Annotated in this window: 196 protein-coding genes, 4 tRNA genes, 3 rRNA genes and 1 riboswitch (2 of these 204 running past the window's edge); of the genes, 70 read left to right on the top strand and 133 right to left on the bottom strand. The window is 62.1% G+C overall.

Features of this window, described 5'->3' with window-relative positions; translation table 11 throughout:
* Nucleotides 1–1,016, top strand: partial view of a phytanoyl-CoA dioxygenase family protein gene (locus ACYU03_RS07395; protein ID WP_461889346.1) — the 3' portion only. It extends 28 nt beyond the left edge of the window; 1,016 of the gene's 1,044 nt are visible here — the last part of the coding sequence; the start codon falls outside the window, past its left edge; its stop codon occupies nt 1,014–1,016.
* A gap of 107 nt (nt 1,017–1,123) precedes the next feature.
* On the opposite strand, the gene ACYU03_RS07390 is transcribed toward ACYU03_RS07395, so the two are convergent.
* The 3 genes from ACYU03_RS07390 to pyrF form a co-directional block, all read right to left on the bottom strand.
* Nucleotides 1,124–2,476, bottom strand: coding sequence for an aminotransferase class I/II-fold pyridoxal phosphate-dependent enzyme (locus ACYU03_RS07390; protein ID WP_461889344.1), 1,353 nt, complete (start codon nt 2,474–2,476; stop codon nt 1,124–1,126).
* A gap of 6 nt (nt 2,477–2,482) precedes the next feature.
* Entirely contained in the window at nt 2,483–10,006 is a 7,524-nt protein-coding gene (locus ACYU03_RS07385) for an SDR family NAD(P)-dependent oxidoreductase (protein WP_461889342.1), read from the bottom strand.
* A gap of 395 nt (nt 10,007–10,401) precedes the next feature.
* Complete coding sequence (pyrF, locus tag ACYU03_RS07380) at nt 10,402–11,103, bottom strand: orotidine-5'-phosphate decarboxylase (RefSeq protein WP_461889340.1); 702 nt, start codon at nt 11,101–11,103, stop codon at nt 10,402–10,404.
* A gap of 180 nt (nt 11,104–11,283) precedes the next feature.
* Between pyrF and ACYU03_RS07375 the strand changes: the two genes are divergently transcribed.
* Nucleotides 11,284–11,451, top strand: a complete 168-nt coding sequence (locus ACYU03_RS07375) for a DUF2897 family protein (protein WP_461889338.1) — start codon at nt 11,284–11,286, stop codon at nt 11,449–11,451.
* Nucleotides 11,452–11,515: 64 nt separating this feature from the next.
* Here ACYU03_RS07375 and ACYU03_RS07370 read toward each other — a convergent pair whose 3' ends face one another.
* From ACYU03_RS07370 to ACYU03_RS07300, 15 genes are all read right to left on the bottom strand, one after another.
* Entirely contained in the window at nt 11,516–11,854 is a 339-nt protein-coding gene (locus ACYU03_RS07370; protein WP_461889336.1) for a ComEA family DNA-binding protein, read from the bottom strand.
* Between the two features lie 182 nt (nt 11,855–12,036).
* A complete protein-coding gene (locus ACYU03_RS07365; protein WP_461889334.1) occupies nt 12,037–13,050 on the bottom strand; it encodes an MraY family glycosyltransferase in 1,014 nt (337 codons plus the stop codon).
* A 26-nt stretch (nt 13,051–13,076) separates the two neighbouring features.
* Complete coding sequence (locus ACYU03_RS07360) at nt 13,077–14,024, bottom strand: SDR family NAD(P)-dependent oxidoreductase (protein ID WP_461889332.1); 948 nt, start codon at nt 14,022–14,024, stop codon at nt 13,077–13,079.
* Between the two features lie 4 nt (nt 14,025–14,028).
* Nucleotides 14,029–15,363 (bottom strand): UDP-glucose dehydrogenase family protein, encoded by a 1,335-nt coding sequence (locus tag ACYU03_RS07355; protein WP_461889330.1) that lies wholly within the window; start codon nt 15,361–15,363, stop codon nt 14,029–14,031.
* Nucleotides 15,364–15,371: 8 nt separating this feature from the next.
* A complete protein-coding gene (locus ACYU03_RS07350) occupies nt 15,372–16,325 on the bottom strand; it encodes a UDP-glucuronic acid decarboxylase family protein (RefSeq protein WP_461889328.1) in 954 nt (317 codons plus the stop codon).
* On the bottom strand, nt 16,322–17,107 hold the full coding sequence (locus ACYU03_RS07345) for a glycosyltransferase family 2 protein (protein WP_461889326.1): 786 nt from the start codon (nt 17,105–17,107) through the stop codon (nt 16,322–16,324). The genes ACYU03_RS07350 and ACYU03_RS07345 overlap by 4 nt, the downstream gene beginning before the upstream one ends.
* A gap of 5 nt (nt 17,108–17,112) precedes the next feature.
* Nucleotides 17,113–18,669: a capsule biosynthesis protein gene (locus tag ACYU03_RS07340; protein ID WP_461889324.1), complete on the bottom strand. Its 1,557-nt coding sequence runs from the start codon at nt 18,667–18,669 to the stop codon at nt 17,113–17,115.
* Complete coding sequence (locus ACYU03_RS07335; RefSeq protein ID WP_461889323.1) at nt 18,666–19,976, bottom strand: hypothetical protein; 1,311 nt, start codon at nt 19,974–19,976, stop codon at nt 18,666–18,668. Before ACYU03_RS07335 ends, ACYU03_RS07340 begins: the two co-directional genes overlap by 4 nt.
* Nucleotides 19,977–19,981: 5 nt before the next feature.
* Nucleotides 19,982–21,046 (bottom strand): pseudaminic acid synthase, encoded by a 1,065-nt coding sequence (gene pseI, locus ACYU03_RS07330; protein ID WP_461889321.1) that lies wholly within the window; start codon nt 21,044–21,046, stop codon nt 19,982–19,984.
* A gap of 2 nt (nt 21,047–21,048) precedes the next feature.
* Nucleotides 21,049–21,558: a UDP-4-amino-4,6-dideoxy-N-acetyl-beta-L-altrosamine N-acetyltransferase gene (gene pseH, locus ACYU03_RS07325; protein WP_461889319.1), complete on the bottom strand. Its 510-nt coding sequence runs from the start codon at nt 21,556–21,558 to the stop codon at nt 21,049–21,051.
* The gene (gene pseG, locus ACYU03_RS07320) at nt 21,555–22,634 is read right to left on the bottom strand and encodes a UDP-2,4-diacetamido-2,4,6-trideoxy-beta-L-altropyranose hydrolase (RefSeq protein WP_461889317.1); all 1,080 of its coding nucleotides are present in this window, start codon (nt 22,632–22,634) and stop codon (nt 21,555–21,557) included. Before pseG ends, pseH begins: the two co-directional genes overlap by 4 nt.
* Entirely contained in the window at nt 22,631–23,335 is a 705-nt protein-coding gene (gene pseF / locus ACYU03_RS07315) for a pseudaminic acid cytidylyltransferase (protein ID WP_461889315.1), read from the bottom strand. The genes pseG and pseF overlap by 4 nt, the downstream gene beginning before the upstream one ends.
* Nucleotides 23,332–24,492 (bottom strand): UDP-4-amino-4,6-dideoxy-N-acetyl-beta-L-altrosamine transaminase, encoded by a 1,161-nt coding sequence (pseC, locus tag ACYU03_RS07310; RefSeq protein WP_461889310.1) that lies wholly within the window; start codon nt 24,490–24,492, stop codon nt 23,332–23,334. Before pseC ends, pseF begins: the two co-directional genes overlap by 4 nt.
* A gap of 3 nt (nt 24,493–24,495) precedes the next feature.
* A complete protein-coding gene (gene pseB, locus ACYU03_RS07305) occupies nt 24,496–25,494 on the bottom strand; it encodes a UDP-N-acetylglucosamine 4,6-dehydratase (inverting) (RefSeq protein ID WP_461889308.1) in 999 nt (332 codons plus the stop codon).
* A gap of 12 nt (nt 25,495–25,506) precedes the next feature.
* Nucleotides 25,507–26,784, bottom strand: a complete 1,278-nt coding sequence (locus ACYU03_RS07300; RefSeq protein WP_461889306.1) for a lipopolysaccharide biosynthesis protein — start codon at nt 26,782–26,784, stop codon at nt 25,507–25,509.
* Nucleotides 26,785–27,714: 930 nt separating this feature from the next.
* On the opposite strand from ACYU03_RS07300, the gene ACYU03_RS07295 reads away from it, so the two are divergent.
* Nucleotides 27,715–29,715: a polysaccharide biosynthesis protein gene (locus tag ACYU03_RS07295; protein WP_461889304.1), complete on the top strand. Its 2,001-nt coding sequence runs from the start codon at nt 27,715–27,717 to the stop codon at nt 29,713–29,715.
* A 129-nt stretch (nt 29,716–29,844) separates the two neighbouring features.
* On the opposite strand, the gene ACYU03_RS07290 is transcribed toward ACYU03_RS07295, so the two are convergent.
* From ACYU03_RS07290 to gyrA, 10 genes are all read right to left on the bottom strand, one after another.
* The gene (locus ACYU03_RS07290) at nt 29,845–30,900 is read right to left on the bottom strand and encodes an LPS O-antigen chain length determinant protein WzzB (protein WP_461889302.1); all 1,056 of its coding nucleotides are present in this window, start codon (nt 30,898–30,900) and stop codon (nt 29,845–29,847) included.
* A gap of 244 nt (nt 30,901–31,144) precedes the next feature.
* The gene (locus tag ACYU03_RS07285; protein ID WP_461889300.1) at nt 31,145–32,590 is read right to left on the bottom strand and encodes an MBL fold metallo-hydrolase RNA specificity domain-containing protein; all 1,446 of its coding nucleotides are present in this window, start codon (nt 32,588–32,590) and stop codon (nt 31,145–31,147) included.
* Between the two features lie 123 nt (nt 32,591–32,713).
* The gene (locus tag ACYU03_RS07280) at nt 32,714–32,953 is read right to left on the bottom strand and encodes a lipopolysaccharide assembly protein LapA domain-containing protein (protein ID WP_461889299.1); all 240 of its coding nucleotides are present in this window, start codon (nt 32,951–32,953) and stop codon (nt 32,714–32,716) included.
* A 17-nt stretch (nt 32,954–32,970) separates the two neighbouring features.
* The gene (gene ihfB, locus ACYU03_RS07275; protein ID WP_461889297.1) at nt 32,971–33,270 is read right to left on the bottom strand and encodes an integration host factor subunit beta; all 300 of its coding nucleotides are present in this window, start codon (nt 33,268–33,270) and stop codon (nt 32,971–32,973) included.
* A 367-nt stretch (nt 33,271–33,637) separates the two neighbouring features.
* On the bottom strand, nt 33,638–35,314 hold the full coding sequence (gene rpsA / locus ACYU03_RS07270) for a 30S ribosomal protein S1 (protein ID WP_461889295.1): 1,677 nt from the start codon (nt 35,312–35,314) through the stop codon (nt 33,638–33,640).
* 124 nt (nt 35,315–35,438) lie between these two features.
* On the bottom strand, nt 35,439–36,125 hold the full coding sequence (gene cmk, locus ACYU03_RS07265) for a (d)CMP kinase (protein WP_461889293.1): 687 nt from the start codon (nt 36,123–36,125) through the stop codon (nt 35,439–35,441).
* Nucleotides 36,122–38,362: a bifunctional prephenate dehydrogenase/3-phosphoshikimate 1-carboxyvinyltransferase gene (locus ACYU03_RS07260; RefSeq protein ID WP_461889291.1), complete on the bottom strand. Its 2,241-nt coding sequence runs from the start codon at nt 38,360–38,362 to the stop codon at nt 36,122–36,124. Before ACYU03_RS07260 ends, cmk begins: the two co-directional genes overlap by 4 nt.
* Before the next feature lie 53 nt (nt 38,363–38,415).
* Nucleotides 38,416–39,510 (bottom strand): prephenate dehydratase, encoded by a 1,095-nt coding sequence (gene pheA / locus ACYU03_RS07255; protein WP_461889289.1) that lies wholly within the window; start codon nt 39,508–39,510, stop codon nt 38,416–38,418.
* Nucleotides 39,510–40,595, bottom strand: a complete 1,086-nt coding sequence (gene serC, locus ACYU03_RS07250) for a 3-phosphoserine/phosphohydroxythreonine transaminase (protein WP_461889287.1) — start codon at nt 40,593–40,595, stop codon at nt 39,510–39,512. The genes pheA and serC overlap by 1 nt, the downstream gene beginning before the upstream one ends.
* A 69-nt stretch (nt 40,596–40,664) precedes the next feature.
* Complete coding sequence (gene gyrA, locus ACYU03_RS07245) at nt 40,665–43,436, bottom strand: DNA gyrase subunit A (RefSeq protein WP_461889285.1); 2,772 nt, start codon at nt 43,434–43,436, stop codon at nt 40,665–40,667.
* A 538-nt stretch (nt 43,437–43,974) separates the two neighbouring features.
* On the opposite strand from gyrA, the gene ACYU03_RS07240 reads away from it, so the two are divergent.
* On the top strand, nt 43,975–44,430 hold the full coding sequence (locus ACYU03_RS07240) for an REP-associated tyrosine transposase (RefSeq protein ID WP_461889283.1): 456 nt from the start codon (nt 43,975–43,977) through the stop codon (nt 44,428–44,430).
* An 84-nt stretch (nt 44,431–44,514) separates the two neighbouring features.
* Here the strand turns inward: ACYU03_RS07240 and mtnA are convergent, their stop codons facing one another.
* Nucleotides 44,515–45,591: an S-methyl-5-thioribose-1-phosphate isomerase gene (gene mtnA, locus ACYU03_RS07235; RefSeq protein ID WP_461889281.1), complete on the bottom strand. Its 1,077-nt coding sequence runs from the start codon at nt 45,589–45,591 to the stop codon at nt 44,515–44,517.
* 109 nt (nt 45,592–45,700) lie between these two features.
* Here mtnA and ACYU03_RS07230 point away from each other — a divergent pair, with 109 nt between their 5' ends.
* The 4 genes from ACYU03_RS07230 (at nt 45,701) to ACYU03_RS07215 (ending at nt 49,399) form a co-directional block, all read left to right on the top strand.
* Nucleotides 45,701–47,026, top strand: a complete 1,326-nt coding sequence (locus ACYU03_RS07230) for a TRZ/ATZ family hydrolase (protein ID WP_461889280.1) — start codon at nt 45,701–45,703, stop codon at nt 47,024–47,026.
* 62 nt (nt 47,027–47,088) lie between these two features.
* Nucleotides 47,089–47,787 (top strand): bifunctional 2-polyprenyl-6-hydroxyphenol methylase/3-demethylubiquinol 3-O-methyltransferase UbiG, encoded by a 699-nt coding sequence (gene ubiG, locus ACYU03_RS07225; protein WP_461889278.1) that lies wholly within the window; start codon nt 47,089–47,091, stop codon nt 47,785–47,787.
* Nucleotides 47,788–47,789: 2 nt separating this feature from the next.
* A complete protein-coding gene (gene mupP / locus ACYU03_RS07220; RefSeq protein WP_461889276.1) occupies nt 47,790–48,461 on the top strand; it encodes an N-acetylmuramic acid 6-phosphate phosphatase MupP in 672 nt (223 codons plus the stop codon).
* A 197-nt stretch (nt 48,462–48,658) separates the two neighbouring features.
* Entirely contained in the window at nt 48,659–49,399 is a 741-nt protein-coding gene (locus tag ACYU03_RS07215) for a YciK family oxidoreductase (protein ID WP_461889275.1), read from the top strand.
* On the opposite strand, the gene ACYU03_RS07210 is transcribed toward ACYU03_RS07215, so the two are convergent.
* The 7 genes from ACYU03_RS07210 to ACYU03_RS07180 all read right to left on the bottom strand — a co-directional run bounded on the left by ACYU03_RS07210 (nt 49,386) and on the right by ACYU03_RS07180 (nt 57,274).
* A complete protein-coding gene (locus ACYU03_RS07210) occupies nt 49,386–50,189 on the bottom strand; it encodes a TenA family transcriptional regulator (RefSeq protein ID WP_461889273.1) in 804 nt (267 codons plus the stop codon). The two genes, ACYU03_RS07215 and ACYU03_RS07210, sit on opposite strands and share 14 nt — an antisense overlap.
* Before the next feature lie 38 nt (nt 50,190–50,227).
* On the bottom strand, nt 50,228–52,684 hold the full coding sequence (locus tag ACYU03_RS07205; RefSeq protein WP_461889269.1) for an EAL domain-containing protein: 2,457 nt from the start codon (nt 52,682–52,684) through the stop codon (nt 50,228–50,230).
* A 245-nt stretch (nt 52,685–52,929) separates the two neighbouring features.
* Entirely contained in the window at nt 52,930–54,762 is a 1,833-nt protein-coding gene (locus ACYU03_RS07200; RefSeq protein WP_461889267.1) for an ABC transporter ATP-binding protein, read from the bottom strand.
* Nucleotides 54,755–55,387 (bottom strand): DsbA family protein, encoded by a 633-nt coding sequence (locus ACYU03_RS07195; RefSeq protein WP_461889265.1) that lies wholly within the window; start codon nt 55,385–55,387, stop codon nt 54,755–54,757. Before ACYU03_RS07195 ends, ACYU03_RS07200 begins: the two co-directional genes overlap by 8 nt.
* 3 nt (nt 55,388–55,390) lie before the next feature.
* Nucleotides 55,391–56,326 (bottom strand): oxygen-dependent tRNA uridine(34) hydroxylase TrhO, encoded by a 936-nt coding sequence (gene trhO / locus ACYU03_RS07190; RefSeq protein ID WP_461889263.1) that lies wholly within the window; start codon nt 56,324–56,326, stop codon nt 55,391–55,393.
* Nucleotides 56,327–56,433: 107 nt separating this feature from the next.
* Complete coding sequence (locus tag ACYU03_RS07185) at nt 56,434–56,733, bottom strand: BolA family protein (protein ID WP_461889261.1); 300 nt, start codon at nt 56,731–56,733, stop codon at nt 56,434–56,436.
* Between the two features lie 16 nt (nt 56,734–56,749).
* Complete coding sequence (locus ACYU03_RS07180; protein WP_461889259.1) at nt 56,750–57,274, bottom strand: DUF2059 domain-containing protein; 525 nt, start codon at nt 57,272–57,274, stop codon at nt 56,750–56,752.
* A gap of 156 nt (nt 57,275–57,430) precedes the next feature.
* Between ACYU03_RS07180 and ACYU03_RS07175 the strand changes: the two genes are divergently transcribed.
* Complete coding sequence (locus tag ACYU03_RS07175; RefSeq protein WP_461889257.1) at nt 57,431–58,825, top strand: class II fumarate hydratase; 1,395 nt, start codon at nt 57,431–57,433, stop codon at nt 58,823–58,825.
* Between the two features lie 12 nt (nt 58,826–58,837).
* Here the strand turns inward: ACYU03_RS07175 and ACYU03_RS07170 are convergent, their stop codons facing one another.
* Together ACYU03_RS07170 and pap are read right to left on the bottom strand one after the other, a co-directional pair.
* Nucleotides 58,838–59,794 (bottom strand): DMT family transporter, encoded by a 957-nt coding sequence (locus tag ACYU03_RS07170; protein ID WP_461889255.1) that lies wholly within the window; start codon nt 59,792–59,794, stop codon nt 58,838–58,840.
* Between the two features lie 245 nt (nt 59,795–60,039).
* Nucleotides 60,040–61,533, bottom strand: a complete 1,494-nt coding sequence (pap, locus tag ACYU03_RS07165; protein WP_461889253.1) for a polyphosphate:AMP phosphotransferase — start codon at nt 61,531–61,533, stop codon at nt 60,040–60,042.
* A 100-nt stretch (nt 61,534–61,633) separates the two neighbouring features.
* On the opposite strand from pap, the gene mnmC reads away from it, so the two are divergent.
* The 5 genes from mnmC to ACYU03_RS07140 all read left to right on the top strand — a co-directional run bounded on the left by mnmC (nt 61,634) and on the right by ACYU03_RS07140 (nt 68,822).
* Nucleotides 61,634–63,625, top strand: a complete 1,992-nt coding sequence (mnmC, locus tag ACYU03_RS07160; protein WP_461889251.1) for a bifunctional tRNA (5-methylaminomethyl-2-thiouridine)(34)-methyltransferase MnmC2/FAD-dependent 5-carboxymethylaminomethyl-2-thiouridine(34) oxidoreductase MnmC1 — start codon at nt 61,634–61,636, stop codon at nt 63,623–63,625.
* Nucleotides 63,626–63,793: 168 nt separating this feature from the next.
* Nucleotides 63,794–65,581 carry an N-acetylglutaminylglutamine amidotransferase gene (locus ACYU03_RS07155; protein ID WP_461889249.1) on the top strand — a complete coding sequence of 596 codons (1,788 nt, stop codon included), beginning with the start codon at nt 63,794–63,796 and terminating at the stop codon, nt 65,579–65,581.
* A gap of 3 nt (nt 65,582–65,584) precedes the next feature.
* Nucleotides 65,585–67,327 (top strand): N-acetylglutaminylglutamine synthetase, encoded by a 1,743-nt coding sequence (gene ngg, locus ACYU03_RS07150; protein WP_461889247.1) that lies wholly within the window; start codon nt 65,585–65,587, stop codon nt 67,325–67,327.
* A 14-nt stretch (nt 67,328–67,341) separates the two neighbouring features.
* Nucleotides 67,342–68,526, top strand: coding sequence for an osmoprotectant NAGGN system M42 family peptidase (locus tag ACYU03_RS07145; RefSeq protein ID WP_461889245.1), 1,185 nt, complete (start codon nt 67,342–67,344; stop codon nt 68,524–68,526).
* A 68-nt stretch (nt 68,527–68,594) separates the two neighbouring features.
* Nucleotides 68,595–68,822 carry a YheU family protein gene (locus tag ACYU03_RS07140; RefSeq protein ID WP_461889243.1) on the top strand — a complete coding sequence of 76 codons (228 nt, stop codon included), beginning with the start codon at nt 68,595–68,597 and terminating at the stop codon, nt 68,820–68,822.
* A gap of 507 nt (nt 68,823–69,329) precedes the next feature.
* On the opposite strand, the gene csrA is transcribed toward ACYU03_RS07140, so the two are convergent.
* Together csrA and ACYU03_RS07130 are read right to left on the bottom strand one after the other, a co-directional pair.
* A complete protein-coding gene (csrA, locus tag ACYU03_RS07135) occupies nt 69,330–69,518 on the bottom strand; it encodes a carbon storage regulator CsrA (protein ID WP_461889241.1) in 189 nt (62 codons plus the stop codon).
* 134 nt (nt 69,519–69,652) lie between these two features.
* Nucleotides 69,653–70,465: an SDR family oxidoreductase gene (locus ACYU03_RS07130; RefSeq protein ID WP_461889239.1), complete on the bottom strand. Its 813-nt coding sequence runs from the start codon at nt 70,463–70,465 to the stop codon at nt 69,653–69,655.
* A 237-nt stretch (nt 70,466–70,702) separates the two neighbouring features.
* Between ACYU03_RS07130 and ACYU03_RS07125 the strand changes: the two genes are divergently transcribed.
* Nucleotides 70,703–70,855 (top strand): DUF3309 family protein, encoded by a 153-nt coding sequence (locus ACYU03_RS07125; RefSeq protein WP_461889238.1) that lies wholly within the window; start codon nt 70,703–70,705, stop codon nt 70,853–70,855.
* Nucleotides 70,856–70,882: 27 nt separating this feature from the next.
* On the opposite strand, the gene ACYU03_RS07120 is transcribed toward ACYU03_RS07125, so the two are convergent.
* The 9 genes from ACYU03_RS07120 to ACYU03_RS07080 all read right to left on the bottom strand — a co-directional run bounded on the left by ACYU03_RS07120 (nt 70,883) and on the right by ACYU03_RS07080 (nt 81,844).
* The gene (locus tag ACYU03_RS07120) at nt 70,883–72,781 is read right to left on the bottom strand and encodes an ATP-binding protein (protein WP_461889236.1); all 1,899 of its coding nucleotides are present in this window, start codon (nt 72,779–72,781) and stop codon (nt 70,883–70,885) included.
* Between the two features lie 24 nt (nt 72,782–72,805).
* Complete coding sequence (locus ACYU03_RS07115) at nt 72,806–73,432, bottom strand: response regulator (RefSeq protein WP_461889234.1); 627 nt, start codon at nt 73,430–73,432, stop codon at nt 72,806–72,808.
* Nucleotides 73,433–73,471: 39 nt separating this feature from the next.
* On the bottom strand, nt 73,472–74,452 hold the full coding sequence (locus ACYU03_RS07110) for a hypothetical protein (protein ID WP_461889232.1): 981 nt from the start codon (nt 74,450–74,452) through the stop codon (nt 73,472–73,474).
* A 206-nt stretch (nt 74,453–74,658) separates the two neighbouring features.
* A complete protein-coding gene (locus tag ACYU03_RS07105) occupies nt 74,659–75,393 on the bottom strand; it encodes a fimbrial biogenesis chaperone (protein ID WP_461889230.1) in 735 nt (244 codons plus the stop codon).
* 142 nt (nt 75,394–75,535) lie between these two features.
* Complete coding sequence (locus tag ACYU03_RS07100) at nt 75,536–78,034, bottom strand: TcfC E-set like domain-containing protein (protein ID WP_461889228.1); 2,499 nt, start codon at nt 78,032–78,034, stop codon at nt 75,536–75,538.
* Nucleotides 78,035–78,129: 95 nt separating this feature from the next.
* A complete protein-coding gene (locus ACYU03_RS07095) occupies nt 78,130–78,609 on the bottom strand; it encodes a CS1 type fimbrial major subunit (RefSeq protein WP_461889226.1) in 480 nt (159 codons plus the stop codon).
* Nucleotides 78,610–78,807: 198 nt separating this feature from the next.
* Nucleotides 78,808–80,466 carry a cation acetate symporter gene (locus ACYU03_RS07090; RefSeq protein WP_461889224.1) on the bottom strand — a complete coding sequence of 553 codons (1,659 nt, stop codon included), beginning with the start codon at nt 80,464–80,466 and terminating at the stop codon, nt 78,808–78,810.
* Nucleotides 80,463–80,774 carry a DUF485 domain-containing protein gene (locus ACYU03_RS07085; protein WP_461889222.1) on the bottom strand — a complete coding sequence of 104 codons (312 nt, stop codon included), beginning with the start codon at nt 80,772–80,774 and terminating at the stop codon, nt 80,463–80,465. The genes ACYU03_RS07090 and ACYU03_RS07085 overlap by 4 nt, the downstream gene beginning before the upstream one ends.
* 221 nt (nt 80,775–80,995) lie before the next feature.
* Complete coding sequence (locus ACYU03_RS07080; RefSeq protein ID WP_461889220.1) at nt 80,996–81,844, bottom strand: glycine betaine ABC transporter substrate-binding protein; 849 nt, start codon at nt 81,842–81,844, stop codon at nt 80,996–80,998.
* Nucleotides 81,845–82,257: 413 nt separating this feature from the next.
* Between ACYU03_RS07080 and ACYU03_RS07075 the strand changes: the two genes are divergently transcribed.
* Both ACYU03_RS07075 and ACYU03_RS07070 read left to right on the top strand, forming a co-directional pair.
* Nucleotides 82,258–83,556 (top strand): serine/threonine protein kinase, encoded by a 1,299-nt coding sequence (locus tag ACYU03_RS07075; RefSeq protein WP_461889218.1) that lies wholly within the window; start codon nt 82,258–82,260, stop codon nt 83,554–83,556.
* A 73-nt stretch (nt 83,557–83,629) separates the two neighbouring features.
* The gene (locus tag ACYU03_RS07070; protein ID WP_461891412.1) at nt 83,630–84,364 is read left to right on the top strand and encodes an MlaA family lipoprotein; all 735 of its coding nucleotides are present in this window, start codon (nt 83,630–83,632) and stop codon (nt 84,362–84,364) included.
* 9 nt (nt 84,365–84,373) lie between these two features.
* On the opposite strand, the gene ACYU03_RS07065 is transcribed toward ACYU03_RS07070, so the two are convergent.
* Together ACYU03_RS07065 and ACYU03_RS07060 are read right to left on the bottom strand one after the other, a co-directional pair.
* Entirely contained in the window at nt 84,374–85,534 is a 1,161-nt protein-coding gene (locus ACYU03_RS07065) for a patatin-like phospholipase family protein (RefSeq protein WP_461889216.1), read from the bottom strand.
* Nucleotides 85,535–85,664: 130 nt separating this feature from the next.
* Nucleotides 85,665–86,600, bottom strand: coding sequence for a lipid A biosynthesis lauroyl acyltransferase (locus ACYU03_RS07060; RefSeq protein ID WP_461889214.1), 936 nt, complete (start codon nt 86,598–86,600; stop codon nt 85,665–85,667).
* Between the two features lie 111 nt (nt 86,601–86,711).
* Here ACYU03_RS07060 and minC point away from each other — a divergent pair, with 111 nt between their 5' ends.
* The 7 genes from minC to ACYU03_RS07025 all read left to right on the top strand — a co-directional run bounded on the left by minC (nt 86,712) and on the right by ACYU03_RS07025 (nt 93,311).
* On the top strand, nt 86,712–87,470 hold the full coding sequence (minC, locus tag ACYU03_RS07055; RefSeq protein WP_461889212.1) for a septum site-determining protein MinC: 759 nt from the start codon (nt 86,712–86,714) through the stop codon (nt 87,468–87,470).
* A 94-nt stretch (nt 87,471–87,564) separates the two neighbouring features.
* Nucleotides 87,565–88,377 (top strand): septum site-determining protein MinD, encoded by an 813-nt coding sequence (gene minD, locus ACYU03_RS07050; RefSeq protein ID WP_045195453.1) that lies wholly within the window; start codon nt 87,565–87,567, stop codon nt 88,375–88,377.
* Nucleotides 88,378–88,380: 3 nt separating this feature from the next.
* The gene (minE, locus tag ACYU03_RS07045) at nt 88,381–88,635 is read left to right on the top strand and encodes a cell division topological specificity factor MinE (protein WP_461889209.1); all 255 of its coding nucleotides are present in this window, start codon (nt 88,381–88,383) and stop codon (nt 88,633–88,635) included.
* A gap of 105 nt (nt 88,636–88,740) precedes the next feature.
* Entirely contained in the window at nt 88,741–89,376 is a 636-nt protein-coding gene (locus ACYU03_RS07040) for an RluA family pseudouridine synthase (RefSeq protein ID WP_461889207.1), read from the top strand.
* 127 nt (nt 89,377–89,503) lie between these two features.
* Nucleotides 89,504–90,793, top strand: coding sequence for a M18 family aminopeptidase (locus ACYU03_RS07035; protein ID WP_461889206.1), 1,290 nt, complete (start codon nt 89,504–89,506; stop codon nt 90,791–90,793).
* Nucleotides 90,794–90,944: 151 nt separating this feature from the next.
* Nucleotides 90,945–91,109 carry a hypothetical protein gene (locus tag ACYU03_RS07030; RefSeq protein WP_461889204.1) on the top strand — a complete coding sequence of 55 codons (165 nt, stop codon included), beginning with the start codon at nt 90,945–90,947 and terminating at the stop codon, nt 91,107–91,109.
* A 48-nt stretch (nt 91,110–91,157) separates the two neighbouring features.
* Nucleotides 91,158–93,311, top strand: a complete 2,154-nt coding sequence (locus ACYU03_RS07025; RefSeq protein WP_461889202.1) for a mechanosensitive ion channel family protein — start codon at nt 91,158–91,160, stop codon at nt 93,309–93,311.
* A gap of 25 nt (nt 93,312–93,336) precedes the next feature.
* On the opposite strand, the gene ACYU03_RS07020 is transcribed toward ACYU03_RS07025, so the two are convergent.
* The gene (locus ACYU03_RS07020) at nt 93,337–94,050 is read right to left on the bottom strand and encodes a UTRA domain-containing protein (RefSeq protein WP_461889200.1); all 714 of its coding nucleotides are present in this window, start codon (nt 94,048–94,050) and stop codon (nt 93,337–93,339) included.
* Nucleotides 94,051–94,399: 349 nt separating this feature from the next.
* On the opposite strand from ACYU03_RS07020, the gene ACYU03_RS07015 reads away from it, so the two are divergent.
* The 6 genes from ACYU03_RS07015 to ACYU03_RS06990 all read left to right on the top strand — a co-directional run bounded on the left by ACYU03_RS07015 (nt 94,400) and on the right by ACYU03_RS06990 (nt 99,676).
* Nucleotides 94,400–95,464, top strand: coding sequence for an ABC transporter substrate-binding protein (locus ACYU03_RS07015; RefSeq protein ID WP_461889198.1), 1,065 nt, complete (start codon nt 94,400–94,402; stop codon nt 95,462–95,464).
* A gap of 108 nt (nt 95,465–95,572) precedes the next feature.
* A complete protein-coding gene (locus tag ACYU03_RS07010) occupies nt 95,573–96,379 on the top strand; it encodes an alkaline phosphatase family protein (RefSeq protein ID WP_461889196.1) in 807 nt (268 codons plus the stop codon).
* 5 nt (nt 96,380–96,384) lie between these two features.
* Nucleotides 96,385–97,215, top strand: a complete 831-nt coding sequence (locus ACYU03_RS07005; RefSeq protein WP_461891411.1) for an ABC transporter permease — start codon at nt 96,385–96,387, stop codon at nt 97,213–97,215.
* Nucleotides 97,205–97,999, top strand: coding sequence for an ABC transporter permease (locus ACYU03_RS07000; RefSeq protein ID WP_461889194.1), 795 nt, complete (start codon nt 97,205–97,207; stop codon nt 97,997–97,999). The genes ACYU03_RS07005 and ACYU03_RS07000 overlap by 11 nt, the downstream gene beginning before the upstream one ends.
* 1 nt (nt 98,000) lies before the next feature.
* The gene (locus ACYU03_RS06995) at nt 98,001–98,999 is read left to right on the top strand and encodes an ABC transporter ATP-binding protein (protein WP_461889192.1); all 999 of its coding nucleotides are present in this window, start codon (nt 98,001–98,003) and stop codon (nt 98,997–98,999) included.
* 23 nt (nt 99,000–99,022) lie between these two features.
* Complete coding sequence (locus ACYU03_RS06990; protein WP_461889191.1) at nt 99,023–99,676, top strand: HAD family hydrolase; 654 nt, start codon at nt 99,023–99,025, stop codon at nt 99,674–99,676.
* Between the two features lie 181 nt (nt 99,677–99,857).
* Here ACYU03_RS06990 and ACYU03_RS06985 read toward each other — a convergent pair whose 3' ends face one another.
* Complete coding sequence (locus tag ACYU03_RS06985; protein WP_461889189.1) at nt 99,858–100,820, bottom strand: NAD(P)H-quinone oxidoreductase; 963 nt, start codon at nt 100,818–100,820, stop codon at nt 99,858–99,860.
* 141 nt (nt 100,821–100,961) lie between these two features.
* On the opposite strand from ACYU03_RS06985, the gene ACYU03_RS06980 reads away from it, so the two are divergent.
* Nucleotides 100,962–103,046 (top strand): carboxy terminal-processing peptidase, encoded by a 2,085-nt coding sequence (locus ACYU03_RS06980; RefSeq protein ID WP_461889187.1) that lies wholly within the window; start codon nt 100,962–100,964, stop codon nt 103,044–103,046.
* A gap of 35 nt (nt 103,047–103,081) precedes the next feature.
* On the opposite strand, the gene ACYU03_RS06975 is transcribed toward ACYU03_RS06980, so the two are convergent.
* The 5 genes from ACYU03_RS06975 to pcaQ all read right to left on the bottom strand — a co-directional run bounded on the left by ACYU03_RS06975 (nt 103,082) and on the right by pcaQ (nt 106,548).
* Complete coding sequence (locus ACYU03_RS06975; protein WP_461889185.1) at nt 103,082–103,450, bottom strand: hypothetical protein; 369 nt, start codon at nt 103,448–103,450, stop codon at nt 103,082–103,084.
* On the bottom strand, nt 103,447–103,806 hold the full coding sequence (locus ACYU03_RS06970; RefSeq protein WP_461889183.1) for a helix-turn-helix domain-containing protein: 360 nt from the start codon (nt 103,804–103,806) through the stop codon (nt 103,447–103,449). The genes ACYU03_RS06975 and ACYU03_RS06970 overlap by 4 nt, the downstream gene beginning before the upstream one ends.
* 103 nt (nt 103,807–103,909) lie before the next feature.
* Entirely contained in the window at nt 103,910–104,347 is a 438-nt protein-coding gene (locus ACYU03_RS06965; protein WP_461889181.1) for a YkvA family protein, read from the bottom strand.
* 284 nt (nt 104,348–104,631) lie between these two features.
* Entirely contained in the window at nt 104,632–105,384 is a 753-nt protein-coding gene (locus tag ACYU03_RS06960) for an FKBP-type peptidyl-prolyl cis-trans isomerase (protein WP_461889179.1), read from the bottom strand.
* Between the two features lie 231 nt (nt 105,385–105,615).
* Nucleotides 105,616–106,548: a pca operon transcription factor PcaQ gene (pcaQ, locus tag ACYU03_RS06955; RefSeq protein WP_461891410.1), complete on the bottom strand. Its 933-nt coding sequence runs from the start codon at nt 106,546–106,548 to the stop codon at nt 105,616–105,618.
* Nucleotides 106,549–106,962: 414 nt separating this feature from the next.
* Here pcaQ and ACYU03_RS06950 point away from each other — a divergent pair, with 414 nt between their 5' ends.
* From ACYU03_RS06950 to ACYU03_RS06940, 3 genes are all read left to right on the top strand, one after another.
* The gene (locus tag ACYU03_RS06950) at nt 106,963–108,843 is read left to right on the top strand and encodes a PAAR/RHS domain-containing protein (protein WP_461889177.1); all 1,881 of its coding nucleotides are present in this window, start codon (nt 106,963–106,965) and stop codon (nt 108,841–108,843) included.
* Nucleotides 108,843–109,112 (top strand): MafI family immunity protein, encoded by a 270-nt coding sequence (locus tag ACYU03_RS06945; RefSeq protein WP_461889176.1) that lies wholly within the window; start codon nt 108,843–108,845, stop codon nt 109,110–109,112. Before ACYU03_RS06950 ends, ACYU03_RS06945 begins: the two co-directional genes overlap by 1 nt.
* Nucleotides 109,113–109,340: 228 nt before the next feature.
* A complete protein-coding gene (locus tag ACYU03_RS06940) occupies nt 109,341–109,766 on the top strand; it encodes a DcrB-related protein (protein WP_461889174.1) in 426 nt (141 codons plus the stop codon).
* A gap of 15 nt (nt 109,767–109,781) precedes the next feature.
* Here ACYU03_RS06940 and nirD read toward each other — a convergent pair whose 3' ends face one another.
* From nirD to ACYU03_RS06925, 3 genes are all read right to left on the bottom strand, one after another.
* The gene (nirD, locus tag ACYU03_RS06935; protein ID WP_461889173.1) at nt 109,782–110,141 is read right to left on the bottom strand and encodes a nitrite reductase small subunit NirD; all 360 of its coding nucleotides are present in this window, start codon (nt 110,139–110,141) and stop codon (nt 109,782–109,784) included.
* Nucleotides 110,141–112,699, bottom strand: a complete 2,559-nt coding sequence (nirB, locus tag ACYU03_RS06930; RefSeq protein ID WP_461889171.1) for a nitrite reductase large subunit NirB — start codon at nt 112,697–112,699, stop codon at nt 110,141–110,143. The genes nirD and nirB overlap by 1 nt, the downstream gene beginning before the upstream one ends.
* Before the next feature lie 300 nt (nt 112,700–112,999).
* Nucleotides 113,000–117,052: a molybdopterin-dependent oxidoreductase gene (locus ACYU03_RS06925; RefSeq protein WP_461889169.1), complete on the bottom strand. Its 4,053-nt coding sequence runs from the start codon at nt 117,050–117,052 to the stop codon at nt 113,000–113,002.
* Between the two features lie 447 nt (nt 117,053–117,499).
* Here ACYU03_RS06925 and ACYU03_RS06920 point away from each other — a divergent pair, with 447 nt between their 5' ends.
* The 4 genes from ACYU03_RS06920 (at nt 117,500) to ACYU03_RS06905 (ending at nt 121,920) form a co-directional block, all read left to right on the top strand.
* On the top strand, nt 117,500–117,703 hold the full coding sequence (locus ACYU03_RS06920) for a ParD-like family protein (protein WP_461889168.1): 204 nt from the start codon (nt 117,500–117,502) through the stop codon (nt 117,701–117,703).
* On the top strand, nt 117,700–118,488 hold the full coding sequence (gene map / locus ACYU03_RS06915) for a type I methionyl aminopeptidase (protein WP_461889166.1): 789 nt from the start codon (nt 117,700–117,702) through the stop codon (nt 118,486–118,488). The genes ACYU03_RS06920 and map overlap by 4 nt, the downstream gene beginning before the upstream one ends.
* 88 nt (nt 118,489–118,576) lie before the next feature.
* Nucleotides 118,577–119,269 carry a DUF1266 domain-containing protein gene (locus ACYU03_RS06910; protein ID WP_461889164.1) on the top strand — a complete coding sequence of 231 codons (693 nt, stop codon included), beginning with the start codon at nt 118,577–118,579 and terminating at the stop codon, nt 119,267–119,269.
* On the top strand, nt 119,266–121,920 hold the full coding sequence (locus ACYU03_RS06905) for a molecular chaperone DnaJ (protein ID WP_461889162.1): 2,655 nt from the start codon (nt 119,266–119,268) through the stop codon (nt 121,918–121,920). The genes ACYU03_RS06910 and ACYU03_RS06905 overlap by 4 nt, the downstream gene beginning before the upstream one ends.
* Here the strand turns inward: ACYU03_RS06905 and ACYU03_RS06900 are convergent.
* The 5 genes from ACYU03_RS06900 to ACYU03_RS06880 all read right to left on the bottom strand — a co-directional run bounded on the left by ACYU03_RS06900 (nt 121,914) and on the right by ACYU03_RS06880 (nt 126,210).
* Nucleotides 121,914–123,620 (bottom strand): Hsp70 family protein, encoded by a 1,707-nt coding sequence (locus ACYU03_RS06900; RefSeq protein WP_461889160.1) that lies wholly within the window; start codon nt 123,618–123,620, stop codon nt 121,914–121,916. The genes ACYU03_RS06905 and ACYU03_RS06900 overlap by 7 nt on opposite strands.
* Before the next feature lie 147 nt (nt 123,621–123,767).
* A complete protein-coding gene (locus ACYU03_RS06895) occupies nt 123,768–123,899 on the bottom strand; it encodes a putative transporter small subunit (protein WP_461889158.1) in 132 nt (43 codons plus the stop codon).
* A complete protein-coding gene (locus ACYU03_RS06890) occupies nt 123,881–125,551 on the bottom strand; it encodes a sodium:solute symporter family transporter (RefSeq protein WP_461889156.1) in 1,671 nt (556 codons plus the stop codon). The genes ACYU03_RS06895 and ACYU03_RS06890 overlap by 19 nt, the downstream gene beginning before the upstream one ends.
* 490 nt (nt 125,552–126,041) lie before the next feature.
* Nucleotides 126,042–126,118 (bottom strand) — tRNA-Asp (locus tag ACYU03_RS06885).
* Nucleotides 126,119–126,134: 16 nt separating this feature from the next.
* Nucleotides 126,135–126,210: transfer RNA gene (locus ACYU03_RS06880), tRNA-Val, on the bottom strand.
* Between the two features lie 159 nt (nt 126,211–126,369).
* Here ACYU03_RS06880 and rdgC point away from each other — a divergent pair.
* The 3 genes from rdgC (at nt 126,370) to sugE (ending at nt 128,792) form a co-directional block, all read left to right on the top strand.
* Nucleotides 126,370–127,290 carry a recombination-associated protein RdgC gene (rdgC, locus tag ACYU03_RS06875; RefSeq protein ID WP_461889154.1) on the top strand — a complete coding sequence of 307 codons (921 nt, stop codon included), beginning with the start codon at nt 126,370–126,372 and terminating at the stop codon, nt 127,288–127,290.
* A 97-nt stretch (nt 127,291–127,387) separates the two neighbouring features.
* Nucleotides 127,388–128,353 carry a bile acid:sodium symporter family protein gene (locus ACYU03_RS06870; RefSeq protein ID WP_461889152.1) on the top strand — a complete coding sequence of 322 codons (966 nt, stop codon included), beginning with the start codon at nt 127,388–127,390 and terminating at the stop codon, nt 128,351–128,353.
* A gap of 121 nt (nt 128,354–128,474) precedes the next feature.
* Nucleotides 128,475–128,792 (top strand): quaternary ammonium compound efflux SMR transporter SugE, encoded by a 318-nt coding sequence (gene sugE / locus ACYU03_RS06865; RefSeq protein ID WP_461889150.1) that lies wholly within the window; start codon nt 128,475–128,477, stop codon nt 128,790–128,792.
* 39 nt (nt 128,793–128,831) lie between these two features.
* Here the strand turns inward: sugE and ACYU03_RS06860 are convergent, their stop codons facing one another.
* Together ACYU03_RS06860 and ACYU03_RS06855 are read right to left on the bottom strand one after the other, a co-directional pair.
* Entirely contained in the window at nt 128,832–130,706 is a 1,875-nt protein-coding gene (locus tag ACYU03_RS06860) for an MFS transporter (protein WP_461889148.1), read from the bottom strand.
* A 113-nt stretch (nt 130,707–130,819) separates the two neighbouring features.
* Nucleotides 130,820–131,974, bottom strand: coding sequence for a TDT family transporter (locus tag ACYU03_RS06855; protein WP_461889146.1), 1,155 nt, complete (start codon nt 131,972–131,974; stop codon nt 130,820–130,822).
* Between the two features lie 364 nt (nt 131,975–132,338).
* On the opposite strand from ACYU03_RS06855, the gene ACYU03_RS06850 reads away from it, so the two are divergent.
* The gene (locus ACYU03_RS06850) at nt 132,339–135,815 is read left to right on the top strand and encodes a hybrid sensor histidine kinase/response regulator (protein WP_461889144.1); all 3,477 of its coding nucleotides are present in this window, start codon (nt 132,339–132,341) and stop codon (nt 135,813–135,815) included.
* Here ACYU03_RS06850 and ACYU03_RS06845 read toward each other — a convergent pair.
* Together ACYU03_RS06845 and ACYU03_RS06840 are read right to left on the bottom strand one after the other, a co-directional pair.
* On the bottom strand, nt 135,787–137,157 hold the full coding sequence (locus ACYU03_RS06845) for a DNA recombination protein RmuC (RefSeq protein ID WP_461891409.1): 1,371 nt from the start codon (nt 137,155–137,157) through the stop codon (nt 135,787–135,789). The genes ACYU03_RS06850 and ACYU03_RS06845 overlap by 29 nt on opposite strands.
* 177 nt (nt 137,158–137,334) lie before the next feature.
* Nucleotides 137,335–137,763: a tetratricopeptide repeat protein gene (locus ACYU03_RS06840; protein ID WP_461889142.1), complete on the bottom strand. Its 429-nt coding sequence runs from the start codon at nt 137,761–137,763 to the stop codon at nt 137,335–137,337.
* A gap of 958 nt (nt 137,764–138,721) precedes the next feature.
* Between ACYU03_RS06840 and ACYU03_RS06835 the strand changes: the two genes are divergently transcribed.
* The 3 genes from ACYU03_RS06835 to ACYU03_RS06825 all read left to right on the top strand — a co-directional run bounded on the left by ACYU03_RS06835 (nt 138,722) and on the right by ACYU03_RS06825 (nt 141,163).
* Nucleotides 138,722–138,946 carry a hypothetical protein gene (locus ACYU03_RS06835; RefSeq protein WP_461889141.1) on the top strand — a complete coding sequence of 75 codons (225 nt, stop codon included), beginning with the start codon at nt 138,722–138,724 and terminating at the stop codon, nt 138,944–138,946.
* A 326-nt stretch (nt 138,947–139,272) separates the two neighbouring features.
* On the top strand, nt 139,273–139,755 hold the full coding sequence (locus tag ACYU03_RS06830; protein WP_461889139.1) for a hypothetical protein: 483 nt from the start codon (nt 139,273–139,275) through the stop codon (nt 139,753–139,755).
* 145 nt (nt 139,756–139,900) lie between these two features.
* Nucleotides 139,901–141,163 carry an OmpP1/FadL family transporter gene (locus ACYU03_RS06825; RefSeq protein WP_461889137.1) on the top strand — a complete coding sequence of 421 codons (1,263 nt, stop codon included), beginning with the start codon at nt 139,901–139,903 and terminating at the stop codon, nt 141,161–141,163.
* 69 nt (nt 141,164–141,232) lie between these two features.
* Here ACYU03_RS06825 and ACYU03_RS06820 read toward each other — a convergent pair whose 3' ends face one another.
* Nucleotides 141,233–142,012 carry an SDR family oxidoreductase gene (locus tag ACYU03_RS06820; protein WP_461889135.1) on the bottom strand — a complete coding sequence of 260 codons (780 nt, stop codon included), beginning with the start codon at nt 142,010–142,012 and terminating at the stop codon, nt 141,233–141,235.
* Entirely contained in the window at nt 142,012–142,338 is a 327-nt protein-coding gene (locus ACYU03_RS06815) for a nuclear transport factor 2 family protein (protein WP_461889133.1), read from the bottom strand. The genes ACYU03_RS06820 and ACYU03_RS06815 overlap by 1 nt, the downstream gene beginning before the upstream one ends.
* 91 nt (nt 142,339–142,429) lie before the next feature.
* On the opposite strand from ACYU03_RS06815, the gene ACYU03_RS06810 reads away from it, so the two are divergent.
* A complete protein-coding gene (locus ACYU03_RS06810) occupies nt 142,430–142,783 on the top strand; it encodes a winged helix-turn-helix transcriptional regulator (protein ID WP_461889131.1) in 354 nt (117 codons plus the stop codon).
* Between the two features lie 84 nt (nt 142,784–142,867).
* Here ACYU03_RS06810 and ACYU03_RS06805 read toward each other — a convergent pair whose 3' ends face one another.
* The 15 genes from ACYU03_RS06805 to cobO all read right to left on the bottom strand — a co-directional run bounded on the left by ACYU03_RS06805 (nt 142,868) and on the right by cobO (nt 155,360).
* Nucleotides 142,868–143,419, bottom strand: a complete 552-nt coding sequence (locus ACYU03_RS06805; RefSeq protein WP_461889129.1) for a glutathione peroxidase — start codon at nt 143,417–143,419, stop codon at nt 142,868–142,870.
* Nucleotides 143,420–143,462: 43 nt separating this feature from the next.
* Nucleotides 143,463–143,585 carry a hypothetical protein gene (locus tag ACYU03_RS06800; RefSeq protein WP_461889127.1) on the bottom strand — a complete coding sequence of 41 codons (123 nt, stop codon included), beginning with the start codon at nt 143,583–143,585 and terminating at the stop codon, nt 143,463–143,465.
* Nucleotides 143,582–144,787 (bottom strand): MFS transporter, encoded by a 1,206-nt coding sequence (locus ACYU03_RS06795; RefSeq protein ID WP_461889125.1) that lies wholly within the window; start codon nt 144,785–144,787, stop codon nt 143,582–143,584. The genes ACYU03_RS06800 and ACYU03_RS06795 overlap by 4 nt, the downstream gene beginning before the upstream one ends.
* A gap of 61 nt (nt 144,788–144,848) precedes the next feature.
* Nucleotides 144,849–145,253, bottom strand: coding sequence for a MarR family winged helix-turn-helix transcriptional regulator (locus tag ACYU03_RS06790; protein WP_461889123.1), 405 nt, complete (start codon nt 145,251–145,253; stop codon nt 144,849–144,851).
* 71 nt (nt 145,254–145,324) lie between these two features.
* Entirely contained in the window at nt 145,325–146,509 is a 1,185-nt protein-coding gene (locus tag ACYU03_RS06785) for a glycoside hydrolase family 5 protein (RefSeq protein WP_461889122.1), read from the bottom strand.
* 87 nt (nt 146,510–146,596) lie between these two features.
* Nucleotides 146,597–147,325: an adenosylcobinamide-GDP ribazoletransferase gene (locus tag ACYU03_RS06780; RefSeq protein WP_461889120.1), complete on the bottom strand. Its 729-nt coding sequence runs from the start codon at nt 147,323–147,325 to the stop codon at nt 146,597–146,599.
* A gap of 2 nt (nt 147,326–147,327) precedes the next feature.
* On the bottom strand, nt 147,328–147,897 hold the full coding sequence (gene cobC, locus ACYU03_RS06775) for an alpha-ribazole phosphatase family protein (protein WP_461889118.1): 570 nt from the start codon (nt 147,895–147,897) through the stop codon (nt 147,328–147,330).
* A complete protein-coding gene (cobT, locus tag ACYU03_RS06770; protein ID WP_461889116.1) occupies nt 147,894–148,949 on the bottom strand; it encodes a nicotinate-nucleotide--dimethylbenzimidazole phosphoribosyltransferase in 1,056 nt (351 codons plus the stop codon). Before cobT ends, cobC begins: the two co-directional genes overlap by 4 nt.
* The gene (gene cobU / locus ACYU03_RS06765; protein WP_461889114.1) at nt 148,946–149,467 is read right to left on the bottom strand and encodes a bifunctional adenosylcobinamide kinase/adenosylcobinamide-phosphate guanylyltransferase; all 522 of its coding nucleotides are present in this window, start codon (nt 149,465–149,467) and stop codon (nt 148,946–148,948) included. The genes cobT and cobU overlap by 4 nt, the downstream gene beginning before the upstream one ends.
* Nucleotides 149,460–150,923, bottom strand: a complete 1,464-nt coding sequence (locus tag ACYU03_RS06760) for a cobyric acid synthase (protein ID WP_461889113.1) — start codon at nt 150,921–150,923, stop codon at nt 149,460–149,462. The genes cobU and ACYU03_RS06760 overlap by 8 nt, the downstream gene beginning before the upstream one ends.
* Complete coding sequence (cobD, locus tag ACYU03_RS06755; RefSeq protein ID WP_461889111.1) at nt 150,920–151,912, bottom strand: threonine-phosphate decarboxylase CobD; 993 nt, start codon at nt 151,910–151,912, stop codon at nt 150,920–150,922. The genes ACYU03_RS06760 and cobD overlap by 4 nt, the downstream gene beginning before the upstream one ends.
* A complete protein-coding gene (gene cbiB / locus ACYU03_RS06750; RefSeq protein WP_461889109.1) occupies nt 151,905–152,813 on the bottom strand; it encodes an adenosylcobinamide-phosphate synthase CbiB in 909 nt (302 codons plus the stop codon). The genes cobD and cbiB overlap by 8 nt, the downstream gene beginning before the upstream one ends.
* Nucleotides 152,810–153,460: a 5,6-dimethylbenzimidazole synthase gene (bluB, locus tag ACYU03_RS06745; RefSeq protein WP_461889107.1), complete on the bottom strand. Its 651-nt coding sequence runs from the start codon at nt 153,458–153,460 to the stop codon at nt 152,810–152,812. Before bluB ends, cbiB begins: the two co-directional genes overlap by 4 nt.
* Complete coding sequence (locus ACYU03_RS06740) at nt 153,457–154,752, bottom strand: cobyrinate a,c-diamide synthase (RefSeq protein ID WP_461889105.1); 1,296 nt, start codon at nt 154,750–154,752, stop codon at nt 153,457–153,459. The genes bluB and ACYU03_RS06740 overlap by 4 nt, the downstream gene beginning before the upstream one ends.
* Nucleotides 154,749–155,360, bottom strand: coding sequence for a cob(I)yrinic acid a,c-diamide adenosyltransferase (gene cobO / locus ACYU03_RS06735; RefSeq protein WP_461889103.1), 612 nt, complete (start codon nt 155,358–155,360; stop codon nt 154,749–154,751). The genes ACYU03_RS06740 and cobO overlap by 4 nt, the downstream gene beginning before the upstream one ends.
* A gap of 143 nt (nt 155,361–155,503) precedes the next feature.
* Nucleotides 155,504–155,720: riboswitch (cobalamin riboswitch) on the bottom strand.
* Between the two features lie 146 nt (nt 155,721–155,866).
* Here cobO and ACYU03_RS06730 point away from each other — a divergent pair.
* Nucleotides 155,867–156,445 carry a hypothetical protein gene (locus tag ACYU03_RS06730; protein WP_461889101.1) on the top strand — a complete coding sequence of 193 codons (579 nt, stop codon included), beginning with the start codon at nt 155,867–155,869 and terminating at the stop codon, nt 156,443–156,445.
* Between the two features lie 121 nt (nt 156,446–156,566).
* Here ACYU03_RS06730 and ACYU03_RS06725 read toward each other — a convergent pair whose 3' ends face one another.
* The 5 genes from ACYU03_RS06725 to ACYU03_RS06705 form a co-directional block, all read right to left on the bottom strand.
* Complete coding sequence (locus tag ACYU03_RS06725) at nt 156,567–157,100, bottom strand: C40 family peptidase (protein ID WP_461889099.1); 534 nt, start codon at nt 157,098–157,100, stop codon at nt 156,567–156,569.
* A 132-nt stretch (nt 157,101–157,232) separates the two neighbouring features.
* The gene (locus ACYU03_RS06720; RefSeq protein ID WP_461889097.1) at nt 157,233–157,877 is read right to left on the bottom strand and encodes a C40 family peptidase; all 645 of its coding nucleotides are present in this window, start codon (nt 157,875–157,877) and stop codon (nt 157,233–157,235) included.
* 126 nt (nt 157,878–158,003) lie between these two features.
* Nucleotides 158,004–158,708, bottom strand: coding sequence for a DnaA regulatory inactivator Hda (gene hda / locus ACYU03_RS06715; RefSeq protein ID WP_461889095.1), 705 nt, complete (start codon nt 158,706–158,708; stop codon nt 158,004–158,006).
* 140 nt (nt 158,709–158,848) lie between these two features.
* On the bottom strand, nt 158,849–159,922 hold the full coding sequence (locus tag ACYU03_RS06710; protein WP_461889093.1) for an AI-2E family transporter: 1,074 nt from the start codon (nt 159,920–159,922) through the stop codon (nt 158,849–158,851).
* Between the two features lie 12 nt (nt 159,923–159,934).
* The gene (locus ACYU03_RS06705) at nt 159,935–160,987 is read right to left on the bottom strand and encodes a DUF2066 domain-containing protein (RefSeq protein ID WP_461889091.1); all 1,053 of its coding nucleotides are present in this window, start codon (nt 160,985–160,987) and stop codon (nt 159,935–159,937) included.
* A 342-nt stretch (nt 160,988–161,329) separates the two neighbouring features.
* Between ACYU03_RS06705 and purM the strand changes: the two genes are divergently transcribed.
* From purM to ACYU03_RS06685, 4 genes are all read left to right on the top strand, one after another.
* Nucleotides 161,330–162,388 (top strand): phosphoribosylformylglycinamidine cyclo-ligase, encoded by a 1,059-nt coding sequence (gene purM / locus ACYU03_RS06700; RefSeq protein WP_461889089.1) that lies wholly within the window; start codon nt 161,330–161,332, stop codon nt 162,386–162,388.
* Nucleotides 162,388–163,041 carry a phosphoribosylglycinamide formyltransferase gene (gene purN, locus ACYU03_RS06695; protein ID WP_461889088.1) on the top strand — a complete coding sequence of 218 codons (654 nt, stop codon included), beginning with the start codon at nt 162,388–162,390 and terminating at the stop codon, nt 163,039–163,041. The genes purM and purN overlap by 1 nt, the downstream gene beginning before the upstream one ends.
* A gap of 8 nt (nt 163,042–163,049) precedes the next feature.
* A complete protein-coding gene (locus ACYU03_RS06690; protein WP_461889086.1) occupies nt 163,050–163,760 on the top strand; it encodes a DUF3108 domain-containing protein in 711 nt (236 codons plus the stop codon).
* A 378-nt stretch (nt 163,761–164,138) separates the two neighbouring features.
* Entirely contained in the window at nt 164,139–164,321 is a 183-nt protein-coding gene (locus ACYU03_RS06685) for a hypothetical protein (RefSeq protein WP_461889084.1), read from the top strand.
* A 99-nt stretch (nt 164,322–164,420) separates the two neighbouring features.
* Here the strand turns inward: ACYU03_RS06685 and ACYU03_RS06680 are convergent, their stop codons facing one another.
* The 7 genes from ACYU03_RS06680 to ACYU03_RS06650 form a co-directional block, all read right to left on the bottom strand.
* Nucleotides 164,421–164,960, bottom strand: a complete 540-nt coding sequence (locus ACYU03_RS06680; protein ID WP_461889082.1) for a DUF2058 domain-containing protein — start codon at nt 164,958–164,960, stop codon at nt 164,421–164,423.
* A 26-nt stretch (nt 164,961–164,986) separates the two neighbouring features.
* Nucleotides 164,987–165,820, bottom strand: a complete 834-nt coding sequence (mazG, locus tag ACYU03_RS06675; RefSeq protein ID WP_461889080.1) for a nucleoside triphosphate pyrophosphohydrolase — start codon at nt 165,818–165,820, stop codon at nt 164,987–164,989.
* 74 nt (nt 165,821–165,894) lie between these two features.
* Entirely contained in the window at nt 165,895–168,135 is a 2,241-nt protein-coding gene (relA, locus tag ACYU03_RS06670; protein WP_461889078.1) for a GTP diphosphokinase, read from the bottom strand.
* Nucleotides 168,136–168,235: 100 nt separating this feature from the next.
* The gene (gene rlmD, locus ACYU03_RS06665) at nt 168,236–169,594 is read right to left on the bottom strand and encodes a 23S rRNA (uracil(1939)-C(5))-methyltransferase RlmD (RefSeq protein ID WP_461889076.1); all 1,359 of its coding nucleotides are present in this window, start codon (nt 169,592–169,594) and stop codon (nt 168,236–168,238) included.
* Entirely contained in the window at nt 169,594–170,496 is a 903-nt protein-coding gene (gene cysM, locus ACYU03_RS06660; RefSeq protein ID WP_461889075.1) for a cysteine synthase CysM, read from the bottom strand. The genes rlmD and cysM overlap by 1 nt, the downstream gene beginning before the upstream one ends.
* Before the next feature lie 118 nt (nt 170,497–170,614).
* Nucleotides 170,615–172,021 carry a HAMP domain-containing sensor histidine kinase gene (locus tag ACYU03_RS06655; protein ID WP_461889073.1) on the bottom strand — a complete coding sequence of 469 codons (1,407 nt, stop codon included), beginning with the start codon at nt 172,019–172,021 and terminating at the stop codon, nt 170,615–170,617.
* A gap of 2 nt (nt 172,022–172,023) precedes the next feature.
* Nucleotides 172,024–172,740: a response regulator transcription factor gene (locus ACYU03_RS06650; protein ID WP_461889071.1), complete on the bottom strand. Its 717-nt coding sequence runs from the start codon at nt 172,738–172,740 to the stop codon at nt 172,024–172,026.
* 314 nt (nt 172,741–173,054) lie between these two features.
* Here ACYU03_RS06650 and ACYU03_RS06645 point away from each other — a divergent pair, with 314 nt between their 5' ends.
* From ACYU03_RS06645 to ACYU03_RS06630, 4 genes are all read left to right on the top strand, one after another.
* Nucleotides 173,055–175,808, top strand: a complete 2,754-nt coding sequence (locus ACYU03_RS06645; protein WP_461889069.1) for a response regulator — start codon at nt 173,055–173,057, stop codon at nt 175,806–175,808.
* Nucleotides 175,809–175,922: 114 nt separating this feature from the next.
* On the top strand, nt 175,923–176,912 hold the full coding sequence (locus tag ACYU03_RS06640) for a 2-hydroxyacid dehydrogenase (RefSeq protein WP_461889067.1): 990 nt from the start codon (nt 175,923–175,925) through the stop codon (nt 176,910–176,912).
* Nucleotides 176,913–177,002: 90 nt separating this feature from the next.
* Nucleotides 177,003–177,440 (top strand): hypothetical protein, encoded by a 438-nt coding sequence (locus tag ACYU03_RS06635; RefSeq protein WP_461889065.1) that lies wholly within the window; start codon nt 177,003–177,005, stop codon nt 177,438–177,440.
* Nucleotides 177,437–177,841, top strand: a complete 405-nt coding sequence (locus tag ACYU03_RS06630) for an META domain-containing protein (RefSeq protein ID WP_461889063.1) — start codon at nt 177,437–177,439, stop codon at nt 177,839–177,841. Before ACYU03_RS06635 ends, ACYU03_RS06630 begins: the two co-directional genes overlap by 4 nt.
* A gap of 74 nt (nt 177,842–177,915) precedes the next feature.
* On the opposite strand, the gene ACYU03_RS06625 is transcribed toward ACYU03_RS06630, so the two are convergent.
* The gene (locus ACYU03_RS06625; protein WP_461889061.1) at nt 177,916–178,383 is read right to left on the bottom strand and encodes a peroxiredoxin family protein; all 468 of its coding nucleotides are present in this window, start codon (nt 178,381–178,383) and stop codon (nt 177,916–177,918) included.
* Nucleotides 178,384–178,468: 85 nt separating this feature from the next.
* Here ACYU03_RS06625 and arsC point away from each other — a divergent pair, with 85 nt between their 5' ends.
* From arsC to ACYU03_RS06610, 3 genes are read left to right on the top strand one after another with little or no spacing between them, the layout of a single operon-like run.
* Nucleotides 178,469–178,822: an arsenate reductase (glutaredoxin) gene (gene arsC / locus ACYU03_RS06620; protein WP_461889060.1), complete on the top strand. Its 354-nt coding sequence runs from the start codon at nt 178,469–178,471 to the stop codon at nt 178,820–178,822.
* Nucleotides 178,819–179,424 (top strand): NAD(P)H:quinone oxidoreductase, encoded by a 606-nt coding sequence (gene wrbA / locus ACYU03_RS06615; protein ID WP_461889058.1) that lies wholly within the window; start codon nt 178,819–178,821, stop codon nt 179,422–179,424. The genes arsC and wrbA overlap by 4 nt, the downstream gene beginning before the upstream one ends.
* On the top strand, nt 179,417–179,830 hold the full coding sequence (locus tag ACYU03_RS06610) for a DUF2069 domain-containing protein (RefSeq protein ID WP_461889057.1): 414 nt from the start codon (nt 179,417–179,419) through the stop codon (nt 179,828–179,830). Before wrbA ends, ACYU03_RS06610 begins: the two co-directional genes overlap by 8 nt.
* A gap of 44 nt (nt 179,831–179,874) precedes the next feature.
* On the opposite strand, the gene ACYU03_RS06605 is transcribed toward ACYU03_RS06610, so the two are convergent.
* Nucleotides 179,875–180,546, bottom strand: a complete 672-nt coding sequence (locus ACYU03_RS06605) for a DNA-3-methyladenine glycosylase I (RefSeq protein ID WP_461889055.1) — start codon at nt 180,544–180,546, stop codon at nt 179,875–179,877.
* Between the two features lie 5 nt (nt 180,547–180,551).
* Entirely contained in the window at nt 180,552–181,376 is an 825-nt protein-coding gene (ttcA, locus tag ACYU03_RS06600; RefSeq protein WP_461889053.1) for a tRNA 2-thiocytidine(32) synthetase TtcA, read from the bottom strand.
* Between the two features lie 322 nt (nt 181,377–181,698).
* Between ttcA and ACYU03_RS06595 the strand changes: the two genes are divergently transcribed.
* Nucleotides 181,699–182,298, top strand: coding sequence for a Yip1 family protein (locus tag ACYU03_RS06595; RefSeq protein WP_461889051.1), 600 nt, complete (start codon nt 181,699–181,701; stop codon nt 182,296–182,298).
* A gap of 145 nt (nt 182,299–182,443) precedes the next feature.
* Complete coding sequence (locus ACYU03_RS06590) at nt 182,444–182,938, top strand: SprT family zinc-dependent metalloprotease (protein WP_461889049.1); 495 nt, start codon at nt 182,444–182,446, stop codon at nt 182,936–182,938.
* Nucleotides 182,939–183,034: 96 nt separating this feature from the next.
* On the opposite strand, the gene ACYU03_RS06585 is transcribed toward ACYU03_RS06590, so the two are convergent.
* The 4 genes from ACYU03_RS06585 to ACYU03_RS06570 all read right to left on the bottom strand — a co-directional run bounded on the left by ACYU03_RS06585 (nt 183,035) and on the right by ACYU03_RS06570 (nt 187,452).
* Nucleotides 183,035–184,357 (bottom strand): dicarboxylate/amino acid:cation symporter, encoded by a 1,323-nt coding sequence (locus ACYU03_RS06585; RefSeq protein WP_461889047.1) that lies wholly within the window; start codon nt 184,355–184,357, stop codon nt 183,035–183,037.
* A 302-nt stretch (nt 184,358–184,659) separates the two neighbouring features.
* The gene (locus ACYU03_RS06580) at nt 184,660–186,006 is read right to left on the bottom strand and encodes an ATP-binding protein (protein ID WP_461889045.1); all 1,347 of its coding nucleotides are present in this window, start codon (nt 186,004–186,006) and stop codon (nt 184,660–184,662) included.
* Complete coding sequence (locus tag ACYU03_RS06575) at nt 186,003–186,680, bottom strand: response regulator (protein WP_461889044.1); 678 nt, start codon at nt 186,678–186,680, stop codon at nt 186,003–186,005. Before ACYU03_RS06575 ends, ACYU03_RS06580 begins: the two co-directional genes overlap by 4 nt.
* 169 nt (nt 186,681–186,849) lie before the next feature.
* Nucleotides 186,850–187,452, bottom strand: a complete 603-nt coding sequence (locus ACYU03_RS06570) for a hypothetical protein (RefSeq protein ID WP_461889042.1) — start codon at nt 187,450–187,452, stop codon at nt 186,850–186,852.
* Between the two features lie 135 nt (nt 187,453–187,587).
* On the opposite strand from ACYU03_RS06570, the gene ACYU03_RS06565 reads away from it, so the two are divergent.
* Together ACYU03_RS06565 and ACYU03_RS06560 are read left to right on the top strand one after the other, a co-directional pair.
* Nucleotides 187,588–188,388 (top strand): dienelactone hydrolase family protein, encoded by an 801-nt coding sequence (locus ACYU03_RS06565; RefSeq protein WP_461889040.1) that lies wholly within the window; start codon nt 187,588–187,590, stop codon nt 188,386–188,388.
* A gap of 135 nt (nt 188,389–188,523) precedes the next feature.
* Entirely contained in the window at nt 188,524–189,225 is a 702-nt protein-coding gene (locus ACYU03_RS06560; RefSeq protein WP_461889038.1) for a 4'-phosphopantetheinyl transferase family protein, read from the top strand.
* A 12-nt stretch (nt 189,226–189,237) separates the two neighbouring features.
* On the opposite strand, the gene ACYU03_RS06555 is transcribed toward ACYU03_RS06560, so the two are convergent.
* Nucleotides 189,238–190,842 (bottom strand): ATP-binding protein, encoded by a 1,605-nt coding sequence (locus tag ACYU03_RS06555; RefSeq protein ID WP_461889037.1) that lies wholly within the window; start codon nt 190,840–190,842, stop codon nt 189,238–189,240.
* Nucleotides 190,839–191,555: a response regulator gene (locus tag ACYU03_RS06550; RefSeq protein ID WP_461889036.1), complete on the bottom strand. Its 717-nt coding sequence runs from the start codon at nt 191,553–191,555 to the stop codon at nt 190,839–190,841. The genes ACYU03_RS06555 and ACYU03_RS06550 overlap by 4 nt, the downstream gene beginning before the upstream one ends.
* Nucleotides 191,556–192,301: 746 nt before the next feature.
* On the opposite strand from ACYU03_RS06550, the gene ACYU03_RS06545 reads away from it, so the two are divergent.
* Nucleotides 192,302–195,181, top strand: coding sequence for a ribonucleoside-diphosphate reductase subunit alpha (locus ACYU03_RS06545; RefSeq protein ID WP_461889035.1), 2,880 nt, complete (start codon nt 192,302–192,304; stop codon nt 195,179–195,181).
* 222 nt (nt 195,182–195,403) lie between these two features.
* Entirely contained in the window at nt 195,404–196,651 is a 1,248-nt protein-coding gene (locus ACYU03_RS06540; RefSeq protein ID WP_461889033.1) for a ribonucleotide-diphosphate reductase subunit beta, read from the top strand.
* Nucleotides 196,652–196,745: 94 nt separating this feature from the next.
* On the opposite strand, the gene ACYU03_RS06535 is transcribed toward ACYU03_RS06540, so the two are convergent.
* Entirely contained in the window at nt 196,746–197,714 is a 969-nt protein-coding gene (locus ACYU03_RS06535; RefSeq protein ID WP_461889031.1) for an AraC family transcriptional regulator, read from the bottom strand.
* Between the two features lie 93 nt (nt 197,715–197,807).
* Between ACYU03_RS06535 and ACYU03_RS06530 the strand changes: the two genes are divergently transcribed.
* Nucleotides 197,808–198,641 carry an oxidoreductase gene (locus tag ACYU03_RS06530; protein ID WP_461889029.1) on the top strand — a complete coding sequence of 278 codons (834 nt, stop codon included), beginning with the start codon at nt 197,808–197,810 and terminating at the stop codon, nt 198,639–198,641.
* A gap of 28 nt (nt 198,642–198,669) precedes the next feature.
* Here the strand turns inward: ACYU03_RS06530 and ACYU03_RS06525 are convergent, their stop codons facing one another.
* A complete protein-coding gene (locus tag ACYU03_RS06525) occupies nt 198,670–199,524 on the bottom strand; it encodes a LysR family transcriptional regulator (RefSeq protein ID WP_461889027.1) in 855 nt (284 codons plus the stop codon).
* A gap of 98 nt (nt 199,525–199,622) precedes the next feature.
* Here ACYU03_RS06525 and ACYU03_RS06520 point away from each other — a divergent pair, with 98 nt between their 5' ends.
* Nucleotides 199,623–200,531 carry a DMT family transporter gene (locus ACYU03_RS06520; protein ID WP_461889025.1) on the top strand — a complete coding sequence of 303 codons (909 nt, stop codon included), beginning with the start codon at nt 199,623–199,625 and terminating at the stop codon, nt 200,529–200,531.
* A 31-nt stretch (nt 200,532–200,562) separates the two neighbouring features.
* On the opposite strand, the gene ACYU03_RS06515 is transcribed toward ACYU03_RS06520, so the two are convergent.
* The 14 genes from ACYU03_RS06515 to ACYU03_RS06450 all read right to left on the bottom strand — a co-directional run bounded on the left by ACYU03_RS06515 (nt 200,563) and on the right by ACYU03_RS06450 (nt 217,781).
* On the bottom strand, nt 200,563–201,099 hold the full coding sequence (locus tag ACYU03_RS06515) for a nuclear transport factor 2 family protein (protein WP_461889024.1): 537 nt from the start codon (nt 201,097–201,099) through the stop codon (nt 200,563–200,565).
* A gap of 158 nt (nt 201,100–201,257) precedes the next feature.
* Entirely contained in the window at nt 201,258–201,761 is a 504-nt protein-coding gene (locus ACYU03_RS06510; RefSeq protein ID WP_461889022.1) for a hypothetical protein, read from the bottom strand.
* 371 nt (nt 201,762–202,132) lie between these two features.
* Nucleotides 202,133–203,032, bottom strand: a complete 900-nt coding sequence (locus ACYU03_RS06505) for a LysR family transcriptional regulator (protein WP_461889020.1) — start codon at nt 203,030–203,032, stop codon at nt 202,133–202,135.
* A 46-nt stretch (nt 203,033–203,078) separates the two neighbouring features.
* Complete coding sequence (locus ACYU03_RS06500; RefSeq protein ID WP_461889018.1) at nt 203,079–205,103, bottom strand: pyridoxamine 5'-phosphate oxidase family protein; 2,025 nt, start codon at nt 205,101–205,103, stop codon at nt 203,079–203,081.
* Nucleotides 205,104–205,133: 30 nt separating this feature from the next.
* Complete coding sequence (locus ACYU03_RS06495; protein ID WP_461889016.1) at nt 205,134–205,766, bottom strand: glutathione S-transferase family protein; 633 nt, start codon at nt 205,764–205,766, stop codon at nt 205,134–205,136.
* A 153-nt stretch (nt 205,767–205,919) separates the two neighbouring features.
* Nucleotides 205,920–206,474 (bottom strand): UPF0149 family protein, encoded by a 555-nt coding sequence (locus ACYU03_RS06490; RefSeq protein WP_461889014.1) that lies wholly within the window; start codon nt 206,472–206,474, stop codon nt 205,920–205,922.
* An 836-nt stretch (nt 206,475–207,310) separates the two neighbouring features.
* Complete coding sequence (locus tag ACYU03_RS06485) at nt 207,311–208,954, bottom strand: acetolactate synthase large subunit (protein ID WP_461889012.1); 1,644 nt, start codon at nt 208,952–208,954, stop codon at nt 207,311–207,313.
* A 334-nt stretch (nt 208,955–209,288) separates the two neighbouring features.
* Nucleotides 209,289–210,488: a hypothetical protein gene (locus ACYU03_RS06480; protein ID WP_461889010.1), complete on the bottom strand. Its 1,200-nt coding sequence runs from the start codon at nt 210,486–210,488 to the stop codon at nt 209,289–209,291.
* Between the two features lie 491 nt (nt 210,489–210,979).
* Nucleotides 210,980–211,095 (bottom strand): 5S ribosomal RNA (gene rrf / locus ACYU03_RS06475).
* Between the two features lie 130 nt (nt 211,096–211,225).
* Nucleotides 211,226–214,116, bottom strand: a 23S ribosomal RNA gene (locus ACYU03_RS06470).
* Nucleotides 214,117–214,352: 236 nt separating this feature from the next.
* Nucleotides 214,353–214,428, bottom strand: a tRNA-Ala gene (locus ACYU03_RS06465).
* Between the two features lie 27 nt (nt 214,429–214,455).
* A tRNA-Ile gene (locus ACYU03_RS06460) sits at nt 214,456–214,532 on the bottom strand.
* Nucleotides 214,533–214,618: 86 nt separating this feature from the next.
* Nucleotides 214,619–216,155 (bottom strand): 16S ribosomal RNA (locus tag ACYU03_RS06455).
* The 16S, 23S and 5S rRNA genes sit together here with 2 tRNA genes alongside, the layout of an rRNA operon.
* Nucleotides 216,156–216,689: 534 nt before the next feature.
* Nucleotides 216,690–217,781, bottom strand: a complete 1,092-nt coding sequence (locus ACYU03_RS06450; RefSeq protein WP_461889008.1) for an MBL fold metallo-hydrolase — start codon at nt 217,779–217,781, stop codon at nt 216,690–216,692.
* Nucleotides 217,782–218,012: 231 nt separating this feature from the next.
* On the opposite strand from ACYU03_RS06450, the gene ACYU03_RS06445 reads away from it, so the two are divergent.
* On the top strand, nt 218,013–220,598 hold the full coding sequence (locus tag ACYU03_RS06445) for a bifunctional diguanylate cyclase/phosphodiesterase (RefSeq protein ID WP_461889006.1): 2,586 nt from the start codon (nt 218,013–218,015) through the stop codon (nt 220,596–220,598).
* A 78-nt stretch (nt 220,599–220,676) separates the two neighbouring features.
* Here ACYU03_RS06445 and ACYU03_RS06440 read toward each other — a convergent pair whose 3' ends face one another.
* Nucleotides 220,677–220,997 (bottom strand): DUF2025 family protein, encoded by a 321-nt coding sequence (locus tag ACYU03_RS06440; protein ID WP_461889004.1) that lies wholly within the window; start codon nt 220,995–220,997, stop codon nt 220,677–220,679.
* 209 nt (nt 220,998–221,206) lie between these two features.
* On the opposite strand from ACYU03_RS06440, the gene ACYU03_RS06435 reads away from it, so the two are divergent.
* Entirely contained in the window at nt 221,207–222,421 is a 1,215-nt protein-coding gene (locus tag ACYU03_RS06435) for a GAF domain-containing sensor histidine kinase (protein ID WP_461889002.1), read from the top strand.
* Here ACYU03_RS06435 and ACYU03_RS06430 read toward each other — a convergent pair.
* Nucleotides 222,360–223,277 carry a LysR family transcriptional regulator gene (locus tag ACYU03_RS06430; RefSeq protein ID WP_461889000.1) on the bottom strand — a complete coding sequence of 306 codons (918 nt, stop codon included), beginning with the start codon at nt 223,275–223,277 and terminating at the stop codon, nt 222,360–222,362. The genes ACYU03_RS06435 and ACYU03_RS06430 overlap by 62 nt on opposite strands.
* A 118-nt stretch (nt 223,278–223,395) precedes the next feature.
* Between ACYU03_RS06430 and ACYU03_RS06425 the strand changes: the two genes are divergently transcribed.
* Nucleotides 223,396–224,154: an SDR family NAD(P)-dependent oxidoreductase gene (locus ACYU03_RS06425; protein WP_461888998.1), complete on the top strand. Its 759-nt coding sequence runs from the start codon at nt 223,396–223,398 to the stop codon at nt 224,152–224,154.
* Nucleotides 224,155–224,161: 7 nt separating this feature from the next.
* Here ACYU03_RS06425 and ACYU03_RS06420 read toward each other — a convergent pair whose 3' ends face one another.
* The 7 genes from ACYU03_RS06420 to ACYU03_RS06390 form a co-directional block, all read right to left on the bottom strand.
* Complete coding sequence (locus ACYU03_RS06420) at nt 224,162–225,037, bottom strand: efflux RND transporter periplasmic adaptor subunit (RefSeq protein ID WP_461888996.1); 876 nt, start codon at nt 225,035–225,037, stop codon at nt 224,162–224,164.
* A gap of 11 nt (nt 225,038–225,048) precedes the next feature.
* Entirely contained in the window at nt 225,049–225,255 is a 207-nt protein-coding gene (locus tag ACYU03_RS06415) for a DUF1656 domain-containing protein (protein ID WP_461888994.1), read from the bottom strand.
* Nucleotides 225,242–227,230: an FUSC family protein gene (locus tag ACYU03_RS06410; protein ID WP_461888992.1), complete on the bottom strand. Its 1,989-nt coding sequence runs from the start codon at nt 227,228–227,230 to the stop codon at nt 225,242–225,244. The genes ACYU03_RS06415 and ACYU03_RS06410 overlap by 14 nt, the downstream gene beginning before the upstream one ends.
* Nucleotides 227,231–227,443: 213 nt before the next feature.
* A complete protein-coding gene (gene ccoM, locus ACYU03_RS06405; RefSeq protein WP_461888990.1) occupies nt 227,444–227,560 on the bottom strand; it encodes a cytochrome c oxidase subunit CcoM in 117 nt (38 codons plus the stop codon).
* A gap of 134 nt (nt 227,561–227,694) precedes the next feature.
* Nucleotides 227,695–227,853 (bottom strand): hypothetical protein, encoded by a 159-nt coding sequence (locus tag ACYU03_RS06400; protein WP_461888988.1) that lies wholly within the window; start codon nt 227,851–227,853, stop codon nt 227,695–227,697.
* A gap of 74 nt (nt 227,854–227,927) precedes the next feature.
* On the bottom strand, nt 227,928–228,251 hold the full coding sequence (locus ACYU03_RS06395; RefSeq protein ID WP_461888986.1) for an aspartate-semialdehyde dehydrogenase: 324 nt from the start codon (nt 228,249–228,251) through the stop codon (nt 227,928–227,930).
* Nucleotides 228,252–228,355: 104 nt separating this feature from the next.
* The gene (locus ACYU03_RS06390; protein ID WP_461888984.1) at nt 228,356–229,042 is read right to left on the bottom strand and encodes a M949_RS01915 family surface polysaccharide biosynthesis protein; all 687 of its coding nucleotides are present in this window, start codon (nt 229,040–229,042) and stop codon (nt 228,356–228,358) included.
* 119 nt (nt 229,043–229,161) lie between these two features.
* On the opposite strand from ACYU03_RS06390, the gene rapA reads away from it, so the two are divergent.
* Nucleotides 229,162–229,860, top strand: the 5' end (the start) of a protein-coding gene (gene rapA, locus ACYU03_RS06385) for an RNA polymerase-associated protein RapA (RefSeq protein WP_461888982.1). The gene runs 2,148 nt beyond the window's last position; the window shows 699 of its 2,847 coding nt (coding positions 1–699); the start codon lies at nt 229,162–229,164; its stop codon lies beyond the right edge, outside the window.

The raw sequence follows: 229,860 nt of genomic DNA, 5'->3' as shown, positions 1-229,860 counted from the left end.
GCTACGCGGCATTGCCCTGGCATTGCCTGCAACTGCTGACACACGCTAAATCGTTCGAGAACAACCCGGTGCTGGGCAGCGCCCGGCTCAATGCCCTGGGCCTGCACGTGCAACGTCGGCAGTTGGCCATGAGCATGGCGGCCATGCGCCGCCGGGCACTGGCGCCACGGCTGGATGCAGCGGAATTGGCAAGCTTCGAGGAGCAGGGCTTTTTCGTTCGCGAGAACGCATTGCCAGCCGAGCAATTCGCCGCCCTGCGTGCCGAGTTGGGCAGCCTGCGCAGCACCGGTTGGGAAATGCGCCAAGGCAAGGCCGTGACGCGGCGGGTCAGCCTGGACCAGGATGTCTTGGAGAAGAACCCGGCCAGCGCGGCTTTCGTCGCTGATCGCAGTGTCCGCGACCTGATTGCGTACGCCTCGTCCAATACCGGCGGGATCACCTATCAATTACAGTCGATCGTGATCGATGCGGTGAATGCCGAACAGGATCCGCAAACCCGCCTGCATGCCGATACGTTCCATCCGACTGCCAAGGCGTGGTTGTTCCTCGATGATGTGGCTGACGACCAAGGGCCATTCAGTTATGTGCCGGGCTCCCATCGCCTGACGCCGGAGCGCCTGGCCTGGGAGTATCGCCAGAGCCTGGGCGCAGCACGTTCCGAGGAGCAGATGCACCGTGAGGGTTCGTTCCGCATTCACGAGCATGAACTGGCCGAGCTTGGCCTGCCTGCGCCACGGCGCTTTGCGGTACCGGCCAACACCCTGGTAGTGGCAGACACTTCGGGCTTCCATGCCCGCTGCCCTAGCCTACGACCTAGCCACCGGGTGGAAATCTACGCCAGCCTGCGCCGCAACCCGTTCATCCCCTGGCGTGGCGCCCACCTGTTCGCCTTGCCTTGGATCGCCAACTACCACATGCGCTGGGACATCCGCCTCAAGCGCCTGATGGGATTCGACAAACGCAGTCACTGGCGTTTTATCGAACAACTCAACGCTTATGAAGATCCGCATATCTGAGTCAGGGGGTACATCCTGAAGGCTGGATGCGGTCCCTGTGAACGGGGTTGCCATCGGGCAATCCCGTTGCTATTGCAGCCTGCGATTGGGGCGGGAATGTCAACGCTTCAGCCAAGCCGGGCCATTTCTTCGGCAACGATGGCGACGGTGCGGGTAATCTGCTCTTCGGTATGCTCGCAAGAGACAAAGAACCTCACCCGCGCAGCGTGTTCCGGAACAGCCGGATACAGGATCGGCTGGGCATTGATGCCACGCTCGAACAACGCACTGGAGAGGCAGCCCGCCTTGTACGAGCTGCCAGTGATCACCGGAATCACCGCCAGCCCAGTGCTGGTGGCGGTGTCCAGACCCGCCTCCTTGGCCAGGCGCAGGAACAGTTCACCACGCGCCTGCACCGTCTGCACACGCTCACGATCCTTGGCCATGCACTGCAACGCCGCAAGTGCGGATGCAGTCACCGATGGCGGCATGCCAACGCTGTAGAGGAATCCCGGCGCCAGGAATTTCAGGTGCTCGACCAACGCTGTGCTGCCGGCAATATAGCCACCACAACTGGCGAGGGTCTTGCTCAAGGTGCCCATCCATATATCCACGTCATCGCCAGCCAGGCCGAAATGCTCGCGGATACCCTTGCCGGTCGCCCCCATCACGCCCAATGAATGCGCTTCGTCGACCATCAGGAAGACTTTGTGCTTGCGCTTGAGCTCGACGAAACGCGGCAAGTCCGGGTAGTCGCCGTCCATGCTGTAGATGCCTTCGACCACCACCAGCACTCGCTCGAAGTGCCGCCGCTGCTCACCGAGGATGCGGTCCAGCGCCTGCCAGTCGTTGTGGGCGAAACTCAGGCGCCGCGCACCGGACAGCTGAATACCTTGCAACACGCTGTTGTGGATCAGCTCGTCATGCAGCACCAGGTCACGCGGGCCAAACAGGTAGCCAATGGTGGTGACATTGGTGGCATGCCCGCTGACGAACACGATCGCATCGTCCACTTCGTACAGCTTGGCCAGCTCGCGCTCCAGCTCACGGTGTAGCGGACGCTCGCCAGACACCAGACGGCTGGCCGACACCGAGGTACCGTAACGGTCGATCGCTGCCTTGGCCGCTTCGGCCACCACCGGGTGGCCGGAATACCCCAGGTAGTTGTAGCTGGCGAAGTTGAGGTACTCATGGTTGCCAATGCACGTCTGGGCGCCAGCCGTTCCTTCGTGCAGGCGAAAGAACGGGCTGGTCAGCCCCAGGCGTGCACCGCTGTGCTGGATCACACGCAACTGCTGATAACCGGGGTGCTGGTCGAAACGATAAAACGCTTCTGGCACCTTCAGCGCCGCCTGTTGCACTTGCTCCAGGGTGGCGCCGCTGGCCGTTTCGCCCGCCTCGCTGCGACGACGCGCCAGCGCTTGCTGGATCAGCCGTTGCTTGATACCGACATTCAGGCCGGTGGGCGTTTTTGCAGTCATCGGGTTTCACTCAATCAAACGGTTGGGGGTGGTGCTGCTGTCAGCCAGTTCAGCGTTCAACTCGGCCATTTGTTCACGGCTCAGCTCGCTACCATGACGGGCTAGCAAGTTCTCTGCCATGGCGGTAGGCGCCGGCGCTTGATTGCTGTCAGAGTCGCCACGAAGCAAATCGAGGATGCGCACACTGAGCTTGTCGATACTCGAACTCTCGCTGAGTTCCATTACCGGCAAACGGATACCGAAACGCTCCTCCACTGCCACCACCAGCTCGACACTCATCAGTGAGTCCAACCCCAGTTCCTGCAGCGGACGCTGGGTGTCCAGACGGGACGCCGGCAGGCGGAGGATTTCGCAGACCTCGTGCTTGAGCAGTTCGGTAAAACGCTCCAACAGTTGCACATCGTCGAGCTCGGCGAGCATACGCTGGATATCCTCAGCGTCATTCTCGTCATCCTGATCGCCGCCATGGGCGCGGACCAGTTCGAGGAAGCGCGGCGTCGTGGCGCTCGGCAGGAAGCGCGACAGGGCCTTCCATTCCAGCTCCAGTACACCAATACCGTCGTCGCCGCGAAGCAGCATCTGCTCCAGATGCGACAGGGCCACTTCGGCCCGTAGCGCCGCACCGCCCATGCGACTTTGCAGGGCGTCCTTGATCTGTTCATTGCGTGCCAGGAAGCCCACGTCATCGATGGCGCCCCACAGCACTGCCGTGGCAGCCAAGCCTTGGCCACGACGATGACGGGCCAAGGCCTCGAGCCAATGGTTGGCCGCCACGTAGTTGGCCTGCCCAGGGTTGCCGAACAGGGTAGTGGCCGAGGAGAACATCACGAAGAAGTCCAACGGCAGCTCACGGGTCAGTTCATGCAAGTACTGAGCGCCCTTGGCCTTGGGTTCCAGTACCCGCTGCAGTTGCTCGGCGTCGAGGTTGCGGATCAGCGCGTCGTCGATCACTGTCGCCGCGTGCACCAGGCCGCGCAATGGATACGGGCTGGCATTGATGCCTTCGAACACGGCCGTCAACTGGCGGACATCGGTGATATCGCAAGCCAACGCTTGCACATCGATGCCTTGCGCCTGCCAGAGCGCCAGGCTCGGTTGCGCCTCGACAGTGTCCGGGCCGCGGCGGCCGAGCAACACTAGGTGTCGGGCGCCCTTGTCGACCAACCACTGGGCCGTACGCAACCCGAAGCCGCCCAGACCGCCGGTCACCAGATAGGTGGCCTCGTCGCTGAGTTGTAGCTGCTGCAACGGCTGTTCACGCGTATCCACCAATTGCTCGATCGGGTTGCCGTAGGTGACCACGATCTTGCCGATCTGCCGCGCCTGCTGCATGTAGCGGAAGGCTTCGACCACCTGGTTGGCATCGAACTCGCGGAACGGCAACGGATGCAGGATGCCCTGCTCGAACAGTTCCATCATCTGCCCGAACAGACGCCGGGTCAGCTCGGGGCGCTCGCTCATCAACTGGTCGGCATCGATGCCGAAGTAGCTGATGTTGTTGCGGAACGGCCGCAAGCCAATACGGGTGTTCTGGTAGAAGTCACGCTTGCCCAGTTCGAGGAAGCGGCCAAAGGGCTTGAGCACCCGCAGGTTACGGTTGATCGCCTCACCGGCCAGCGAGTTGAGCACCACATCGACACCACGACCATCGGTCATGGCCAGGATTTCGTCGGCGTAGGCCAGGGAGCGTGAGTCGAACACCTTGTCGACGCCGAGCAGGCGGAGGAAGTCGCGCTTCTCGTCGCTGCCGGCAGTGGCGTAGATCTCTGCACCGCACCACTTGGCAATCTGGATCGCCGCGATACCGACGCCTCCGGCTGCGCCGTGAATCAGCACTTTCTCGCCCGGCTCCAGGCGTGCCAGGTAATGCAGGGCGTAGTAGACGGTGAAGAAAGTGCTCGGAATGGTCGCCGCCGCTTCGAACGACATACCCTCGGGTATCCGGGCCACGGCATTGGCATTGGTCACCAGCCGGTTGGCAAAACTGCACGGGCCAAAACCCACCACACGGTCGCCCGGGGCGAAGTCGCCCTGTACCTCGGCCCCCTTGCCCTGGATCACGCCGGAAAATTCGAAGCCCAAGGTCGGACCCGAGAAGCCGTTCTCGATAGCCTCATCGGACAACAGGCCGAGGGCGAACATCACGTCGCGGAAGTTCAGGCCGGTGGCGCGCACGGCGATATCCAGTTCGTCCGCCGCCGGTACACGTGGCTCGCGGACCTCCCAGCGCAGGTTGCGCAACTGACCAGGCAGATCGAAGCCCAGGCTGATGCGCTTGTCGCCGTCGCCAGTGGCCCGAGGCTGATCTTGCAGGACGCGCAGGCGTGGTACGTAGCGCTGGCCATCGGCGTTGATCGCAAGCTCCGTCTCGGCATCGGCGTGCAGCAGCGCAGCAACGAGGCTGTCGATCGGCGCGTTGAAGGCCAGGTCAAGCAGACGAACCTGGCAACTGGCCGACTCATTCGCCAAGGTCCGGCCAAAGCCCCAGAACGCGGCGTCGGCGATGGCATCCACTGCCGTCGCGCTTTCGCCAGCGTACAGATGACCGGCCGCACCACGGGTCAGCAGCCAGAGTTGCGCAGCGATACCCAGCGACTCACAAGCCTGGACCAGCCCTGCGGCCTGCATGCAGCGCGCGCCCTGGCCATCCAGACCTTGGCCGCCGTCAAACCCGGCCAGGTGCAGGATCTGCTCCGGTGCCTGCTCCAGCGCGGCAAGTTGTTGTGCCAATGCCTGTGCATCACCGGGAACCAACAAGCTGACCAACTGGCCTTGCTCACGCAGGGCAAGAGCCAAACGTGCAGCGACTTCCTGCCCCGGTTCGGCCAGCAGTGCCCAACGCTGCACCGCGATTTCGCGTACAGGGGCAGAGCTGTTCACTGGCTTGTCGGCTAACACCAGGTAACTACCACAGGCGTTGCCTGGCAAGGCTTCAAGGGTGTGCGACAGGGTCAAGCCATGACGTTGCAGCTCATGCGTCCAGAACTGCGGACGCTGCTGACGCGACAGGGCCTGCTCTGGACCGGCCAACCACCAACCGGCCTGGGCACCGAACACGAAGTCGGCCCAACGTGCCGGGTATTGCGCCAGCAATGCCAACTGCCCGTGCGGGTTGAGCTGGCTCGCGGCCTGGCGCACGGCTTCGCCAATGCTGTCCAAGGCAGCCAGGTCGGTCGGCACCAGCACCCAGTCGTAATCACCGGCATCGGCCAACTGATCGAAACCAAGCACCTCAAGCGCCGGGCAATCGTCGCGCAGCATCTGCGCCAACTCCGGCTCCTGCACGCAATAGCTGTAATCGATACGATCGAAATCGATCCCGGCGTACAGAGACTCGATAAAGGATGGGCCACCAAAACCAAACTCCAGCACGCGCAAGCGCTGACCGGCTGGCAGGGATGCCAGGCGCTGGGCCAGGGTTTCCCGCAGGCCGGCGAGCAGCCGTTGCTGACCTGCCGCGCCCAACACCAGGCGCGCCAGGCTGGCGCCGCTGGTCTCGCGCGGCAGTAACTGCTCTAGGGTCTGGCTTCCGTCAAGCAATGCCGGCAAATGACGGCCGATGCGACCCACCGAATGAATGATCTGGAAGAACTCCGGATAGCTCTGGAACAACTCCTGCCAAATCGCCTCGGACGCGGGACGCTCTCCCGTGTCGACGATGTGCCAGGTGCCATCGGCAGAGCGGCTCAACGAGCCGTCTTCCTGGCCATGACGCAGCAACGTCGCCAAGTACTCGCCCGGCACCCCGTCCAACTGCGACCACAAGGCCACCTGCTCGCCACTCAACTGCCCGCCAACCTGCTCGATCAGGTCCAGCACGAAACTCGAACAAAGGGCATCGAGCAATGGCTCGACTTCATTGAGGTAACGTGCCTGCGCCGGCGCGTCAGCCAAATCTTGCAGACGGGTCGCTAGTGGCGCACCGTCATGTGCCTCGCGCTGCACCGGCACCACCTGGCCTGGAGCGGCAAGGCCGACGTGGGCCAAGTGCTTGATGTCGCTGGAGCGGTCACGCTGCAGGCGCACGCCGCGGAAGCGGGCATCCTTGATGGACAGCACGGTCTCGCCGGCCGCGTCGTACAGGATGAAGTCCACCAGCAGCGAATGCTCGGTACGCTTCAACTGACGCACTTCAGCCAGGCAAGGCACGCCACCGGCCTTAGCGAAGGCGATGCGGCCGAACTTGACCGGAATGAACGCCAGGCCCTTGTTGCTGCCCGGCTGGCTCACCAGCAGTTCGGTGATCAACTGGAATGCACCGTCCAGCAAGGCGGGGTGCAGGTGCAGCGAAGCCAGCTCATGGCTGATGGCGTCTGGCACGCTGAGTTGGGCAAGGATGCGCGCAGGCTCCACCCAGACCGCCGCAACCGCCTGGTAAGCCGGGCCATAGTTCAGGCCGACCGCACAGGTCAGCGCCAGATGCTGTTCAGCGGTGAAGTCGGCCGGGCGCTGTGGCACTGCTGGCGCGCGTCCATCGAGCGCCACGCCACGGGCTTCGCCAGGCAGGCGGGCAACCACATGCTGCACCCACTCTTCTCGCTGAGTCAGGGTGCGCGAGGTGATCCGCAGGGTGCCGTCGGCCTGCTCGATGCTGACCCGAATCTTCTTGCTGCCTTCATGGCTGAGCAACAGCGGGTTGTGAATCTCCAGCTCTTCGATATCGACGAACTCACCCGGCTGGTGCTGCAAGGCCACGGCCAAGGCCAGTTCGGTGAAACCGGCGCCGGGGAACAGCACCGACTCGCCGACCTTGTGGTCACCCAAGGTCGGGAACAGCTGTGTATCGATACGGTTTTCCCACGTCAGCGCATGGTCGGCCAGCGGGTATCCCAACAGCGGGTGCACACGCTCACGTTGCAGGACTCCGAGCGACTCGGCGCTGACCGGCAACTGGAAACGGTCGCGCTGCCACGCGTAGTTGGGCAGCAGTACGTTTCTGCCGGTCACGGGGAAATGCAGCTGCCAATCCGGCTCGGCGCCGGCAATCAGCAACTTGGCTATGCAACGGTCCAGCAGCAAAGGGCTGTTGTCCTTGCGCAGCAATGTACCGAGCACCTGGCCAAGCAACTCGCGCTGGCTCAGGGCATCGGCGACGTAGCTACGCAGGACTGGGTGCGGGCCGACTTCGACGAACAGGTTGAAGCCCTGCCCCACCAGCGCATCCATCGCCCCCTGGAACAACACCGGGAAGCGGATGTTCTGCCACCAGTAGAGGCTGTCCAGGCGCTGACCATCCAGTTCGCCGCCAACGACAGTGGAATAGAACGGGACAGTGCCGCTGCGCGGGCGGATATGCGCCAGGTCAGCGATGACCTGCTGCTCGATAGGGTTCATGGCCGGGGAGTGGAAGGCGTAATCCAGGTCCAAGCGGCGGGCGAACACCTGGCGTTCGGTGAGCACCGCCTCCAGTTTGTCCAGTGCCTCTACAGATCCGGCCACGGTGGCGCCACGAGCGCTGTTTTCGCCCGCCACGACCAGTTGGCTATCCAGGCCCAGTTCCAGCAGCACAGCTGCGGTGGCTTCGCCCGACAACCCTACGGCGGCCATCTTCCCATTGCCACGGGTGAGGCCCTGCAGGCGGCTGCGGTGGTAGATCACTTGAGTCGCATCTGCCAGGCTCAGGGCGCCGCTAGCCCAAGCCGCGGCTACTTCGCCAACGCTGTGACCGATCACCGCTGCCGGGTGGAAGCCCTGTGCCTCCAGCACGCGAGTGACCGCGACTTGCAAGGCGAACAGTGCCGGCTGGGCGATCTCGGTGCGCACATAACGGTCATCACCGTTTTCACCCAGTAGCTCGGCACGCAACGAATAGCCCGCCAGCGGTTGGAAGATTGCATCGACCTCGAGCACAGCGGCTTCGAACACAGAATTGCCGAGCATTGCCCGGCCCATGCCTTGCCATTGCGAACCATTGCCGGAATAGACGAATACAGGGCCCTGGACCTTGTCCAGCCCCTGACCGGTTTCAAGCACCGAACTCAGTTCGCTGAGGCTCGGGTCTTGGGCGTAGTCGGCCAACGCCAGAGCAGCCTCGGCCGGATCGGAACTGATCAACAGCAGGCGATGCGAGTGCGCGTCACGGCGGAACATGGCCTGGTAGGCCACATCGTAATAGCTGGCCTCGGGGTGCGCTGCCAGGTAGTCGGCAAAGTTCTCGGCGGTGGCACGCAAGCCTTCGGCAGTCTTGGCGCTGAGCATCAATGGCAGGCGTCGCGCCGCTGTTGGCCGCGCTGCCGGCGGTTGCGGCTCGGGACTCTGCAGAATGACGTGAGCGTTGGCACCGCCAAACCCGAACGAGTTCACCCCGACGGTCAACTGCCCTTCTGGCTTGAGCGCAAGGGGTTCGGTGACAACCTGCAGGTTCAAGTCGGAGAACGGAATGTTCGGGTTAAGCTCCTCGATCCCAATCGTTGCCGGAATCTTGCGTTCGACCAGGCAATTGAGGGCCTTCATCAAGCCGGCAACGCCTGAGGCGGCTTCCAGGTGACCGAGGTTGCTCTTGATCGAGCCGATCGGCAGCGGGTTGCCTGCGCCGCGGGCCTGGGCCAGGGCTTCGCCGATCGCGCGGGTCTCGATGGGATCGCCGACCGCCGTGCCGGTGCCATGGGCTTCGAGGTAGTCGAGTTGCGACGGATCGATCCCGGCCTTGGCGTAAGCGCTTCTGAGCAATGCCGCCTGGGCGTCGGCGTTGGGCAGAGTCAGGCTGGACTTGCGGCCATCGGTATTGACCGCACTGGCCGCCACTACCGCCAGGATCGTATTGCCGTCGGCCACGGCCTGATCGTAGTCCTTGAGCAGGAACAGCCCCCCGCCCTCGGAACGGGCATAACCGTCGCCGCCCTCATCGAACGAGTGGCAACGCCCGGTCCGCGACAGCATCGAGGCCTTGGCGAAGATCATGAAACCGAACGGGTGCATGTGCAGGCTGATACCGCCGGTCACGGCCTGATCGATATCACCGCTGATGATTGCCTGGCAGGCCTGGTGGAAGGCCACCAGCGAAGATGAGCAGGCAGTATCGATGGCCATGCTCGGGCCGCGCAGGTCATAGAAAAACGACAGACGGTTGGCCGCAATACTCAGGGTATTGCCGGTGGCCGTGGCAGCATCGATCGACGCCATGTCTTCCACCAGGCGGTATGCCTGTTCGACACCAGCGATCCCCAGGTACACGCCACAGTTGCTGCCACGCAGGCTCGAGGGTTTGATACCGGCGTTTTCGAAGGTTTCCCAGCACATTTCCAGCAACATCCGTTGCTGGGGATCCATCACCGTCGCTTCTCGCGGCGAGATATTGAAGAATCCCGCATCAAACGCACTGATGTCGCCCAGGGTGCCGGCAGCGAAGGTGTAACTGGTCGCGGGGTTGGCCTTGTCCGGGTGCAGGAACTCGGCGAAATCCCAGCGCGAAGCGTCGACCTGGGTTACCAGGTCCCGCCCGGACATCAGGTTCTGCCAGAAGCTGCTGGTGGTGGAGCCAGGAAAACGAAAAGAACAACCAACGATTGCTACCTGTCTACGCTTTATCAAAACTCATTCCTTTAAAACTCTTCCGGGCGCTCATCCGCGGACAGCCGGCATGCCTGGCCAACACATTCTTGGCAAGTCGTAAAACGACTCCTGGGGGTCATCTTCTATCTGGAGAGGCGCCTTGCTGGACACAACAGACCGCAAGACTGGAGGACGAAACGCGTCGCAATAGGAATCTTCAGATTTGTGTAGCGGAATAATACGCGGTCTGGAGGGAGAGGGAAAACCCTAAGCGACCACAGTATCAAGGGCATTTTCCCCTGCCGGGACTCGGCGAGGTCGACAACAGGGGAGCGGCAAGCAGGCTGAAAAGGTGGCAATCTGCCATTATCCTGGGGTTGCCTGCGACAGTGGCGTGCCCGAAGCGCCACTGCCGTTGATCGATCAAGCGCTCTTCAATTGCGGATTTCGGCCACCACCGCACGCAATGCCTGTGCAGGATCAGCCGCCTGGCTGATTGGACGCCCGATCACCAGATAGTCGGAACCGGCATCCAGCGCCTGACGTGGCGTCAGGATACGCCGCTGATCATCCTGCGCACTGCCCGCCGGACGGATACCCGGCGTCACCAGTTGCAGCGACGGATGGGCAGCCTTCAAGGCGGGCGCCTCCAGCGCCGAACACACCAGGCCATCCATCCCCGCCTTCTCGGCCAGCGCGGCCAGACGCAACACTTGCTCCTGTGGCTCGATATCCAGGCCAATACCCGCGAGGTCTTCACGCTCCATGCTGGTCAGCACGGTCACACCGATCAGCAGCGGCTGCGGGCCACTACGCTTGGCCAGTACTTCACGGCAAGCCGCCATCATGCGCAGACCGCCCGAACAATGTACGTTGACCATCCAAACACCCATCTCCGCGGCAGCCTTCACCGCCATCGCCGTGGTGTTGGGGATATCGTGGAATTTCAGGTCGAGGAACACCTCGAAACCCTTTTCGCACAGTGTCTCGACAATCCCCGAGGCACTGCTGGTGAACAGTTCTTTACCGACCTTGACCCGGCACAGCGCAGGGTCCAACTGGTCAGCCAGCTTCAGGGCGGCCTCACGGGTAGGGAAATCCAGGGCGACGATCAGGGGCGTCTGGCAGGCGGACATGGTCAGGGTCTCTTGGCAAGTCGAAAACGGCGCGCATTGTAAACGATGTGACGCCCCTTGGCGCCCGCAAATCGCGACAACTGGCCCCCTCCCGGCACACACCTATAATGGAACCTAAGGATTCGGGCACCGCTCGAAAGATATAGAAGCGGCATTCCTCGCCGCTTATGGGAGAACACCATGCCCTGGTATGCCTGGTTGATACTGATCCTAGCCCTCGGCTCGATCGTCGGGGGATTACTGCTGCTGCGGGATACGGCGAAAGAATTACCGCTGACGGAAGAGCAGAAAAAGAAGATTCAGGAACGTAATGCGGAAATGGATGCCAAGGAATCGGAAGACCGCTGACCCCCTCCCCCTTGATAGCCGACCTAACAATGGTCGGCCGGCTATCACCTCACCTCTGTTACTCCTATTCCACCATCAGCTTGTCGCGATTGCGCTCCAGCAACGCGTTGCCGATGCCTTTGATTTCCAGTAGCTCATCGACTGAAGCGAAAGGCCCGTTGGCCTCACGATAGGCAACGATGGCTTCGGCCTTGGCCTTGCCGATACCGTTCAACTGGGCCTGCAAGGTCGGGGCGTCAGCCTTGTTCAGATCGAGTTTGGCGGATTGCGACTGACTATCACTCACCAAGGTTGTGGCCAGTTCCGTGGCTGGCGCGACGGCGGTATTAGGCGCGGCGTTCAGGGAGAAGGACAGGCCGGCGAAGAGCGGGAGGAGAAGATAGGTAAGGACGGTATTGCGCATGAGATTCACTCCTGTGGGTTTTGATTGCAGGGCAGCGTTTCCTTGGCTGCCGGGGTAAAGCTAGCGGGTTGAGGAGTGATGGGGAAGGCTGATGGGTCTGGGGAATGATTACTAAATTGGACAGCTGACAGCGGTATCGCTGTCAGCTGTGGGAAAGAGGAAAATGCGCGTAGGGAGACAGATCAGTGCTGCTCCAGTTGTCCTGCATGGAAACGCAGAGCCAGCAGTACCAGCGGGCACCAAGCGACTAGTACAGCAATCCCCCCATCCAACTTACTTGTTGCCACCAAAACAGCCAGCGGCAATAGCCAAAACAGATTGATCGCCATCACTGCCAAGGTAACCGGTAGATGGCGACCATATTGACGAGACGCGTATTGATAAGCGTGGCTACGATGGGCTTCATAGACCTTGTCACCACGAATCAAACGACGTAGCAGCGTCACCGTTGCATCGACGATGAACACCCCCAACAGAATCAGCCAGGCGCAGAACAGATCCGGTGAGGCCCAGGCAGCCTGCAGCGAAAGCACACCCAGAGCAATACCGAGAAATCCGCTACCCGCATCGCCCATGAAAATACGAGCAGGGGGGAAGTTCCAGAACAAGAAACCGGCCACAGCCGCAGCAAGCACCAGAGGTGCTGACACCAGACCCGGAACACCTGCCAGCACATAAAGCAGGCATGCCCCCAGGCAAGTAGTGATCGCTTCGACACTGGCGATGCCGTCGATCCCATCCATGAAGTTATACAGGTTCAACAACCAGACAAGATAGAAGAGCGCCAATAGATGCCCAAACCAGCCCAGATCCAATTCAGTGCCGAAGACCATCAATGGCGGTAAGCCACCTAGCCAGATCAGTGCCCACAGCGACGCAGCAAAATGCCCCAGCAGGCGCCAACGGGCAGCGATATGGCCATGATCATCCAAAAAGCCCAGTACAGCGATGGAAGCACCAGCACCCAATAGGGCCCAAGAAGTAGCAGACTCGATCAGACCGGCTCCGCCCATCCACAACAACGCAGCTAGAAAAGCGACGACGATCGCCACACCACCACCACGCGGTGTCGGGACACTGTGAGAACTGCGGGCGTTAGGGATATCCATGATGCTACGGGCCAGGGCGTAGCGACGCAGAAGCCAAGTCAATACAAAGGAAACGACAGCTATCGACACGACAAGCAATAAGGTCATGAAGCATTCCATATTAAACAATCAGGTCAGACACGCCGACGGTATTCCTTACCTATTCGCACCAGCGCTTGAGCCGTGCTTTCCGGAGGGGTCCAATTCAGCAGGCGCCGCGCCTTGCCCGCATCGATCTGCAAGGAGCCATACAACTGGTTATAGAGCCGTTGCCGCTTGAAAACCAGGCAAGCAACTTGAAGCAAGACTGGAGGCACCGGCACAAGCCGAGCATGCCGGTTCATACCTTGAGCAAGGCCTAGCACCATTTCAGCTGTCGACACATCATCACCGTCCGCAATAAGAAACACCTCTCTGGCAGCTGCAGGATGAATAGCAATGTGTGACAGCAGGCTCACCAGGTTTCGGAGGGACACCAGGCTCCGCCGATTACGGGTCAGGCCGAAAGGCAATGGTAAGGCCCGATCAACCAACTTAAGCAGGCGAGCAAAGTTACCGGGAGCCTGACTATCAATCACCATGGGCGGGCGAACAATCACCCAGTCCATGCTCAACTGCTGACACAAGTGTTGCAGTCCTTGCTCTGCTTCCAACTTCGACAAGGCATAGTCCGCATGCGGATTCGCCGGAAAGCTTTCATCGAATGCTGTATTCGTCGTACTGTCACCGTTGACCCCAATGGAACTGACGAAGACGAACCGCCCTACCCCAGCCTTGGATGCCACCTGGGCGAGTCGCAAGGTACCCTCAACATTCACGCGTCGAAACGCCTCCAACGGCGCCTCGGCAGTTTCATGGAGCACATGCGCGCGCCCGGCAAGATGCACGACACAATCGACACCTCGGCAAGCCGCTTCCAGATCATCACTTTCGGTGATATCGGCCACAAAATACTCGACTCCTGCTTGTGCCGGTTGCTCGCTGCGTACCAGCGCACGCACAGTAAAACCTTGCGCCAGCAACTGATCCACCAGAGCACGTCCGATGAAACCTGCAGCGCCTGTTACCAAGATCGTGGCCACCACCTCACTCCTTGCGCAAGCCGCGCCCAACGGCATGATAGAGCAGGCCTGCCTGAGCCATATCACGGGGATCGAACATGTTCCGGCCATCGACTACCACTGGGAAACGTAAGGTATCGCGAAGGCATTTCAGGTCAATGGCGCGGTAGGCTTTCCACTCAGTGCAAATGACCAACGCATCGGCCCCTTGCAACGCAGCTTCACGGGAGACGCAAAGACTCAAGTCATCTCGTTGGCCATATATCCGGGCACACTCATCCATTGCCTGCGGGTCGTGCGCTTGAATGCGGGCACCGGCAGCCCAGGCTGCATCCATAAAGGTCCTGCTAGGCGCATCACGCATGTCATCAGTGTTCGGCTTGAATGCCAACCCCCAGAGAGCAATTCGCTTACCAGTCAAGTTACCATCGAAGGCCTGCGATAGTTTATTGAACAGCACCTGCTTCTGACGGTTGTTGACCGACTCGACTGCTTCTAGCAGGTCGGCTTGGTACCCGACCTCCTGAGCAGTACGCGCAAGGGCTTGGACATCCTTCGGGAAACAGGATCCACCGTAGCCACACCCTGGATAAATGAAGTGATAGCCAATCCGTGGGTCGGAGCCGATCCCCAAGCGGACCTGCTCGACATCAGCTTCCAACCGCTCAGCCAAGTTAGCCATTTCGTTCATGAAACTGATCTTGGTCGCCAGCATGGCATTGGCAGCATACTTGGTCAGTTCGGCGGAGCGCACATCCATGAACATCAGCTTGTCGTGGTTGCGGTTATAAGGTGCGTAGCACTGACGCATAGCATCACGCACCTCGACCGAGTCGGTACCGACCACGATACGTGCACCTTTGGTGAAGTCCTCGATGGCCGCCCCTTCCTTGAGGAACTCAGGGTTGGAACAAACTGCGAAATCGATATCCAGTCCGCGCTCGACTAGAGCCGCTCCGATGCACTCATGGACCTTATCGGCTGTCCCCACTGGGACAGTCGACTTATCAATGACAATTTTGCGCTCGGTCATATGCCGACCAATGGTAGCAGCCACTTCCAATACATACTTCAGGTCGGCTTTACCATCCTCATCCGGTGGCGTGCCCACAGCAATAAACTGCAGGTAGCCATGAGCGACACCTGCAGAAGCATCAGTAGAAAAACTCAGGCGACCGGCCCTACGGTTGTTCAGAATCACCTCATCCAGGCCAGGCTCGTAGATTGGAACGATGCCTTGATTCAAGGCATCGATCTTGTGCTGGTCGACATCAATACACATGACCGAATGACCGACATCCGCTAAACAGGCGCCCGTCACCAGCCCGACATACCCACTACCAAATACTGTGATTTTCATGACAGGACTCAGACCGCCTCGTTTTCTTCTTTTAGCAATTCGTCAAAATAACGAATGGTTTTTTCAAGACCTTGGTCCAGCATGACAGTCGGTTGCCAATTCAATATCGCCTTGGCCTGGGTGATATCAGGCTGGCGCTGCTGAGGATCATCCTGCGGCAAAGGGCGGAATACCAAACGCGACGCACTCCCGGTCAACGCCAACACACGTTCGGCCAGTTGGCGTATGGTAAACTCGCCAGGGTTGCCCAGATTAATAGGCCCAGTCACTTCATCCGAGGTGTTCATCAGCCGCAAGAAGCCTTCAACCAAATCATCGACATAGCAAAAGCTACGGGTTTGCTGACCTTCGCCATATATAGTGATGTCCTCGCCACGCAGTGCCTGAACGATGAAGTTGCTGACGACTCGTCCATCGTTAGGGTGCATCCGGGGACCATAGGTGTTGAAGATTCGCGCAATCTTGATACGCAGCCCGTGCTGGCGATGGTAATCGGAGAAAAGCGTCTCCGCGCAACGCTTACCCTCGTCATAGCACGAACGGATACCGATCGGGTTGACACGCCCCCAGTAACCTTCCGGCTGAGGGTGCACCTCAGGATCACCATAGACCTCACTGGTAGATGCCTGAAAGATCTTTGCTTTCGTACGTTTCGCCAGCCCGAGCATGTTGATAGCACCATGGACACTCGTTTTAAGTGTCTGGACCGGATCGAACTGGTAGTGCACCGGTGATGCAGGGCAAGCCAGATTGAAAATCTCATCTACTTCTACATAAAGAGGGAACGTCACATCATGGCGAATGAGCTCAAAGTATGGATTGCTCATCAAATGAGCAATATTACGCTTTGTGCCAGTGTAGAAATTATCAACACAGAGAACCTCGTGACCACTGGCCAAAAGGCGCTCACACAGATGAGACCCTAGAAACCCAGCACCGCCTGTAACCATGACACGTTTCATAGACCTTTCCTCAAAATTCGATAATAGAACCCACCCATAGCGTGGGTCATCGTAAATAAAAAAGCCTGCAAACCTGTGGTCTGCGGAAATTCACTATGCACCATGTACATCCGCTCAAGCATGTACTTCTTGGAGCCGGAAATCTGCCCAATGATACGCCTATAGTTCAACAATGGATATTGAACCTTCCAATGCTTCGCACCACTCTGAAGAATTCGCAGCCAGCAGTGGTAGTCTTCAACAGCTTTGTACCGAATATCTTCGTTGAAAGGAAAACGCAGTATCAACTCACGCGTCACTAACACACTGGACGTCGGAATTCGTCCTTTGATCCGTTGCTGCTGGAAACCAATGGATTCCACAGCTGCACTCCCAACCGGCTCAAACGTCAACAAACTATCATCAACGAAGTCCTTCATCTGAGTGCTGAGAAATTCACAGTTTCTGGCTTCGGCCACAACCATCTGCAACGCCAGTTTTTCGGGGTGCCAGATATCATCGGCATCGAGGAATGCGATCCACTCACCCCTTGCCTCCCGCACACCTATATTTCGAGGAGCAGCCGGGGCACCATTGTTCCTGTCCAGTGTGATCAAGCGAATCCGGGAATCACGTGTGGCAAACTCCTCCACGACATTACGCGTGCCGTCCTTCGAACAATCATCGATAACCAGCAGCTCCCAGTCCTGCCAAGTCTGTTCCAGCACTGACTGAAGTGTCCTTCCAATCAGGCGCTCGGCGTTATAGGAGGGTGTGATGATCGATACCATTGGCGTGTTCATTTGATTCAACCTCTATCTCCCCTGGGCATTCTCGCCCGAACGCCGTCAACCCAGCGCAGCGCAGGACGACGTTTTATTTCCAATACTGGGTGCCCCGGCTCGGGTACGATGTAGTCAGCCAGTTCGCCCCATCTTTTATTCTTCAATGCTTCAATCACGAGATCTTCCGAGCTTTGATCGGATGAGTAGGTTGGGTCATCAGCGATCAACTCACCACTCTTGAACATATCGATCAATCGCTGTACATCTGCACCCTGGCGATAGCTATAGCGTGTGGTCTCAAGCGCACGAACATAGTTCACAAACTGTGGCTGACGATGAGAGCGCACATAAAGAAAACGTAGCGTCTTGCGGATTACCATGTCCGGATCCAGGTCACGCCTGGCATTTTCATCATACATCGAAGCCTTGTTGGCAAAGGCTCTGACAAATCCCGCTCTTGCATAGGTAGAGGGGCCAAGACAGATAACCTGCTTACCGCATACGCCTCCCTCCACAGCCGAACTTCCGCCATTGAGCACTACTATGTCTGCTTGCTGGATCAGGTCATAGGTACTGGCTTTCTGTTCACTGGAAATACAATAAATGCCACGGGCAGCAGTCCAATCGCTATAAAGCTTCAATGATCGATCCCCCCCTACCTGGCCAATGTTTTCCGCCCAGTTAGGGTGACAACGGACAACCACTTGTTCAGGGGTGATACCAAATGCTTCAAAAAAGTCATCGAGAGCCTGGGTATTGTCAAGCCAATCTGTCTTCCATTCCGTATGGCCGGCAAATTCGTTCTTGCTACTTGGCAATACCAAGACCCGTAGCCCCGGTGTTGCCAAAGGCCAGGGCGCAGGCTCCGGATTCTTATTATAAAGGCGCCACTCCAACGAATTACGCTGGAGAAAGCGCTCGCCTGCCAATTTTCCAGCAATCCGCACCTGCGGAACAGTGAGGGGCCGGTCATCATATTCAGCAACAAGATTACCGACAGCCTTGAGAGACAGACAGTTGGCATTAGGGGTTAACTGCAACCCGTCACCAAACCAGGGGCGCTCATGAGTAATGAATGGTATACCAGCTTTTTCGCAGGCATAAGTCACACCTCGCGTCAGATCCATACGACCGTTGAAGCAGATCACCCCTTCAAGGCGATTCTGAACGATCCATTGTTTAGCGCTGGCGTAGACATGGTCGATAGGTTTATGCAGTGACTGCCTGACTGCGACAACAGCGGGTTCGTTCCACTCGACCTCGGACTCCGTCCGCGTCAAGGTACAGGAACTGGACAAGGCCAGCTTATCGAGTACCTCGGTGCCCAGCTCACTTGCCATATACGCACTTACGCGCGTGATATTTTGACTCGTATAGCTACGCACTCCGCCCAGAATACATTTCGCGCATTCTTTCAGTTTACCGCTACCTTTAATCGCCCGTGGATAACAATTCTCTACTGCCGCATCACAAGTCAGAAAAAAAACATCGTGCCCTGCCTGCTGAAGCACATGCGCAAGAAAAAAAAGGTGCTCGACATGCGGCCGAAAGGAAAACATATTTACTAAACCGACTCTCATACCGAAAGCCTCTTAGCTATCGACACTCTCATCAAATAAACCCCACTCATGACCAGCATAGAGAAAAGCAAGAATATGAAAACCATCATATTCAGGATCGACAGCACAGGCGCGACCAGCAACGCCATGAATAGTGTATAGAAAGACAGCACCGAACCAATGCCGCTGCCACGCCGCAAACCACAAACAGCAAGCGCCATGGCACATCCAAGAAACAAAGCACCTACAGCGACCCCCAGCCCACCATACTGATAAAAAAGAGAACCCGGCAGTGAGTTGAACAAGCCAGCAAATTCATACTCACCACTCAATGACCCAAGTACCTTGGAAAGTATAACGGCACTTGCTCCAAAGACTGGAGCCCCTTCGGGACGTAAATTGGGCTGATAGATAGTCTCAGCTAACACCCAGAAAACATGGGTAACATAGATCCCCGACAACTGCAGATAATTGAGAGCATCACACCATGCTGAACCTGTACAGGCCTCGTAGCCCATTACGGGCTGCCCATGTAGATGTACCAAAAAGCTCTGTAAATACATACTGGAGTCCAGCCCATTTACACTCGCCCGGGCGTGAAACACATAAACTACCGCAGCCACCACAAATACGAGCAACACGGCCACTGCAAGCAAAGTCCGGACCCTGAGCAGCCGTCGAAGAGATGACCTCTCGGAAACACTCCGCGCCACCAACATAGCAATCAACGTCAAAGCGAACAATCCAATAATCGTTCGACCACCAAGAATGTACGAGCCAGATATAAGGCAAAATAAAACCAATCCTATGTAAAACCTTCTCTGCCCTCGACTGAACCCCTCATAGTAATAAATCAAGAATACGAAAGTAAAAAAATAGCTAAACTGAAAAAGGTTACCGAAGACACTGAAGGGAGAGGAAATACCCGCTCCTGGCTCACGCTCAGAATTCAAGCGTGAGCGAATTTCCACAAAGCTTTGAGTAAGAAAATCAACACCCTGATAAATTGTTCGATCGATCACCAATGCCAAAACACCAGCCACCGACACAATGCATGCAAGTGTCATACACTTGACCAAGTAACGGCTGGGCAAGCGAGCTTCTTGTGGTCTAACTGGCGCTGCCACCTCGACGCCAATCGCCAATAAGCAATAGATAGTATAAATAGCCGTAAAGAATGCCAGATAGACTAGGTAACCTGGCATCACGTCGGCATATGCCGACGTAAATGGCAACAAAATATCCATCAGTATAAGCATGCTAACCACAGCACCAACTACAAACATTGGCAGCTGTATGCAAAATAAGCTTTTCTTGGATATGACCATGTCAGTCAGGACCTTGATCCCTCAATGCACTCCCATTTTACCGGCGAGTTGGCAAGCACATCGACCTTCAAGCGACGCCCGATGATCGAGTCTAGATACTTAGGTGGCAGGCCGTACCCCGGTCGCACACTGCGGACAGCCTCGAGGGAAACGATCTGGCCTTTCTTTAAATCACTGATAAAGTACAGCGACCGTCTGAATTGAACATTCGCCAGCTCACTCGACTTACGTCCATAATCTACTTTCCCCAGCGCCTGCCAAGCCGTCTTTGTGTTTCGACATAGCTGCTCCAGCTCGCGCGGCTCAAGTGAAAAACTGTCATCCGGCCCACCACCGCTACGATCAAGAGTAAAGTGCTTTTCAATAATCGAAGCGCCCAAGGCTACACTGGTGATTGCCGTAGTATTATCCAGCGTATGGTCAGACAAGCCAGTCACCAGCCCATAGCGAGTCATCATGTCCTGGATCGTCCGCAAGTTGTAGTCTGCGGCCGGCGCGGGATAACCGCTGACACAGTGTAAGACTGCCAGCTCCTTGCAACCGCCCTCTTGGGCAGCCTCGATAGCCTCAGCAATTTCCTCAGCATCCGCCATACCAGTGGAGATGATCATGGGCTTACCGGTGGAAGCAACATAGCGGATCAAAGGCAGGTCGATCGCTTCAAAAGAAGCGATCTTGTAAGCGGGGGCGTTAAGGTCTTCCAGCAAATCGACTGCCGTATTATCAAATGGCGAACTGAATATGGTGATACCCAACTTACGAGCATACTCAAAGAGAGGCGCATGCCACTCCCAGGGCATATGTGCTTGCTGGTAAAGCTCATAAAGCGTACGACCATCCCATAACCCACCGCGAATCTGAAACTCTTCAGCCTCGCTATTCAATGTGATGGTGTCGGCAGTGTAGGTCTGCAACTTGATAGCATCGGCGCCCGCCTTTTTCGCCTCTTCGATAATACGCAGAGCGGTTTCCAGCTTACCATTGTGATTAGCAGACAACTCCGCAATGATGTAGGGCGGCTCGTCGGCACCGATGCGACGACCAGCAATGCTGATGCTCGGGTTGCTCATGATCATGCTTCTCGTTGGAGGACCTGCCACTCTTCATGCAGCAGGCCAAAATGAATGACGGCGTGGTAGTGCTCACCGTCAAAATGCTGGTCGCGCAAGACACCTTCCTGGGTAAACCCCAGCGCTAGGTGGAAACGTACCGAGCGTTCATTGAAGCCTAGCGCCTGGCCACAGACCTTGTGCAAACAAAGGTCATCAAAGGCGAACTCCAGTGCTGTCTGGCCCAACAAGCGCCCAGTTCCACGTGGAGCCTCCGGCGCGAGATAGAATCCCCAGTCAGCAATGCGACCCGGTGTACTTTCGGTGATGTTCACAAAGCCTGACGGCACGCCCTGTCGCTCAAAGATCAACAGGTGGCGCGCCGCGTTACGCTGGCTGTTTTCAAACCATCGACGATGCTCGTCCAGAGCAATCTCATGCTGGGTATACATGTAACGGCGCACGTCTGGATGATTACGCCATTGCAGCACTCTTTCCAGGTCGTCGGCTGTCATTGGGCGGACCACCGTCATGGGTCGACTCCCATTCTGGCGAGGAGCCGCTCTACTCCCAGGCCATCGGTAATCGCGCTGGCGGCAACGCTCATAGCATAAAGCACTCCATTCTTGCCCAAACGTGAAAACGCCGACTGCAGCTGAACCACCAGAGGCATTCCCAGATCGATCACTTGAATCGAGCCCGTAGCTTCAAGCGCCAGGCCAGCTGGCTTTTGATTTTCAGCCAGAATCACCAGCAAGGTTGGCAAGCCGAGACAGCAACGCTCCCAGGTTGTCCCTCCCCCAGCGCCGATTGCAAGATCAGCACTGGCCATTCGCTCAGCCATGTCACTGATGCCACATAGTACTTCTACTGACCAAGGGCAACTAATCGCCATTTCACGCACCGCCTGCAGATGCGGAGCCGTTGCACCCAGCACTACGGTGAAACGAATATTTCCAGGCAGTTCGCAGGACTTGAGAGCCTCAAGAATGGCGCCAGTATGGTTGTATTGATCCACTCCCCCCAAGGCAATCAGTACCTCATGCAACGGCCTGCCCGAGCGACGGGAAAGGCTCTCGCCACGCAAAGCTGCGAACTCTGAGCGCAATAAGGCATTGAAAGGTCCAGTGAGAATCATGCAGTCATCTGGAACCCAGGGGCGATAATCGTCGACTTTCTTGCCAAGGTTCTGATCCAGCAGCACATCACATCGATGTGGCCGGTCTGCCAAGTCATCGATAACCAGTAAACGACAATGTGGCGGCATCACGGCCTCTTCCCAACGCAGATCGAGAGCATAGTGATCGACAACCAACCAATCAGGACGAAAGCTTTCGATAATGCGATGGCAAACTTGCGCATCTTCTTGCTGTGAGGCGCCGAGCCAGTGGGCATGGAAAAGACCACTGTCCTGCGACTGCCCCATAGGCAGGCTACGGACCTCGAAGCCTTGACTCTGAACAAAGGTATTCAGATTCCCGGGATGTTCGCGGCTGGCGAATAGGCACTGGTGGCCTAAATCACGCAGAGCACGCGCCAAAGTTAAGCAGCGCATGACGTGGCCCGTACCCATATCGAGGGAAGCATCCACCCTGAAGAAGATGTTCATACCTGAGCCTCAGCAGCCTGCAGGGCTTTGAACATCCACTCGGCACGTACCCAATCCTCGGGAGTGTCGATGTCCTGCACTCGGTGACGAGGAAGCAATACCGCTGCCGATCCCGCCGAAAATATCGGAGTCTCGGCCAACCACGCCGTGGCCTTTCCCCAATAGAACTGGCCTGCGTCATGGAACGCTTCTTCCAGATCCTGGGATCGAGTCGTGAAGTGTTCTGGCTCGAACATTGATACTCGGCCGTTGCTATCCAGACGCACAGCTCTCTGAATCGGAAAGGCGTAGCTGGTGATCGAGAACGCATAGTCTGCACGACTTTCCTCAAGGATTTCGAGGCCGCGTTGCAGGTCCTCTGGAGTCACGAAAGGGGCTGTTGCGTAGATGCAGCACACTTGACCAATTGCCATCCCCTGGTGTTGCATCATCTCAATAATGGCTTGGCGGATGACCGGCAAGGTACCGGTATGGTCATCAGCAAGACTCTCCGGCCGCATAAATGGCACTTCGGCCCCGGATTGTCGTGCAATCTCCGCAATCTCGGTGTCATCAGTCGAGACAATCACCTTGTCGAAGCAACCGCTTGCCAGCGCCGCTTCGATCGACCAGGCGATCATTGGCTTTGCGCAGAACAACTTGATGTTCTTCCGCGGGATACGCTTGCTCCCTCCGCGAGCCGGAATGACGGCCAGTCTCATGGCTGTAGAGCTCGTTCAACGGCCGTGACCACCTTGTCTTGCTGCTCCAGTGTCATGGTCTGGAACATTGGCAGGCTGATGGCCTCCCGGTAATAGGCTGCGGCCTGCGGGAAATCATCGGCTTCGAAGCCCATCCGAGCATAGTACGGCTGGGTGTGCACCGGAATGTAGTGTAGGTTGACACCAATGCCCTGCTCACGCAGCGATTCGAAGACTTGCCGATGAGACTTGCCAATCTTCTCCAGTTGCAGACGGATCACATAAAGATGCAGTCCAGAGTAGCTATCGGGATGCTGCCAAGGCGTTACCAACGGCAAATGGGCAAGCTTCTCATCATACCGACGAGCCAAGGTGTGGCGGCGCTCGATGTAACTGTCCAGACGCACCATCTGACTGATCCCAAGCGCAGCTTGCAGCTCGGTCATACGGTAGTTCAAACCCAGCTCGATTTGCTGGTAATACCATGGCCCATCGGCCTCGTGGGTCATCAGCGCTGGATCACGGGTCACGCCATGGCTACGCAGCAACGCCATCCGGTTGGCCAACTGGTCATCGTTGGTCATGGCCATGCCGCCTTCAGCGGTAGTGACGATCTTGACTGGGTGAAAGCTGAAAACGGCGATATCACTATAGCGGCAGTTACCGATGAACTCGCCACGATACTTGCCGCCGATGGCGTGCGAAGCATCCTCGATAACCTTGAAACCATAACGCTGGGACAATTCATGAATAGCCTGCATATCGCAGGGCTGACCACACAGGTGAACTGGAACCACCACCTTGGGAAGACGCCCTTCTCGCTCGGCTGCTTCCAGTTTGGTCGCCAGGGCCTTGGGACAAAGGTTATAGGTAACCGGGTCGATGTCGACAAAATCCACCTGGGCGCCACAATACAAACCGCAGTTGGCCGATGCCACGAAGGTAATAGGCGACGTCCACAACCAATCACCAGCCCCCAGACCTAACGCCAAGCAAGCGATGTGCAGCGCCGAGGTGGCGCTGTTCACCGCCAGGGCATGACGCGCACCGACATGCTCAGCGACGCTCTGCTCGAATCGAGGCACCATCGGCCCCTGGGTCAGAAAGTCAGATTGAAGCACCGCGACCACGGAGTCGATATCAGCTTGAGTAATGTCTTGGCGACCGTACGGGATCATGGATCAAATGCTCCCGATCTTATCTTTGTTGGCGTCAATCCAAGCCTGCAACTGAGCGTCAGTCATCCACTCACTATTGTTGTCGCTGGCGTAAATAAAACCTTCCGGCACCTTCTTGCCATCCTTGATACGTTTTTCGCAGGTGGCCCAGTTATTGATCACTGGCAGGATCTTGTAGTGCTCCGGATACTCGAAGGTGGTGTAAGAGTCTTCAGCGCTGATCATCTGCTCGTGTAGCTTCTCGCCTGGACGGATTCCGACGACCTTCTGAACCGCATCAGGCGCTACCACACGAGCCAGATCGGTGACTTTCATGGACGGAATTTTCTTAACGTAGATCTCCCCACCCTCCATGTCGTCAAAGGCGTGCCAGACCAGTTCGACACCCTCCTCCAGCGAGATCATGAAGCGGGTCATGCGCTCATCGGTGATCGGCAGCTCACCTTTGTCCTTGATCGACATGAAGAACGGGATCACCGAGCCGCGGGAGCCCATCACGTTGCCGTAGCGCACCACGGCCATACGCGTTTCATGACCACCCGCATAGGAGTTACCGGCAACGAACAGCTTGTCCGAGGCGAGTTTGGTGGCGCCATATAGGTTGACCGGGCTGCTGGCCTTGTCAGTAGAAAGTGCGACCACACGCTTGATACCCCGATCGATACAGGCATCGATCAGGTTCATAGCACCGTTGATGTTGGTCTTGATGCATTCGAAGGGGTTGTACTCGGCTGTCGGAACGATCTTGGTCGCCGCCGCGTGGACCACATAATCGACTCCATCCAGGGCGCGATAAAGACGCTCTTTGTCACGCACGTCACCAATGAAGAAGCGTACGCGGGGGTCGCCTTCGAACTTCTTGGCCATGTCCCACTGCTTCATTTCATCGCGGGAGAAGATGATGATCTTCTTCGGGTTGTACTTGGCCAGGGTCATCGGCACGAAGGTGTTGCCGAACGAACCGGTACCGCCGGTGATGAGGATGGTCTTGTTGGTCAGCATGCTGCGTCTTTCCTAGATGACGGCCTGGCGATCTGCAGGACGGAATGAACGAAAAGGTGCGGGAGTCAGCCGGTAGAATGCCCAACTCTTCCAGCACAGGATAAAGAGGAAGGCTATACACAACCCCACGGGTACAGCCAACCCACCGAGCCACCCTGAAAGGGCAGCGGTGGCCAAGATGAAGATAATCAAACTAACAATATGACTACGAATGATCGGCTTGTCCTGGGATTGCGCGTACAAACCGTAGTGCGGAATCATGCCGAGCGCGTACAGCACTGCGCCTGCCAGAATCCACGGAAAAAGATGCAATTGGGTGAGGTACAGCGGCTTATCAAGCCATGTCAGCAATGGGTGAATTGCAACCAACGCACAAAGGACGAAACCGATCGATAGCACGATCGTCTGCATTGAAAGCTTGCGCATGCCGCTGACAAACGCTGCTGGATCCTGTATTTGGTAGGCCCTGATCAACGCAGGATAGACGAAGGCAAATACGCCAGCATCCAGGAAGGAAATCAATGCACCTGTGATGCCTCCGAACAGCACATAGGCGCCTAGCGCATCAAGGTCGACCAATGCCTGAAACCAGTAGCGATCCAGGGTGGAGAGCCCACGCAGGGCCAAAGTGGCAATGACGAAAGGGGTTGCGACAGCGATGCCACGGCGAACCCAGGCCCAATCGATTGCAGTGCGCCATTGACCAATACCCAGAGCCGTTAGACGCCAGATCCCGATAACCAATCCGACACTTGCTCCCAATGCCCAAGCCTGGAAAACATGGTCAAGAGTGCGCCATTGCGCATCAACGAACATGAGAACCGTGAGCAAAACGGCCCATAGCCCCGAACGGAAAAACAGAATAATGCTGGCGAACATGGGCTGGCCAACAGCGATCAGGATACGACCAAGCTCTTGATTGATATGCTCAAGCACGAGCAACCCGCAAAACCAAGGCAGCAGCGTCCAAGGCAACCAACCAGTGGCGAATATGGCGATTACTATTGGCGCAAGCACAAAATAAAGCAATATACACAACGCGGCATGGGCTTTGAGATAACTGCCCCAGACAGCGTGATCGTGATTTATAAGCTCCCGCGTGGAGTAAGTATAAAAGTCCAGCCCTACCGCGAAAAGCGCATAACTAATTGTTGCTGCGAGCAGCCCATATAAACCAAGATCACCCGGAGCGAGAAAACGAGCCAGGAAAAATATCAGCAAGAATTTTCCCAGCAACGTCAAAGCGCGTAACGAAATATTCAGCAAAGGTAGCAAGCTAATAATCTTCACGGAAAGCACCAAAAACCATGATTAAATATCAATTTGCCATCTAGCGCCCCTACCATACAACTCCAATCGATCGCGAAAATTTCTGCCACTCGCCATGGAAGTGGCACCATGGAACTATCTCAGCCTGCCACAAGTACTATAAAAAAGCTTTCATGACAATCAACGAGCCGACGACCGCCTTGCTGTGGGGCCAGTGGCCACTACCACGAAATCCAAGGACTGAAGCCGATTGCCTCTCCTGTGCCCGTCCATCATGCCAGCAACCCTCCCCCGCGAAAATGAGATATTTCTGATTAAGATCGAGGAAATATCCTCCGACGACCGCCCCCCCCCCAGAACCACATAAACGTCAAGCACCACAAGTTCGATTTCGGGAGATGAAGCTATAAGATAGGGGATATCTAGGGAGATCAAGCCAAAACAGACCCTCATCGGAGATAACCGCATTGAGCACTCATGGATTTTTCGCCCCACCACAATAGATAATGATTAGTATTTTCAACAAATCATCCCGCCTGGCTTGCCGCGGTAAATTATCGACCACGTTCTTCAGAAATTTCCTTGAAAAAGAAGGATTCGGACCACTCAGCTCACTCCTCTCCGAGCGCCATACTGCAATAGGCATGCGGTATACCTGCAGGAGCTCCCAGCAGCAAATCGGTGCCTCTCACCCCCTAAAAATATTGGCATTCCCCATTATCCAGGGCGCAAGAAATGATTTCCCCACGTCGAGAACGACCAGAAGCGTATCAATCAAGGACCGACGGTGGTCACCATCCGCAGGACAAGGTGGCGTAGAGGGGACAGTTACTTTAAATTCAAAGCAGTATCTGCGGAGAGCCGCCAATCAGCAAACCCGCCCTCACGCCCAAAGATAGACAGTTTCCGAGGCCAATGGACGTTGAGGACAGAGGACATCATAGAGGGGATATGGACACATTAAGAAAGCGCATGCTGGGACTGCCGCGCCGATACAAAAGAGTTCTGCAGGTAGCCACCGATGTCGTACTGGTCTGGCTGGCGCTTTGGTTGGCCTTTGTCGTCCGCCTGGGTTTTGGCGATATGGACAATCCGGTAAAGGATCATCTCTGGTTATTCGCATCCGCGCCTGTGGTAGCCATACCGATCTTCATTCGGTTTGGCATGTACAGAGCGGTGATGCGCTACTTCGGGAACGATGCCCTGATCGCTATCGCCAAGGCCGTCAGCCTCGCTGCTCTCATACTGGCCTTGGTCGTCTACTGGTATAGCAACCATCAGACCGTCGTACCCCGCTCGATCATCTTCAACTATTGGTGGTTGAGCCTGATCATGATCGGCGGCCTGCGCCTAATCATGCGCCAGTATTTTCTCGGGGACTGGTACGCTGCCAAACAGCATGTACCCTTCACCAATCGCGACAATGGCCTGCCCAAGGTTGCTATCTATGGCGCCGGTGCGGCAGGTAATCAATTACTGGCCGCATTGCGCATGGACAGGGTCATGCACCCTGTCGCGTTCATCGATGACGACGAAAGCGTGGCTGATCGTATCATCTCGGGACTACAGGTTTTCCGGGGCAAAGATATCCAGCGCATGATCGATATGACCGGTGCGGAAGAAGTGTTGCTCGCCATCCCTTCGTCAACGCGCTCTCGACGCCGCGAGATTCTTGGCTTCCTCGAGAACTTCCCGCTCCATGTGCGTAGCGTGCCAAGCTTCATGGACCTCGCTAGCGGCCGTGTCAAAGTGGATGACATTCAAGAAGTGGATATCGCCGACTTACTCGGCCGAGACGCCGTTCCAGCACAGAATGATCTCCTGGCACACTGCATCACCGGCCAGGTAGTCATGGTGACAGGTGCAGGTGGCTCGATCGGTTCAGAGCTATGCCGACAGATTCTTTCGCTCAAGCCTAGGACGCTGTTGCTGTTCGAGCACAGCGAGTTCAATCTCTACAATATCCTCGGAGAACTTGAACAACGTATCGACCGCGAATCCCTACCCGTCCGCCTGCTACCCTTCCTCGGCTCCGTACGTAACCAAAAGCACCTCTTTGACACCATGAATATGTGGCATGTCAACACCGTCTATCATGCAGCCGCGTACAAACATGTACCGATGGTGGAACACAATATCGCCGAAGGGGTCCTGAATAATGTCATTGGCACGTTAAACACTGCCCAAGCCGCATTGCAGGCCCATGTAGCGAACTTCGTGCTCATCTCCACGGATAAAGCCGTGCGCCCAACCAATGTAATGGGAAGCACCAAGCGCTTGGCAGAGATGACCCTGCAGGCCTTAAGTAGGGAAGTCGCACCAGTACTGTTCGGCGACTCTTCAAATGTCGCCCGGGTAAACAAGACGCGCTTCACTATGGTGCGCTTCGGCAATGTACTAGGCTCGTCAGGGTCGGTCATTCCGCTGTTCCACAAACAAATCAAGGCCGGTGGACCGCTTACAGTCACACACCCCAAGATTACTCGCTACTTCATGACCATTCCCGAAGCAGCGCAACTTGTCATCCAGGCGGGGTCCATGGGCCAGGGTGGCGACGTGTTCGTCCTCGACATGGGCGAGCCCGTACGTATCGCTGTTTTGGCTGAAAAGATGATTCATCTCTCTGGGCTGAGTGTACGCTCAGAGCGTAATCCACACGGTGACATAGCAATCCAGTTCACTGGATTGCGGCCAGGTGAAAAACTCTATGAGGAATTGTTGATAGGCGATAACGTCTTGCCAACCCAACACCCCATGATCATGACAGCTAATGAAGACTACCTAGCGTGGGAGGTACTCAGAGAGAGGCTGTCCGAACTGCTGAATGCAGTCTCTGAAAATGATTTCAATCGCATTCGCCAGCTATTGAGAGAAACTGTCAGTGGCTACGCCCCTGACGGAGAAATTGTCGACTGGGTTTATCAACAGCGTCGCACTGAGCTACAGCAGTGACAATGCCATTACTCCAAACAATCAAAGGCCTGCTCCTAGGCAGGCCTTTGATCAAGCTGATTTGGATAAACCTCTTCTTGCCGCCAGTTTTATTACCGAGGTTTCCCTACAAAGTGCGACGTGCGATTATTACTCTTCATGCCTTTTAGAGGAATTTGACCACGCATAGCGACACAGCGCTAGCATGACTCCTAGCAAAGAGCCCGCAATCACTCCCAACAGCACGACCATCAGTTTTCTAGGCTTAACGGGCTTGTCAGGCAACTCAACAGCACCATCTTGCCGGTAAACATCAATAACGCCAGAATCAACCTGCAGCGACCGATAGAAGTTTAAAGACTCTTGTCGTTGACGCAAATCTTTGATGAAAGGATCGTCAGAGGTACGACTACTCAAGTTCTCAATCTCTGCCTCCAACGCTTTGCTGCCACGCATATAGGTAAGGGAGCCCTCCATACCCGCGGACAATTCGGTGGACAGAGTATTGGAAATGATTGGGGGCTTCTCCAATCCGATCGACCTGGCGACTTTCAAGGCCTCCGTCAGTTGCACAATCTGGTCTTCTCGCTGCTTCCGGGCACTTTCCCGGTCCGCATTGATCTGTCGCTCGAGGTTATTGGCCTTGACAGTTGCGTCTACCTGAACATCCTTGATCACCTCCGACTTACCGCGCTGACCAGCTAGTTCGGCATATTGAACTACCCACTGCGCAGCCTGCTGCGGATCCGGCAAATTAGCAGTGATAAGGTAGCGATTCGGTGTGTCCTTGCCAGCCACTGCTACACTCAGGGCCTTATTGAACCGACCAAACAACTCATCCTGTGATCCTTGTCGCTCCTCCTCCGGCAAACTCGGCAGGTATATCTTTCGGAAAAACTCACGCCGCAGAGAATCTGACTCCAAGTTACGCAGATAGATATCGTATACGCTCTTGACCGACAGCATATTCAGCCCGCTGTCACCGCCACGGCCGTAATTCAGCTGTGCGATGCCATTTTGCGTCGGCGGCAGCACGACAACCTTGGCTTCATAGATCGGCGTTGCCAATAAGGCATATGCCACCGAGCCAGCTGTCACGATGGCTGTCGTCAAAATGATCAGCAGCTTCTGCTTCCACAATCCTCCGGCCAACTCAAACAGATCAATCTCATCCGTATCGCTCAGGCGCTCACGTTCATCGCGCATTTATTCTATTTTTCCTTGCGTCCGTCTAATCGCATCTTTACTTGAGAAGCACCGCACCCTAAGGCCTAGGCTGTTTTTCACCCTGCCCTACCCGAAGCGTAGCGTCAACTTTCCGAGACGCTCCCTCCCTACGCGCTCTACCTCATAGGAACGCCGAACTGGATGCTCTTAATCTGCTGTAGAACGACCCAACTTGCAATAAGTTCCTCTCCTTCCGACGGCTGCCAGGGCGCCTGCCGAATGGTCATGTCGGTATCGTCACGGCTATTGGCAGGCCTGCCTTGACGTAGCGCTGCTGCAGGGCAGCGGCCAAGGCATTTTTCGCTCGCATCTCGCCATGCACCAGCACCACTTCGCCGGCAGGCTTGCCCATCCCCATCGCAAACGCCACCAACCCCGCCTGATCTGCATGCCCTGAATACCCCTCCAGCGTAATGACCTTTGCCCGCACTTCATACATCTGGGCATCCAGATCGACCGTCATACCCTCCTGCGTACCTTCGCTCGATTGAATGACCGCCCCTGGAGTGCCTTTGACCTGGTGTCCCACAAACACCACTTCATGCCGTCGATCACCGAGCATGGCCTTGAGGTAGTTGACTATTCGCCCGCCCGAGCACATGCCGTTGCCGGCGATGACGATGGCTGGGCGGCCAGTGCTCTTGAGGTAGTTAACCACCTGCTGGTGTTTGGCATGGGTATCGATGCTGATGAGTTGCCGAAAGTCCAATGGCGCCCGCCCCACGCTCAGGCGCTGCCTGGCTTCGTCCTTCCAGTAATGGTGCAGGTCGCGGTAGGCCTGGGTGATGCGCTGAGCCAGGGGCGAGTCGAGAATGACCGGCAGTTGCGACCAGTCGATCATACGCACAAGATCCTCACTGGCCTCGCCCTCTCCACCCTGAAGCAGCGCCTTGCGGTGCAAGATGTCTTCAATTTCGTAGAGCAACTCCTGGGTGCGGCCAAGGCTGAAGGCGGGTATCAGAATTGTGCCCTGGTCTGCCAGTGCTCGATCGATAACAGCCTCGAGACGCTGCTGACGCTGGGAGCGGTCAGGGTGCAGGCGGTCTCCGTAGGTGCTTTCCAACACCAGGATATCGGCGCGCTCCGGTGGCTGTACGCTGCGCAGCAAGGGGTTATGTGGCGCACCAAGATCACCAGAGAAGACGATACGGATATCACGGCCTGTGGATAAGCCCTGGACGTCACACTCCACATAAGCCGAGCCAAGCAGGTGCCCGGCGCGCTGCAGGCGAATGCGGCACCTGATGGCTTCACGCTCGATGAGCGAATGCCATTGCCCAAACGGCAATGGAACGATGCGCTGCTGGATATGTTCGATGTACCGCGCCACTTGGACCGTGTCGCTGCTGATACTCAACCTGTAAGCATCTTCCAGCACCAGGAGCAGCAGCTTGGCGGAGGGTTCGCTGCAGAGGATCGGACCGCTGAATCCGGCGGCCAGCAGCTCAGGGATACGACCGACATGGTCCAAATGGACATGAGTGACGATCAGCGCCTCGACACCTCGGACATCGAAATCGATGCGTGCCCCCTCTGCCCCAGCATCAGCCCCCTGTTCCAGACCGCAATCCACCAGCAGGCTGCTGTGCTCATCAAGGTGAAGCTGATGACACGAGCCGGTCACACCACGGGTAGCGCCATGATGCGAAAGGTAGGGATAAGCCTTCATGAGAAACGCGCTCCAGGCTGGCGGCAAGGGGGCGCTATTACTACACAGGTCATCGCAGATCCCTATCAGGAAAATCACCGCAACCCGTAGGAAAAATCTCTAGCTGCGTACAAAGTAATCAGCTCAGGACGAGGGGCGTAACCGCCGCCTGCTGCGCAAGACACCATAGGCACCTAGCAATGGCCCTATCGCCAGCCCGACCAGCAGCGTAACCAGGATGGGCACTGCCACCGGCATTGCTGGCGCCGACCACCCGAACATGACCAAAGCCACGGGTTGCTGGTTTTCCAGAACGAAGAACAGCACCAATGTTGCCAATACCAATACAAAGAGCGCCACCAAGGCGCGTTTGAGGTTACGCATTAGTTACTCCCAGGCGCTCAGGTGGCCTCATGATGTTCTTCATCATTAACCCGGTCACGCAGTTCCTTGCCAGGCTTGAAATGCGGCACGAACTTGCCATCCAGGCTGACCGACTGGCCGGTCTTGGGGTTGCGCCCTACCCGTGGAGCGCGGTAATGCAAGGAAAAGCTACCAAAGCCACGGATCTCGATACGATCTCCGGTCGCCAGGCACTGGGACATCTGCTCAAGCATGGTCTTGATGGCCAACTCGACGTCCTTGGACGAGAGCAGCCCTTGATGGGTGACAATACGTTCGATCAGCTCCGACTTCGTCATATTTTTCCCTTCTTTATCAAGCAGCTAGATCATTGCTTAACCAGTTTGTAGCACGCTCTGGGGGATTTGAACAGGGCGGATCTTGACTTAATCAAAAAATTCAAGATTGGGGTACGTGCAGAAGGGGGAGCATCGCGAGGGGTTGCGACCGAGCGTTTCACAGAGTCGGCCGAGCCTAAGTAACGGGATATCTCTACTGTGCCGCGGTCGACGCAAGCCGATGTTAGCTGGCACATCCTTACCAGAGGCGGACCGCTGCGCGGCCCGTTGCTAGCTGACGCTAGCTCCTACAGGTGCGGTGCACAGCCTGGACAAATTCCGGGCACAAAAAAGGGCGACCGAAGTCGCCCTTTTTCCGCACAGAAACTTAGTTCTGCTTGGCCATTGCTTCGCGCAGCAGCGCAGCCATGGTGGTGTCGCCAGTAGCTTCCGGAGCAGTTTTCAGGCTCTGGATAGCTTCACGCTCTTCAGCATCGTCCTTCGATTTGATGGACAGGCTGATGACGCGGCTCTTGCGGTCAACGCTGATGATCTTGGCTTCGATCTCTTCGCCTTCCTTCAGGACGTTACGCGCATCTTCAACGCGGTCACGGCTGATTTCGGAAGCTTTCAGAGTAGCTTCGATGTCGTCGGCCAGGGTAACGATGGCGCCTTTGGCGTCAACTTCCTTGACGATACCTTTGACGATAGCGCCCTTGTCGTTCAGAGCAACGAAGTTGGAGAACGGATCGTCTTCCAGTTGCTTGATGCCCAGGGAGATGCGCTCACGCTCTGGGTCAACCGACAGGATGACGGTTTCCAGCTCGTCGCCCTTCTTGAAGCGACGCACGGCTTCTTCGCCGGCTTCGTTCCAGGAGATGTCCGACAGGTGAACCAGACCGTCGATGCCGCCGTCCAGGCCGATGAAGATACCGAAATCGGTGATCGACTTGATGGTACCGGAGATCTTATCGCCCTTGTTGAACTGGCCAGAGAAGTCTTCCCATGGGTTCGACTTGCACTGCTTGATGCCCAGGGAGATACGACGACGCTCTTCGTCGATGTCCAGAACCATGACTTCCACTTCGTCGCCAACCTGAACGACTTTCGACGGGTGGATGTTCTTGTTGGTCCAGTCCATTTCGGAAACGTGCACCAGACCTTCAACGCCTTCTTCCAGCTCAGCGAAGCAGCCGTAGTCAGTCAGGTTGGTGACGCGCGCCATGACGCGGGTGCTCTCTGGGTAACGTGCCTTGATAGCAACCCATGGGTCTTCGCCCAGTTGCTTCAGGCCCAGGGATACACGGTTACGCTCGCGATCGTACTTCAGGACCTTGACATCGATCTCGTCGCCAACGTTGACGATTTCCGATGGGTGCTTGATACGCTTCCAAGCCATGTCGGTGATGTGCAGCAGGCCGTCGACGCCGCCCAGGTCCACGAATGCACCGTAGTCGGTGAGGTTCTTGACGATACCTTTGACCTGCTGGCCTTCCTGCAGCGATTCCAGCAGAGCTTCGCGCTCGGCGCTGTTTTCGGCTTCCAGGACGCTGCGACGGGAAACGACAACGTTGTTGCGCTTCTGGTCCAGCTTGATGACCTTGAATTCCAGCTCTTTGCCTTCGAGGTGGGTGGTGTCGCGCACTGGGCGGACATCAACCAGGGAGCCCGGCAGGAACGCACGGATACCGTTAACGTCGACAGTGAAGCCGCCCTTAACCTTACCGTTGATAACGCCCTTGACCACTTCTTCGGCGGCGAAAGCTGCTTCCAGAACAATCCAGCACTCAGCGCGCTTGGCTTTTTCACGGGACAGTTTGGTTTCGCCAAAGCCGTCTTCGACCGCGTCCAGCGCAACGTGAACTTCGTCACCGACCTTGATGGTCAGCTCGCCAGCTTCGTTGTAGAACTGCTCGAGCGGGATGACGCCCTCGGATTTCAGGCCAGCGTGTACGGTAACCCAGTCGCCGTCGATGTCGACAACGATACCGGTGATGATCGCACCCGGCTGAAGGTTGAGGGTTTTCAGGCTTTCTTCAAAGAGTTCTGCAAAGCTTTCGCTCATTTTAATTCCTGTAGATTCGGGCGGAACAAACGCCCATAGCCACATTCCAGACAATGTGGGTTTCGTTCATGTAAAGGAAAGCGGGCAGGACGTTGACTGGAGTCCCTGCCTGCTTTCCTGGTCATCAGGCGATGTCGCGCTGGGCGATCTCGCTCCTGATGCGTTGCAACACCTGGTCGATGGACAACTCGGTGGAGTCCAGCTGAATGGCATCGGCCGCCGGTTTGAGCGGGGCCACAGCACGCTGGGTGTCGCGCTCATCACGCGCACGTATCTCATCTAGCAGACTCGACAGACTAACATCTTCACCCTTGGCCTTCAACTGCAGATAGCGGCGACGTGCGCGCTCCTCCGCACTGGCGGTGAGGAAGACCTTCAGGGGCGCGTCCGGGAACACCACGGTGCCCATGTCGCGACCGTCTGCAATCAGCCCTGGCGCTTCGAGGAAGGCGCGCTGGCGTTGCAGCAGCGCCTCGCGCACCGCAGGCAGCGACGCGACCATCGAGGCCCCCGCACCGACGGTCTCGGTACGGATGACGTTACTCACATCCTCACCTTCGAGGATGATCTGTTGCAGCTTACCTGGCTCGGCGGCGATGAACTGCACATCCAGATGAGCGGCCAGCGCCTTGAGGAGCTCTTCATTGGTCAGGTCGACGCCATGGTTGCTGGCGGCGAAGGCCAGCAGGCGGTAGAGGGCGCCGGAATCCAGCAGCCTCCAGCCCAGCTCGCGGGCCAACAGGCCAGCTACGGTACCTTTGCCCGAGCCGCTCGGCCCGTCGATGGTGATGACTGGCGCTTGCGAATTCACGACTTGCCCTCTTCAGCTACACGGATGCCAACCTCGGCGCACAGCGCCAGGAAATTCGGGAAGGACGTGGCGACGTTGGCGCAGTCATGGATGCGGATCGGCGCGCTGGCGCGCAACGAGGCCACACTGAAGGCCATGGCGATCCGGTGGTCGCCATGGCCATGGACTTCGCCGCCACCGATCGAACCACCGTCGATAATGATGCCGTCCGGAGTCGGCTCGCACTTCACGCCCAGCGCCTGGAGGCCATCGGCCATGACCTGGATACGGTCGGACTCCTTGACCCGCAGCTCTTCAGCGCCGCGCAACACGGTGCGCCCTTCGGCGCAGGCAGCGGCGACGAACAGCACCGGGAACTCGTCAATGGCCAGCGGGACCAGGTTCTCGGGGATGTCGATACCTTTCAGCTTGGCCCCGCGTACACGCAGGTCGGCCACCGGCTCACCGCCGACTTCACGCTGGTTCTCCAGGGTAATATCGCCGCCCATCAGGCGCAGGATGTCGATGACACCAGTACGGGTCGGATTGATACCCACGTGTTCGAGCACCAGCTCGGAGCCTTCGGCGATAGACGCCGCCACCAGGAAGAAAGCTGCCGACGAGATGTCCGCCGGTACTTCGATACGGGTAGCGGTCAGCTTGCCAGCAGACTGCAGCGAGGCGACCGGACCATTGCTTTCGACCGCGTAGCCGAAACCACGCAGCATGCGTTCGGTATGGTCGCGGGTCGGTGCCGGCTCGGTGACGGTGGTCTTGCCTTCGGCGTACAGGCCCGCCAATAGCAGGCAGGATTTGACCTGGGCACTGGCCATCGGCAGGGTGTAGGTCAGCGCCTTGAGCGTCTGGCCGCCACGAATGGTCAGCGGCGGACGGCCCTCAGGCCCGGTCTCGATTACCGCGCCCATTTCGCGCAGCGGATTGGCGACTCGGTTCATCGGGCGCTTGGACAGCGAGGCATCGCCAGTCATCACCACATCGAACGGCTGCGCGGCCAGCAGGCCAGACAGCAGGCGCATGGAGGTGCCGGAGTTGCCCAGATAGATCGGCCCAGGTGGCGGCTTGAGGCCATGCAGGCCAACGCCATGAATGGTCACACGGCCGTGATGCGGCCCTTCGATGACCACGCCCATGTCGCGGAAGGCTTGCAGGGTCGCCAGGGCGTCTTCGCCCTCAAGGAAGCCTTCCACTTCGGTGGTGCCTTCTGCCAGCGAACCAAGCATGATCGAGCGATGGGAAATGGATTTGTCGCCCGGTACGCGAATCCGGCCGGACAGGCGGCCACCAGGTTGTGCCAGGAAAATCAGGTCGTTGGAGTTCATAGCGTCCACATAGGCCCGGCGGGCCAGGATTTTACTGAAATGCTCGCGGGCAACCCTAGCGCGGGTGAACACACCCAGCAGCTGGCGCCCGTCCCCTGCATCGACCGCATCGCGCAAGGCGTCGAGGTCGCTGCGAAATGTATCCAGTGTGCGCAGGACGGCTTCGCGGTTGGCGAGAAAGATGTCGTGCCACATGACCGGATCGCTGCCGGCGATTCTTGTGAAATCGCGAAAGCCACCGGCAGCGTACCGGAAGATCTCCAGGTTTTCATTGCGTTTGGCCAACGAATCGACCAGGCCGAAGGCCAGCAGGTGCGGCAGGTGGCTAGTGGCGGCCAGGACTTCGTCGTGGCGCTCGACTGGCATGTGCTCGACATCGGCACCGAGCGCCCGCCAAAGCTGGTCGACCACCGCCAGCGCGGCCGGGTCGGTTTCTGCCAGCGGGGTAAGGATGACCTTATGACGGCGGAACAGTTCCGCGTTAGCCGCCTCCACCCCACTTTGCTCGGAGCCGGCAATCGGGTGGCCGGGCACGAAGCGCGGCAGGCCCTCAGTGAAAGCCTCACGCGCCGCACGCACCACATTGCCCTTGGCGCTCCCGACATCAGTCAGCACCGCATCGCCCAGATCCAGCTTGGCCAGGTGCGCCAGGAGTTTCTCCATGGCCAGGATCGGCACCGCCAGCTGGATGACGTCGGCACCGACGCACGCCGCAGCCAGGTCTTCCTCGCAGCGGTCGACTACACCCAACGTGACAGCCAGTTTGCGCGATTGCGCATCCAGGTCGACACCGACCACCTCCCGGCACAGGCCGCTTTCCTTCAACCCCTTGGCGAACGAACCACCAATCAGGCCGAGCCCTACCACCACCAGCCGGCCGATGAGCGGCTCAGGCTTGCTTGCTACCACGTCAACCACGAGCGCGAACCCTGTTCAGAACGGCATCTGTCGTGCCGGGAAAAACCATGACCTCAGAGCACCGCTTTCGGGTAAGAACCGAGCACCTTGAGGGCCACGGCTTCCTGACTGATCTTCTCCAGCACGGCTTTGATCAGCGGGTCCCGGTGATGGCCGACGAAGTCGATGAAGAACACATAGGTCCACTTGCCACTGCGCGAAGGACGGGTTTCGATACGGGTCAGGTCGATGCCGTTATCGTGGAATGGCACCAGCAACTCGTGCAACGCACCAGGCTTGTTGCTCATCGACACGATGATCGAGGTCTTGTCGTCGCCGGTCGGCGGGACTTCCTGGTTGCCGATCATCAGGAAGCGGGTGGAGTTGTCCGGACGGTCTTCGATCTTCTCCGCCAGGCGGGTCAGGCCGTAGAGGTTGGCCGCCATGTCGCCGGCGATCGCTGCCGAGTTCCACTCGCCCTTGACCCGCTTGGCCGCCTCGGCGTTGCTCGATACAGCCACGCGCTCGACGTTCGGGTAATGGGCGTCCAGCCACTTGCGGCACTGGGCCAGGGACTGAGCGTGGGAATAAATGCGGCTGATGCTGTCGGTCTTGGTGTTCTCGCCCACCAACAGGTGATGGTGGATGCGCAGCTCGACTTCACCACAGATCACCATGTCATGCTCGAGGAAGCTGTCGAGGGTGTGGCTTACCGCACCTTCAGTGGAGTTCTCGACCGGTACCACGCCGAAGTTGACGGCACCGGCAGCCACTTCGCGGAATACTTCGTCGATAGCCGCCATCGGCCGGCTGATCACCGCGTGGCCGAAGTGCTTCATCGCCGCGGCCTGGGTGAAAGTACCTTCAGGCCCCAGGTAGGCGACCTTGAGCGGCTCTTCCAGGGCCAGGCAGGAGGACATGATCTCGCGGAACAGCCGCGCCATTTCCTCGTTGCCCAGAGGCCCCTGGTTGCGCTCCATAACGCGCTTGAGCACCTGCGCCTCGCGCTCGGGGCGGTAGAACACCGGCTTTTCGCCTTCAGCCAGGGAGGCCGTCTTGACCCGGGCCACTTCCTGGGCGCAACGGGCGCGATCGCTGATCAGCTCGAGGATCTTCTCGTCGAGGCTGTCGATGCGCACGCGCAGCGCCTTGAGCTCCTGTTCCGACATCAACCGTGCTCCTTCTCGAATTCAGCCATGTAGGCCACCAGGGCGTCGACCGCTTCCAGACCCAGGGCGTTGTAGATCGAGGCGCGCATGCCGCCAACCGAGCGATGCCCCTTGAGGTTGAGCAAGCCACGGGCGTCGGCACCGGCCAGGAAGGTCTTGTCCAGACGCTCGTCGGCCAGGCGGAACGGTACGTTCATCCAAGAGCGGGCGTTGACGCTGATCGGGTTGGTGTAGAACTCGCTGTTGTCGATGAAGCCGTACAGACGCTCCTTCTTGGCGCGGTTGCGCTGCTCCATGGCCTCGACGCCGCCCTGCTCCTTCAGCCACTCGAAGACCAGGCCGGACAGGTACCAGGAATAGGTAGCCGGGGTGTTGTACATCGAGCCGTTGTCGGCTGCGACCTTGTAGTCGAGCATGGTCGGGCAGCTGCTGCGAGCGCGGCCGATCAGGTCTTCACGCACGATCACCACCACTAGGCCGCTCGGGCCGATGTTCTTCTGCGCACCGGCATAGATCAGGCCGTACTGCGAGACGTCGATCGGGCGCGAGAGGATGTCGGAAGACATATCGACGACCAGGGGCACATCACCAGCCTGCGGCACCCAGTCGAACTGCAGGCCACCGATGGTTTCGTTGGATGCGTAGTGAACGTAGGCAGCATCCTTGGTCAGCCTCCACTCGTTCTGCCCAGGAATGGTCAGGTAGTCGAAGGCCTTGGCGCTGGCCGCGACATTGATGTTGCCGAAGCGGCGCGCTTCCTCGATGGACTTCTTCGACCAGATGCCGGTCTCGACGTAGTCGGCGGTACCGCTTTCTGGCAGCAGGTTCAGAGGGATCTCAGCAAACTGCTGACTGGCGCCGCCCTGAAGGAACAGGACTTTGTAGTTGGAGGGAACGGACAGCAGCTCGCGCAGGTCCTGCTCGGCCTTCTCGGCGATGGCCACGTAGTCATCGCTGCGATGGCTCATCTCCATCACGGACAGGCCTTTGCCATGCCAGTCCAGCATCTCGGCCTGGGCACGCTGCAGGACAGCGTCGGGAAGCGCAGCAGGGCCTGCGCAGAAGTTAAAGGCTCGTTTGCTCACATCCACTCTCGCTCTGCTCTAGAAGTCGGCGGGGCGACCATAGTCGCCCCGCACGGGTTGTTGCGCTGTTTATTCCTGGGGAGCCTCTTCGTCGACGCCCGCGTCGTCAGCCGTCGCGTCCACGGCCCCTACCTCGACGCCGCCCTCTTGCTCCTCGATGAAGTCGTCCCCGACCTCCTCCGAAGGCTCCTGGACCCGCTCCAGGCCGACCAGGGTCTCATCGCTGGCCAGCTTGATCAAGGTCACGCCCTGGGTGTTGCGACCCAGGCTGGAGACCTCACCGACACGGGTCCGCACCAGGGTGCCCTGGTCGGAGATCAGCATGATTTCTTCGCCTTCCTGCACCTGGATGGCGCCAATCAGCTTGCCGTTGCGCCCCTTGGTGCCCATGGCGATGACACCCTGACCACCTCGGCCGCGGCGCGGGAACTTGCTCAGCGGCGTGCGCTTGCCGAAACCACGCTCGGAGGCGGTGAGGATCTGCGCGCCAGACTCGGGAATCAACATGGAGATCAGTTGCTGGCCCTTGCCCAGCTTCATGCCGCGGACACCGCGGGCATTACGGCCCATCTGGCGCACCACGCTTTCGGCGAAGCGGATCACCTTGCCGGCATCGGAGAACATCATCACTTCCTTGGAACCGTCGGTGATGGCGGCGGCGATCAGGGTATCGCCCTCCTTGAGTTTCAGGGCGATCAGGCCACTGGAGCGCGGACGGGCGAACTGGGCCAGCGGGGTCTTCTTGACGGTGCCGGAAGCGGTGGCCATGAAGATGTAGGCGCCGGTCGGCTCGGCGACCAGTTCCGGCGTATCGCCCTCTTCCTCGTCGACTTCTTCAGGCTCGACGATCTCGCCTTCGATCACGGCGTCATCGGCATCGTCCAACTCCTCGTCGGCACCGACGCTCTGCTGCAGGGCCTCCAGGTCGATCTGCAGCATGGTGGTGATGTATTCACCCTCTTCCAGCGGCAGCAGGTTGACCAGTGGACGACCACGCGCAGCGCGCGAAGCTTCAGGGATCTCATAGGTCTTGAGCCAATACACCTTGCCCTTGCTGGAGAACAGCAGCAGAGTGGCGTGGCTGTTGGCGACGAGCAGATGCGCGATGTAGTCCTCATCCTTGACGCCGGTGGCCGACTTGCCCTTGCCGCCACGGCGCTGGGCCTGGTAGGCGGACAACGGCTGGGTCTTGGCATAGCCGCCGTGGGAGATGGTCACCACGCGCTCTTCTTCCGGGATCATGTCGCCCAGGGTCAGGTCCAGACGGGCGTCGAGGATCTCGGTACGGCGGACATCGCCATATTCGGCACGGATCGCCTCCAGCTCCTCGCGGATCACTTCCATCAGGCGCTCGGCGCTGCTCAGGATGCGGATCAGTTCGCCGATCTGCTTGAGGATCTCCTGGTACTCGGCCAGCAGCTTCTCGTGCTCCAGGCCGGTCAGGCGGTGCAGGCGCAGCTCGAGGATGGCCTGGGCCTGTTCCGGCGACAGGTAGTACTTGCCATCACGCAGGCCATATTGCGGATCGAGGTTTTCGGGACGGCACGACTCGGCGCCGGCACGTTCGACCATGACCTGCACGGCACTGGACTCCCAGGCGGTGTTGATCAGTGCTTCCTTGGCTTCCGACGGCGTCGGCGAGGCCTTGATCAGCGCGATCACCGGGTCGATGTTGGACAGCGCGACCGCCTGGCCTTCGAGGATATGGCCGCGCTCGCGGGCCTTGCGCAGCTCGAAGACGGTACGGCGGGTCACCACTTCACGGCGGTGACGGACGAAAGCCTCGAGCAGGTCCTTGAGGTTTAGCAGGCGCGGACGGCCGTCGATCAGGGCGACGATGTTGATACCGAAGACGCTCTGCAGTTGGGTCTGAGCATAGAGGTTGTTGAGCACGACCTCTGGCACCTCGCCACGGCGCAGCTCGATGACGATGCGCATGCCGTCCTTGTCGGACTCGTCGCGCAGCTCGGTGATACCTTCGATCTTCTTTTCCTTGACCAGCTCGGCGATCTTCTCGATCAGCCGTGCCTTGTTCAGCTGGTAAGGCAACTCGGTGATGACTATCTGCTGGCGGCCACCGACCTTGTCGATGTCCTCGACCTCGGAGCGGGCACGCATGTAGATGCGGCCACGGCCGGTGCGGTAGGCCTCGATGATGCCCTGGCGGCCGTTGATCAGGCCAGCGGTTGGGAAGTCCGGGCCGGGGATGAACTGCATCAGTTCGTCGATCGTCACCTCGGGGTTATCGATCAGCGCCAGACAGCCATCGATGACCTCGCCAAGGTTGTGCGGCGGGATGTTGGTCGCCATGCCCACGGCGATACCGCTGGAACCATTGACCAGCAGGTTGGGGATCTTGGTCGGCATGACCGCAGGGATCTGCTCGGTACCGTCGTAGTTGGGCACCCAGTCGACGGTTTCCTTGTGCAAGTCGGCCAGCAGCTCGTGGGCCAGCTTGGCCATGCGCACTTCGGTGTATCGCATGGCCGCGGCGTTGTCGCCGTCGACCGAACCGAAGTTGCCTTGGCCGTCGACCAGCAAGTAGCGCAGCGAGAATGGCTGCGCCATACGCACGATGGTGTCGTAGACCGCGGTGTCGCCGTGCGGGTGGTACTTACCGATAACGTCACCGACCACACGGGCGGACTTCTTGTACGGTTTGTTCCAGTCGTTGCCCAGTTCGCTCATCGCATAGAGAACGCGGCGATGCACGGGCTTCAAGCCATCACGCGCATCGGGCAGTGCACGCCCGACAATGACGCTCATCGCGTAGTCGAGGTAGGACTGTCTCAGTTCGTCTTCGATATTGACCGGGAGGATTTCTTTGGCCAGTTCGCCCATGAGAAGCCTGATTCCTTTTTCTGGTGAAACCTCGTCACATCCATATGGGACGAACGAAGCTCGCCGCCGCAGCGCTTGGCCATGCGACGACTTACGACAAATCAACGAGTTAAGCCATGGATCTGCGCAAAGAAGGCCGCCTTGCTGGGCGACCTTGGAAACCGTCGGATGTTACCACAAAGGCTGGGAGCTTGGGAGTATCGCAGGATGCCGCCGAGCAGCGGTTCTACTTGAAGCCTGTGGAAATTCCGAGGCATTTGCCGCTCCGCTGGCGAGGGCTTCGCCCTCGATCGCGACACAAGGCCGCTCCCACAGAGTGGAGCTGGACACGGTCCAGCTTTTGGGGGCGGCCAGGCAGAAGTGGTGCCGACCTGTGGGAGCGGCCTTGTGTCGCGATGGGCTGCGCAGCAGCCCTCAGATTATCCAGCCCCCAGGAGGCCCATGCCCGACCTCAGAATCACAAATCCAGCAACAACCCCAGCCTGCTCTCCTTGAGCCCAGCGGCTAACGTTGAGCCTCACCCTCCAAAGAGAACGACATGGATCGTCCACGCTCCCACCTCTTGCGTCGAGGACGCATATCCCAACCAGGTAGACTCTACCTACTCACCAGCGTCACACAGAACCGGGCACCACTGTTCAAGGAGTTCCATTTGGCAAGAGTGGTCATCCAGCAAATTCGGGCCGCTGAACAGGAAAAAGCCTGCCGCTCACTGGCCTGGGTAGTCATGCCTGATCACATTCACTGGCTGATCGAGCTTGGGCCGACCACACTCAGCACCCTGATGTGCCGGTTCAAATCCCGCAGCAGTTGCGCCCTATACAAGGCCAGCCGCTATCGAGACCACGTCTGGCAACCGGGGTATCAGGATCGAGCATTACGTCGCGAGGAAGATGTGCTGGAAGTCGCGCGCTATATTATCGCCAACCCTCTACGCGCCGGCCTGGTTCAGCAAATTGGCGATTACCCTCATTGGGATGCGGTCTGGCTGTGAGCCGTGTCCCCGATCGCTGGCGAGGGCTTCGCCCTCGATCGCGACACAAGGCCGCTCCCACAGAGGGCTTGCCCTCGGTGACAATCAATGCAACCGCTTGCGACACATCAATTGGGCCAACTTGACGGTGTCCGGGCGTTCGACGATGCCTTTCTCGGTCACGATCACGTCGATCAGATCTGCCGGGGTCACGTCGAATACCGGGTTGAGGGCCTCGACGTCGGCCGCAACGCGCTTACCGTTAACTTCCAGCACTTCAGCGCTGGAGCGCTGTTCGAGCGGGATATCTTCGCCGCTCGCCAGGTTCAGGTCGATGCTCGAACTCGGCGCCACCACCATGAAGCGCACGCCATGGTGCATGGCGGTCACCGCCAACTGGTAGGTGCCGATCTTGCTGGCCACGTCGCCATTGGCGCTGATGCAGTCGGCACCAACGATCACCCAGGTGATGCCCTTGGTCTTCATCAGGTGGGCAGCCGCCGAGTCGGTGTTGACGGCCAGTGGAATGCCGTCGCTGGCCAGTTCCCAGGCCGTCAGCCGCGACCCCTGCAGCCAGGGCCGGGTTTCGTCGACGTAGACCCGCTCGACCATGCCTTCCAGGTACGCGGCGCGGATCACCCCCAGCGCAGTACCAAAGCCTCCGGTGGCCAGGGCCCCGGCGTTGCCATGGGTCAGCAAGGTCTGCTCACTGCCCAGGTGCTTGCGGATCAGGTCGACGCCGTACTGGGCCATGGTCAGGTTAGCCTCGCGGTCGCTCTCGTGAATGGCCACGGCTTCGGCTTCCATCACCGCCAGCACATCTTCATCTTCACGCAGGCGCAGGAGGCGATCGCGCATGCGGTTCAGCGCCCAGAACAAGTTGGCAGCGGTAGGGCGCGATACAGCCAGGGCTTCGAAGTCCTCTTCCAGCGCCATCTGCCAGTCACCACCAGCGGCCAGGCGCGCGCGCAAGCCGAGGACGAGGCCATAGGCGGCACTGATACCAATCGCTGGCGCGCCGCGCACCACCATGGCGCGAATGGCCTCGGCGACGCCAGCGGCATCAGTACAGGCCAGCCAGGCCTTTTCGGTCGGCAGGTTGCGCTGGTCGAGCAGATACAGGGTGCCATCACGCCATTCGATGGCCGTTACCTTCTCTGCCGCCATAAGTCGCTCGCGCATCGCCTCTCCCCGCCATTCAGACATCAAAAGCGGGCGATTATAGCGAGCCTCAGGCGCGGACGCTCGGGTATACTGCGCCTTTCGCCGAACATCCCCAGGGAAACCCATCATGCCCTCACCCGCCCGCCCCCTCGACCTGCTGCTCCTGCCAACCTGGCTGGTGCCTGTCGAACCGGCCGCAGTGGTGCTGGAGGACCATGCCCTGGGTGTCCGCGACGGCCTGATCGCCTGGCTCGGCCCCCGCGACCAGGCCCCCGAGGCCCTGGAGATTCGTGAGTTGCCAGACTGCCTGCTGAGCCCGGGATTGATCAATGCCCACGGCCACGCGGCGATGACCCTATTCCGCGGCCTGGCCGACGACCTACCGCTGATGACCTGGCTGCAGGAGCATATCTGGCCGGCCGAGGGTCGCTGGGTCGATGAGGCCTTCGTCCGCGACGGCACCGACCTGGCCATTGCCGAGCAGCTCAAGGGCGGCGTCACCTGCTTCTCGGACATGTACTTCTTCCCCAAGGAAGCCTGCGAGCGGGTCCATCACAGCGGCATCCGCGCGCAGGTCGCCGTGCCCTTGCTGGACTTCCCGATCCCGGGCGCGCGCACCACGGAAGAAGGCCTGCACCTAGGCATCGAACTGTTCAACGACTTGCGCCACCACCCGCGCATCAGCATCGCCCTAGGGCCGCATGCGCCCTATACGGTGAATGACGAGAACCTGGAGAAAATCCGCATCATCGCCGAAGAGCTGGATGCACCGATCCATATGCACATCCAGGAAACCGCCTCCGAGGTCGAACAATCCCTGGCCGAGCGCGGCGAGCGCCCGTTGGCCCGCCTCGCCCGTCTGGGCCTGCTGGGGCCGCGCCTGCAAGCGGTGCACATGACCCAGATCAGCGACGAGGACCTGGCCCTGCTGGTAGAAAGCAACACCAGCGTGGTGCACTGCCCGGAATCGAACCTCAAGCTGGCCAGTGGCTTCTGCCCGGTCGAGCGCCTATGGCAGGCCGGCGTCAACGTGGCCATCGGCACCGATGGCGCGGCCAGCAACAATGACTTGGACCTGCTCGGCGAGACCCGCACCGCGGCGCTGCTGGCCAAGGCGGTCGCAGGCTGCGCTTCGGCCCTGGATGCGCACCGCGCCCTGCGCATGGCGACCCTGAACGGTGCCCGCGCCCTAGGCCTGGAGGCCATTACCGGCTCACTGGAGCTGGGCAAGGCCGCAGACCTGGTTGTATTCGACCTTTCGGGGCTGGCCCAGCAACCGGTCCATGACCCGGTCTCGCAACTGATCTACGCCACAGGCCGCGACTGCGTCCGCCACGTCTGGGTGGCTGGCAGGCAACTGCTGGACGAGCGCCGCCTGACCCGCCTGGACGAGCAGGCCCTGATCGCCACCGCCCGCGCCTGGGGCGAGCGCATCGGCAAACGCAACGAATAACCGGCCAGCAGCCACGGCTGCCGCCCCGTGACACTTTTACCGAAGTTTCAGAGGACCGTTCCATGAGCAACGTCGACCACGCCGAAATCGCCAAGTTCGAAGCCTTGGCCCACCGCTGGTGGGACCGCGAGAGCGAGTTCAAGCCACTGCACGACATCAACCCGTTGCGGGTCAACTGGATCGACGAGCGCGTCGGTCTGGCCGGCAAGAAGGTGCTGGACGTCGGTTGCGGCGGCGGCATCCTCAGCGAAGCCATGGCGCTGCGCGGCGCCACGGTCACCGGTATCGACATGGGCGAGGCGCCGCTGGCCGTTGCCCAACTGCACCAACTGGAGTCCGGCGTCGCGGTCGAATACCGGCAGACCACCGCCGAGGCCCTGGCCGAGGAAATGCCCGAACAGTTCGATGTGGTCACCTGCCTGGAGATGCTCGAGCACGTTCCAGACCCCTCCTCGGTGATCCGCGCCTGCTGCCGCATGGTCAAGCCTGGCGGCCAGGTGTTCTTCTCCACCATCAACCGCAACCCCAAGGCCTACCTGTTCGCCATCATCGGCGCCGAGTACATCATGAAGCTGCTGCCTCGCGGCACCCATGACTTCAAGAAGTTCATCCGCCCGTCCGAGCTGGGTGCCTGGAGCCGCAGCGCCGGCCTGGAAGTCAAGGACATCATCGGCCTGACCTACAACCCGCTGACCAAGCACTACAAGCTCAGCAGCGACGTTGACGTCAACTACATGATCCAGACCCTGCGCGAGGAATGAGCATGCGATTGCGAGCAGTACTCTTCGACATGGACGGCACCTTGCTCGACACGGCGCCAGACTTCATCGCCATCTGCCAGGCCATGCTCGCCGAGCGCGGGCTGCCGGCCATCGATGACAAACGCATCCGCGACGTGATCTCCGGCGGCGCGCGGGCCATGGTCGCCGTCACCTTTGCCATGGACCCGGAATCCGAGGGCTTCGAGGCCCTTCGCCTGGAATTCCTCGAGCGCTACCAGCGCGACTGCGCCGTGCATAGCAAGCTGTTCGACGGCATGGCCGAACTGCTGGCCGACATCGAGAAAGGCAACCTGCTGTGGGGCGTGGTCACCAACAAGCCGGTGCGCTTCGCCGAGCCGATCATGCAGCGCCTGGGCCTGGCCGAACGCTCGGCATTGCTGATCTGCCCGGACCACGTGAAGAACAGCAAGCCAGACCCGGAGCCGCTGATCCTCGCCTGCAAGACGCTGAACCTGGACCCGGCCAGCGTGCTGTTCGTCGGCGACGACCTGCGCGACATCGAGTCCGGCCGCGATGCGGGCACCCGCACGGCGGCAGTGCGCTACGGCTACATTCATCCACAGGACAATCCCAACAACTGGGGCGCGGACGTGGTCGTCGACCACCCGCTGGAGCTGCGCAAGGTAATCGACAGCGCGCTCTGCGGTTGCTGACTGGAAGCCCGGCAAACGCTGTAGCGGTAGGAGCCAGCATCAGTTGGCGATGCAAGACAAAGCCTTGCCAGAGGCTGGGCCACTCGGCGGCCATCGCCAGCTGACGCTGGCTCCTACCTCGAGACTGCAGCACCAGAAAAGCCAGTCCAGCGCACACCGGGCCGCTACGCAGGCCCTACTCACTCAAGGACAAGCCCATGTTCGACTATATCGCCCGACCAGACCTGCTACAGGGCCGGATCATCCTGGTGACCGGCGCCGGCCGTGGCATCGGCGCTGCCGCCGCCAAGGCCTACGCCGCCCATGGCGCCACCGTGCTGCTGCTGGGCAAAACCGAGACCAACCTCAACGAAATCTATGACGAGATCGTCGCCGCCGGCCACCCCCAGCCCGTGGTGATCCCGTTCAACCTCGAAACCGCCCTGCCCCACCAGTACGATGAGCTGGCGGTGATGATCGAGGACAACTTCGGCCACCTCGACGGCCTGTTGCACAACGCCTCGATCATCGGCCCACGCACACCGCTGGAGCAGTTGTCAGGCGACAACTTCATGCGTGTCATGCACATTAACGTCAATGCCATGTTCATGCTGACCAGCACCCTGTTGCCGCTGCTCAAGCTGTCCCAGGACGCTTCGGTGATTTTCACCTCCAGCAGCGTCGGTCGCAAAGGCCGAGCCTACTGGGGCGCCTATGGCGTGTCGAAGTTCGCCACCGAGGGCCTGATGCAGACCCTGGCCGACGAACTGGAGGATGTCGCAGCGGTACGCGCCAACAGCATCAACCCAGGCGCCACCCGCACCGGCATGCGCGCCCAGGCCTACCCAAGCGAGAACCCACAAAACAACCCGCTGCCGGACGAGATCATGCCGGTCTACCTGTACCTGATGGGCCCGGACAGCACTGGCATCAACGGCCAGGCCTTCAACGCCCAGTAAGCCTCAGGTTGCGGCCACGGCCAGAGGCCTGTCGCTTGTCCTGCTGCTGTTCCAACTGCATGCAGCGTTCGAGAAACAGGTGCATGCAGTCGTAACTCTTGCAGATCGCCTTGCGCAGCTCACTGCGTAGGGCCTGCGAGGGATTCTCTCCAGCCAGGGTGCAGATGATTTCCAGCGCCTCCCAGGGGTGCGCATCATCGTACTGGGCATGCATCTTCAGCCACTTCATGGCGCGCTTGCGCCCCTCCTGCGGAAAACCCTCGGCATAGGTGTCCGAAGAGCACACCCGCGCCGACCACTCACCCGTAGCGCCTTCGATGGCGTAGTTGATCGCGGCGATGATGACGATCAACGGCTCGGTCGAACACACCCGCCAGCACCAGTCGTTCAAGGCATTGAGCTCAAGTGGCACGTCTTGGGCCTGCAGTTCCTCCAGACTGATACCGTGGGCCTGGCACCAGTGCAGCCAGTAGTCGGCATGGTTGAGCTCGACGCGAATGTTGCGCATCAGCCAGCGACGCGCCATGTCTTCGCCAGGATGGCGGCCATAGCGCGTCTTGGTCAGCGCTTGGGCCATGTACAGGGAAAACTGCTCGACCACCGGCCAGCCACCGATCAGGTACTGGCGGATGGTCCCGGCCTTGAGCCGGCCGTCACGCAAACGCTGGTACAGTTCGTGTTCGACCACCCGGCGCTTGCTCTCCTGGCAGTCTTCGAGCAGTTGCCGAGCCCATTGCGGGTAGCTGTGAGAGTCCATCAATGGCCCGATCCGTATGAACGCATCACTCACTGTCAGCTCCTTGATTCCTTGTGATTTCCGGAACGGGCTCAGCGAAAGGTCCCCGGCGCCTTGAACAGCAGGGGCCTTGCAGCAATCCGTTTGCGCCGCAGGCTGTCGCAGGTGAAGACCTGCGGACGCTCGATCAGGTATCCCTGGGCGTAGTCCACGCCGATTTCCTGCAAGGCCTGCTCGATCAGAGGCGTCTCGACAAACTCGGCAATGGTCCGTTTGCCCATAACATGGCCAATATGGTTGATCACCTCGACCATGGCGCGGTTGACCGGGTCGTCCAGCATGTCCTTGACGAAACTTCCGTCGATCTTCAGGAAGTCTACAGGCAAATGTTTCAAATAAGCGAATGACGACATTCCGGCGCAGAAGTCGTCCAGGGAGAACTTGCAGCCCAGTCCCTTCAATTCATTGATGAAGCGGATGGCACTGCCCAGGTTGGCGATCGCACTGGTCTCGGTGATTTCGAAGCAGATCAGGCGGGGCGGAATGGCGTACTCGGTGAACAGCCGTTGCAGGTACTCAAGGAACTTGTCGTCACCAATGCTGCTGCCAGACAGATTGATGGCGCAGATGGCCAACGGCCCCTCGCGCTCTTCGTCCAGGCACTGGCGAATCACTTGGAATACATTGCGCACCACCCAGCGGTCCAGGGCGGTCATCAAACCATAGCGCTCGGCGGCAGGGATGAAGCTTTCAGGCAGGATGGTGCGTCCGCTTTCATCATGCAGGCGCAGCAGGATCTCGATATGACCATTGCCCTCCTGCGGTCCGAGTGCCGCGATTTCCTGGGCATACAGGCAGAAGCGGTTTTCTTCCAGGGCCACATGCAGGCGCTGGATCCAGGCCATTTCGCCAAAACGCATGGACAGCTCGCTGTCGTCGGCATGGTAGACCTGAACCCGGTTGCGGCCTTTCTCCTTGGCCATGTAGCAGGCCATGTCCGCGGCGCGCAGGGAAGCCTCCAGCGTGGCCGGCGCCTGGGCGATGTGCACCAGACCCAGACTGACGGTGGTGACGAAGGGCCGCCCCTTCCAGACGAAATGCAGGCCCTGCACGTTCTGACGCAACTGCTCGGCGATCCGCTCTGCCCGCTCCGACGGGCAGTTTTCCAGGAGGATGCCGAACTCGTCGCCGCCCAGCCTGGCCAAGGTATCGCCTTCACGTAGGCTGGCTTGCAGCACCGCGCAGATATGCCGCAGCAGTTCGTCGCCGGCGGCATGACCGCAGGTGTCATTAACCAGCTTGAACTGGTCCAGGTCGAGGAACATCAGCGAATGGCGCCCCGCTTGCCGTGCCAGGCCATTGAGCGACTGCTCCAGTCGGTATTCGAACTCACGGCGGTTGGCCAGGCCGGTCAGGGCGTCATGGGTGGCCTGCCAGGACAGGTTAGCGATGTACTGGCGCTCCTGGGTCATGTCATGCAGGACCAGAACGATGCCGCTGGCCCTCCCGCCAGAGAGGATGGGCGAGCCGACCAGGTTGACTGACACCGTGCTGCCGTCCAGGCGCTGAATCAACCGGGTATGTTCAGTGCCGCCCCTGAGGCTGCCACTGAATATCTGCTCGACCAGGGTCTGGCAATCCTTTTCAGCATTCTCGTCGAGCAGGCTGAATAGCGCTGCCAACGGCAGGCCCTGGGCCTGCTCTGCATGCCAGTGAGTCAGCTGCTCGGCAGCCGGATTCATATAGGCGATGCAACCCTCGACATCGGTGGTGATCACCGCGTCCCCGATGGATTCGAGGGTGACCTGCGCCCGCTCCTTCTCCACCTGCAATGCGTTGGCGAAGGCCTGGCGTTGAGCCAACAACTTGCTCGAACGCCGCCAAGCGAAGGTGATCAGGAACAGGGCCGTGGCCAAATTGGTGATTAGCAACAATCGCAACAAAGTGCGCGAGCCTTCGCCCAGCGCATCGCTGAATGCCTTGGACGCCGGCGTGACGCCGTCATTGATGGCGGCGATGCGCGCCTTCCAGTCAGCCACCTGACCCGCACCGACACTGCCCTGGGTGAAGCCCTGGTGCATTTGCGTGGCCAGCGAGTCCAGTTGCTGCAAGTAATCGTCACCAATGGTCCAGTACCCGATGGCCTTTTCCAGGTAGCTGACGTGGCGGAAATTGAGGTAGAGCCAGATCACACTGGCCACATCGTCAGGGTGATTACCACCGCGCAGGATGCCATCGCGGGCCGCCGCCAGGTCCGGCTCTGGCAGGTCCAGAGCCACCCGCAGGTCATGGCTGCCCTGAGGCACGGCTATGGCCCGGCTATAGCGCTGGAAGACCCGTTCGTCACGGGTTTCAGCGTAGAGATTCAGATAATAGATGGCATCCTTCTGCCCCTTGGACCACAGGCTTTCACCAGCCACATAGGCGCGCACCGCCGACAGGGCATAGAGGCTGACACTGCCCAGCAACACCTGGAAAACCACAACGGCGACAAAGGGCCAGATAATGCCCAGCAGCCTTGGCGTTTCTAGCGTCTGACTTCCCTTCATGTAATCCCTGTCGTTAAGGCGGATAAAACTCAACCTAGACAAGCACAGCCTAAGTCATTTGCCATGATTGTGGTGGGGATTTTCTGATTGGGGTGACAGGCATTTACCGGCCTCCATGGACAAGACCGTGGCCTGCCTGTCGACGCTATACCGGTAAGAGCCAACGTCAGTTGGCGATGCAAGGCCCAGCCTTGCCAAAGGCCGGGCCGCTCGCCAACTGACGCGAACGTCTGCGCCGGCCCTGTTCAGCTCTGCTGCAAATGCCCGTAGAGCTTGGCATACAGCCCGCCTTCGGCGATCAGTTGCTGGTGATCACCATCCTCGGCCACATGCCCGCCATCGAACACCAACACCCGGTCGGCCTGCTTCACCGCCGACAGGCGGTGGGCGATGATCAGCGTGGTACGCGCGCTGAGGAAGCGCGTCAGTGCCTGGTGAAGGTTGTACTCGGTGGCGGCATCCAGGGCCGAGGTCGCCTCGTCGAGGATCACCACCTTGGGCTCGGCCAGGACCATCCGGGCAATGGCCAGGCGTTGCCGCTGGCCGCCCGACAGGCGTACGCCAGAACGACCGACCACGCTGTCCAGGCCCTGGGGCAGCGCGGCGATGGTGGTGTCCAGTTGGGCGATGTGCAGGGCCTGCCAGCAAGCATCGTCGCTGCAGTCACGCCCCATGGTCAGGTTGGCCCTAACGCTGTCGTTGAACAACGAAGGGTGCTGCAGGACCACCGCCACGTTCTCGCGCAGGGTCTCCAGGCCAATCTCCTGCAGGCTCGCGCCACCGAAGCGGATAGACCCTGCCTGGGCGCTGTACAAACCCAGCAGCAGTTGCACCAGGGTGCTCTTGCCACCGCCGCTGGCGCCGACGATCGCCACTTTTTCGCCCGGCGCAATGGACAGGTTGAGCTGGTCGAGAACCGGCTCGTCGGCATAGGCAAAACGCAGGTCGCGCACTTCGATGCCGACGGTATCGCGGCCGGCGAAGGGGTTGCTTGCCGCCGGGTACTGCGGTTCATCGGCACGCGCCAGCAGCTCGTTGAGACGGCTCAGCGCGCCACCGGCTGCGTAGAAGGCATATTGCAGGTTGAGCAGTTGCTCGACCGGCCCGATCATGAACCAGAGGTAGCTGAACACCGCCAGCATCTGCCCGATCGACAGATCGGAAAACAGCACGGTGAGCATGGCCGCGGCGCGGAAGATGTCGATACCGAACTGGAACAACAGTCCGCTGGCGCGGCCACTGGCGTCGCTCTTCCATTGCGAGGCCACGGCATAGTCGCGCACTTCCCGGGCACGCAGGCCGAGACGGCCGAGGAAATAACCCTGGCGGTTGCCGGCACGGATTTCCTGGATGGCATCCAGGGTCTCGGTGAGGGCCTGGGTGAAGCGCGACGTGCTGTCGTTCTCGAGCTTCTTCAGGTGCTTGACCCGCTTGCCCAACTGCACCGTGAAGTAGATCACCAGCGGGTTGAACAGCAGGATCAGCAGGGCCAGTTGCCAGTGCATCCAGATCAGGATCGCCGCCGTGCCGGTCAGGGTCAGCACCGCCACCAGGAAGCGACTGAGGGTTTCGCCGACGAACTTGTCCAGGGTGTCCAGATCGGTGACCAAGTGAGTAGTCACGGTGCCACTACCAAGGCTCTCGTACTCGCTCAGGGAGATCCGCTTGAGCCGCTCGATCAAGCGGATGCGCAAACGGTAGACGATATCCTTGGCCAGGCCGGCGAACAGCTTAGCCTGCACCACGTTGAACGCCAGCGAAGCACAGCGCAGGCCCAGGGTCGCCACAAGCATCAGGCCGATATAGCCGGCCGCCACCTGCCACTGCGAAGGCAGCAGGTTGTTCATCCATTTCAAGGCGGCATCGCCATGCCCCAACAGCACTTCGTCGACCAGCAGCGGCAGCAGCAAAGGAATCGGCACACTGCACAACGCGGCCATGACAGCCACCGCATTGGCGCCCCACAGGGCTTTGCGGTGATGCAGCGCCAGGCGGCGGATCTCCGCCCAGCTCAGCCGGTCGGGCACGACGGGGGCTGGCCCCGGCACAGGGTCGGGCGACCCTGGCAGATCAAGCACAAACGGCCTGCTGCAGCCAGCGGCCGAGCAGGGGTTGCAAGCGATCCAGCGGCTGGTGGCCGTTGGTCAGCAGAGCCAACTGGCCATTGCGCTCGGCCAGCAACGTGGGGAAGCCGGCAATGCCAAGGTCCTGGACCCAGCTGAAATCCGCTGCAGTCGCCCCACGCGTTTCTGCGCTGATGAACGCATCGGCGAAACGGGTGCGGTCGAAGCCGGCCTGCTCGGCAAGGTTCACCAGTTGAGGCGCGCGGGTGACGTCCTCACCCTCCTGGTAGAAGGCATGCTGGATCAGCCCGAGCAAGGTCCAGGCGCGCGACGCATCGAGCTCACGCGCCGCCACCAGTGCCCGGCAGGCAGGCTCGGTGTCGTAAACGAAACCGTCCGGCATGGCCCCTTCGAAGCGGAAAGCCTGGCCGGTAGCTTCGGCGACTGCCTGCCAGTGTTCGAGGATGTAGCGTCGGGTCGAGGCGTCCAGGGCGCTGCTGCCGGTGCGCAAGCCACCCGGCACCAGGTGGGTCTCGACGCCAGCCTCACGCGCCTGCGCAATCAGGGCCTCGGCCACTGGCGCAAACCCCCAACACCAGGAGCACATCGGGTCCATCACATAAAGCAGGCGCGCGGACATACATCAGACCTCGGCTTTGCGGTAGTTGTAACCGATCGGGTGGGGCTGGTTGCGGGCCTTGGCCAGTTCGATCTGTTTCTGCCGGTCGATGGCGCTGCGCCGGGTCTTCTCGCTCAGGCTGTCCCAGCAGTGCGGGCAACTGATGCCTGGCGAATAGTGCTCGGACGCACGGTCCTCCACGCTGATCGGGTGACGACAGGCATGGCACTGGTCGTAGTCACCTTCGCTCAGGTCATGGCGCACCGTGACACGGTTGTCGAAAACGAAGCAGTCGCCCTGCCAGCGGCTTTCTTCCTGAGGCACCTCTTCGAGGTATTTCAGGATCCCGCCCTTAAGATGATAGACGTCTTCGAAGCCCTCACCGAGCATGTAGCTGGAGGCCTTCTCGCAGCGGATGCCGCCAGTGCAGAACATGGCCACTTTCTTGTGCTTGCTCGGATCGAAGTTGGCCTTGATGTAGTCGGGAAACTCGCGGAAGGTCGCGGTCTTCGGGTCGATCGCACCTTCGAAGGTGCCGATGGCCACCTCGTAGTCGTTACGGGTGTCGATCAACAGCACTTCCGGGTCGCTGATCAGCGCGTTCCAGTCCTTCGGGTCGACGTAGGTGCCGACCTTACGGTTCGGGTCGACGCCCGGCACGCCCAGGGTGACGATCTCTTTCTTGAGCTTGACCTTGGTGCGGTAGAACGGCTGTTCGTCGCAGTAGGATTCCTTGTGGTCGACATCGATCAGGCGCGGGTCGTTGCGCAACCAGGCCAGCAGCGCGTCGATAGCCTCACGGGTGCCCGAGACGGTGCCGTTGATGCCTTCCTCGGCCAGCAGCAGGGTGCCTTTGACGCCGTTGTCCAGCATGGTGTTGAGCAGCGGCTCGCGCAGCTCGACGTAATCTTCCAGGGTGACGAACTTGTACAGCGCCGCCACGACGATCGGTTGGGTCATGCGATGAAATCTCCAGGTGGCCGTCCTCGCAAAGGACGAACCGGATGGCAAAAAAAACGCGCCGACAAGCGGCGCGTTGCACAGTTTACCAAAATCCTGGAAAGGATTCAGTGCTTGCTGCCCCCAGCGCAGACCGGCGAAGCCGGTGCGGCACCGACCTGGGCCCACTCCTGCGGGGTATAGGTGTGCAGGGCCAGGGCATGGAACTGCCCCATCAGCTCGCCGAGGGTGGCATACACCTTCTGGTGACGCTTGACGCTGTTCAGTCCCTCGAACTGCTCGCTGACCACCACTGCCTTGTAGTGGGTCTGCTGGCCGCGGCTGTGCATGTGGCTCTCGTCCAGCACCTGCAAGTGCTGGGGCGCCAGGGCGGCCAAGTGCTGTTCGATCTGTTGCTGCATGCTCATCGACGGGCTCCGCTTATCACTTCTTCGTCGGCGCGGCGACCTTGCCGGCATTAGGGTCGAGTTCCTTGGTCATGTCTTCCAGCAGCTTGTTGACCACAGGCACGGCGCTTTCGAGCTTGGCCTGAGTCAGCTGGGCCGACTGCTGGGTGACCTGAGGCATCTTGGTCATGACCTTCCTGCCCAGCGGCGACTCATAGAACTTGACCAGATCGTTGAGTTCGCTTTCGGTGAAGTTCGCGGTGTAGAGCTTGACCATGTCCGGCTTGAGCTTGTTCCAGCCGATGGCCTGGTCCAGGGCCGCATTGGCCTTGGCCTGGTAGCTGTCCAGTACGGTCTTCTTGGCCGCCGGGGCCTTGGTCTGCTCGAAGCGCTGGGCGAACATCTGTTGGACTTGCATGTACACCGGAGTGCCCAGCTTGTCGGCATTGGCCAGCTGGAGGAATTTTTCAGCACTGGCGTTGTGACTGGCGGTATCGGCGAGCACTTGGCCGCTGGCACAAGCCAGGGCGACAGCGACGCAGAGGGCACGGAGACGGGTCATCGGAATTCCTTCATTAAACAGGTGAGGTAATACCCCAAGGTAAAGCATTCTGCGCCGACATGGACGCAACGCTCAAGTAGGACGACGAGCGACGGAACCGCTGCATCGAATGAGGGCCTAAACTGCGGTTTCAGACAACAAAGGAGTGAGCGCAGCATGAGCCGTATCGAAACTGACAGCCTGGGCCCGGTCGAAGTTCCTGAGGAGGCCTACTGGGGCGCGCAGACGCAACGCTCGCTGATCAACTTCGCCATTGGCAAGGAACGCATGCCACTCGCGGTGCTGCACGCCCTGGCGCTGATCAAGAAGGCCGCGGCCAGGGTCAACGACCGCAATGGCGACCTACCGGCCGACGTTGCCCGGCTGATCGAACAGGCCGCCGACGAAGTGCTCGACGGTCAGCACGACGACCAGTTCCCGCTGGTGGTCTGGCAGACTGGTAGCGGCACCCAGAGCAACATGAACGTCAACGAAGTGATCGCCGGCCGCGCCAACGAACTGGCCGGCAAGGGCCGCGGCGGCAAGGTGCCAGTACACCCGAACGACCACGTCAATCGCTCGCAGAGCTCCAACGACTGCTTCCCCACCGCCATGCACATCGCCACCGTCCAGGCGGTACAGCACAAGCTGTTGCCGGCGATCACCGAGCTGTCTTCGGGGCTGGCCGAGTTGGCCGCGCGTCATCAGCACCTGGTCAAGACTGGCCGCACCCACATGATGGACGCCACGCCGATTACCTTCGGCCAGGAAGTCTCGGCCTTCGTTGCCCAGCTCGACTACGCCCAACGCGCCATCCGGGCGTCGTTGCCAGCGGTCTGCGAGCTGGCCCAGGGCGGCACGGCGGTAGGCACTGGGCTGAATGCCCCGCACGGTTTCGCCGAAGCCGTGGCGGCAGAGCTGGCTGCCCTCTCCGGCTTGCCATTCGTCACCGCGCCGAACAAATTTGCTGCCCTCTCCGGCCATGAACCGCTGACCAGCCTGGCCGGGGGCCTGAAAACCCTGGCGGTGGCACTGATGAAAATCGCCAACGACTTGCGCCTACTGGGCTCCGGCCCACGTGCCGGATTGGCCGAAGTGCGCCTGCCGGCCAACGAACCGGGCAGCTCGATCATGCCAGGCAAGGTCAACCCAACCCAATGCGAGGCCCTGTCGATGCTGGCCTGCCAGGTACTGGGCAACGACACCGCGATCAGCTTCGCGGCCAGCCAGGGCCACCTGCAGTTGAACGTGTTCAAGCCGGTGATCATCCATAACCTGCTGCAGTCCATCGAACTGCTGGCCGACGGCTGCCGCAACTTCCAGCAGCACTGCGTGGCCGGTATCGAGCCGGATGCCGAGCAAATGGCCGCGCACCTTGAACGCGGGCTGATGCTGGTTACCGCACTCAACCCGCATATCGGCTACGACAAAGCGGCAGAGATCGCCAAGAAGGCCTATGCCGAAGGCACGACCTTACGTGAAGCAGCGTTGGAGCTGGGTTACCTGACGAACGAACAGTTCAACGAATGGGTGCGCCCAGAGAACATGCTCGCACCCGGTGGCAAGGGCTGAAGGCAGGCCCGGTCAGGTGGCCAGGCGTGCGCGCCTGGCCCGCCAACCGGCCACCAGCGATGGCCCCAGGGCGACCAGGGCCGACCCAGTCACCACCACGACCGCCCCCACGTAGCCCAGCGCATTGATCTCTTCAGCCTGCACATAATCCGGCCAGCACCAGGCCGCCAGGGCCACGGCGACAAAAGTCACCAGCGGGGTCAGGGCCAAGGTCGCGCTGACCCGCGACGCCTCCCAATGGGCCAGGGCCTCGGCAAAGGCACCATAGGCCACCAGGGTGTTGAGGCAGCAGGCTAGCAGCAGCCAACCTTGCAACGGGCTCAACTGCAAGGCTTCAAGGGGATGGACCCAGGGGGTCAGCAGCAAGGCGCAGAACAGGTAGATCACCATCATCACCTGCATGGAATTCCAGACCGTCAGCAGTTGCTTCTGGCTCAGGGCATAGAAGGTCCAGATGCTGGTGGCCAGGAGGATGGTCAACACCCCCGTGGTGTAGGTGCCCAGCGAGGTCAGCAGCTCTTCCAGGCGCTGGTTGAAGAACAAACCGAAACCGGCCAGCAGGATCACCAGGCCAGCCCCCTGCCCCATGCTGAAGCGCTCCTTGAACACGAACACACTGGCGACCAACAACAGCACCGGACCGATCTGCACCACCAGTTGTGCCGTCCCTGGGCTGAGCAGGCGCAAGCCGAAGAGATACAGCACATAGTTACCGACCAGTCCGCAGGTAGCCACTGCCACCAGGCCCATTCCCTTGCGCCCTAATCGGCTGAACCTGGGCAAGCGCCGGGTCGCCGCCAGCCAGGCGAACAGCAGGCCACCGGAAACGGACAAGCGGAACCAGGTGACGGTCACCGGATCCATCACCTGCAGCACTTGCTTGAGCTTGATCGGCAGGATGCCCCAGAGCAGCGCGGTCAGCAGTGCCAGGAACAGGCCGTAGACCCAGCGTCCGGAAGAAATGTGCATAACCAGCCTCGATAAGCCCTATGGTGGGGGGAACGGGAATTCTAAAGGCTTGGCGTGTGCCACTGGGAGAAAGTGGCGGGAAAAGAATTCATCAGGTCATTCCTTTGACTCATGGCCATAGGAATTCACTGGCAAGCCCCAGCAGGGTCCCTGTGGGAGCTGTGGCACAGCCTGCGATTAGGGCCGGCCCCGGCAATACATCAGTTGCCATGAGCCATGGAATCTCTCACAGCCCCTTCACGACATCACTTCTTGTCCTTGGCAAACGCTGCTTCCAGCGCCTCATTGATCGTGCGCAGCACCTTGACCCGCGCCCAGCGCTTGTCGTTGGCCTCGACCAGGGTCCAGGGGGCGATCTCGGTGCTGGTGCGGTCGACCATGTCTTCGACCGCACTGGCGTAATCCTCCCATTTTTCGCGGTTTCGCCAATCTTCTTCGGTGATCTTGTAGCGTTTGAACGGGATCTTTTCCCGCTCCTCGAAGCGTTCGAGCTGGGTTTGCTGGTCGATCGACAGCCAGAACTTGACCACCACCACGCCGGCGTTGCTCAACTGTTCCTCGAAGTCGTTGATTTCACCATAGGCCCGCATCCAGTCGGCCTGGCTGCAGAAGCCTTCGACCCGCTCCACCAACACCCGCCCATACCAGGAGCGGTCGAAGATGGTGAACTTGCCCCTGGCCGGAACATGCCGCCAGAAGCGCCAGAGGTAAGGCTGCGCACGTTCTTCTTCGGTCGGCGCGGCGATTGGCACGATGCGGTACTGGCGCGGGTCGAGGGCGGCGGCGACGCGGCGGACGGCGCCCCCCTTGCCTGCCGCATCGTTGCCTTCGAACACGGCCACCAATGCGTGCCGGCGCATGTGCTTGTGCCGCAGCAGGCCGGCCAGGCGCGCCTGTTCGGTGATCAGTTGCTCCTGGTAGTCCTTCTTGCCCAGGTGCCGACTCAGGTCCAGGCTGGCCAGCAAGCCACGCTGGTCGATGCTGCGGCCTAACGGCGCGATATTGCTCTGGTGCTTGGGGTTCGTTTCGCTGGCCAGCGCCGACTGCAGGCCTTCGAGGAGGATGCGCCCCACGGCCAGGCTGCGGTAATGCGGATCGACGCCTTCGATCACATGCCAGGGGGCATAGTCGCGGCTGGTGCGGCGCAGGATTCGCTCGCCGAAACGCACGAAGCGATCGTAGGTTTGCGACTGCTGCCAATCCAGCGGGCTGATGCGCCAGCTGTGCAGCGGATCGTCCTTGAGGGCCTTGAGCCGTGCCTTCATCTGCTTCTTGGACAGGTGAAACCAGAACTTGAAGATCAGCGCGCCCTCGTCGCAGAGCATCTCCTCCAAGCGCTCGGCGCCACGGATGGCCTGGTCGAGCACGGCATCCTTGAACAGGCCATGGACTCGCCCCTGAAGCATCTGGCTGTACCAGTTGCCGAAGAACACCCCCATCCGCCCCTTGGCCGGCAAGGCGCGCCAGTAGCGCCAGGCCGGCGGCCGGGCCAGTTCCTCGTCGGTCTGCTGGTCGAAGGTGCGCACTTCGATCAGGCGCGGGTCCATCCACTCGTTGAGCAGCTTGACCGTCTCGCCCTTGCCTGCGCCTTCGACGCCATTGATCAACACGATGACCGGAAAACGCGCCTGCTGCTTGAGGTCGTACTGGACCTCCAGCAAGGCCTCGCGCAAGGCCGGCACTTCCGCGTCATAGGTTTCCTTGTCGATGCTGTGACCGATTTGTGCAGATTCGAACATGGCTGGCTCCCGTCATGGATAGGCAAGACTAGCGGATCGCGCGGCGCCTTGTAGGCAATTGATACGCTAGAATGCGTCACCCGCTGTAGCCGAGCCGACCATGTCCGAAACCACCCTGCCCCAGCACGCCCAGATCGACTGGGACGACCAAGGCCGCCCTCATTCGCGGCAGTACGACGACATCTATTTCTCCAAGGACCAGAGCCTGGAAGAAACCCGCCATGTCTTCATCGAGCAGAACCAACTGCGCCAGCGCTTCGCCGCACTGGGCGGACAAGACTGCCTGGTGATTGGCGAGACCGGTTTCGGCACCGGGCTGAACTTCTTCTGCGCCTGGCAAGCGTTCAGCGAGCTGGCGCCCGCCAGCGCCAGGCTGCACTTCGTCAGCGTCGAAAAGTACCCACTCAACCGCGAGGACCTGGGCCGCGCCCTGCAACTGTGGCCGGAGCTGGCACCCTTCAGTGCTCCCCTGCTGGCGCAGTACGTGGCGATGCACCCGGGCTTCCAGCAAATGAGCTTCGACCACGGCCGGGTGACGCTGACGCTGCTGATCGGTGATGTGCGGGACCAACTGCCGCTGCTCGATGCCCAGATCGATGCCTGGTTCCTCGATGGCTTCGCCCCCTCGAAGAACCCAGACATGTGGACGCCTGAGCTGTTCGCCCAACTGGCCCGGCTCTCGGCCCCAGGCGCCACCCTGGGCACCTTCACCAGCACGGGTTGGGTACGCCGGGGGCTGATCGCTGCCGGCTTTGCCATGCGCCGCGTGCCCGGCATCGGCAAGAAATGGGAAATCATGGCAGGCGAGTTCCAGGGCTGGCCCAGCGAACAGGCGCCGCCGCCCGCCACTGCGCCCTGGTATGCCCGGCCTCGCCCGCTCGCCGGGCCACGTGAAGCCCTGGTGATCGGCGCAGGCCTGGCCGGCAGCGCCACGGCGGCCAGCCTCGCCGCCCGCGGCTGGCAGGTCAGCGTGCTGGAACGCCACGACGCTCCGGCGCAGGAAGCCTCGGGCAATCCGCAAGGGGTGCTGTACTTGAAGCTATCGGCCCATGGCACCGCACTTTCGCAGCTCATCCTGGCCGGGTTCGGCTACACCCGCCGCTGGCTGGAGCGCCTGCAGCGGGGCCGTGACTGGGATGCCTGCGGCGTCCTGCAACTGGCCTTCGATGACAAGGAGGCCGCACGCCAGGCCAAGCTGACCACTGCCTTCGACAGCACTCTGCTGCAGGCCCTGCCACAACAGCAGGCCGAGGCCATCGCCGGCGTGGCGCTGCCTAGCGGAGGACTGTTCTACCCCGAGGGCGGCTGGGTGCATCCGCCCGCGCTGTGCCAGACGCAACTGGAGCAGCCGAACATACGCCTGCTGACGCACCATGAAGTCCTCGAACTGCGCAGGGCAGACGACGGCTGGCAAGCCTGGGACGGCGAGCGCCTGCTGGCCAGCGCACCGCTGGTGGTGCTGGCCGGCGCCGCCGAGATCCGCCGCTTCGAACCCTGCGCCGGGCTGCCGCTCAAGCGCATCCGTGGGCAGATCACCCGTCTGCCGGCCACCGCCGCCAGCCGTGCCCTGGGCACCGTGGTCTGCGCCGATGGCTACGTGGCGCCGCCACGCGGGGATGAACATACCTTAGGCGCCAGCTTCGATTTCCATAGCGATGACCTGACCCCGACCATCGCCGAGCACCAAGGCAATCTGGGCTTGCTGCAAGACATCTCCACGGATCTTGCTAAGCGCCTTGGCACTGCTGGGCTGGACCCAGCCAACCTGGAAGGCCGGGCCGCCTTCCGCTGCACCAGCCCCGACTACCTGCCGATCGTCGGGCCGGTGTCCGACCTGGTGGCCTTCGGCGAAACCTATGCGGTGCTCGGCAAGGATGCGCGGCAGATACCGGATATCCCCTGCCCCTGGCTGGATGGTTTGTACGTGAATAGCGGCCATGGTTCGCGCGGGCTGATCACTGCGCCGCTGAGTGGCGAGCTGATCGCCGCCTGGGTCAGTGGCGAGCCCTTGCCAGTGCCGCGCGCGGTTGCCGAGGCCTGTCATCCGAATCGCTTTGCCTTGCGTGAGCTGATACGCGGCAAGCGCGCCTGATAATCCCTGCATTCCGGCAGGAAATCGCCGACCTCTATGGGAAGCTCAACCAGGCCACCGCTCATCCCTTATAACGGATTGATCTAAAACTCACACAATTCGTACCGGTCAGTTGCTGTAGGGTTATTAAAGAGACACCCTCCCCAACGGCAAAACCGGTAAGGACTTATGTGCGGATTAGCAGGAGAGTTACGCTTCACCCCGATCGACCAAGCACCCCGCCCCGCGGACCTGGCAGCAGTCGAACGTATCACCCATCATCTCGCGCCCCGAGGCCCAGACGCCTGGGGCTTCCATAGCCAGGGGCCGATAGCCCTGGGCCATCGCCGCCTCAAGATCATGGACCTGTCCGATGGCTCGGCCCAGCCCATGGTCGACAACGCTCAGGGCCTGGCCCTGGCCTTCAATGGCGCCATCTACAACTTCCCTGAGCTGCGCCGCGAACTCGAGGACCTGGGCTACGCCTTCCATTCCGACGGCGACACCGAAGTCTTGCTCAACGGCTACCACGCCTGGGGCGAGGCCTTGCTGCCCAAGCTCAACGGCATGTTCGCCCTGGCCATCTGGGAGCGCGACACACAGCGCCTGTTCCTTGCCCGCGACCGTCTCGGCGTCAAGCCGCTGTACCTGTCGCGCAATGGTGAACGCCTGCGTTTCGCCTCGACCCTGCCGGCCTTGCTCAAAGGCGGCGACATCGACCCGATGCTCGACCCAGTGGCGCTGAACCACTACCTGAATTTCCACGCCGTGGTCCCAGCGCCACGCACGCTGCTGGCCAATGTACAGAAGCTGGAGCCTGGCAGCTGGATGCGCATCGACCGCCACGGCCAAGTCGAGCGTCACACCTGGTGGCAGTTGCATTACGGCCCGCAGCCGGATGAGCGCGGTCTCGACCTTGAGGACTGGACCACCCGCGTGCTGGATGCCACCCGCGAAGCCGTGGCGATCCGTCAGCGTGCGGCCGTGGATGTGGGCGTGCTGCTGTCCGGCGGCGTCGACTCCAGCCTGCTGGTAGGCCTGCTGCGCGAAGTCGGTGTGGATGACCTGTCGACCTTCTCCATCGGCTTCGAGGATGCCGGCGGCGAGCGCGGCGACGAGTTCCAGTACTCCGACCTGATCGCCCGTCACTACGGCACCCGCCACCATCAGTTGCGCATCGCCGAACGCGAGATCATCGAGCAGTTGCCCGCAGCCTTCCGTGCCATGAGCGAGCCCATGGTCAGTCACGACTGCATCGCGTTCTACCTGCTCTCGCGGGAAGTGGCCAAGCATTGCAAAGTGGTGCAAAGCGGCCAGGGCGCCGACGAGCTGTTCGCCGGTTATCACTGGTACCCGCAGGTCGATGGCGCCGACGATGCGTTCGCGGCCTACCGCAGTGCCTTCTTCGACCGCGAACACAGCGAATACCGCGACACGGTCCAGGCCCCCTGGCTGCTGGACAACGATGCCGCCGGCGACTTCGTCCGCGAACACTTCGCCCAGCCGGGCGCTTCGGATGCCGTCGACAAGGCCCTGCGCCTGGACAGCACGGTGATGCTGGTCGATGACCCGGTCAAGCGGGTCGACAACATGACCATGGCCTGGGGCCTGGAGGCGCGCACGCCGTTCCTCGACTACCGCCTGGTCGAGCTGTCGGCGCGTATCCCGGCCCACTTCAAGCTGCCTGACGGCGGCAAGCAAGTGCTCAAGGCTGCGGCCCGCCGGGTCATTCCCCATGAAGTCATCGACCGCAAGAAAGGTTACTTCCCGGTGCCCGGGCTCAAGCACCTGCAAGGCGCCACGCTGGACTGGGTCCGCGAACTGCTGACCGACCCGAGCCAGGACCGAGGCCTGTTCAACCCAGCCATGCTCGATCGCTTGCTCAGCAATCCACACGGCCAGCTCACGCCGTTGCGCGGCTCCAAGCTGTGGCAACTGGCGGCCCTGAACCTGTGGCTCAGCGAACAAGGACTCTGATCGATGAAAGCCCATGCTTCCTATGGTCAGCGCCTGCTGCGTGGCCAGGCTCCGTCCTACGAACGCCTGCAGGCGCGCCTGGCCGGCGACGGCAGCGAGCCACACGACCTGCCCCGTGCCCTGCATTGCGGCTGGGGGCGCTTGCTGATCGGCCACACTTACCCTGACCCGGCCAGCCTGGCCGAAGCACTGCTGGAGGAACGCCCGGGCGAGCGAGACATCGCCCTGTACGTGGCCGCCCCCCAGCAGGTGCTGGCCCAGGCGCCGCACCAGTTGTTCCTCGACCCGTCCGACACCTTACGCCTGTGGTTCACCGACTACCGTCAGGCGCAGCGGGTGTTTCGCGGCTTCCGCATTCGTCGGGCGCAAAACGAGGCCGACTGGCAAGCGATCAACCACCTGTACCAGGCCCGCGGCATGTTGCCGGTCAACCCCGAACTGCTCACCCCGAGGCACCAGGGTGGCCCGGTGTACTGGCTGGCCGAAGACGAAGACAGCGGCGCGGTGATCGGCAGTGTGATGGGCCTGGACCACAGCAAGGCCTTCGACGATCCGGAACACGGCTGCAGCCTTTGGTGCCTGGCCGTCGACCCGCAGTGCACCCGCCCCGGCGTCGGAGAAGTGCTGGTGCGCCACCTGATCGAGCACTTCCTGAGCCGTGGCCTGGCCTACCTGGACCTGTCGGTGCTGCACGACAACCGCCAGGCCAAGCGCCTCTATGGCAAGCTGGGGTTCCGCAACCTGCCGACCTTCGCGGTCAAGCGCAAGAACGGCATCAACCAGCCGCTGTTCCTCGGCCCCGGCCCTGAAGCCGGGCTCAACCCCTACGCCCGTATCATCGTCGAGGAAGCCTACCGGCGCGGCATCGACGTGCAGGTCGACGATGCCAGCGCCGGGCTGTTCACCCTCAGCCTCGGCGGACGCCGGGTACGCTGCCGCGAGTCGCTGAGCGACTTGACCAGCGCGGTGAGCATGACCCTGTGCCAGGACAAGAGCCTGACCCAGAAGACCCTGCAGGCTGCCGACCTGCAAGTGCCAGCCCAGCAGTTGGCCGGCAATGCCGACGACAACCTGGCCTTCCTCGAAGAACACGGTGCCGTGGTAGTGAAACCCCTGGACGGCGAGCAGGGCCAAGGCGTAGCCGTCGACCTCGGCACGCTGGAAGAGGTCAACCAAGCGATCGAGCACGCGCGCCACTTCGACAGCCGGGTCCTGCTGGAAAGCTTCCATGCCGGGCTGGACCTGCGCATCGTGGTCATCGGCTACGAAGTGGTGGCCGCGGCCATCCGCCATCCGGCCCAAGTGACCGGAGACGGCAAGCACAACATCAAGGCGCTGATCAAAGCCCAGAGCCGTCGGCGCCAGGCCGCCACGGGGGGCGAAAGCCGCATCCCGCTGGACGATGAAACCCAACGTACCCTGCGCGCCGCCGGATTGGACTACGACAGCGTGCTGCCGGCTGGCCAGCGCCTGGCCGTACGTCGCACCGCCAACCTGCACACCGGCGGTACCCTGGAGGACGTCACCGAGCGCCTGCACCCGGTGCTGGCCGATGCCGCCGTGCGCGCCGCCCGCGCCCTGGATATCCCAGTGGTAGGTCTCGACCTGATGGTGCGCGCCGCCGACCAACCCGACTACGTGATCATCGAAGCCAACGAGCGGGTCGGCCTGGCCAACCATGAACCGCAACCCACCGCCGAGCGCTTTGTCGACCTGCTGTTTCCGCACAGTCAGCCAATCGCTTGAACACAGGAGTGCGCATGCCTGAACAGCCTCTTGAACCGGACCTCGACTATCTGCAGAAGGTCCTCCTGGAAATGCTCGCTATCCCCAGCCCCACTGGTTTCACTGACACCATCGTGCGTTACGTGGCCGGGCGTCTGGAGGAACTGGGTATTCCCTTCGAGCTGACCCGTCGTGGCACCATCCGTGCCACCCTCAAGGGTCGGCAGAACTCACCCGACCGCGCTGTCTCCGCCCATCTGGACACCATCGGCGCCAGTGTCCGCAGCCTGCAGGACAATGGCCGCCTGGCCCTGGCACCGGTGGGTTGCTGGTCCAGCCGCTTCGCTGAAGGCAGCCGCGTCAGCGTGTTCACCGACACGGGGGTATTGCGCGGCAGCGTCCTGCCGTTGATGGCCAGCGGGCACGCCTTCAATACCGCCATCGACCAGATGCCGATCAGTTGGGAACATGTGGAAGTGCGCCTGGACGCCTACTGCACCACCCGCGCCGATTGCGAATCGCTGGGCATCTCCATCGGCGACTTCGTCGCCTTCGACCCATTGCCGGAGTTCACCGAGAGCGGCCATATCAGCGCCCGCCACCTGGACGACAAGGCCGGCGTGGCAGCCCTGCTGGCTGCGCTCAAGGCCGTGGTGGAAAGCGGTCGGCAGCCGTTGATCGACTGTCACCCGCTGTTCACCATCACCGAGGAAACCGGGTCGGGCGCCGCCGCAGCACTGCCTTGGGACGTCAGCGAGTTCGTCGGCATCGACATCGCCCCGGTAGCGCCCGGCCAAGCCTCCAACGAGCACTCGGTCAGCGTGGCCATGCAGGACTCCTCGGGGCCCTACGACTACCACCTGTCACGCCACCTGTTGAAGCTGGCCAGCGAACAGGACCTGCCGGTGCGCCGCGACCTGTTCCGCTACTACTTCAGCGACGCCCATTCGGCGGTGACCGCCGGCCATGACATCCGCACCGCCCTCATAGCTTTCGGCTGCGATGCCACCCACGGTTACGAGCGCACCCACATCGACAGCCTGGCCGCCCTGAGCCGCCTGCTGGCCGCCTACCTGCTCAGCCCACCGGTGTTCGCCAGCGACTCGCTCCCGGCGAACGGCTCCCTGGAGCGCTTCAGTCATCAGCTGGAACACGACGCGCAGATGGAAAGCGAAACCCGGGTGCCTACCGTCGACAGCCTGGTCGGCAACAAGGATTGATTGCCTACACGCCTGGGGCAGGTTTCGCGTAGCATGCACGGACCAATCGCCAAACCTGCCCCCTGCGTATGCTGATTCCCTACGACCAACTGCAAGCCGAAACCCTCACCCTCCTGATCGAGGATTTCGTCACCCGCGACGGTACCGACAACGGTGACGACACGCCGCTGGAAACCCGAGTGCTGCGCGTGCGCCAGGCCCTGGCCAAGGGGCAGGCGTTCATCCTCTTCGACCCCGAGAGCCAGCAATGCCAATTGCTGGCCCGCCATGACGTGCCCCGGGAACTGCTCGACTGAGGGGAGGCGTGAAGAATTCTTGTGGCCATCTCCAACTGACGGTGCATGCCTTGGGTTCTTTGGCGTTCTTGATACCCCGCACGGCGCATCGCGACACAAGGCCGCTCCCACAGTAGCCTTGGCTCAAGGCGAAAGGTTGCGTGGGGGCTGTTGCGGCCACCTTGATATCTTCGCCATACAAACAAAGGCTAAAACTTCGGTCTATCAGGCCATGGCACGTTCTTGAGACCCCGCGCGGCGCATCGCGACACAAGGCCGCTCCCACAGTAGCCTTGGCGCAAGGCGAAAGGTTGCGTGGGGGCTGTTACGGCCACCTTGATATCTTCGCCATACAAACAAAGGCTAAAACTTCGGTCTATCAGGCCATGGCACGTTGCAATCGATGTGGGAGCGGCCTTGTGTCGCGATGCGCCGCGCGGGCGGCGCGGGGTCTTCAGGGCACCGAGGAACTGCCGGCATACACAGCGATGCCCCGCGCAGGATCTCAAGAACGCCACAAACCACATATCACGCCCGCCGAAGCTCCTTGCCCAGCTGGGCCATGATGCGCTTGTAGACTTCGATACGGTGCACTTCCACGTGGCGCGGCGCGCTGATGCCAAAGCGCACGGTGCCACCCTCCACCGACAGCACCTTGACCTTGATATTGTCGGAGATGACGATCACCTCCCCCACTTCCCGACCTATCACCAACATGCTCCGATCCTTCACCGTAAGGGAAAATCGGAGCCTGCATCGGTCGTCTTGGGCTATTCAATGTTTCACCCATGAATTAGCCGCTTCCTACACAACCAGGTAATTTCACCTACAGAAAATATCTGGATTCAGCCCTACTGCGAGGAGCGCGCCTTGGCGCGCATCTTCGCCGCCATCACGGCCATCTCGTCGTACAAAAGCTCCGGCGCCTGTTGCTTGAGCTTCCAGGCCTGGCGTCCGGCTTCGTGGGGCAGGATGAGGAACTCACCGGCGGCCACCTGCTGGTGGATGTAGTCGGCGATGTCCGCGGCACTGATCGGCGAGCTTTCCAGCAGCTTGCCGACTTGTGCCTTCATGGCCGGGGTCGGGCCACGGAAGGAGTCCAGCAGGTTGGTCTGGAAGAACGACGGGCACACCACGTGCACCGCTACTTCCACTTGGCGTAGCTCGATCAGCAGGCTTTCCGACAGCGCCAACACACCGGCCTTGGCCACGTTGTAGTTGCTCATGGCTGGGCCCTGCATCAGCGCGGCCATCGAGGCAATGTTGATGATCCGCCCCTTGCTGCGTTCGAGCAGCGGCAGGAAGGCCTTGCAGCCCTTGACCACGCCCATCAGGTTGATTGCGATCTGCCAGTCCCAGTCTTCCAGAGACAGCTCTGCAAAGAAGCCGCCTGAAGCGACCCCGGCGTTGTTGACGATCACATCGACCCCACCGAACTTTTCCTCGCAGGCCTGGGCCAGGGCAGTGAGTTGGCTGTAGTCGCGCACGTCGCAGCGCTGCACGAAACCGTCGCCACCGGCCTCGCGCACCAGAGCCAAGGTCTCCTGCAGGCCGGCCTCGTTGACATCGGCCAGGGCCAGGCGCCAGCCCTCTCGGGCCCAACGCAAGGCGATCTCACGGCCGAGGCCCGAACCAGCTCCGGTAATCATCATGCGATTGTGCATAGCGGCATGCCTTGTTCTGCCAGGGGAAGTGCCTGCCAGTGTAGCCAGGGTCGGCCCGACGCTGGAGCGCTATCAGACTGCTGAATGGCGCGGGCAAAGGGGCGCGCAGGCAGGACGATTCAGGCCGATTAAACTTTTGCGCGCGCGCACCAGTCGGAATCTACAGGAGGCGATGATTGGCAGGGCGAATAGACGACTGCACAGTGAATCCCCCTTACATCACGCAAGGACACCGACATGACCACGATACTCATCATCATCCTGATCCTGCTGTTGATTGGTGGCTTACCGGTTTTCCCCCACTCCCGAGCTTGGGGCTATGGCCCTTCCGGCATCATCGGTGTAGTGCTGGTCATCCTGCTCGTCCTGCTATTGCTCGGCATGATATGACGCTGGGCCGCGCAGCGGCCCCTTCATTCAGGGTTCAGCATGCAGGTGCGAGCAATAGCGCTCCAGTTGCGCCTCCATCTGTAGCATGGCCTTGTGCAAAGCATCGACCTGCAGCCGCAGGTCCTCGGACATGCGAGCGCCAAGGGTGCATTTGCGCTCGACCTGCTCGCATGCGTTCATGACCTCTTGGGCCCGGATGACCCGCGCCCCACCCTTGATCCGGTGGGCCAGCGCCGCCAAGGCTCCCAGGTCCTCCCTTGCGACCAATGCCTTGAGGCATTGCAAGTCTCTGCGGTTACTGCTGCGTAACTCGCTCAGCAGGTCGGCGAGCACCGCCGGCTCGCAGACGGTCATGCGCCGCAGGTTGCTCACATCCATCCCCTCGAACCCCTCGCCGGAAGGCAGCCTCGCACTGGCATCCCGCCGTGCTCCACCAGCTTCGAGCGCCTGGGCCAGGCCAGCAAGGCTCAAGGGCTTGAACAGGCAATCATTCATGCCCGCCGCCCGGCAACGCTGACGCTCCCCGACCAAGGCATTGGCCGTGAAGCCGAGCACCCGGCAAGGCGCCTTGCGCTTGCGCCGTTCATCCTCGCGAATGGCCCTGGCCAGGGCATAACCATCGAGCTCGGGCATGTTGCAATCGCAGATGACCACATCGAACGGCTCCGCCAGCCAGCGCCGCAGACCCTGGGCCCCATTCTCGGCGACGCCAACCCGGTGCCCCAGATAACTCAGTTGCTGTTGCAGGAGCAGACGGTTCACCGGAGAGTCATCCACCACCAGCACATGCCGTCCACCTTCACGGCCCAGCGGCCTGGCCAGCACCGGCCGAGACGGGGCTGCGGCCTCAGGCGGGGCGCACGCCAGCGCCAACTGGATGTCAATTCGGGTCCCTGCACCCAGGGTGCTGCTGACCTGCATCCGGCCGCCCATCTTCTCGCACAGGGTACGGCTGATGCCCAGGCCCAGCCCAGCGCCACTACGCGCCGAACGGCTGGGGTCGCTGGCTTGCCAGAAAGGCTTGCCGAGCTGCGCCATGTCCGCCTCGGCGATACCGATACCGCTGTCCTCGACCGTGAGGTCCACAGCCACCTCCTTGCCTTGGACCTTGGCGCGCAAACACACGCACACGCTGCCTGTGTCGGTGAACTTGATGGCGTTGCTGATCAGGTTGCCGAGGATCTGCTTGAACCGCAGCGAATCGAGCATGACCCGCGCATCAACCTGCCCCTCCAGCTTCAGCAGCAACTCCAGGCCTTTGCTGCGCGCCTGCTGCTCGAACAACTGCACGACCCTGGCGACCTGATCACGCAGTTGGCCAGGTTGCACGGCCAACTCCAGGCGACCGGACTCGATGCGGGAAATATCCAGGACGTCCCCGATCAACTCCAGCAGACCGCGCGCCGCGTCCGTGGCCACATCGATGCACAGCCGGTCGAGCACCCCCTGGGCGGCTTTGTGCGAAGCCAGTTCGAGCATGCCCAGCACGGCGTTCATGGGCGTGCGGATCTCATGGCTCATGGTGGCGAGAAAACGCGTCTTGGCCTGGTTGGCCCACTCAGCTTTTTCCTTGGCCCGCAGCAGCTCCTGCAACTGGCGCCGCATCCAGCAAATCCTGGTCATTGCCAAGGCCAGCAAAACGGTCAACAGCGCCAGCAGCCACTGCAGTAGCCAGGGCAGATAACCGTCCACGTCCAGGGGCTCGGCGACGGTATCGTCAGCCCTGTCCGCATCTCCCGGGCCCAACGGGACGACATCGGGCCAGTACACCGCAAGCCGCTGTAAGCGGCGCTCGCGCAGGCAGCGCAAGCCAACTTCTTCCGCTACCGGCCGCACGACCTCGGGAGCCCCTCGCCCCTGCAGTAGCGAAAGGCCTTGGACCATCAACACCGGCGACAGGCAACACAGCACCATCAGCAAGAGCATACGCACAGACACGGGAGGGTTGGCTTATATCAACAGGTTGCGCCTTGCCAGGTCCGCGAGGTCGACCAGGGATTTGACCCTGAGTTTCTCGATCAGGCGTGTCTTGTAGGTGCTGATGGTCTTGTTGCTCAGCAGCATGGCTTCGCCGATCGCCTTGTTGCTCAGACCACGGGCCAATTGCTGAAGGATCAGCAGCTCACGATTACTGAGGCGGGCGATGCACTGCGCTTCGGAGGCTCGCAGGTCCTGCTTGCTGACCGAACTGAGCGCCACCTCGGGAAAGTAGGTGTAACCCGACAGCAGCGCCCGCACGGCCTTGCTCAGCTCACCCAGGTCATCGGTCTTCGAGACATACCCCGCGGCGCCTGCCTGCATGCAGCGCAAGGAGAAGTAGTCCGGCAACTGGGAGGTCAGCACCAGCACCTTGGCGGGCCGCTCCATGGCCTTGATGCGCTGGATCACCTCCAGGCCATCGAGGCCCGGCATGGTGATGTCCAGAATGACGATATCCGGTGACAGCTCCCGCGCATGGCGCACGGCATCGATGCCGTTGTCCGCCTGGCCGGCGATTTCGATGCAATCTTGACGCAACAGCATGCAGACACTGGATCGGATGAACGGGTGGTCATCCACGACTAAGGCTCTATACATGGTCTTCCCTCGACAGGACAGCGTGAGCGCTGGCCGTCCCTACAGTTCGGCATCGAACACCACAGTCACTTGGCCTCTGTAGGTACTGCCGGCATGGGCGAGCATGCCGCGGACATCATCGCGGCCGACCTCGAAATGCAATTGTCCGGGACGATTGAGGCTGGGCATCGCAGCCTCGAACTGCAGCGCCGCCAGACGCCCGCTGGGCAGGGCCAGGTGCTCGATGGTCCCGCCCCGGTAACGGATGCCCGGTGGCAGGCTGAGTGCGACCTGCACCGGAACCTGATGCCCACTGTCATTGCGGATGCCGCAGCGGTCACCGACATCCTGCTCGCAGAGCTTGTAGACCTTGAACGGGCCGGTCGACCACAGGCGGAACGGCAGGTCGCGATAAAGCCGCTGGGGAGCATTGCCGCCGCCCAGCCAGGCCTGCCAGCCGCCCTTGGGTTCGAGCACGGCGCGTTCGGAACCGGGCGGGAACTCGAAAATGAAGGCGTGCTGGACATCGAGTTCGAAATTGACAGTCAAGGTGTCGCCGCTGAGCGCCGTGACATTGTTGCCAAAGTCGAAGTCACCGCCCGGACCGATGGTGTAGGTGACGCTGCCACGATAGATACCGGCTTTGAGCCGATAGGGCGGTGGAATGTTCAGGGAATAGGCAGCGCCCGTCTCCAGCACGGTCGTATTCTCCTGGTGATCATCCGCTGCCCAGGAATAACTCATCCAGCAAGGCTCCGGCGACTGCGGATTGGAGATTAACGTGTGGAAGGTGTAGTGACTTGCATTGCCGGACTTGCCGCCTCCTGCACACCCTCCCTGGAACATACCGTTCAGCGGGTTGTATCTAGTATCCAATCTCGCGCTTTGGCTCACCGACAGGAACTCGAATACCATCCGACGCGGCTCGCCCGTGAGCTCGTGATAGACATCTATCTCCCGCCGGGCAGGCAGTTTGAAGTAGTACTGATCACGGTGGTCCGGCGCGACGTTGATGCTGCGCTTGACGTAGGTAATGGGCAAGCTCGCGGTCCTTCCGCCCTGGCAGAGCGCTGACCAGATCCGGCAGAAACTGGCTGGCGGCGTAGTGTTCTCGAACTCTCCCGAGCCACCTCCACGGTACTGCGCAGTGAGCGTCACCTCCAAAGCACCTGCCAGAGGTGCCGTAATGAGCATCAACGCGCCAGCCAGAAGCCGGACGAACCTTCCTGCGCCAACTGCCACCCTGCTCATCCTTCCATCACCATTTCCTTGCGCTGCGCCCCCTCATGCAGCTCGAACTGATGCACCTTGCCCGGCTGGCCGCTGAACTGCCGGCTACGTCCGGGCAAAAGGTGATGCTTGGTGGCCGACTCACAGTCCTGCCCTGGTGCGCGGCATTGGCGGAAGTGGTCGAGCACTACGGTGGCATTGCCTTCGTTGGAGACGGTCAACTCACCGCTCTGGCGCCGCACCGGCGTATGGAAGCGCGCCTCGGCCGGGCGTACGAACAGCAGCGAACCATAACCCGCCAGCAGGTTGACCCCGACCTTGAGGCTGTCGCGGTACTGCTCGGCGTTCTGCTGGTCGATGGCAAAGCCATCGCCGGCCTCCGGTAGCACCGGGATGAACCGAAGGCGGAAGTAGCGCTCGCGATCCCGCGGACCGCGATACAGCAGACGCACGGCCTGCATGCCCTGGGCCGGTACGATCAGGCGCGCCGGGCTGGCCACCAGGCCACGCTGCTCCAGCGGCAGGCCATCGGTGTCGACTTCGTGGGCGACGCCATTGGCGTCGTATACCAGTTCGGCAACGCTGACCTTGACGAAGGCCGTGGTGTCACCGCCGTTGCGCACGCGCTTGAGCAAGGTGCTCTTGCCACCGTCCAGGTAGTCGTACAACGCGCCGACATTGAGCTCCGGCGCGGCATGCAAGACCATCGGTGCGATCAGCAAGACCAGCGCCATCAGGCGAGGGATGTTCATCGTGTCAGCCTCCTTACGGACATCACGAGAGTATTGATGCGACGGACCCCGTGGCTACGGCAGCCATCGCGCGACTTTTCCCAAAACAGATTCAGAAATTTCCTAAGCACCAATCGGCCGGGCTGGCGAGCGCCACTCGCCTTCAACTGCTGCCCCCCGCCGCAATGCCCTCGGCCTGCGCCAGGCTGGCCGGACTGCAAGTCTGATCTCCGGCCAGCAGCACCTCGCCTTCTCGCTCCAGGCGGTTCGGGTCCAGCGTCAACAGGCACACGGGCGAGCCTTGGTGGTGGATCTCCAGGGTCGGCGTCGACTCGCTCATCTCCACCGCGAAGAACCCATCGGCCTCGCTGACGCTGCGGCTGGCATGGTTGACCACCAGGGCGCCCCGCATCGGGCGGCCCTGCGCATCGAACAGACGACCCAGCACAGTCACGGTGCGCAATACGCGCAACTGGCGGTAGGCGATGCCACCACGGTTGAGGTGATAGTCCAGGCTCGACGGCTGGATCACCGCCGCCGTGGCATCCTGACCGTCGAAATCGAACTGCACGTGCCCTGCCTTGTAGGCCGCCACGGGAATGACATTGCGTCCGGGATGCAGCCTGGCGCTGCTGCCGTGGGGGTCGTCGGCGCGCAACCTGAGGTTCGCCAGGTCGGTATCGACATCGACGATCAGGCCGGCCTGATGTGGCAGGTATTGCCCACTCAGGGCGGCCTTGCCGGCGCCGACAGCGAGCAGGCTCTCCAGGTTCAGGCCACCGGTGAACTCACCGTTGTAGGACGAACGCTGAAAGTAGGCATCGCCGTGCAACATCTGGTTCTCGAACTGGGTGTCGCCACCCAGGCCTGCGCCATAACGGTCGGCGCTGGCGGTCACGCCGACACTGCGCAGCGGGCCAAGGTCGACGTCCTGCTGATAACCCACCGAGGCATTGAGATCGCGTCCGCCGTCTCGCGAGGTGCGGCTACCCAGGCTGGCCGAGACCCGCCGACCGTCGCCACCTCCCAGGCTCATGCTCAGGCTCAGGTTGACGCCCCGACTGCGCGCTTCACCAGTGGCGGTGGTGCCCGGCCGGTCGAACAGCGACAACCGCCAGTTGGCATCCGAGCCGAGGAAACGGCCAAAGTACGACCAACCGACATCGACGCCTGTCCCCTCGCTGGCCCCGGCACTGTGAGACAGACGCAGGGTCGCGGTGTTGCGCGGGTCGAGGCGGTGGTTCAGGGACAGCGACGACTGGCTGAGGCGCTGGACGAACGGCGTGCTCCGCACCGTACGCGGTGCCGTCAGCCAGGTCCGGCTGTGGCTGGCCACCAGCGAGCCGCTGCCGTAGGTGTGGATGGCTTGCAGGTCATAGCCGTTGCCATGGCCCTGGGCCTGGAACAGGTTGGCAAAGAGGTTGAAATGGTCGGCCATGTTCCAGTCCAGCGAGGTGCCGAACTGCATGGCCTCGTCGACGCGCTGGGCAGACATCCCAAGGATCGCCCGTGGGTGCAGTAGGTAGTTAGCCAATACCCCGGCACTGAGGCTGTCGTCGTGATCACGTGCCCAGTTGCTCAGTAGGCTGCTCTGCCGGCCAAGGAACAGGTTGTAGCGCCATGGCGCATCGGTGCTGCGCCAGTTACTGGGTTTGTAGATGAACTCCTGGCTCCGCGAGGTCACCTGTCCATCCTCGACCAGGCGTACCTCGACTTCATAGATGCCACCTGGCAGCACCTTGGTATCCAGGGTCTGCAGGCCTGGCTGCACGGGCTGGCTGTTGATCAATGTGCCGTTGCGGTAGATCTCCGCCACAGCGGGCCGGTCAGGCGTGACGTAGATAGGTGTGGCGCTGGGCGCGCCGGTGTCGATCGCCAGGCTGTCGCTGCTGCCGAACATGATGCCCAACGTCGTGTCAGGGCTGGCGCCCATCAACCGTGGCTGGCGGGTCAGGCCTTGGGCACTGGGGGTGAAGTAGCCAAGCCGGTAGAAGTGGCCCTCGACCAGGCGTTCGCCATACAACTGGTCGAGATGATAGCGAGTGTCCTGCTGGCTGTCGCTGCCACGGTCGAGCTGGCCACCGACCAGTGTGCTCCAGTTGCCGAGGCTGCCCTGCCCCTGCAAGCCGTAGCGACCACTGGTGCCGCGTCCGTCACCGACCAGGTTGAGCTGGTTGCGCAACAGCAGGCCATAGCTGCCCTGCTCGGGCAGGCGATAGTAGCGCTCGTCCTGAGCATTGATCTCGGCTTGGTCGGTCAACAACGACAGTTGCGAGTTGACCAGGCTGTAGTGGATCGCACGCAGGCCATCCGGGCAATTTTGCTGACAGGCACCCAGCGGCCGCCCATCGGCCAGGCGCTCTTGCCAGCGCCGCCGCAGGCTTTGCGGCTCGCGACTTTCCTGAGTCTCGGTGAATTCGAGCAATTGCACCCGCTGGTCACGGCTCAACACGACCATCGCGTCGCCCAAGTAGCGGTCATCCAGGTCGACCCGCACGGCCAGGGGGACGTCGAAGAAATGCGCTTCGAACTCCTGCGGCAACCCCTCGACACGGCTCAGGATGGCGGGCGCGCCAACGGCCAGGATCGGCGACGCCCCCAGGCAGGCCGCCAGGGAGAACCAACAGAACAGCGAAGCGGTGATGGAATGATTGTTCGGCATGGGTGTCGCTTGCAGGCAATACCCGCCCGCCCTCAGGCAGGTGCCGAGGGGCGAGGCAGGCAATAACGGATTGGGCTAACGGAAGCTGAAACGGCTTATGGCACGGCCGTTTCGAAGACCATGCTCACCAGGCCTTGGTAGTGGCCCGGCTCATAGCCACCAGCGCCGGCCGGCTGGGCCGTGACTTCGAAACCGACGATCGTGCCCGGTGCGGCCTGGGCTTCGCTGACCACTTCGGCGCTGGTGGTGGTGAGGACGGTGTCGCCGACCTTGACGTCCAGGCCGATGTTTTCGCTACCGCTGGCGATGACCGCCGGCGACACCAGATAGGCCGTGATCGGGCCGATGGTGCTCTTGACCTGCAGTTCCTTGCGGATCGGATTGAGTTTGGCTTGATACGAGTTCCAGCCCATTTCCTGCGGGTCGTTCATCCAGTTGCCGCCGACCGGCTCGACGAAGAAGGCGTCGGTCGGTACCTGGGCAAGGATCTGCACTTGCTTCTCGATCGGGTCGACGGCATAGGCAGAGCCTACGCAGAGCAAAGCCAGGGGAAGGGCGAGTAACGTGCGTTTCACGGGTCGAATCTCCTTGAAGTGGTCAGTGCCTGACGGGCGGGCGCCCTTCAGTGGGGAGAATTATTCGCGGTGAGCACGACTGGATGAGTAGGACCGTTCCGGCTGAACTTGGGAAATTTCCCAACGCTTGCAAAACGCCATCGCCCAAAACGACAACGCCCCGGCGAGCCGGGGCGTTGTCTTGCTACAGCGGGTCGATCAGTGCGAAACCGCGCCGGATGCCCCCAGGCCAGTCTGCGAGCGGACGAACTGCGGGAAGAACAGCGCGCGTTCTTCATCAGCCGCTGCGGACTTGTCGGTGACGGAGAAGAACCAGATCCCCGCGAAGGCAATGATCATGGAGAACAGCGCCGGGTACTCGTACGGGTAGATCGGCGTCTCATGACCGAGGATCTGCACCCAGATGGTCGGGCCAAGCACCATCAGCGCCACGGCACTGACCAAGCCCATCCAGCCGCCGATCATGGCGCCACGGGTGGTCAGCTTCTTCCAGTACATCGAGAGCAGCAGTACCGGGAAGTTGCAGCTGGCGGCGATGGAGAATGCCAGGCCGACCATGAAGGCGATGTTCTGGCTTTCGAACAGGATGCCAAGGCCGATCGCCAGCACCGCCAGGGCGATGGTAGTGATCTTCGACACGCGGATCTCATCCTTGTCGTTGGCCTTGCCCTTGCGGATCACGCTGGCATACAGGTCGTGGGACACTGCCGAGGCACCGGCCAGGGTCAAGCCCGCAACCACCGCGAGGATGGTGGCGAAGGCCACGGCCGAGATGAAGCCGAGGAAGATGCTGCCACCCACGGCATCGGCCAGGTGCACCGCAGCCATGTTGTTGCCGCCGATCAGAGCGCCCGCGGCGTCCTTGAACTCAGGGTTGGTGCTGACCAGCAGGATCGCGCCGAAGCCGATGATGAAGGTCAGGATGTAGAAGTAACCGATGAAGCCAGTGGCGTAGAGCACGCTCTTGCGCGCTTCCTTGGCATCGCTGACGGTGAAGAAGCGCATCAGGATGTGCGGCAGGCCGGCGGTGCCGAACATCAGCGCCAGGCCCAGCGAGAATGCCGAGATCGGATCTTTCACCAGGCCGCCGGGGCTCATGATGTCCTCGCCTTTCGGGTGGACCTTGATGGCTTCGGAGAACAGGGCATTGAAGTCGAAGTTGACGTGCTTCATCACCATCAGCGCCATGAAGCTGGCACCGGAGAGCAGCAGCACGGCCTTGATGATCTGCACCCAGGTCGTGGCCAGCATGCCGCCGAACAGTACGTACAGGCACATCAGGATACCCACCAGGATCACCGCGACGTGGTAGTCCAGGCCGAACAGCAACTGGATCAGCTTGCCGGCACCGACCATCTGGGCGATCAGGTAGAAGGCCACCACCACCAGCGAGCCCGAGGCCGACAGGGTGCGGATTTCCTTCTGCTTGAGGCGGTAGGAGGCAACGTCGGCGAAGGTGTACTTGCCCAGGTTGCGCAGGCGCTCGGCGATCAGGAACAGGATGATCGGCCAACCGACCAGGAAGCCGATCGAGTAGATCAGGCCATCGTAGCCGGAGGTGAACACCAGGGCGGAAATCCCGAGGAAGGACGCCGCTGACATATAGTCACCGGCGATGGCCAGGCCATTCTGGAAGCCGGTGATACGGCCGCCAGCAGCGTAATAGTCGGAAGCCGACTTGTTGCGTTTGGAGGCCCAGTAGGTGATGCACAGGGTCGCGCCGACGAAGGCGACGAACATGACGATCGCCGAAACGTTGAGCGGTTGCTTCTGCACCTCGCCGGTCAGGGCGTCGGCGGCCCAGACGGCAGGTGCGAAAACACCGAAGGCTAGAGTGGCCAGTAGACGCTGGATCATTGCTGAGCCTCCTTGAGAATGGCCTTGTTCAGCTCATCGAACTCACCATTGGCGCGACGCACGTAGATGGCGGTGAGGATGAAAGCGGAAACGATCAGGCCGACGCCCAGGGGAATGCCCCAGGTGATCGACGAGCCAGGACTGAGCTTGGCGCCCAGCACCTGTGGACCGTAGGCGATGAGGAGGATGAAAGCGCAATAGAGCCCGAGCATGATCGCCGAGAGAATCCAGGCGAAGCGTTCCCGTTTGCTGACCAGCTCCTTGAAGCGCGCACTGTTTTGTATCGAGAGGTAGATGCTGTCGTTCATTGTTTTTGTCCTAGCAGCACAGATTAGGTAGAACCCGCCTCCACTTTATGCTGCCTTGGAACGCCAGCCAGACGACCTTAGTCTTAGATGCAAAACTGTTTTGCTGGATCGGTAACAGCCAGGAACGACAAGGGCCGCAGCGCTGGTTTCAGCGCGGCGGCCCTGGAAGGGGCGAGATAGAGGCCTTTGGCCAGTCAAGCACGGCCCCGGAGACTCAACCCTTACTTGCCAGTCCACTCCTTCACGCGGTCAGGGTGCTTGGCGACCCAGTCCTTGGCGGCAGCATCAGGCTTGGCGCCCTCCTGGATGGCCAGCATGACTTCGCCGATCTCGTCCTTGGACTCCCAGGAGAACTTCTTCAGGAACTCGGCGACTTCCGGCGCCTTGCTCTCCAGTTCCTTGCTGCCGATGTTGTTGACGGTTTCCGCGGCGCCATACACGCCTTTCGGGTCTTCGAGGAACTTGAGTTTCCACTTGGCGAACATCCAGTGCGGCACCCAACCCGTGACGGCGATGGACTGTTCCTTGGCATAGGCGCGGCCCAGTTCGGCGGTCATCGCCGCCCCGGAACTGGCCTGCAGTTTGTAGCCATTCAGGTCATAGTCCTTGATCGCCTCGTCGGTCTTGAGCATCACCCCGGAGCCGGCGTCGATACCGACGATCTTTTTCTTGAAGCTGTCATCGGCCTTGAGGTCGGCGATGCTGGCCGCCTTCACGTACTCAGGGACGATCAGGCCGATCTTGGCATCCTTGAAGTTCGGCCCGTAATCGACCACGTTGTCCTTGTTCTTGGTCCAGTATTCGCCGTGGGTCACCGGCAGCCAGGCCGACAGCATGGCATCGAGCTTGCCGGTCGCCACCCCCTGCCACATGATGCCCGTGGCCACAGCCTGGAGCTTCACGTCGTAACCGAGTTTCTGCTTGATCACTTCGGCCGCCACGTTGGTGGTTGCCACGCTGTCAGCCCAACCATCGACATACCCTATGCTCACTTCCTTGGCCATCGCCTGTGCAGCACTGATGGCCAATACCAGGGCGCTGCCCACCCCCAGGAGTCGTCGCATCTTCATCAAAGCATCCCCTCGTCAGGTCTCGGAGATTGCATCATCAACCTGCCACGGCGGGCAACCTGCTCTGTCAGCGACCTTCACCCAACGATAAACGACATTACATAGCCATTAACGCGTCCGAAGACCGCCAAGCTGCGCGAACTTTGCATGTCAAGGCGTCCGGCATTTGCGCGTGACCTCCACGGCGATGCCCGCGTTCCCCTGCCGCCCTGCTCTGCGCGACCCAGTTCTTGGCCTGCAAAAGCGCCAGGCTCGGCTATGTTCACTGGAACAATATCGGGCCAACGGTTGCCGCCTCGGTCACGGGCAGTGCAACATCTTGAGCGATAAATGCCTGGGCAGCAGGCAACTTGCCCGTTTGCCGGCGGTCCTAGCCTGCGTATCGTCTCTTGCTGCTGTTTTTTGGGGGTTTCATGCTTCGATCTTTGTGCCTCGCTGCCCTGTTCGGCGGCATGCTCCTGAGTGCGGCCGCCTCGGCGCAGGATATCGACGCCACCAGCTATGGCTATCCACTGACCAATCCGTTCGAAGCGACCATCGCGACCACCCCTCCAGACCTGCGCCCTACCCTGCCCCGGGATGAAGACATCACCCAGGCCGACTACAGCCTGAACCTGCGCCCGGACCGTGCGTTCACCCTGCCGGACAATTTCTGGCCGGTGAAGAAGCTCAGGTACCGCCTGGCCCGCCAGGACCACGAGGCGCCGCTGATCTTCCTCATCGCAGGCACCGGCGCGCCCTACAGCAGCAGCATCAACGAATACCTGAAAAAGCTGTTCTACCAGGCCGGTTTCCACGTGGTGCAGTTGTCATCGCCCACCAGTTACGACTTCATGAGCGCCGCCTCGCGCTTCGCCACCCCAGGCGTCAGCCGCGAAGATGCCGAGGATCTGTACCGCGTCATGCAGGCCGTGCGCGCCCAGCACCCGCGGCTGCCGATCAGCGAGTTCTACCTCACCGGCTACAGCCTCGGCGCCCTGGATGCCGCGTTCGTCAGCCACCTGGACGAAACCCGCCGCAGCTTCAACTTCAAGCGCGTGCTGCTGCTCAATCCACCGGTCAACCTCTACACCTCGATCACCAACCTGGACAAGATGGTGCAGACCGAGGTCAAGGGCATCGACAACAGCACCACCTTCTATGAACTGGTGCTGCACAAGCTGACCCTGTACTTCCAGCAGAAGGGCTACATCGACCTCAATGAAGCCCTGCTCTATGACTTCCAGAAGTCTCGTCAGCACTTGTCCAACGAGCAGATGGCCATGCTGATCGGCACCTCGTTCCGCTTCTCGGCAGCCGACATCGCGTTCACCTCCGACCTGATCAACCGCCGGGGCCTAATCACCCCGCCGAAGTACCCGATCACCGAAGGCAGCAGCCTCACGCCGTTCTTCAAGCGCGCCCTGCAATGCGACTTCGACTGCTACCTCACCGAGCAGGTGATCCCCATGTGGCGGGCCCGCACCGACGGCGGCAGCCTGTTGCAACTGGTCGACCAGGTCAGCCTCTACGCGCTCAAGGACTACCTGCAGCAGAGCCAGAAGATCGCCGTGATGCACAACGCCGACGACGTCATCCTCGGCCCCGGCGACATCGGTTTCCTGCGCCAGGTGTTCGGTGACCGCCTGACCCTTTATCCCCATGGCGGCCATTGCGGCAACCTCAACTACCGCGTCAACAGCGACGCCATGCTGGAGTTCTTCCGTGGTTAAGAAACTGCTGTTCGCCACTGCCCTGCTCGCCAGCGGCACTGTCCTTGCCGTGGAGACCGCACCACGGACCAGCGTGATCGAATCCGACGTGTTCGACACCCCGACGGTCGAGACTGACGGTTTCACCGACCCGCTGCGTGAACTGAAATTCAACCCCGGCCTGGACCAGCGCGAATTCGAACGCTCGACCCTGACCGCGCTGAATGTCTACGACCCGCTGGAGTCGATGAACCGGCGCATCTACCACTTCAACTACCGCTTCGACCAATGGGTGTTCCTGCCGGTCGTCGACGGTTACCGCTACGTCACCCCGCAGTTCCTGCGCACCGGAGTGAGCAACTTCTTCAACAACCTGGGTGACGTGCCCAACCTGTTCAACAGCCTGCTGCAGCTCAAGGGCAAGCGCTCGATGCAGATCACCGCACGGCTGATGTTCAACACCCTGCTCGGTGTGGGCGGGCTCTGGGACCCAGCGACCAAGATGGGCCTGCCAAGGCAGAGCGAGGATTTCGGCCAGACCTTGGGCTTCTACGGCGTGCCGGATGGGCCTTACCTGATGCTGCCGATTCTCGGCCCGTCGAACCTGCGCGACACCACCGGCCTGGTGGTGGACTACGTGGGCGAGCAAGAGGCCAACTATCTCAATGTCGCCGAGGTCAGCGATGACCACTTGGAAGTGTCCGCGCTGCGGGCGGTGGACAAGCGCTACACCACCAGCTTCCGCTATGGCCAGCTCAATTCGCCGTTCGAGTACGAGAAGGTGCGCTACGTCTACACCCAAGCGCGCAAGCTGCAGATCGCCGAGTAACGCGCCCGCTCAGGTGCCAGGCGCCAAGCCGAGGAACTGGCACAGCTCACGGCGCTTGGCCAGGGCATCGCTGCGGCCCAGCTCGATCAGCTCGCTGCAGTAACTGGCCTCGAACAGCAGGTAGCTGAGCACCCCGGCGCCACTGGTGCGAGTCGCCCCCGGCCCGCGCAGGAACAGGCGCAGGGCCATCGGCAGCTCGCGGCGGTGGCGCGCGGCGATTTCGTCCAGCGGCTGACTGGGCGCCACCACCAGCACCTCGATCGGCGCCAACCCCAGGCGTCGAGCATCCAGGTGGGCGGGCAGCAGATGGCTAAGGTGGTTCAAGCGCTGCAGCAGCTCGATGTCGTCTTCCAGGCTGTCGATAAAGGTGCTGTTGAGCATGTGCGCGCCGATCTGCGCCAGGCTCGGCTGCTGACCACTGAAGACTCGCTGGGTGGGCAATGGTGGTGCCGGGCGCTGGGGGTTGCCACTGACCCCGACCACCAGCACGCGGCTGGCCCCCAAGTGCAGAGCCGGGCTGATCGGCGCCGACTGGCGCACCGCGCCGTCGCCGAAGTACTCCTCGCCAAGCCTCACCGGAGCGAACAACAGGGGAATGGCCGAACTGGCCAGCAAGTGCTCGACACTCAGCGCCGAAGGCACGCCGATGCGCCGGTGGCGCAACCAAGGATCGATGGCGCTGCGTCCCTGGTAGAAGGTCACAGCCTGGCCAGACTCGTAGCCGAACGCGGTGACGGCAATGGCGTGCAACTGCTCCTGGGCAAGGGAGTGAGCGATGCCGTCCAAGTCCAGATGCGACAGCAGCAGGTCGCGCAAAGGACTGTTGTCGACCAGGGCCACCGGCACCTGGCCGCCCAGGCCAAGCAAGTTATGGCCGACGAAGCGGCTGGCCTGGCGGATCACCCCGGGCCAGTCGCTGCGCAGCACCAGATGGCTGCGCAAGTTCTGCCAGAACGCGGTCAGTCGCTGCACCGTCTCGCAGAAACGGGTAGCGCCGCTGGCCAGGGTCACCGCGTTGATGGCGCCAGCCGAGGTACCGACGATCACCGGGAAGGGATTGGCCGCGCCCGGCGGCAACAGCTCGGCTATGCCCGCCAGCACGCCGACCTGATAGGCGGCACGGGCGCCGCCGCCGGAAAGGATGAGGCCGGTGGTCGGCGATGGTGGCATGGATCCTCCTTGGTAGCCGCAGACCTGCCCACGATTGCGCCGGGTGTTCCGCAACCAGGGCATCAGGTCTTGCTGGTGTTGCAGTCGCGAGGTAGTAGTCCGCGTCGCCAGCAATAGCGGCAACCCGCGATCAGCGCTTCTTCTTGTCGTAAAGTTTCGGTGCTCCCGGCGGCCGCGACTTGAAGCGCCGGTGCGCCCACAGGTACTGCTCGGGGCATTCGCGCAAGGCGCTTTCTACCCACTGGTTGATGCGCAGGCAATCGGCCTCTTCGCTCTCCCCCGGGAAGTCCGCCAGCGGCGGGTGGATCACCAGGCGGTAACCGCTGCCATCGTCCAGGCGCCGCTGGGTGAAGGGAATCACCTGGGCACGGCCGAGACGGGCGAACTTGGTGGTGGCGGTGACCGTCGCCGCCGGAATGCCGAACAAGGGCACGAACAGGCTCTGCTTGGCGCCGTAGTCCTGGTCTGGCGCATACCAGATCGCACGCCCGCCACGCAGCAGTTTGAGCATGCCGCGCACGTCCTCGCGCTCCACGGCCAGTGAGTCGAGGTTATGCCGCTCGCGACCACGGCGCTGGATGAAGTCGAACAGCGGGTTGCCGTGCTCGCGGTACATACCGTCGATGGTATGGACCTGGCCGAGCAGCGCGGCACCGATCTCCAGGGTGGTGAAGTGCACGGCCATGAGAATGGCGCCCTGCCCTTCGCGTTGGGCCGCCTGCAGATGCTCCAGCCCTTCGATGTGGGCCAGGCGTGCCAACCTGGCTTTCGGCCACCACCAGCTCATGGCCATTTCGAAGAAGGCGATGCCGGTGGAAGCGAAGTTTTCCTTGAGCAAACGCTGCCGTTCGTCGCTCGGCAATTCAGGAAAGCACAGCTCCAGGTTGCGCGCGGCGATGCGCCGACGCTCGCCGGCGACCCGGTACATCAATGCACCCAGCACGCGGCCGAGCCACAGCAAGGCCCGGTACGGCAGCTGGACCACCAGCCACAGCAGGCCCAGGCCAAGCCATAGGCCCCAGAAACGTGGGTGCAGGAAATAGGGACGAAAACGCGGGCGATCCATTGAAGCTTCCGGAAAGACAAGGGCCGGGCATTCTACAACGGTTCGGCCCGGGTTGCGGCTAACGGACGTTATCGTTATAAGCTTGGGCACTTTTTTCGTTACAAGCCGTCTATGCAGACCATGAGCCTCAACCAGACACCCGACCCCGTACCCGTGTTCCAGCTCAAGGGCAGCATGCTTGCCATCACTGTGCTGGAACTGGCCCAAAACGACCTCGAAGCCCTCGACCGGCAACTGGCGGCGAAGGTGGCACAGGCCCCCAATTTCTTCAGCAACACCCCGCTGGTGCTGGCCCTGGACAAGCTTCCGGCCAACCAGGGCGCGGTCGACCTGCCGGGGCTGATGCGCGTCTGCCGCCACCACGGCCTGCGTACCCTGGCGATCCGTGCCAGCCGCATCGAAGACATCGCCGCCGCCATCGCCATCGACCTGCCGGTGCTGCCGCCCTCCGGGGCCCGCGAGCGCGCGCTGGAACCAGAGCCGGAGGTGAAGAAGCCAGAACCTGCACCAACTCCGCCCCCAGCCGCCACACCCGAGGTCAGGCCGACCCGCATCATCACCGCGCCAGTGCGCGGCGGCCAGCAGGTTTACGCCCAGGGCGGCGACCTGGTGGTGGTGTCTTCGGTCAGCCCCGGTGCGGAACTTCTCGCCGATGGCAACATCCATGTGTACGGAGCCATGCGCGGACGCGCCTTGGCCGGTATCAAGGGCAACACCAAAGCGCGGATCTTCTGCCAGCAGATGACCGCAGAAATGGTTTCGATCGCCGGGCAGTACAAGGTCTCCGAAGACTTGCGCCGCGATCCGCTGTGGGGGACCGGAGTCCAGGTCAGCCTGTCCGGTGACGTGTTGAACATCACCCGTCTTTAACGGATACTTGCCGCCATTTTCTGCGCAACTTATTTCGATGTTGCCGTTTTTGTATTTTGGGACTCGACGTCCTTTTCTTTAGGGGTGAAACACCTTGGCCAAGATTCTCGTGGTTACATCCGGCAAGGGTGGTGTGGGTAAGACCACCACCAGCGCCGCCATCGGTACCGGCCTCGCGCTGCGCGGCCACAAGACTGTCATCGTCGACTTCGACGTCGGCCTGCGTAACCTCGACCTGATCATGGGCTGCGAACGCCGCGTGGTGTACGACTTCGTCAACGTGGTCAATGGCGAAGCCAACCTGCAGCAGGCCCTGATCAAGGACAAGCGCCTTGAGAACCTCTACGTTCTGGCCGCCAGCCAGACCCGCGACAAGGACGCGCTGACCCAGGAAGGCGTTGAAAAGGTCCTGATGCAGCTCAAGGAAGATTTCGAATACGTGGTCTGCGACTCGCCGGCCGGTATCGAGAAGGGCGCGCACCTGGCCATGTACTTCGCCGACGAAGCGATCGTCGTGACCAACCCTGAAGTGTCGTCGGTACGTGACTCGGACCGCATGCTCGGCCTGCTGGCGAGCAAGTCGCGCCGCGCCGAGCGCAACGAAGACCCGATCAAAGAGCACCTGCTGATCACCCGCTACCATCCGGAGCGCGTGAGCCAGGGTGAGATGCTGGGCGTCGAAGACGTCAAGGAAATCCTCTCGGTCGCCCTGCTGGGCGTGATCCCCGAATCCCAAGCGGTGCTCAAGGCATCCAACCAGGGCGTGCCGGTGATCCTCGACGACCAAAGCGACGCTGGCCAGGCCTATAGCGATACCGTTGACCGCCTGCTGGGCAAAAATGTGGAACATCGGTTCCTTGATGTGAAGAAGAAGGGATTCTTCGAGCGCCTGTTTGGAGGCAACTAACCCATGAACCTTTTTGACTTCTTTCGTGCCCGCAAAAAAGTAAGTACCGCCTCGGTCGCGAAAGAGCGTCTACAGATCATCGTGGCGCACGAGCGCGGTCAGCGCAGTACCCCTGACTACCTGCCAGCCCTGCAGAAGGAACTGGTGGAAGTGATCCGCAAGTACGTCAACATCGGCAACGATGACGTGCATATCGAGCTGGAGAACCAGGGCAGTTGCTCGATTCTCGAGCTCAACATCACCCTGCCCGATCGCTGATTCAGCCACTCGGGTGACCCTGTGGGAGCGGGCTTGCCCGCGAGTGCGTGCTACGCATTCGCGGGCAAGCCCGCTCCCACAGTGCTTTGTAGAGAACCTGCAACAATGCCGCTGTCGAACATCCAGATCCTCCATGAGGATGCCGCCATCCTGGTGGTCAACAAGCCTACCTTGCTGCTGTCGGTGCCGGGCCGCGCCGAGGACAACAAGGACTGCCTGATCACCCGGCTGCAGGAAAACGGCTACCCCGATGCCCTGATCGTCCATCGCCTGGACTGGGAGACCTCGGGCATCATCCTGCTTGCCCGCGACGCTGACAGCCACCGCGAGCTGTCCCGGCAGTTCCACGACCGGGAGACCGAGAAAGCCTACACCGCCCTGTGCTGGGGACAGCCGGCGCTGGACAGCGGCAGCATCGACCTGCCGCTACGCTACGACCCGCCGACCAAGCCGCGCCACGTGGTCGACCATGAGCACGGCAAGCATGCCCTGACCTTCTGGCGCATCCTCGAACGCCGCGACGATCATTGCCGGGTCGAACTGACCCCGATCACCGGGCGCTCGCACCAATTGCGCGTGCACATGCTATCGATCGGCCACCCCTTGCTGGGCGACCGCCTGTACGCCAACCCCGAGGCCCTCGCGGCCCATGAGCGGCTGTGCCTGCATGCGAGCATGCTGGGCTTTACCCATCCGCTGACAGGCGAACGGTTGAAGTTCGAGTGCCCTGCACCTTTTTAAGCTGCAAACCTCAAGCGACAAGCTGCAAGAAAAAGCCAGGGCCGAGCGTGTTGGAGCTTGCTCCACCAACCGCTCTTGCTTGAAGCTTATAGCTTGCAGCTTGAAGCTCGAATTGTTGGAGTGATTTATGCGCGACGCCCTGAACCAAGGCCTGATCGATTTTCTCAAGGCTTCCCCCACGCCCTTCCATGCCTCCGCCAGCCTGGCCCAGCGCCTGGACGCGGCCGGCTACCAGCGCCTGGACGAGCGCGACAGCTGGGCCACTGTGCCCGGTGGCCGCTATTACCTGACGCGCAACGACTCCTCGATCATCGCCTTCAAGCTCGGCAAACTCTCGCCGCTGCTCGACGGTATCCGCCTGGTCGGTGCTCATACCGACAGCCCGTGCCTGCGGGTCAAGCCGCAGCCGGAGCTGCAACGCCATGGCTTCCTGCAACTGGGCGTGGAAGTGTACGGCGGCGCCCTGCTCGCGCCCTGGTTCGACCGCGACCTGTCGCTGGCCGGGCGGGTGACCTTCCGCCGCGATGGCAAGGTGGAAAGCCAGTTGGTGGACTTCAAACTGCCGATCGCCATCATTCCCAACCTGGCCATCCACCTCAACCGCACCGCCAACGAAGGCTGGGCGATCAACCCGCAGAACGAACTGCCACCGATCCTGGCCCAGGTCGCCGGTGACGAGCGCGTCGACTTCCGTGCCTTGCTCACCGAGCAACTGGCCCGCGAGCACGACCTCAACGCCGATGTGGTGCTGGACTACGAGTTGAGCTTCTACGACACCCAGGGCGCCGCTCTGGTCGGTCTGAACGGCGACTTCATCGCTGGCGCCCGCCTGGACAACCTGCTGTCTTGCTACGCCGGCCTGCAGGCCCTGCTGGCTGCCGACAGCGATGAGACCTGCGTGCTGGTGTGCAACGACCATGAGGAGGTCGGCTCCTGCTCGGCTTGCGGCGCCGACGGCCCGATGCTGGAACAGACGCTGCGCCGCCTGCTGCCTGACGGTGACGATTACGTGCGCACTGTCCAGCGCTCGCTGCTGGTGTCGGCCGACAATGCCCACGGCGTGCACCCCAACTATGCCGACAAGCACGACGGCAACCACGGCCCCAAGCTCAACGCCGGCCCGGTGATCAAGGTCAACAACAACCAACGCTACGCCACCAACAGCGAAACCGCCGGTTTCTTCCGCCACCTGTGCATGGCCGAGGAAGTGCCTGTGCAGAGTTTCGTGGTACGCAGCGACATGGGTTGTGGTTCGACCATCGGCCCGATCACCGCCAGCCACCTGGGCGTGCGCACCGTCGATATCGGCCTGCCGACCTTTGCCATGCACTCGATCCGCGAGCTGTGCGGCAGCCATGACCTGGCACACCTGGTAAAGGTGCTGACCGCGTTCTACCGCAGCCGCGACCTGCCTTGAGCATCGCGCAGGCGTAACGCTACACCTGCAGGGAGCGGGCAAGCCCGCTCCCGCAGAGACAACGCCAGTCTGGCCGTCCCCTGACCTCCATCAACCCAACCTGGGCCAATCGGGCCTATGCTGGAGGCATAACCACAGAAGGATCCTGTCCATGTCCGCTTTCAGCTCCATGTTCCTCCCCGTCATCGCCGGCCTGCTCCTGCTGACCATCGGCTTCAGCTTGCGCGACCGCAATATCGGCGTGCTGATGATGTGGATCGGCACCTTGGGCATGATAGGGCTGATGTGCTGGAAGATCCTTGAGAAACTCGCCTAAGAAATCCTCTACACTCGGTCAATCGTTTGACCTGAGGTAGATTTCCCGGTGCCTGCCCTCCTGCGTAGCCTTACCCTGCTGTTCCTCTTGCTGATCGTCATCCCGGTGCAGGCTGCTGGCCTGCCTGGCCTGCTGGGTTCGAGCAACCCACCCCAGGCAGAATCCACCGAGCCGCTGGGCAAGTCCCTCGACGAGGTGATCAAGACCCTGGAGAACGACCAGCAACGTACCAAATTGCTGACCGACCTGAAGAAGCTGCGCGACAGCACCCGGCAGGCGCAGCCCAGCCCCGAACAGGGCGTGTTGGGGCTGATCGGTGGCACCCTGCACAACTTGGAAAAGCAGTTCAGCGGCGATGCCAGCCCGTTCAAGCGCTGGTCTATGGAAATCGACCAGGCCCAGGATGAGCTGGTGGCGTTGGCGGTGCCGATACACCAATGGCCAGCGATCCTCTTCGGCTTCGCCGCGATCATCGCCCTGTGGAGCCTGCTGGCCTATGTCTTCAATTGGATAGGCCACCGGGTCCGCGTGCGCTTCGGCCTCACCGAAGACCTGCCACAGCACCCCAGGACCTGGGACCTTGTGCGCTTCGCCTTGCGCAAGCTCGGGCCCTGGCTGGTGGCGCTGGTGATCACCTTGTACCTGAGCTTTGCCCTGCCCTCGTCGCTGGGCAAGTCCATGGCGATGGTGCTGGCCTATGCGCTGGTGGTGGGCACCTGCTTCTCGGCGATCTGCGTGATCGCCTTCTCGCTGCTCGATGGCCCGCACCGCCACCGCGCCCTGTACATCCTGCGCCACCAGGCATTCCGCCCGCTATGGCTGATCGGCAGCTTCGCCGCCTTCGGCGAGGCAATGAACGATCCACGCCTGACCAGCGCCCTGGGCATCCACCTGGCCCATTCCCTGGCAACCCTGGCCAACGTGCTGGCCGCCCTGTCCACCGGCCTGTTCATCCTGCGCTTTCGCCGGCCGATCGCTCACCTGATCCGCAACCAGCCCCTGTCCCGGCGTCTGACCCGCCGCGCTCTGAGCGACACCCTCTCGATCCTTGGCAGCTTCTGGTTCGTACCGGCACTGGTTCTGGTGGGTATCTCGTTGTTCGCCACCTTCATCTCCGCCGGCGACACCAGCACCGCCTTGCGCCAGTCGCTGATGTGCACCGTGCTGGTAGTGATCTGCATGGTGCTCAACGGCCTGGTCCGCCGCCATGCTCTCAAGCCGCACAGCAGCCGACGCCAGGCGGTGTATGCCGAACGCTTGCGCAACTTCGGCTACACCCTGGTGCACCTGTTCATCTGGCTGGTGTTCATCGAACTGGGCCTGCGCGTCTGGGGCATGTCGCTGATCACCTTCGCCGAGGGCGACGGGCATGACGTGAGCCTGCGCCTGCTGGGCCTGGCCGGCACCCTGATCGCCGCCTGGCTGGTGTGGATCCTGGCCGATACCGCCGTGCACCACGCCCTGGTGGGATCGCGCCGGGGCCTGGCCAACACCCGCGCACAGACCATGATGCCGCTGATCCGCAACGTGATGTTCGTGGCCATCTTCATCATCGCGGTGATCGTCGCCCTGGCCAACATGGGCATGAACGTCACACCACTGCTCGCCGGTGCCGGTGTCATCGGCCTGGCCATCGGCTTCGGCGCCCAGTCGCTGGTAGCCGACCTGATCACCGGCCTGTTCATCATCATCGAGGACTCCCTGGCCATCGACGACTATGTCGATGTCGGCGGCCACCTGGGCACCGTCGAAGGCCTGACCATTCGCACCGTGCGCCTACGCGACATCGACGGCATCGTTCATACCATCCCGTTCAGCGAGATCAAGAGCATCAAGAACTACTCTCGCGAGTTCGGCTACGCGATCTTCCGCGTCGCCATCCCCTACAACATGAACATCGACCAAGCCATCAGCCTGATCCGCGAGGTCGGGCAGAAGCTGCGCAATGACCCATTGATGCGCCGCAACATCTGGTCGCCGCTGGAGCTGCAAGGGGTGGAAAGCTTCGAGTCCGGCTCGGCGATCTTGCGGGCACGCTTCAAGACCGCGCCGATCAAGCAATGGGAAGTGTCGCGGGCCTTCAACCTGGCGCTCAAGCGTCAGCTCGACGAGGCGGGGCTGGACCTGGCTACGCCGCGCTTGTCGGTGCAAATGGTTACTGCCACGGGCAGCAGCCAGGAGCAAGAAATTCAGGCCAACTAAGGCTGCGCCCCAACAACCGCAGCCCTTAGCCTGCCTCGGCACGAATGCGGATCGCATCATGCCGCCAGTACTCCAGGTCGCAGTCGATCAAACGGCCGTGCTGGTCGCTGTTGACCCGGGTGATGTGCAAACCAGGGCTGCCCGGTGACATTTTCAAGGCCATCGCCGCCGCGCCGGGCAAGGCCGTGGGCAGGATCTCGAAGCGCACCCGCCCGTACTCGATGCCGTAATGACGGGCGTAGGTCTCGGTCAATGATTGGCTCAGGTCCTGCTCGAGGATGCCTGGGAAGTACAGCGGATTGAGATAGTGCTCGGCATAAAGCACCGCCCGCCCATCGATGCGCCGCACACGGCAGATCTGGATCACGCTGGACAAGGCCGGCAGTTGCAGCCGCGAGCAGATCGCCGCTGGCGCCGGCTGCAATCGCGCCGACAGCAACTCAGTGCCCGGCAGGCGCCCCTGGGCACGGACCATGGCATGAAAGTGGCTGCGCTCGTTGAGGTCGTAGGTCAGCCGCTGCTTGGCGACGAACCAGCCCCGCCGCTCCTCGCGGTAGATCAGGCCCTGGGCTTCCAGTTGCACCAACGCCTCGCGCAGGGTGATGCGGGTGGTGTCGAACACCTCGCTGAGCTTGCGCTCGGCCGGCAGCTTACCGCCCGGGGCGAGCAAACCGTGTTCGATCTGCTCCTGCAAGGCTTGGCAGATGGCTGTTACTGCACGCGTCGGCAGTGCTTGCATCAAGGGTTACCTTTCTGGACTAGTCCAGCCCCAGGATCGGGCACGCCAAGACGCACCCTCCAAGGCTTGGAGAATAGTGCAAGCCTAGGCAGGCCTGATGACCATCCGATGACAAACTCTACTGCCAGCACCGCTGAACGCCCGGATAAGGCCTTGCGGATCAGTAACTTGAAACTGGTCTACGCTGTAATTCCAGGTTCAGCGCCAGCCTTGGGCAGGTCCGCCGGTACATCAAACTGTCACGCAACCGGCCTACCTTGGCTCAGGTATTGCTGACCTAGACCAAACCGCTCGTAAGCAAGGTCCTCTCCACAACAACGATTTGCAAGGCACCTCAAAGGAGCTTCGGATGAAAAAGTTCTTCATGGCGTCACTGCTGGGCTCGGCCATCGCCCTGTGCACCTCGGCCATGGCCGCGGACACTGACCTCGCGGCCCTGGAAGACGCCGCCCGCAAGGAAGGCGTGGTCAACAGCGTGGGCATGCCCGACGCCTGGGCCAACTGGAAAGGCACCTGGGCCGATCTGGCCAGCAAGTACGGCCTCAAGCACAGCGACACCGACATGAGCTCGGCCCAGGAAGTGGCCAAGTTCGACGCCGAGAAGGACAACGCCAGCGCCGACATCGGTGACGTCGGTGCCGCCTTCGGCCCCATCGCCGTGGCCAAGGGTGTGACCCAGCCCTACAAGCCGAGCACCTGGGACCAGATCCCGGCCTGGGCCAAGGACGAGGATGGCCATTGGGCCCTGGCCTATACCGGGACCATCGCCTTCATCATCAACAAGGACCTGGTCAAGGAAGACGAACGGCCCAAGACCTGGCATGACCTGGAAAAAGGCAAGTACAAGGTCGCCGTCGGTGACGTCGGCACCGCGGCCCAGGCCGCCAACGGCGTCCTCGCCGCGGCCATCGCCTACAAGGGCGACGAGAAGAACATCGAGCCGGGCCTGCAACTGTTCACCAAGCTGGCCCAGCAGAAGCGCCTGTCACTGGCCAACCCGACCATCCAGACCTTGGAGAAGGGCGAAGTGGAAGTCGGCGTGGTCTGGGACTTCAACGGCCTGAGCTACCGCGAGCAGATCGACCCCAATCGCTTTGAAGTGCTGATCCCGAGCGATGGCTCGGTAATCTCCGGCTACACCACTATCATCAACAAATACGCCAAGCACCCCAACGCGGCCAAGCTGACCCGCGAGTACATCTTCAGCGATGCTGGCCAGACCAACCTGGCCATCGGCCACGCCCGACCGATCCGCGCCGAACACCTGAAGCTGCCCGCCGACGTCCAGGCCAAGCTGCTGCCCAACGAACAGTACCAGGCAGCCCAGCCGATCAAGGATGCAGCAGCCTGGGAAGCGACATCCAAGACCCTGCCGCAAAAGTGGCAGGAACAGGTGATCATCGAGATGGAATAAAGCAACAGCAAGCTTCAAGCCTCAAGAGAAAGCAGATCGGCGTACGGCAGGCTTTTTCTTGCAGCTTGGAGCTTGCCGCTTGGGCTCAGCCCTGGTCTGGAGCACTAAATGAACCACAACGTCATCCTGGTCCTGCTCGACGGTCTCAACCATCAGGTGGCCCATCACGCCATGGGCCACCTGCATGCCTACGTCGAGGCCGACCGCGCGGCCCTCTACCGCCTCGAATGCGAACTGCCGGCGCTGTCGAGGCCGCTGTACGAATGCATCCTCACCGGCGTGGCACCGATCGACAGCGGCATCGTCCACAACAATGTCAACCGCCTGTCCAACCAACGCAGCATCTTCCACTATGCCCGTGAGGCCGGGTTGGGTACTGCGGCGGCGGCATACCACTGGATCAGCGAACTGTATAACCGCTCTCCCTTCGACCCTCTGCGCGACCGCCATACCCACGCGCCGAAACTGCCGATCCAGCACGGCCTGTTCTACTACGCCGACCACTACCCCGATTCGCACCTGTTGGCCGATGCCGAATACCTGCGCCGGCGCCATGCGCCGAACTTCCTCCTGGTGCACCCGATGAACATCGACGACGCCGGCCACCGCCATGGTCTGGACAGCAGCCAGTACCGCAACAGCGCGCGCAGCGCCGACATCCTTCTGGCCGACTACCTGCCCACCTGGCTGGAAGAGGGTTACCAGGTGCTGGTAACCGCCGACCACGGCATGAACAACGACCGCTCGCACAACGGCCTGTTGGCCGAGGAGCGGGAAGTGCCGCTGTTCGTCTTCGGCGAGGCCTTCAGCCTGGACCCGGCGGCCAAGCCATTGCAGACCGAGCTGTGTGGCACCGTCTGCGAGTTGCTGGGCGTCCCCCATGACAAGCCGGTGTGCCGGGAGCTGCTCAAGTGAGTTCAATCAAACGCGGCCGCCACCTGGCCCTGCTCTGCCTGCTGCCTTTCGCCCTGTTCTTCATTATCTTCCAGATCGCGCCACTGGCCTGGGTGGCGATCCATAGCCTGCAGAGCGAGAGCGGCTGGGGCCTGGACAACTTCGGCCGGATCTTCGCCTCGAAATTCCACCGCCAGGCAATCCAGCACAGCCTGGAGATCAGCTTCTGGTCGAGCCTGTTCGGCATCCTCATCGCGGTGCTCGGCGCCTATTCGCTGCACCGGGTCGATTCGCGCCTGCGCGACTTCGTCAATGCCTTCGCCAACATGACCAGCAACTTCAGCGGCGTGCCACTGGCCTTCGCCTTCATCATCCTGCTCGGTTTCAACGGTGCCCTGACCCTGCTGCTCAAGCAGATCGGGCTGATCGAGGACTTCAACCTCTACTCCAAGACCGGTCTGATCCTGGTCTACACCTACTTCCAGATCCCCCTGGGCGTGCTGCTGCTCTACCCGGCCTTCGACGCGCTGCGCGAGGACTGGCGCGAGTCCGCCGCGCTGCTGGGCGCCAACGGCTGGCAATACTGGCGGCTCATCGGCCTGCCGGTGCTGACCCCAGCGCTGCTGGGCACCTTCGTCATCCTCCTGGCCAACGCCCTGGGCGCCTATGCCACGGTCTATGCCCTGACCACCGGCAACTTCAACGTGCTGCCCATCCGCATCGCCGCGCTGGTGGCCGGAGACATCACCCTCGCCCCCAACCTGGCCAGCGCCCTGGCGATGCTGCTGGTGGGCCTGATGACCCTGGTGACCGTGGTCCATCAATGGCTGTTGCGAAGGAGCTACCATGCGCGCTGAAGCCGGCAAGAACAGCCTCTACCACCGCCTGGTGGTCTACACCCTGTTCCTCATTCTGCTGCTGCCGCTGGCCGGCACCCTGCTCTACTCCCTGGCCACCAGTTGGTCGGCGAGCTTGTTGCCCAGCGGCCTGACCTTCAAGTGGTACCTGGCGCTGTGGAGCGATGCGCGCTTCCTGACCGCCTTCGGCCAATCATTGCTGGTGTGCTTTGGCGCCCTGCTGCTGTCGGTGCTGCTGATCCTGCCGCTGCTGTTCGTGGTGCATTACCACTTCCCCCGGCTCGACGCGCTGATGAACATCCTCATCCTGCTGCCCTTCGCCGTGCCGCCGGTGGTGTCGTCGGTGGGCCTGCTGCAGTTGTACGGCAGCGGCCCGATGGCCATGGTCGGCACGCCGTGGATCCTGATCGGCTGCTATTTCACCATCGCCCTGCCCTTCATGTACCGGGCGATCACCAACAACCTGCAAGCCATCAACCTGCGCGACCTGATGGACGCCGCCCAGTTGCTCGGCGCCAGCACCTTGCAGGCGGCCTTCCTGGTGGTGCTGCCGAACCTGCGCAAAGGCCTGCTGGTAGCCCTGCTGCTGTCGTTCTCGTTCCTGTTCGGTGAGTTCGTCTTCGCCAACTTGCTGGTCGGCACCCGCTACGAAACCCTGCAGGTATACCTGAACAACATGCGCAACAGCAGCGGCCACTTCAACAGCGCGCTGGTCATCTCCTACTTCCTCTTCGTGCTGGTGCTGACCTGGGTCGCCAACCGCCTGAACAAGGACAAGTCCTGATATGAGTTTCGTCAGCGTACAAAAGCTGCAAAAGAGCTACGCCGGCAGCCCGGTGTTCCACGATATCGATTGCCAGATCGAGCGCGGCGAGTTCGTCACCCTGCTCGGCCCATCCGGCTGCGGCAAGTCCACCCTGCTGCGCTGCATCGCCGGGCTGACCTCGGTGGACAGCGGGCGCATCCTGGTCGACGGCCAGGACCTGGTGCCGCTGAGCCCACAGAAGCGCGGCATCGGCATGGTGTTCCAGAGCTACGCGCTGTTCCCCAACATGACGGTGGAACAGAATGTCGCCTTTGGCCTGCGCATGCAGAAGGTCAAGGCCGAGGAAAGCCACACACGGGTCCAGCAAGTCCTGCAACTGGTGGAGCTTCAGGGCTTCGCCAGCCGCTATCCGCACCAGTTGTCCGGCGGCCAGTGCCAACGCGTGGCCCTAGCCCGCTCACTGGTGACCCGGCCCCGCCTGCTGCTGCTCGACGAACCGCTGTCGGCCCTCGACGCACGCATCCGCAAGCACCTGCGCGAGCAGATCCGCGAGATCCAGCGCGAGCTGGGCCTGACCACCATCTTCGTCACCCATGACCAGGAAGAAGCCCTGACGATGTCCGACCGCATCTTCCTGATGAACCAGGGCCGCATCGTCCAAAGCGGCGATGCCGAAACCCTCTACACTGCCCCGGTGGACCTGTTCGCCGCCGGCTTCATCGGCAACTACAACCTGCTCGATGCCGAAAGCGCCAGCCGCCTATTGCAACGTCCGGTGAGCAACCGCCTGGCGATCCGCCCCGAAGCCATCGCCCTGGGCCTGGAAGGCGAACTGGATGGCCAGGTCCGCAGCCATAGCTTGCTGGGCAATGTCATCCGCTACCGGGTCGAGGCCCGTGGCGTCGAATTGGTGGTCGATGTACTCAATCGCTCATCGGCTGATCTACATGCCGATGGCCAGCGGGTATCCTTGACGATTGATCCCAGCGCCCTGCACGAAGTGAGCGAAGTGGCCTGAAGGCCGACAGGAGAGCAGTAGAAATGACCTTGGCAATATTCGATCTGGACGAAACCCTGATCCACGGCGACTGTGCTTCGCTGTGGAGTGAACAGATGGCCCGCCTGGGCTGGGTCGATGGCGAATCCTTCCTGCGCCGCGACCATGAACTGATGGAAGCCTACGGCAAGGGCCACCTGGCCATGGAGGACTACATGGCCTTCAGCCTGGAGCCCATCGCCGGGCGCACCCTGGAAGAGGTCGAACATCTGGTCGAGCCCTGGGTCGAGGAGTTCATCGAGCCGATCATCTTCAGCGACGCCTGCAGATGCATCGCCGAACACCGCAAGCACGGCGACCGCATCCTGATCATCTCCGCCTCCGGCACCCATCTGGTCGGCCCTATCGCCGCACGCCTGGGCATCGACGAATACCTGGCCATCGAGCTGGAAGCACAGAACGGCGTGTACACCGGCAAGACCCACGGCGTGCTGACCTACCGCGAAGGCAAGATCACCCGGCTGCTGGAGTGGCTGGACCAGGAGCAGGAGAACCTCGAAGGCGCGAGTTTCTACTCCGACTCACGCAATGACCTGCCATTGCTGCTGAAAGTGGATCATCCGCATGTGGTCAACCCGGATCCGGTGTTGCGCGAACATGCCGAAATCAATGGCTGGCCAATCCTGACCTGGACCTGAGTGGTGCAGCACATGCCTTGACGCCTGAGGCGCTCTTGCAATCTATCGCCTGGCACCAAGGCTGACCACGCGTCTCTGACAGGCCATGGCACGTTTGTAGGTGCCTACGATGCGCCGCACGGGCGGCGCTCGATCTCAAGGGTTCCACAAGCCCCAAGGCATGCACCCAGTGCTGGCTCGGCTACACCAAGGTGTCGTCGACCACCAGCACCAGCTTGCCCGATACCTGATTGCCTGCCAGCTCGGCAAAGGCTGCCTCGGCATCGCTCACCGGGTAGCTGCCCGCCAATTGCGGCTGGAGCCGGCCTTCTCTGAACAGCGGCCAGACTTGCTGTCCGAGGTCACGCAACAGTTCGGCCTTGAACGTATCGTCACGGTTGCGCAGGGTCGAGCCGGTCACCTGCAAGCGCTTGGCCAGCACCTGGGCCAAGTCCAGTTCAACCTTGCGCCCCCCCATCAGGCCGATGATCACCCAGCGGCCGTCACGGGCCAGCACCTTGAGGTTGAGGGGCCCGTAGCTGGCGCCCACCGGATCGAGGATCACATCGAACGGCCCGAAGCCTTCCAGCGCCTCCAGGTTTTCGCTGCGCACCACCCCACCGGCGGCGCCAAGGCCCTGGCAGTAGGCCAGGCGCTCGGCCGAGCCGACGCTGACCCAGATCGGATTGCCGAATGCCTTGCACAGCTGGATAGCCGCCGAGCCGACACCGCTGGCGCCAGCATGCACCAGAACCTTCTCGCCGGCCTTGAGCCCACCCAGTTGAAAGAGGTTGAGCCAGGCCGTGGCATAAACCTCGGGGATCGCCGCCGCTTCCTTAAGACTCAAGCCTTCGGGGACGGGCAACACATGGCGAGCATCGACCACCACTTCCTCGGCCATGCCGCCACCGGCGAGCAGCGCGCAAACCCGGTCGCCCACGCGCCAATCCGCCCCCGGCCCGACCTCACTGATCACCCCGGAACACTCCAGCCCAAGGTACTCGCTGGCCCCTGGGGGCGGTGGGTACAGCCCGGCGCGCTGCAGCAGGTCAGCCCGGTTCAGCCCCGCGGCGGCCACACGAATGCGTACCTGGCCCGCATCACAGGCCAGGCCCTCGGCCTCGACCCACGCCACATGTCCGTCAACGCCTTGCAATGCCTTCACAGTGCCTCCATAGTTGACTCATGACTGAGCCCGGGACCGCTATGTCCCGGGTTTTTTGCAGTATTTGACCGGCTCCATGGAACCGGCGAACGGAAAAGACGGCCTACTATGCGTGATCAATTGCCTTTACGTCGAATCAGCATGAAGCATTTTCTGCCCAGCACTGCCCTCGCCCTTTTGATCGGCCTCGGCAGTCTGACGCTTGACGGCAATGCGCTGGCCGCCAACAAGTGGGACAGCCTGCAGCCGGACCGCGACGAGATCGTCGCCAGCCTCAACGTGGTCGAGCTGCTCAAGCGCCACCACTACAGCAAGCCACCGCTGGACGACGCCCGTTCGCTGATCATCTACGACAGCTACATCAAGTTGCTCGACCCTGCGCGCAGCTACTTCACCGCCAGCGACATCGCCGAATTCGACAAGTGGAAGACCCAGTTCGACGACTTCCTCAAGAGCGGCAACCTCGACCCCGGCTTCACCATCTACAAGCGCTACCTGGACCGGGTGAAGTCGCGCCTGGACTTCGCCTTGGCCGAACTGGCCAAGGGTGTCGACAAGATGGATTTCACCGTTCGCGAGACCTTGCTGGTAGACCGCAAGGACGCACCGTGGATGAAGAACGAGGCCGAGCTCGACGACCTGTGGCGCAAGCGCGTGAAGGATGAGGTACTGCGCCAGAAAATCGCCGGCAAGGATCCCAAGCAGATCCAGGAAACCCTGACCAAGCGCTACAAGAACCAGCTCGCGCGCCTGGACCAGACCCGCGCCGAAGACATCTTCCAGGCCTACATCAATACCTTCGCCCAGTCCTACGACCCGCACACCAACTACCTGTCGCCGGACAACGCGGAAAACTTCGACATCAACATGAGCCTGTCGCTCGAAGGCATCGGCGCGGTGCTGCAGAGCGACAACGACCAGGTCAAGATCGTGCGCCTGGTGCCGGCCGGCCCTGCGGCCAAGACCAAGCAGGTGGCCCCGGCCGACAAGATCATCGGCGTGGCCCAGGGCAACAAGGAAATGGTCGACGTGGTCGGCTGGCGCCTGGACGAAGTGGTCAAGCTGATCCGCGGCCCGAAAGGCTCGGTGGTACGCCTGGAGGTGATTCCGGCCAGCAACGCCCCGAACGACCAGACCAGCAAGATCGTGCCCATCACCCGCGAAGCAGTGAAACTCGAAGAGCAGGCGGCGAAGAAGTCGGTGCTCAAGCTCAAGCAGGATGGCCGCGACTACAAGCTGGGGATCATCGAGATCCCGGCCTTCTACCTGGACTTCAAGGCCTTCCGTGCCGGCGATCCAGAGTACAAGAGCACCACGCGTGACGTGAAGAAGTTGCTCACCGAGCTGCAGAAAGAAAACGTCGACGGCGTGGTCATCGACCTGCGCAACAACGGCGGTGGTTCCTTGCAGGAAGCGACCGAGCTGACCAGCCTGTTCATCGACAAGGGCCCGACCGTGCTGGTGCGCAACAGCGACGGCCGCGTCGACGTGCTCGAAGACGAAAATACCGGCGCCTTCTACAAAGGCCCGCTGGCGCTGCTGGTCAACCGCCTCTCGGCCTCGGCCTCGGAGATCTTCGCCGGCGCCATGCAGGACTACCACCGTGCCCTGATCATCGGTGGCCAGACCTTCGGCAAAGGCACCGTGCAGACCATCCAGCCGCTCAACCATGGCGAGCTGAAGCTGACCCTGGCCAAGTTCTACCGGGTTTCCGGGCAGAGCACCCAGCACCAAGGCGTGTTGCCGGACATCAACTACCCGTCGATCATCGACACCAAGGAAATCGGCGAAAGCGCCCTGCCCGAGGCCATGCCCTGGGACACCATCCGCCCGGTCGTGACCCCGGCGGCCGACCCGTTCAAGCCGTTCCTGGCGCAGCTCAAGGCGCGTCATGAAGCGCGCAGCGCCCAGGACCCGGAGTTCGCCTACATCCGCGACCGCCTGGCCCTGACCCAAAGGCTGATGAACGAGAAGACTGTGAGCCTCAACGAGGAAGAGCGCCGCGCTCGCCACGCCGAGATCGAAGGCAAGCAGCTTGCCCTCGAGAACATCCGACGCAAGGCCAAGGGCGAAGAGCCGCTCAAGGAACTGAAGAAAGAAGACGAAGACGCCCTGCTGCCTGCCGAGCCGGACAGCACCAAACCGGAAGACGACGCCTACCTGTCCGAGACCGGGCGCATCCTGCTCGATTACCTGAGCCTGAACTCGGCAGTGGCCAAGCACTGAAGTGAGCTGCCGGGGCGGGCTTGCCCGCCCCCTGCTCAGGACTCTTCGGGGTAACTGTACTCGAATACCCGCACTACTTCAGAGGCGTGCCAGGAGGCCGCCTCCATGCCGTCGACCGGACCGGAGAAGCGCCCGAGGCGCTCGACACATTCGAAGAAACCGGTGCGTGGCAGGCGGCTGGCGCCCTGGCTGATCACCAACGAACTGCGCAGCGGCTGGTCGGCCTTGGCGTCCAAGGCTGCCAAGTATTCCAGGGCCGCGGTCAAGGTCTGCATGGCCGGGCTGGGCAGTTGCAGGCGCTCGATCAAGGCCCGGTAAGTGAGCAAATGCCGTTGGCGGCGGGCCACATCCAGCTCGCCCAGCAGGTTCTCCCAATGCTGGCGGCTGATCCTGACCTGGCTCACGACGGCTCGCTCCAGCCGCCGACACCCAGCTCCCACGCTAGGCTACGTCGGATCGCGGCATCGGGCTGGCGTTCGCCCGCCTCGATCATGGCCAGATAGGCCGGACTGATGCCAACACTGCGGGCCAGTTGCTCAGGCGCCAGGCCCTTGGCCTGACGCAAGCGCCCCAGCTCGCTGAAAGCGGGCAGGCTGGTGCTTTGCGTGGTGTTGTCGGTACTGGTGGCGGCGCTGTCGTGTTGGGCGCCGTCGATACTGGCCGGTGCTTGCCCTGCAGCCTTGAGCAGTGCCTGATACTGCTCCCAGGGTACGACTGCATATTCGGGCTGACCGTCCCGGCTGATGACCTGAATACCCATTACAACCCCCTTAGTAGGATTACGATATGTAATCCGTAGGCATAACCCTTATGCCAATTATATTACCAAGCTCGGGAGTCTGTGCAGGCAAGGTCGTTTTCAGTCAATTGCGCTGTTCCAGGCGCAGGGCTTCGGGGCTGTCTGGCAGGCGTTCGACCACGCGCAGGCGCTCCGGAGATTGGTGGTCGCGCCACGCCTTGAAGCGGGCCAGTTCATCGGCCACGGTCTTGATCACCCAGCCCAGCACCGCGATGTCATCGAGAAAACCGACACCCAGCAACCAGTCCGGAATGGCGTCCAGGGGGCTGACGAAATACAGCAGACCCGCGACCACCGTGACCAAGGCCTTGGGGCTGATGGCTCGGTACTCGCCCCGCCACCAGGCCAGGCACAACGCCTGCAACAAGCGTACGTCCTCGCGTAACTGACCCAGTCGCGGCCCTTTGCGCGCGACGGCAAACAGCAGGGCCGGCAACCGTCCACGGCTGAGCAGACGTTCAGCCAACGGCAGGAAGCGGGCAAAATTCCAAGGTGCGCTCATGGGGGTCTCCGGAAGCCAGTCGGAAGGAAGGTTATCCACATTTATTGTGGATAACCTTGTGAACAGAGCCGCGTTTCCAGCTCAGGGTGCCCAGACAACAAGGGTCTCGCTCAGATCGGGCATTTTTTACACACCTGTTTCAATGGCGCAAACGTTTTGCGACAGAGGTGCTCAGAGGTCGTTACCGTTTTTCAGACAGTGCGCCTGCCCCGAGGTTCGAGTCAATCCAGCAGCCACAAATGACAACGCCCCGTCGAGACGGGGCGTTGGGGGTGGAGCAAGCCTTACTTGGCTGGGGCTTCTGCCGGGGCCTGGGCTTCAGGCGCGTCGCCTTCAGGCTGGTTCACGTCCTTGATGCCCAGCAGTTCCAGGTCGAACACCAGGACCGAGTTGGCCGGGATCAGCGGGCTCGGGCTCTGCGCGCCGTAGGCCAGGTCAGCCGGGATGTACAACTTGTACTTCTCGCCAACGTGCATCAGTTGCAGGCCTTCGACCCAACCCGGGATCACGCCGCTGACCGGCAGGTCGATCGGGCTGCCGCGCTCGACCGAGCTGTCGAACACCTTGCCATCGATCAGCTTGCCTTCGTAGTGAACGGTCACTACGTCGGTCGGCTTGGGTTGCGGGCCATCGGCCTTCTTCACCACTTCATACTGCAGGCCCGAGGCGGTGGTGACCACGCCAGGCTTCTTGCCGTTTTCCTCGAGGAACTTCTTGCCAGCGGCGGCGGCTTCCTCGCTCTGCTGGGCCAGGCGCTCTTCGGCGCGCTTCTGCAGTGCGGCGAACGCTTCGACCAGTTCTTCGTCCTTGAGCTTCTGTTCCTTCTGGCCGACCGCGTCTTCGATGCCAAGTGCCACTGCTTTCGAATCAAGGTCGTCCATGCCTTCCTGAGCCAGGCTCTTGCCCATGTTCAGGCCGATACCGTAGGAGGCTTTCTGTGCCGGAGTCTTCAGCTCGACGCTGCTGGTCTGCGAATCGCAACCCGCGAGGACCAGGCTAACCAAGGCAACCGCAGCCGCCAAACGATGCTGTTTCATGCTATTTCCTTGTTCATCGCCAAAAGGGCAATCGGGTGAAACCGCGAGCTTAGCAGGCGGTCATGACCAATGGCTACCGGCATGAGAGCAGTAAAAGACTGATAAGTTCATAGGATAAAAGCTTCTTCATCCAGAATGACAGCTATTAGCCACCACTGTACAAAGGTACACGTAATTTTGTAGCAGTTTGTGTAGCTGCCAGGGTCGGCCCGGGACAAGAAGCAACCCCGTTCAAGGGTAGGTGCCCTGGCGGTACTGCTCGGCCACCTCGCGCAGCACCTGGCACACCCACTGTGCCGGCACGTTCTGCGGCAAGGCGGCATTACTGCAGATACCCACCGAGCCGCCCGGCTCACTGACACCCAGGTCGAGCTCGCAAAGATCGCCACGGCCCAGGTCGATCAGCACCGCATCACGAGGTGCCACCCAGACCGCATCGCTGCCCAGCACGTAACGGCGGCTCAGGGCCAAGGACAGGGTCTCCAAGCGTTGAGCCGGCAGCTCGATGCCACACTGCACGAACAGACTGTCAGCGTGCTGGCGGATGGTGGTGCCTGCCAGGGGCAGCACCAGCGGATACCCTGCCACCAGGCTGCGCTCGACTGGCTGGCGCGCCAGCAACGGGTGGGCGGGACGCACCACCAAGGTCATGGATTCGCTGTATAGGTGCTCGAACGACAGCCCCTGGACCTGGGGGCTGTCGGTCATGCGCCCGACCACCAGTTCCAGCTCCCCCAGGCGCAACTGGCCGAGCAGATGGGCGCTGGCTCCCGTGACCACCGTAACCACCAGTGCCTCATGGCGCTGGTGAAGCCGGCACAGCACCTCGGGCATCAGCAGGCTCTCGACCGTGGACAGCACGCCAATGCGCACCTGCGAGGGTGTACGGGCCTCGCCACGCAGGGCGCTCACCCCTTCACGCAGGGCTTGCACACTGGGCCCGGCATAGCGCATGAATCGCACGCCGGCTGGGGTCAACTCGACCCCTTGCCGGGTTCGCTCGAACAGGCGCACCTGGAGCAAGTCTTCCAGCTCCTTGAGCGTCTTGGAAATCGCCGGCTGACTGATCGCCAGGACGTCGGCGGCCCTGGCAAAACTGCCCTGACGGGCAATTTCCAGGAAGCACAGCAGATGGCGGAACTTGATACGTGTGTCGAGGTTCATGCCCGGCAGTTTATCGGCGCGCACCAGCACTTGCACAGCATCACTCACGCCGCGTGCAACGATCAATCCTTGCCCAGCGACCGAACGCAGGCGCAATAGCATCGCAAATCGCCATTATGTCCAGCGATTTCGTCCGCATGGTAGTCTCACTTGGAAATCGCGCCTGGCCCGGCAAGGCCCGCCCCCCTCACTTCCCGTGGCCTACGGACGCTCAGCACTTGCAGGATGCGTGTCAACACCTTCATGCGGCCCTGCCTGAACGCCCTGCCAGTGGCCTTGACTAGAACCACCTCATGGATGACTACCTGACCGAAACGCTGGCCAAGGTCCACAGCCAGCCGCTGCAGCAAGCCCGAGGCCAGCGAGCCACCACCGATCACTTGAGCCTACCGACAAACAAGGACGTTTTAGGACATGGACCTGCACGCCGCCCGCGAAGGTGACCTTATCCTGCACCCGCCTCTGATGGCCGAGCTGATCAGTGGCCTGACCGAGGCAGTGATCTATGCCGCTGCCACCGCGGCAGTCGCAGCGGCAATCGGTGGTGCCGTGGTGGCAGTTGTCGGTACAGGTGGCGCTGCCACGGTGCTGACACCGATCATCGCGGGAGCCTTGGTTGGTGCCGCCAGCATGCTGCCCGCCGGTGAAGAAAAGAGCATCGGCGAACGCGTCTCGGACTTTAGCGACTGGGTCGGCAACTCGCTGTTCCCCGCCGAACCCTACGGCAAGATCAGCAGCGGCTCGCACAACACCCGCATCAACGGTATTGCCGCCGCCCGCGCTGCTGGCCTCCACACCGGCCCCTCGGACGCTACTGAGGCTGCAGCCGAGGAACCCTCGATCCTGGAGACCGTCGGCACCTACGCGATGGTGGGCGCCTCCTTGGTATTACCGGTAATCGGGCTGGCCCATGCGATCAACAACATCTTCAATCCGCCAGTCACCACACCCGCCGCCCCTGGAACGACGCCCGCCCCCCTGGAAAAGGCTGAGTGCAGCAAGCATCCGCCCATGCCCGAACAGTTTGTCGCGCAAGGGTCGGATAAGGTCTTCATCAACGGCCAGCCCGCCGCCCGGGTCGGCGACAAGACCACCTGCGACGGCCCCATCGGTATGACCTTTTCGCCAAACGTGCGCATCGGCGGCGGTACCATGACAGTGCCGCATCGAGACGGTCACCTTGTAGAGCTCTACAGTTACGATCCCGCCGGCAACCTGCTCGACGGCCACCTGGTAAAGGGTTTCGTCAGGCACAACCGGGTCAAGGCCTGCCAGGACAAGCGCTACCGCTACGACCGCTTCGGTCGCCTCAGCGAGAAGCGCAGCGCCAGCCGCTCGCTCCAGCGCTTCGAGTATGACGCCGAGCATCGTCTGATCCGCATTCACCAGCAGCGCGGCGCAATCAGCGAGCATGTCGAGTTCAGCTACGACCCACTTGGCCGGCGCACCAGCAAGACGTTGTATCGTAACGGCCAACGGCAGCCTGTCAGCCACACCGAGTTCCGTTGGCAGGGGCTCCGTCTGCTGCAAGAGATCCAGGATGGCAAGCCGAGCCTATACCTCTACACCGCCCCTGGCAGCTATGAGCCCTTGGCGCGGATTGACGGCGCGCCAGGACAGGAAGCATTGCACTACTTCCATACCAACCTTGTCGGGTTACCCGAACAACTGACCGATGAACAAAGCATCAGCGTATGGCACAGCGACTTCCAAGTGTGGGGCAATAGCCGCGAGGAGTGGCACGAACCTGGTCAGAGTCGACAGCAAAACCTGCGATTCCAGGGGCAATATCTGGACCGGGAGACTGGGCTGCACTACAACACCTTCAGGTATTTCGATCCAGATACCGGGAGCTACACCCAGAGCGATCCGATCGGCCTGCCAGGTGGCCTCAACCTCTACCAGTATGTCGCCAACCCTCTGCGCTGGATCGATCCCCTGGGGTTATTCGGCTGTGACCCCAAAGCGCGCAAACATATCCTCGAGGGTGACAGCCCGACCAGCGGGGGCCATATGTGGCCTGGCAACCCGGGGAAAACGGTGTTCCCGCAGTCTTGGAATGCCAAGAAGATCATTGCCGAAGTCGACGATATCGTGAACTCGCCAACCACCAAATGGTATGCCCAAAAAGGCTCCGGTGGCGCGTACACCAAGAATGGAGACGTGGCCAACTGGGTCGCCTGGGAGACCAGGGATGGAGTGCGGATCAGGGTAGTCTACCAACCGGCCAAGGGCCGCATCATCACCGCATTCCCCGACAACGAGCCCATACCCAACCTGCCAGGAGCCAAATGATGAGCAGCACTACAGGAACCGAACTGCGCGAATTGGGTGAAACCTTCGGCGACAGGTTGTCAGCGGAGAAACTCAGTTTCGCTCTCGACTACATCGACTACAACGAGCAGCCCCTGGCACTCGATACCTTGTGCGACTACTTGTGCGAAGAGGATATACCGATCACGCCTGAAGAGTACTCACACATCTGCACTCTTAATACGGCCCTCGGCTGCCCTTTGAGCGTCAATGCCCTAGCCTACCTGAAGAATCTGTCAGGGCGCTCATGAGAGTAAATAACGGGCCTGGATCCGCCACAGCGATGTTGTAAATCGCAATCATGCCCAGCGGTTTCGCCCCCGTGATAGTCTTCGCTCCTGAAACCGCGCCTTCCCCCGCAAGGCGCGCCCCTCTCACTTCCCGTGGCCAACAGGACGTTAGCACTTGCAGGATGCATGTAAAAACTTCATGCGGCCCTCCCCGAACGTTCTGTCATCTGCCTAGACCGGAACCGCCCCATGGCCAACTACCTGACCCAGGACCTGACCCTCGACCTCGGTGATGAAACGCCGGAGGACACCACCATGAATATGCTGGTGTTCCGCCAGCGTGGCACCACCCTGGTGATCGCCCGCAGCCCACTGCCGCCGGAGCAGAGCCTGGCCGCCGTCTACAGCCAGCAGCTGGAACACATCCGCACCCACCTCGGTGGCATAGCCAGCGAACCACAGCCGGTGACCGCCGGACAGGCGCGGAACATCCAGGGTCTGGAGATCAGCCTGCAACTGCGCCGCGCCGACCAGCTCACCCACCAGCGCCAACTGGCCTACCAGCCACCGGGCGAGCAACGCTTGGTGGTGATGAGCTACAGCAAGAACAGCCCGCTCGGCGATGCTGACCTGGCCCACTGGCAAGCCATCAAGGCAGGCCTACGACTGAACTGAACCATACCGGTTTTACTACTCTGCCAGCTCCACAGTCTCGCCATGGATCCGCACTGGCCACACCCGCAGCCCCTGCTGCGGATCCTCCAGGCAACGCCCGTCATGCAGGCTGAAATGCTGCTTGTACAGCGGCGCCGCGACCACCAATTCGCCTTGCACGCTGCCGACCAGGCCACGGCCGATGACATTGGCCCCGGAACGCGGGTCACGGTTGTCGATGGCATAAAGCATCTGTTCCTGCCCAGGCAGGTAGAACAACGCCACCTGCGTGCCATCGAGCCAGACCACCACGCCCGAGTCGGCGACCAGGTCCTGGTGGCGGCACACCGGGCGCCATTGTGTTTTTTCAGCGACAGCAGTGATGGATGGATTCATCAGACAGCCTCCTCGGTAGTTGCGATCAGGTGCAGGGGGGTGGCGGCCAACGGGCGGCGCTGGCCGCGCTCACGGACGAAATGCACGTCCGGGTCGCTGCGCTGGTCGTTGACGAAGGTGCGGAAGCGCTTGAGCTTCTCCGGGTCGTTGAGGGCGTTGGCCCATTCGCATTCGTAGCGGTCGACCACCTGCTGCATCTGCGCCTCCAGTTCGGCGCCCAGGCCCAGGCTGTCGTCGAGGATCACCTGCTTGAGGTAGTCCAGGCCGCCTTCCAGGCTCTCGCGCCAGACCGAGGTGCGCTGCAGCTTGTCGGCGGTGCGGATGTAGAACATCAGCACCCGGTCGATGATACGGACCAGGCTGTCGTCGTCCAGATCGGTGGCGAACAGCTCGGCATGGCGTGGGCGCATGCCGCCGTTGCCGCAGATGTACAGGTTCCAGCCCTTCTCGGTGGCGATCACGCCGATGTCCTTGCTCTGCGCCTCGGCGCATTCGCGGGTGCAGCCAGAGACGGCGAACTTGAGCTTGTGCGGTGCGCGCAGGCCCTTGTAGCGCTCTTCCAGGACCAGGGCCATGCCGACGCTGTCCTGCACGCCATAGCGGCACCAGGTGCTGCCGACGCAGGACTTCACCGTGCGGGTCGACTTGCCATAGGCGTGGCCGGTCTCGAAGCCAGCGGCGATCAGTTCGCCCCAGATCAACGGTAACTCGTGCAACTGGGCACCGAACAGGTCGATGCGCTGGCCACCGGTGATCTTGGTGTAGAGGTCGTATTTCTTCGCCACCTGGCCGATCACGATCAGCTTCTCCGGGGTGATCTCGCCCCCGGGAATACGCGGCACTACCGAGTAGGTGCCGTTCTTCTGCATGTTGGCCATGAAGGTGTCGTTGGTGTCCTGCAGCGGTACCAGGGCTGGGTCCATGATCGGCTGGTTCCAGCAGGAGGCGAGGATGGAGCCGACGGTGGGCTTGCAGATGTCGCAGCCGACGAGCCCCTTGCCGTGGCGGGCAAGCAGTTCGGCAAAACTCTGGATGCCTTCGACCCGCACCAGGGCATAGAGCTCCTGGCGGGTATAGGCGAAGTGCTCGCACAGGCTCTTGTCGACGGTGACGCCGCGGGCGGTCAGTTCATGCTCGAAGACCTGCTTGAGCAGCGCCGCGCAGCCTCCGCAGCCGGTGGCGGCCTTGGTGCAGCCCTTGACCGCGGCGAGGTCGCCACAACCGCTGTCGATGGCGGCGCAAACCGCACCCTTGCTGACGTTGTGGCAGGAACAGATGGTCGCGCTGTCGGGCAGCGCATCGGCGCCCAGCGCTGGCGCGCCACCGCCTTGGGGCAGGATCAGCGATGCTGGGTCGGCCGGCAGGGCGATGCCGTTCTGCGCGTACTGCAGCAAGGCATCGTAATAGCTGTTGTCACCGACCAGCACTGCGCCAAGCACACGCTTGCCGCTGGCATCGACCACCAGGCGACGATAGGCCGAATTGGCTTCATCGATAAAACGGTAGCTGCGCGAGCCCGGCGTGGCGCCATGGGCGTCGCCAATGGAGCCGACGTCGACACCAAGCAGCTTGAGCTTGGTCGACATGTCGGCGCCAGCGAAGGGTTGCGCCGTCTCGCCGGCGAGCAACGCAGCCAGGTTGCGGGCCATGCTGTAGCCCGGCGCCACCAAGCCGAACACGCTGCCGTTCCACGAGGCGCATTCGCCAATGGCGAAGATGCGCGGGTCGCTGCTGCGGCACTCGCTGTCGATCACCACCCCGCCCCGGGGCGCGATCTCCAGACCACTGCTGCGTCCCAGGGCATCCTGTGGGCGGATGCCGGCAGAGAACACGATCAAGTCGGTCTCCAGATGCTCGCCACCGTCGAAGTTCATGCGGTAGCGGTAGTCTTCTCCGGCGCTGATGGACTGGGTGGCACGCGACAGATGCACGCCCACGCCGAGGGCTTCGATCTGCGCGCGCAAGGCCGCCCCACCCTCGCCATCCAGTTGTACCGGCATCAGCCGTGGCGCGAACTCGACCACGTGTGCTTCCAGGCCGAGCGACTTCAGGGCATTGGCCGCCTCCAGGCCGAGCAGGCCGCCCCCCACCACCACGCCGCGCCGGGCATCGGCCGCCGCCGCCCGAATGGCATCGAGGTCGTCGAGGGTACGGTAGACCAGGCGAGCGGTGCCGCTGGAGCCCTCGATCGGCGGGACGAAGGGATAGGAGCCAGTGGCCAGGATCAGTTGATCGTAGGCATAACGGCCTTCGCTGGTGACCAGTTCGCGGCGCTCGCGGTCGATCTCCAGCACCGTCTCGCCCAGATGCAGGTGTACACCGTGGCGCTCGTAGAAACCTGGCTCGCACAAGGCCAGGGTCTCGGCATCGCTGCCGGCAAAGTACTCCGACAGATGGACCCGGTCATAGGCGCGTTGTCGTTCCTCGCCGAACACCCGCAGCTCGAAGCGCGCCAGGGCGCCGCGCTCGACCAATTGCTCGACGCAGTGATGGCCGACCATGCCGTTGCCGACAATGACCAGTTGCTCCCGGTGTGAGCCCTTCGCTGTTGCGTTCATAGCCGATCCTCAATCACGGTGTGCGGTGCCAGCCCGCAGCAAAGACACAAAAAAAGGCGCCTGGAGCCGAAGCTCCAGGCGCCTTTGCCTGGTGTTCATCAGTGTGTGGGCCCTTGTGCCGATCGACGTTGACCAGCGGAGCCTTTGTGAAACGTTAAAAGCAGGTAACGTGCCAAAACCCTTTGGAAGCGTCAGCGCCCCACCCTACCGGGCGCCGAACCGCAGCACGCTACCGCTACGACGCACGCCAGGGAGGTTTACCCGACCCAAGCTGGTGCAGCACTCCCCGTCATGGGGCACTCAATACACATCGCGTCGGTAGCGCTTGTTCTTGCCCAAATCCTCGACATAGGCCGCAGCCGCCTCCGCGCTCATGCCGCCGTGCTCGGCCACTACTTGGCGCAACGCGGTATCGACATCCCGTGCCATGCGCTGGGCATCGCCGCAGACGTAGAAGTACGCCCCTTCCTCCAGCCACTGCCAGAGCTGCGCGCCCTGCTCCAGCATGCGCTGCTGAACATAGATCTTTTCCGCCTGGTCCCGAGAAAACGCGGTATCCAGACGCAAATGACCGCTGGCCTGCCAGGCCAGTAACTGCTCGCGGTAGTAGAAGTCGGTGGCTTCGCGCTGTTCGCCGAAGAACAGCCAATTGCGCCCGCCCGCGCCACGCGCCTCACGCTCTTCGAGGAAGGCACGGAAAGGCGCGACACCGGTACCGGGGCCGACCATGATCACCGGCACACTGTCGTCCTCGGGCAGGCGAAAGTGCTTCGATACCTGCGGGAAAATCGCTACACGCAGCGACCCGGCACGGTCGGCGAGGAAGGTCGAGCACACGCCCTTGCGCTGGCCGTAGCGCACGGTGGAGACAGTCAGGTGCACCTGGCCCGGGTGTGCGGTGGGGCTGGAGCTGATCGAGTAAAGCCGCGGCTGCAAGGGCTTGAGCAAGTCCAACCAAGTGGCCAGCGGCAACGCCTGGGGGAACTCACGCAGCAGATCGGCCAGTTGCCGTCCCCACAGCCAATCCTTGAGTTCGGCCTTGTGCTCGGGTTGCAGCAGGCGACGCAGATCCCCGGCCTGGGGATGCTGGCTCAGGACCTCGAGCTGCCGCGCCGTGATGCGGGCAATTTCCAGATGCTCCTCCAGCGCCGTGGCCAGGGGCATGCTGGGCAGGCTCTTGAGTTCGACCGGGGCCTGGCCGTCCAACTGCATCAGGCCGAGCAGCTCTTCCACCAGTGCCGGACAGTTACGCGGCCAGACGCCCAGGGCGTCGCCCGCCTGGTAGCTGAAGCCGCTGCCATCGAGGTCGAACACCAGTTGCCGAGTTTCCTTGCTCGCGCCTGGGCCATTGAGCAGACGGTTTTCCAGCAGTGGCGCGTGCCAGGGTTGTTGCTTGCTGTAGGCCTCGGCACTGGCCGGAGCCGACGCGGCCTGCAACGCCGGAGCCTGGCCAAGGGTGGGCACCAGGGCTTTCAGCCACTGGGCAAAGGTATCGTCGTAGTCCGGCTCGCAGTCGACCCGCGCCAGCAGGCGCTGCCCGCCCAGCTCGGCGAGGCGCTGGTCGAGCTTGCGACCGAAACCACAGAACTGGTCGTAGCTGGAGTCGCCCAAGGCCAGCACCGCATAGGGCAAGTCCGCACAATGGCCCGCCTCGTCGCCTTGCAGGGCCTGCCAGAACGCCGCACCGCTGTCCGGCGCGTCACCGTCGCCAAAGGTGCTGGCGATCAGCAGCAGGCTGGCGGCGCCTTGCAACTGGCCCGGGCTGACCGCGTCCATGCAACTGAGCTCCACCTCCAAGCCGGATTCGCGCAGATGCTGCGCGCAACGCTCGGCCAGGGTTTCGCCGTTGCCGGTCTGCGAGGCCCAGAGAATGCGATGCCGAGGCGTGGAAGTGGGCAGTGCCGGTACGGCTTCGCTCAGCGGCGCAGGCTGAGCGAGCAGGCCGGCCAGCAGGCCATCGATGAACAGGCGGCGGGCTGGCGCCAGCGGCGCATTGGCAGGCAGGCACGGCACACCTTCGGCACGGGCTTGCTGCTGGCCCAAGCCCAGCAGGAAGCCTTGCAGGTAATGTTGTTCTTCCTCGGCCAGGACAGGAGCTGGCAGTGTGTCCAGGCCCAGCAGGCGGGACAGGGTGGCGGTCGGCATGGCGGCACGCTCCGAAGTCGGCTCAGGGGGCAGTTCCAGGGTTTCGATACGCTCGCCACTGACCCGACTCAGGGCCACGGCGCAGCACTTGAAGGCCGGTTGCAGTGACAGAGGGTCCACCGCGTCGCAGGTCACGGCATTGATCGCCAGTTGCTCGCCATAGACATCGTTCCAGTGGAACGGGGCGAAGCAGTTCCCCGGCAGCACACGCGTGCTCACTCGCGCCGGCAACACCGCCTGGCCACGGCGCGAACGGATCGCCACCTGGTCCTTGTCGGCGATGCCCAGGCGGTTGGCGTCCTCGGGGTGCAGTTCGACGAAGGGGCCAGGCTCGAGTTTGTTCAGCGACGGCACCTTGCCGGTCTTGGTCAGGGTGTGCCATTGGTGCTGTACGCGGCCCGTGTTGAGGACCAGCGGAAACTCGTCGTCCGGTAGCTCGGGCGGGGGCATCCAGGGGCGCGGAAAGAAGCGCCCGCGGCCACTGGGTGTGGGGAAGGCCAGGGTCGGCTGGCGGCCTTCGGCATCGCGTAGCAGCGTCTGGCTGCTGCCGTCGTTGTGATAACGCAACGGGCTACGGTCATCCTCACGCCCGGGCGCGCTGGGCCACTGTCGGGGCTTCTGGCGCAGGCCAGCGTAATCGATGCCGCGCAAGTCATAGCCGGTGGCCGGGTTCCAGAAGCGACGGATCTCATCGAACACCGCCTCGGCACTGGCATAGCTGAACGCCTCGGCGTAGCCCATGGCACAGGCGATACGGGCGATGATCTGCCAGTCGGGCAGACTCTCGCCGGGCGGCTCAACCGCCTGGGGCATCAGGGTCAGGTTGCGCTCGCTATTGATCATCACGCCCTCGCCTTCAGCCCAGAGTGCGGCCGGCAGGAGGATATCGGCGTAGCGGTTGGTCTCAGTGTCGAGGAAGGCGTCCTGGGTGATCACCAGCTCGGCCTTTTGCAGACCGTCGATCACCTGCTGGCGGTTGGCGACGCTGGCCACCGGGTTGCTGCAGATGATCCAGCAGGCCTTGACCTCACCCGTGGCCATCTGCTCGAACAGCGCCACCGTGCCCTCTCCACCCTCGCTGCGCAGGCTGCCTTCTTCCAGTCCCCATTGCTGTTCGACGAAGGCGCGGTCAGCGTCGACCAGCGCCGAGCGCTGCCCTGGCAAGCCCGGCCCCATGTAGCCCATCTCGCGACCGCCCATGGCGTTGGGTTGGCCAGTCAGCGAAAACGGCCCGCTGCCCGGGCGGCAGATGGCGCCGGTGGCCAGGTGCAGGTTGCACAGCGCATTGGTATGCCAGGTGCCATGGATGCTCTGGTTCAGGCCCATGGTCCAGCAGCTCATCCAGTCTTTGGCGGCGCCGATCCATTCGGCAGCCTGACGGATATCGGCCTCGGCCAACCCGGTCAGTTCGGCGACTCGCTCAGGGGTGTAGTCTTCGAGAAAGTCCGGCATCGCCTCCCAGCCTTCGGTGTGCCGGGCGATGAAGTCGGCATCGGTACGACCCTGCGCGTGCAGCAGGTGAAGCAAGCCGTTGAGCAGTGCCAAGTCGCTACCAGGGCGCAGTTGCAGGAACAGGTCGGCCTTGTCTGCGGTGGCGCTGCGCCGGGGGTCTACGACGATCAATCGGGCGCCGGCCTTGACCCGGTCGAGCATGCGCAGGAAGAGGATCGGGTGACAGTCGGCCATGTTCGCGCCAATCACGAAAAACACCTCGGCGTGCTCGAAATCCTGGTAGCTGCCTGGTGGCCCATCGGCGCCCAACGACAACTTGTAGCCGCTGCCGGCGCTGGCCATGCACAGGCGTGAGTTGGATTCGATATGGCGGGTGCGGATGAAGCCTTTGGCCAGTTTGTTGGCCAGGTATTGGGCCTCCAGCGACATCTGCCCGGAGACGTAGAGCGCCACAGCATCGGCGCCGTGTTCATCGATGATGCCGCGAAGGCGCCGGGCAGCCTGGTCGATGGCACTGTCCATGCTCGACTGCACCGGGTCCTGGCGCCGCTGCTGGCGCTGGAACGCGTGGCTCATGCGCCCGGCGGCGCTGAGCGGCAGGTGTGCAGTCATGCCCTTGGTGCACAGGCGGCCGAAATTGCTCGGGTGCTGCTTGTCGCCGCTGATCTTGCTGACCCGCTGGCCCTCCACGGTCATGACGATGCCGCACCCTACCCCGCAATACGGGCAAACGCTGCGCACCTCGCTGCTGCTCATCGGCCAACCTCCTGCCTGCACGAACGAAAAAGGCGCCGGCTGCCCCGGCTTGCATGGGCAAGCGGGGCAACACGGCGCCTTTGTCGTGAACGGTAGGGCCATCCGCGTTGACGGCCCGTATGGCTGGAGATGAGCAAAAGTCAGGCCAGCTGTGGGTCATAGGTGCAGCATCGAAATCGTGACGCACCGTCGGTGCCAGCTCTGCATACCTCGATTTCTGCGGCCAACGCCGGAGCCGTAGGAGCGGGCTTGCCCGAGATCAGGGATGAAGTCATCGTGCTGGCTGTACCGACGCATCGCGGGCAAGCCCGCTCCTACAGGTTCTGTGTTGGCCGTAAGACCCCACTCGACACGCACCGACATGGTGAGCAGCGCACCAACGGGTGGCACATTACCGAGCAATGAAGATATGATTCATATACGTTTCATATACTAACGAGGAACCCCATGGGTATCGTCAAGATCTCCGACACGCTCCACGAAGACCTGCGCGTCGCCAGCGCCGCCCTGTCGCGCTCGATCAATGCCCAGGCCGAATACTGGATCCGCATCGGCATGCTCGCCGAGCTGCACCCCGAGGCCAACTACCAGGAACTGCTGCGCCAACTGCTGCGCCACGAACAGGCCAACCTCAAGGCGCTGATCCAATGAGCCAGGTCATCATCAAGGATGCAGACCAACTGGCGCTGATGCGCCGTGCCGGGCAACTGCTCGCCCAGGTGTTCGCCGACCTCGACAGCTTCATTCGTCCCGGCGTGACCACGATGCAGATCAACGACCGCGCCGAGGCCTTCATCGTCGAAGCCCTCAAGGCACGCCCGGCGAGCAAGGGCCAGTACGGCTTCCCCTATGCCCTGAACACCTCTGTCGATCACGTAGTCTGCCACGGCATGCCCAACGCCGATCAGGTGCTGGCCGAAGGCTCGATCATCAATGTCGACATCACCCTGGAACAGGGCGGGTACATCGCCGACTCGTCGAAGATGTATTGCATCGGCCAGATCAGCGTCGAGGCCCGGCGACTGGTCGACAGCACCTATGCCGCGCTGTGGAAGGGCATCGAACAGGTACGCCCCGGCGCGACCCTCGGCGACATCGGCCACGCCATCCAGGCCCATGCCGAGGCAGACGGCTACAGTGTGGTGCGCGAGTATTGCGGCCACGGCATCGGCCGGCAGATGCACGAGGCACCTGAGGTCCTACACTATGGCCAGCGTGGCAGCGGCCTGGTGCTGAAACCGGGCATGGTCTTCACCATCGAGCCGATGATCAACCAGGGCGGCCGTGGCGTACGCACCCTGCGCGATGGCTGGACGGTGATCACCCGTGACCGCAGCCTCTCGGCGCAATGGGAACATACCGTGGCCGTCACCACAGAGGGCCATGAGGTGCTGACCCTGCGTGACGAGGAACGCGCCTGGCTCGCCGCACGCTGAGCGATTGCCCGCCCAGATTCGGCTCTCTACAATCCGCGCCAGCACGGCCGGCGCTTCTCCTGTTTTCCGCCGGCCCAGGAGCCCGCTCATGGAAGAAACCGCGCAACACTGGCTGCACGCCCTCTCCGCCCCCATGGCAGCGCTCAACGGCGCCAGCTACACCGCCGCCGACTACTTCGAAGGCGAAGACAAAACCGACCTGGAACGTTGGTGGGGCATCAGTAACCGGGCGCAGTTACTCGACATCCTCAACATGGCCGACAACGGCCACGCCACCGAACTGAGCGAAGCCTACTGGCAATACCAGCGCTGCCTGCCCAGCCAGTGGCAGGCGCTGCTCAAGGACCTGCCGCTGCGTGAACGCAGCAAGTACGAGTATGCCGCGCGCACCTTTCCTGACTGCGGTCCCGGCGGTACCCGCGCCTGGGACCTGGGGCGCATGAGCTTCCTGTTGCGCGCCGGGGTCAAGAAAGGCCTGGTGACACGCCAGGAAAGCCTCTACCTGCACTACCGCCTGGCCTTGCGCGCCCGTCATTATTACAACCGCTGGGACAGCTACCTGGCCGGCTATCTGTTCGGCAAGGCATTGTGGAACGTCTCCGACAGCAGCGACGAGGCCCTGGCCGCCAACCTCGAACGCCAAGGCAGCGAGCACTGGAATCGCTGCATCCTGCTCAACCTGCGCCTGGGCGCCAGCTCGCTGCTGGCCAGCCTGCCCTGGGACCTGCCGTTGCCCGACGTGGAGCGCCCTGACTCACTGGAAGAGGATTGCTGGTCATGAGTTGCTGGATCCGCCTGGGCATCGACCCGACCCATGACCTTGATGCCATCCGCCTGGCCTACCGCAGCCAACTGCCTGCCCATCACCCGGAGACCGACCCACAAGGTTTCCAGGCCCTGCGCGAGGCCTATGAAGAAGCGCTGCGCCATGCCCGCGAAGCACAAACGGCAGCGCCCGCCGAAGAAGCCGACCCGGCTCCCGGGGACAATACCCTCCACCCGGCGCTGAAAGCCTTCCATGCCCTGCTCGAAGATCCGCACGTACGCTTTTCCCCCGAGGCTTGGCAGGGCTACATCGGCCAACTCGACGAGTTGCCGCTGGAGGAGCTCGAGGACGTCAGTTGGCAATTGCTGCATACCCTGCGCGATTGCGGGCCGATCTCCCACAACTGCGCCAACCTGCTGGCCCGCCGCCTGGGTTGGGCCGACCAATTGCTGCGCCTGGAAAACCCTCAGGCAGTCGAAGCCTTCCTGCAGCGTCTGGAAGAGCCTGACCCATTCGACACCGCATTGATGAGTGCCTGGCCACCCACCGCGCAAATGGAAACCCTGTGGTACGCCCGCACTCTGGGCTACTGCTACGACCAGCGCCCGCTGTTCGAGTACAAGCAGTTCGCGCAAACCCACACCTGCCTGGCGCTTCCCGATGACGACGCCTTCGTCCAGCGCCTGCTGGTGCAGTTCAGCCAGGCTGGCATCGGCAGCAAGACCCTCCATGCCCGTGTGCTGGAGCAACAACGCCAAGCCCCGGATGACGTTGACCTGCTCTACCTGCTGGCCCGCCAGTGCGATGCCCTAGGACTGGAAGAGCAGGCCCTGCAGTGCTGGTTACGGCTCTGGCGCGAACAGCGCCATCCCCAGGCCGCCGGCTGGTTGATCGACCTCTGCGCACGCCATCAACCCCAGCGCCTGCCCTTGCTGATCCAGGCCCTGGACCAGCAGACCGCACCGGCATCCTGGCCCGAGGGCCTGGACGACCCGGCACAGGCCTGGGGCAGTCCGGCGCAAAGTCCGGAAACCCTGGCGCGTTGGTCGGCCGTGGCCCGTCTGGAACTGGGTGGCATCGCCGATACTTTCATCGACTGGCGCCTGGACGGCGACGACGAACTGCCGCTGCTGGCCCGACTGCTGGAGGAGCAGGACGACCGGCCGTTGCAGCACCGCTACTGGCAGGCCTGGGCGTTGCAACGAGGTGAGGCCGGCCTGCTGCGGCTGATACTCGCCGAACAGGCGAGCGAAGACGCGTTGGACGCCCTGATCCTCGAAGGCTTCCAGCGCCAGGCCGAACAGCAGTTACACTGGCTGGAACACGCGCCCATCGTCCAGGCCTTGGTGCGCTACAGCACAAGCGATGCCCCAGCAGCGGCACTGCCCGAGGCGCTGAGCGAAGACGACGCCCTACCGGTGTGCCGCGAGTGGCTGCGGCGCATGCGCTGCTATTGCACGCAAACCCTGCGGGGGCTGAACCTCGCCTTCAATCCCCTGCGCATGTTTCCAGTGCCCTTTGCCTTGTCCCTCCAAGGGTCGCTGGCCGAGGACGAGGTACTGTTGCCACCGATGCCTGAAGGGCAAGCGCTGTGGAACTGGCACCGGCAAAACCTGTTCATGCTGGCCCTGGCTGACCAGCCAGAGCGCTGGCTGGCGTTGATCTCGCCACACCTGCTGGCGCAGTTGCACTACCCGCCGGAGCATCCCTTCGCCGCCCTGCATGACCTGCTCCTGCAATCCCAGGGCAACCCTGAAGGCACCCACGGGTTGCTGGACAGGCTGGACCCGCACGACCCGTTGCAGAAGTTCGTCGCCAGCCGCCTGCTGACCCTGAGGCATGCCATCAACGGCGCCCGCCTGCCCGGTGCGGCGCAACTGCTGGCTTGCCTGGAAAACAACGGGAGCGAGCTGGACAACTCGCCGCTGGGCTACATGTTGCTATGCGCCGTGCTCTATCACGACCCATCCCTGGACAGCGAACAACAGGCCCGCCTGCGTGTACGCATCGATGCCCTGAGCAACGACAGCGCCTGGTTCGAGCCCCTGCGCGAGGGCCTGCTCAAGGGCAAGACCAAACACCTGCCGCGCGACGTGCTGGAGCAACAGCAAGGGATCGACAGCCGGCTGTTCAACGAGGCTCTGGACACGCTCGACTGCCTGGTGCGCTTCGGCGTGGCGCCGCGCACCCGCTTCCTGCGCCTGCTGCAACGCGGCAAGGATGACCCGAACCAGGACGCCGGCTTGCGTTGCGCACTGATGGCGCTGCTTTCATGGTCCGAGCGCCTGCTACTGGCGCAGGCGCAACAGCCAGCAGCGCCAGCCTGGGCTTTCTGGAAGCTACGCAGCCGCCTGAACCGCAAGGCATTCGCCCTGCACTTGCTGGCGGTCGTGGGGCTAGGTGCCCTCCACACGGTGCCGGTGGCGCTGGTCGCCATGGGCGTCCTGCTGCTCAGTGCCTTGCTGCGGCGTATCCGCGACCTCGGGCATGGGGTGCCGGCACTCATTATCCTGCTGCTGGTCAGCCGGATAATCCCTGTCCTGCCGCTGGCGTTGCTGGGCCTGCCCGGCGACGCCCTACCCAACCGCTACGGCCCGGCGCCGGGCAATGCCGATGCCCTGCGGGAGGGCCTACAAGCGGCCCTGCGCCGGCTCGACAGTCAGTAGCGCAATTCGTCCAACGCCTGGCTCAACTGCTGGCGCTGGCGGCTGATGTCGGAGGCCTGCTGGCTGGCCAAGACCGCGTTGAACGCGTCCAGCCAGGTGCCGATCAGCTCGCGCTCATCTCCCAGGCTCTGCATCCAGGCCCGCTCCAGGCGGGCCAGCAGGGTACGGTTGGGCAAAGCGTCACGGGGATGGATCTTCAGCCGCGCCAGGCGCTCATGGCTGGCTTGGCGTGCCGCCGGGTCCAGCCCAGTGGGGCTGCGGTCGATGCTGTGGCTGTGCTTCTCGCCGGTTTCCAGCAAGGTCACGTCGACTTCCAGCAGGCCATTGATGTCATAGCTGAAGCGCACATCCAGGGATTGCAGCTCATCGGTCTGGGGCAGCGGCACATCGAAACTGTCGATGAAGATGTTGTCGCGCACCCAGGGCCGTTCGCCCTGATACACGGCGATGCGTACCGATTTCTGCTCCGGATGGGTGCTGTAGAAACGCTGCACCCGTGAGGTGGGGATCACGGTGTTGCGCTCGATGATCGGCGAGAAGGCGCCACTGACATCGTCGCCACGCTGCGACGCCACGCCCAGGGTGTAAGGGCAGACATCGGTCAGGATCAGCTCGTCGATGGCCTCGTCCCGCGCCTTGCAGGCCGCCTGGCTGGCGGCGCCGAGGGCGACGATGGTGTCCGGGTCGAGGTGGCGGTACGGCAGGCGGCCGAACAGCTTGGCCACCAGTTGCTGCACCTGCGGCATGCGCGTGGCGCCACCGACCAGCACCAGGCTGTCGAGCTCGCGCGGGCTCAGGCGCGCGTCACGCAGGGCCTGTTCGATCGGCGCACGCACCCGGGCCAGCAGGGAGGCCCAGATCGCCTGCAAGCGCGCCTGGTCGAGGGTCCACTCTCGCGTCTGGCCATCACCGCTCCAGGCCAAGGTGCGGTTGCCCTCGCCCACCTCGCACTTGAGTTGCTCGATGGCATCGCCCAGGCTGGCCAGCGCCTGGGGTTCGAGGTCTTCGGCCAGCAGTTGCCAGTCATGCAGGCAGGCATCGAGCAGCGCCGCGGTGAAGTCCTCGCCGCCCAGGTAATTGTCGCCGGTCGAGGCGTGCACCTCGATCAGTGGCAAGGCGTATTCCAAAACGGTGACGTCGAAAGTGCCACCGCCCAGGTCGAAGACCAGAGTGCGCTCGAACTTCTGTTCGTGCAGACCATAGGCCATGGCCGCTGCGGTCGGCTCGTTGATCAACCGCTGCACCTTGAGCCCGGCCAACTCGGCAGCGAACAACGTGCGCTTGCGCTGCTCGTCACTGAAATAGGCCGGCACCGAGATCACCGCCTCGCTCACCGGGCATCCGAGCCAGGCTTCAGCGTCCTGCTTCAGTGACCCAAGCACCAGCGCCGAGAGCTCTTCAGGGCTGAAGCGGTGCTCGCCCAGTTCGAAACGCTTGTCGCTGCCCATGAAGCGCTTGAAGGCCGCCGCAGTGCGGCGCGGGTGAGTGGTCAGGCGGGCCCGGGCAGCCTTGCCGACCAGGATGCTGCCATCGTCATCGACGCTCACCACCGACGGTGTGAGCACCTCGCCCAGGGCATTGGGGATGAGCTGAGCCTTGCCGTCCTTCCAGGCAGCGATCAGGCTGTTGGTGGTGCCCAGGTCGATGCCCAGCAGTGAGGTTGGCGGCAGTGATGGTGGAGAGGTACTGGCATCCTGCATGTTCGGTCTCGTGCTCGCGGTAAAGATCCGGTACACGGCCTGCTGGCCGCATCCGGCGGACCAGGAGATTCTGACGCAATGCCATAAACAAAACAAAATATGCCCGTGCGGACAAGCGCCTGACGCCTGCCCGCACATCGAATGGGCTTACACCAAGTCGGTGCCGTCACGTTTGGCCTTGCGCATATCTCGGTACAAGCTGACGCACAAGGTGATCATCACCGCAGCCGCGATTGCAGGCCAGATCAATACATACAAGGTCAATGCAAAACTGGACATGGGGAAGCTCCTTTATCTTCAGTGGCGGAATCGACGCTGTGGTGGAAAGCCACGACACGTTCGTTGATGCAGTCAAAATCGAAGTTTTCGTTGGACATCAGGCTCACCACCACACAAACCACTGTGCTGACGCCATAGGCCGTGAGCGAACTGAGCAATACCGGGTAATCGCGCAAAAAGCCGAACGCGAAAGGCGCCAGAATCAAAAACGCGAGCCCGCCCAAAGTGAACCCGGCCTTGCGTCCGAAGAAGCCAAAGACCATCAAGCCAATCACTACCCCGCCACCAATCGAGGCGAACAGCTCGAAGAACAGGGCCACTGCGCCTTGCAACTCAAGCAATTCGAAGCGCGAGACCAGAAACATCAAAAAGCCTGCGAAGGCCGCACTGGTAAAGGCGGCATTGGTGATCCGCCCCCAATACAGGCTGGCGATGACCGGGAACACGATAGCGCCCCATAACGCGCCCACGAAGATGAGCATGGTCAGGATGTCCAACTTGAGGCTGGCGAACACCACGGCCAGCATCGTCGCAACGACCATGGTCAAGCGCCCTACGAACAACATGGTCTTGGGGTTTGGCTTACCTTTGACCAGGTTCTTGCCATAGATGTCCGTCATTACCAATGCGGACAGCGCCGACAAATCCGAATCGGCGGTCGACGACAGCGAACCGATCACCATGATGAAAAACAACCCGACTGCGAACGGTGGCAGGTAGGTCGAGGCCATTTGCGGGATCAGGTTGTTCAAGTCGCCATCCACCGGCTGCACACCGGCCAGCAAAGCCAGGAAACCCAGCATGCCCAGGCCAATCACAATCGACGCGTAACCAATGGTGGCGGTGACGAAGGTCGACTTCATCAAGTCTTCACGCACCGCAAACAAGCGCTGGGCAATGGTTTGGTTGCCGATGGCGTACGCCAACACAGCAACGAAATAGGGCGCGCCCTGCTCCAGGATGGCGGTTTTCGAATAAAAGCTGGCTTGCTCCGCAGAAATCTTCGGCATGCCCTGGGTGAAGAGTTCCGGCCCGCCGAGCTGGAAGAAAATAATGGGGATAATCACCACGGCGGCGAAGATCATTGCGAACAACTGGCCAAAGTCAGTCAGGACTGAAGAGCGAAAGCCTGACCAGATGGTGTAACCCAGAATCCCGAAACCGGCGATGAGCACCCCGTGAATAAAACTCAATGGCGACAGCACGGCGACCAGGGCGCCAGCGGCGGTGAAGTTGACCATCAAACTGATCATACTGCCGACGATATTGGAGCCTGCCAGGATCATCTGACTGGAACGCCCATGCCGGGCATGCATGATCTCCGCGAGGGTGTGGGCCTTGGGTGCCAGTGCGCGGAAGCGCCGGCCAAAGGGGTAGATGAATAAAATCATCAACGCACCCCAGAAGCCGTAATGCAGCGCGCCGGAAATACCGAATTTATAGCCGGAACTGGCAGCCGCGTAGAATGAGGCGGCCCAGATCCAGGTAGCGGTCATGCTGGCAGCCGCCATGCCAAAACCAATCGAGTTGTTGGAAACCATATAGCCGTCGACATTTTCGTCCTTGCGACCCACGCGCAATGACACCAAAAAGGTCAGGCCATAGAAAAAAAGCAGAAGCAACAAGACAGTGGGGGTGGAAAGTTGGAACATTCCTTTCTCCTTTATATGCGCCACAGTCATCACAGACGTAATGAAAGACCGCAATCGGCAGGCGCAAAACAACCCGGGGCTCCTGACAGGCAGGAGGCAACGGACAGCGGTCCGCTGGGTTGTGATCGTGAGGGCTGGCAAGAGACGGAACGCAAAGGGCGCTCCAAGTCTGAAGGCAAAGCGTGCGCTAGCACGTTGAGCCCGGTGCTTGCAGCAATGGCCGGCATTAGCCGGAAGATAAGTTCTGCACCAAAAGCCGATGGCTCCGGAGCGAACAGGCGCGGATTATACAGACTTTGGGCAAGGGGTGCCGAGACGAGCCAATGCAGGGCATTGGGGGACGCAGGATCGCCAAAAGCACTGCCCGCGCGGCGTACTCGAGAAACCATGCCCGGCGGGAGACTCCTGTGGAGTCCAGAAACGAAAAAAGCGGCCAAAGGCCGCTTTCTTGTAGCTTCCGGGTGTTCAGTGGGCCCTGGAAGCTTGGATATGGCGCAGCGGACGGGACTCGAACCCGCGACCCCCGGCGTGACAGGCCGGTATTCTAACCGACTGAACTACCGCTGCGCGATACACTGAGAAGTGGTGGGTGATGACGGGATCGAACCGCCGACCCTCTGCTTGTAAGGCAGATGCTCTCCCGGCTGAGCTAATCACCCATCGTCTCGGTGTGGCGCGCATTCTACGGAGCACCCGCCACCCTGGCAAGCACTTTTTTAAATTTTTTTTTCAGGCCTTTCAAAGACCTAGCGGGGTTGGCCTGAAAGCCCCCATCAGAGAATAATGCCCTCCTTATGCATTAAGGAGAGATTCACCCCATGTGGTTCAAGAACCTGCTGACCTACCGCCTGACTCAGGACATTTCGTTCGATCCAGAAGCACTGGAAACCGCCCTGGCCAGCAAGCCAGCACGCCCCTGCGCCAGCCAGGAGTTGACCACCTATGGCTTCGTCGCGCCGTTCGGCAAGGGTGAAGATGCTCCATTGGTTCATGTCAGCGGCGACTTCCTGTTGATCGCCGCGCGCAAGGAAGAGCGCATCCTGCCAGGCAGCGTCGTGCGCGACGCGGTCAAGGAGAAGGTCGACGAGATCGAGACCGAGCAAATGCGCAAGGTCTATAAAAAGGAACGTGACCAGATCAAGGATGAGATCATCCAGGCCTTCCTGCCGCGCGCTTTCATCCGCCGCTCGATGGTCTTCGCCGCCATCGCCCCGCGCCAGGGCCTGATCCTGGTCAACTCGGCCAGCGCCAAGCGCGCCGAAGACCTGCTCTCGACCCTGCGCGAAGTGATGGGCTCACTGCCGGTGCGCCCGGTCTCAGTGAAGATCGCCCCGAGCGCGACCATGACTGACTGGGTCAAATCGCAGCAGGCGGCCCCGGACTTCCACGTACTGGACGAGTGCGAACTGCGCGACACCCACGAAGACGGCGGCATCGTCCGTTGCAAGCGCCAGGACCTGACCAGCGACGAGATCCAGTTGCACCTGGGCACCGGCAAGGTCGTCACTCAACTGGCCCTGGCCTGGCAAGACAAACTGTCGTTCGTGCTCGACGACAAGATGGTCATCAAACGCCTCAAGTTCGAAGAGCTGCTGCAGGACCAGGCTGAACAGGACGGCGGCGACGAAGCCCTGGGCCAACTCGATGCCAGCTTCACCCTGATGATGCTGACCTTCGCCGAGTTCCTGCCGGCGCTGTTCGAAGCCTTGGGTGGTGAAGAGATCCCACAAGGCGTCTGAAGCTATAAGCTGCAAGAAAGAGCGAGGGCCACCGCGCACTGCTTTTACTTGCAGCTAGAAGCTTACAACTTGAAGCTGAAAACCGGAGGTTTTCCCGTTGCGTGCCCTCGCCGCCCTCAGCCGTTTCGTCGGCAATACCTTTGCCTTGTGGGTGCTGTTGTTCGCCTGCCTGGCCTTTCTCCAGCCGCAGTGGTTCATCGGCCTGAAAAGCGCGATCGTGCCGCTGCTGGGCCTGGTCATGTTCGGCATGGGTCTGACTCTCAAGCTCGACGACTTCGCCGCCGTGGCCCGCCAACCCTGGCGCGTGGCCCTTGGGGTGGTAGCGCATTTCGTGATCATGCCCGGCGTGGCCTGGCTGCTCTGTCAGCTGTTCCAACTGCCGCCGGAAATCGCCGTGGGCGTGATCCTGGTCGGCTGCTGCCCGAGCGGCACCGCCTCCAATGTGATGGTCTGGCTGTCCAAGGGTGACCTGGCCCTGGCCGTGGCCATCGCCGCCGTCACCACCCTGCTCGCGCCACTGCTGACCCCGGCACTGATCTGGCTGCTGGCCTCGGCATGGCTACCGGTGTCCTTCATGGACATGTTCTGGTCGATCCTGCAGTTGGTGATGCTGCCGATCATTCTCGGGGTGCTGGCCCAGCGCCTGCTCGGGGCCCGGGTGCAGTTGGCGGTGCAGGTGCTGCCACTGGTCTCGGTAGTCAGTATCGTGATGATCGTCTGCGCCGTGGTCGCCGCGAGCCAGGCGAAGATCGCCGAGTCTGGCCTGTTGATCATGGCCGTGGTCGTGCTGCACAACGGCTTCGGTTTCCTGCTCGGCTATATCACGGGCAAGTTGTGCAAGCTGCCGCTGGCCCAGCGCAAGTCCCTGGCCCTGGAGGTCGGTATGCAGAACTCCGGGCTCGGCGCCGCCCTGGCCAGCGCGCACTTCTCGCCGCTGGCGGCAGTACCCAGCGCACTGTTCAGCGTCTGGCACAACATCTCCGGGGCCTTGCTCTCCACTTGGTTCCGCCGTATGGAGGAGCCCGCGCCCGCATCGCCGGACAGCGCACTGGTGGACCGTTAATCCCGGAAGCTTGCCCCGGCATCGGCAAATGTGCACTATAGTGCGCACTGTGAGGACGGCCTCACGACGCACTGCGTGAACGATCCGGGGACGGCCCCATCACTTGCGATGGAGACCCATCATGTCCTGGATCATCTTGTTCTTCGCCGGCCTGTTCGAGGTCGGCTGGGCGGTCGGCCTCAAGTACACCGACGGCTTCACACGCCCGCTTCCCACTGTACTGACAGTCGCGGCCATGGCCATCAGCCTTGGCATGCTGGGCTTGGCCATGAAAGAACTGCCGCTGGGCACCGCCTATGCCATCTGGACCGGTGTCGGCGCCGTGGGCACGGTGATCGCTGGCATCATCCTGTTCGGTGAGTCGATGGCCCTGGTCCGCCTGGCCAGCGTGGCACTGATCGTTACCGGCCTGATCGGGCTCAAGGTCAGCGCCAGCTGACCTTTCTTTCCCAGTCCAACGCCAGCTCGTCCCTTGCGTTCAGCGCGCGCTGCCGCGCAGGGCATTGACCCGCTCGCGCAGCGCATCCGGCTGCGCAGCCGCTACGTCCACGGGATCGCCCGCCACCAGGGTCACCCGCGACCATAGGCGACGGAAGAAGCCCTTGGCCGGGTCGCGGCTGAAGAAACTTCCCCATAGCCCCTGCAAGGCCAGCGGGATCACTGGCACCGGTGTTTCACTGAGGATGCGGCTGACTCCGCCTCTGAAGGCGTCGATCTCGCCATCGGTGGTCAGCTTGCCCTCGGGGAAGATGCACACCAGCTCGCCCGCCGCCAGGTACTCGGCGATCCGGGCGAAGGCTCGTTCATAGGTCGCCTCATCCTCGCTGCGCCCAGCAATCGGGACGGCACCGGCAGTGCGGAAGACGAAGTTCAGCACCGGCAGACGGTAGATTTTGTAGTACATGACGAAACGCACAGGACGGCGAATAGCCCCGCCGATCAGCAAGGCGTCGACAAAGGACACGTGGTTGCATACCAACAGCGCCGCGCCCTCGTCCGGGATGCGCTCCAAGTCTCGGTGCTCGACCCGGTACATTGAATGGCTGAGCAGCCAGATCATGAAACGCATGGTGAACTCGGGGACGATCTTGAAGATATAGGCGTTGACCGCGATGTTCAGCAGCGAGACCACCAGGAACAGCTGCGGGATCGACAACTCGGCCAAGCTCAGCAAGACGATGGTGAGGATGGCCGACACCACCATGAATAACGCGTTGAGAATGTTGTTCGCGGCGATCACCCGGGCACGCTGGTCTTCGACGGTGCGCGCCTGGATCAGGGCATACAGCGGCACGATATAGAAGCCACCGAAGACGCCCAGGCCAAGGATCGCCACTAGGATCCACCAGGCCTGCGCCATGCCCAGCAGGGCCAGCCAGTCATGGGGCTCGGCTGCCGCCGGTACATCGCCGGAATGCCACCACCAAAGCAGGCCGAACAGGGTCAAGCCAAAGGAGCCGAACGGCACCAGGCCGATCTCCACCTTGCGCCCACTGAGCCGTTCACACAGCAGCGACCCCAGCGCGATACCCACCGAGAACAGGGTCAGCACCAGGGTCACCACGGTTTCGTCACCGTGCAACCAATCCTTGGCATAGGCCGGAATCTGGGTCAGGTAGATGGCGCCGACGAACCAGAACCAGGAATTGCCGACGATCGAGCGCGACACCGCCGGTGTCTGGCCCAGGCCCAGGCGCAAGGTGGCCCAGGACTGGCTGAAGATGTTCCAGTTCAGCTTCATCTGCGGCGCGGCGGCAGCGGCACGGGGAATCCAGCGACTGGCCAGGTAGCCGAGCACGGCCACCCCGACCACGGCGCCTGCCACCACCGTGGCATAGTCGGCGCTGGACATCATCACCCCGGCACCGATGGTGCCGGCCAGGATCGCCAGGAAGGTGCCCATCTCCACCAAACCATTGCCACCCACCAACTCCTCTTCGCGCAGGGTCTGGGGCAGGATCGAGTACTTCACCGGACCGAATAGCGCCGAATGGGTACCCATGGCGAACAGCGCCAGCAGCATCAACGCCAGGTGATTGGTGACGAAACCGACCGCACCGATAGCCATGATGACGATCTCTGCCAGCTTGATTGCCCGGATCAGGGCGTCCTTGGCGAACTTCTCGCCAAACTGCCCGGCCAGGGCCGAAAACAGAAAGAACGGCAGGATGAACAACAAGGCACAGAGATTGACCAAGATCGAGCGGTCGCCTTCGACGCTGAGCTTGTAAAGGATCGCCAGGATCAGCGATTGCTTGAACAGGTTGTCATTGAAGGCACCCAGCGATTGGGTGATGAAGAACGGCAGGAAACGTCGCTTGCCGAGCAATGTGAATTGCGAGGGGTGACTCATCGTCCGTGTACCTGAGTAGGGCTTTTATGGTTGGAGGCATGCAAGGCCTGCAAAGCCACAATCTGCACTTGAATGGCCTTGATTGGCAATGACAGCGGCCCTGCCTCTGGCGCCTACTGATTTCGCAGCCCAACCCCGGCAATGCACGGCGATACGAACAGCTCGCCGCGCCAGGCACCTTGCAGGGTACGGCTGGCTACCAGCAGCCAGAGCAGTGCCAGCGCCGCCACCAGCAGGTGGCCCATGCCCTGGAAGAAGCCCAGACCTAGCCAAGCCGCCAGCTTCAGGGTCGCCAGGCTGTACACCCCGAGCGGAAAGGTAAAGCCCCACCAGCCGAGGTTGAAGGGCATGCCATGACGCATGTAGCGCAAAGTGATCAGCACTGCCGTGAGCAACCACCACAAGCCCGCGCCCCAGAGCACGATGCCGGCGATCAAGCCAATGCCCCGCGCGATTTCACCGAGTGTACCCAGGCCGTTGGCGGCGAAGATCGCCGGAGCATCACCACCGAGCAGCAGCATGCCCAATGCCCCAGTGCCGATCGGCCCCAGGGCCAGCCAACTCGAGGCGGCCATGTTGGCCGGTGGCAACTTGTGCAAGGCCATGCGCAACATGAGGATGGTGAGGATGCTGAAGGCCACCGGCAACGACACGGCCCAGAGCACGTAGCTGGTGATCAGCACCAGGAATTGCCGGTGGACATCGGCCAGGTGCGGCGCCAGCAATCCACCACTGGCCGCGGCGACTTCCGCCGCCACCACCGGCAGCAGCCAGACTGCGGTCATCTGGTCGATGCTGTGCTCCTGACGGGTGAACATCAGGTAAGGAATGGCCACCCCGCACAGCAGGGCCAGACCAACGTCCAGCCACCAGAGCAACTCGATCCAGGGCAGCACGCCCTCGCCCCAGCGCGCCAGGCCGAACAGCAGGCCGCCATTAAGGATGGTGGCCAGGCCCATGGGGATGGTGCCGAAGAACATCGATACGGTGGAATGGGCGAAGATCCTCCGCGCCTCATCGAAGAACAACACCCAACGCGCGCCATACAGAACGCTGAACAGCACGAAAAGCCCGATGGTCAACCACCACAGCCCCTCCGCCAAGGAGGCCAGCGCCGGCACCTCGACTTGCTTCAACGCCAGCGCCAGCACACCAGTCCCCATGGTCGCGGCGAACCAATTGGGAGTGAACTGACGGATCACCTCCCGCGGATGCGCGAGTTGGTTCAGCGGGCGAAACGCGGAAGTACGGGTCTGGGTGCATGGCATCGGTGTGGCTCCTGTCCTTGTGAAAGGTGGAAGCATCTTATGTCCAGAAAGAATATCTATATAACGGGTATTTTCTCTATAAGTTATCTGTTTTACAGATATTGATACCCCGCTTCGCCATCGGCATAGTCTTGCCCACCGGCACCAAGCCTGCCCTAACAAGGACGTGCAATGCTCACGTCCCTCAAGCACTATCCTGGCGCTGTTCATTGCATCGGCAGCGTCCCCCGCCAGATGCTGGGTGCCTGCGACGCTCTGCCACTGCTACCATCGTCGGCGCTGACGAAGCGCAAACGCCGTGCCAGACTGATTGATCGGGATTCGCCGCTACGCGGGCGGCCGCATTTTTTGCTCCGGAGTTGTCATGTCGTTGTCCAGCGGGCTGATCGCCGTGGTCGCCCTGGCCTATATGGCCATCATGTTCGCCATCGCCTTCTACGGCGACCGCCGCAGCACGCCGTTGCCGCCGCGCCTGCGTGCCTGGGTCTACAGCCTGTCGCTGGCGGTGTATTGCACCAGCTGGACGTTCTTCGGCGCCGTCGGCCAGGCCGCCGAGCAGCTTTGGGCGTTCCTGCCGATCTATCTGGGCCCAGTGCTGCTGTTGCTGTTCGCCCCTTGGGTGCTGCAGAAGATGGTGCTGATCAGCAAGCAGCAGAACATCACCTCCATCGCCGACTTCATCGCCGCCCGCTACGGCAAGTCACAGACCCTGGCAGTAGTGGTGGCACTGATCTGCCTGGTCGGCGTACTGCCCTACATCGCCCTGCAGCTCAAGGGCATCGTCCTCGGCGTCAACCTGCTGATCGGTGCCAACGCCGACGCCACCGGGAGCCGGGTGCAGGACACAGCCCTAGTGGTGTCGCTGGTGCTGGCGTTGTTCAGCATCGTCTTCGGTACCCGCAGCCTGGACGTCACCGAGCACCACCGTGGGATGGTCCTGGCGATCGCCTTCGAGTCCCTGGTCAAGTTGCTGGCCTTCCTTGCCGTCGGTGCCTTCGTGGTCTTCAACCTCTATGACGGCTTCGACGACCTGTTCACCCAGGCTCGCCAGTCCCCGCACCTGGACAGCTATTGGCAGGAAACCATCAACTGGCCATCGATGGTGGTGCAGACCATGGTGGCGATGATGGCGATCATCTGCTTGCCACGGCAGTTCCATGTCACCGTGGTGGAGAACATCGAAGCTCAGGACCTGCGCTTGGCGCGCTGGGTGTTCCCAGCCTACCTCGCTCTGGCCGCCCTGTTCGTGGTGCCGATCGCCCTGGCCGGGCAGATGCTGCTGCCGGGTGCGGTGATCTCCGACTCCTTCGTCATCAGCCTGCCCCTGGCCGAATCGCACCCAAGCCTGGCCCTGCTGGCCTTCATCGGCGGTGCATCGGCCGCCACCGGCATGGTGATCGTCGAGGCCGTGGCGCTGTCGACGATGGTCTCCAACGACATGCTGCTGCCCTGGCTGCTGCGCCGCAAGAACGCCGAGCGGCCCTTCGAAGTGTTCCGTCACTGGATGCTGTCGGTGCGCCGGGTGACCATCGTGGTCATCCTTCTGCTCGCCTACGTCAGCTACCGCTTGCTCGGCTCCACCGCGAGCCTTGCGACCATCGGCCAGATCGCCTTCGCTGCCGTGACGCAATTGGCCCCGGCCATGCTCGGGGCCCTGTACTGGAAGCAAGCCAACCGCCGAGGCGTGTTCGCCGGCCTGGCGGCGGGGATCTTCCTGTGGTTCTACACCCTGGTGTTGCCGATCGCGGCCCATAGCCTGAGTTGGTCGCTGGACCTGTTCCCTGGCCTGGCCTGGCTGCATGGCAACCCATTGAACCTGCCGATCACTCCGCTGACCCAGGGCGTGGTGCTGTCGCTGGCGGGCAATTTCACCTTGTTCGCCTGGGTCTCGATCCTGTCGCGCACGCGGGTCTCGGAGCACTGGCAGGCTGGCCGTTTCATTGGCCAGCAGACCAGCGCCCGCCCCAGCAGTCGACCCTTGCTGGCGGTGCAGATCGACGACCTGCTCAAGCTGGCCGCCCGCTTCGTCGGCGAAGAGCGTGCCCGGCAGAGTTTCATCCGCTTCGCTTACCGCCAAGGCAAGGGTTTCAACCCCAACCAGAACGCCGACGGCGACTGGATCGAACATACCGAACGCCTGCTCGCTGGCGTGCTGGGCACTTCCTCGACCCGCGCGGTGGTCAAGGCGGCGATCGAAGGCCGCGACATGCAGCTCGAAGACGTGGTGCGCATCGCCGACGAAGCCTCGGAGGTGCTGCAGTTCAACCGCGCTCTGCTGCAAGGCGCCATCGAGAACATCAACCAGGGCATCAGCGTGGTCGACCAGAACCTGCACTTGGTGGCCTGGAACCGCCGCTACCTGGAGCTGTTCAACTACCCGGACGGGCTGATCAGCGTTGGCCGGCCGATCGCCGACATCATCCGCTACAACGCCGAGCGCGGCCTGTGCGGCCCGGGGGAAGCCCAGGTCCACGTGGCCCGGCGTCTGCACTGGATGCGCCAGGGCCGCGCCCACACCTCCGAACGCCTGTTCCCCAATGGCAGGGTCATCGAGCTGATCGGCAATCCCATGCCCGGTGGCGGCTTTGTCATGAGTTTCACCGACATCACCCCGTTCCGCGAAGCCGAACAGGCGCTCAAGGAAGCTAATGAAGGACTGGAGCAGCGAGTCGCCGAGCGGACCCACGAGCTGTCCCAGCTCAACCAGGCGCTGAGCGAAGCCAAGAGCCACGCCGAAGCGGTCAGCCAGTCCAAGACCCGCTTCCTCGCCGCCGTCAGCCACGACCTGATGCAACCGCTGAATGCCGCCCGGCTGTTCTCCGCCGCCCTTTCACAGCAAGGCGAAGAGCTTTCGGAAGAAGCCCTGCAACTGGTGCAGCACATGGACAGCTCGCTACGTTCGGCCGAAGAGCTGATCAGCGACCTGCTGGACATCTCGCGCCTGGAAAACGGCAAGATCACACCGGACGCCAAGCCCTTCGCCCTCAACGAGCTGTTCGACACCCTCGGCGCCGAGTTCAAGGCGCTGGCCCAGCAGAAAGGCCTGGAGTTCCGTCTGCGTGGCAGCCGCCTACGAGTGCACAGCGACATGAAACTGCTGCGGCGCATCCTGCAGAATTTCCTGACCAACGCCCTGCGCTATGGCAAGAGCCCAATTCTGCTTGGCGCACGCCGGCAGGGCGGACGCCTGTGGTTGGAAGTCTGGGACCGCGGCCCAGGCATCGCCGACGACAAGCTGCAGGTGATCTTCGAGGAGTTCAAACGCCTAGACAGCCACCAGACCCGTGCCGAAAAGGGCCTGGGCCTGGGCTTAGCCATCGCCGACGGCTTGTGCCGGGTGCTCGGCCATCAACTGGAGGTACGTTCCTGGCCGGGCAAAGGCAGCGTGTTTCGTGTCAGCGTGCCACTGGCCAGCAGCACCGCGTCCACGCCAAGCGCACCGGTAGAACAGGCCGGGCAACCGCTGGCCGGCCTGCAGGTGCTATGCGTCGACAACGAGGACAGCATTCTGATCGGCATGAACAGCCTGCTCAGCCGCTGGGGCTGCCAAGTCTGGACGGCACGCAACCGTGAGGAATGCGAGGCCTTGCTAGGCAAAGGCCTGCGCCCGCACCTGGCGTTGGTGGACTATCACCTGGATGACGGCGAGATCGGTACCGAACTGATGGCCTGGCTACGCACCCGGCTGGGCGAGCCAGTGCCAGGCGTGGTGATCAGCGCCGACGGGCGCAACGAAACCATTGCCCAGGTCCATGCCGCCGGCCTCGATTACCTGGCCAAGCCGGTCAAGCCAGCGGCCTTGCGTGCCCTGCTCAATCGGCATCTGAGCCTGGTTCAGTGAGCGCGGCGTCACTCAGGGCGCGTTCGAGCAGCTCGGCCGGCAGGCTCTTGCTGGCCCGGGCGCCGAGCAGCTTGAGTTGTTCGCTGCGGCTGATCAGGTTGCCTCGGCCCTCGCACAGCTTGTTGCGAGCGGCAGCGTAGGCTTTGTCCACTTGCTGCAGGCGGGCGCCCAGTTCGTCCAGGTCCTGAATGAACAACACGAACTTATCGTACAACCAGCCGGCGCGTTCGGCGATCTCCCGGGCATTCTGGCTCTGGCGCTCCTGCTTCCACAGGCTGTCGATGACCCGCAAGGTGGCCAGCAGAGTAGTCGGGCTGACGATGACGATCTGCCGGTCGAAGGCTTCCTGGAACAAGTTAGGCTCAGCCTGCAGGGCCGCCGAGAAGGCCGCCTCGATAGGCACGAAGAGCAGCACGAAGTCCAGGCTGTGCAAACCTTCAAGACGGCTGTAGTCCTTGCCGGACAAGCCCTTTACATGATTGCGCAAGGACAGCACGTGCTGCTTGAGCGCCGCCTGGGCGCGCTCACTGTCGTTGTCGCCGACGAACTGCTGGTAGGCGGTGAGGCTGACCTTGGCGTCGACCACCACCTGCTTGCCGCCAGGCAGCATGATCAGTACGTCGGGCTGGAAGCGCTCGCCATCGGCGCTCTTGAGGCTGACCTGGGTCTGGTACTCGCGCCCTTTCTCCAGCCCGGCATGCTCCAGCACTCGCTCGAGAATCAGCTCGCCCCAGTTGCCCTGGGTCTTCTGGCCCTTGAGTGCCTGGGTCAGGTTGGTGGCTTCGTCGCTCAGGCGCAAGTTCAGTTGCTGTAGGCGCTCCAGTTCCTTGCCCAGGGAGAAACGTTCGCGGGCCTCCTGCTGGTAGCTCTCCTCGACACGCTTCTCAAAAGCCTGGATGCGCTCCTTCAGCGGATCGAGCAACTGCCCAAGGTTTTGCTGGCTGGTCTGGGCAAAACGCTGCTCGCGCTCATCGAAGATCTTCGTGGCCATCTCAGCGAACTGCGCGCGCAGAGTGTCACGGGCTGCCTGCAGGTCTTCCAGGCGTTGCTGGTGGCTTTCCTGCTGTTCGCGCAGTTCGGCAGTGAGGCTCGCGGCCTGGGCCTCCAGGCGGCGTAGCTCGGCTTCCCGGGCGGTGCGCTCCAGTTGCCAGGCGTGGGCCGCGTCGCGGGCGTTGTCGCGGTCGATTTGCAGCAGTTCCAGCTCGCGACCCTGGGCGGCCAGGGTGGCCTGCTTGGCAGCGTTGGCCTCGCTGAGGTCGCTGATCTCGTCGCGGCTGGCTTCGAGCTGGGCCTGCAGGCCTTCCTGGGCCAATTGCGCACTGTTAAGGCGCTCTTCGAGCAGGGCCATCTCGGCCTGTCGCATCGCCAAGCGGCGCTGCCCCTGCAACACCCAACCCAGGCATGGCACCGCTGCTGCCACGAAGCCCAACAGAATGCTGGCCAGATCCACCGCCATAGTTACTCCGAACAATCACCAAGAATCATGGCTGCAGCTTATCAGCCCCGTGCCTGCGCGGCCTCAACCGGGGAACAATTGCCCGAGCAAGCGGCGCGCTTCCTGCGAGCCCTGGGCGGCGGCCAACTCCAGCCAGTAGCGGGCCTGAGCGGGCTCATTCAACTGCGCCTGGGCGCACAAGCGCCCGTATTCCAACTGCGCGCGCCGGTCGCCGGCACGGGCCGCCTGGCGCAACAGCTCATGGCCGATACGACGGTCACGGGCGTTGCCACAGTCACGACAGAGCATCTGCCCGAGGCGGCTCTGGGCCACCACCACGCCCTCACGCGCCGGTTGCTTGAGCAGGCGTCCGGCAAAATGCTTGACGCTGGGCTTGTCGCCCAGGCGTGGGCTATCGAGCAGCCACAAGGCCACTTTCATGGAAAAGCGCTTGGCATCAGGCACAGGAGTGGACGCTGGGAGAAAAGCTGGATTCTTACCGCGGAACTTCATGGCAAACAGGGGAGGCAACTCGAGAGGCGCGCCACTCTACTCCTTTTTTCCAGCGATGGCCCGGCGAAGTCCTCACCGTCGCAAAAAATTTACATGATTTTTTCTTGACGCTTTGGACTGACCGATTACTACCTGGGAAATCGTCGAACCGATTGTAGGACAGACCGCAAAATCCTGGCACGCCCGTCCTAGAGCAAGCGCTCGGGACAATCCACAGAAGCTGTGGATAACTCGGTGGACAACCCCCTTAGGGAGCCCGCAAACCCCTATGGAATGGGGGCCGAAGTCAAACTGACGATTTTTTCACCAGCAAAAATTAGTGTTTTTTTTCATTGACTTACGCATTGAGCCAAGTCATTGGCGAGGTTTCGGTAGGCTGTTGCAAAGCCATTACAAGTGCTGCTCCATAGGGGAACAAGCGCACCAGAAAATGACATATCGATGCACGAAATCAGCACATCGGCGCTATTGCTATCCTCCCTCCCCTCTTCACACACTAGGCAAGAAAGGCCATACTGCACGGCTCGGCGCGTTAAAAGCCCCACGTACTTGCCAAACCCTGGTATTTGCTGTAGGGTGGCCGCCGTTAGTACCAAGCTGAAAGTCAATTCTGGCCAAAGCAGTCCTTGCAGGATTTTGTTCCTTCCTAATCGAACAACCCCTGCTGAAACCAGGACCGGCCCACTCGATGGTTCCCTCGGCGCCCACAGGCTGCCCCAGCGCGAACCACCCGGCAAATTGATCAGGACCTTCACCCGGTGGCATAGAACCTTTGCCCTGGCGTGTTGCCTGCCTTCCCACGTACCTACCAGTCAGCCCAGCGCTCCTACTTTCAATGCGCCCAACTGGCTGCCCTGTTCCAGACAGGTTCTGCGCCCAGACTAAATCCCGGCGTTACTGGAACGTTTTTATCGTGCACGGCTCGAATCCGTGTCTATTGCAGGAACATCTAATAACTATGACTCACCATAATCACTTTCAGGTTGCCGTTCGCACCCTATCCCAGGCCTTCGCTCCCTTGAACTGCCTGATCCTGGCTCCCCGCAAGGGCAGCTTCAGCTTCACCCTGGTCGACGAGCATGGCATTGCCTGCCACAGCGAACGCCTGTACCCGGAGCAGTACAACAGGGCCGAACCGCTGCAGGCGGTCATCGAACGTACCCGCCAGTCGCTGACCGCGTAACACGCGCGTCGCTCGCGGCAATCGGGAGCAGCCAGACCGTTATCGAAGCGTGCCTTGTGCCGCGTTGGGCCGCACAGAGCGGCTCATCGATGGCCTGACATCAAGTCAGGCACGCCTTCAAACAAGCCCGCTCCTCAGAACTGGTAATTGCCTCAAGGCATATAGGCAAGACCTCCCCTGCCGCAATCGATTTAAAAACAGTCCTTTACATCATGATTATCACACTACACTTCAACTCTAGCGGCCTATGCCGCTTCCGGCGGGCCTGACCACTCACCAGCTGCCAAGCTCCAGCGCCCGTCGGACTTATTCAGTTCGAGGGCACCATGGGTATCGCTGCGAACGAGTTGAGCCAATACGTGATCCGCCCGACCCTGCTTTATCTGGGTCGCCACTGCGCCAGTGCCGAAGCCTTGCTGCTCGGCGTCGCCGCCAGCCAGTCGGCGCTGGGCTCGGCACTGCATGACCGACGCGGCCATGGCCTCTATCGAATCGGCGAGTCCCGTCACAATTCATTATGGGACGAATTCCTCGCACGCGACCCCGAACTGGCCAGCCTGGTCCGCGGCCTGGCCAGTCAGCACGCTTTCCTCTGTGGTCCGCATCTGGAACTGACCGTCAACCTACGCTATGCCACTGCCATCGCCTGGATGCTCATCGAGGAGCAGGCCACTCCCCTGCCGGCGGCCGATGACCTACTGGGCCTGGCGCGCATCTGGCGCCAGGCATTCAATCCCCAGGGGCGTCTGCGCGACTTTACCCAGGCCTGGCATACCTGTATCGACCCGATCACCTCCCAGGCGTGCTGAGAGCAGATCGCATTCGAATCAGAAATTTCCTTCAATCTTGGTAGGATTGTCCTACAAAACCGCTCTATCTCCTGCGATTCCGCCTATAGCGCGCCAAGCGAAATGTTGATAGCTTTCGCCTCGGAGATCCCAAGGAGTTCTAATAATGAAAAAAGTAATGCTCAAAACCTCTCTCGGCATTGCCGTCGCACTCGCATCCTGCCAATTGTTCGCCAGCGGTTTCGCCCTCAACGAGCAGAGTGTCAGCGGTATGGGGACAGGTTTCGCGGGACGTTCTTCCGCTGCCGATGATGCAAGCACTATCTATGGCAACCCTGCCGGTATGTCGCGCCTCAAGCGCGAGCAAGTCACCGTGGGCGGCGCGGCCGTGATCGCCAAGTCCGATATCAAGGGCGGCAGCAACCTGGGGGGAGAGACTGACGGAGACATGGTTCCGGTCGTCGGTGTGCCCATGGGCTACTACGTCAAGCCACTGAATGAACACTGGAGCGTCGGTTTCGGCGTATACGTACCTTTCGGCCTGGTCACCGACTACGGCAGCGATGATGCCGCACGGTACTGGGGCAAGAAGAGCCACGTCGAGGTCATCACCTTCCAGCCCACCGTCAGCTATGCCTTCAACGACAAAGTTTCGATCGGTTTCGGCCCGACCATCAACCGTATCAAGGGTGAACTGGGTTCCAGCCTGATCAACCCGTTCACGCCTGGCAGCAATGACGGTGAAGTGAAGATCAAGGGCGACGACACCGCTGTCGGCTACAACATCGGCATCCTGGTCCAAGCCACCGATCGTACTCGCCTCGGCCTGACCTACCACTCGATGGTCGATTACAAGCTCGAGGGCAAGACTCGGGTCAGCACGCCACTGATCGGCCCCTACGATGGCAGCAAGTTCGACGCCACCCTGAAGATCAAGACACCGGAATCGGTGGACTTCTCGGTCACCCATGAGCTGGACGACCAGTGGACCCTGTACGCGGGCAGCACCTGGACCCGCTGGAGCCGCCTGAAAGACATCACTGTGCAGAACGATGTGCCCGGCCCACTGGTTGGCTCACCGTTCGAGACCATCAGCGAAGAGCAGAACTGGCACGACACCTGGGCCCACGCCATTGGCGCGTCCTACAAGGTGAACAAGGAGTGGACCCTGCGCACCGGCTTCACCGTCGACCAGTCGCCGACCAACAACCATGACCGCTCGCCACGCATCCCGACCGGCGACCGCAAGATTTTCAGCGTCGGTGCCGGATGGAGCCCGACCGAAGACATGACCATCGACGTCGCCTATTCCTACCTGTGGGAAGAAGACACCAAGGTCAACCAGGCTAATGCGAGCAAAGGCAGCTACCAGGCCAAATACGAAAACAGCGCTCACGGCGTCGGTGCATCCCTCACCTACCGCTTCTAACCCTGCTCAGCCCCAAATGAAAACCGCCCTCGTGGCGGTTTTCTCATTTTTACGTAGGATCCCAACCAACTAGACCGTAGGAATGGTCCCACCATCTATGACGTATTCCGTGCCCGTGATCGTTGCTGCAAGCCCAGAAGCCAAGAAAGCGATGAGGCTGGCCACCTCGGCAGGACTGGATGGCCGCCCCACCGGAATGCCACCAAGCGCCTTCATGATGATCTGCTTGCCACCTTCATAGTCGGTGCCAGCCTCTTCGGCGAGGCGTTCGGCAAGCGCCACGGAGGCTTCTGTTTCGATCCACCCAGGCGCTACGCGCACCACACGGACGCCTTTGGGCGAAACCTCCTTCGACAAGCTCTTGCTGTAGGTCGAGAGTGCGGCCTTGGCCGCCGCGTAGGCCGTGGTCGCTTCCGGCAGGGGCAACTCACGCTGGATCGAGGTGACATGAATGATGACGCCCGCGCCTTGTGCCAGCATCCCGGGTAACAGCGCGCGGTCCAGACGTACGGCCGGAAACAGGTTGAGATTCAGCTCCCGCTGCCACTCGTCTTCGCCAAGCGCGGCGAAGCCTCCGGCTGGCGCCGATGAGCCTCCAAGGACATGGACGATGATGTCCACACCTCCCAGATGGGCATTGACGGCCTCCACCACACGCTCGCTCCCCTCCAGCGTCGTGAGGTCGGCTGCGACAAAGCTGTCTTGCGGCGTATCGTCCAACCGATGCCGTGCCGTTGCGAGCACATTGGCTCCAAGCTCGCGAAACAACCCGACAACAGCCTTGCCGACCCCTTTGGTACCGGCAGTGACCAGGACACGCTTATCTTTCAGTTCCAGATCCATGGCCATCAGCGGATCTCCAGAGATTGGATCTTGTCGCCAGCCATCCGGAAGCGGTGATCGAGCTGGACCGGGCTACCGGGGAAGTTGCCCACAACATTCGCGATAACCGTTACACAACTACCGTCCTGCTCGGCGCTCAACGGCTCGACGCGGTATTCGAACTTCTCCCGTGTCTCGCTCAGCCACAAACGGATGGCCTCATGCCCCCGGTGCTCGCGCTTCTCGTCGAACACAGTGGCGTGCTCGGCAAAGCAGTGGGTGAGACGGGCAAGGTCAGCGCCATTGCTCACCTCGAAATAGGTGGTGATCGAGTCGGGCAGTGTCAGGCTCATGGTTGTGATCTCTTGGATAATTGCCGTACGAGAAGTTTCTTCATAAGCTAGCAATTCATCAAGAACGCACAAAAAAGTAAGTTACGTACCCATGAGAAAAACCTACACCCCCGCAACCGCTGCCGTCGGCGTAGAAGAAGTGCTTCGCTTGCTGGAAGGCCGATGGAAACTGATCATCCTGTTCCATCTCTTCGACGGCAAAGTGCAGCGCTATTCAGACCTCGAAAAACTCATTCCCGGCATTTCCCAGAAGATGCTGGCGCAACAGCTGCGAAGCCTAGAAGCGGATGGGATCGTCTCGCGCAAGCTATACCCGCAGGTGCCGCCGAAGGTCGAGTACCGGCTGACCGAGTGGGGCCAAGCCCTGTGCCCGGCACTGGACGCGATGCTGAAATGGGCAGAGCAGCGAGACGCCTTGCAAACAAACGGCATGGCGAATGGCTAAGGCAGCCAGGACTACGGTTCAAGCACAGCAGATGAAGGGTAGCCGGGCCATACCGGTGGCCATGCTCCCCCATCGTGAGACTGCTCAAGGTTGGGAAGCAATGGCCTTCTCGACCGCCGCCGTGAAGGCAGGGTCATCCGGCTTGGTCAGGCTGGAGAAGTTGGCGATCACCTTGCCGCGACGATCCACCACGTATTTGTAGAAATTCCACTTGGGCGCGCTGGACTGCCGGGCCAACTCGCTGAACAGGGGAATCGCATCCTTGCCCCGGACCGGCTGCGCCTTGGTCATGGTGAAGGTCACGCCATAGTTGGCATAGCAGACCTTGGCGGTCTTCTCGCTATCTGCATCCTCCTGCTTGAAATCATTGGACGGCACGCCGAGCATTTCCAGGCCCTGGTCGTGATACGTCTTGTAGACGCCCTCAAGCCCTTCGAACTGCGGCGCGAACCCGCAGTAGCTGGCGGTATTGACCACCACCAGCGGTTTACCGGCGAAACGTTCGCACAGATCGACTTGGTCCTTGCCACGTAGCTCCGGCAGGCTGCCCTGCAGCAACGCCGGACAGTCCGCCGCCCAACTGGACGCAACGGTGACCAAGGTCAACAGCGGTATCGATAACCAGCGTGCTCGCATCTTCGTTCTCCTGCAAAACGGTCCTTGAATTTGCAGGTTACGCCTAACACACGCCCATGCCCAACTGCATCAGCGCCAGCCCACCCTGCTGCCATCCCCACCAGACCAGCGCCAGCACCAGCAACCCAGTGGCCAGCAGCAGCCAGCGACCGATGCGCCCGCTCATGCGGCCTGGGCCTGCAAGCGGGCGACCGGGCGTTCCCGCACCGGCCAGTTCAAGGCGGCCGCCAACAAGCTGAGCAGAATCGATATCTGCCAGACCAGGTCATAGCTGCCAGTGCGGTCATAGACCACGCCGCCCAGCCAGCCACCGAGGAAGGCCCCCAATTGGTGGAACAGGAAAACGATGCCACCGAGCATGGACAAGTTGCGCACACCGAACAGGGTCGCCACGGTGCCGTTGGTCAAGGGTACGGTGGACAACCACAGCAGCCCCATGGCGATACCGAAGAGGTAGGCGCTGACATCGGTCACCGGCGCCCACAGGAACAGCACGATCACCACCGCGCGCAGCAGGTACAGGGCCGTCAACAGGCGCGGTTTGGACATACGCCCGCCCAGCCAGCCGGCGGTGTAGGTGCCAACGATATTGAACAGGCCGACCAATGCCAACACCGTGGTGCCTATGGTCGCCGGCAGGTGCTGGTCGACCAGGTAGGCCGGCAAGTGCACGCCGATAAACACCACCTGGAAACCACAGACGAAAAAGCCCAGCGCCAACAGCCAGAAACCGGAGTGCGAGCACGCCTCGCGCAGGGCTTGGCCCAGAGTCTGTTCAGCGCCATGCCCGGCCGCCAGTGGCCGGTCGCGCAGCAAACCCACCAGTGGCACGATGAAGGCTACCAGCAGGCCCAGCACCAACAGCGCTGCCGACCAACCAAGCCAGCCGATCAGGCCGAGCGTGCCCGGCAGCATCGCGAATTGCCCGAACGATCCGGCGGCACTGGCGATGCCCATGGCCATGCTGCGCTTCTCCGCCGGCACCGCACGTCCGACCACGCCAAGGATGACCGAGAAGGACGTACCGGACAGACCGATACCGATCAGCAGCCCCGCACTCAGCGACAGGGACCAGGCCGAGTCCGCCATGCCCATCAGAGCCAGACCGGCGGCGTAGAGTATCCCCCCAACGATCACCACGCGTGCAGCACCGAGGCGGTCAGCGAGGGCGCCGGCAAACGGCTGGGCCAAGCCCCATATCAGGTTCTGCAAGGCGATGGCGAAGGCGAACACTTCACGCCCCCAACCGAACTCGGCACTCATCGGCGCCAGAAACAAGCCGAAGCCGTGCCGTACGCCAAGCGACAACGCCAGAATCAGTGCCGCCCCCAGAAGAATCCAGCCGCTGGTCCGCCATACCGAAGTCATTGTTGTTCTCCAGCCCATCGCAAGGTTGTACGGGTATATACCCGCTTTTGGTCGTTCAATTTCAGGCCAAGCGGTCCAGCAAACGGATCAACTCATCGCGCTGCCCTTCCCCCAGGATACCGACCAGTTCCTGCTGCGCCTGCTCCCAGGCCGGCTTGGCCGCTTGCAGCCGTGCCCTGCCCTGATCGGTCAGCAGCACCAAGCGGTTGCGCTGGTCCCTGCCCTCGGCCAAGGCCACCAGGCCGTCGGCTTCCAGCACCCGCAAGTTACGCCCGAGGGTACTGCGGTCCAAGCCCATGGACTCGGCCAAGGTGGAAATGCACGGCTGATCAAGACGCTGGAGGTGTCGCAGCAAGGAAAACTGGGCAACATTGATGCCGAAGCCGACAAGGGCTTCGTCATAGTGCCTGCTCACGCCACGGGCAGCACGACGCAGATGGGTACAGATGCATTCACTGGTCAACATGGATACGTGTATATACCCGCATCTGCCAGACCGCAAGGAATTTGTTCCCAGTGCCCCTCCACGCAACTCGATCAGGGCTGCAGACGCCGACGAATCGGTTCGAACTCAGCTGTGGCCTTGCGCGCGATCGGGTCTGGCGCCCCCTGGTCGATGGCCTGCCAGTAGCGCCAAGGTACCTTGGCAGACCCCAGCTCGTAGTCCATGCCATCCCAGCTGTCCTCACGGAAGCTATAGAACGCCCAGTGCAGACGGGTCTTGTCCAGCACTCCAAGCACATCTTCAAGGTATTGCAGGCACCCCGGCAGGCGCCGCATGCAGCCGAACTCCCCAACTACCAGGCGTGAGCGTGGTACCTGCATGGCATCGGCCCAGCGCAGGGGCTGGTGCAGGTACTCTCCGACCCTGGATTCGTCCCAGACCTGGGATTGGCCGCCGAAAGGCACAGGCCCAGGATAGGCAAAGGGCTTCTGCCGGCTCATGTTCGGCGCGCTCGTCGCCGCGTAGGGTTCGTACATGTGCACGCTGTAGAGCACTCTGTCGTCAGCCAGTGGCGCCGGCCAGTAGGTGAAGGCATCAGCCGCTGCGAACCAGCCGGCATCGACCATCACCGGAGTCAACGGGTCGACTTCACGGATCGCTGCCACGACCTGCCCGTACAGGGCCGGCAGGTCCCGGGCACCGCCTTGCTCACGGGCATACCACTGGCGCATCTGCTGCGCACTGGCGTGTTCCATCAACCCGCCCTGCCGCTCTGGGGCCGGCTCATTGATCAGGTTGTAGGCGGCGATGGCCGGGTGGTCCTTGAGGGCTTGCGCCAGGTCACGCCAGAAGGCAGCGGCCTGGGTCCGATAACGCTTGTCCTGCCAGAGTCGGTCATCGAAGAGCCCCTGGTTGTTCTGGGACCAACGCATGCCAGGCAGTGACAGCGGCGCGATCACCACCTTGAGGCCGGCGGCACGGGCATGGTCCAGCACCTGCCGGAGTTGCACCAGGTCCGCCTCGGGCAATCCCTTGTAGGCATCGGCATTTCCCAGCAGGTAATCCCGTTCGGTGGGTTGCCACTTGTCATAGGACAGGCGCACCCAAGTGGCACCGTAGCCTTTCAGGGCCTCGAAATAGGCTTGGTCCGGAGGCAGGCGGTTGAAGCTGTTGCCGCCATGGCGTGGCGTGTCCCAGAAGCTGATCAGGTCAGCGGCGGCCACCGGCCCGGGAAGGCTGCACAACAGAAGCAGACTGGCGATGATCCAGTGACGCATGGCAGACCTCCCTGGCCGTCGTGAAAAAAGGAGGGCAAGCATACGCCCGCCCACCCAGGGAGGCATTGCCTAGAGGTTTTCCGGAAATTACAGCGCCAGCCCCAGCAGTACCGCGAGCTCTAGCAACTCGACCAAGGCCCCCGCCGTATCGCCGGTGGTGCCGCCCAGGCGACGACACATCAGGTAACGCAACCAAGTGAACACCAGGACCGCCAACAGCAGCGCAAGACCGCCCCGCAGGCCGCCTAAGCCAAGGCACAGCAGCGCACTGGCCAGCAGCACCCATGGGCCAGCACGGCGCGGCAAATGGTCCGATAGCGCCTGGCCCAGTCCGCCAGGCCGCACATAGGGAGTGCACAGGAACAACCCGAGCAGCGCCGCCCGGCCTAGCACCGGCGCCAAGACCAGCAAAGCGCCCTGGCCGACGTCCACCAGCACCCAAAGCGCACAGAACTTCAGCAGCAACACCACCATCAGGGTCACCACGGCGATCGGCCCGCTGCGCGGGTCTTTCATGATCTGCAAGGTACGTTCACGGTCGCCGAAACCACCCAACCAGGCATCGGCACTGTCAGCCAGGCCATCCAAGTGCAAGGCGCCGCTGAGCAGCACCCAGCACGCTAGCAGCAAGGCCGCGTGCAAAGGTGCCGCCGTGCCTTGCAGGAGGCCACTGGCGGCCCAGAGCAGCAGACCGAACAACAGCCCCACCAAGGGATAGAACAACAACGAACGGCCCATCTGCTCCGGCGCAGGCATGCCCGGCAGGCGCACCGGTAGGCTGCTGAGGAACTGCAAGGCGATCCAGAACGGCAGCATTCTCAGTGCCCCTCGCGCAAGGAGCCATCACTCTGCAACAGCAGACGCACCAAGGCACCATGGGCCACCTCGACCTGCAGCAATTGCTCCCTGGGCAGGCCACGGGCGCGGGCCAACAATAGCCGCATGACACCGCCATGGGTGACCAGCAACACCCGCTTGCCGGCGTGGGCCTGGCGCAACCGTTCGAGACTTGCCAGCACGCGCGCAGCGAAAGCGGCCACCGCCTCGCCACCTGGCGGGGTGAACGAATAAGGATCGGCCCAGAAGCGTCCCAGTTCGTCGGCATGGGTCTGCATCAACTGCGCTGCGCTGCGCCCTTCCCATTCGCCGAAGTGCAGTTCCTGCAAACCAGGCTCGCGTTGCACCGGCAGCGCCAGGCGGGCGCCCAGCTCATCGGCGAACAATGCACAGCGCTGCAAGGGCGAACTGACCAACACCTCCCAAGAGCCGCCCTGCTCCACCGCGTTGCGCATCTGTTGCCAGCCCTGGGGAGTCAAGGCATCGTCCAGGCTGCCGCGCAGCCCACCGCCTTGCTCGGTCTCGCCGTGACGCAGCAGGTCGAGGATCATGCCGAACGGTCCGCCACAGCAGCCTCGGCAAAGGTCGCCATCTGCCCATGCAGTGCGCAGGCCAGACGCAGCAGCGGCACGGCCACGGCGGCCCCACTGCCCTCACCCAAACGCAAGCCGAGGGCCAGCAAGGGCTCGGCCTCGAGCGCTGCGAGCACGGTCTGGTGACCCGGCTCGGCGCCCTGGTGGGCAAACAGCAGCCAGGGCCGGCAGTATGGATTCAGGCGCACGGCAACCAATGCGGCGACACTGCAGATGAAACCGTCGACCAATACCGCCACTCCTTGCTGAGCACAAGTCAGGTAGGCACCAACCAGGGCGGCGATCTCGAAGCCACCGACACAACCCAGGGCGTGCAGCGGATCATCCGTACGCAGCCCATGCAGTACCAGCGCCCGCTGGATCACTTCGGCCTTGTGCCGTACCCCGGCACTGTCCAGACCAGTGCCGGGGCCACTGAGCTCGCGGGCCGGGCAGTCCAGCAAGGCACTGGCCAGGGCGGCGGCGGCCGTGGTGTTGCCAATACCCATCTCCCCGCCGATGAACAGCCGGGCGCCCTGCCCGACCGCACGCAAGGCACTCTCGCGGCCGCCCTGCATCGCCGCCAGCAATTGCTCTTGGGTCATCGCTGACTGCCGGGCGAAATTCGCCGTGCCCACGCCCAGGCGCAGGTGGCGCACGCCAGGCAATGCCAGATCAGGGTCGACGCTACCCAGGTCGACCACCTCCAACTCGGCTCCGAGCTGGCGCGCCAGCACACTGATCGCCGCGCCGCCGTTGACGAAGTTGCGCAGCATCTGCCCGGTCACTGCTTGCGGATAGGCGGAGATGCCTTCCTCGACCACACCATGGTCACCGGCGAAGATCGAGATCCAGACCTGCTCCAGCATTGGCCGTTCACAGCCTTGCAAACCGGCCAGTTGCACTGCCAGAGCTTCCAGTTGGCCAAGCGAGCCGGTGGGCTTGGTCAGCTGTTGCTGGCGGTCACGGGCCTGCTCCATGGCGGCATGATCGATGGGTTGGCAAGCGTCGAGCCACCAGGGCTGGGTCATAGGGCAGGTCCTTTGAGTATGAGGGGAAGGCCAGCGACCGTCAGCACCACGCGCTGGCAGCGTTCGGCCACGGCCTGGTGCAACCAGCCGGCCTGGTCGACATAGCGCCGGGTCAGTTCGCCCATGGGCACCACGCCCAGACCGGTTTCGTTACTGACCAGGATGATCGTGCCAGGCAGGGTCTCCAGGCACTCGAGCAACGCATCGCGCTCCTCAGCCAGGCGCTGCTCGTCATCCAGCATCAGCAGGTTGGTCAACCACAGGGTCAGGCAGTCGACCAGCAGACAGCGTCCGCTGGCCGCTTCGGCGCGTAGCACAGCGGCCAACGCCAGGGGTTCTTCGATCAGCCCCCATTCAACGGGGCGCCGCTCGCGGTGCAGCTTGACCCGCGCATTCATCTCGCCGTCCAGCGGCTCACTGGTGGCGATGTAGGTCACCGGCAGGCCACTGGCCGTGGCCAGTTGCTCGGCCAGGCGGCTCTTGCCGGAGCGGGCGCCGCCAAGGATCAGGTTACGCATGTCTGTCGAGCCCACAAAGTTGGCGCAGCCGCGCAGTGTCCAGGTGCCGCTCGACCAGGTCGGCCAGGCGTTCGATGTCACGTTCGCGCAAGGCCTCGTAGTCGATGACCTCGACCGCCTGCAGCCCAGCCCAGCGCAGCAGCGCGGCGCAGGACTCACTGCCTTCGAACAACCCATGCAGGTAGGTGGCGAGGATCTGCCCATCGGCGCTGATCGCACCATCGCAGCGCCCATCCGCCAGTTGCAGCGCAGGATGCTCCAGGCCCGGGCCCGTGGTGACGCCGGCATGGATCTCGTAGCCGCTGACCGGCGACTGCTCCAGACGCAGGGTACCGCTGACGTTGCGCAACTGCTTGTCGGCCTCGAGCACGGTGTCGTAGTCCAGCAGGCCCAAGCCCGGACTGGAACCAGCCGGGCCTTCCAGCCCGAGGGGGTCATGCACCTGCTGGCCAAGCATCTGCAAGCCACCACAGATGCCGATGAGTTTTCCGCCATAGCGCAGGTGCCGGGCGATGGCCGTGTCCCAACCACGTGCACGCAATTGCGCCAAGTCGCCGCGCACACTCTTGGAGCCGGGCAGGATGATCAGGTCCGCCGCCGGGATCGGCTGGCCAGGTCCGATGAACTGCAGGTCCACCTGGGGGTGCAGGCGCAGCGGGTCGAAATCGGTGTGGTTGCTGATGCGCGGCAGTACCGGGACGATGACCTTCAGGGCGCGCTCGGCCTTGACGGCCTGGCGCACGTCGATAGCGTCCTCGGCCTCCAGGTGCAGGTCGGTGACATAAGGCAACACGCCCAGCACCGGCTTGCCGGTGCGCGCCTGGAGCCAGTCCAAGCCCGGCTGCAACAGGGCGATGTCGCCACGGAAGCGGTTGATGACGAAGCCCTTGACCCGCGCCTGCTCACTGGGCGACAGCAGCTCGAGCGTGCCGACCAAATGAGCGAACACCCCACCGCGGTTGATGTCGGCTACCAGGATCACCGGGCAGTCCACCGCCTCGGCGAACCCCATGTTGGCGATGTCGCCTGCACGCAGGTTGATTTCCGCCGGCGATCCCGCCCCCTCGACCATCACCACTGGGTAGGCGGCGCTCAGGCGCTGGTGCGACGCCAGCACCGCCTGCATGGCGATAGACTTGTAGTCGTGGTAGGCCACGGCATTCATGCTGGTGACAGCCCGGCCGTGGACGATCACCTGGGCGCCGGTGTCGCTGTTGGGCTTGAGCAGCACCGGGTTCATGTCGGTGTGCGGCGCCAGCCGGCAGGCCTGGGCCTGCACTGCCTGGGCCCGGCCGATCTCACCGCCGTCGGCCGTGACCGCGCTGTTGAGGGCCATGTTCTGCGGCTTGAACGGCACCACGCCGACGCCCTGGCGCAATAACCAGCGGCACAAGGCTGTCACCAGGGTGCTCTTGCCGGCATCGGAGGTGGTGCCTTGCACCATGAGGGTGCTCATGCCGTCTCCTTATTGAAATCGATCAGCGCCTTGCGCAAACGGTACCAGTCCTCATCGAGAGGAGGCAGGCCCAAGCGTAGGGCCGGTGGGTCGTTGAACAGCCGCAGCAGGATGCCACGCTTGGCGAGGAACTCATGCAGCAGCGGCGCCTGCGGGGTCTGCACGTACTGGAACAGGTCGCAGCCACCGGTGGGCGTCAAGCCGACACTGTCCAACAGCTTGGCCAGGCGCCGGCTGGCATCGGCGCAGCGCCCCATTTGGTAGAGGTGGGCAAATTCGTTGCGCAAGCAGGCCTGACCAAGCACCCGTGTCGGCCCGCTGACGGTCCAAGGCCCAAGCAGTTCGGCCAGGTGCTGCAACAGTTGCGGCTCGGCGATCACGAAGCCCAGGCGGACCCCGGCCAGGCCGAAGAACTTGCCGAACGAACGCAACACGACCAAGCCCGGCCGGTCGGCCAACGCGACAACACTTTGCTGCGGGGTATTGTCTATGAACGCTTCATCGACCAGCAGCCAACCGTCGCGCGACGCCAGCCGGCCATGCCAGTCGAGCAAGCGCTCCTCGGGCACCACACGTCCGGTTGGGTTGTTGGGATTGACCACGACCAGCACATCAAGGCTGTCGAGACAATGCTCGACCTGATCCTCGCTCAGTTCCTGCACCCGATGGCCAGCGCGACGCCAGGCTTCGGCGTGCTCGGCATAGCACGGCGAGAGCACGCCGACCACACCGCTGCGGCGCAGTTGTGGCAAGGCCTGGATCGCCGCCTGGGACCCCGCCACCGGCAGTACGTGGCTGACCCCATAATAATCCCGGGCGGCCTGCTCCAACCCGTCGTCGACCTCCGGCAAGCGTGCCCAGGCCTGCTCCGGGATAGGCGGGATAGTGTATGGCCAGGGCGCGATGCCACTGGACAGGTCCACCCAGCGCTCCCGTGGGATTCCGTACTGCTGCACTGCCCGCGCCAAGCGGCCGCCATGTTCAAGCATACAAATGCGCTCCCAAGCAGATCAGCAACAGCCACAACCACACACCCTTGCGCACCAGCTGCCAGCCGCGCTCGATGGCATCGGCATCGGCCATCGGGCCTTCGCCCAGGCGCGCACGCTCATGCAGTTCGCCGTGGTAGACCGCCGGCCCACCCAGTTCGACGCCCAGGGCTCCGGCACCGGCCGCCATCGCCGGTCCGGCATTGGGGCTGTCCCAGAGCGGGGCCTGACGGCGCCAGCAGCCCAGGGCTTGACGCGTCTTGCCCAGTACCGCATAGGTCAGGGCCACCAGCCTCGCTGGAATATAGTTGAGGGCATCATCGATGCGCGCCGCCGCCCAGCCGAAGCGCTCGAAGCGCTCGTTGCGGTAACCCCACATGGCATCCAGGGTATTGCTCAGACGATAGAGCACCACGCCAGGGGCACCAGCCACGACGAACCAGAACAACGCGGCGAACACCGCATCGCTGCCATTCTCCAACACCGACTCGGTGGCGGCCCGGGCCACGGCGGGTTCGTCCAACTCGCGGGTTTCCCGACTGACCAAAAAGCCCACGCGCCGCCGCGCTTCGTCGAGGTCGCCCCGGCGCAAAGCCTCGGCCACCGGCAAGACATGCTCGCCGAGGCTGCGCATGCCCAGGGCGCAGTACAAAGCCAATATCTCCACCAGCCAGCCAATGCCAGGCAGCCAGGACAGGATCAGGATGACCAGGGTCAGCGGCACCACGGCCAGGAACCAGGCGCTGACGCCATGGCTGCGCCAGCCTCGGCCACCGGCATTAAGGCGCTGCTCCAGACGCGAGGCCATGCGCCCAAAGGCCACCAGCGGATGATGACGCTGCGGCTCGCCCAGCAACGCGTCCAGGGCGACACCGGCCACGGTCAGCAAAGCCACGCTCATTGCCCATTCCCCCACTGGTTTTCAAACAGCATCCCACTCAAGGGCCGCTCCTCGGCCCAACCTTCCAGCACCAGCATCGGTGCCGGGTAGAAGGCCTTGACCGGGCCAAGGCAAAGCACCGCCAGCGGCTTGGCTCCGGTCGGCATGTGCAGCAATTCGGCCAGGGCCTTGGGCTCGAACAGCGATACCCAGCCCATGCCCAGGCCTTCGGCACGGGCGGCCAGCCACAGGTTCTGGATGGCGCAGGACAGCGACGCCAGGTCCATTTCCGGTAAGGTCCGCCGCCCAAAGACGTGCGCCTCACGCTGGTCCATCAAGGCCGCCACCAACACCTCGGCGCAGTCGCCGATGCCTTCGACCTTGAGCTTCATGAATTCATCGGAACGCTCGCCCAGCGCCTCGGCGGTGCGCACCCGCTCTTCCTCCACCAGCGCCTGGACCTGCTGGCGCAAGCCCCGGTCAGTGATACGGATGAAGCGCCAAGGCTGCATCAGGCCGACGCTGGGCGCCTGGTGCGCGGCGGCCAGCAGGCGGGCGAGCAGCTCAGGCGCTACCTCACCCCCGGCAAAGTGACGCATGTCACGGCGTTCGCCGATGACCCGGTAGATCGCCGCACGTTCGGCGTCGCTGAAAGCCAGTTCACTCATGGTCGCAACAACGCTGCCGCCGCCTTCGGGTTGGAGGGGAAATAGAAATGCACGTAAGAGGCCGTCAGACGGCCACAGCGGTAGACCGCCTCGGCGCCGCGCCCGCCGTTGGGGCTCTGGCCACGGGCAATGGGCTCCAGCACAGTGCTGGTCAACGAATGGTGGTAGGTGTGCCCGCGCAGGGTGCCTTCGGGCAACTCCACGGCCTGCAGGGCCAATGCCGCGAGGCGCTTTTGCATCACCGCCTCGCCCGGTAGCAGCCCGAGCAATTCGGCACGTTCGCCCGCCACGTCGGTCAAGGCATCCAGCAGGTAAAGCATGCCGCCGCACTCGGCGAGCACAGGCTTGCCCGCCCCATGGTGCGCACGGATCGCTTGCACCATCGGCACGTTGGCCGCAAGCGCGTGATGGTGCAGCTCCGGGTAACCGCCCGGCAGATAGAGGCTGTCGACCTCGGGCAGGCGCTCATCATGCAATGGAGAAAAGTAGGCCAGTTCGGCACCCATGGCCTGGAGCAGGTCGAGGTTAGCGCCATAGGTGAAGGCAAAGGCTTCATCGCGCGCTACGCCGATACGCAGGCCCGCCAACAGCGGTTCGGGCCTCACGCTGTTCGGCTCGGCAAAGGCCACAGCCGGGGGCAGCGCGGCATCGCAACTGGCGCCCAAGGCTTGGGCCGCGGCATCCAGGCGCAGGTCCAGGTCGTTCAGCTCGCTGGCCTGGACCAGCCCCAAGTGCCGGCTCGGCAACTCGATGCCGCTTTCCCGCGACAACCCACCGTACCAGCGCAACCCTTCGGTCAGGCTGCCTTCGAGCAACTGCGCGTGACGCAGGGTGCCGACCCGGTTGGCCAGCACCCCGGCGAACGGCAGGTCCGCCTGATAGCGCGCCAGGCCCAGGGCCAGGGCTCCGAAGGTCTGGGCCATGGCCGTGCCGTCGATCACCGCCAGCACCGGCACACCGAAATGACGGGCCAGGTCGGCGCTCGAAGGAGTGCCATCGAACAGGCCCATGACACCTTCGATCAGAATCAGATCGGCTTCGCCAGCCGCCTCCCAGAGCAGCCGACGGCTCTCCTGCTCACCGATCATCCACATGTCCAACTGGTACACCGGCGCGCCACTGGCACGCTCCAGGATCATCGGGTCGAGAAAATCAGGCCCGCACTTGAACACCCGGACCTTGCGCCCGAGGTTGCGGTGCAGGCGGGCCAGGGCGGCGGTGACCGTGGTCTTGCCCTGGCCGGAAGCCGGTGCAGCGATCAGCACCGCCGGACAATGCCGGGTTTGGCTCATAGTTCGACGCCCTTCTGCGCACGGATGCCCGCCTGGAAAGCATGCTTGACCACCCCCATCTCGGTGACGGTATCAGCCAGGTCGATCATTTCGGGCTTGGCCGCGCGACCGGTGACGATCACATGCTGCATCGGCGGGCGCGCCTGTAGGTCCGCGAGCACTTGGTCAAGGTCGAGGTAACCGTGCTTGAGAGCAATATTCAGTTCATCGAGCACCACGAACTGGATGGACGGGTCCTGCAACATTTGCCGCGAAACCGCCCAGGCGGCCTCGGCTGCGGCGATGTCGCGCTGGCGGTCCTGGGTTTCCCAGGTGAAGCCTTCGCCCATCACGTGGTAGCGCACCTGCTCGGGAAAGCGCCGGAAGAACAACTCCTCGCCCGTGCTGTTGCGCCCCTTGATGAACTGCACCACACCACACTGCATACCGTGGCCCAAGGCCCGCGCAAGCATACCGAAGGCCGAACTGCTCTTGCCCTTGCCGTTGCCGGTCAGCACCAGCAACAAGCCGCATTCGTTGGGGGCATTGGCGATACGCTCGTCGATTATCGCCTTCTTGCGCTGCATGCGTGCCAGGTGACGCTCGTCCCGCTCGGTGGATTCGCTCATCGAAGTTCTCCGCAAACTGTCGGGGCACCGGCAACGCGGCGCACGCTGGCGGGCACCAGGCGACGACAGATGAATAGGCAGGCTCACGGACAACGCGCAGGGCTGCGGCATCGCCGCAGTGCACCGCGCACCACCCTCCGTGATGCCGTTGGCTGTAACAGGCCGGTCTCCGGGCTTGCGAGCAGGCCTAGGCCCAGGGCCTCGCGCCTTCCCGGGTGCGGACACCCAGTGGCCTTGCGCGGCCTTGACTCACTTACCGTTGCGGGGGCAGCGCCGGATTCGCGCGTTGTCCGCGCCCACCGGCTTCCCAGTTTCACCCTGCCGAACTAGTGGCAGAGCACCTGAAACACGCCGCGAAGGTTAGAGGGTTGCATCAGGAGCGTCAATCGAACCGGGGCCAATATGGCCCGGACCAATGGCCGGTTTCCCCTCTTGTACCTGCCTGCCCGCAATGATATCAAGTAGCCATCAGTTGAGCTCGATCACCATGATAAGGAGAGCGCAGCATGCAAGGCTTGATCATCAACAACCCGCGCCTGGAATTCCTGCGGCCTGCCCTGGAACGCTGGTTCGACTGCATCGAACGCTTCAACCAAGTCCATGGTGACAACGAAGCCCCCTACTGGTACGGATCAGCGACCAATCTCGGACTGTTCTCGGCCGCAGCCTGGCAGGCCGAACTGGCCGCCCTGCAACAGTACCCGAGCAAGAAACACCGCGATGAAGGCGAGCGCGAAGGCCGTTGCGACCTGTCGATCGCCAGCCGGGAAGAGGCCTTGTACCTGCAAGCCAGCCAACGTTGGCCACGCATTGCCCACCTCGACCTGACAGCCGCGTTGCAAGAAGTGGCCGCCAGCGCCAGGCAGGTCGCCTATCCCAGTCAGCTCAAAGCCGGAGTCCTGTTCGTCAGCCCATGGAAGGCCGGCCAGCACGCCAGCCCCGAAGAACTGCAGGACCTGGTCGACGACCTGCAGAAACACACCGCCTGCGCTATCGCCTGGTACTTTCCCTATGCCTACCGCAAATTGCACAACGAGCTGGGGCAGTACCATCCTGGCGTGGCGTTGTTGATGAAACAGGCTTGATCCAAACCAACAGCACCTCTGAGGCAAGCCGGGCAGCGATCAGGAAAATCGACGCAGCCAACCGGCACCACCCCATCGTCAGCAAACGCTGGCTCCTACCAGTCCTGCGACGCCCCTGGAGTCAGGGATTGCGCGCCAGATGCGCCGGCGGGAGGACTCGCTTGGCTTGCAGATAGGCCTTGTGCCAGTAGCTGTTGGACAGGTAGTCCAGACGCACCGTGCCGCCCGTGGAGGGCGCATGGACAAAGCGCCCCTCGCCCACATAGATACCGGCATGGCTGACCTGCGAGCCGCCATTGGTGGCGAAGAACACCAGGTCGCCGGACTGCAGGGCATTGATATCGACATTCGGCGCGCGCATGCCGATCATCTCGCGCGTAGAGCGCGGCAGGCTGATGCCGGCAGCGTCACGGTAGACATAGCCGATCAGGCCGCTGCAATCGAAACCGGAATCCGGTGTGTTGCCTCCCCAGCGGTACGGCGTGCCGACCAGGCCGATCGCCCTGAACAGCACGTCTTCGGCGACCGGAGAGAAAGAGGGTTGGCTCGGGATAGCCACCGGCTGTACCACCGGTGGCGGCGTCGGGGTATGGCTGGAGCAAGCTGCGAGCAGTGCCGCCAGGGAAAGGAGTGCGAAACGCGCCATCATCGCCATGGTCAGAACTTCCTGTCTGATGCCGGTCGGCCGCAGCCGAAAAGAGTTGAGAATTTAGATTAGACGCTTTCTGTAAATACGCACGGCGGCGAGCTTTTCAGCTACGCCGCCGTCGGGGTGCCGCCATCGGGCTCAGTTGCGCGCGACAGTGTTCGCTGTCGGCGCCATGGCCAGTGCGCGCTTGGCTTCCAGGAACGTCTTGCTCCAGTAGCTATTACTGAGATTGTCGATACGCACACCACCGCTGCGGCGGCTGCTGGAGTGGATGAACTGGTTGTCGCCCAAGTAGATGCCTGCATGGCTGACGCGGCCACGACCGTTGGTGCTGAAGAACAGCAGATCACCCGGCTTGAGCTTGTTGCGGGCTACTTGAGGGGCATCGACGTTGATCATCTCGCGGGTCGAGCGTGGCAGCTTCAGGCCGGCTTCCTCGCGGAACAGGTAACCGATGAAACCGCTGCAGTCAAAGCCGGACTTCTCCGAGGTACCGCCGAAGCGGTAGCGAGTACCGATCAGCGACATGCCGCGCTCCAGAATGCTGTCAGCCAGGGCCGGCAACTCGTAGGGCTTGCTGTCCTTGGAAAATGCGTCTGGCGTTTCTTCGCTGGCCGCCTCTTCCTCGTCGAATACCGACGAAGCCGCTGGCTTGGCGTTGACCGCAGCCTGGGCGGCGACCTGTTGCGGCTCCTGGGGCTGGGAAGCCGGGCCGTGGGTCGCGCAGCCAAAAAGCAGGGTCACGAGTGCGAGGGGCACGAGGGGTGCGAAGCGATTGAGCATGGGCACGACCGTGTCTGAAGTCCTTTGGAAGGGGGAAACTATGCCTTCTATCGGGTCGATTTGCAAATTCAATCGAAAAAAATGTGACTTTTCTGTTTTAGCGTCTGGACCGCCCTGTTCCGGGGGTTACCAGCCCAGGGTTTCCTTGAGGAAGGGGATGGTGAGCTTGCGCTGGGCCTGCAGGGAAGCCTGGTCGAGACGCTCGAGCAGGTCGAACAACGCGCTCATGCTGCGAGTGCCGCGAGTGAGGATGAAATGACCGACTTCATCGGTCAGATGCAGGCCGCGGCGTGACGCGCGCAGCTGCAAGGCGCGCAGCTTGTCTTCATCCGACAGGCCACGCATCTGGAAGATCAAGGCCAGGGTCAGGCGCGACTTGAGGTCCGGCAGCTTGATCGGCAGCTCGCGCGGCGAACTGGAGGCGGCGATCAGCAGGCGGCGGCCACTGTCGCGCAGGCGGTTGAAGAGGTGAAACATGGCCTCTTCCCAATCAGGCTTGCCAGCGATCACGTGTAGGTCGTCCAGGCATACCAGTTCGTACTGCTCCAAGTAGTCGAGCAACTCGATGCCACGGTCGAGCAATTGCGCCAGCGGCAGGTAGACCGCTGGCTCGCCCGCTTGCTGGAAGCGCTGGCAGGCAGCCTGCAGCAGGTGGGTACGGCCGACGCCCTGCTTGCCCCAGAGATAGATGAGGCTTTCGGTCCAGCCGGCGTCGGCCTCGCAAAGCCGCTCGACGTAGCCCAAGGCCGCGGCATTGGCGCCCGGATAATAGTTGATGAAGGTGGCGTCATCGCGCAGACGCACACCCAGGGGCAACTGGATCGGTTTCATGCTGGGCTGGGCGGTCGCGAACAACCACAGGGGGCCTTTAGTGAACAGTGTGCAAAGTCTATACCCGCAACGTCGGACACACAATCAGCGAGGCAAGGAGCGCAAGTAAAATCAAAGGCTTGCGCGCTTGCCGAACACCACTACAGGTCCGGGTCCACTTCCCCGCCGTACATATCGGACTCTTTATAGAGGTCATGGACGTGCCGCAGCAAGACCATGATCACCGCTGCGACCGGCAGAGCCAGCAGCACACCGGTGAAGCCGAACAACTCGCCCCCGGCCAGGATGGCGAAGATCACCGCCACCGGGTGCAGGCCGATGCGGTCGCCCACCAGCAACGGCGTCAGCACCATACCTTCCAGGGCCTGACCAACCAGGAACACCGCGACAATGCCAAGCATCGGGTAGAGGTCGCCACCGAACTGAAACAGCCCAGCGATGATTGCCGCGCCAATACCGATGATGAACCCCATGTAGGGCACGATGGCCGCCAAGCCGGCGAGCACGCCGATCAGCAGACCCAGCTCGAGCCCCACCAGCATCAGCCCGGCAGCGTAGATGACGCCCAATGCGAGCATGACCAGCAACTGCCCCCGCACGAACGCCCCCAACACTTCATGGCATTCACCGGCCAATTGCATCACCTGCGGCTCACGCTGGCGCGGCAGCAGGCTGCGCAGCTTGGCCATCATCAGGTCCCAATCACGCAGCAGGTAGAAACCAACCACGGGGATCAGCACCAGGTTGGCCAACCACCCGATCAACGCCAGGCTGGATGCGGTGGCCTGGGACAGCACGATACCGACGATATCTGTGGTCTGGCCCATGTGCGCGCCAATGGCTTCCTTGATCTTGTCGAACTTCCAGAAGCCATCGGCCAGTCCCAAACGTCCCTGCACCCAGGGCAAGGCCACATGCTGCAGCCAGTCGAGCATCTGCGGCGTCAGTTCGTACAAGCGCAGCAGCTGCTTGGCCAGCATCGGGATGAGGACCAGCAGCAAGGCCAGGAAGATGAGCGTGAACAGGGTGAACACCACCACAACACCCCAGGTGCGCGACAACCCCATGCGTTCCAGGCGGTCGACCAACGGGTCGGCCAGGTAGGCCAGCAAAATACCAACCAGGAACGGCGAGAGAATGCCATGCAGGAAATACAACAGGACGGCGATCAGTAGGGCTATGCCCAGCCACGCCCAGCGGCGCATGTCGGTCATCGAGAGCGCTCCTTACCAACGAAACCGCAGGCCATCGAACGGCTGGGCTGTCACCTGCCCCCCCTCCTCCTGCTCCTGCGCCGGATCGGCCGTCGCGGCGGGGGCAGCTTGCTCCGCTGGCAGCTCTTGGAGTTTCGCCAGGCCCAGTTGCGCACGTAGCTGCTCACGGTTGCCGGTGACCTGGTAGGTCAAGGTGTCGCCGTCGACCTGACGCAGGCGCGGGCCATAAGGTTCCAGGACACGGCCAAGCTCGGCATAGCGCTGTAGATTCACGCCCAGTACCTGGACCTGCAGATCACTGCTGGCGCCCGGACGGGTGACGAAACGCGGCGCCAGGCGGGTGCTCACCGCAAGCATCACCGCGTCGGCCAAAGCCGCCTGGTCGTCGCCTTCGGCCGTGCCTTGCTCACGCTGGTCGCCCAGCCACAGTTGCCATTTGCCCTGCCACTTGCCATCGGCCTCGTTGGCGTGCACCGCCAACAGGGCATCGGCGCCATAGCGCTCGGAAGCCTCACGCAGCGCCGCCGGCTCCTTGTTCTGTAACTGCTCGGCATCGGCCACCAGTTGCTCCTGCAGGTCGGCCAGCGGCAGGCGCAACGGCAAACCCCGGTGCTGGGCGGCACGACGAAGTGGCTCGGCGCTGCTCTGACCATCGCCGACCAGGCTGTTGCCTTCGACACTGTCGTTCAACCACCACCCAAGGACCGATGGGCGGTTGCTGCCCCACAGGGCCAGCCCAGCCTGGCGCAAGGCGCGCTCGGTGCTGCCGGGGTCGAATTCGACCAACACCGTTTCAGGCGGCCCCGCCTCGTAGCCGAACTGGCTGATGATCTGCTGCGGATCCTTGCGCAAGCCCGCCAGGGCTGGGCTCTGGGCCGCCTTGGCATCGCCGGTCAAGCGCAGCACCAGGGTTTCCAGGGCCTTGCTGGTGGCCTGGGTACGGGCTTCAGCGCCCTGCCCGACCACTGGCTCACGCACTTGATAGAGGCCGGAAACGGTTTCGGCCTGCGCCGCAAAGCCGACCAGGGCCAAACAACCAACAGCCAGGTAATTAAAAAAACGCATGGAGGATTCCTGTCCAGATGACCGAGGGACGCCGGGCCGCGAAACTGAGATTGTGACCTCAGCACCGGACAAAACGCTCCGTCACCGCCGGCAATTTCGTCCCGTCGCCTTTCCTATACCTTATACAGCCCACGCCGTGGCAACCAGTCGGAGAGCGTCAACCGATGTTTTTGCCCAATTTCGCGCTCTGCCCGTCGGCCCAAGGATGGCCGCTGCCCGGCAAGCCTGATAAAATCGCGCGCCTTCGCAGACCAGTGACGAACAGGCAGCCGCCGCTGCAACAGCCGGCCTTGGCCGTCGCGGTCGTTTTCCCGAATCCCTCCCTCCTAAAGGCCTGGATCAATGAGCAAGCAACCCTCCCTGAGCTACAAGGACGCCGGTGTAGACATCGACGCCGGCGAAGCACTGGTCGAACGCATCAAGGGCGTGGCCAAGCGCACCGCACGCCCTGAAGTCATGGGTGGCCTGGGCGGCTTCGGCGCCCTCTGCGAGATCCCGGCCGGCTACAAGCAGCCGGTTCTGGTCTCTGGCACCGACGGCGTCGGCACCAAGCTGCGCCTGGCGCTGAACCTGAACAAGCACGACAGCATCGGCCAGGACCTGGTCGCCATGTGCGTCAACGACCTGGTGGTCTGTGGCGCCGAGCCGCTGTTCTTCCTCGACTACTACGCCACTGGCAAGCTGAACGTTGACGTAGCCGCCACCGTGGTCACCGGCATCGGTGCAGGTTGCGAACTGGCCGGCTGCTCGCTGGTCGGTGGTGAAACCGCCGAGATGCCTGGCATGTACGAGGGCGAGGACTACGACCTGGCCGGCTTCTGCGTCGGTGTGGTGGAAAAGGCCGAGATCATCGACGGCTCGAAAGTCGCCACCGGTGACGCGCTGATCGCCCTGCCGTCCTCGGGCCCACACTCCAACGGTTACTCGCTGATCCGCAAGATCATCGAAGTCTCCGGCGCCGATATCGAGAGCATCCAACTCGACGGCAAGCCGCTGACCGAACTGCTGATGGCCCCGACCCGTATCTACGTCAAGCCGTTGCTGCAGCTGATCAAGGAAACCGGCGCGGTCAAGGCCATGGCTCACATCACCGGTGGCGGCCTGCTGGACAACATCCCACGCGTACTGCCGGACAACGCCCAGGCGATCATCGACGTGGCCAGCTGGCAGCGCCCGGCGGTGTTCGACTGGCTGCAGGAAAAAGGCAACGTCGACGAGCACGAGATGCACCGCGTGCTGAACTGCGGTGTCGGCATGGTCGTCTGCGTGGCCCAGGACCAGGTCGACAACGCCCTGAAGGTTCTGCGTGACGCTGGCGAGCAGCCATGGGTCATCGGCCAGATCGCCGAAGCGCCAGCCGGCGCCGCCCAGGTCGAGCTGCAAAACCTCAAGGCGCACTGATGCCAAGCAAGACCTGTGATGTAGTGGTATTGCTGTCGGGCTCCGGCAGCAACCTCCAGGCACTGATCGACAGCAGCCGCACCGAGGGCAACCCGGTGCGCATCCGTGCAGTGGTTTCCAACCGCGCAGATGCCTACGGCCTGCAGCGGGCCCAGGCGGCCGGCATCGACACCGCCGTGCTGGAACACAGCGGTTTCGATGGCCGCGAAGCCTTCGATGCCGCGCTGATGGCGCTGATCGACGGTTTCGATCCTGACCTGGTGGTGCTGGCCGGTTTCATGCGCATCCTCAGCGGCGGCTTCGTCCGCCACTATCAAGGGCGCCTGCTCAACATACACCCCTCCCTGCTGCCCAAGTACAAGGGCCTGCACACCCACCAGCGCGCGCTGGAGGCTGGCGATGCGGAGCATGGCTGCAGCGTGCACTTCGTCACCGAGGAACTCGATGGCGGCCCTCTGGTCGTACAGGCTGTAGTACCTGTGGAGCTGGACGATACCCCGGAGGCTCTGGCACAACGGGTTCATGGCCAGGAACACCAGATCTACCCGCTAGCGGTGCGCTGGTTCGCCGAAGGACGCTTGCGTCTGGGCGAGCATGGTGCATTACTGGATGGCCAGCCGCTGGCGGCCAGCGGTCACTTGATTCGACCCTAGGAGATATTATGCGTCGCGCCCTGCTCTTGGCTCTCGCCGTGCTCGCCCTGCCTCTCCAGGCAGCTGACCTGAAGCCTTTCTCGGCCAGCTACACCGCCGACTGGAAGCAACTGCCCATGAGCGGTACCGCCCAGCGCAGCCTGGAAAAGAACGCCAATGGTACCTGGAGCCTGAACTTCAAGGCTTCGATGATGATCGCCAGCTTGACCGAGCAAAGCACCCTGAGCCTGGACAAGGACACCCTGCTGCCGCAGACCTACCACTTCGAACGTGGCGGCCTGGGCAAGGCGAAGAAAGTCGACCTGGATTTCGACTGGGACAACAAAAAGGTCACCGGCACCGACCGTGGCGATGCGATCAACCTACCGCTCAACCGCGGCGTGCTGGACAAGTCGTCCTACCAACTGGCCCTGCAGCATGACGTGGCGGCCGGCAAGAAGAGCATGACCTACCAAGTGGTCGACGGCGACGAGATCGACACCTACGACTTCCGCGTCCTCGGCACCGAGAAGGTCGCCACCAAGACTGGTCATGTGGATGCGGTCAAGGTCGAGCGCGTGCGCGACCCAAGCCAGAGCAAGCGCATCACCGAACTGTGGTTCGCCAAGGAGTGGGACTACCTGTTGGTGCAACTGCGCCAGGTCGAGACCGATGGCAAGGAATACGTGATCGTGCTGCAGGATGGCACGGTCGATGGCCGTTCGGTGAAGGGCAACTGACCCGCTGCCCTGCCCCGCTGGACCTGAGGCGTAATGCTGTTCACTTGAGCTGGAGTGCCTCCAGGTGGGGCTGCTACGCAGCCCATCGCGACACAAGGCCGCTCCCACAGAGGGCTCCTACAGAGGGCTTGCAAGTGGGAGCGGCCTTGTGTCGCGATGGGCGCGCAGCGGCCCCAAAACCATACGACAGATGTCTTAAGTGAACAGCATTACGCCTTGTGCGTGGTTCCTTTTTTTAATGGCTAGCGGGTGGGTCACCAACTTCGCGGGTTTCATGAAAGATCTTTCATGGCCAGTTTATTTACTTAGCCAGCTAACAAACTCTATAAAGAAGACCTGCGACACGGTGCCGCAGTTAACTGAAAGTGGAGTTTACAGATGACTGTCCAAGTAACTGAGCGCGACGAATCGAAACTGTCCCACGAAAGCCTGGCCTTTGGCCTGCGGATCTGGGAGGTCCACCAGCAGGGCCAACTGGTCGGCATGTTCCACAATGAACAAGAAGCCCACAACTACCGCATCGAGCTGGAATTCCTGGAAAGCCAACGCACCACGCAATAAGCCTCAAGCGTCACAAATAAAAAAGCGGATCGTGTGAACCCCACACCGATCCGCTTTTTCTTGTAGCTTGCCACTTGTAACTGGTGTCTTAACGCAGGGTTACCACATCAGGTCGTCAGGAATGACATAGGCCGCATACGGATCATCGGCATCCGGCTCCTCGACCTGGGTATTGAGCAGCAGGATGCGCTTGGGATCGCGCTCTTGGATCTTCAGCGCCGCTTCGCGCGGGATCACCTCATAGCCGCCTCCATGGGCGACGATCGCCAGGGAGCCGCTGCTCAGCTTGCTACGCATCAGGGCGTTGACGGCAATACGCTTGACCTTCTTGTCGTCGACGAAGTTGTAGTAATCCTCGGTATTGAGCTTGGGCAGGCGCGACACCTCGATCAATTGCTTGACCTGTGCGGCACGGGCCTTCTGTTCGGCCTTTTCCTGCTGTTGGCGGTTCAACTCCTGGTCGCGCTTGGCCTTCTCGGCCATGGCTTCCTTGGCCAGGCGCTGCTGGGTGTCATCGACGTCGACCTGGCCTTTTTGCTCCAGGCGCTTCTGTTTCTTTTCGGCTTTGGTGACCTGCTTGACCTGTTTCTGATTAACCAGACCGGCCTTGAGCAATTGGTCGCGAAGGGAAAGGCTCATGGGTGTTCACTCACTTATGCAACAGCTCAGCCGCAGCTGGGCAGGGTCTTTTCCTGACGTTTGGCTTCGCCCCAGAGGGCATCCAGGTCGTCGAGAGTACAATCTTCGATTGGACGTCCGCTATCACGCAATGCCTGCTCGATGAAACGGAAACGTCGCTCGAACTTGCGGTTGGCGCCGCGCAGGGCGTTTTCCGGGTCCAGCTTCAAATGCCGGGCCAAGTTGACGGTGGCGAACAACAAGTCGCCGACTTCGTCCTCCAGGGCCTGTGGGTCGCCGTCGGCCATGGCCTGCAGCACTTCGTCCAGCTCCTCGCGAACCTTATCCAGCACAGGCAGCGCATCCGGCCAGTCGAAACCGACCTGGGCCGCTCGCTTCTGCAACTTGGCAGCCCGCGACAGGGCCGGCAGTGCCGCCGGGACATCGTCGAGCAGCGACAGTTGCTCGGGCACGCTCTTCTGCGCGCGCTCCTCGGCCTTGATCTCTTCCCAGCGCTGCTTGACCTGGGCCTCGTTCAGGCTGGGGGTGTCCAGCGGCGCATGGAGGTCGCCGGTAGGGAAAACATGCGGATGACGGCGGATCAGTTTGCGGGTGATGGCATCGACCACACCGGCAAACTCGAAACGCCCCTCCTCCCGCGCCAGCTGGCTGTAGTAGACCACCTGGAACAACAGGTCACCCAGCTCGCCCTGCAGGTGCTCGAAGTCGCCACGCTCGATGGTGTCGGCGACTTCGTAGGCTTCCTCGAGGGTATGCGGAACGATGCTCGCGTAGTCCTGCTCGAGGTCCCAGGGGCAGCCATGTTGCGGATGGCGCAAGCGGGCCATGAGGTAGAGCAGGTCGTCGAGGGTATAGGTCATGGATCAATCCTTCTGACGCGGGCCAAGCCCGCTCCTCAGGCTGCGGAAGCTGGCTTGCCTCGCGATCTGCGTGCTCAGGGCGTGCGGTTGCGCCGCGTCTCGATGATGTTCGGCAACTGCGAGATCCTGCCCAACAGGCGTCCCAGCGCGTCCAACCCCGGAATCTCTATGGTCAGCGACATCAGCGCAGTGTTGTCATCCTTGTTCGAACGGGTGTTGACCGCCAGCACGTTGATCTTCTCGTTGAGTAGCACCTGCGACACATCGCGCAGCAAACCTGGACGGTCGTAGGCGCGGATGATGATGTCGACCGGGTAGGTCTGCACCGGCACCGGGCCCCAACTGACCTGGATGATCCGCTCCGGCTCACGACCAGCCAGTTGCAGCACCGAGGCGCAGTCCTGGCGGTGGATGGTCACGCCGCGGCCCTGGGTGATGTAGCCGACGATGGCATCGCCCGGCAGCGGCTGGCAGCAACCGGCCATCTGCGTGAGCAGGTTGCCGACGCCCTGGATCTGGATGTCGCCGCGCTTGCCCGGCTTGTAGCCAGTGGCCTTGCGCGGCACCAGTTCGACTTCTTCCTTGCGCTCGGGCTCGAGCAACTGCTGGGCGGCGTTGACCAGGTGCGCCAAGCGCAGGTCGCCAGCGCCGAGGGCGGCGAACATGTCTTCGGCCGTCTTGAGGTTGGCCTTCTCCGAAAGACGCTCGAAGTCCACCTGAGGCAGGCCCAAACGGCTCAGCTCACGCTCGATCAAGGTCTTGCCGGCGGCGACGTTCTGGTCGCGCGCCTGCAGCTTGAACCAGTGGACGATCTTCGCTCGCGCCCGCGAGGTGGTGACATAGCCCAGGTTCGAGTTCAGCCAGTCGCGGCTCGGACTGCCGTGCTTGCTGGTGATGATCTCGACCTGCTCGCCAGTCTGCAGGCTGTAGTTGAGCGGCACGATACGCCCGTTGATCTTGGCGCCCCGGCAATTATGGCCGATCTCGGTGTGCACGCGGTAGGCGAAGTCCAGTGGCGTGGCGCCCTTGGGCAGGTCGATGGCGTGGCCATCCGGGGTGAACACGTAGACCCGGTCTGGCTCGATGTCGACCCGCAGTTGTTCGGCCAGGCCACCGATATCGCCCAGCTCCTCGTGCCACTCCAGCACCTGGCGCAGCCAGGAGATCTTCTCTTCGTAATGGTTGGAGCTGGACTTGACGTCGGTGCCCTTGTAGCGCCAGTGGGCGCAGACGCCAAGCTCGGCTTCCTCGTGCATGGCATGGGTGCGGATCTGTACTTCCAGCACCTTGCCCTCAGGGCCGATCACCGCCGTGTGCAGGGAGCGGTAGCCGTTCTCCTTGGGGTTGGCGATGTAGTCGTCGAACTCCTTGGGAATGTGCCGCCACAGGGTGTGAACGATGCCCAGCGCGGTGTAGCAGTCGCGCATCTCCGGCACCAGCACGCGCACCGCGCGCACGTCATAGATCTGGCTGAACTCCAGGCCCTTGCGCTGCATCTTGCGCCAGATCGAATAGATATGCTTCGCCCGACCACTGATATCGGCATTGACGCCGGTGGCCAGCAACTCGTTCTGCAGTTGGTTCATGACGTCGCTGATGAAGCGTTCGCGGTCCAGGCGGCGCTCATGCAGCAACTTGGCGATCTGCTTGTATTGGTCCGGTTCGAGGTAGCGGAAAGACAGGTCTTCCAGCTCCCATTTGATATGACCAATGCCCAGGCGGTGCGCCAGTGGCGCGTAGATGTCGAACACTTCGCGGGCCACGCGCAGGCGCTTTTCGTCATCGGCGGACTTGACCGCACGGATGGCGCAGGTGCGCTCGGCGAGCTTGATCAGGGCCACGCGCACGTCGTCGACCATGGCCACCAGCATCTTGCGCAGGTTCTCGACCTGCGCCTGGGAGCCCAGCACCAACGACTGGCGGGGGCTGAGGCTGGCGCTGATGGCCGCCATGCGCAGCACGCCGTCGATCAGCTTGGAGACCACCGGGCCGAACCGCTGGCCAACCTCGGCCAGGGTTACCTTGCCTTCACGCACGGCGCGATAGATCACCGCCGCCACCAGGGAGTCCTGGTCGAGCTTGAGGTCAGCGAGGATTTCTGCGATTTCCAGGCCGGCCTGGAAACTGGAGGTGCCATCGGCCCAGGAATGCTTGGCCGGGTTGCCTTTTTTCTCGACTTCCTGGGCGAACTCGCAAGCCGCCTTGAGCGCCTCGCGGTCCAGCGCCAGGTCGACGCTTACCACATGATCCAGCCATGCTTCGAGATTGATACTGCCGTCGTTGTTGACCGGCTGGTGCACTCTCACCTGTACCATCTTTGTCTACCTTCCCCTACAGCGCACCCCAAGGTGCGCTGGCTATCACCGATGCCGCCCCGGCCGGACCCTGGGAGCCGCACCACACGCGCCAGCCACGCTAGCCCGCTTCGAATAACGCCATGGCCTCGACATGCGCCGTCTGAGGAAACATGTCGAGAATCCCGGCCCTTTTTAACCGGTAACCCTGACCGGCCAGCACCTGCGCGTCCCGCGCCAGCGTAGCCGGGTTGCACGATACGTAGACCACCCGCCTGGCACCCAGGCGGGCAATGTGTTGCACCACCTCGAAGGCACCGTCGCGCGGTGGATCCAAGAGTACCGCAGAAAAGCCCTCGGCGGCCCATTCGGCACCTGCCAATGGCTGCGATAAATCGGCCTGAAAAAACCGGGCGTTATGCACATTGTTGTCCCGGGCATTGGCCGCCGCCCGGTCGACCATAGCCTGCACGCCTTCCACTGCCACCACTTCACGCACCCGCCCAGCCAGCGGCAAGGCGAAGTTGCCCAGGCCGCAGAACAGGTCCAGGACGCGCTCGTCCGCCTGCGGCGCCAGCCAGGCCAGCGCCTGCTCGATCATGGCCTGGTTGACCCGGGCGTTGACCTGGACGAAGTCTCCCGGCCGCCAAGCCAACTCAAGCCCCCAAGGCTCAAGGGCAAAGCCCAGCGCCAACCCAGCCTCGAGCGGTGCCGGCGCGCCCTCGCCCTGAAGCCACAACTGAGCGCCTGCTTCGTTGCAGAACGCCTGCAAGCGCGCCAGGTCATCGACGGGCAATGACGCAGTGTGCCGCACCAGCACCGCTTCGGCGGTTCCGCTGAACAGTTCGACATGCCCCAGCGCCTGCGGCTTGCTCAAGCTACGCAGGAGCGTCGGCAGATGACGCATGATCGATTGCAAGGGCTGTACCAGCACCGGGCAATCCTCGATGGCGACGATGTCCTGGCTGGCTTCGGCGCGAAACCCCACGTCCAACTGGCGCGCCTTGGCATCCCAGCGCACTGCCACCCTTGCCCGACGCCGGTAGCCGAATTCAGGGCCGGCCAGCGGCGCCGCCCATTCTTCCGGCAACACCCCGGCGACCCGTTGCAGTTGCTCGGCCAGCAAGCGCTGTTTGAGCGCCAATTGCTCGGCATGGGGCAAGTGCTGCAGGTTGCAGCCGCCGCAGCGGTCGTAATGCTTGCAAGGCGCCTCGCGCCGGCTCGGGCTGGCCTGCAGGACCCGCTCCAGGCGGGCCTCGACCACCTTGCCACGGGCGTTGAGCACCCGCGCCTCGACCGCCTCGCCGGCCAGCGCGCCGCTGACGAACCAAGTGCGCCCATCATGAAAGGCGATCCCGCGCCCATCACCGGAAAGCCGTTCGATATCCAGGCGCTGTTTCTTGCCGACCGGAACCTGTGGCGCGCGGTTGCCACCAGCCGGCTGGAAGCGCAGGCCGCTGTTGCGTTTTTGTCTGGACATCAGGGCGCGGCGTCGAACAGGCCAGTCGACAGGTAACGGTCACCACGGTCGCAGATGATCGCCACCATCACGGCGTTTTCCACTTCCCGCGACAGACGCAGCATGGCCGCCACCGCACCACCGGAAGACACGCCGCAGAAAATGCCCTCTTCGCGGGCAAGGCGGCGGGTGGTGGCCTCAGCCTCTTCCTGGGACATGTCGACCACGCGGTCGACCCGCTCGGCCTCGAAGATCTTCGGCAGGTACTCGTGCGGCCAGCGGCGGATGCCCGGGATGGCCGAGCCTTCCATCGGCTGCAGGCCGACGATCTGCACTGCCGGGTTCTGCTCCTTGAGGTAGCGCGAGCAGCCCATGATGGTTCCCGTGGTGCCCATGGAACTGATGAAATGGGTGATGTTGCCCTGGGTCTGTTGCCAGATCTCCGGGCCAGTGCTCACGTAATGCGCTTCGGGGTTGTCGCCGTTGCCGAACTGGTCGAGCACCAGGCCGCGGCCTTCGGCCTGCAGCTTCTCGGCCAGATCGCGAGCCCCCTCCATCCCCTCTTCCTTGCTGACCAGGATCAGCTCGGCGCCGTAGGCGGTCATCGCCGACTTGCGCTCGGCGGTGGAGTTGTCCGGCATGATCAGGATCATCTTGTAACCCTTGATCGCCGCCGCCATGGCCAGGGCGATGCCGGTGTTGCCCGACGTGGCCTCGATGAGGGTGTCGCCCGGCGTGATCTGGCCGCGCAGTTCGGCGCGGGTGATCATCGACAGGGCCGGGCGGTCCTTGACCGAGCCCGCAGGGTTGTTGCCTTCGAGCTTGAGCAGGAGCGTGTTGCTGGTTTCGCCGGCGATACGCTGCAGGCGAACCAGAGGGGTGTTGCCGACGCAATCGGCGATGGTGGGGTACTGCAGGGTCATGGCGTCTTTCGCAATCCGAACGGCAGGGGCGACTATCATACCGGCAAACTTTCCCCGGCCATATCACGCAATGTGCGGGGTTTATAGCTGCAAGCTATAAGCCTCAAGTTGCAAGTGGTCAGCACTGCCGGGCTCCCCCCTCATGCGCCTCACTGGTGGCTTGCAGCTTGCCACTGGCCGCTACGGCATGGGCCGGCAGGCGCATGCACAGCCGTAGGCCGCTTGGGCCGTTTTCTGCCCAAAGGGTCCCGCCCTGGCGCTGGATGGCGCTGCGGGCAATGCTCAGCCCGAGGCCAAATCCACCGTCGCCAGGCCGCGAACCGTCGAGCCGGGAGAACGGTGCGAAAATGCGCTCCAGGTCAGCCTCAGCCACACCGCCGCCCTGATCCTCCAGGCACACCCGCCAGTAGCCGCCTTCGCGATACCCGTCCAGGCGGACCAGGCCCCCGTCCGGCGAATGACGGATGGCATTGCGCAGCATGTTCTCCAGGGCCTGGGCCAGGAGGTTGAGGTTACCCTGCACCCAGCAGGTCGCCGGCAACTCACAACGCAGTCGCTCAGGGAACCAGCCGCTTTCATAGCAGGCATCCTCGGCGAGCATGTCCCACAGCGCCTGGAACTGGATGGGCTCCAGGTTCATCGGCGTGCGTTCGGCATCCTGCCAGGCCAACTGCAAGGCATCCTCGACCAACTGCTGCATGCAGTCCACCTCACGTCCCAGGCGCTCACGCAACCGGGCAATGTCGTTTTCACTGTCGCAGGCCACGCGCAAGCGGCTCAGTGGCGTACGCATCTCGTGGGACAGATCGCGTAGCAGTTGCTGCTGCAGGGCCACGGTATCCTGCAGACGCTCAGCCATCTGGTCGAAGGCCCGCGCCAGCTCGCCCAGTTCGTCATGGCGACTGATCGTCCGGTGGTCCAGCCGCGCCGACAGCTGGTCGGCACGCCAGGCATTGGCCTGTTCGCGCAGTTGGTTCAAGGGCACGATCAGCATGCGGTACAGGCCCACGCACAGCAGCAGGGTGAACAGCCCCGGGATGATGCCGTTGGTGACGATCCGCCAGAACAGGCGATATTCGCCGGGCGTCATGCGCTGAGGCAACTCGATGACCAACATGCCGACGGCGGGGTCGCCGGGAAACGGCAAGCGCAACCAGGGCTGGCCTACGCTACGCCGACTCATCGGCCAGTCGAGGCCGCGCAGTCGAGTGAGGTGCTGCAATTCTTCGCTGTTGAGGGTGACGCTGCCCAACGGTCGCAACTCGCCATCGAGTACCCCCGCCCAGCCCGACTCGCGCTGGCGCATGCCCGCCAGCCAGCGGTCAACGCCGGCCTGCCCGCCCGTGACCCAGGCCTGCTCGGCCTCGGCGGCGTAACCTCGCAGGACGCTCCTGGCCGACTCGGAGAGAAAGGCGTTCTGGGTGTCCATATGCCGGCCCCAGGTGTAACTCAGGCCGATCATCAACAGGCAGAAGCCCACCAGGAGGATGGCCAGCTTCCAGAACAGAGAATGTCGGTCGAGCACGCTCAGTCCGCCTCGCCGGCGCTGAGCACGTAGCCCTTGCCCCAGACCGTGCGGATCTGCTGTTCCAGGTAACCGATGGCCTTGAGCTTGCGGCGGATCTGGCTGACGTGCATGTCCAGGCTGCGGTCATGCCGGGCATAGCCACGCTGCAATACTTGCTGGTAAAGAAAGGCCTTGCTCAGCACCTCGTCCTGGCTGCGGCGCAAGGTGTCGAGCAAACGAAACTCGCTGGGAGTCAGCCCGGCCCATCGGTCGCCGAGGCGGACATCACTGGCCTGCTCGTCATAACGCAGTTGGCCCGGCTCCTGTTCCGCAGGTGCCTGGAAACGCCGTTCCAAGGCTACGCGGCGGAGGATCGCCTCGATGCGCACCTGCAACTCGGCCATGCTGAAAGGCTTGGGCAGGTAGTCGTCGGCACCGCGCTGGAAACCGGTGATGCGATCGGCCTCGGCGCCCAGCGCCGACATCAGGATCACCGGCGTGGCGCTGCGCTTGCGCAACCGCGCCAACGCATCCAAGCCGTTGAGGCCGGGTAACAGGATATCCAGCAGCACCACATCGAAGGCCCGCCGACCAGCCACTTCCAGCCCTTCCAGGCCATTGCGGCACCAGGTCACCTGGAAGCCGCCGCGTTGCAGTTCCTTGTGCAGGTAAGCCCCGAGGACCGGGTCGTCCTCGATGGCAAGAATGTTGGATGTGTGGATAGCGACGGGATTCATTGGCGGCTGCTAGCGATTCTCAATTACGAGATTATTGAGCAATCGGTGCCAACAGGCAACCGGACATCGACCAACGCGACCGTTTTCCCAGGCCTCGCCCCGTGGCAGCGGGCCTGTCCCACAATAATGCCGGCCCGGAGGGATCGCATCAGGGTGCAAGCCCGCTCCGTCCATCATCACATGCCCCCAGGGATCGAACAAAAACAGATACAAATGAGTGCATTACCGCAGCAGGCGGAGTAATTTTCCGAGTGGGTCCGTGCGCAAAGCGGCGGAAGCTCAGGCGCTTGCCTGGCACATGACAGGAGACAGGTGTGCTCGATCGATTGGGAATCAGAAGCCGTGTATTGCTGCTGGCCTTGCTGCCAGCCGGCATGATGGCGCTGGTGCTGGGCAGCTATTTCACCTGGTTGCAGCAGAACGAACTGCAGACCCAATTGCTGCAACGCGGCAAGATGATTGCCGAACAACTAGCCCCCTGGCCGCGCCCTCTGGCCCGCCATAGCCCGGCCCAGTTGGAACGCATTGCCGCCCAGGCCCTGGAACAGACCGATGTGCGCGCCGTGGCCTTCCTCAACCCGGACCGCTCCCGCCTGGCTCACTCAGGCCCGAGCATGCTCAACCAGCCGCCCAGCGGCGGCAGCGGCACGCAACTGCTGCAGCGCACCGGCAACGATGCCACACGCTACCTGATGCCTGTGTTCGGCCATCACCGCGACCTGGCCGCAGACGCCGTGCCGGCCGAGGCCGAGCGGCTGCTGGGCTGGGTGGAAATCGAACTGTCCCATGACGGCACCTTGCTGCGCGGCTACCGCAACCTGTTCACCAGCCTGTTGCTGATCCTGGTCTGCCTGAGCCTCACCGCCCTCCTCGCCTTGCGCATGAGCCGCACCATCAACGGCCCCATCAGCCAGATCAAGCACGCGGTCAACCAGCTCAAAGACGGCAACCTGGAAGAACGCCTGCCAGCGATGGGCAGCCATGAGTTGGATGAACTGGCGGCCGGCATCAACCGCATGGCCGAGACACTGCACAACGCCCACGAAGAGCTCCAGCACAGCATCGACCAAGCCACCGAAGACGTGCGCCAGAACCTGGAGACCATCGAGATCCAGAACATCGAGCTGGACATGGCGCGCAAGGAGGCCCTGGAGGCCAGCCGGATCAAGTCCGAGTTCCTGGCCAACATGAGCCACGAAATCCGCACCCCGCTCAACGGCATCCTCGGTTTCACCCACTTGCTGCAAAAGAGCGAGCTGAGCCCACGCCAGCTCGACTATCTGGGCACCATCGAGAAGTCCGCCGACAACCTGCTGGGGATCATCAACGAGATCCTCGACTTCTCCAAGATCGAGGCCGGCAAGCTGGTGCTCGACAGCATCCCCTTCAACTTGCGCGACCTGATCCAGGACACCCTGACCATCCTCGCCCCGGCCGCCCACGCCAAGCAGTTGGAGCTGGTCAGCCTGGTCTACCGCGATACCCCACTGTCGCTGATCGGCGACCCGCTGCGCCTCAAGCAGATCCTGACCAACCTGGTGAGCAACGCCATCAAGTTCACCCGCGAAGGCACCATCGTTGCCCGCGCCATGCTCGAAGAAGAGCACGAAGACAGCGTGCAACTGCGCATCAGTGTCCAGGACACCGGCATCGGTCTCTCGCCCCAGGATGTGCGCACTCTGTTCCAGGCCTTCAGCCAGGCCGACAACTCGCTGTCGCGCCAGCCCGGCGGCACCGGCCTGGGCCTGGTGATCTCCAAGCGCCTGATCGAGCAGATGGGCGGCGAGATCGGCGTCGACAGCATGCCGGGCGAAGGCTCGCAATTCTGGATCAGCCTCAACCTGCCCAAGGCCCATGACGATGCCGAGGAGCGGCCGATCCAGGCGCTGCTCGGCCGCCGGGTCGCCATCGTCGACGCCCATGAGTTGGCGCGCCAGGCCCTGGAGCACCAACTCGAAGACTGCGGTCTGAGCGTCAGCCTGTTCTCCTCCTTCGACCACCTGCTGCACGCCGTGGAGGCTGCCAGCCAAGCCGGCCATCCCTTCGAGTTCGCCGTGCTTGGCGCCAACCTGGGCAACCTCTCGCCGGAACAGCTGGGCCAGTACAACCAGCAACTCGAACACCTGGGCTGCCAGGCCGTGGTGCTGTGCCCGACCACCGAGCAGGCGCTGTACCACCCTTACCTGCCCAATGCCCACGGCCAGTTGCTGTCCAAGCCGACCTGCACCCGCAAGCTGCGCCGCCTGCTGCTGGAGCTGGTGCAGCCACGGCGCCCGAGCGTGGAAAGCCGGGGCAATGACAACCAGCGCATGCCGAAGATCCTCTGCGTCGACGACAACCCAGCCAACCTGCTGTTGGTACAGACCCTGCTCGAAGGCCTGGGCGCCGAAGTGCATGCGGTCGACAGTGGCTATGCAGCGGTCCAGGCCGTGCAGGATGAACCGTTCGACCTGGTGCTGATGGATGTACAGATGCCTGGCATGGACGGCCGTGCCTGCACCGAACAGATCCGCCAGTGGGAAAGCAGCCAGAGCGGTGCCCCGCTACCCATCGTCGCCCTGACGGCCCATGCCATGGCCAACGAAAAGCGCGCGCTGCTGCACAGCGGCATGGACGACTACCTGACCAAGCCCATCAGCGAGCGCCAACTGGCCCAGGTGGTGATGAAATGGACAGGCATGAGCCTGGACACGCCACAGCAGGACCGCCCAGCCGAGCGCCTGCCCGACAGCAGCGAGCTCAAGGTTCTCGACCCCGAAGAGGGCCTGCGCCTGGCGGCGGGCAAACCGGACCTGGCCGCCGACATGCTGGCCATGTTGCTGGCTTCGCTGGAAGCCGACCGCGAGGCCATCCGCGCCGCCCGCGAAGCGCCTGACCGCAATGCCTTGATCGAACGCGTCCACCGCCTCAACGGCGCTTCCCGCTATTGCGGCGTCCCGCAGTTGCGCGCGGCCTGCCAGCGCAGCGAGACCCTACTCAAACAGGACCTTCCGCAGGCCCAGCAAGCCCTCGATGAACTGGATCGGGCCATCGCCCGCCTCGCCGCTCAGGCGCGCCTGAGCGCTTGAGCCGGCCCAGCCCACGACTCTCGCGGCCGGCAACACCGGGCCTTGCGCCCCTTCGCCCAGCCCCTGGGCTAAGGCCGCTGGCTACACTAAAGGCTCCCTCGAAAGGAAATCACCATGCGCGTATTGTTCTTCAGCAGCCAGCACTACGATCAGGAAAGCTTCACCCGCGCCCCGGCCGCACCGGGCCTGGAGCTGCACTTCCAGTCCGCCCGCCTGACCGCTGACACCGCTGCCCTGGCCACCGGCCACGAGGTGGTGTGCGCTTTCATCAACGACGAACTGGACGCCCAGGTGCTGGAGCGCCTGGCCAGTGGCGGCACGCGCCTGATCGCCCTGCGCTCGGCCGGTTATAACCATGTCGACCTGAATGCCGCCCAACGCCTGGGGCTGGCTGTGGTACGGGTGCCGGACTATTCGCCGCATGCCGTGGCCGAGCACGCCGTAGCCTTGATCCTGGCCTTGAACCGCCGTCTGCACCGCGCCTACAACCGCACCCGCGAAGGCGACTTTACCTTGCACGGGCTGACTGGCTTCGATCTACACGGCAAGACCGTCGGTGTGATCGGCACCGGCCAGATCGGCGCCGCTTTCGCCCGTATCATGGCTGGCTTCGGTTGCCAGTTGCTGGCCTATGACCCCTTCCCCAACCCGGAGCTGCTTGCCCTCGGCGCCCGCTACCTGGAATTGCCGGAGCTGTTGCGCCAGTCACGGATCATCAGCCTGCACTGCCCCCTGACCGAACACACTCGCCACCTGATCAATGCCAGCAGCCTGGCCGAGCTGCAGCCCGGTGCGATGCTCATCAATACCGGGCGTGGGGCGTTGGTCGATACGCCAGCGCTGATCGAGGCGCTCAAGAGCGGCCAGTTGGGCTACCTGGGCCTGGACGTCTATGAAGAAGAGGCACAGCTGTTTTTCGAGGACCGCTCCGACCTGCCACTGCAAGATGATGTCCTGGCGCGCCTGCTGACCTTCCCCAACGTGATCGTCACCGCCCACCAAGCCTTCCTGACCCATGAAGCCCTCGCCGCCATCGCCGAGACCACGCTGGACAACATCATCCGCTGGGCAGCCGGGCATCCGCAGAATCTGGTCGAGGGCTGATGCCTGGGCCCACTGACGTGTTTATTCGCAACCGCGCCGGTGAATAAAACATCAGCAGCCCCTAGAATACGCGGCAAATTTGGAGGACCCATGGTCGAACACGATTTCCGCTACACCCTATTCAACCCGCAACACACTCTGATCGAATGCCGCGCGCTAGTGCCTGGACGCTACCAGGTCACTGGCAATGGCGGCTCGATCCAGAAAGACGACGTCCTGCTGGTCACCCTCAAAGGCAGCAAGGACCTGTCCATGCGCCTGACCGTGGAAAGCGTGCGCCACCTGATCAACCCCCGCGGCCAATGGGTTGCGGTGGCCAGTGGGCCGGTTTTCGGCGAGCTGGAGATCCTGAACTGGCAGGTGAAGTGCGATGGTTGCCAGGCCAGCCTGGACTTCGAGTTCGCGGTGGATGCCAAGCTGGGCAACAAAGCCCGGCAACCAGCAGCCAGCGCGCGTATAGCCGAACTGGGCTGGGCCAGCCGTGACGGCCAGCACCTGTGCCCGCGTTGCCAGGAGAGCGCCCAGTGAAAACCCTGCTGCTTGGCGCATTGACCGCCACAGGCCTGCTCGGCTGCGCCGCCGAGCCGGTGAAGCTGGAACAGGAGCGCAGCTACGTGCTGGAGTGGATCGGTGAGCGCCCGCTGATCGACTACAGCCACCTGACCCTGACCCTCGCCGCCGATGGCCGCGCCTATGGCAACGCTGGCTGCAACCACTGGTTCGCGCCCTACACCCTGGAGGGCGACCAGCTGAGCTTCGGCAAGGTCGGCAAGACCCGCAAGCTCTGCGCACCGGCCCTGATGGAGCAGGAACAGCGCTTCCTCCAGGCCCTGGAGACCGTGCAACGCTGGGATATTTCGCCGATCGAGCAGGTGCGCTTCTGGCCAGCCGAAGGCAAGCCACTGCGGTTCTGGCCTGAGGAAGGTTAAAAGCAGCTTCGAGCTATAAGCTTCAAGCGGCAAGAAAGAGCAGCCTGTGCAGCCCTGCTGCTTTTACTTGTCGCTTATAGCTTGCCGCTCAATGCCTTGATCTTCTCTTGCAGGCCTTCGAGGGTCTGCTCCCCCATCAGTTGCTCACGCACCTTGCCCTTGTCATCGATGATGTAGGTCACCGGCAATGCCTCGCTGCGCGGCAAGTCATAGCGCTCGGCCGGGTCCTGGGCCAATACCGTGAAGCCGATGCCCAGGGCTTCGCTGGCCTGCTTCAGGTCTTCGCCCTGCAGACCGTCGAAGTTCACCCCGACCACCTTGATGCCCTGCTCCTGCCATTGCTTGGCTGCGGCGTTCAGTTCCGGGATTTCCGTACGGCACGGGCCACACCATTCGGCCCAGTAGTTGAGCACCAGCCAGTGCCCATCGATCTGTTCGGCTTTTACCGTGTTGCCATGCTGGTCCACGCCGTAGTCCGCACCGCAACCACCGAGCAACAGACTCGCGGTGATGGCCAGTACTGCTGCCAAACGCCTTGCCATGGGTCAATCCTTCTCGAAGTTTCAAGCAAAATACGCAGTCGCTGCGGTTAGAATAGCCGCCACACCCAGCTGGATGCGACCCGTCATGACTGATCTGACCCTCTATCATAACCCGCGCTGCTCGAAATCCCGTGGCGCCCTGGAACTGCTCGAAGCCCGTGGCCTGGCACCGACCGTGGTGCGCTACCTGGAGACACCGCCCGACGCCGCCACCCTCAAGGCCCTGCTCGGCAAGCTGGGCATCGCCCCGCGCCAGTTGCTGCGCACGGGCGAAGACGAATACAAGGCTCTGGAGCTGGCTAACCCGGCGCTGAGCGATGAGCAACTGATCGATGCCATGACCCAGCACCCCAAGCTGATCGAGCGGCCGATCCTTGTCGCCGGCGATAAGGCGGTGATCGGCCGGCCACCTGAGAAGGTGCTGGAGATCCTGCCGTGAGCACCCCTTATATTCTGGTGCTCTACTACAGCCGCCACGGTTCGACCAGCGAGATGGCCCGGCAGATCGCCCGTGGCGTCGAGATGGCCGGCCTGGAAGCACGCCTGCGCACTGTGCCGGCGATCTCCACCGAGTGCGAAGCCGTAGCCCCGGACATTCCGCTCACCGGCGCGCTCTATGCCACCCTCGACGACCTGCGCCACTGCTCAGGCCTGGCCTTGGGTAGCCCGACCCGTTTCGGCAACATGGCCGCGCCCCTGAAGTACTTCGTCGACAACACCAGCAGCCTGTGGCTCGGTGGCGAGCTGGTCGGCAAGCCGGCGGCAGCCTTCACCTCCACGGCCAGCCTGCACGGTGGCCAGGAGTCGACCCTGCTGTCCATGCTGCTGCCGCTGATGCACCACGGCATGCTGGTCATGGGCCTTCCCTACAGCGAGTCGGCGCTGCTCGAGACCCGCGGCGGCGGTACGCCCTATGGCGCCAGCCACCACGCCGGCGCTGACGGCAAGCGTGACTTGGATGCCGACGAGATCGCCTTGTGCCGCGCCCTGGGGCAACGCCTGGCGAACACTGCCAAGGCCCTGGAGAGCAGCCGTGGCTAGAAAGCCGAAGGTGCTGCCACCATTGGCGTGGCTGGTTCCGCGCATGCGCCTGACCCGGGCCCTGAGCCTGGCGTTCTTCTTCGGCCTGATCGCCCTGCTGACGGCCAACAACCTGTGGTTCGCCAACCTGCATGGCGCCCGGGTCGAGGTGATCCTGGCCATCGAGCTGATCCCGCTGCTCCTGCTGTTGCCCGGCATGCTGCGGAGCAGCGCCCGGGCGCATGCCTGGACCTGCTTCGTGGTGAACATCTACTTCATCAAAGGCGTGCTGGCCGCGTTCGACCCCGGCCGGGCCGTGTTTGGCTGGCTGGAGGTGCTGATCAGCCTGGGGTTGTTTATCAGCGCGCTGCTGTATGTGCGCTGGCGCTTCCAGTATGAGCGGCGGATGGCCGGAGAAGGGGCGTGATCGACGCAGCCTGATTTTGCGCCGCTGCGCCCCTAGGCTCTCCCTTAGTGATTGACGGTATGCGCCAGCATCACCGACAGCTGGCACAGCGACCGGCCACTTTCTTCATGCCACTGGTTGAACGCCTGCTGCACCAGCGCCAGGTCGCGCTGGCTGGTCGGGGCCTTGTCGATGATGCCCTGGGCGATCAGCGCCGCGCTCATGTCATCGGTGGGGATGAAGGTGTCCTTGCCGACCATTCGCAAAAACCGCGGCGCAGACAAACCGCCCAACTGGTTGCCATGCTTGGCCAGGTACTTCCATAGGCCGACGATGTCGGTCACTGGCCAGTCGGCGATAAAGGCGCCGAAACTGCCCTTTTCCTTCTGCACGTCAAGGATCATCTGCGCATTGCACGGCACACTCTTGAGCTTGCCCAGGTGACGGATCAGGCGCGTGTCCTGCATCAGCCGCTCCAAGTGCTCGGCGCCCATCAGCACCACCTTCTCCGGATCGAAGCCGAAGAACACCTGCTCGAACGCCGGCCACTTGGCATCCACTAGGCTGTGCTTGAGCCCGGCGCGGAACACGCGCAGGGCCAGGGTCGAAAGGTAGCGGTCATCGCCGATGGCGCGCAGTTGTGCCGGGGTCTTCGCCTGCGGCAGGAAGGCCTCGAGGGCCGCCGCCGAGCCGAAGCGGTTCAGGCAGTATTCATACAGCCACTGGTAATCGCGCATGCCGGTCAGATGTTCAGTACGTCGAGGAAGCGCGGGGTAGCGCTCTCATCGATCTTCAGGCTGCCGAAGTCGAACAGGTTGCGGTCGGCCAACTGCGACGGCACTACGTTCTGCAGGCCACGGAAGATGTTCTCGGTACGCCCAGGGTGCTTGCGCTCCCATTCAACGAGCATCTCCTTGACCACCTGGCGTTGCAGGTTCTCCTGCGAACCACAGAGGTTGCACGGGATGATCGGGAATTCCTTCATGTCCGAGTAGGCCTGGATGTCCTTCTCGCTGCAGTAGGCCAGTGGGCGGATCACCACGTTGCGTCCGTCGTCGGCGCGCAGCTTGGGCGGCATGGCCTTGAGGGTGCCGTTGAAGAACATGTTGAGGAAGAAGGTCTCGACGATGTCATCGCGGTGATGACCCAAGGCCATCTTGGTCGCGCCGATCTCGTCGGCGAAGGTGTAGAGCGTGCCACGGCGCAGGCGCGAACACAGCGAGCAAGTGGTCTTGCCTTCGGGGATCAGCTCCTTGACCACCGAGTAGGTGTCCTTCTCGACGATGTGGTACTCGACGCCGAGGGTTTCCAGGTAGGCCGGCAACACGTGCTCGGGGAAGCCAGGCTGCTTCTGGTCCATGTTCACCGCGACGATATCGAACTTGATCGGCGCCACTTTCTGCAGGTGCAGCAGAACATCGAGCATGGTGTAGCTGTCCTTGCCACCGGACAGGCAGACCATGACCTTGTCACCGTCCTCGATCATGTTGAAGTCGGTGATGGCTTCGCCGGCGAGACGCCGCAGGCGTTTTTGCAGTTTGTTCTGGTTGACCGAAAGGGTGCCCATAGCGCTTGGATCCGCGAGGTGTGACAAAAGCGGACTATTTTACGCATAAACCGTGCGCGGGCGTAGGGTCTGCTGTCGTTTCATTCGCGCAGGCCTTCAGCGAGTGGAACCAATAGCAGGCCTCGCCGAAGGCGATAAGACTGCAAGGGAATCAGCCTGCTCCTTGACAGCGCAATTTGCTCTAAAAAGCCGGTTTTATGCCGCCATCTGCTTCCTATACTGCGACATAAGGCCACATTACCGTACCTTCGGCGCTGGCCTCGACTTCGGGACGCATGCGCTCCACTGGGGGGCGAAGGCAACGACGATAGGAGTGACCGGCATGATCCATCACGTTCTGGGGCTATTTACCCATCCCGACCAGGAATGGCGCGAAATCCGTGGCGAAGAAGAAAGCATCAGCCACATGTACCTGACCCACACGCTGATACTGGCGGCAATCCCGGCGGTCTCGGCCTTCATCGGCACCACCCAGGTCGGCTGGGTGATCGGTGATCGCCCCCCGGTCATGCTGACCATGGACAGCGCGTTGTGGATGAGCATCATGTCCTACCTGGCCATGCTGGCCGGGGTGGCGGTCATGGGCGCCTTCATCCACTGGATGGCCCGCACCTACGATGCCAACCCGAGCATGGCGCAATGCATCGCCTTTGCCACCTACACCGCCACCCCATTGTTCATCGGCGGCTTGGCGGCGCTCTACCCGCACCTCTGGCTGGGCATGATCGTGGGCACGGCAGCGATCTGCTATACGGTCTACTTACTCTATGTCGGCTTGCCGACCTTCATGGACATCCCCTCGGATGAAGGCTTCCTGTTCTCCAGTTCGGTGCTGGCGGTGGGCCTCGTCGTGCTGGTAGCCATCATGGCCGCCACCGTGATCATCTGGGGCCTGGGCGTGGGGCCCGTCTATACCAACTAACGCGATACACAAAAGAAAGACCCAACACAGGGGCATCAAACCACGGGCCGCCAGCAGGCGGCCTTTGGCTGTGTGCGCTGACCGGTGGCTCGGCAGGCCGCCTGCGCTTGCGGCATAATGCCTGGTCAGGAGAGTATTCCCCGCCATGCCCGAGCAGCTCAAATCCCGCGTCGAAACCTGTTACCAGCAAGCCGAAGCCTTTTTCAAACGCCCTTTCCCGCGCCCGCAAGTCAGCTTCAAGCTGCGCGGCCAGAAAGCCGGCGTCGCCCACCTGCACGAGAACCTGCTGCGCTTCAACCTGCAGCTGTACCGCGAGAACAGCGAAGACTTCCTGCGCCAGACCGTGGCCCACGAAGTGGCGCACCTGGTCGCTCATCAGCTGTTCGGCGAGCGCATCCAGCCCCATGGTGAGGAATGGCAGTTGATCATGCGCGGGGTCTACGAATTACCGCCTCACCGCTGCCACAACTATGAGGTCAAGCGCCGCACCGCGACCCGTTACATCTACCACTGCCCCTGCCCGGACAGCGACTTCCCGTTCAGCGCCCAACGCCACAAGCTAGTGCGCCAGGGGCGCAGGTATCTGTGCCGGCGATGCCAGGAGATTCTGGTGTACAGCGGCCAGACCAGGGTCGAGTAGGCGCAAAAATCTCGCGAGTAACGCGCCTTCGGGACGGGTCATCAGATACAAAAAAGCCCATCCGAAGATGGGCTTTCATTTCACGCTAGCGCTGGATCAACGGGCAGCACCTTCGGCCACGCCCAGGTCGTCGGTCGGACGGGTGTCGATGATCGAGGAGCCGCCAGAGGCCAGTTCGGCCTGCAACTGGTCGGTGTCCAGTTCCTTGACCCACTTGGCCACGACCACGGTGGCGACGGCGTTGCCGATCAGGTTGGTCAGGGCGCGGGCTTCGGACATGAAGCGATCGATGCCCAGGATCAGCGCCAGGCCGGCAACCGGCAGGTGGCCAACAGCGGACAGGGTCGCAGCCAGAACGATGAAACCCGAACCAGTAACGCCCGCAGCACCCTTGGAGGCTACCAGCAGCACCAGCAGCAGGGTGATCTGGTGGGTGATGTCCATGGTGGTGTCGGTAGCCTGAGCGATGAACACCGCGGCCATGGTCAGGTAGATCGAGGTGCCGTCGAGGTTGAACGAGTAGCCGGTCGGGATCACCAGGCCAACCACGGATTTCTTCGCGCCCAGGCGTTCCATCTTGGTCAGCATGCGTGGCAGGACCGATTCCGAGGAGGAGGTCCCCAGGACGATCATCAGCTCTTCACGGATGTAGCGGATCAGCTTGAGGATGCTGAAGCCATGGGCGCGGGCGATACCGCCGAGCACCACGAGGATGAACAGCAGGCAAGTGATGTAGAAGCACATCATCAGGTAGCCCAGTTGCACCAGCGAGCCGACGCCATACTGGCCGATGGTGAAGGCGATGGCACCGAAGGCACCGATCGGGGCCAGCTTCATGATCATGTTGATGATGTTGAACATGACATGGGCGAAGCGGTCGATCAGGTCCAGAACTGGCTTGCCGTAGCTGCCCAGGCGGTGCAGGGCGAAACCGAAGATCACCGAGAACATCAGCACTTGCAGGATATCGCCGTTGGCGAAGGCGCCGACCACGGTATTCGGGATGATGTTGAGCAGGAAGCCGACGGTGGTCTGCTGCGCGCCGGCGGCGGCGTAGGCAGCCACGCTGCTGGCGTTCAGGGTGCTGACGTCGACATGCATGCCGGCGCCGGGCTTGACCACGTTGACCACGACCAGGCCGATGATCAGGGCAATGGTGGAGACGATTTCGAAGTACAGGAGCGCGTAGCCGCCAGTCTTGCCGACCGACTTCATGTTCTGCATGCCAGCGATGCCGCTGACCACGGTACAGAAGATGATCGGAGCGATGACCATCTTGATCAGTTTGACGAACCCGTCACCCAGGGGCTTCAGGGCAACGCCGGTTTCAGGGTAATAGTGACCGAGCAGGATACCGATGGTGATCGCGACCAACACCTGGATATACAACGATTTGTACAGCGGCTGACGTGTCGTCATGGCTAATTTTTCCTCAAGTGTGCCGAGCCCATCCTTCCCAGGATGCTGTGGCACCTAAAGCGCGAACCCTCCTGCACTTGGAGGGATTTGTTGTGTCGAGCTGCATGGCAGGACTCTGTCCGGTCTATAGCAAGGCCGATGCCAGAATGCTCGCTATGGGTGCAGAGCCGCGTTTTTGCGGGGTCGGCCGCCCAATGGCAGGGCAGCCACGCGAAGGAAGGATGGCGGATTTCCGCCCGCCACAGGCCGTGAGCACACGAGGATGGCGGGAATCCGCCCGCTGGCGGATTTGCGCCGGCAGGTCAGTCGAGGCTGAAGGTGATGCGAAAAGCCGCGCCGCCCAGCGGTGAATCGTCCAGGGTCAGGCTGGCGTCGTAGCTTTCGATGATGTCCTTGACCACCGCCAGGCCAATGCCCTGCCCCGGGTGCTGGCGATCCAGGCGCTCACCGCGCTGGAGGATGCGCTCGCGTTGGTCGACCGGCACGCCTGGGCCATCGTCCTCGACGCATAGCACCACCTGGCCGGGTGCGGTTCCCAGGCTGATGCGCACCTGTCCCAGGCACAGACGATAGGCATTCTCCAGCAGGTTGCCCAGCAGTTCGAGCAAGGCGCCCTGCTCCATCGGCACCCGAGCCTGGTCGGCGACATCGAGGCTGACCGCCACGTGCTTGTCACGGTAGACCTTGGCCAGCGTGCTGCACAGGCTATCGAGCAAGGGCCGCAACTGCACCTGGTGACGCACCAGGCCGCTCTTGCGCAGGCTGGCGCGCTGCAACTGATAGTCGATCTGCTGGCTCATGCGCTCGATCTGAGTCTGCAGCACCCGCGCCTGCTCACGCTCCTCGCTGCCCTGGCCCATGCTCTCGCTGACACCCTGCAGCACCGCCAATGGGGTCTTCAGGCTATGCGCCAGGTCATCCAGGGAGTCGCGGTAGCGCTGGCGCTGCTCGCGCTCGCTGTGCAGCAAGCGGTTCAGCGAGCCGGTCAGGCGCAGCAACTCACGTGGGTGTTCGCCACTCAGGCCGTCACGCGCGCCCATCTCCACTTCGTCCAACTCCAGGCTCATCTGCCGCAACGAACGCAGCCCCCAGGTCAAACCGGCCCAGAGCAGCACCAGTAAAGCGAACAGGGCCGCGCCAAATCCGAGATAGAGCTTCTCGCGCAAGCCATCGAGGGTGTTCTGGTACTCACGCACCGGTTGCAGGGCGACAATACTGAACGCCGCGCTCTTGCCGCCGAGCAGCTTGACCTCGACGTCATAGACGAAGAACTCCTCGCCATCGTCCTGGCGGATCCGCGCGAACTCGTTGCCGCGTCCATCATAGCGGGGCTGATAGTTGATGTTCTCGTCCGCCGTGGCCCGCGACCGCCAGACCAGGGTGCCCTGGCGGTCGTAGATGTAACCGAGCAGGCCGGTATAGGGCAGGTTGAAGCGCTCGTCGGGCAACTGCTCCGGCATCTGCAGTTGGCCATGCTCGATACGCGCCGCCGAGATCAGAGTGGTGACGTCCGAGGCCAGGCGTTGCTCGATCGACTCCTGCAGGGCAAGGCTGAAAGCCTTCTGCAGGGCCGGCAGCAGGCCCAGCATGAACAGCAGGGCCAACAGCGCCGCCGCCAGCATCAGGCGCAGGCGCAGGGAGCGAATCATCGGCAGCGCTCGGTGAACAGGTAGCCCAGGCCGCGCACCGTATCGATCGGTTTGAAGCCCCGCTCACCTTCGAGCTTACGGCGCAGGCGACCGACCAGCACCTCGATGACGTTCGGGTCGCGTTCCCCGTCGTCCGGGTAGAGCTGTTCCATCAGGCGCTCCTTGGCCACCACCTGCTGGTGATGGCGCATGAGGTATTCGAGGATGCGGTATTCGTAGGCGGTCAGCGCCAATGGCTGGTCGTCCAGGATCGCCTGCTTGCGGTTGAGGTCAAGCACCAGCGGGCCTGCAGCGATGGTCGATTGGGTGAAGCCGCTGGAGCGGCGCAGCAAGGCGTTGAGGCGGGCCTCCAGTTCCTCGAACTGGAAGGGTTTGACCACATAGTCGTCGGCCCCGGCGGCCAGGCCTTCGACCTTGTCCTGCCAGTTGCCGCGGGCGGTGAGGATTAGAATCGGAAAGCTTTTGCCCTGGGAACGCAGCTGGCGGATCAGGTCCAGCCCACTCATGCCAGGCAGGCCCAGGTCGATCACGGCCAGGTCATGGTTGTACTGTTCGGCCTGGTACAGCGCTTCTTCGGCATTGGCCACCGCCTCGACCACATGCCCGCTCTCGCTCAAGCGGCTGTACAGATGATGGCGCAGCAGCGCTTCATCCTCGACCACCAGCAATTTCATGCAGCTCTCCTTTTATACGACATGGAATGCGTTGTCTGTTCGGGCCCTATCGCGGGCAAGCCCGCTCCTGCAGGGGCTGCGTAGCCCATGAGAGGGCCGGTAAAGACAAAAAGCATAACAGCGAACCGGCCGCGCACGGGCGCGACCGGTTCGCCAGCGGCGATCAGCCTTAGAACGTGTAGTTGGCCGACAGGTAGGTCTGGGCGCTGCTGGTCAGGCGCAGGGTGCCAATTTTCGGGCCATCGTGCTCGGACAACTCGGTGCTGGCGTTGCTGCGCAGATAACGGTAGCCGAGCTCTACCGAGGCGTTATCGGTGACCTGCTGCAGCAGGCCCGCCTGCAGGCCGACGGCGTAACCGATATCGGTGTCGCGGCTGTAGCCGGAAGACTCCTGGCTGAGCTTGGTCAGGCCGGCGCTGGCGCCGCCGAACAGCTTGGTGCTGTCGCCCAGCGGGTAGAACGCATCGTAGCTGCCGAGCAGGTTTTCCTGGCGCACTTTCAGGCCGCTATGGTCGTTGGAGACGTTGTCGTAGGTCAGGTAGTAGCGACCCTGGTCGTTTATCTGGCCGAGGCGCACGCCCCAGGTGCCGTCCTTGTGGATGATGCCGTCGGTGTTCAGGTGGTCGGTGTTGCGCTCCAGCAGACCGGACTTGCGGATCTTGTCGCTGGTCTGCCCGTAAGTCAGGCTGGCGAAGGTGCTGTCGGCGGCCTGAGCGGTGAGGCTGGCGGCGCTGACGGCCACGGCAATCAACAAGGTATGGATGGTTTTCATGGGTTTGTACTCCGGTTTGATGCGCTGTGTGGGTGTGGCAGCTAGAGTAATCAGGGCGCCCTGAACCGCTGCTGAACCCTGGCTGAACCCCGGCTGAACGAACCGCATCGCCCCGAACCAGAAGGAGTACCGACCATGCGTTCCCTGCTCGCCCTGGCCCTGATATGCAGCGCCGCCGTCGCCCAGGCGGCGGTGCAAACCCGTGAAATCCCCTACCAGGATGCCGATGGCCAGCGCCTGGTTGGCTATTACGCCTACGATGACGCGATCGACGGCAAGCGTCCCGGCATCATCGTCGTACACGAGTGGTGGGGACTGAACGACTACGCCAAGCGCCGTGCCCGCGACCTCGCCGCACTCGGCTACAGCGCCCTGGCCATCGATATGTACGGCGACGGCAAGAACACCGAGCATCCCAAGGATGCCGACGCCTTCCGCGTCGCCGCCACCAAGGACCCGCAAACCAGCATCCGGCGCTTCGATGCCGGCCTTGAACTGCTGAAACTCCAGCCGCAGACCAACGCCGACAAGCTGGCGGCCATCGGCTATTGCTTCGGCGGCAAGGTGGTGCTCGACGCCGCCCGGCGGGGTGAGCCGCTGGCTGGCGTGGCGAGTTTCCATGGCGCACTGGTGACCCAGGAGCCGGCCAAGCCCGATAGCGTCAAGGCCAAGATCCTGGTCGAACATGGCGCCGCCGACAGCATGGTCACCGAGCAGCAGGTAGAAGCCTTCAAAAAGGAAATGGATGAAGCCGGAGCGAGCTTCGAGTTCGTCAGCATCCCCGGCGCCAAGCACGGCTTCAGCAACCCTGACGCCGACCGTCTGGGGCACGCCGGGCATGGCAGCGGAGGCGGGCCGGACATTGCCTATAACAAGGCAGCGGACGAGAGTTCATGGGCGGACATGCAGGCGTTCTTCAAGAAGTTGTTTGATTAGACGCTAGCAAGCCAGCCCCCGCAGGGTCCGTGCATGCCCCAACGCCTGCGTCGACCGCAAGGGTCGAGGCATGCACGGACCTTGTTGGGCAGGCCCGCTCCCACGCGAAGCTTCACTGCTGGCACAATACCCGGCATGAACAGACTCCCTACCTGCTGCGCCCCACTCCAGCACCACTGGCCCCTGCCTCGTCCGGTTCCCGGCGCGGTGCTGGTCAGTTGTGCCTTCGACCCGGCCCACCTGGCCACAGACGACTTTCAGCGTGCCGGCATCGAGCAAACCGCCAGCCTGCAACGCTCAGTGGCCAAGCGCCAGGCCGAATACCTGGCCGGCCGGGTCTGCGCCCGTGCCGCACTGCAGCGCCTGGACGGTCGGGATTATGTCCCCGGCACTCATGAAGACCGCTCGCCGATCTGGCCCGCGGGCATCCACGGTTCGATCACCCACGGCCAGGGCTGGGCAGCCGCCGTGGTCGCCGCCAAAGACGCCTGCCAGGGCTTGGGGCTGGACCAGGAAAGCCTGCTCAGCGACGAGCGCGCCGAACGCCTGGCCGGGGAAATCCTCACCGAAGCCGAACGGCAACGCCTGTCCCGCGATCAGTTGGGCCTGACCGTGACCCTGACGTTCTCGCTCAAAGAAAGTCTGTTCAAGACGCTTTACCCACTGACCCGGCAACGCTTCTACTTCGAGCACGCCGAAGTGCTGGAGTGGTCTGCCGACGGCCATGCCCGGCTGCGCCTGCTCACCGACCTGTCGCCGCAGTGGCGCCATGGCCAGGAGCTCGACGGCCAGTTCTGCGTGCAGGGCGAGCATCTGCTGAGCCTGGTCAGCGTCTAGCCGGCAACGGCTTCAGGTAGGCGCCTGCGAGCGGGGCCAGCTCAGGCTGAAGCAGGCTCCGCCCAAGCGCTCGCTGCGTCCTACCGAGGCCCGGCCAGCGTGCCAGTAGATGATCCGCCGCACGATCGACAGGCCCAGGCCATGGCCACCGGAAGCACGGGTACGACTGTCATCCAGGCGGGTGAACGGGGTGAAGATCCGGTCCCAGACCCCTTCCGGAATTCCCGGCCCATCATCCTCGACGTCGATACGGCACTGTTGCTGGCCCAAGTGATAGCTCAGGCAGACCTGCGACTCGGCATGGCGCATGGCGTTGCTGACCAGGTTCTGCAGCGCCCGGTGCAGGTAGCGCGGTTCCGCCTCGACCCAGGCGCCTTGTCCGTCCGCGCCCTGGCAGGCTCCGCGCATGACCGTCACCCCAGCGCGCAAGGGCGCCAGTTCGGCGATCACCCGGTCGAACAGGGCGTCCAGGTCCACTGCCTGGAAATCCAGGGCCGGGGCGCCCTGTTCAAGGCGTGCGTACGTCAGCATCTCGTCGACCAGCTTGTCCAGGTCCTGGATGTCGCTGTCCATACCGGCCAGGTGTTTCTCCCGGGCCTGCTCGCTGCTAGCGCTTTCGATCATCTCCAGGCCGAAACGCAAGCGCGCCACCGGTGTGCGCAATTCATGGGACACCGCCCGCACCAGTTCACGTTGCATGGTCAGCGAACGCTGCAGGTGCTCGGCCATGCCATTGAAAGCCGCTGCCAGACGCCCGACCGAGTCGGCGTCATCAGCCGGCACCCGGGTATCCAGGCTGCCCTGGGCGATGCGCGTGGCGGCGACCTCCAGGCCCGACACCCGCCGCTCCAACTGACGCACCAGCAGGTAGACCACCAGACCGATCAGGCATAACCCGAGGAAGGCGATCAGGATCAGCAACTGCGGCGGATAAGGACTCATCTGATACAGCGGGCCGATCTCCAGCACCCAAGGTGAACCCGCCAACCCGGAGAAAACCCGGATCGAATCGCCGTCCTTGCCCAGGGCCATCACCGTGTCGCCCTCCTCCACCCGGCGCCGCTGGTCATCATCCAGCCCGGCGCGCTCCAGGCGTTGCAGGGCGAGGTCGAAACCAAAGCCCTTGCTCTGCTTCAGCGTCTCGAGCTGCTGTCGCTGTTCGGTGACCGGGTAACGCACCAGCTCGTCCGCCAGCAAATAAAGCGTGGCCCGCGCCAGTTGCTCGCTGATCTGCTTGATCTCGCCGACCAGCAGCACATCCTGCTGGCCGACCTGGCGCAATACCCGCGCCGCATGGGGGCCGGTCTTCTCCACCACCACCTGGCCGCGCTGCAGACGATTGCGCTGGCTGCCGTCCAGAGGTGTGGCGGACAGCGCCTGCAGGTCCAGGGGAATCCCCAGCAAACGCTCCCAGATCAGCAGTGAACGCTTGCGCTCCACTTCGTTCTGCAAGGCCAGGTTGTCGGCCATCAGGCTGAAAGTGCCCTGAGCCAGGCGCTCGCGGTGCTGCCCGGCACGCACTTCATTGACCAGGTGCAGGCTGAGGACGCCGAGCACGGCCACCAGCACCAACACAGCGAGCATGCCGCCATAGATGCGCAGGAAGATCGAATTCATGGGTTGCCCAACGCCTGCGCCGCCTCGGCGACGAACAGGTAGCCCTTGCTGCGCAGGGTCTTGATCATGCGCGGATGGATCGGGTCATCGCCTATCTTGGGGCGGATCCGCGAAATGCGCACGTCGATGGAGCGGTCCTGGCCGTCATAGCCGACACCACGCAGGGAGGTGAAGATCTCTTCGCGCGAAAGCACCCGCCCAGCATTGCTTACCAATAGCCAGAGCAGGTCGAATTCGGCGCTGGTCAGCTCGATGCCCTGTTCGTTCAGCCACGCTTCACGCAGGCTGTTGTCGATCCGCAGGGGGCCGAACTGCAGGCTCTGGCGCTTGCTCTCCGGCGTCTCGCTGCGCCGCAGCAGGGCATTGATCCGCGCCAGCAGCAGGCGCGGACGCACTGGCTTGCACACATAGTCGTCCGCACCCAGGTCCAGGCCCTGCACCTGGTCCAGCTCATCACTGCGCGCGGTGAGTATCAGGATTGGCCCCGGGTAGTGGGCGCGCACCTTACGGCAGATGCTCAAGCCATCTTCGCCAGGCAGCATCAGGTCGAGGATCACCAGGTCCGGCTGGCTGTCGATGATCCTGCGCGCCGCACGGGCGCCATCGCCTTCCACCGCGACTTCGAAGCCATTGGCCTGCAGGTATTCCGCAGTCAGTTCGGCCAGCCGCTGGTCATCCTCGACGATCAATACGCGATTGCTTGCCTGCTCCACGGCCCCACCTCTTCTGCCTTGTTATTGTGCAAGGGGTGCCCCTTCACCAAAGGGCAATATCGGCTGAGGATACTACGTTCCACCCCCGGCCCTGCCAACCTCACCCAAGGCCTCTCCGGCAGGGCTCGACAGGACTGTTTTTTGTGGTAGGGTGCGCGCCCGAAAAATTCTCTTGCTGGGCATCAGCCCCTCGAAAAAAGGTGAAGTCCTTTTAGGACAAGGCCTACAGCGGTGGCCCAAGAATCACTCACAAACTACACACAACTTATCCACAGAGGGTCACCTTGCAAAGACCCGGATACCGCATTATCTTGTATCACCATCGCAGCAAAACACTATATCTTGGGGTTTAAGAATTTTCCCAAGCACAAGTTCAACAGGAAACTCAAGCCCTTTCATAGCGCTTTTTCCTCATGAACCTGAAGTGATTTCAGCAGCCAAACCGCTCCTGCGGAGGCGACCGTTGCAAGCCCGCACAGGGCCTTGTTCGGGTATGGGTGTTGCAGGCATGGCCTGGCACCCGTGAGCAACAGTTTTTGGGCATGGCCCAGAACCTTTGACTTCGGCCAGGGAGCGGCAAGTGATTGCCCCTTTTTCCTGATCTGTCCCGAAGTCGGTACGCCCGGTCCGGGCGGATGCGCACGTTTGGTGGCGCATCCCCTGGTCGGGCCGTCGAGCTGGTGGACGGAACGGTGGGCGCCCACAAGGCGCCTGAATAAACATAGAGACTGTGGAGACACACCCCCATGCAAACCGACACAACTCGCGAGAACCCGCAGGCCAAGGTGCCTCAGGCCGCCGATTCGAACCAGGATCTGGCCGCCACCGCACCGGGCCAACTGCGTGTTATCAAGCGCAATGGCACTGTCGTCCCCTACACCGACGACAAAATCACCGTGGCCATCACCAAGGCGTTCCTCGCAGTTGAGGGCGGTACCGCCGCCGCCTCGTCGCGCATCCACGACACCGTCGCGCGCCTGACCGAACAGGTCACCGCCACGTTCAAGCGTCGCATGCCATCGGGCGGCACCATCCACATCGAAGAAATCCAGGACCAGGTCGAACTGGCCCTGATGCGCGCCGGCGAGCAGAAGGTCGCCCGCGACTACGTGATCTACCGCGAACAGCGTGCCCGCGAGCGAGCCACCCGCTCCAACACCGATTCGGTGGTCGAGCCGCACCCAAGCATCCGCATCACCCTGGCCGACGGCAGCCTGTCGCCGCTGGACATGGCGCGCCTGAACACCATCATCAGCGAAGCCTGCGAAGGCCTGGCCGAAGTCGATGGCGACCTGATCCAGCGCGACACCCTGAAGAACCTCTATGACGGCGTGGCCATCAAGGACGTCAACACCGCCCTGGTGATGACCGCCCGTACTCTGGTCGAGCGCGAGCCGAACTACTCCTTCGTCACCGCCCGCCTGCTGATGGACACCCTGCGTGCCGAAGGCCTGGGCTTCCTCGGCGTGGCTGACAGCGCCACCCACCACGAGATGGCCGAGCTGTACGCCAAGGCCTTGCCGGCCTACGTCGCCAAGGGCGTGGAATTCGAGCTGCTCGACCCGGCCCTGAAAAGCTATGACCTGGAGCGCCTGGGCAAAGCCATCGACCACGAGCGTGACCAGCAATTCACCTACCTGGGCCTGCAGACCCTGTACGACCGCTACTTCATCCACAAGGATGGCGTGCGTTTCGAGCTGCCGCAGGTGTTCTTCATGCGCGTTGCCATGGGCCTGGCCCTGCAGGAAAAGGACAAGGAAGCGCGCGCGATCGAGTTCTACAACCTGCTGTCGTCCTTCGACTACATGGCCTCGACTCCAACCCTGTTCAACGCCGGCACCCTGCGTCCACAGCTGTCGAGCTGCTACCTGACCACCGTGCCAGACGACCTGTCGGGTATCTACAAGGCGATCCACGACAACGCCATGCTGTCGAAATTCGCCGGTGGCCTGGGCAATGACTGGACCCCGGTACGCGCCCTGGGCTCGTACATCAAGGGCACCAACGGCAAGTCGCAAGGCGTCGTGCCGTTCCTGAAAGTGGTCAACGACACCGCGGTCGCGGTCAACCAGGGCGGCAAGCGCAAGGGCGCGGTCTGCGCCTACCTGGAAACCTGGCACCTGGACATCGAGGAATTCCTCGAGCTGCGCAAGAACACCGGTGATGACCGTCGCCGCACCCACGACATGAACACCGCCAACTGGATCCCAGACCTGTTCATGAAGCGCGTCTTCGACGACGGCAAGTGGACCCTGTTCTCGCCATCGGAAGTGCCAGACCTGCACGACCTGACCGGCAAGGCCTTCGAAGAGCGTTACGAGTACTACGAAGCCCTGACCGAGTACAACAAGATCAAGGTGTTCAAGACCGTCCAGGCCAAAGACCTGTGGCGCAAGATGCTGTCGATGCTGTTCGAGACCGGCCACCCATGGCTGACCTTCAAGGACCCATGCAACCTGCGCTCGCCTCAGCAGCACGTGGGCGTGGTCCATAGCTCGAACCTGTGCACCGAGATCACCCTGAACACCAACGCCGATGAAATCGCCGTGTGCAACCTGGGTTCGATCAACCTGCCGAACCACATCAACGACGGCAAGCTGGACACCGCCAAGCTGGCGCGTACCGTCAAGACTGCCGTGCGCATGCTCGACAACGTCATCGACATCAACTACTACTCGGTGCCGCAGGCTCAGAACTCGAACTTCAAGCACCGTCCGGTCGGCCTCGGCATCATGGGCTTCCAGGACGCGCTGTACCTGCAGCACATCCCGTACGGCTCCGACGCTGCCGTCGAGTTCGCCGACAAGTCGATGGAAGCGGTCAGCTACTACGCTATCCAGGCCTCCTGTGACCTGGCCGACGAACGTGGCGCCTACCAGACCTTCGAAGGCTCCCTGTGGTCCAAGGGCATCCTGCCGCTGGACTCCCAGCAGATCCTGATCGAGGCCCGTGGCGCCAAGTACATCGACGTCAACCTGGAAGAGTCCCTGGACTGGGCCCCGGTTCGCGAACGCGTCAAGAAAGGTATCCGCAACTCGAACATCATGGCCATCGCGCCGACCGCGACCATCGCCAACATCACCGGCGTGTCGCAGTCCATCGAGCCGACCTACCAGAACCTGTACGTGAAATCGAACCTGTCGGGCGAGTTCACCGTGATCAACCCGTACCTGGTCCGCGACCTCAAGGCCCGCGACCTGTGGGACTCGGTCATGATCAACGACCTGAAGTACTACGACGGCTCCGTGCAGCAGATCGAGCGTATCCCGCAAGAACTGAAAGACCTGTACGCCACGGCCTTCGAAGTCGAGACCAAGTGGATCGTCGACGCCGCCAGCCGCCGGCAGAAGTGGATCGACCAGGCCCAGTCGCTGAACCTGTACATCGCCGGTGCCTCGGGCAAGAAGCTGGACGTGACCTACCGCATGGCCTGGTACCGTGGCCTGAAGACCACCTACTACCTCCGTGCCCTGGCCGCGACCAGCACCGAGAAGTCGACCATCAACACCGGCAAGCTCAACGCCGTGTCCAGCGGTGGCGACAGCGCCCCGGTCCAGGCCGCCGGCCCGGCTCCGGTGCCAAAAGCCTGCGCCATCGACGAGCCGGATTGCGAAGCCTGCCAGTAAGGCTTGGCTGAGGCCTCCCCTGTAGGAGCGGGCTTGCCCGCGATAGGGCCAGCACAACCACCCTCCTCCTGCAGCGAACACAATAAGCCGGGGCACCACCGCCCCGGCCCGCCCTCCCCGGGCACATCAGATTTTGCGTGCACTGCAGTACCCCAAACGCAAGCACCGCAACCAAGATCCACCGGCCATACTTCAACATGGCCCTCAAGCAGGAGACCCATCATGCTGAGCTGGGACGAATTCGATAAAGAAGACGGCGAAGTCGCCGCCAAAGGCAGCGCCGCTGCACAGAACACCGCGACCAACATCGACAAGCTCGACAGCGCTGGCGATGCCGCCGCTCAGGAAGCCCGTGCCGCCACCGCCACCGACTCCGACGCGGTCAAGCGCGCCAAGGCCGCCCTGGACGAGTTGGACATCGCCGAAGGCCTGGCTGAGCTGGAAGGCTCCTCGGCCCGCGTGCGCGTTGACGAAAAGCGCATGATCAACTGCCGCGCCGACCTCAACCAGCTGGTTCCGTTCAAATACGACTGGGCCTGGCAGAAGTACCTCGACGGCTGCGCCAACCACTGGATGCCGCAAGAGGTCAACATGACCGCCGACATCGCCCTGTGGAAGAGCGCCGACGGCCTGACTGAAGACGAGCGCCGCATCGTCATGCGTAACCTCGGCTTCTTCTCCACCGCCGACTCCCTGGTGGCCAACAACCTGGCCCTGGCCGTGTATCGCCTGATCACCAACCCCGAGTGCCGCCAGTACATCCTGCGCCAGGCCTTCGAAGAGGCGATCCACACCCACGCCTACCAGTACTGCATCGAGTCGCTGGGCATGGATGAGGGCGAGATCTTCAACATGTACCACGAGATCCCATCGGTCGCGAAGAAGGCCGCCTGGGGCCTGAAGTACACCCGCGCCATCTCCGACCCGGAATTCAACACCGGCACCGTCGAGACCGACAAAGAGCTGCTGCGCAACCTGATCGCCTACTACTGCGTTCTGGAAGGCATCTTCTTCTACTGCGGCTTCACCCAGATCCTCTCCATGGGCCGCCGCAACAAGATGACCGGTGTTGCCGAGCAGTTCCAGTACATCCTGCGTGACGAGTCCATGCACCTGAACTTCGGCATCGACGTGATCAACCAGATCAAGATCGAGAACCCGCACCTGTGGGATGCCGCGATGAAGGAAGAGGCGACCCAGATGATCCTGCAGGGGACCCAGCTGGAGATCGAATACGCCCGCGACACCATGCCGCGCGGCGTGCTGGGCATGAACGCGGCGATGATGGAGGACTACCTCAAGTTCATCGCCAACCGCCGCCTGACCCAGATCGGCTTGAAGGAAGAGTATCCGGGGACAACTAACCCGTTCCCATGGATGAGCGAGATCATGGACTTGAAGAAGGAGAAGAACTTCTTTGAGACGCGGGTGATCGAGTATCAAACGGGTGGTGCTTTGAGCTGGGACTGATAGTCCGGGCTGACCATCGAGAAGGCTGCCGATTGGCAGCCTTTTTTGCCGTTGAAATAATCAGCTGGGCTGGAAGGAGTGCACGCAGCAGGGCCTAATGGGAAGACACATACGACGCCTGCGCATAAGCCGGCGGAATGGCAAAGTTCTCTCGCATTCGCCTGGCCTCCGCCTGGGGAGAGCGCCCGAACAGGCGCTTGAACTCTCGATTGAATTGCGAGGAGCTGGCATAGCCCACGGCATGGCTAGCAGCCTGCGCGGTCATGCCTTGGCGCACGATCAGCAAACGTGCCTGATGCAGGCGGGTGCATTTCACATATTGCATGGGCGACGTCTGGGTGATCGCCTTGAAGTGGCTGTGGAACGAAGGCACGCTCATGCCGGCTTCGTCGGCAAGTTGCGGCAGGTCGAGTGGCTGCGCATAGGCCGTGTGGATGCGCCGAAGCGCCTTGGCGATCCTGCCGAACTGCCCTTGCATGGCCAGCGCTGCGCGCATGGTATTGCCCTGGGCACCGGTCAGGACACGGAAATACAGCTCGCGCAGCAAGGCGGGGCCGAGAATCGTTGCCTCCAGAGGGTCGTTCAGCGTCGTCAAAAAGCGCAGGACGGAATCAGCAAGCGACTCATCCATAGGGCTCGACATCATGCTCCGCGGCGCCTCCTTCGACGAGGGCGCCTGCTGCTGGTCGATCTGGATCATCAGCTCGGCGGCAAGCTGGAAATCCAGGTGCAGGTAGATGGCCAATAGCGGACGCTCGGCCGTCGCATCCGTTTCCATGGTGAAGGGAACGGGCACGGCGACGGCCAGGTAGTGCTGCTCGTCGTACACATAGACCTGATCGCCGAAGTACCCACGCTTGCAGCCCTGGCATACGATCACGATACCGGGATCGTAGAGAACGGGCGTCCGGGCCAGGGGACGGTCCGATCTCAGAATACGGACACTGGCCAGGGAAGTGAGGTTGTACCCCTCCCTGGGGGCCAGTGCCTCGAGCAGGGCGACCATGCGCGCCTGGTTCAGCCCTCCTCTGTGTTCGGGGCGTTCGGATTTGGCATTACTCATAGAATTAGGCAATAAAGTCAGAATATGTGGTCTCTGGAAGAGGCTTGCGGATAAGTATTATGCGCTCATCCCCCCCGTAATGGAGCCACCACCATGTCATCCTGCAAAACCTTGTTGATCACCGGAACCAGCAGCGGCTTCGGCCTGGCCCTTGCCCAGGAGGCATTGGCGGATGGACACCGTGTAGTAGGCACGGTTCGTAGCGAGCAAGCCAAAGCCGCGCTCGAGGCCCTCGCTCCCGGACGGGCAATCGGACGGTTGCTGGACGTGACCGACTTCGCGGCCATCGACCAAGTGGTCGCCGAAGTCGAAAGGACCATCGGCCCGGTGGATGTGCTGGTGAACAGCGCCGGCTATGGCCACGAAGGCATCCTCGAAGAGTCTCCGCTGTCGGAGATGACCCGGCAGTTCGAAGTGAACGTGTTCGGTGCCGTGGCGATGATGAAGGCCGTATTGCCATACATGCGCCAGCGGCGCCGCGGCCATATCCTGAACATCACCTCGATGGGCGGTTTCATCACCATGCCCGGCATCGCCTACTACTGCGGCAGCAAGTTCGCGCTGGAAGGGATCTCCGAGGTGATCGGCAAGGAAGTCGAAAGCTTCGGCATTGCCGTGACCGCCGTAGCGCCCGGCTCCTTCCGCACGGACTGGGCCGGCCGCTCCATGGTGCGAAGCCCTCGTAGCATCGCCGACTATGATGCGATCTTCGATCCCGTGCGCAAGGCACGCCAGGAAAAAAGCGGCAAGCAACTTGGCGACCCGAAGAAAGCGGCCCGTGCCATGCTGGAGGCGATCGGTTCGAAGAATCCACCCGCTCACCTGTTGCTGGGCAGCGACGCCCTCGGCCTGGTGCGCCAGAAGCTCGGGGCGCTCGAGGAGGAAATAGCCGCTTGGGAAACCACTACCCGCTCCACGGATGGCTGAGCGCTGGGCCGGGCTGACGCCCAGGCCACTAGAGCCTGAAATACTGTCCAATAATCGCTGAAAGCAACTCGGCCGGCTCTTCCAACTGGCCCTGGGTGAACGTGAGGAACACGACGTCGTGCTCGGCAGTCTCGGGTAATCCTGCCAGTATCACCATCCGACCGGTGACACGCGAGCGGTCCAACAGGGTGATCGCCATGCCCGTCTCCACGCATGCCTTCACCGCCTGGCTGGACGGGCTGTCCAGCACGACGCGCCATTTCCGTCCGCTGTTTCGAAGGGCGCTCAGCATCGCCTCACGGTAGGGGCACTCCGCCGCGTAGAGCGCCAGGGGAAGCGGGTCGGCCAGAACCGATGGACCGTTCGCTGCGCCGACCCACACTGGCGTGGTGCTAACCAGCAGTTTCTGCCCGTCCACCGGCTGCCCTTTGGGCACCACAGCCACCGCTGCATGAAGCCTTCCGCGACGGACCTGATCGCGTAGCGTGAGGCTGGGTCCTGTCTTGACCTCCAACACCACGTTCGGTCGCTGTTCGACGAAAATGGGCAGGATGTCGCGAATAACGTGGTCAGCATACTCATCCGGCACACCCAGGCGAATTCGTCCCGTCACGCCTGTGCCCTGCAGTTCAGACAGCACCCGGTCATGGGTGTGGAGCAGCTCCGTGGTAGAGAGCAGCAGCCGCCTGCCGAGCGCCGTGAGGGAGACCGACTGGTTGTCGCGCTCCAGCAGGCGTCCGCCCACGATGCTTTCCAACCGTTGTATGTGCACGCTGATGGCGGCCGGGCTCTTGTGCAGTTGCTCGGCCGCCGCCTTGAAGCGACCGCTACGGGAGACGGCGTGGAAGGTGCGGAGCAACTCAATATCCAGAATGCCACTCATCGTTCATAAATTCCGAACAAGTAATTCCAGTAATTTTGATTTATTAGATTAGCTCCAATTCGTAGTCTGTGCTCATGTCTCTATCGTCGGAAACCGTCATGAGCCTGTCCTCAAACAGCGTTGTCTGGCCCGCTACCCTCCCTCTCCCTCTCTTGGAAGTCGGGCTGGTGTTCGCCTGGAGCTCCGGCTTCATCGGCGCGCGTTTCTCCATCGATCAGGCGCCACCGATGCTGGTCGTATTCTGGCGCTGCATTGCCGTCATGCTTATCCTCATGCCATTCGTCTGGCGCTCTCTGCTCCGAGCGTCACCACGGGCCTTGTTGCATACCGCAGGCAGCGGCCTGTTGGCCATGGCGGGATATCTGGCTGGTGTCGTGCAGGGCATCGCACTGGGCGTTCCAGCGGGCCTTGCCGCGTTGCTGGCGGACTTGCTGCCCTTGGGTGTCGCCGCGCTTTCTGCCGGGTTGCTGGGACAGCGGCTGGTCCTGCGCACCTGGGGCGGATTGACGATCGGTTTGACGGGAGTGCTGCTGGTTACCGCCAATGCCCTGGGCCTGGGGCACGCCCCGTTGTGGGCCTACGCGCTGCCCTTGCTCGGCATGCTGTCGTTGGCGGCGGCGACCCTCTGGCAGAAGCACTCGAAGGCGGCGGCCAGCATTGGACTGTTGCCGAATCTTTGGCTTCACTGCTGCGCCTCCAGCGTGATCTTCGCCGGGCTCGCGAGTATGGAAGGCGGATTGGCTCCGTTACCGACGCCAGGCTTCGCCATGAGCGTGCTGTGGACGGCGCTGCTCTCCAGCCTTGGTGGCTACGGGCTCTACTGGATGTGCCTGAAGCGCTCTACTCCCACCCGCGTTGCGAGCATCCTGTATCTCAGCCCCGCGGTTACCCTGGTGTGGGCATGGGCGATGTTTGGCGACCCACTCTCATGGCAGATTGCACTTGGTACGGTCGTTTCCCTGATCGGCGTGTGGATGGTGATCAACGCAGAGTCAACAAAGTGCTGACGGCCCCCACACGAGGTTGATCAACGGACACCTACTCTTTCAAGAAAAGCTCGCCCAGGCCCCGGCGAAGCAATGCTTGATGGCCCTCCGATCCGTCTACAGGTAGCAGGGTGCGCTTGGCAATCTTCCAGCGACCGTCACAACGCTCCAGCTCCCAGCGGTTCACTACGACGCGATGGATCCGATATCCCGACGAAAAACCATGATTGGGCAATTCGCGTGGCGCCCCCTCATGATCCAAGTGAACGATCATGAGATAGGACGTCACAATGGCTATGTCGCCCCGAAGATCGATAAGCGGCAGGCCAGCGAAATGAGCGAGTCCTCCGCCAATAGCCTCATCATGCTCCGGCCTGCGGATGAAGGCTGCAATATTCTCCGCGCCCTTCGCACCATCCAAGCTCGGGCCGCGATCGAATACACCATCCGCGAGATATACCGAGATCGTGTAATCGTCTGCACCAGTGTCCGCGCTCGACGGATGAGCCGCGATGAGTTCGTAGATCGCGAGTTTGTCTTCTATGGTGCGTAATCTGCTTTCTAGATCAGGCGATTCAAGCGACTTCATAACATTCCCCGCGCGAATAAATGAGCTATTAGATCCCGCATCGAACCAGTACCACGTCTCCCACGATTCGATAGAAACCCCAGTCGCCATCCGACAAGTGCGGTACGAGAACCGCATCTTTGGAGGCGTTCTGAGGTAACGACGAGACTTATCGATTTCTATATGCGCACCACACGCCTATTGCGCGAATGGATCAACCAGCATTGCGCGGCAAATCCCACGATGAAAAGTACGAACCAGATCAGCAATATGTTCAAGACAACGGGGGCCAGAGGGGCATCGGCCAGCGGGTGCGAGGGCGGCACGCGGACCAGAGTTTCGTTTGTGCCAGGAACCAGTGACAGGAAGAAGCTGAAAGAGAGTCCGAATACGGACAAATACGGTCGGAGCCTGCCCAGGAAGGTCAACTTGGTGACGAATATGGCGCCAAAAGCTACGAGAAGAATCACGAGGCCAAACGCATGCCCGGCATTCAGGCCACCTGTTCTTGATACGCCGAAGGATGTGATGACTGACAACACCAAGCCTATGAGATAGACCCGCCCGGAGCGCGTCGCCGTATCGATCATACGATAACGCGCAAAGCTGTAGAGGCCCGCAATAACCGGAACCAAGCTGATAGCGGTATGGACAACGCCTAGAGGTGAGATGGACGGCGTCATGGGATTACCTCTCGAAAGATAACTGGCAAAAGATAAACACCGTGGTGACGGTGCCGGAGGACAAGGGTTGGATATCCGTGATGCTGGCCACACACAGCAACCCTTATCTACCAATTGGTAGAATTCGAAGACAAAAAAGGAACGGTCGGCAGTTCGAAAGCCAACATAGCGCAGATGCAAAACGAAGAAGTGCCGCCATAGGAGCATAAGGAGCAATAATTCAGGTACGCATTAGCACCACGAAATTATCCTACTAGTAGGTAGGTTTCTTATCAAGCAGTAATGCCGCAGCAGCCAGAAGCCTGCATCGCGTAGGGGATCGCTGAGGTTCTGAATATCGCTGCCTATGGCGGGGTGGTCGGTCTCCCGCCTCAACTCAAATGCCCCTGCCCCCGCAGATGCTCCGCCAGCATATCGATGAACGTCCGTACCTTGGTTGACCCGTACTTGCTCTCCCGATGCAGCACATGGATCGGCCACGGTGCTTCCTCGTACTCGGCCAGGATCACCTGCAACCGCCCAGTCGCCAACTCGTCCGCCACCTGGTAGGACAGCAACCGCGCAATGCCAAGCCCAGCACAGGTGGCGGCGATGGCGGCGTCGTTGCTGGTGACTGTAAGGCGCGGCTTCATACGGATCAGGGTAGGGTCGTCGAGGGCGCCAAAGCGCCAGTCAGTGCGCGGCGAAAGGTTACCGGTGGCGATGATCGCGTGCCCTTGCAGCTCGGACGGATGACGCGGTGTACCGTGGCGCTCCAGGTACTCGGGCGAGGCACACAGTAGGCGGCGCATCGTCCCCACGCGCAGCGCCTTGAGGCCGGAGTCGGGGAGCTGGCCGATGCGCACCGCGACGTCCATGCCCTCCTCCACCAGGTTCACCACACGGTCAAGGAAGTAGGCGGACACGTCCACCTCGGGATACTGCTGCAGGTAGCGAACGATGCAGGGCATGACGAACTTCTTGCCGAACAGGATCGGCGCGGTCACCGCTAGGGCGCCTTTGGGCGCGGCATTGATACCGGCGGCCGCTTCGTTGGCCTCGATGATGCTGGCGAGGATATGCCGGGTGTCTTCCAGGTAACGGCCGCCGGCCTCGGTCAGACGCACACTGCGGGTAGTGCGCAGCAGCAGCTTGACCCCGAGCTGTTCTTCGAGGGCGCTGACAGCTCGGGTCACCGCCGCTGGCGAAATGCCCAGACGGCGCGCAGCGGCGGCGAAGCTTTCCAACTCGCCGACCGCGACGAACACCTTCATCAGGTGGATCTGGTCCATGCCGCGCCCCTGTGGTTATGGTCGGTCGATTATTCCAGTGACGGGACTACAGCTCCAGCACCAGCGGTTGCGCGCCCTCCTCACCCTGGGCCGGGACGGCACAGCAAATCAACACGCTGCCGCTGTCCGGCAGTTCGGCGGGCGGGTTCGGGTAATGGACCTGACCACTGACCAACCTGGTCACGCAAGTGCCGCAGGAGCCGCCACGGCAGCTGAAGTCCGGGGACAGGCCGCGACTTTCAGCAAGCTCCAGCAGAGTACCGCTGTCGGGGGACCAACGGGCCTCCTTGGCGGAACTGGCGAAGTACACCGGCACCGGCTCGGTGGCCGCAGGTGGCTGTTGCAGCGTGGACTGATTGTCATCGGTATGGCGCCGCAGGGTCGAGGGGCCGAAGGCTTCGGCGTGGATGCGCGCGTCGGGTACGTGCACGCCGCGCAGGCCTTCGTACAAGTCCTGGGTAAAGCTGGCCGGGCCGCACAGGTAGAAGTCGTAGTCGTCCAGGGCCAGCGTGGCCTTGATCTGATCGATACCGAGGCGGCTGGCGAACTCATAGTCGCGGCCTTGCACCGCCTGATCTTCAGGCTGGCTCAAGGCCCGATGGAGGCTCAGCAGGCCACCGGCTTGCTGCCTCAGCATGGCGAGTTCCTCTTGAAACGGCAGATCGGCCAGCGAGCGTCCGCCATGAAACAGATGGATACGGCGCCCCTGTCCGCTGCTCAGTTGCTCCCGGAGCATAGCGATCAGTGGCGTGATGCCGACGCCCGCGCCAATCAACACGATCGGCCGCAGGCTCTGCTGATCGAGGATGAAGTTACCCATAGGCCGGCGTACGTCTAGACAGTCGCCGACTTTCAGGTACTCATGAAGGTGCCGCGACGCCGGCCCCTGCGCCTTGACGCTGATACGCAGGCAGTCATCGGACGGAGCACTGGAAAGGCTGTAGGTACGGATCAACGGCTTCTCCCCCTCAAGCTGCAGGCGCACGGGGAGATGCTGGCCCGGGGCGAAGCTCACCGGCGTACCGTCCTCGGGCTGCAGGTAGAACGAGCGGATCTCGCGACTCTCCTGATCGATGCGCACCACGCGCCAGGCCAACCATTGGCGCTGGCGTTCGCGCTGTTGCAAGCGCTGCTCGGCCTCAGCCCAGGTGCCGGTCATCAAGCTGGTCGGGGCATATTCCTGGAAGGCCCAGCGCAGCGACACCGCGGCCGGACGAAACACCACTTGCTCGACTTCCAGCGTCCAGAGCCGCTCGGCGCCCTCGAAAGCCGCGATCAATGGGCTGTCGAGAGCCACCTCGGTTCGCCCAAACAGTTGCAGCACGTTGCCGCTGGTGAAGTCGATGAACAACAAGCCCGCCACGGGGTTCACCAGCAAGTTGCCGAGGGTATTGAAATGCAGGTTGCCGGCATAGTCGGGGATAGTCAGGCGATTGCCCTCGACCTTGATAAACCCCGGCCGGCCACCGCGGTGGGACACGTCCACCGAGCGCAGGCCATCGTCGTGCTCGACGTAGCTGGCGACGAAGAAGGTGTCGGCGCTTTCGATCATGGCGATGGTGTCGGCATCCAGATCCACAGAGTCAATGCGCCCCTGGGCTGGCTCATCGACCCGGATGTAGTCGCGCCGCTGGATGTACTGCGGGCAATTGCCAAACGACTGCTCCACCGTCACCGCCAACTGGCCGCCGTTGACCTGAGAGATCAGGCCATTGAGGCGATTGCGCCGCCGGGTGTGCAGTTCGATCCCGAGTAGCCCGATGGCACCACCGGCAGCCAGCCCCGGCGTGGCCGGGTCATCGGCGACGAGATCGGTGACGATCACCAACTGCCGCGGATCAGGCGAGCGGACGAAGCCTTCCGGGCCTTCGAGCAACGTCGCCCAAGGCTTGCCGTCCGGGTCCACGCTACCTGCGACCAGGAACGGCAACTGATGATAGAACTCGCGGTGTTGGTCAGGCATGTAGTCGCGGATGACCTTCTGCCCGAACACTTCCATGCGCTCCGCGACACCAACCTTTTCCTGCAGCCTTTTCTCGCCGGCGTGCCAGGGCGATGGGAGCTGGTGCATGGCGACATTCCTCGCATGGCGTGGTTCAGGTCAGCCCGCGCTCTGCAGGCCCACGGCAGTGCGCGGCATCGACACAAAGCCGGGCAGCGCCTCTATCCGCGCCAGCCAGGCGCGCACATTGGGGTACGGCTCCAGCGACACGTTGCCTTCCGGCGCGTGGGCGATGTAGGAGTAGTTGGCGACGTCGGCGATAGTGACCGCGTCGCCTGCCAGGAATGGCGTCTTGCCCAGCTCATCGTCCACGACCTTGAGCAAAGTGTGGGCGCGACCAATCACCTCATCGGTATTGAAGGAAGCACCAAACACCGTGACCAGGCGGGCGGCGGCAGGCCCATAGGCGACCGGCCCGGCAGCGACCGACAGCCAGCGTTGCACCCGTGCCGCGGCGAGCGGCTCCTCGGGCAGCCAGCGACCGTCGTCGTCATAGGTTTTCGCGAGATACACGAGGATAGCGTTGGAGTCGCTGACAATGGTGCCGTTGTCGTCGATCACCGGCACCTGGCCGAAGGGGTTGAGGGCGAGGAAATCGGCTTGCTTGTGCACGCCCTTGGCCAAGTCGACGAACACCTGTTCGCTGGGCAGGTTCAGTAGCGACAGCATCAGCTCGACGCGATGGGCATGGCCGGACCGCGGAAAATTATAGAATTTGATGGCTTGGGGCATGATCTCGGCTCCTCAGAGGATGAAGTCAGCAACGAGCCAATGCCCGTACTGATGAGATCATGCTGCCCTCATTCGTCCTCCAACAGAATCCGCGCGGTCAGCAATCCATAATTTCGCCTAGCGAAATAAAAAGCTGAAACCGCCCCCTTGTGCTCAGTGCGACTGCTGCTTCTGATAGCGATAGAGGCTACGCGCCGCCTCGATCACCTGCGGCACGCAGGCCTCCAACTCTTCCGGCGTCATCGAGTCGAGCCGTTCGAAGTTGTCTTCAAAACCATGTAGGGAAATGGCACTCAGGTACTCGGCCTGTTCGAGCGGTAGCTCAGTCCAGCCGGCCACCTGCACGCCGCGCATGTAACCGAAGCACCACTCCTCCATAACGACCACCGGACCATCCTCGGTTTCCGACTCTTCGAACAGCGGTTCGAAATTATCGGGATCACCGGACAACTCATCGGTCACCTGGCCGTAGTAGCGCAGCATCAGGGCAGTGTAGGCCTCCTGCTCGGCCGGGCTCTTGAACTTGGGCACCTTGCCGCCACTGGCGACAGGCAACCACTGCTCAGGCAGGACGGCGTTCACGGAACTGGCCAAGGCAGTAAAGAAGCCGTTGAGCTCCGCCACATTCAACACGGAATAGTCATTGCCGTACTTGATCAGCAGGTCTTCGAGACGGTCCAGTTCTTTTTCGGTTAGCGGGAGGTGCATGGGGCAGGTATCCATAGGGAGAAATCTGCGAGCACCCTAGCACAACAGCGGATGAAGCGAGGACAGCCGCCCGTGAAAAGTACCTGCCCCCGACAGACAACCGTGGGGCTGAGAGCGATTCGGGTTCCTACGGCTACTCCGCAGCCTCTGATTCATGTCTGATGACACCTTGCCGCCTAATACGCGGCTGGCAGGAAGCTGTCGATATCGACCTGTGAACCTTGTCTAGACAGGCTCGGGCAACACGGTGCGCATCCTGGGCGTGCGTGAGTAGCGGGGCAGCCCTTCGATGATCGCCCCCTCGGGACACGATCCACTGACTCTTCATCAGTCATCCCCAACCCACCAAAGTCTCCAGGGGTCGCTTCATCCCATACTGCGATGGAAGGCAGGCGAACCAAGTCGCGAAACGATAGCTGGTGATATCGATCGACGATCGCAGCCCACAACATCTCCCAAGACTCAGTGCCATAAACAGCGGCAATCTTCTCGGTCATTCGTCCAACAAAACAATGCCATTTGTCATAGACAGCCTGCAGGGTCGATATCGGTGGGGGTGTCGTGCCCTCAGGATTACGCCACATCAACAAAACCGGTTCGTTCTGTTCGTTCAACTGCCCTTCTTGCAAATAGATACCAGTGGTGTTGAGAGCGGAGCGTGATAATGGCTGAATCATCAGCGTTGCTACATATCTAGGGCGCCCAAAGACCGTTTTCAGGCTTGAGGAGGTGTTGTCAGGAGATGCAGATGCAATCGCGGGGCAAGTCCTCCCTCACCCCAGCCCCGCAAGCAGGGCCGTTGTGAAAGCGGGCTTGCCCCGCGATCAGTTCAATGCTCAGACAGCGAGGGCGCGCTCACGCAACTCGACGTTGAGGATGCGGTCGTTCTCCGAGTAATCGACCGGGCAGTCGATCACGTGCACGCCCGGGGTCTTGATGCAGTGCTCGAGCAACGGCAGGAAGCCTTCGGCGCTTTCCACGCGGTGGCCCTTGGCGCCGTAGGCTTCGGCGTATTGCACGAAGTCGGGGTTGCCGTAGTCCAGGCCGTAGTCGGCGAAGCCCATGTTGGCCTGCTTCCAGCGGATCATGCCGTAGCCGTCGTCACGCAGGATCACCACAGTCAAGTGCATGCCCAGACGCACTGCGGTTTCCAGCTCCTGGCTATTCATCATGAAGCCGCCGTCGCCGCACACCGAGATCACCGGGCGGTCCGGATACACCAGGTGCGCGGCCATGGCAGACGGCAGGCCAGCGCCCATGGTCGCCAAGGCGTTGTCCAGCAGCACAGTGTTGGGCTTGTGGGCCTTGTAGTTGCGGGCGAACCAGATCTTGTAGATGCCGTTGTCCAAGGCGACGATGCCTTCGGACGGGAGGGCGCGGCGGATGTCGGCGACCAGGCGCTGGGGGTAGACCGGGAAGCGGTCGTCGTCGGCACCTTCGGCGATCTGCGATTCGTTGGCTTCACGGATGGCCATCAGCCGGGTGAAGTCCCAGTGCGAGGTGTCGGTCATGGCTTCGCCGATCTGCCACACGGCGTTGGCGATGTCGCCGATCACTTCGACCTGCGGGAAATACACCGGATCTACTTCAGCAGAGCGGAAGTTGATGTGAATGACTTCGGTGCCACCACGGACCATGAAGAACGGTGGCTTCTCGATCACGTCGTGGCCGATGTTGACGATCAGGTCGGCAGCCTCGACGGCGCGGTGGACGAAGTCACCGGCCGACAACGCGGCGTTGCCAAGGAAGCGCGGGTGACGCTCGTCGACCACGCCCTTGCCCATCTGCGTGGTGACGAAAGGAATGCCGGTCTTATCGATCAGTTGTTTGAGGACCTTGGCGGTCATCTTGCGGTTGGCGCCGGCGCCGATAACCAGGATCGGACTGCGTGCGGTCTGCAGTTTCTCGACCGCGGCTTCGATGGCCTTGTGCTCGGCCAACGGACGGCGGTGAAGGCTCGGCGGGATCGGCAGGCTGTCGGTCTGTTCGGCGGCGATATCTTCCGGCAGCTCCAGGTGCACAGCGCCGGGCTTCTCTTCCTCGGCCAAGCGGAAGGCCTCACGCACGCGCGACGGGATGTTGTCCGCCGAAGCCAGTTGGTGGGTGTACTTGGTCAACGGCTGCATCATGCCGACCACGTCGAGGATCTGGAAGCGGCCTTGCTTGGACTTCTTGATCGGCTTCTGGCCGGTGATCATCAACATCGGCATGCCGCCCAGGTAGGCGTAGGCGCCGGCGGTGACCAGGTTGGTCGCGCCCGGACCGAGGGTCGACAGGCTAACGCCGGTCTTGCCGGTGAGACGGCCGTAGGTGGCAGCCATGAAGCCAGCGGACTGCTCGTGGCGAGTCAGCACCAGCTTGATCTTCGACTTACGCAGGGACTCCAGCAGGTCGAGGTTTTCCTCGCCGGGAATGCCGAACACATACTCGACACCTTCGTTTTCCAGGCATTGCACAACGACATCGGCGGCCTTGGCCATCTTGCTTGCTACCTCAAGTGATATTGCGGTGGTGAATCCAGTTTGATCAGCGCGGTGGTGCACTGAAGTCGGTCTGCCCAGTGGCTAGCAGCGCGCCACAGATAAAGCCTTGACGCAGGCAAGGCTCGACAAAGTCACGTTCATTAAGCGGCGCTATTGTCGCACCCCTACGGCATGGTCATGGTCTGCAGGATCGAGGTGACGCCATTGTCGAAAATGCAGTAGCGCGGAACGGCACCGATAATGCTTCTGCAAAGGCTCGCGCATGCTGGTGGCGGCGTCCAGATTTTGTGCAATGAACAGATCAACGGTGCCCGTTGCACTCGTTCGCCAGCTAAGCGCTCGCGCCGACCATCAGGCCGACCATAGGTACGATGACCAGGGTACTCAACGCCATGGATGACACACTGCCGACATAGACATGCATGTAGTCCGGCAGCCTCAGGTTGATGGCAACGGCCAGTGGAGGTGCGATCAGCGCACCGAGGCTGGCGCTGAGCAATATCACCTGCCAACTGCCACCCAGGCTCAGCACTGCGGCTGGGACGACGGATACCATTGGAATGTAGGTCGGGTACCAACCCCAGCGCATCCACTGCCTACGCCAGGCCAGCACGCCGATCAACGAGGCCAGTGCCTGGCCGCCGACGATCTCCAGCACCAATTGCGACCCATAGGCCGGGCTGGCGGGGGACAGCACGTAAGCTGCCAACACGCCCAACAGCAGGCCGAGGCTGGCCAACTCATTGCCAAGGAACAGGGCTTCGCTGAAGTCGGCCAGCACCCTGCGCAGTGTCCAGAGGAAACCGTAGTCCGGCGTGCGGATAACAGGCCTATCAGGCCTGCATGCGTTGCAAGCATCTTGCCGGGAGCGGACCATTATCGGAAAGCGCTTGCACAATACGAAGGCGGCTGAACTGGCCAATGCCATGCCGCCGACATTACCGATCACCGTGGGGATCCCCAGGGGATAACACAAATAATTGACCAGTAGCAGGCTCGTCGGCGTCACCAGCACCGCACCAAGCACAGCGCCACTGACCGTTACCCTCCAACCGCCCCGGAACAGCAACACCATAGCCGCTGGCAGGGAAACAAAAGCAACATAGGTCGGCTGCCAGATACCACTGCGCAGCGTCCAGCCCCATAGGACATGACTGAGCAGAAGACCAAGCAACGAGCTGGTGATCAACCAGGGCCACAGGCCGCTCCCATAGCAGAGGGCAAAGCCTTGCCAGCAACGACCACTGCGCTGGGCCCAATGGGCCAGCCAGGCCCCGATGAGTAGACCCAGCGCCGGTAGCTCATGCTTGTAGAAGGTGACCTCGCTGATGTCACCGAGGATCCAGCGCAAACGTGCAAGCGGCTCGTTGATGTTCAGGAGCATATGGGTGTAATTGGGCCACAGACCAAGCCAGTAATGGGCCCGGCCGCTAGCCACTTCGATGACCACGACGGAGAACACCGATATGGACATGCACAGCAGGAGTTGAGGAAGAATGCTATGGCGAAAAGGCTGCAGGGAATTGTCCATCAGCACGTCCTCGGGATGAGGAGACCGGATACAGGACATCGCGTTGTCTGCAGATCAGTCTGGATTACAGCGACATGGGCTAGGGAGAGGAACGGTGCAGACATGGAGGACGTCCTTCTTGTCATGATTGGAAGGACACCAGTTAAGCTGGCCTTCAGCCATACATGACAGTCAGGCAGATCCTATAGCCGTGAAGGAAACATCCAATAAAGCATGAAAGGGCAATCATGCCCTCTGCCTGTGCCCTGTTCTTTAGGAGAACGGCTTGAGTGGAGAACCAATGTAGGGCGAGTTCTACGCAGCCGGATCATGGACAGGGCCGCGAGGCTTTTATGTCCTGCTAGGGGGGCCGCTGCGCGGCCCATCGCGACACAAGGCCGCTCCCACAGAGGCAGACCAGCTCGGCACCTGTGGGTGCAGCCCTGCCCTTCAAACCCCGGAAAAGACAAAACCCCTACCTGCTCGCGCAGATAGGGGTTTTGCGAAATGAATCTTGACGATGACCTACTCTCACATGGGGAAACCCCACACTACCATCGGCGATGCATCGTTTCACTGCTGAGTTCGGGATGGGATCAGGTGGTTCCAATGCTCTATGGTCGTCAAGAAATTCTGTTACCAGAACGTCCTGTTGGACACTCCAGTCAATTCGGATATGTGCATTTGTGGTCTTGCGAATCTTCGGCTGTTGCGTCTTCACCACCGCCATCTGCGTCAGCAAATTGCTTGGGTGTTATATGGTCAAGCCTCACGGGCAATTAGTATCGGTTAGCTCAACGCCTCACAGCGCTTACACACCCGACCTATCAACGTCGTAGTCTTCGACGGCCCTTCAGGGAGCTCAAGGCTCCAGTGAGATCTCATCTTGAGGCAAGTTTCCCGCTTAGATGCTTTCAGCGGTTATCTCTTCCGAACATAGCTACCCGGCAATGCCACTGGCGTGACAACCGGAACACCAGAGGTTCGTCCACTCCGGTCCTCTCGTACTAGGAGCAGCCCCTCTCAAATCTCAAACGTCCACGGCAGATAGGGACCGAACTGTCTCACGACGTTCTAAACCCAGCTCGCGTACCACTTTAAATGGCGAACAGCCATACCCTTGGGACCGGCTTCAGCCCCAGGATGTGATGAGCCGACATCGAGGTGCCAAACACCGCCGTCGATATGAACTCTTGGGCGGTATCAGCCTGTTATCCCCGGAGTACCTTTTATCCGTTGAGCGATGGCCCTTCCATACAGAACCACCGGATCACTAAGACCTACTTTCGTACCTGCTCGACGTGTCTGTCTCGCAGTCAAGCGCGCTTTTGCCTTTATACTCTGCGACCGATTTCCGACCGGTCTGAGCGCACCTTCGTACTCCTCCGTTACTCTTTGGGAGGAGACCGCCCCAGTCAAACTACCCACCATACACTGTCCTCGATCCGGATGACGGACCTGAGTTAGAACCTCAAAGTTGCCAGGGTGGTATTTCAAGGATGGCTCCACGCGAACTGGCGTCCACGCTTCAAAGCCTCCCACCTATCCTACACAAGCAAATTCAAAGTCCAGTGCAAAGCTATAGTAAAGGTTCACGGGGTCTTTCCGTCTAGCCGCGGATACACTGCATCTTCACAGCGATTTCAATTTCACTGAGTCTCGGGTGGAGACAGCGCCGCCATCGTTACGCCATTCGTGCAGGTCGGAACTTACCCGACAAGGAATTTCGCTACCTTAGGACCGTTATAGTTACGGCCGCCGTTTACCGGGGCTTCGATCAAGAGCTTCGCGTTAGCTAACCCCATCAATTAACCTTCCGGCACCGGGCAGGCGTCACACCCTATACGTCCACTTTCGTGTTTGCAGAGTGCTGTGTTTTTAATAAACAGTCGCAGCGGCCTGGTATCTTCGACCGGCATGGGCTTACGGAGCAAGTCCTTCACCCTCACCGGCGCACCTTCTCCCGAAGTTACGGTGCCATTTTGCCTAGTTCCTTCACCCGAGTTCTCTCAAGCGCCTTGGTATTCTCTACCCAACCACCTGTGTCGGTTTGGGGTACGGTTCCCGGTTATCTGAAGCTTAGAAGCTTTTCTTGGAAGCATGGCATCAACCACTTCGTCGCCTAAAGGCAACTCGTCATCAGCTCTCGGCCTTGAGATCCCGGATTTACCTAAGATCTCGGCCTACCACCTTAAACTTGGACAACCAACGCCAAGCTGGCCTAGCCTTCTCCGTCCCTCCATCGCAATAACCGGAAGTACAGGAATATTAACCTGTTTTCCATCGACTACGCTTTTCAGCCTCGCCTTAGGGACCGACTAACCCTGCGTCGATTAACGTTGCGCAGGAAACCTTGGTCTTTCGGCGTGGGTGTTTTTCACACCCATTGTCGTTACTCATGTCAGCATTCGCACTTCTGATACCTCCAGCAAGCTTCTCAACTCACCTTCACAGGCTTACAGAACGCTCCTCTACCGCATCACCTAAGTGATACCCGTAGCTTCGGTGCATGGTTTGAGCCCCGTTACATCTTCCGCGCAGGCCGACTCGACTAGTGAGCTATTACGCTTTCTTTAAAGGATGGCTGCTTCTAAGCCAACCTCCTAGCTGTCTAAGCCTTCCCACATCGTTTCCCACTTAACCATGACTTTGGGACCTTAGCTGACGGTCTGGGTTGTTTCCCTTTTCACGACGGACGTTAGCACCCGCCGTGTGTCTCCCATGCTCGGCACTTCCAGGTATTCGGAGTTTGCATCGGTTTGGTAAGTCGGGATGACCCCCTAGCCGAAACAGTGCTCTACCCCCTGGAGTGATACATGAGGCGCTACCTAAATAGCTTTCGAGGAGAACCAGCTATCTCCGAGCTTGATTAGCCTTTCACTCCGATCCACAGGTCATCCGCTAACTTTTCAACGGTAGTCGGTTCGGTCCTCCAGTCAGTGTTACCTAACCTTCAACCTGCCCATGGATAGATCGCCCGGTTTCGGGTCTATACCCAGCGACTAAACGCCCTATTAAGACTCGCTTTCGCTACGCCTCCCCTATTCGGTTAAGCTCGCCACTGAATATAAGTCGCTGACCCATTATACAAAAGGTACGCAGTCACCTAACAAAGTAGGCTCCCACTGCTTGTACGCATACGGTTTCAGGTTCTATTTCACTCCCCTCTCCGGGGTTCTTTTCGCCTTTCCCTCACGGTACTGGTTCACTATCGGTCAGTCAGTAGTATTTAGCCTTGGAGGATGGTCCCCCCATGTTCAGACAAAGTTTCTCGTGCTCCGTCCTACTCGATTTCATGACTAAGAGATTTTCGCGTACAGGGCTATCACCCACTATGGCCGCACTTTCCAGAGCGTTCCGCTAATCTCAAAGCCACTTAAGGGCTAATCCCCGTTCGCTCGCCACTACTAAGGGAATCTCGGTTGATTTCTTTTCCTCAGGGTACTTAGATGTTTCAGTTCCCCTGGTTCGCCTCTTGCACCTATGTATTCAGTACAAGATACTCAGCTTGTGCTGAGTGGGTTCCCCCATTCAGAGATCTCCGGATCAAAGTCTGTTTGCCGACTCCCCGAAGCTTATCGCAGGCTACCACGTCTTTCATCGCCTCTGACTGCCAAGGCATCCACCGTATGCGCTTCTTCACTTGACCATATAACCCCAAGCAATCTGGTTATACTGTGAAGACGACATTCGCCGAAAATTCGCATGCTTGCTCATGAGAGCAACTCACAAATTTTACCTTAGCCTGTTCACCACCAGTGAAAGTGGTTCACAGTCTATCTTTCTATCACATATCCGAATTTTTAAAGAACGATCTGACAAAAGTCAGAAATCAACATTCAGCACGAATGCTCATTTCTAAGTTCTGCAGGGTAACTGCAAGAGTGGTGGAGCCAAGCGGGATCGAACCGCTGACCTCCTGCGTGCAAGGCAGGCGCTCTCCCAGCTGAGCTATGGCCCCGTATGTACAGGTTGCACCACAAGCAATTGGTAGGTCTGGGCAGATTTGAACTGCCGACCTCACCCTTATCAGGGGTGCGCTCTAACCAACTGAGCTACAGACCTATAACAGGGTCGCGTTACTACATCGTCTTCGTTCAATGAATCAAGCAATTCGTGTGGGTGCTCATCAGCCGGCTGATGTCGTCGATTAAGGAGGTGATCCAGCCGCAGGTTCCCCTACGGCTACCTTGTTACGACTTCACCCCAGTCATGAATCACACCGTGGTAACCGTCCTCCCGAAGGTTAGACTAGCTACTTCTGGTGCAACCCACTCCCATGGTGTGACGGGCGGTGTGTACAAGGCCCGGGAACGTATTCACCGCGACATTCTGATTCGCGATTACTAGCGATTCCGACTTCACGCAGTCGAGTTGCAGACTGCGATCCGGACTACGATCGGTTTTGTGAGATTAGCTCCACCTCGCGGCTTGGCAACCCTCTGTACCGACCATTGTAGCACGTGTGTAGCCCAGGCCGTAAGGGCCATGATGACTTGACGTCATCCCCACCTTCCTCCGGTTTGTCACCGGCAGTCTCCTTAGAGTGCCCACCATTACGTGCTGGTAACTAAGGACAAGGGTTGCGCTCGTTACGGGACTTAACCCAACATCTCACGACACGAGCTGACGACAGCCATGCAGCACCTGTGTCAGAGTTCCCGAAGGCACCAATCCATCTCTGGAAAGTTCTCTGCATGTCAAGGCCTGGTAAGGTTCTTCGCGTTGCTTCGAATTAAACCACATGCTCCACCGCTTGTGCGGGCCCCCGTCAATTCATTTGAGTTTTAACCTTGCGGCCGTACTCCCCAGGCGGTCAACTTAATGCGTTAGCTGCGCCACTAAAGTCTCAAGGACCCCAACGGCTAGTTGACATCGTTTACGGCGTGGACTACCAGGGTATCTAATCCTGTTTGCTCCCCACGCTTTCGCACCTCAGTGTCAGTATCGGTCCAGGTGGTCGCCTTCGCCACTGGTGTTCCTTCCTATATCTACGCATTTCACCGCTACACAGGAAATTCCACCACCCTCTACCATACTCTAGCTCGCCAGTTTTGGATGCAGTTCCCAGGTTGAGCCCGGGGCTTTCACATCCAACTTAACGAACCACCTACGCGCGCTTTACGCCCAGTAATTCCGATTAACGCTTGCACCCTCTGTATTACCGCGGCTGCTGGCACAGAGTTAGCCGGTGCTTATTCTGTCGGTAACGTCAAAACAGCAAGGTATTCGCTTACTGCCCTTCCTCCCAACTTAAAGTGCTTTACAATCCGAAGACCTTCTTCACACACGCGGCATGGCTGGATCAGGCTTTCGCCCATTGTCCAATATTCCCCACTGCTGCCTCCCGTAGGAGTCTGGACCGTGTCTCAGTTCCAGTGTGACTGATCATCCTCTCAGACCAGTTACGGATCGTCGCCTTGGTGAGCCATTACCCCACCAACTAGCTAATCCGACCTAGGCTCATCTGATAGCGCAAGGCCCGAAGGTCCCCTGCTTTCTCCCGTAGGACGTATGCGGTATTAGCGTTCCTTTCGAAACGTTGTCCCCCACTACCAGGCAGATTCCTAGGCATTACTCACCCGTCCGCCGCTGAATCCATGAGCAAGCTCACTTCATCCGCTCGACTTGCATGTGTTAGGCCTGCCGCCAGCGTTCAATCTGAGCCATGATCAAACTCTTCAGTTCAATACTGCTTGGGTTTTTAAGAAACCCTAAACTTGGCTCAGCAATCTCAAATGACTATGTGATTTCTCATATGGCCACTTGTGATGCTGATAATCTTTTTGACTATCAGTCCGTACTCACAAGCACCCACACGAATTGCTTGATTCGATTGTTAAAGAGCGTTTGGTCAGGAGCCTTTCGACTCAACCGAGGCGCGCATTCTACGCTTTCCTCAAAACCTGTCAAGCGTTTATTTTGAAGTTTTTCGAAGCTGCTTTTCTTTCGAAAAGCCTTCAACTCCAAGAGCCGCCTGACTCACCGCAACTCATCGCTGCGGGAGGCGAATAATACGTGATTTCCATTTGGAGTCAACACTTTAGATGAAAATATTTTACCGCCCCTCACCGCTACCCAAGGCAACTAAGTTCGCACGCGGCTAATCTCTATAAGCAGGGCTGGCCTGCCATACGCCAATCAGGAAACGGCTCCCTCGGGACTGTCAGCAAAGACAAGAGAAACGCCCAGTCATACCGGTACGACCAAGCCAAATGACCTCTACCTGGCCACCACCTGCTCGACCGCCCTGCCCTGCTGCCGCAATGGCCGTGGTTGCCACCAGTTCTGCCCCGCGTGAGGCGAGTCGAGGCTGACCCTCTCGCCCATCTGCGGTGTACTCAAGGACACTTTCGCTACAGTGGCCAGGGTCAGGATACGATCGAAGGGCTCCTGCCAGCCATGTGTGGAGAGATCGAAGGTACCGTTGTGGATCGGCAACAGCCAACGCCCACGCAGATCCAGATGAGCCTGCAACGTCTGCTCTGGCTGCATGTGCACGTCAGGCCAGTTGACGTTGTAGGCACCGGTTTCGATCAAGGTCAGGTCGAAAGGTCCGAACTGTTCGCCAATCTTTCGGAACCCGTCGAAGTAACCGGTATCCCCACTGAAGAACAGACGCATGTCTTCATCTATCACGACCCAGGAAGCCCACAGCGTGCGGTTGCTGTCGAACAGGCCACGGCCGGAGAAGTGCTGCGCCGGCGTCGCGACGAAGCGCACGCCCTCCAGTTCCATCTCCTGCCACCAGTCCAGTTGCCGTACCTTGGTGTCCGGTACCCCCCATCCGATCAGGATGTCCCCAACGCCCAATGGCGCCAGGAAGAGCTCCGTACGACTGGCCAACCTCCGGATCGCCTGTTCGTCCAGGTGATCGAAATGATCGTGGGACAGGATGACCGCCGCCAAAGGAGGCAACTCATCAAGGCCCAGAGGTGGCGCATGGAAACGCAATGGCCCCGCCCACTGCACAGGTGAAGCCCGCTCGGCGAATACCGGGTCGGTGATGAAGAAGCGACCGCGCAGCTTGAGCAGCACCGTGGAATGCCCCAGGCGCCAGAGACTGTGGTCCGGGGCGTCGAGCAACTGCTGTTGGGTCATGGGCAGCACGTTGATCGGTGTGGCCGGGCGCGTATCGGCAGGCTTGCGCAAGAACAGATACTTCAGGCCGATGCGCAGTTTCTTCAGGAATCCGTCCTGCGGCAGTTGGGCCTGGTTGCGGTAACGACCGTCATGGTGCAGTGCCGGTTCTCCGGCTGGGGAAGCCATGGGAGCCATGAGTAGAAACACTCCAAGCAAGAGGGTGGATTTCATGTTACCCCACAGGGATCAGATCAACCGTGCAATGGCTTGTAAGGATACTTTTCGCCAATGGGCGAGCACTCAACACTACCCATAGTAGTTATGCGATACATAGCGGCTGATCGAGCTTGATCATTTCAATCGCCTCAGGACATTACCAAGCCCAAGCTGGCCTATTCTGTTTGAACATTTCCCCGCACAGCCAGGCTGGAGGGGCGCAGTTCAAGAGGGAGTCGCTCGCGCATGGACAGGACCGCCGACCTTTCGCCCCCCAGCCCGACGCCACACCTGCAGACACGCCGGTTGATCACTGCCATCGCCGTCCTGTTCGTCCTTTCCTGCGTGATCGCCCTCAGTGCGCTGTTCAACATCGCCGACACCCTCAATCATAACGAAAAGGATAAAAGCACCTTCTACGCCAGCCAGGCCCTGGAACAACGACTACTGGCCTCGCGACAGTTCCTTTCCAGTTACGCGGTATGGGATGCAGCCTACGAACACCTGGCCCACAGCACGGATTGGCACTGGGCCTATGAGGAGAAGAACGTCGGAGAGTCCCTCTACAGCGCCAGCGGCTATGAAGGAGTCTTCGTGATCAACGATCAGCAGACCACCTACGCGCTGATCCAGGGCACCCCCAGCGATGCCCCGGCCAATGCTTATATAGATACCCCCCTGGCGCCGATCATCGCCGAGGCCCGCAGGGTCGCCGCCGAGCGCGAGCAGGTCACTTACTACGTCCTGTTCAATGGCTGGCCGGCCGTGCTCAGTGCTGCCGCCGTGCGCCCCGACAAGGAAGAACTGGATATCGATATCAGTCAGGCCCCGGTAATGTTCTTCGTCGACCAACTGACCAAAGGCAAGCTTGCCCGCCTCGGCGCGGGTGCCGGCCTGGCCGACATGCGCGTCGAGCAAGCCTGGGCACAAAGCCAAGGGCAACCCCACATCATGCTCGGGGATACCGGTTACCGCCTGGCCTGGACCAGCCCACGCCCCGGCGAGCAGATGCTCTGGGCAGTCCTGCCCCCCTTGCTCGGCGCCATGCTGGTGCTGGGTCTGCTGATGCTCTACTTCTTCCGCCATGCCCTGCGCAGCGCCCGGGCCATCGACCTCAGCCTACTGCGCCTGCAGCAAAGCAACCTAGCCCTGGAGGCCAGTGAACAGCGCTTTCGCGCAGTGGCCGAGGCCGTGTCCGACTGGATCTGGGAAACCGACTGTCATCATCACCTGACCTATCTGTCCCAGCGTTTCGTCAGCGTCACCGGATACCAGATCGAGGCCTGGCTTGGGCAGCCGCTCGACCAATTGCTCAGTTGCGAAACGACGCCCCTCACCCTGTGGCTCGACACCCAGACCGACAGCGACCCGCAGCAACTGACCCCACTGCGCTGCGCCTATCGCGACCATACCGGACAAAACCGCTTCTGCCGGATTTCCGCGCGCCCGATCCTCTTCGATGATAAGTTGGCGGGCTTTCGCGGGACCGCCAGCGACATCACCGACGAAGTAGCTGCCCATGCGCGCATCCAACACCTCTCGATGCACGATGCCCTGACCGGGCTGGCCAACCGCAACAAGCTTTCGCGCTACCTCGAACAGGCCCTGCTGCGCAGCACCGGGTCAACGCCACTGACGTTGTTGCTGCTGGACCTGGACAACTTCAAGCCGATCAACGACTCCCTAGGCCACGCCGCTGGCGATACCGTGCTCAAGGAGGTGGCCGCGCGCCTACGCGATGCGACCCGCGACGGCGACTTGGTGGCACGCCTGGGCGGTGACGAGTTTGTCCTGGTGCTCAACGGCATGGACAACCGCATCGAGATCGACCGCTTCTGCGCCCGTGTGATCGAGTTGCTGCGCCACCCCATTGCCTTCGAAGAACAGCAACTGCACATCGGAGCCAGCCTGGGGGTCGCCCAGGCCCGCGCGCAGGACTCTGACGCCGGCGAACTGATCCGCTGCGCCGACATCGCGTTGTACCAGGCCAAGGCCGACGGCAAGAACACCTGGCGCTACTTCGCGCCAGAGATGAACCAGCAGATCCAATATCGTCGGCAACTGGAGAACGACCTGCGCAAGGCCCTCAAGAACAACGAACTCATCCTCTACTACCAACCCCGCTACCGCCTGGAGGACCTGAAGATCGTCTCGGTCGAAGCCTTGCTGCGCTGGCAGCACCCCGTCGCAGGCTTGCTCAACCCCGACATCTTCATCCCCTTGGCCGAACAGACCGACCTGATCGTCTCGCTCGGTCGCTGGGTATTGCGTGAAGCCTGCCAAAGCGCCCGGGACTGGCCCCAGGCACTGCGAGTGTCGGTAAACCTGTCACCAGCCCAATTCTCACGCAGCGACGTGGTTCGCGACGTGCGTGAGACGCTCCTAGAGACCGGCTTTGCGGCCCAGCGCCTGGAGCTGGAGATCACCGAGAATGTCATGCTCAATGACATCGAAGGCGCCTTGGGCACCATGCAAGCCCTCAAGGAACTGGGGGTACGGCTGAGCATGGATGACTTCGGCACCGGTTACTCGTCACTCGGCTACCTGCGCACCTACCCTTTCGACAATATCAAGATCGACAAGCGCTTCATTGCCGGGCTGAACAACAGAGGCGGCAACGACCGTGCGGTGGTCCGGGCGATCATCAACTTGGGCAAGGCCATGGGCCTGACAGTGACAGCCGAAGGCGTGGAGACCGAGCGCCAGCTCAAGGTCCTGGTCAAGGAAAAGTGCCACGAGGTCCAGGGCTACTACCTCAGCCGCCCGGTGGAACGGCAGGCGTTCGAAGCGTTGCTTGGGGATAAGGACGGTGAGCGGCTGGACGTGTCCTAGGCCAGCCAGGCATGGGAGCGACCTATCCCGCTATGATTGCTCCCACAGAACGAGCCCCAATCGATCAGCCCGGGCGCATCACCGCGGGCTGCGCTCGGCCACGATCTCCGGCAGGTCTTCGCGGCGCAGATAGACCCGCAACGGTTCGGCGATATTCAGACGGTCATCGACGTGCTGGGCCAACAATAGCGCCAAGCGCTCGCGGCACAGGACCATACGCCGGCCCTCGCTGGCGCGCCAGACGAATTCGCTGCAGGGCGTGATGCTGTCATCGGCCACGTCCATGCCGAAGGCATCTTCGCTGAACCGCACGATATGGGTGCCACGCTTGCCATGAAAACCGACGAATCCCTTGAGTTGGTCGGCGGCGCTGCAAATGTCCTGGGATGTGATAGGCATGTCGAACCTCACTACGAATGCATCGCACTGGATGCAGGGTAAAAGGGTTACGCACGCCGAGCGGAAAGCGGCTGCCTCTGACGGGCAACGCGCGGGCCTCAGCCTACTGCAAGTCGACGGGAAACCGCCAAGGTTTTTTCATCCTGGCGCCTGACCCCGCTAGACTTAACCTTCACGCCACCTCCCGCCGCAGACAGCCTGGAACGTCCATGAGCAATGCAGTTACTTCCGACATCGCCACCATCGGCCGTATCAACGCCGTGCCGGCCATCCTGCAGGTCATCTGTGAAACGACAGGGATGCGTTTCGCGGCCGTGGCGCGTGTCACAGAGAGCAACTGGACCACTTGCGCAGTGCTCGACACCCTGGGTTTCGGCCTTGAAGTGGGCGACGAACTGGATGTAGCCACGACCCTGTGTCATGAGATTCGCACCTCGCACCAGACGATCGTGATCGACCAGGCCAGCAAGGACGAGAACTACTGCGACCACCACACACCGCGCATCTACAAGTTCGAGAGCTACATATCAGTTCCGGTGTTTCGTGCCGATGGCAGTTTCTTCGGCACCATATGCGCCCTCGACCCTAAGCCGGCCCAGTTGAAAGGCAGCGCCATCCAACCAATGATGGAGTCCTTCGCCCGCCTGCTGTCGATCCAGATCGAAAGCGAGGAAAGCGCTCAGAAGACCGAGCGAGCCTTGCAAAAGGAACGGGCCATGGCGGAAGTACGCGAACAGTTCATTGCCGTGCTCGGTCACGACCTGCGCAACCCGCTGTTCGCCATTACCGCGGGGGCTGAACTGCTTGCCCAGCGCCTGGACGACGAGAAGAACCGCGCTATCGCCCAGCACATCCACACCTGTGGTCGTCGTGCCTCACAGTTGGTGCGCGATGTGTTGGACTTCGCCCGCGGCCGCCTGGGCGCCGGCATCACCTTGAACATCCTGCCCTGCCTCGACCTGCACGAAGCGCTCAACCACGTTGCCTCGGAACTGCAAGGCGTGCATCCGCAGCGGCAGATCCAACTGCACATCGGCGATTTGGCAGGTATCCATTGTGACCGCGAGCGGGTGGCACAGTTGCTGTCCAATCTGATAGCCAATGCCCTGACTCACGGCGCATCCGACGGACCGGTCACGGTGACTGCCGAGATCCGCGACAGGGTATTCGTGCTGGGCGTACATAACCTCGGCGAGCCAATTCCGCCGGTCACCATGACCCAACTGTTCCAGCCCTTCTCACGACCGATATCCGATAGACCGCAACAAGGTCTGGGCTTAGGGCTGTACATCGCCAACCAGATAGCCCTGGCCCATGGTGGACGCATGGAGGTGGTGTCCAGCCAAGAGGCCGGGACCCTGTTCAGCTTCCGCCTGCCGCTGGATCGAGTTGGGGCCGCAACAACGCCGCCAACCAATTCATGAATGCCTGGACCCGGCGCGGGACATGCCGTTGCCGGGCGTACAACAAGGAGACAGGCATGGGCCGGGAGGGCCAGGCGTCCAGTACACTCACCAGTTCTCCCCGGCGCAGGTAGTCAGCCACGCCCACCGTTGGCGCCTGGATCAGGCCCAGGCCGGCCAGGCAAGCGCTTTCATAGGCTTCAGTGTTGTTGACCGTGACGTCCCCCTCCATGGGCCGGTAGAGCAGTTCACCGTCCCGCTCGTACTCGAACCCCAGGCTGCGCGCCCCCAGACGCGGCACATAGTGGACAAGCCGGTGACCGTCCAGATCTTCGAGAGTGAGCGGTGTGCCATACCGGGCCAAATAGGCGGGGCTTGCACAATTGCACATGCTCAACTGCCCCACCGGCCGCGCCACCACATCCAGGTCACTCAACGCACCGATGCGCAGGACGCAATCGAAACCCTCCCGCAACAGGTCGACCTGGCGATCAGTACAGCTGATTTCCAGGGCCAGGCGCGGGTAGCGTTCCATGAACCGCGGTAACGCAGGCAAGATCACCCGACGTGCCATCAGGGTCGGCAGGTCGATGCGCAAGCGGCCGGCCAGGTCGGCATCGTCACTACGGAACAGGCTTTCGATCTCATCCATGCCCGACAGCAAGTCCTTGCTGCGCTCATACAGCAATACGCCATCTTGGGTCGCCTGGACCCTTCGGGTCGTTCGATTGAGCAAACGAGTACCGAGCAGGTTTTCCAGTGCCCGGACCTGCTCGGATACCGTTGATCGCGGTAAACCCAAGCTCTCGCCAGCCAGGGTGAAACTTGAGAGTTCACTGACCCGGACAAAGGTGCGCAGCAGTTCCAGCTTGTTCATCGATGAGCCTCTGACTGTCCGGAAATACCGAACAGTATTTCCGAATTCCCAGGATTTAACAGGTGAACGCCGACCAATAACCTGTCCCCATCATCACCACCGCCACTGAGGTACAGACATGACTCGCAAAATCGCACTGATCACCGGCGCCAGCCGCGGCCTGGGCAAGAACACCGCCGAGCACCTGGCAGCTCGCGGCATCGACATCATCGGCACTTACCACAGCAAGGCCAGTGAAGCGCAGGCCGTCGCAGCCAGCCTGGAGCAATCCGGTGTGCGCGCGGCAATGCTGCAGTTGGATGTGGGCAACAGCGCCAGTTTCGCCGGTTTCGCCGAGCAGTTGGCCGATACCCTCGAACAGCGTTTCGGTCGCCGCCAGTTCGACTTCCTGGTGAACAACGCCGGCATCGGCCTGAACGCCAGCTTCAGCGAAACCAGCGAAGTGCAGTTCGACCAGTTGCTCAACATCCAGCTCAAGGGCCCCTTCTTCCTTACCCAACGCCTGCTGCCACTGCTCGCCGACCAAGGCCGGATCGTCAACATATCCACCGGCCTTACCCGCTTCTCCCTGCCCGGCTACGCCGCCTACGCAGCCATGAAGGGCGCAATGGAAGTGCTGACCCGCTATCAGGCCAAGGAACTGGGGGCGCGTGGCATCCGCGTGAACATCCTGGCACCTGGCGCCATCGAGACCGACTTCGGCGGCGGCGTAGTCCGCGACAATCGCCAGGTCAATGATTTCATCGCCGGCAACACCGCCCTCGGGCGGGTAGGCCTGCCCGACGACATCGGCTCAGCCATCGCCCTGTTGCTGGAGGATGGCAACGGCTGGATCAACGGCCAGCGCCTGGAGGTGTCCGGAGGTATGTTCCTCTGATCGACTGCTAACGCTCAGGCCTGGCTTGGTCCTCATGGACCTGCACGCTGGCGGTCATGCCGGCGCTCAGGTTGGTGCCCTCGGGGATCTGGTCCAGGCGGATGCGCACCGGGATGCGCTGAGCCAGGCGCACCCAGTTGAAGGTTGGCTCCACTTCAGCCAGCAACTGGCCGTCCGGTGTGGTGTTGCGGTCGGTGATGCCACGGCTGATGCTCTCGATATGGCCCTGCATCGGTTCGCCAGCGCTCATCAGCCAGACCTTGACCGGGTCACCGACGCGGATGCGGGGCAGCTTGGTCTCCTCGAAGTAGGCCTGGACATAGAATGTCTCGCCATCGACCAGGGCCATGACCGGCTGACCGGTATTGACGTAGTTGCCTTGGGCCAGGCGCAGGTTGGTGACATGGCCGCTGCGCGGCGCCCGCACCTCGCTGCGGGCCAGGTTGATCTTCGCCACCTGCACGTCGTCCTCGGCCTGATGCAGTTCGCCACGGGCCACGGCGGCGTTGATCTGGGCATTCTCGCGCAACTCCGCGCTGATCGCCTCAGGGCCCAAGGCGGTGCGCCGGGCTGCTTCACGCTCACGCAGCCGCAATTGCTGCGCGCGCGTCTCAGCCACTGCGTTGGCCTTGTCCAGTGCCGCCTGGAAGCGGTCGCGGTCGATTGTCATCAGCAAGTCGCCAGCCTTGACCTGCTGGTTATCCTGAACCTTCAACTCCCGCACCCAACCGGATACGTCCGGCGCAATGACCACCACATCGGCGCGAATCCGCGCGTCGCGGGTCCAGGGCGTGAGCATGTAGTACTGCCAAAGCTTGAAACCGGCAAAGATGGCGATGACCACCACGCACAGGGTGATTGCGATACGTACGGCTGCACGCATGGACATACTCCTTACAAAGGCCCCAGCAGGTGTACCACCAGGGACAAAATACACACGAACAAAGCCGCATCGAACAAGGCTTCATGCCAGATCCACCGACCCAGCGGCGTGACCCGCACCAACAGCCGCGCCAGGCCGGTCAGCAGGAGCGCCAGCAGTACATAGATCAGAAAAGGGCTGAGCAGCACGCCACCCAATGCCCACTCACGCAAGCCCATGGACTTCCTCCTGCCAGCGGCACCATTTGCCCCAGCTCTTCTGTAGTTGCAGCACCGCGCCTTCGGCCAGGCGCAATGGATCGCTCGCTGGCTGGGCGTGCAGCGCCTCGATGAACTGCTTGCTGGCCGCATCCAGGCGCTGCCCACGTCCGGGTGCCGGCCCGCTGGTCAGCACCGCCTCCACCTGCTGCAGGTACTGGCGTTCGGCCCCGACCAGAGGTGCTTGGGCCAGGGTCAGGCACATGCGCAAGTGCAGCAGCTCATCGCCGATGTCCAGGCCATGCAAGCCATCGTCCCAACGCTTGCGCTCCGCTTCCGGCAGCTCGCTGGAATGCCGCGCCAGTTGCATAAGGCGGTCAGCCATGCGTCCGCCGAACCAACTGTCGGCGCCTCGCAGGTCGCGATGGGTCAAACGCACCAGATCGTTCTGGGTCGCCGCGCGCAAGCGCCGACCATGCCAGGCCGGGTTGCGCAGCACCAGCAGCTTGAAAGCCAGCACCGCGGCGCCTACCCCCATGAGCATGGCCTGGGCACTGTTGAGCATGATCGCCACATCGAAGTGCATGGCATTGAGCGGTGCGACCAAGACGATGAAGTGCAAGCAGTAGGACGTCGCCGTGGCACCGGTCCGAGGGTGAGCCATGCCCAGGGTGCCAAAGAACAACGGTACCCCCATTGCCAGGCAAAGCATGGCGAAGCTGCTCCATTGCGGCAGGATGATCTGCCCGACGAAGAACGCCACAGGTATGGCCAGGAAAATCCCACGCAAGAAGCTCATGCCGATCTGCGCACCATTCTCGCGGCTGGCGAACAGGCTGCAGACCACACACGTCAGCACCAGTCCACCTGGGGCCGAAGGCCAGGCCGTGGCCAGCCAGAAACCACTCATGACCAGAAAGGCCATGGCACTGCGCGAACCGAACAACAGCGCCAGAGGCAAGTCACGATGGGCGGCCAGCCCTTGAGCCACGTCCTTCGGCGCCCTACCCGTTTCGACATCCTGCAGGGCTTGGGTCGCCGCCATGGCGATGTCCAGCAACAGGGTCAGGCGCGCCAGGCAATAGTGCTCGGCGGAACTGATCCGCTCATCGTGCGCGGCGTCCCAAAGGCGCTGGCGCAGCACGAGCAGGCTCGGTTGGTCAGGTTCGGCCAACTGACCGCGCACTTCGACCAGCCAGGGCGGCAGGTGCCTGGCCTCGGCGTCATCCAGCTGACGCCACTGACGACGCACTGAACGGGAGAGGCGCAGCAGCACCATCAGCTTCTGGCTCAGCCCACGGATGGCTCGGGCCCGCTGCCGACCAAGGTTGCCTTCGAACCAGGCATGTTCGCGCTGGGCATCGATGGCGACGATGCGCCCGAGGATTTCCAGCAGGCCCTTGCGCGCCTGCTCTTCCCCACTGAGCATGGCGCTGGCCGCCTGCAGGCCGTTCTGCCAAGCCTGGCGTGCCTGCCCGCTCAACTGCTGCTCGACGCGCATGGGCCAGAGCAAGGCACTGCAGGCCGTGGCGCAGACGATGCCCAGGGAAATTTCCGTGCAGCGCGCCACAGCCTGCTCGAAGACCTGCAACGGATGGTCGATCGCCGGCAGGGCAATGATCGCGACCGTATAGCCAGCTAGCACGAAGGCATAGGCCCAGGCGCTGCGCAACTGGGTGGAAGCTGCCGTGCATAGCGCCAACCAGAGGGCAAGGGACAATAGGAAGAGCCAGGGCGTCTGGGCGAACAGGCCGATGAACACCACCGACATGCAAGTCCCGACCAGCGTCCCGGCCAGCCGCGCCAAGCCCTTCTGCACCACCATGCCCGACAGTGGCTGGGAAACGATGAAAGCCGTCATCAGGGCCCAGGATGGCTGCTCCAGCCCCCATCGCAGCGCCAGCCACAAGGCCAAGCCACCGCCGAGCAAGGTCTTGATGGCGAACTTGATGGCGAGATTGCTCGGCGCCAGCAGGGCCTGGAGGGTGATAGGCACGAAAGGGACCTTGCAAACTGTGTTGATAGAAAGATAGACAGGATGCAAGGATAAAACCGAAACAACTAATTAGCTAGCTAATCATCTAACTACATGAGCAATGTCGAGCCAACGCCATGGCTACCGGTGGTCATCAGGGCATGTCTTGAGGCATAAAAAAATGGGCGACCGAAGTCGCCCTAAATGCCTTGCGTGCTCGTGAATCGAGAAAGATCAGCGCGGTTTGCGCTTGTTCGAATCTTTCCAGATGAAAACTCCCAGGCCGGCGAAGAACATCAACATCAATCCGACCGTTACCACACCGGCGATAACCACATTGTCGAAAAACATGTCGGCCTCCCATTCACCTGCCGTTGCCCGATGAGTGCAAGGTAGCGAATGTGATGGCGGGGGAAATTGACCGAGGTCAATGGTGCCCAGGAACGGGCACGCGAGGCGGGAGCAGGCTTGACCTGCGTCAAGTTTCAGCGCTTCTTCGGCTTGCCCTTGGGCTTCTTCCTGGGTTTGCTCAGGGGCATGGCCTGCTCGAAGGCCTGGCGCACTTCGTTAAGGCGCTTTTCATTGAGGTCATGGATGCGCTTGGCGCGTTCGGCGCCGAAGTCGATCAGGTTGTCTTGGCTCATGGCAGGCTCAGCGGCTGACAGCAGAGGTTCTCATAATGAAGGGCCACGCGACCGCTGACCAGCCCCGGAGTGCCTCAAACCTCGATGTCGACCAGCAGCCCCTGGCGCGTCCGTTCGTCCATCAACGGCGCGACGGGCACGGTGTTGTCGGCGTTGAGCTCATCACCAGGCACGGCATCGTACCCCTCTGGGCCCTGCCGGCGGCGCTGCTGGCGCCGTTGCTCGTCTCGCAGCAGCAGTGCCTGCTCCTGCGGATCGCGCTGGTGCTTGAGGTTAATGGTGCTGTCGCTGGAAGAGGGTTGCGCGGGCACCACAGGCGGGACGTTCGGAGCAGGTTTGACCGGGTCCGTTTGCGAGGTCACGGGGACAGCGCTGAGGGGGATGATGGGCGGCAGCATGGAATGATCTCCTGTCGCCAGTCTATCGGCCTGCGCTCAGTAGCCTTGAATACCAGCGCGCAGCTTTGTGCGGCACGTCACAGTGGCGCATGGAAAAGTATAGGCTAGGACGCGTCATCGTCGTCCGACCCCGCCCCGGCCTCGCTCCACGGGCGCTTGTAGACCGACTGCCATACCCTGTCCAGATGGTCGCGCAGCGCCTGCGGGGCATTCTTCAGCGAGGCGCTGTCCTCACGCTTGCCACCCATGGGGTCTTCGCCCGCAGGGCTGATCAGCGACTGGCCGGTGATGGTGTAGCTCGCCTGGCCTTCGCGCAGTTCGATGGCGATGTCATGGGGCTCGATGCCACCACCACAGAAGGCATGGCTGGCGACAGTCAGCTCGGCCACACCGTCATTGTTCAAGTCGCTGACATCGCTGACGTCGGTGTAGAAGTCCACGTCCAGATCCAACCCCGGGCAGGTGGTTTCCTGTTCGATCTGCCAGCGGGCCTTGAACGCCGCGTCCTGGTCGGTGCGTCCGTACAAGGTCGCCTTGAGTACGACCTTGTCGACCTCCTGCTCTGTCTCGGCATCGGTGGCCTGGCCGTCAGTACGGCTGAGCACCAACAGACCCTCGCCGTCGCGATCGCGAAAGTGCACGCTCTTGATCGGTGTCTGCACGCCTAACACTTCAAGTTGCTCGATGGGGATCGGCGGCAAGGTCTCGAAGCTTTTCCGTTCGCAGCCAGCCAGTACCAGGAGGCAGCCCAAGGCCAGGGATACGTTCAACCAGCGGTGCTTGGCAGGCATGTCGAATCGGTGCCCTCGTAGGCAAAGGCAGTTTTCTTCGATGAAATTGCTAGACTCTTTGGTCTGCACAGACCTATCCGTTAAGATAGTCGGCTTTTTCATCGCGGGAGTCAGGCAGTATGGCGCAGCAGTATCAACCGGGGCAACGCTGGATCAGCGACAGCGAAGCCGAGCTCGGCCTTGGGACCGTTCTAGCACAGGACGGCCGCTTGTTGACCGTGCTCTACCCGGCCACTGGCGACACCCGCCAGTATTCCCTGCGTAACGCGCCCCTGACCCGTGTGCGCTTCTCGCCTGGCGACCAGATCACGCACTTCGAAGGCTGGAAGATGACCGTGCGCGAAGTCGACGACGTCGATGGCCTGATGGTCTACCACGGCCTCGACGCGCAGAACCAGCCACGCACCCTGCCGGAAACCCAGCTGTCCAACTTCATCCAGTTCCGCCTTGCCAGCGACCGCCTGTTCGCCGGCCAGATCGACCCGCTGCCCTGGTTCAGCCTGCGCTACAACACCCTCGAGCACACCAGCAAGCAGATGCAGTCGTCGCTCTGGGGCCTGGGTGGCTGCCGCGCCCAGCCGATCGCCCACCAGTTGCACATCGCCCGCGAGGTCGCCGACCGTATCGCGCCGCGGGTCCTGCTGGCTGACGAAGTCGGCCTGGGCAAGACTATCGAAGCCGGCCTGGTGATCCATCGCCAACTGCTTTCAGGGCGGGCCAGCCGTGTGCTGATCCTCGTACCGGAGAACCTGCAGCACCAGTGGCTGGTAGAAATGCGCCGGCGCTTCAACCTGCAGGTGGCGCTGTTCGACGCCGAG

This window comes from Pseudomonas sp. X10, assembly GCF_054889225.1.
Note: the sequence above shows the minus strand (reverse complement) of the source record. Positions and strands in the feature narration are given on the sequence as shown.

Bases quoted from the DNA above. Each gene is read 5' to 3' on its own strand.
- ACYU03_RS07240 (WP_461889283.1), top strand. From the start codon at position 43,975: ATGGATCGTCCACGCTCCCACCTCTTGCGTCGAGGACGCATATCCCAA.
- ACYU03_RS06730 (WP_461889101.1), top strand. From the start codon at position 155,867: ATGCAAGGCTTGATCATCAACAACCCGCGCCTGGAATTCCTGCGGCCT.
- ACYU03_RS06825 (WP_461889137.1), top strand. From the start codon at position 139,901: ATGAAAAAAGTAATGCTCAAAACCTCTCTCGGCATTGCCGTCGCACTC.
- ACYU03_RS07080 (WP_461889220.1), bottom strand. From the start codon at position 81,844: ATGAAGATGCGACGACTCCTGGGGGTGGGCAGCGCCCTGGTATTGGCC.
- ACYU03_RS07340 (WP_461889324.1), bottom strand. From the start codon at position 18,669: ATGAGAGTCGGTTTAGTAAATATGTTTTCCTTTCGGCCGCATGTCGAG.
- ACYU03_RS06760 (WP_461889113.1), bottom strand. From the start codon at position 150,923: ATGAGCACCCTCATGGTGCAAGGCACCACCTCCGATGCCGGCAAGAGC.
- ACYU03_RS07370 (WP_461889336.1), bottom strand. From the start codon at position 11,854: ATGCGCAATACCGTCCTTACCTATCTTCTCCTCCCGCTCTTCGCCGGC.
- ACYU03_RS06390 (WP_461888984.1), bottom strand. From the start codon at position 229,042: ATGCCTGCCAAGCACCGCTGGTTGAACGTATCCCTGGCCTTGGGCTGC.
- cobO (WP_461889103.1), bottom strand. From the start codon at position 155,360: ATGAGCGAATCCACCGAGCGGGACGAGCGTCACCTGGCACGCATGCAG.
- ACYU03_RS06605 (WP_461889055.1), bottom strand. From the start codon at position 180,546: ATGCGCGATTACCAGTGGCTGTATGAATACTGCCTGAACCGCTTCGGC.
- arsC (WP_461889060.1), top strand. From the start codon at position 178,469: ATGACTGATCTGACCCTCTATCATAACCCGCGCTGCTCGAAATCCCGT.
- ACYU03_RS07375 (WP_461889338.1), top strand. From the start codon at position 11,284: ATGCCCTGGTATGCCTGGTTGATACTGATCCTAGCCCTCGGCTCGATC.
- ACYU03_RS07365 (WP_461889334.1), bottom strand. From the start codon at position 13,050: ATGACCTTATTGCTTGTCGTGTCGATAGCTGTCGTTTCCTTTGTATTG.
- pseI (WP_461889321.1), bottom strand. From the start codon at position 21,046: ATGAGCAACCCGAGCATCAGCATTGCTGGTCGTCGCATCGGTGCCGAC.
- ACYU03_RS07030 (WP_461889204.1), top strand. From the start codon at position 90,945: ATGTCCGCTTTCAGCTCCATGTTCCTCCCCGTCATCGCCGGCCTGCTC.
- ACYU03_RS07335 (WP_461889323.1), bottom strand. From the start codon at position 19,976: ATGGTCATATCCAAGAAAAGCTTATTTTGCATACAGCTGCCAATGTTT.
- ACYU03_RS06910 (WP_461889164.1), top strand. From the start codon at position 118,577: ATGGAAGAAACCGCGCAACACTGGCTGCACGCCCTCTCCGCCCCCATG.
- ACYU03_RS06395 (WP_461888986.1), bottom strand. From the start codon at position 228,251: ATGCTGCCGCCCATCATCCCCCTCAGCGCTGTCCCCGTGACCTCGCAA.
- trhO (WP_461889263.1), bottom strand. From the start codon at position 56,326: ATGACCCAACCGATCGTCGTGGCGGCGCTGTACAAGTTCGTCACCCTG.
- ACYU03_RS07205 (WP_461889269.1), bottom strand. From the start codon at position 52,684: ATGAAGGGAAGTCAGACGCTAGAAACGCCAAGGCTGCTGGGCATTATC.
- ACYU03_RS06435 (WP_461889002.1), top strand. From the start codon at position 221,207: ATGAGCAATGCAGTTACTTCCGACATCGCCACCATCGGCCGTATCAAC.
- ACYU03_RS06705 (WP_461889091.1), bottom strand. From the start codon at position 160,987: ATGCGTTTTTTTAATTACCTGGCTGTTGGTTGTTTGGCCCTGGTCGGC.
- ACYU03_RS06920 (WP_461889168.1), top strand. From the start codon at position 117,500: ATGGGTATCGTCAAGATCTCCGACACGCTCCACGAAGACCTGCGCGTC.
- ACYU03_RS07170 (WP_461889255.1), bottom strand. From the start codon at position 59,794: ATGCACATTTCTTCCGGACGCTGGGTCTACGGCCTGTTCCTGGCACTG.
- ACYU03_RS06525 (WP_461889027.1), bottom strand. From the start codon at position 199,524: ATGAGTGGCATTCTGGATATTGAGTTGCTCCGCACCTTCCACGCCGTC.
- cobD (WP_461889111.1), bottom strand. From the start codon at position 151,912: ATGCTTGAACATGGCGGCCGCTTGGCGCGGGCAGTGCAGCAGTACGGA.
- purN (WP_461889088.1), top strand. From the start codon at position 162,388: ATGCCAAGCAAGACCTGTGATGTAGTGGTATTGCTGTCGGGCTCCGGC.
- ACYU03_RS06720 (WP_461889097.1), bottom strand. From the start codon at position 157,877: ATGCTCAATCGCTTCGCACCCCTCGTGCCCCTCGCACTCGTGACCCTG.
- pseC (WP_461889310.1), bottom strand. From the start codon at position 24,492: ATGATCCCGTACGGTCGCCAAGACATTACTCAAGCTGATATCGACTCC.
- ACYU03_RS06835 (WP_461889141.1), top strand. From the start codon at position 138,722: ATGACTCACCATAATCACTTTCAGGTTGCCGTTCGCACCCTATCCCAG.
- ACYU03_RS07290 (WP_461889302.1), bottom strand. From the start codon at position 30,900: ATGCGCGATGAACGTGAGCGCCTGAGCGATACGGATGAGATTGATCTG.
- ACYU03_RS06810 (WP_461889131.1), top strand. From the start codon at position 142,430: ATGAGAAAAACCTACACCCCCGCAACCGCTGCCGTCGGCGTAGAAGAA.
- ACYU03_RS06445 (WP_461889006.1), top strand. From the start codon at position 218,013: ATGGACAGGACCGCCGACCTTTCGCCCCCCAGCCCGACGCCACACCTG.
- minC (WP_461889212.1), top strand. From the start codon at position 86,712: ATGCAGACCATGAGCCTCAACCAGACACCCGACCCCGTACCCGTGTTC.
- ACYU03_RS06555 (WP_461889037.1), bottom strand. From the start codon at position 190,842: ATGAATTCGATCTTCCTGCGCATCTATGGCGGCATGCTCGCTGTGTTG.
- ACYU03_RS06960 (WP_461889179.1), bottom strand. From the start codon at position 105,384: ATGAAACAGCATCGTTTGGCGGCTGCGGTTGCCTTGGTTAGCCTGGTC.
- ACYU03_RS06500 (WP_461889018.1), bottom strand. From the start codon at position 205,103: ATGCACCAGCTCCCATCGCCCTGGCACGCCGGCGAGAAAAGGCTGCAG.
- ACYU03_RS06790 (WP_461889123.1), bottom strand. From the start codon at position 145,253: ATGTTGACCAGTGAATGCATCTGTACCCATCTGCGTCGTGCTGCCCGT.
- ACYU03_RS06685 (WP_461889084.1), top strand. From the start codon at position 164,139: ATGACTGTCCAAGTAACTGAGCGCGACGAATCGAAACTGTCCCACGAA.
- ccoM (WP_461888990.1), bottom strand. From the start codon at position 227,560: ATGTTTTTCGACAATGTGGTTATCGCCGGTGTGGTAACGGTCGGATTG.
- ACYU03_RS06710 (WP_461889093.1), bottom strand. From the start codon at position 159,922: ATGACCGACATGCGCCGCTGGGCGTGGCTGGGCATAGCCCTACTGATC.
- sugE (WP_461889150.1), top strand. From the start codon at position 128,475: ATGTCCTGGATCATCTTGTTCTTCGCCGGCCTGTTCGAGGTCGGCTGG.
- ACYU03_RS06585 (WP_461889047.1), bottom strand. From the start codon at position 184,357: ATGACGACACGTCAGCCGCTGTACAAATCGTTGTATATCCAGGTGTTG.
- ACYU03_RS07175 (WP_461889257.1), top strand. From the start codon at position 57,431: ATGAGCCGTATCGAAACTGACAGCCTGGGCCCGGTCGAAGTTCCTGAG.
- map (WP_461889166.1), top strand. From the start codon at position 117,700: ATGAGCCAGGTCATCATCAAGGATGCAGACCAACTGGCGCTGATGCGC.
- ACYU03_RS06495 (WP_461889016.1), bottom strand. From the start codon at position 205,766: ATGCCCCAAGCCATCAAATTCTATAATTTTCCGCGGTCCGGCCATGCC.
- ACYU03_RS07035 (WP_461889206.1), top strand. From the start codon at position 89,504: ATGCGCGACGCCCTGAACCAAGGCCTGATCGATTTTCTCAAGGCTTCC.
- ACYU03_RS06805 (WP_461889129.1), bottom strand. From the start codon at position 143,419: ATGCGAGCACGCTGGTTATCGATACCGCTGTTGACCTTGGTCACCGTT.
- ACYU03_RS06840 (WP_461889142.1), bottom strand. From the start codon at position 137,763: ATGAAGTTCCGCGGTAAGAATCCAGCTTTTCTCCCAGCGTCCACTCCT.
- ACYU03_RS06945 (WP_461889176.1), top strand. From the start codon at position 108,843: ATGAGCAGCACTACAGGAACCGAACTGCGCGAATTGGGTGAAACCTTC.
- ACYU03_RS07100 (WP_461889228.1), bottom strand. From the start codon at position 78,034: ATGCCGAACAATCATTCCATCACCGCTTCGCTGTTCTGTTGGTTCTCC.
- ACYU03_RS07010 (WP_461889196.1), top strand. From the start codon at position 95,573: ATGAACCACAACGTCATCCTGGTCCTGCTCGACGGTCTCAACCATCAG.
- ACYU03_RS06545 (WP_461889035.1), top strand. From the start codon at position 192,302: ATGCAAACCGACACAACTCGCGAGAACCCGCAGGCCAAGGTGCCTCAG.
- ACYU03_RS06860 (WP_461889148.1), bottom strand. From the start codon at position 130,706: ATGAGTCACCCCTCGCAATTCACATTGCTCGGCAAGCGACGTTTCCTG.
- pseG (WP_461889317.1), bottom strand. From the start codon at position 22,634: ATGAACATCTTCTTCAGGGTGGATGCTTCCCTCGATATGGGTACGGGC.
- ACYU03_RS06650 (WP_461889071.1), bottom strand. From the start codon at position 172,740: ATGAATCCCGTCGCTATCCACACATCCAACATTCTTGCCATCGAGGAC.
- ACYU03_RS06895 (WP_461889158.1), bottom strand. From the start codon at position 123,899: ATGTCCAGTTTTGCATTGACCTTGTATGTATTGATCTGGCCTGCAATC.
- ihfB (WP_461889297.1), bottom strand. From the start codon at position 33,270: ATGACGAAGTCGGAGCTGATCGAACGTATTGTCACCCATCAAGGGCTG.
- ACYU03_RS06990 (WP_461889191.1), top strand. From the start codon at position 99,023: ATGACCTTGGCAATATTCGATCTGGACGAAACCCTGATCCACGGCGAC.
- ACYU03_RS06425 (WP_461888998.1), top strand. From the start codon at position 223,396: ATGACTCGCAAAATCGCACTGATCACCGGCGCCAGCCGCGGCCTGGGC.
- pyrF (WP_461889340.1), bottom strand. From the start codon at position 11,103: ATGTCCGCCTGCCAGACGCCCCTGATCGTCGCCCTGGATTTCCCTACC.
- csrA (WP_461889241.1), bottom strand. From the start codon at position 69,518: ATGTTGGTGATAGGTCGGGAAGTGGGGGAGGTGATCGTCATCTCCGAC.
- ACYU03_RS06815 (WP_461889133.1), bottom strand. From the start codon at position 142,338: ATGAGCCTGACACTGCCCGACTCGATCACCACCTATTTCGAGGTGAGC.
- ACYU03_RS06570 (WP_461889042.1), bottom strand. From the start codon at position 187,452: ATGAAAACCATCCATACCTTGTTGATTGCCGTGGCCGTCAGCGCCGCC.
- ubiG (WP_461889278.1), top strand. From the start codon at position 47,089: ATGAGCAACGTCGACCACGCCGAAATCGCCAAGTTCGAAGCCTTGGCC.
- ACYU03_RS07000 (WP_461889194.1), top strand. From the start codon at position 97,205: ATGCGCGCTGAAGCCGGCAAGAACAGCCTCTACCACCGCCTGGTGGTC.
- ACYU03_RS06480 (WP_461889010.1), bottom strand. From the start codon at position 210,488: ATGGACAATTCCCTGCAGCCTTTTCGCCATAGCATTCTTCCTCAACTC.
- rdgC (WP_461889154.1), top strand. From the start codon at position 126,370: ATGTGGTTCAAGAACCTGCTGACCTACCGCCTGACTCAGGACATTTCG.
- ACYU03_RS07295 (WP_461889304.1), top strand. From the start codon at position 27,715: ATGGACACATTAAGAAAGCGCATGCTGGGACTGCCGCGCCGATACAAA.
- ACYU03_RS06965 (WP_461889181.1), bottom strand. From the start codon at position 104,347: ATGAGCGCACCTTGGAATTTTGCCCGCTTCCTGCCGTTGGCTGAACGT.
- mnmC (WP_461889251.1), top strand. From the start codon at position 61,634: ATGTCCGAAACCACCCTGCCCCAGCACGCCCAGATCGACTGGGACGAC.
- ACYU03_RS06800 (WP_461889127.1), bottom strand. From the start codon at position 143,585: ATGAGCGGGCGCATCGGTCGCTGGCTGCTGCTGGCCACTGGGTTGCTG.
- ACYU03_RS06440 (WP_461889004.1), bottom strand. From the start codon at position 220,997: ATGCCTATCACATCCCAGGACATTTGCAGCGCCGCCGACCAACTCAAG.
- ACYU03_RS06515 (WP_461889024.1), bottom strand. From the start codon at position 201,099: ATGAAGTCGCTTGAATCGCCTGATCTAGAAAGCAGATTACGCACCATA.
- ACYU03_RS06430 (WP_461889000.1), bottom strand. From the start codon at position 223,277: ATGAACAAGCTGGAACTGCTGCGCACCTTTGTCCGGGTCAGTGAACTC.
- cobC (WP_461889118.1), bottom strand. From the start codon at position 147,897: ATGATCCTCGACCTGCTGCGTCACGGCGAGACCGAGCAAGGCGGTGGG.
- pseH (WP_461889319.1), bottom strand. From the start codon at position 21,558: ATGACGGTGGTCCGCCCAATGACAGCCGACGACCTGGAAAGAGTGCTG.
- ACYU03_RS06725 (WP_461889099.1), bottom strand. From the start codon at position 157,100: ATGGCGATGATGGCGCGTTTCGCACTCCTTTCCCTGGCGGCACTGCTC.
- ACYU03_RS06905 (WP_461889162.1), top strand. From the start codon at position 119,266: ATGAGTTGCTGGATCCGCCTGGGCATCGACCCGACCCATGACCTTGAT.
- mazG (WP_461889080.1), bottom strand. From the start codon at position 165,820: ATGACCTATACCCTCGACGACCTGCTCTACCTCATGGCCCGCTTGCGC.
- ACYU03_RS06995 (WP_461889192.1), top strand. From the start codon at position 98,001: ATGAGTTTCGTCAGCGTACAAAAGCTGCAAAAGAGCTACGCCGGCAGC.
- ACYU03_RS06785 (WP_461889122.1), bottom strand. From the start codon at position 146,509: ATGCGTCACTGGATCATCGCCAGTCTGCTTCTGTTGTGCAGCCTTCCC.
- ACYU03_RS07040 (WP_461889207.1), top strand. From the start codon at position 88,741: ATGCCGCTGTCGAACATCCAGATCCTCCATGAGGATGCCGCCATCCTG.
- ACYU03_RS07195 (WP_461889265.1), bottom strand. From the start codon at position 55,387: ATGTCCGCGCGCCTGCTTTATGTGATGGACCCGATGTGCTCCTGGTGT.
- ACYU03_RS07230 (WP_461889280.1), top strand. From the start codon at position 45,701: ATGCCCTCACCCGCCCGCCCCCTCGACCTGCTGCTCCTGCCAACCTGG.
- ACYU03_RS07355 (WP_461889330.1), bottom strand. From the start codon at position 15,363: ATGAAAATCACAGTATTTGGTAGTGGGTATGTCGGGCTGGTGACGGGC.
- ACYU03_RS06925 (WP_461889169.1), bottom strand. From the start codon at position 117,052: ATGAGCAGCAGCGAGGTGCGCAGCGTTTGCCCGTATTGCGGGGTAGGG.
- ACYU03_RS06780 (WP_461889120.1), bottom strand. From the start codon at position 147,325: ATGCTGCCGTTCTGGATCGCCTTGCAGTTCCTCAGCAGCCTACCGGTG.
- ACYU03_RS06510 (WP_461889022.1), bottom strand. From the start codon at position 201,761: ATGACGCCGTCCATCTCACCTCTAGGCGTTGTCCATACCGCTATCAGC.
- ACYU03_RS06565 (WP_461889040.1), top strand. From the start codon at position 187,588: ATGCGTTCCCTGCTCGCCCTGGCCCTGATATGCAGCGCCGCCGTCGCC.
- ACYU03_RS07215 (WP_461889275.1), top strand. From the start codon at position 48,659: ATGTTCGACTATATCGCCCGACCAGACCTGCTACAGGGCCGGATCATC.
- pseF (WP_461889315.1), bottom strand. From the start codon at position 23,335: ATGAGACTGGCCGTCATTCCGGCTCGCGGAGGGAGCAAGCGTATCCCG.
- ACYU03_RS06560 (WP_461889038.1), top strand. From the start codon at position 188,524: ATGAACAGACTCCCTACCTGCTGCGCCCCACTCCAGCACCACTGGCCC.
- ACYU03_RS06450 (WP_461889008.1), bottom strand. From the start codon at position 217,781: ATGAAATCCACCCTCTTGCTTGGAGTGTTTCTACTCATGGCTCCCATG.
- ACYU03_RS07065 (WP_461889216.1), bottom strand. From the start codon at position 85,534: ATGCCACCATCGCCGACCACCGGCCTCATCCTTTCCGGCGGCGGCGCC.
- ACYU03_RS06415 (WP_461888994.1), bottom strand. From the start codon at position 225,255: ATGGGCTTGCGTGAGTGGGCATTGGGTGGCGTGCTGCTCAGCCCTTTT.
- hda (WP_461889095.1), bottom strand. From the start codon at position 158,708: ATGAAACCGATCCAGTTGCCCCTGGGTGTGCGTCTGCGCGATGACGCC.
- pheA (WP_461889289.1), bottom strand. From the start codon at position 39,510: ATGTCGGAACAGGAGCTCAAGGCGCTGCGCGTGCGCATCGACAGCCTC.
- ACYU03_RS06680 (WP_461889082.1), bottom strand. From the start codon at position 164,960: ATGAGCCTTTCCCTTCGCGACCAATTGCTCAAGGCCGGTCTGGTTAAT.
- ACYU03_RS06490 (WP_461889014.1), bottom strand. From the start codon at position 206,474: ATGCACCTCCCGCTAACCGAAAAAGAACTGGACCGTCTCGAAGACCTG.
- ACYU03_RS07060 (WP_461889214.1), bottom strand. From the start codon at position 86,600: ATGGATCGCCCGCGTTTTCGTCCCTATTTCCTGCACCCACGTTTCTGG.
- purM (WP_461889089.1), top strand. From the start codon at position 161,330: ATGAGCAAGCAACCCTCCCTGAGCTACAAGGACGCCGGTGTAGACATC.
- pseB (WP_461889308.1), bottom strand. From the start codon at position 25,494: ATGCTGACCAACAAGACCATCCTCATCACCGGCGGTACCGGTTCGTTC.
- ACYU03_RS06740 (WP_461889105.1), bottom strand. From the start codon at position 154,752: ATGAGCCAAACCCGGCATTGTCCGGCGGTGCTGATCGCTGCACCGGCT.
- ACYU03_RS06540 (WP_461889033.1), top strand. From the start codon at position 195,404: ATGCTGAGCTGGGACGAATTCGATAAAGAAGACGGCGAAGTCGCCGCC.
- ACYU03_RS07085 (WP_461889222.1), bottom strand. From the start codon at position 80,774: ATGAACGACAGCATCTACCTCTCGATACAAAACAGTGCGCGCTTCAAG.
- ACYU03_RS06520 (WP_461889025.1), top strand. From the start codon at position 199,623: ATGAGCCTGTCCTCAAACAGCGTTGTCTGGCCCGCTACCCTCCCTCTC.
- ACYU03_RS07145 (WP_461889245.1), top strand. From the start codon at position 67,342: ATGCCTGAACAGCCTCTTGAACCGGACCTCGACTATCTGCAGAAGGTC.
- ACYU03_RS07115 (WP_461889234.1), bottom strand. From the start codon at position 73,432: ATGTATAGAGCCTTAGTCGTGGATGACCACCCGTTCATCCGATCCAGT.
- ACYU03_RS07285 (WP_461889300.1), bottom strand. From the start codon at position 32,590: ATGAAGGCTTATCCCTACCTTTCGCATCATGGCGCTACCCGTGGTGTG.
- ACYU03_RS06950 (WP_461889177.1), top strand. From the start codon at position 106,963: ATGGACCTGCACGCCGCCCGCGAAGGTGACCTTATCCTGCACCCGCCT.
- rpsA (WP_461889295.1), bottom strand. From the start codon at position 35,314: ATGAGCGAAAGCTTTGCAGAACTCTTTGAAGAAAGCCTGAAAACCCTC.
- ACYU03_RS07155 (WP_461889249.1), top strand. From the start codon at position 63,794: ATGTGCGGATTAGCAGGAGAGTTACGCTTCACCCCGATCGACCAAGCA.
- bluB (WP_461889107.1), bottom strand. From the start codon at position 153,460: ATGAGTGAACTGGCTTTCAGCGACGCCGAACGTGCGGCGATCTACCGG.
- cysM (WP_461889075.1), bottom strand. From the start codon at position 170,496: ATGACCCTGCAGTACCCCACCATCGCCGATTGCGTCGGCAACACCCCT.
- ACYU03_RS07130 (WP_461889239.1), bottom strand. From the start codon at position 70,465: ATGCACAATCGCATGATGATTACCGGAGCTGGTTCGGGCCTCGGCCGT.
- ACYU03_RS06575 (WP_461889044.1), bottom strand. From the start codon at position 186,680: ATGAAATTGCTGGTGGTCGAGGATGAAGCGCTGCTGCGCCATCATCTG.
- ACYU03_RS06970 (WP_461889183.1), bottom strand. From the start codon at position 103,806: ATGGGTATTCAGGTCATCAGCCGGGACGGTCAGCCCGAATATGCAGTC.
- ACYU03_RS06890 (WP_461889156.1), bottom strand. From the start codon at position 125,551: ATGTTCCAACTTTCCACCCCCACTGTCTTGTTGCTTCTGCTTTTTTTC.
- ACYU03_RS06940 (WP_461889174.1), top strand. From the start codon at position 109,341: ATGGCCAACTACCTGACCCAGGACCTGACCCTCGACCTCGGTGATGAA.
- relA (WP_461889078.1), bottom strand. From the start codon at position 168,135: ATGGTACAGGTGAGAGTGCACCAGCCGGTCAACAACGACGGCAGTATC.
- ACYU03_RS06820 (WP_461889135.1), bottom strand. From the start codon at position 142,012: ATGGCCATGGATCTGGAACTGAAAGATAAGCGTGTCCTGGTCACTGCC.
- ACYU03_RS06595 (WP_461889051.1), top strand. From the start codon at position 181,699: ATGATCCATCACGTTCTGGGGCTATTTACCCATCCCGACCAGGAATGG.
- ACYU03_RS07140 (WP_461889243.1), top strand. From the start codon at position 68,595: ATGCTGATTCCCTACGACCAACTGCAAGCCGAAACCCTCACCCTCCTG.
- cbiB (WP_461889109.1), bottom strand. From the start codon at position 152,813: ATGAGCGTGGCTTTGCTGACCGTGGCCGGTGTCGCCCTGGACGCGTTG.
- ACYU03_RS06400 (WP_461888988.1), bottom strand. From the start codon at position 227,853: ATGAGCCAAGACAACCTGATCGACTTCGGCGCCGAACGCGCCAAGCGC.
- ACYU03_RS07345 (WP_461889326.1), bottom strand. From the start codon at position 17,107: ATGAACACGCCAATGGTATCGATCATCACACCCTCCTATAACGCCGAG.
- cobU (WP_461889114.1), bottom strand. From the start codon at position 149,467: ATGCGTAACCTGATCCTTGGCGGCGCCCGCTCCGGCAAGAGCCGCCTG.
- nirD (WP_461889173.1), bottom strand. From the start codon at position 110,141: ATGAATCCATCCATCACTGCTGTCGCTGAAAAAACACAATGGCGCCCG.
- mtnA (WP_461889281.1), bottom strand. From the start codon at position 45,591: ATGCGCGAGCGACTTATGGCGGCAGAGAAGGTAACGGCCATCGAATGG.
- cobT (WP_461889116.1), bottom strand. From the start codon at position 148,949: ATGACCCAGCCCTGGTGGCTCGACGCTTGCCAACCCATCGATCATGCC.
- ACYU03_RS06485 (WP_461889012.1), bottom strand. From the start codon at position 208,954: ATGGCCAAGGCCGCCGATGTCGTTGTGCAATGCCTGGAAAACGAAGGT.
- rlmD (WP_461889076.1), bottom strand. From the start codon at position 169,594: ATGTCCAGACAAAAACGCAACAGCGGCCTGCGCTTCCAGCCGGCTGGT.
- ACYU03_RS07015 (WP_461889198.1), top strand. From the start codon at position 94,400: ATGAAAAAGTTCTTCATGGCGTCACTGCTGGGCTCGGCCATCGCCCTG.
- ACYU03_RS07180 (WP_461889259.1), bottom strand. From the start codon at position 57,274: ATGACCCGTCTCCGTGCCCTCTGCGTCGCTGTCGCCCTGGCTTGTGCC.
- ACYU03_RS06830 (WP_461889139.1), top strand. From the start codon at position 139,273: ATGGGTATCGCTGCGAACGAGTTGAGCCAATACGTGATCCGCCCGACC.
- nirB (WP_461889171.1), bottom strand. From the start codon at position 112,699: ATGAACGCAACAGCGAAGGGCTCACACCGGGAGCAACTGGTCATTGTC.
- ACYU03_RS06625 (WP_461889061.1), bottom strand. From the start codon at position 178,383: ATGGCAAGGCGTTTGGCAGCAGTACTGGCCATCACCGCGAGTCTGTTG.
- ACYU03_RS07090 (WP_461889224.1), bottom strand. From the start codon at position 80,466: ATGATCCAGCGTCTACTGGCCACTCTAGCCTTCGGTGTTTTCGCACCT.
- ACYU03_RS07390 (WP_461889344.1), bottom strand. From the start codon at position 2,476: ATGACTGCAAAAACGCCCACCGGCCTGAATGTCGGTATCAAGCAACGG.
- ACYU03_RS06850 (WP_461889144.1), top strand. From the start codon at position 132,339: ATGTCGTTGTCCAGCGGGCTGATCGCCGTGGTCGCCCTGGCCTATATG.
- ACYU03_RS06535 (WP_461889031.1), bottom strand. From the start codon at position 197,714: ATGAGTAATGCCAAATCCGAACGCCCCGAACACAGAGGAGGGCTGAAC.
- ACYU03_RS06795 (WP_461889125.1), bottom strand. From the start codon at position 144,787: ATGACTTCGGTATGGCGGACCAGCGGCTGGATTCTTCTGGGGGCGGCA.
- ACYU03_RS07350 (WP_461889328.1), bottom strand. From the start codon at position 16,325: ATGAAACGTGTCATGGTTACAGGCGGTGCTGGGTTTCTAGGGTCTCAT.
- ACYU03_RS07120 (WP_461889236.1), bottom strand. From the start codon at position 72,781: ATGCTCTTGCTGATGGTGCTGTGTTGCCTGTCGCCGGTGTTGATGGTC.
- ACYU03_RS07075 (WP_461889218.1), top strand. From the start codon at position 82,258: ATGCTTCGATCTTTGTGCCTCGCTGCCCTGTTCGGCGGCATGCTCCTG.
- pcaQ (WP_461891410.1), bottom strand. From the start codon at position 106,548: ATGAACCTCGACACACGTATCAAGTTCCGCCATCTGCTGTGCTTCCTG.
- ACYU03_RS07280 (WP_461889299.1), bottom strand. From the start codon at position 32,953: ATGCGTAACCTCAAACGCGCCTTGGTGGCGCTCTTTGTATTGGTATTG.
- ACYU03_RS07105 (WP_461889230.1), bottom strand. From the start codon at position 75,393: ATGAACATCCCTCGCCTGATGGCGCTGGTCTTGCTGATCGCACCGATG.
- ACYU03_RS06420 (WP_461888996.1), bottom strand. From the start codon at position 225,037: ATGCGTGCAGCCGTACGTATCGCAATCACCCTGTGCGTGGTGGTCATC.
- gyrA (WP_461889285.1), bottom strand. From the start codon at position 43,436: ATGGGCGAACTGGCCAAAGAAATCCTCCCGGTCAATATCGAAGACGAA.
- ACYU03_RS06590 (WP_461889049.1), top strand. From the start codon at position 182,444: ATGCCCGAGCAGCTCAAATCCCGCGTCGAAACCTGTTACCAGCAAGCC.
- ACYU03_RS06640 (WP_461889067.1), top strand. From the start codon at position 175,923: ATGCGCGTATTGTTCTTCAGCAGCCAGCACTACGATCAGGAAAGCTTC.
- ACYU03_RS06980 (WP_461889187.1), top strand. From the start codon at position 100,962: ATGAAGCATTTTCTGCCCAGCACTGCCCTCGCCCTTTTGATCGGCCTC.
- ACYU03_RS07020 (WP_461889200.1), bottom strand. From the start codon at position 94,050: ATGCAAGCACTGCCGACGCGTGCAGTAACAGCCATCTGCCAAGCCTTG.
- ACYU03_RS06635 (WP_461889065.1), top strand. From the start codon at position 177,003: ATGGTCGAACACGATTTCCGCTACACCCTATTCAACCCGCAACACACT.
- mupP (WP_461889276.1), top strand. From the start codon at position 47,790: ATGCGATTGCGAGCAGTACTCTTCGACATGGACGGCACCTTGCTCGAC.
- ngg (WP_461889247.1), top strand. From the start codon at position 65,585: ATGAAAGCCCATGCTTCCTATGGTCAGCGCCTGCTGCGTGGCCAGGCT.
- ttcA (WP_461889053.1), bottom strand. From the start codon at position 181,376: ATGGGCACCCTTTCGGTCAACCAGAACAAACTGCAAAAACGCCTGCGG.
- ACYU03_RS06530 (WP_461889029.1), top strand. From the start codon at position 197,808: ATGTCATCCTGCAAAACCTTGTTGATCACCGGAACCAGCAGCGGCTTC.
- pap (WP_461889253.1), bottom strand. From the start codon at position 61,533: ATGTTCGAATCTGCACAAATCGGTCACAGCATCGACAAGGAAACCTAT.
- ACYU03_RS06505 (WP_461889020.1), bottom strand. From the start codon at position 203,032: ATGGACCAGATCCACCTGATGAAGGTGTTCGTCGCGGTCGGCGAGTTG.
- ACYU03_RS06690 (WP_461889086.1), top strand. From the start codon at position 163,050: ATGCGTCGCGCCCTGCTCTTGGCTCTCGCCGTGCTCGCCCTGCCTCTC.
- ACYU03_RS07125 (WP_461889238.1), top strand. From the start codon at position 70,703: ATGACCACGATACTCATCATCATCCTGATCCTGCTGTTGATTGGTGGC.
- ACYU03_RS06900 (WP_461889160.1), bottom strand. From the start codon at position 123,620: ATGCAGGATGCCAGTACCTCTCCACCATCACTGCCGCCAACCTCACTG.
- ACYU03_RS06855 (WP_461889146.1), bottom strand. From the start codon at position 131,974: ATGCCATGCACCCAGACCCGTACTTCCGCGTTTCGCCCGCTGAACCAA.
- ACYU03_RS07185 (WP_461889261.1), bottom strand. From the start codon at position 56,733: ATGAGCATGCAGCAACAGATCGAACAGCACTTGGCCGCCCTGGCGCCC.
- minE (WP_461889209.1), top strand. From the start codon at position 88,381: ATGAACCTTTTTGACTTCTTTCGTGCCCGCAAAAAAGTAAGTACCGCC.
- ACYU03_RS06580 (WP_461889045.1), bottom strand. From the start codon at position 186,006: ATGATTCGCTCCCTGCGCCTGCGCCTGATGCTGGCGGCGGCGCTGTTG.